This window comes from Cystobacter fuscus DSM 2262, from assembly GCF_000335475.2.
In the GTDB taxonomy this organism is placed as follows: domain Bacteria; phylum Myxococcota; class Myxococcia; order Myxococcales; family Myxococcaceae; genus Cystobacter; species Cystobacter fuscus.
This window is the reverse complement of the sequence record NZ_ANAH02000005.1, coordinates 57672-288357: the sequence shown is the minus strand read 5'-3', so window position 1 is coordinate 288357 and position 230686 is coordinate 57672. Positions and strand designations below refer to the sequence as shown.

Genomic DNA, 230686 nt, shown 5'->3' with positions numbered 1-230686 from the left:
CGGAAGCCACGACGGGCGAGTGAGCACGTTCTCGCCCCGCTACGGAACGGAGAGGAAGACGGTGGCTTGACTGGGTCATGATGAATGTCTTTCTGCAAAGGGCGGAATTTGCAACGATTGAGAATGAAGGTGAGAGCCTTGAAGCGAGGGCTCAACTCTTCATCTCATCCCTATAGAAGCGGGATGTGGACGACCTATGCAGGGAATTTGATTTATTTCTCGTCCATCCCGTTTCGGGCGGATTTGGCCCAGAGACGGTGTGAGACCCACCACTTTCAAGGTCGGGAGGGTGATGCGACCTGGCAAGGCTTCCGGGGGGGCGACACAGCAGCGCGGGGAGACCGGCCGCGGGGGAGGGGATTCGCACACGGGCCGCGGAACTCCATTCACTCATGGACGAATTCGTGATATACGGCATTGACATGGATTTCTTGGGTTCTGGCTTGAGGGTCGAGCGTCACGCAGCCAACCGCGCGTTGCTGGGTGCATGGCTCGTCTTGTGGACGGCCTGTGGCTCGAGCGACCTCCTCCAGGAGGTGACCTTCGAGCCGCCGACGACCCGGGCCCAGGCCCTGGAGGGGTGCCCCGCGAGGGGGAAGACCCTTGGCGGGGAGGGGCAATGCATCAACTGCCACTCCTGCGGGGATGGTCTCTGCCTCACAGGAGAGACGGAGACGAGCTGTCCCCGTGATTGCTGGTGTGGAGACGGGCAGTGCCTCGATGAAACGGTGGACACCTGCCCCATGGACTGTGGTTGCCCCACCTCGGGGTCGTGCGACTCCTGCCATGCCGCACTGAGAGCGGGTGCGTCGGCCGGGTCGTGCACGAGGAGCACGACCCGGAACGCCGAGACCCCCTTGGAGCAACTCCGCTTTCCGGACCATGTGCGGTTCTCGTCCACGCCCCGATAGAGCGTGGCGAGTCCCCGCCTCGCGCCACGCCGCTTCATCTCGTGCACCAGGTCCGCGCCCCTACGGAGAGTGCGATTGCGGCCCATCGCGCGCGCTGCTGTAGTCACGCGCCTCATGAAGAAACCCTCTCCCTCCTCCGGGACTCCCCGGGATCTGAGCCGCCGCACGTTCCTGGGTGGCGCGGCCGTCGCCAGCACGCTCGTGGCCCTGGATGTCCAGGCCCAGCCCTCCGCGAACTCCACCCCTCCCGCCGCTCCGCGCGGCTCGGCCTTCGAGCTGGAGGAGGCCACGCTCGCCGGGCTTCAGGCGGACCTCACGTCGGGGAAACACACCGCGCACGGCCTCACGGAGCGCTACCTCGCGCGCATCCAGGAAGTCGACAGGGGAGGCACCGCGCTCGGGTCCGTCATCGAGCTCAACCCGGACGCGCTCGCCATCGCGGCGGCACTCGACGCGGAGCGCAAGGCGAAGGGGCCTCGGGGCCCGCTGCACGGCATTCCCGTGCTCATCAAGGACAACATCGGGACGGCGGACAAGATGCAGACCACCGCGGGCTCGCTCGCGCTCGTGGGCGCCGTGCCCTCGCGGGATGCGTTCGTGGTGGAGCGCTTGAGGGCCGCGGGCGCGGTCATCCTCGGCAAGACGAACCTCAGCGAGTGGGCCAACTTCCGTTCCACGCACTCGTGCAGCGGTTGGAGCGGGCGGGGAGGGCAGTGCCGCAATCCCTACGCGCTGGACCGCACGCCGTCGGGTTCCAGCTCGGGCTCGGGGGCGGCCACGGCGGCGAACCTGTGCGCGGTGTCCGTGGGCACGGAGACGGATGGCTCCATCGTCTCGCCCTCGGCGGCGTGCTCGCTCGTGGGGCTCAAGCCGACGGTGGGGCTCGTGAGCCGCTCGGGCATCGTGCCCCTGTCACATACCCAGGACAGCGCGGGCCCCATGGCGCGCACGGTGACGGACGCGGCCGTGCTGCTCGGGGTGCTCGCGGGGGTGGATCCGAGCGACGCGGTGACGGCCGCGAGCCAGCGCCATGCGCACGCGGACTACACGCGCTTCCTCGACGTGAACGGGTTGAAGGGCGCGCGCATCGGCGTGCCGCGCGAGCGGTTCTTCGGCTACCACCCCGCCACGGACGCGCTCATCGAGCGGGCGTTGGACGTGCTGAAGGCGCGAGGCGCGGAGCTCATCGAGGCGCCCATCCCCTCGGCGGCGAAGCTGGACGAGCCGGAGTTGGAGGTGCTGCTCCACGACTTCAAGGCGGACATCGAGGCGTACCTCGCGGGGCTGGGGGAGCGGACGCGGCTGAAGACGCTGGCGGACCTCATCCGGTTCAACGAGGAGCACCGGGACACGGAACTGGCGTGGTTTGGCCAGGAGCTCTTCCATCAGGCGCAGGAGAAGGGGCCGCTGACGGACAAGAAGTACCGCAAGGCGTTGGAGGCGTGCCGGAAGCTGTCGAGGGAGCAGGGCCTCGACGCGGTGATGGCGAAGCACAAGCTGGACGCACTGGTGGCGCCGACGCAGGCGCCTCCGGGGCTCATCGACCTGGTGAACGGAGACCATTGGCTGGGAAGCAGTTCCACGCCAGCGGCGGTGGCGGGCTACCCGAGCATCACCGTGCCCGCGGGTTATATCGCCGGACTGCCGGTGGGCCTGTCCTTCATCGGGAAGGCCTGGAGCGAGCCCACGCTGTTGCGGCTCGCCTTCGCCTACGAGCAGGCCACGAAGCATCGCCGCCCGCCCACGTTCGCCCCGACGGCGGACCTGCGCCCCGCCAAGGTGTAGAGGAGAAGCAGGGCCGGGCAGGTAGACAACGGGATGGGCATCGCGCCAGAGATGCTCACCCGTATCTTCCAGTACGGCTTCACCACCCGAGAGGACGGGCATGGTTTCGGCCTGCTCTCCAGCGCCCTCGCGGCCCAGGAGATGGGGGGCGTTGCCGCCGCCCATGCAAGAGGAGGCCAGGCTCCAAGTCCCTCCTAGGTGCGTTGGACCTGGTAGGCCGGGGCACCCTCGAAGTCCTGTTTGCCCAAGGCGACCCCTGCCGACCTGAGCAGCGCGTACACCACGGTGATGTGGAAATAGAGGTTCGGCAGAACGGAGCGGAGCACGAAGGAGCGAGGATTCTCGAAGACGCGAACCTCCCCCGGCTTGGCCACCGAGACGGGCTGTTCTGGCGCGGCGTCGATCTCCGCCTGGGAGATTCCTTCCAGATAACCGAGGGCCTCCTGGACCAGGGTCCGCAGAGCGGCGAACGACGTCAGTCGTTCGCCGAACGACTGTTCGGCGCCCCGGTTGAAGACCGCGAACTCCGGCGACTCATCGTCCGGAGCGATGCGGCGGGCCAGGCGAGCGGCGCACCCCTTCGCGCCCGAGACGATGATCTCCACCTGTCTGGAGAGCGAGAACATGTCCGGATGAAGGCGGCGCTCCAGAAGCAGCTCCGGGCTCATCCGTTCTTTCTCCGCGAAGGCGGCGGCCTTCGCGAGGATCTGCTCCAGGTTCCGCAACATGCGGACCAGGGTGGGGAGGCTGGCTTGATAGAGGGAAATGTCCATGGCGTGCTCCTCTCGGTTCATGTCCCCGGGTGTATACCCGCCAGCCTGCTTGTCAATGCTTGCTCTGGACGGGCACCGGCGGATCGTAGGTGGTCGGGCCAAAGAGGATCGCCGGCCAGTACTTCAGCTTGTTCTGACGGAGCTCCGTGAACATCCGGACGTAGGGGTGGAGGATGAACCGCACGGGGTTGTTGCAGTAGTCCGTTTCGTCGCTGAACAAGCCCGCCTCGGGAATGCGGGGAGGCGGCTCGACGTAGGTCCCGAGCAGGCGGTCCCAGAGGGTCACCCGCGCGCCGAAGTTGCACCCATCCGTCACATTGTGCTCCGGCTCGCGTGAATGGTGGGTGAAATGCACCGCGGGGGTCACGAGGAACCAGCGGAACCACCGCAGCACGCGGCTCCGGGTCTCGGCGTAGTAGAGAACGACCGAGTGGGACGGGTTGGTCCAGACGTCGAGCACCAACAGGACGATGAGCACCCAGCCGCTGTCACGGAAATCCAGGGTGAAGAGCTTCGTCATCACGGGCAGCAGGAGGAGGACGAACACCTTGCCGCCGGCCGTGTCCAGGAAGAAGGATTGCGGATCAACCGCCTGCGTCAACTGTGACAGGTTCTTGGAGCGATGGTGGTTGACGTGCCCGAGGTTCCAGAAGAACCGGACCTTGTGGCACCAGCGGTGCGACCAGTAGAAGCAGAAGTCACCGAGGAGGGCGGCCACCACCAGCGCGAGCGCGCCGTTCAGGTTCACCAGGGTCGGGACGTGCTGGATCAGGCGCTCGTATTGCACCAAGAGATCCGTGACCGCCGGATTCATGAAGGTGAACACGGCGGTCAGCAGAAACACGACATTGACCGCGGAGATGGAGACCATGGCATTCCAGTCGAACGGGCGGCCCGTGATCTTCTCGTAGAACACCAGGTCGGCGATTCCAACGACGAGGCCAAACAGGATCCGCGCGAAACTGACGGCGATGATCCACGAGCCGAGGGAGGCATCGACGCTGGAGAGCAGCACGGCCTTGACGTTATAGAAAATCACCACGCTCTGGGCCGACAGGGCCTCGCGCAGGCTGAGCGCGCCTTGGTGATAGGACAGCTCGACGGCGAGCGCCACGGCTGCGATGACGGCGAAGACAATGGCCTGCGGTCCGGCCCGCTGAAGGCGGATGTCCTTGTCCCAGATCCATTGCTTCAGCACTTCCGCCCAATGTAGACGCTCCTCTGCCTTGGCAGCGTCCAGCGTGAGTTTCATTTCCTCCATGGCTGTGTCCTCCTATCGCGAGCGGTTTCAAGATGCACCGGTTCACTACGGGGGCTCCCGGTGACTGGTTCTTGAAGGTGAAAATCCAGGGGATGCGCGATGCGGGGCCCTGTTAGCACAACGCATTAGTACTGGCAATAGTTCCGCTGAACCCGCGGTGCACCTCCGCCCGCTGCCACTTACAGCGACCGCCACCCTTATCATTTCGGCCGAGTAACTTCACGGCCCAACGACACGATGGCAGCGATTGTCGCCCAGGCACGTGTCTGGATGGCATCTCCGTTTGAGTCGCGGCAATGCCTGATTCACTCCCAGCGCCGATGTCTGCCACCGCAGAGTGTCCACGCCGGCGCGCGCCGCGTCGTCGGGCTCCTCGAGGGCGTGCACCTCCTCCAACACGCGGTCGACCAGCGAGGGTCGGCCCACGTGCCGACGGTACAACGCGCGCAGCTCTGGGAGGATGTACGGGACATAGCGTTCCTTGAAGGCGAGGTACCTCGCCTCCTTCGAACTCGAGCCCCACGGCAGGTGTTCGAGCACGAAGAGGGGCATCTCCACGGCCCCGGGTCCCAAGTACGGCGTCCCCCCGATGAGGATGGGGTCGTAGTAGGAGCGGAGCTCGGTTGCGAAGACGTGGGGCGACACGTGCCGGTGAGCATGCGCGATGGACTCCACGAGCTGGCGCAGCCCCTCCAGCACCTGGGTGCACAGAGGCACGAAGTCGGGGGCCCGCACGGGGACCTCGTGCAGCTCCGCCAGGCGGGTGATGGCCGACTCCAGTGGGGGGATGGCCAGGCGAACGCTCTGGATGAGCTGCTCCTCGTCGGGCAGGCCGGGGTACGTCCGGAGCCTGTCACCCGGGGGGTTCCACACCGAGTAGTGCAACAACGTGTCGCGCGGAGGCAGCCCGGTGCGCTCCCCGAGCCGTCGCAAAACCGGCTCCAGCTGGGGCACGCGCTCGAGGGGCTCGTATCCATGGTGCTCGAGGGAGCCCAGACACATGCCGAGGTCCCTCATGACCGCCGCGGCCCGCGCGGGGTCCGCCCCTTCGAGCCGGCTCGCCTTCTCGCACAGCCCCTGTAGGAGGTGGACGAGCGCCTCCACGTTCGCGGCCCGATTGAGGGAGGGCAGCTGGCATGGCTGGGGGGAATAGAACCCGAGCGAGCATGCGGGGGCCACCCGAGGGCATTCGACCTCCTGCCTTGGGAAGAGTCGTGGCCGGAGTTTTTGTCAGTCTCTTCATGCGCGTGCTTGCCCGGTACATGCCCGACTCAATCATGTTACACAGAGTATCGACGTCGAAGAATGAGGAGGCGACCGAGATGACCTATATCGACGGCTACCTGGCACCCGTGCCCGCGCATAAGCGGGAAGCCTATATCGCCCTCGGCAAGAAGACTGGCGCAGTTCTGATGGAGTACGGCGCGCTGCGGATAGTCGAAAGCTGGATCGACGACGAGTCAGGAGACGACAGCCAATTCCACGCCGAGGACGCCAGGGGCGATCTCGAAAACAGGACCGACGGCATGGTCACCACCTTCGCCCAGGCAATGAGGACGCAGGGCGACGAGGGAGTGGTGTTCTCCTGGGTCGAGTGGCCGGATAAGGAAACGCGTGACCGTGGTCTCGCTGCGGCGATGGCCGACCCGCGCATGCAGGTGAATGACGAGGAAGGAGCCTTCGACGGGAAGCGGCTTATCGCGTCCGGGTTCACGCCGATCTTGGAGTTCTAGTCCTCGATCTTCTCCTCCTCTGCGTTGAAGCGCCGCGGTTCGAGAAGACCGCGGCGTTTCGCTTTCGTACGCTCAGGCCGGCGAAATACCACGCGTGGGCTGCAGGACCGCCTCCGAGAGCGCCGACATGCGCACGGGATCGGCGAGCGCGTACGCCGGATCGGCGAGCATGTTCGCGAAGGCGCGCCGGCTCGGATAGCGGACGAGGGCGACGGTGTCCCAGGCCTGGCCCGGCTCCGCCGCGAGCGGCACCATGCCGTCGCCCGCGTAGAGGATCTCCGCGCCGTAGCGCGCGACGAGCGGACCCGCCATCTGCAGGTATTCGAGGTAGCGCTGCCGTCCGCCGTCGGGGCGGAAGCGGAGCAGGTTGAGCATGACGACCGGCGCGCCGTCGTCCTCGCGGAGGAAGCGCTCGAAATCGGCGGGAGTGAATGCAATCATTTGGAGTCCTTTCGTTACTTGAGAGTCTGCTTCGGCACGTTGCTGAAGAGGAGGATGCTCTTGATGCGATGCTCGCCGTCGAAGGCGAGGACGTCGTAGCCCGTGAAGCCAGCGTTCCCCGCGGCGTCGACGAATTGCCAGGTGGCGATGGCGTTGTCTTCCCAGCCGAGCATCGCAACGAGGCGGTAGGAGCCGCCCGGGACCCGCGTCTGGAAGGCCCTGAGGTGGTCGGCCAGGTCGTCGATGCCGGTCCGCGGTTTCGTGGGGTTCGTGAAGACGACTCCCTCCGTCACGCTCGCCTGCAGCAGTTGCAGCCGTCGGTCGTCCGGGAGCGCCGTCCACGCGGAGAGATACGTCTCGTACGTGGCCATGCGGAAGTCCGTCGTCGCGATCTGCTCCGTCATCGAGGTGCGCACCGCGGGTGTCGGATGGGCGGTAGCGGCGCAGCCCGTCGCGAGGAAGAGCCCGACCGGGACGAGGCGCGCCCGCGCCCTTGCGGTGCCCGACGCTCGCGCTGTACACCGCGGTCCATGAGCGCCATCGACTTCGAGGTCTCCGTTCCGCAACTGCGATGCTTCATCGCCGTGGTGGACGCCGGCTCGGTCGCCGAGGCCGGTCGCCGCCTCGGGATGTCGTCGGCGAGCGTGTCGAAGGCGCTCACCCGGCTCGAGGAGGGCGCCGGCGTGCGGCTCCTCCACCGGTCGACCCACGCGCTTTCTCTCACCGAGGCCGGAGAGGCGCTGCTCGAGCCGGCGCGCGAGGCCGTGCGCGCGGCGGAGGCCTTCGAGGAAGCGGCCGGGCATGCCAGAGGCAGCGGCGACGCCGGCGTCGTGCGCCTCACCGCGGCGGTGGGGTTCGTCCGGCACGTCCTCGTGCCGATGCTCGGCGAGCTCGCGCGGCTTCATCCCGAGATCCAGCTCGACGTCCGCGCGACGAACGAGGTTCTCGATCTTGCCGACAACGGCATCGACCTCGCGATCCGATCCGGCTCCCTCGTCGGTCTGCCAGGCCACATCCATCAAACCTGGTTCACGTGCCCGTGGGTGATCTGCGCCGCGCCGAGCTACCTCGCCCGGCGACCCGCGCCGCGGACGATCGCGGAGCTCGACGAGCACGACCTCATCAGGTTCCGCAACCCCCAGAGCGGACAGATCCAGCCCTGGCCCCACCGGACGGTGGCCGACACGACCGGGGGGACCTACGAGCCACGGGCGCGGTTCGCGTTCGACGACGGCGACACCGTCTGGGGGACGATGCTCGCGGGCGGCGGCATCGCATGTGTCCCGCTCTACCTCGCGGCCGCCTCGCTCCGCAACGGCGCGGCGGTCGAGCTCCTCGCCGATTTCCGCGGTGCCGCCGCGACTGTGGTCATGCTGCGCCGGGATCGCCGGCTGACGCCCGGTCGCCTCGCCACGCTGATGGCCTTCCTGAGCGCGCGCGCCCCGGACTTCTCCGATCTCCTCTGACCCGCATCGTCTTGACATGCCGACGACTCTGGCAGCGTGCGCGCGGTCGCTGTAGCCCTCGGGCGGGCAGGGCAGTGTTGCCCTCGCGGCAGGACCCGCCAGGGGGCGTCCGCCCCTGTCCATTCTTTCATCCTGGTTCATCCAGGTAATTCGTGTATATTCCTGTTTACCATGAAAACCTATAAATGGGCTGCATCCCTCACGCTGGTGGGGGCGACGATGGCGGTGATGCCGGGCTGTGGAGGCGGTGAGGGCGAAGAGGGGGCGGCGCGGGAGCCGCTCACCTCCGCCCCGGCGGAACTCGCGGCGTGTACGACCCGCATCACCTACGGCGACGCGTGGATCCACCCGGGCCGCACGAGCATGGAGGACACGGTGGATGGGCAGGTGACGTGGGATGGCACCTGCATCAACGAGGGCAGCAACTCCTATGCGGTGCTCTCCAATGGCTGGAAGCCGTACTTCACCGGCAACAACGCGTGCGTGATGGCCTTCGACTCGACGTGCGCGGGCGAGCCCGCGTGCACCACGCGCATCACCTACAACGCGTCGTGGATCCACTCCGGCACGAACCAGTATGACAACGCGGGCGGGCGGGTGTTCTGGGACCGCTCGTGCACCAACCAGAGCCCCAATTCCTACGCGGTGCTCTCCAATGGCTGGAAGCCCTACTTCACGGGCTCGAACGCGTGCGGCATGTCGTTCATGTACTCGGGCTGTGGCGGCCTCTACCAGAACCCGGTGGTGGCCACCGACTGCCCGGATCCGGGCGTCATCCAGGACGGCAACCGGTACATCGCCGCCTGTACGGGCGGAAACTATGCGCTGCGCACCTCGACGGACCTCGTGACGTGGACGTCCGCGGGCACCATCTTCTCGTCCACGACCAAACCCACGTGGGCCAAGGGAGACTTCTGGGCGCCGGAGATCCACAAGGTGGGCTCGCGCTACATCGCCTACTTCACCGCGCGCCACACCAATGGCGCGCTGTCGATTGGCGCCGCCACGGCGACGAACCCCCTCGGCCCCTACACCGACCTGGGCCGCCCGCTCATCAACGACACGAGCATGGGGATGATCGACGCCACGGTCCTGAAGGCCAGCAATGGCACGCCCTACCTCGTGTGGAAGGCGGATGGGAACGCGGTGGGCAAGAAGACGCCCATCTACGGCCAGCAGCTCTCGGCGGATGGTCTGTCGCTCGTCGGCACCCGCGCGCAGCTCATCACCAATGATCTGTCCTGGGAGGGCGGCGTCGTCGAGGCCCCGTGGATGGTGGCGCGCGACGGCTACTACTATCTCTTCTACAGCGGCAACGCCTACTACAACGGCACGTATGCCATTGGCGTGGCGCGCGCGACGAGCCCCCTGGGCCCCTATACGAAGCTTGGCGCCCCCATCCTCAAGACGGTGCCGGGCTGGGAGGGCCCCGGACACGGCTCGGTGGTGACCAGCCCCACGGGTGGCTCGGCCATGGTCTATCACGCGTGGAACGCGGCCCACACCGGGCGCGTGATGCTCGTGGACAACATCGTCTGGAGCGGGGGCTGGCCGTCCATGCCCTCGGCCCCGTCCGTCAGCTCGCGCCCCCGCTTCTAACCGGGCTCCGAGAAGGGTGTCAGACGATTCGTAGGAACTTACGTCCAGCGATCCGAATTCTTTGACACCGTCGCTGGACGCGCTGCGTATCAGGTTCGTGACTGGCCCTGGATCGCCTCGTAGGCCGAGCGCCAGAAGTCCACGAACGCCGCGGGCGCGGTGGGCGAATCCATCGTCCGCTGCGTCAGCAGGATGCCGATCAGTCCGGTCTCGGGGTCCCAGTAGCAGGACGTGCCGTAGCCGCCATCCCAGCCGAACCCTCGGGGATCTCCGGGCTCGTGCCGGGTGATGACGGACACGGCGTAGCCCCAGCCGTGCTTGTCCCAGAAGCCCGGGCTGAAGGGCGACACGGCCTTCTGCTCGGGCGTGAGGTGGTCGGTGGTCATGAGTTCCACCGAGCGCTCCGAGAGGATGCGCCCACCGGGGAACGCGCCCCGGTTCAGCATCATCCGGGCGAAGGCGAGGTAGTCGTCGGCCGTGGAGACCAGACCCCCGGCAGCGGACGGAAACCCCGGTGGCTGGCTGAAGCGGCTGTCCTTGCCCGGCGGATCGAAGACGATGAACTCCTTCGTCTCGGGATTGCGGAAGTAGGTCGTGGGCAGCCGCTCGAGCTTGTCGGCCGGCACGCTGAACCCCGTGTCCTTCATGCCCAGCGGCTCGAAGAAGCGCTCGCGGAGGAACGTCTCCAGGGGCTGGCCCGAGGCCCGCGCGAGCAGCGCGCCGAGGACGGTGATGCCGGTGTCATACATCCAGACCTCACCTGGCTGATGGATCAGCGGCAGCGAGCCCAAGGCCTGGAGCCAGGCGTCCGCGTTCGGAGTCGTGGGCAGCTCGGCACCCACGCCCACGCCTCGCTCGTTCATCGCCTGGACGATGGGGTAGTCGCCCGGCGTCATGATGGCGCCCGTCCCCAGGCGCAGCGTCAGCAGATCGCTCACCAGGATGGGCCGCAGGGCGGGCACGGTGTCTTCGATGGGGCCATCGGGGCGTTTGAGCACCCGGCGGTTGGCGAGTTCCGGCAGCAGCCGGTCCACGGGCTCGTCGAGGCGCAGCTTGCCTTCCTCCACCAGGAGCATCGCCGCGGCGCCCGCGATGGGCTTGCTCATCGATGCGATGCGGAAGATCGTGTCCCGCCGCATGGGGGTCGTGTCGCCGAAGGACAGGGTACCGAGCGCGTCCGCGTGCACCTCGTCGCCTCGGGCGAGCAGTGTCACGACTCCCGGCAGCTCGCCCTGCTCCACATGGGCGGCCATGGCCGTATGCAGGCGTTCGAGTCCCGCCTGGGAGAATCCCGACGTGTCCGAGCCACCTCGTGTCCCTGTGCGGCCACATCCCGCCAGCGCCGCCACGCCGAGCGCCCCGGCCCCCATGAGCACACCGCGCCGGCTGATTGCCTCCGAGCCCACATCATTTCCGTGTCGTCGCATCATCCGCTCCTGTCGTGCCCCACCGGGGGCGAAAGAGGAATCCCGGCGCACCTTAGGCGCGGCCCCTGACACGTCCTGATGGAGCAATGAAGCGCCGCGGTTCGAGAAGACCGCGGCGTTTCGCTTTCGTACGCTCAGGCCGGCGAAATACCACGCGTGGGCTGCAGGACCGCCTCCGAGAGCCAGGGAAGTATCAAAGGATTCGTTGCCCGACCCTGACGAGTCGTCTGACAGACACCTGGGGCCGGGTCACCTGCGCGCGAATGAGTCCTCCAGCCACTTCCTCGCCGCCGGACTGACGCCCACCGTGCTCCAGCCCCTCCTGCCCGCTTCTTGCTTCGCAGCGAGATAGGCACCGAGCGATTCAGGAGGTGACACGAACTCATGAAGGGCGTCGGGTATTCGCGCGCTCGTGAGTTGGACTGAATGAGTGTAGGACGACCACGCGCCATCCGAAGCGCCATAGGCGGTCCAAGACGTGAACTGCAATTCCAGCTTCAGCTTGCCTGACTCGTCGTAGAAGGGCCGATAGAGCGTCAGGGAGATGTCATCGGGGGAAAACTCATCCCCCCCCGGGGAAGTTTCGAGCTCCTGCAAGAGTTTGAATGCCATGTCCCGCTCTTCGCGGAACAAAGGCTCCAGTGCCTGGGCTGACAGCATCTCGACTCGCATCGCCAATACGGCGTCGTAGACATAGAAGTCGAAAACCGTGTTGCCGTGAGCCGCCCCGGAGAACAACGTCCATTCCCGGGCGGTGATGAAGAGGAGCCGGCCCAGGCTGGAAATGACTTGGGTCGTCCGCTCAAGACCCGTCTGGAGGGGATCGAGCTGGCCGTACGGCTCCAACGGCGAAAGCTGTCGGGAGTATCCTCGTAGGACATCGTCAAGATGTGCGTCCTCGATGACTCCCTTTTCCCAGCGAAGCAGGCCAGGCTCGGTGACGTCCACCCTGGGGTGCATGCGCTCGCGAATCTGCTGAAGCCATCGGCCCAGAGCCGTCTTCCGGACCGGTTCGGGAGACTCGGAGCTGGTGAGTACTGGGAATTGGACGTCGCGCATCGATACACGCCACTTCCAGAGTTGTTCTCCTTCGGAGAACAAGAGCCCAGCCGTCTCCCCCAAACTCTGGAGTGCCCCGCTCTCAAGTTGCATCCATGAGGTCACCGTTCGCTTCTGCTCGTCTTCCTTCCACACGAGCACCTGCAACGGAACGGATTCCGCCCCGAGTTCGCGCAACAGCTCCAACGCCTCGACCATGCTCTTCGGACGTCGGTCGAGTTCCAACTCCGTGGTGCGCTGGACGAAGTTCTTCCAGAATCCTTCAGGAACGAGCTGGATGTTGGGAATGAGCCTCTCACCAGTCACGGCCCACGCGACGACGCGGCCCAGGCCGTAGATGTCGGCACGTGCGTCCGCCGCATGCCCGTCCTTCCATGATTCCGGCGCGAGGTAGCCCTCGGTTCCCAGCGCATCCCGCGTCACCCTGCGACTGGTTTGCCCGCGAGGTCTGCGAACCAGTCCCCAATCCGCTATCACCCAACGCCGTTTTCCCGAGGAGTCCCGCAGGGCGAGGATGTTCCATGGCGTGACATCCCGGTGGACGAAGTCAAGCTCATGGGCGAAGGCCAGTCCCATCGCGGCGTGTTGAATCGCGCTCAGCAACTCATTCTCATCCAATTGTCCTCTCAAATCCGCGAGTGTTCCCTCGGCCAGGGGCATCGTGTACCAGTTGTCTAGGGGACTGGAATCCAGCAAGGGCATGATGTGCTCGTGCTTGAGCTTGCGCAGGACATCGATCTCGCGTTTGAGCCGGATGAGGCTCTCTGAATCGCGCTGCTTCAGCCGTTTGAGCGCTACGACCTGACCCGTTTCCTTGTGAGTGGCACGAAAAACTGAGGCATATCCTCCCGTGCCGAGAGGAGCCTTCTCCAGTCGGTAGCGCTCCTGAGGTTTCATCTCCCTCTCTCTCCGAGGCCATGACCACCCATCATGGGCCCCAGAGATACCGCACATCTAAATCATGGGCTCCACGATAGTTCGACGCACGCCGAGGCTCCGCCTGTTGGACCGCCGTCCGCCCAGTCCGAAGGTGGGCCGAGGAGCAACAACCGATGCGCCATCGGTAACCGGGGGCGCCGGGCTATCGCTGCGCGAAGATCGCCCGCACATTGCTCACCGCCCCCCGCACGCCAGGGCTGCTAGCGAGGCCAGCCGCGCCTCATTGGCCAGCAGCGTCAGGCCCTCCCCCGTCGTGAGCAACTCGCTCTCCTTGAAGTTCTCCTCGACCGCCAGCCCGCCGGGAATCACCATCGCCAGCGTACGTCATCACTCGGCGCCTGCCTCCACACCTGCCGCGAAGCTCCAGGGGTTTTCTTTTCCCCCGGAGCCCTCTTGCAGCAAACAGCGAGGGTTGCCCCAGTGACGCGGCTCTCCCGCGCGAGCCGATCCCGTCAGCGCTCCAGGGTGAGGGCGAGTCCCTGTCCGACGCCAACACAGAGCGTGGCAAGTCCCCGCTTCGCGCCGCGCCGCTTCATCTCGTGCACCAGGGTGGTGACGATGCGCGCGCCGCTCGAGCCCAGGGGATGGCCCAGGGCGATGCCGCCGCCGTTGACGTTGACGCGCTCGGGGGCCAATCCCAGCTCCCGGATGCACGCGAGCGCCTGGGCCGCGAAGGCCTCGTTCAGCTCCGTCAGATCCAGCTCTTCCGCCTTCCAGCCCACGCGCGCCAGGGCCCTGGCCGTGGCGGGGATGGGGCCCACGCCCATGTACTGGGGATCCACGCCGGCGCTGGCATTGCTCGCGCAGCGCGCCAGGGGCGTGGCCCCGGAGGCCTTCAGGGCCCGCTCGCTCATCAGCAGCACCGCGGAAGCGCCGTCATTGAGCGTGGAGGAGTTGCCCGCCGTCACGCTGCCGCCCTCGCGGAAGGCGGCCTTGAGCGAGGCGAGCTTCTCCAGGGAGGTGTCCGCGCGGGGGCCCTCGTCGGCGTCCACGCGCAGGGCGGGGCCCTTGCGCTGGGGCTGCTCCACCGCGACGAGCTCGTCGGCGAACCGGCCCTCCTTCTGGGCGATGACGGACTTCTGGTGCGAGCCCAGGGCGAAGCGATCCTGATCCTCGCGCGAGACGTTGTAGCGCGCGGCCACGTTCTCGGCCGTCTCGCCCATCTGCTCCAGGGGGAAGAGCGCCGCGAGCTTCGGGTTGGGGTAGCGCCAGCCGAGCGCGGTGTCCCAGCCCTCGAACTTGCCCGAGGGGAAGCCGTCCTCGGGCTTGGGCATGGACCAGGGGGCGCGGGTCATGGACTCCACGCCTCCGGCGAGGACGATGTCCGCCTCACCCAGGCGGATCATCCGGCTGCCCTGGATGATGGCCTCCAGTCCGCTGGCGCACAGGCGGTTGACCGTCACGCCGGGCACGCTCGTGGGCAGCCCGGCGAGCAGCAGCGCCATGCGAGCGACGTTGCGGTTGTCCTCGCCCGCCTGGTTGGCGCAACCGAGGAACACCTCGTCCACCTGGGCGGGGTCCAGGCGCTGGCGCTTGACCAGCTCGCGCAGCACGTGGCCCGCGAGGTCATCCGGGCGGAAGCCCTTGAGGGCTCCCCGGTAGCGGCCAATGGGGGTGCGGACGGCGTCGACGATGAAGGCTTCGGACATGGGGCCCTGGCTCCCTTGGGAGGGTCTAGAGGTACAGCCGTTGCGGATCCAGCCGCTCGCGCAGCAGTCGCAACGTTGCGTCATCGGGGACGGACGCCGTCTTCAGCGTGTCCGACACCTTCAACTTCCAACCGCAGGCGGCCTGGGCCGCTTCCGGGGTGACGCCCGGGTACACCTCGGTGAGCACCGCCTCGCCCGTGGCGTCGAACTCCATCACGCCCAGGTCGGTGATGAGGCAGGTCGGCCCCCCTCCAGGCATGCCCAGCTCCGCGCGGCTCTTGCCATTCATGCGATGGCCGGGGCTCGTCACGAAGTCACAGCGCTCCACGAAGGTGCGCTTGCTCATACGCATGATGATGAGCAACCGCTTCGCGTGGACGGCGATCTCACACGCGCCGCCGCTGCCGGGCAGGCGCACCTTGGGGTTGGCGTAGTCGCCGATGACCGTGGTGTTGATGTTGCCCCACTTGTCCACCTGAGCGCCGCCGAGGAAGCCCACCTCGATGTGCCCGCGCTGCAACAGGCACTGGAAGATGTCCGCCTGGCTCACCACCGCGAGCGAGTCCGTCACCAGGGACGGGTCCCCGATGGACACCGGCAGCCGCTCGGGGATGGCCCCCACGGCGCCGGACTCGTAGATCATGAACAGGCCGGGGGCGTGTGTGGCCCGCGCGAGGTTGCAGGCGAGGTTGGGCAGGCCGATGCCCACGAACACCACGTTGCCGTCGTGCAGCTCCTGCGAGGCCCGGTGCGCCATGCGCTCGGACGCGCTGGCGCCTGTCTGGGTTTCAGTAGCCATAGTCCACCCCCTCGCTCATGCGCGGCTTGGCCCGGAGCTTGTCGAGCAGGCCCGACTCGAGCTTCTTCAAGTATTCCTGTCTGTCCTTGACCCCGTAGACGAACTCCTGGAGGTAGGCCTGATAGGTTTCCGGCTGGCGCGAAATGTCCTCCCACTTCACGTAGAAATCATTGTCGCGGTCGTAGAAGCCTTGCACGAAGCTCGGGTGGCAGCCCCAGGGCTCGTGCACCACGTGGCTCACGATGATGCCGGGGACCACGGTGCGGTTGGGATCCCGGCGGATGACCTCGGTGGGGACGATCTGCTCGGCCACGACGATGACCTTGCGCGCGGCGAAGGCCACTTCCTTCTGCGAGCCGAGCAGGCCCCACACCTGGGCGTTGCCCTCCGCGTCCGCGCGCTGGCAGTGGATGATGGCCACGTCGGGGTGGAGCGCGGGGACGGTGGCGAGCGTCTGGCCCGTGTACGGGCACTGCACCGTCTTGATGGCGGGGTTGGCCTGGGCGATGTCCCCGCCGAAGTAGTTGTTGAGGGGCCAGAAGGGCAGGCCGGCGCTCGCGGCGAGGAAGCGCGAGAGCAGGCCGAAGTGCGAGTACTCGTCCAGCTCCAGGCGCTGGGGCGAGCTGGCCTCGCCGCGGCGGCGCAGGGCGTGGAGGCTGCCCACGCCCGGGTTGCCCGCCCAGCTGAAGACGAGCTTCTTCACGCACCCGGCCTCGATGAGCTGATCATAGACGAGGTCGGGCGTGAGCCGGATGGCCGTCAGGTCCTTGATGCCCTGCCGGATGATTTCATGTCCCGCCGCGAAGCAGATGAGGTGGGTGAAACCGTCGATGATGAGGGAGCTGCCATTCTTGACGGAGGCGGAGATGGCCTCCTTCATCGAGCAGAGCTTGTTCGTGGACATGGACGGGGCCCTCAGATCTTCTCGTCGAGCGGCGGTTTGGCGCGCATCTGGTGCTTGTCATCGAGGAGGGTGAGGCACTCCTCGAGGATGCGCAGCATCACGTTCACCTCGTGCGGGCCGACGACCAGCGGCGGGGCGAAGCGGATGGTGGACTTGCCACACGACAGCAGGAGCAGGCCCTTCTGGAAGGCGAGCTGTTCCAGGTCGCCCACGTAGGCGCTCGCGGGCTCGCGCGTCTGGGGGTGGACGAACTCGGCGCCGACCATGAGGCCCACGCCGCGCACGTCGCCCAGGGTGGGGAAGCGCTTCTGGAGATCCTTGAGCCCCTTGAGGAGCACGTCGCCCGTGGTGCGCACGTTCTCCATGAGGCCCTCGACCACGTCCAGCGTGGCGAGCGCCGCGGCGCAGCACACCGGGTTGCCGCCGTAGGTGCTGCCGTGCGAGCCCCGGGGCCAGGTCATCACGCTCTCCTTGGCGATGATGGCGCCCAGGGGCATGCCCGAGGCGATGCCCTTGGCGGACAGGACGATGTCGGGCATCACCCCGAAGTGCTCCGCGGCGAACATGTGGCCGGTGCGGCCGATGCCGGACTGGATCTCATCGAAGACGAGCAGGATGCCGTGCTTGTCGCAGATGCGGCGCAGCTCCTGGAGGAAGCTCTTGGGGGGGACCACGTAGCCGCCCTCGCCGAGGATGGGCTCGATGAAGACGGCGGCGACCTCGCGCGGATCCACGTGGTTGATGAACCAGTCGTTCTCCAGCACCTGGGCGCAGTTGCACGACTCGTCACAGGCATTGGGCGCGCACCCGCGGGGACAGCGGTACGGGTAGGCGTAGGGGATGTGGATGACGCCCGGCACCAGGGGCCCGAAGAACGCCTTCTGGGCCACCTTGGAGGAATTGAGCGAGATGGCGCCGTAGGTGCGGCCGTGGAAGCCGCCCTTGAAGGCAATCACATACTGGCGGCGGGTGTGGTAGCGCGCCAGCTTGAGCGCGCCCTCCACGGCCTCGGTGCCCGAGTTGGTCAGGAAGACCTTCTTGGGGCCCATGCCCGGCAGGTAGCTGGCGAGCTTCGCGCACAGCTTGGCGAACGAGTCGTAATAGAAGTCGGTGCCGCAGATGTGGAGGAAGCGCGCGGCGGACTCCTGGATGGCGCGCACGACCTGAGGATGGGCATGGCCCGTGGACGTCACGGCGATGCCCGCCATGAAGTCCAGGTACCGGTTGCCATCCACGTCGTACACCCAGGGCCCCTCGCCCCGGTCCACCACCAGGGGGTATTCCTTGATGTAGGAAGGCGAGGTGAATTGCTTGTCCTGCTCGATGACGGCCTGGGCCTTGGGGCCCGGGGGCGCGACCTTGATTTCGGGATAGAGATTGCTCATGGGAATGTCGTCTCAGCCCATCCGGGTCTGGGATTGCTCGCGCATGAATTGCGAGACGTAATAGGGACCGCAGCCGCCCTTGCCGGAGCCGCCGCTGGCCTTCCAACCGCAGAAGGACTGCACGCCGGGCCAGGCGCCCGTGGTGGCGCCGGTGCGGCGGTTGGCATAGAGCACGCCCGCCTCGGCGCGATCCATGAAGGCTTCCACGTCCTCGGGCTTGCGGCTGAAGACGCCGGCGGTCAGGCCATAGATGCAGTCATTGGCCATGCCCAGCGCCTCATCCAGCGTCCGGAAGCCCGTGACGCCCACGAAGGGCAGGAAGAGCTCGTCGCGCATCAGCCGGTGGCCGTGGGGCACCTCCACCACGGTGGCCTCCACGAAGTGGCCCTGGGCGAGCGCCCCGTCGAGCTGGGGCCGTCCTCCGCCCGCGTGCACGGTGCCGCCCTGGCGGGCCTCGGCCACCGCGCGCTCGAAGCGCTTCACCGAGGCGTCGTTGATGACCGGGCCCAGGTAGGTGGAGGCGAGGCTCGGGTCGGCCGCGCGGGTGGCGCGCGCCTTCTCCGCCAGCCCCGCGATGAAGTCGCGCTTGAGGTCCTCGTGCACGTAGATGCGCGACAGGGCACTGCACTTCTGGCCGGAGAGCCCGAACGCCGAGCGGTAGCACCCCTCGATGGCCGCCTCCAGGTCCGCGTCACGGCAGACGATGGCCGGGTTCTTCCCACCCAGCTCCAGGAAGCAGGGGCGCACGGACTGGGCGGTGAGGCGCCGGTGGATCTCCATGCCCACCGGCTGGCTGCCGGTGAAGTTGACGCCGTCGATGCCCGGGTGGGACACGAGCGCGGCGCCGAGGGACTCACCCTCGCCGTGCACGAGCTGGAACACGCCCGGGGGCAGCCCCGCGTCATGCAGCGCCTGGTAGAGGCCCTCGGCGCACCAGGGCGTCTCCTCGCTGGGCTTGAGGATGACGGTGTTGCCCCCGAGCAGCACGCCCGCGCTCATGCCCGCCGCGAGCGCGACCGGGAAGTTGAAGGGGGAGATGACCACGAACACGCCGTAGGGCCGCAGCACGCTCCGGGTGTCTTCCTTGGGGGACAGGCGCGCGAGCGGCTTGACGAAGCCCTCGGCCTCCTCGAGCTGGCCCGCGTAGTAGCGCATCAGGTCCGCGGACTCCTCCACGTCCCCGAGCGACTCCAGCCGCGTCTTGCCCACCTCGAGCGTCATGATGGCCGCCAGCTCCATGCGGCGCTCGGAGATGAGGTCCGCGGCGCGCTTGAGGATGCGCGCGCGCTCCTGCCAGGGCGTGGCGCCCCACTTCTTCTGCGCCTCGCGCGACACGCGCACCACCCGGTCCACCTCGGACAGGGGCGTGCGGTGGAAGCGGCCGAGCAGCTCCTGGTTGGCCGGGTTGCGGCTGTCCAGCAGGTCTCCTCCCCGCCAGGGCTCGCCGGAGATGAAGGAGGGGTGCTCGGCGCCCAGCTTTCCGCGCACGGCTGAGAGGGCCTTGTCGAACTCGGCATGCAGTTGCGACAGGTCGGCATCGAGGACGGAATAGGTGATGCGAAAGCTCATAGCCTCTCCATGTAGCGGTTGATTCCCCGGGCGAGCAGTTCCACCAGCTCGTCCACTTCCGACTCAGTGATGACGAGCGGCGGGCCAATCATCACCAGATCTCCGTTGGTTCCATCGGCATGGCCGGTGTTGGGCCAGAGGATGAGGCCCTGGGCGAACAGCTCGGAGAGCAGCCCCTCCACCACCTTGCGTCCGCGGGGGAAGGGCCGCTTGCTGGCCTTGTCCTCCACGAACTCCACGCCCGCCATCAGGCCCACGCCCTGGATGGAGCCCACGTGGGGCAGGGGCAGCAGCACCTCGCGCAGGCGGCGTTGCAGGTACTCGCCCACGCGCGCGGCGTGCGCCACCAGGCCATGCCGCTCGTAGTAGTCCAGCACCGCGAGCCCCGCGGCCGTCATGACGGGGGCCTGCAGGTAGGTCTGCGCGTGCATGAAGCCGCCCGAGCCCTGACGCATCTCCTCGAGGTGGCTCTGGCGCACGAGCAGCGCGCTCAGCGGCACGTAGCCGCCGCTGATGCCCTTGCCCAGCACGAGCACGTCCGGCTGGAACTGGAACTGGGTGCTCGCGAAGAACTGACCCGTGCGGCCACAGCCGCACATGACCTCGTCGGCGATGGTGAGGATGCCGTGGCGGCGGCAGATCTCCGACACGCGCTCGAAATAGCCCGGCGGCGGCACGGACGCGCCCGCCGAGGAGCCGATGACGGGCTCGGCGATGAAGGCGGCGATGGTGGAGGCGCCCTCGCGCTCGATGGTCTCCTCCAGCAGCCGCGCGTAGTGCTCGGCCCCGTCGCGCGCGTAGTCCGCGAGGCCCGAGCGGTAGGGGTAGGGCGCGGGCGTGGTGACGACCTCGGAGAGCAGGGGCCCGAAGAACTTCTTGTAGTGGGGCCGCCCCGACATGGACAGGGCGTAGAGGGTGTTGCCGTGGTAGCCCGGCATGCGGGTGATGACCTTGGATCGCTGGGGCTCACCGCGCTCGACCCAGAGCTGGCGCGCGAACTTGACCGCGGCCTCCGTCACCTCGGAGCCGGAGCTGAGGAAGGCCGCCCGGTCGAGGCCCTCGGGCGCGAGCGCGCACAGCTTCGAGGCCAGCGCTTCCGTCACGTCCGCGGTGAAGTGCGTGCCGTTGACGTAGGCCACCCGGAGCAGCTGCTCGTGGATGCGGTCGGCCACCTCGCGGTTGCCGTGGCCCACGCTGACCACCAGCGCCCCGCCCGAGCCGTCCAGGTAGCGCTTGCCCTGTTTGTCGAACAGGTAGACGCCCTGGCCATGGGAGATGACGGGAAAATCTCGCGCGAGGTTGCGCAAGAGCACGTTGCCATCGGGATAACGAACGGTGTTCACGGCGGCGGGAACCTCGAGGACGTGAGCGCGCACCCGTGACGGAACGACGGCTGGTGCGTGTCAGGTGAAGACAATGAATGTCACGCGGACATCCGTTCCGGAGTGCCCTCTCGTGCAAGGGTTTGGAAGCTCGAACCCATTCACACGAAACGCACAGGCACCAAACCCCCGTCGTTCTTACTGTCGGCCTCTTTGGCTTGTCAAGCACGCGAAGCGTCTGCCCATGACGCACGGCGCCCTCGGCGCGGAGAGTCGGCGCGGAGAGTCAACACGCGGATGCTCCTGGCGCCGTGCGTGATGTGTATTTCCGGGCGATGCGCTAGGCGCGCCGGGCGCGTGGCTTGCGAGCGGGCGCCTTCGTCGGCCCTCGAGCGCTCAAGTCGCGCAGGCCGGAGTGTTTCAGGCGGCGCCTGGCTTGCTCCGCGGACACTCCCGCGAAGTGCATCGCCAGCGCGACCTTCACCTCGTGGCCGGCCCGCTCGAGCAGTCGCTGGGCCGCGGGCAGCGTGAGGTCCGTCAGCTCCGCCACCATCCGCGCCGCCCGGGCACGCAGCTTCGTGTTGCCCGGGCGCATGTCCACCATGCGCCCGCGGTACACCTTGCCCAGCGTCACGAAGGCCGTGGTGGTGAGGGCGTTGAGGATCAGCTTCGTCGCCGTGCCCGCCTTGAGCCGCGTACTGCCCGCGACGAGCTCCGGTCCCGTCTGGGCCAGCAACACCTCGTCCGCCTCCATTCCAGGACCTGGCGGGCCACAACACACCAGCACCGTGTGCGCGCCGCGCCGTCGTGCCTCCTGGAGCGCGCCGCGAACGAAGGGGGTGCGCGCGCTCGCGGAGATGCCACACACCACGTCGCTCGGGCCCACGCGCAGGCGGCGCATGGTGCGGGCGCCCGCCTCGGCATCGTCCTCGGCGCCCTCCACCGCGCGCGTCATCGCCCGGGGGCCTCCGGCGATCACCGCCTGGACCTGGCTGGGGGACGTCCCGAAGGTGGGGGGACACTCACTCGCGTCGAGCACGCCCAGTCGCCCGCTGGTTCCCGCTCCCACGTAGACCAGACGGCCTCCTGCGTGGAGGGCGTCGGCCACGGAACGTGCCACGCGCGCCATGCCGCGCAACGCGGGGCGGACCGCTCGGACAGCGGCCACGTCTTCTCGATGCAAACGGCGGATGACCTCTTCCGGAGGGACGAGGTCCAGATCCTCCGCCAGGGGATGAACCTGCTCGCTGGGCGGGAGCGCGTGGCTTGTGGAACGCGCCTTGCCCACCCGCGAGTCCTCGGCCCTTCTCAGGCCGCCTTGGTGACCTTGCCGGCCTTGATGCAGCGGGTGCAGGCGAGCACGCGCTCCGGGGTGCCGTTCACGGAGGCCCGGATCTTCTGCAGATTCGGGAGGGTCCGCTTCTTGGTCTTGTTGTTCGCGTGGCTGACGTTGTTGCCCACCAGCGGCCGCTTCCCGCAGATGTCGCATTTCCAGGCCATGACTGCCAACTCCTTGAAATCAGGGGCGAATTAACAGCCGCCCTAATGAGAGCGGCGGAACCTATCCACAAACCACCGGAAAATCCAGCGCGATCAGGATCAGCGCTTGAGGACGGGCTTCTTCTTGAGCATCTCCTGCACCAGCCGCGCGGCCCGGATGCCCGCGAGGAACTCGCCCTCCAGGCCCAGCCCAGGGAGGACCTCCCGTCCGGCGAGCAGGAGGTTCTTCGTGGGCGTTTGCTGCTTCAAACCCGTGACCCCCAGCACCGCTTCCGAGTCGAAGACGTAATGGGGGTGGGGCATGAGCCGGCTGCCGCGCACCGCGCTGGCGTCCAGGTAGGGGGCCGAGCGCAGCAGGCGCTTGTCCTTCGTGAAGGGCATCAGCGCGTCGAGGTGGGCGTCGATGCGCAGGGCGAGGTTCTGCAGGTAGCCCTCGCCCAGGTCCCGGATGCTGGCGGGGACGAAGCCCCCGGCGCACACCACCCGGAGCGCGGGGTCCTCCTTGCCCTGGTGGTCGCGCGCGGGGTGGAGCTGCACGAGCAGGTGGCTCAGCTCGCCCTCCTGCTGGGTGTCCATGAGCAGCAGCTCGCCCATGCCGCGCGGCAGCGCCGCCTCCGGCACCACCCAGTTCACCGAGAAGAGGAAGGACTTCACGGTGGACACATCGAGCTGCTCGCTCAGGGCGCGGTGCTTCTTGCGCCCCGTCAGGATGCGTCGCAGCGCGCCCGCGTCCGTGGCGGACACCAGGCACGAGGCCCGGTAGAGCGTGTCCGAGCGCAGCAGCTTGAGCGCGGAGAAGCGGTTGCCCTCGATGTGCAGCTCCTCGGCCACGTACGTGTCCGTGTTGTCGGGGCTGAGCAGGTCGCCGCCCAGCTCCGTGAAGCGATCGAAGAGCAACTGCCGCAGGCCGTCGCGTCCGCCCGGGTAGCGCCAGGGCGTCTGCAGCGCCTGGGACAGGGGCCGCGTGCGCGCCAGGGGCGAGCCGGGCTGATCCATGTGGATGGTGAAGGGCAGCAGGCCGCGCAGCAGCCGCGAGGGCTCGTCCGTGCCGCTCAGCCGGGGCTCCGCCTCGAGCCCGCCGTGCTGGCGCAGGCGCTTCTTGAGATTCCAGGACTCCAGCATGCCGTCGGGCGGCAGGGGCGGGCCTTCCTTGAAGAAGGCATCCGAGGGCTCGTGCTGCCGGATGGTGGCGGCGAGGTCCGCGAGGATGCGCTCGCTCTCGGTCCCGAATTCGCGGAGGAACTCGGCGCTCCGGCGGGCCGGGTCGGCGTGCAGGTCCACCCGGTGGCGGGGCAGCACCAGCTGCAGCTCGGGCACGTGGGGCTGCTGGCCGCGTTGCAACTGGGGGGTGAGGCTGAGCTCGGCGAAGGCCTCCTCCACCGCGGGCATCGTCTTGAGGGCCGGGGTGATGAAGGGGGCGTAGGGCAGCAGGAAGCCGTCGTGCTCGTAGCCCGGCCCCGTGCCGTCGTGCTCCACCAGGAGGACGCTGTAGCCGCGCCGGGCGAGCAGCACCGCGGCGAGTGCCCCGCCCAACTGGCTGCCCAGGACAATCACGTCATAGACGTGCCGGGAGGGAGCCGTGGAGGAGGGGAGCGGTTTGGAGCGGGAAGCGGGCGTCGGCATCTCGCCGCGCACACTACACACGTTGCCTGGAGGCTCGCAGTGCTTTCCCGCGCTTCAGGGCGGGGTGTCCCCGGGGTCCTCGGCCGGGGTCCAGCGGGGCGGCTCGTCCGGGGCGGGTCGCCCCTCGAGCAGCTCATGCGGGCGGAACGCTCCCTTGTAGCGCAGGGACGCGCACTCCTGGACCCGGTAGCCCAGGTACACATGGGGAATGCCCCGGGCCCGCGCCAGCTCCACCTGGAACACCACGTTGGCCGAGCCCAGTGAGGCCCGGGCGTAGGCGGGATCGTAGAAGAAGTACACCGCGCTCCAGGCCTGGGGCATCTCGTCGCAGATGCCCAGGCCGACGAGCCGGGGGCCACCCTCGGCCGTGTCGTCGTACCAGGCCACCTCGCGCGCGCACGGGTGGGGGAAGGCGAACTGGAGGAAGTACTCTCGGGGGCCGATCGGCGAGGCGTTCCATTCGCGCGTCTGCTCGCGCTCGGCATGCCAGGCCCGGTAGAGCGCCAGCCGCTCCTCGTCCACCCGAGGGGGGCCCACCTCCACGCGCAGGTGGGCGCACGCGGCGCGGGCCCGGCGCTGGCTGCGGTTGGGCTGGAAGGTCGCCGTGGGGATGCGCAGCGACACGCACTGGAAGCAGGCCTGGCAGGCGGGCCGGAAGTACATGGGGCCGAAGCGGCGCCAGCCGCGCACGAGCATCCGCTCGTACTCCTCGGCCGTCACGTCCTTCATGACGAACTGCTCCATCGAGGAACTCTGATCCGGCAGGTAGCTGCACTCGCCGGGCGGCTCGACGGAATGTCCCAGGATGATCGCCATGACGGCCCACGCTCGCGTTGACGGAACCCCGGGATTTAACAGGGCCCCCCCGCGCGGTCGAGTCGTCCTGGGGGCGGGGCTGCCCCCTCGCTCGGTTCAGCCCGGCTCGCCGGGATTGCGCAGGCCCGCCGCGTCCACGCTGGGGCCCACCGAGGACACGGCACGTCCGCCCTCCAGCCGCACCGCGCCCGTCACCGCGAGCTTGACCGCCAGCGGGTAGAGCCGGTGCTCCGCCGCGAGGATGCGCGCGGACAGGGCCGCCTCGTCATCCCCGGAGAGCACGGGCACTGCCGCCTGCGCGATGATAGGGCCCGTGTCCATGCCCGGGTCCACGAAGTGCACCGTGCACCCGGCCACCTTCACGCCCCTGTCCAGGGCCTGCCGCTGGGCATGCAGCCCGGGGAAGGCCGGCAGCAGCGAGGGGTGGATGTTGAGCACCCGGCCCGGAAAGCGCCCGAGGAAGTCCGCCCCGAGCAGCCGCATGAAGCCCGCAAGGCACACCCACTCGACGCCGGCGGCCTCCAGCGCATCGCCCAGTGCCTTCTCGAAGTCCGCGCGCGCGCCGAACGTCTTGTGATCCAACGCCCGCGCCGCCACGCCCGCCGTGCGCGCCCGCTCCAGGGCGAAGGCGGTGGGCACGTTGGAGACCACCAGGGCCACCTCGGCCGGGTAGTCCGCGCGGGCGCACGCGTCGAGCAGGGCCTGCAGGTTGCTGCCACTGCCCGACACCAGCACGCCCAGCTTCGCGCGGCCGCTCATGGATGGATGACCGCCGTGGCCTCGCCCTGACCGGCCTCCACGCGGCCCACCTCGCTGGCCTCCACGCCGCGCGCGTGGAGCACCGCCAGCGCCGCCGCCACGTCCTCCTTGGCCACCACCACGATGAGGCCCAGGCCCATGTTGAAGGTGTTGTACATCTCGTCCCGCGCCACGCTCCCGCGCTTCTGGATGAGATCGAAGATGGCGGGGCGCTTCCAGGCCTTCTCGTCGAGCACCGCGCGCGTGCCGTCCGGCAGGCAGCGGGGCAGGTTGCCCGGAATGCCGCTGCCGGTGATGTGCGCCATGCCCTTCACCTTCACGGCCTTCAGGAGCGCCAGCGCGTCCTTCACGTAGATGCGCGTGGGCTCCAAGAGCGCGTCGCCGAGCGGCCGGTCCAGGCCCTCGGGCACCGCGTCCAGGGCGAGCTTCGCGTCCTCCAGCAGCACCTTGCGCGCCAGCGAGTAGCCGTTGGAGTGCAGCCCCGAGGACGTCAGGCCGATGAGCGCGTCGCCGGGCGCCACGCTCTTGCCGTCGATGATCTCCGAGCGCTCCACCACGCCCACGCAGAAGCCGGCCAGGTCGTACTCGCCCCGCGCGTAGAAGCCCGGCATCTCCGCCGTCTCCCCGCCCAGCAGCGCGCAGCCCGCCTGCTCGCACCCCACGGCGATGCCCTTGACCACCTCGGCCGCGGCGTCCACCTCCAGCCGCCCGGTGGCGAAGTAGTCCAGGAAGAAGAGCGGCTCGGCGCCACAGGTGAGGATGTCGTTCACCGACATCGCCACCAGATCGATGCCCACCGTGCCGTGCCGGCCCGCCTGGAAGGCCACCTTCAGCTTGGTGCCCACTCCGTCCGTGCCCGCCACCAGCACCGGCTCGCGATACTTCCCCGGTGGCAGGGCGAAGAGGCCTCCGAAGCCTCCCACTCCCGCCACCACCTCGGGCCTCATCGTGCGCGCCGCGTGCGGCTTGATGCGCTCGACGAAGGCGTCCCCGGCCTCGATGTCTACTCCCGACTGCTTGTAGGTCGTTCCCACGCGGCGCCTTCTACCGGCTTTGCCCCGCCCGTGTCTCGGCCCATACCCACCTCCCCGTTCATTCTCCGGGGTGGTGAACCGTTTCCACCCGCGCCCGAGGGGGAGAGGGGTAGGCGTCCAGGCGACATCGAGGACGGAGGACAGCGGATCCAAGTCTGAATTTGACCCTGCCGACCGGGAGGGCTTAACTCGGCCTCGCGATGGGCGCCGAGGAAACCCTCTTTCAACGTTTTGGCAAGGAGTTCTCGAAGGGCACGGTTCTCTTCCGCGAGGGAGAGGCGGGTCGGGAGATGTTCGTCCTGCAGTCGGGACGAATCGCCATCTCCAAGCGCGTGCGCGACGAGGAGAAGGTCCTGGCGGTGCTCGGGCCCGGCGAGTTCTTCGGGGAGATGGCCATCATCTCCAACCGGCCTCGCAACGCCACGGCCACCGTGAGCGAGGACGCCAAGCTGCTGGTGATCGATCCCAAGACGTTCGAGGGGATGATCCGCGGCAACGCGGAGATCGCCGTGCGGATGATCAAGAAGCTGGCCGAGCGCCTGTCGGAGGCGGACGCGCAGATCGAGAACCTGCTGCACTCGGATCCGGTCAGCCGCGTGGTCCACCACGTGCTCCAGACGTGCCGCACGCGGGGGCGGCCCACGGAGGAGGGGATGGAGTTCGATCTGCCCCTGCGCGAGATACCCCAGCAGATCGGCGTGGGCGAGCCGGCCATCCGCAACGTGTTGGACAGGCTGGAGCGGGCGGGGTTGCTGGAGCGCGCGGGTGACAGGCTCACCGTGCAGGATACGGCGCGCCTGCACGACTTCCTCCAATACCTGGAGATGAAGTGGAAGTTCGGAGACCTCTAGCGTGAAGCTTCACGTCCTTGGCTGCCATGGTGGTGAGCTGCCCGCGTGCCGCACCACGTGCTTCCTCGTGGACGACGTGCTCGCGCTGGACGCGGGCGCTCTCACGAGCACGCTGTCGCTGGAGCAACTGTGCAAGGTCGACGACATCATCGTCGGCCACAGCCATTTCGACCACGTGAAGGACCTGCCGCTGATGGCCGATCTCATCATCGGCCGACGCGATACGCCCGTGACCATCCACGCCTCGCGCGAGTGCGCCCGGGCGCTGCGCGACAACATGTTCAACAACGCGCTGTGGCCGGACTTCACGCGCATTCCCACGCGCAAGGAGCCGGTCTTGCGCATCAAGCCCTTCCGCGCCGGCAGCACCTTCCAGGTGGGCCCCTACACGGTGCAGTCCATCCCGGTGCACCACCCGGTGGAGTCCTGCGGCTTCGTCATCACCCGGGGCCGCACGTCGCTCGCCATGAGCGGGGACACCGGCCCCACGGACAAGCTGTGGAAGGTGCTCAACCAGACGCCCACCCTCAAGGCGCTCCTCATCGAGACGAGCTTCCCCAACGCGCTGCAGCATCTCTCCGACGTCTCCGGCCACCTCACGCCCCGCACGCTCCAGAGCGAGCTGGCCAAGTTCGAGCGCGACGGGTGCTCGGTGCTGCTCTACCACCTCAAGCCCGCCTTCGTTCAGCAGGTGAAGCGGGAAGTGGCCGACATGCCCGTCGAGGTCCTGGAACTCGGGGATACCTTCGAGTTCTAGCGTGCATGGGTGTTGACGGCCCCCGGGCACTTGGGATTAACCGGGCCCTCCCATGGCCTGGTTCTCGAAGAAGCCCCGTATCGCCACCGCTCCCGAACCCATCGAAGCCCCCAGCCGCATGCAGGGTTTGTGGGCCAAGTGCGAGAACTGTGACGAGATCCTCTACCGGCAGGAGTTGGAGAAGAACCTCAACGTCTGCCCGCACTGCGATCACCACCTGCCCTGGCCCGCGCGCACCCGCCTCGCCACGCTGCTGGATCCCGACAGCTTCGAGGAGTTCGACAAGGAGCTCGAGCCGCAGGATCCGCTCGGGTTCACCGACTCGAAGAAGTACAAGGATCGGCTGAAGTCCACGCGCAAGGCGCTCGGGGAGAACGACGCCTTCATCTCCGGCGTGGGGCGCATCGACGGCAAGCAGGTGTCGGTGGGCTGCTTCGTGTTCGAGTTCATGGGCGGCTCCATGGGCTCGGTGGTGGGCGAGAAGTGCACGCGCGTCTTCGAGCGCGCGCACGAGCTCAAGTGCCCCGCCATCGTCTTCTCCGCCTCGGGCGGCGCGCGCATGCAGGAGGGCATCTTCTCCCTCATGCAGATGGCCAAGACGAGCGCGGCCATCGCCCGCTTCCGCAACGTGGGCAAGCCCTACATCTCCGTGCTGCTGCACCCCACCACGGGCGGCGTGGCGGCCTCGTTCTCGTGGCTGGGGGACGTGATGCTCGCCGAGCCCAAGGCGCTCATCGGCTTCGCCGGCCCGCGCGTCATCGAGCAGACCATCCGCCAGAAGCTCCCCGAGGGCTTCCAGCGCTCCGAGTTCCTCGTGGAGCACGGCATGCTCGACTCCATCGTCGCGCGCAAGGATCTGCGCGCCAAGCTCGGGCAGATCATCGGGCTGCTCGGCTAGTCGTCCTCCCCACGCCGCGCCATGCTCCCCCGGACGCCCGCCGAGGCCCTGGAGTTCTTCTCCCGGCTGAGCCCCTCCAGCATCAAGCTCGGCCTCGAGCGCGTGGAGGCGGCCCTGGAGGCGCTCGGCCATCCCGAGCGCCGCTTCCCCGCGCTGCACGTGGCGGGCACCAACGGCAAGGGCAGCACCTGCGCCTTCGCCTCGGCGGCCCTCCACGCCGCGGGCCACCGGGTGGGGCTCTACACCTCGCCCCACCTGGTGCGCGTCAACGAGCGCATCCGCGTGGATGGGGTGGAGATCTCCGACGAGTGCCTCGGCCAGCGCATCCTCGAGGTGCTGGAGCGTCACCCCGAGGCGGCCACCTCGCTCACGTACTTCGAGTTCGGCACCGTGGTGGCCTTCTGGCACTTCGCGCGCGAGGCCGTGGACGTGGCCGTGGTGGAGGTGGGGCTCGGAGGCCGTCTGGACGCCACGCGCGCCTGCGTGCCGCTCGTCACCGCCATCACCCCGGTGTCCTTCGATCACATGGAGTACCTGGGCAACACCCTGGGGGCCATCGCCGCGGAGAAGGCGGGCATCCTCAAGCCGGGCGTGCCGGTGGTGCTCAGCCGCCAGGAGCCCGAGGCGCTCGAGGTTCTCGAGCGGCTGGCCCGGGAGAGTCAGGCGCCCGTGCTCCTGGAGGGCCGTGACTTCCACCTGGGGCCGCGTCCCGGAGGCGGCCTCGCCTACGAGGGGAGCGGACTGTCGCTGGAGGGCCTGTTCCCGAGCCTGCGGGGCGAGCATCAGTGGCAGAACGCCGCGGTGGCCCTGGCCGCGCTGGAACAACTCTCCGCGCGGGGCGTGCGCGTCCCACCGGAGGCCCTGCGGACCGGACTCGCGGGAGCCCGCTGGCCTGGACGCCTGGAGGAACTCGGTGGCTCGCCCCCCGTGCTGCTGGATGGGGCGCACAACCCCGCGGGGGTGGGCGTGCTGCTCGAGGGCCTGCGCTCGCTCTATCCCGGGCGCCGGGTGCACTGTGTCTTCGGCGTGGTGGCCGACAAGGACCGGGGCCCCATGTTGCGCGCGCTCCTTCCCGCCTGTTCCTCGGTCCACTTGACGCCGCTGGACACCCCGCGCTCGCTCTCTCCCGAGAGCTACCTCGACGAGGCCCGCGCCTTGTGCGAGAATGCCTACTCCTACCCGTCCCTGGACGCGGCGCTCGCTGGGGCACGTGCCCGGGCCGCACCCTCGGACGTCCTCCTGTGTACGGGCTCACTGTTCCTGGTGGGCTCGGTCCGCGCCAAATGGGGCGGAAACCTTGGCGCGTTGCATCAGCATTCGTAGATTACACCTATGCGCTTGCCGGATTGGAGAGCGGCGACTCCAACGGGTCCCCACACACCGACGGTCGACGAGGTCGACTTCCGGTCGCTCTACCAGAAGACGAAGTACGTCGTGGAGACCGCCGATGGCTGGTCTCTGGTCATCACCCGCTACCGCCCCGTCAAGCAGCCCTTCGCGCAGCCCCTGTTCGGTGAGCCGCTGTTGCTGGTGCATGGCTTCTCGCAGAACCGCCATGCGTGGACGAGCGGCCAGTTCGTCAAGAACCTGCTGTTCTTCGGTGTGGACATCCACATCCTGGAACTGCGCGGCCACGGCAAGAGCTCCATCGAGTTCCAGAAGGAGCGCGCCGCGCGCTTCCGCCGTCCGCTGCCCGCGGACCTCGACTACGACTGGGACATCGACAGCTACTTTCTCTACGACCTGCCGGCCGCGGTGTCGGGCGTCAAGCGCATCACCCGGCGCGAGCGCATCTTCTATTGCGGCCACTCGATGGGCGGGATGCTCGGCTACGGGTACGCGGGCATCCACGATGATTTCGAGGGGCTCATCACCATCGGCTCCGCGGCGGACCTGGGCCGGGGCACGCTGTTCTTGCGGATGCTGTCGATGTGGACGGGTGTGATCGGCTCGAGCATCGACCTGGCGTTCGCGGGCCGCAACCTGGAGGCGCGCGTGGGGTACGAGGGCCGGCGGCTGCTGGCGCGCGGGCTGGCGCCCCTGCACGAGGGCCTGTCGCGGTGGCTCAGTCCGAAGGAGGCTCCGCGCGAGCGCCAGTTCCGCGCCATTCCGGTGGACGACTGGCTGAAGTTCGCCGAGCGGCAGCTCGCCCGCGCCGAGGAGTACCCGCTCGTCAACCGCATCACCACGCGCATCAACCGGCTGAGCAATCCGGCGCGCGCCAGCGCCAAGGACGTGCGCTGGCTGCTGCGAGAGGGCGGGGAGCGCGAGCCGCGCAAGGTGGTGGAGCAGTTCGCCTCGTGGATCCGCCACGGGGAGATGGTGTGCTACCGCACGGGGTTCGACTTCAAGCGGGGCTTCTCGAAGATCCACATCCCCATGGCCATCATCTTCGGGGACATGGATCCGCTGGCTTCGCTGGAGTCCACGCGCAGCGTGTACCACGCGGCCAAGAGCGAGTACCTGCTGTGGCGGCCGGTGAAGGGCAACAGCCACCTCGAGCTGACGATGGGGCACGACATCCGGCAGATCTGCTACGACATCAAGAACCTCATCGAGTACGCGCGCACCCACCGCACACGTGGGCCCGTGCTGCCCCGGATAGAGAAGTAGAGCGAACGTTTCCGTCGGCTCCAGGCAGAGGGAAAAGTTGGAGCCTTGACGTCGCGTGTTAGCGTCGGGTGCGTCATGCGTTCGTCCACCATCAAGTCGCCTTCGAGTGCCTTCGTCCTTCTCTTGATCACGTGCGTGCTGGGAACGGCGCGGGCGCTGGCGCAGGAGGCGAATCTCAACTCCATCTCCAGCGTGAACGTGAGGGGCGGGACGGTGGAGATCGTGGGCACGAAGAAGCCCAACTTCACCACCTTCACGCTGACGGATCCGCCGCGGCTCGTCATCGACATCTCCGAGGCCGTCTTCTCCGGCGTGAAGGAGGACATCACCGTGGGCAATGGCACCATCACCGCCATCCGCACGGCGAGCTACGGCTCGGATGAATCCGCCATCGCCCGGGTGCTCATCGGCTACGAGCGCGAGGTGGACACGGACATCCAGGCGCGGGGCAACTCCTTGGTGGTGAGCGTGGCGGGTGGCACGGCGGCCCAGGCGGCGGCTCCCACCGGCCCGGCGCCAACGGCGGACGCGGCGCCCACGGCCACTGGCACCGACGCCCAGCAGGCGGGCGCGGCGGCCCAGGAGGCCCAGGAAGATCAGAAGCGGCAGGAGGCCGCCGCGGCCCAGGCCGCCCAGGCGGCGCAGGAAGAGCGCAAGCGGCAGGAGGCCGCCGCGGCCCAGGCCGCCCAGCAGGAGCAGGCGGATGCCGAGGAGCAGCGTCAGGCCGAGGCGCGGGCCGCGGCCGAGCGCAAGGCTCAGGAGGAGCGCACGTCCCAGGCCGCCGAGAAGCAGCGGCAGCAGGAGGATGCACGGGCCGCGGCTGACGCCCGCCGGGAGTCGGAGGCCCAGGCCGCCGAGGCGAAGCGGCGCCAGGCCTCCGAGGAGCGCGCCCGCCGGGAGTCGGAGGCCCAGGCCGCGGCCGAGGAGCGGCGGCGCCAGCAGGAGGAGGCACGGGAGTCGCGCGCGGCGCGTGTCGCCCAGGCGGAGACGCCCCGGAGGGAACCGGCACGGCAGGAGGGCCCGTCCTCGGTGTCCTCGCGCCGCAAGACGATGACGCTGGTGGGCTTCAAGCAGGAGCGGGGGGCCTCGCGGGTTTTCGTGCGCACCAACGAGCCCGTGCGCTACTCCGTCACCCCGGCGGGCGACAAGCTGGTGGTGCTGGAGCTGGAGAACACCCTCATTGCCGAGGAGAACAACACCCGCGCGATGGACACCTCCTTCTTCAATACGGCGGTGGCCTCGGTGGACGCCAATCCGGGCCCCTCGCGCACGGTGCGCGTCTCCATCCGGCTCAAGCAGCAGGTGCCCTACGAGACACGCCAGGAGGGCAACGAACTGTCGATCGAGTTCCAGCGCCCGGCCTCCCGTTGATATATGGGCGGGCCATGAGCCTGCTGATGCCGGTGGCGGTCGTGCTGCTCGTCTCGGCACAGCTGCCCTTGTCCACCCCACTGCGGCTGCCCACGGGAGAGACCGCGGAGCTGGCGGCCGATTCCGTCTCCTACGCGCAGGAGCAGCGGGTGCTCACCGCGCGCGGACACGCCGTGCTCAGCTCCGGCTCCGTCGTGCTGCGCGCCGACGAGCTCTCCTACGATCAGGCCCATGGGACGGCCGTGGCCCGGGGCAACGTCATGCTCGTCAACGGGCTGATGGCGGCCGTGGCGGACGAGCTCTCCGTGGACCTCGAGTCCTCCGAGGCGGTTGTCCAGGGGGGCCTCTTCATGGAGAAGCGGGGCGTCACGCCCCAGCAGCTACTCCAGGCCCAGACGCCCCAGGAGTTGCGTGACCTGGGCGAGACGCCCGTGTTGATGAGCGGCAGGCGCATCAAGCGCTCCGGTGACAACACCTACCAGGTGGAGGGCATCGCCCTGGCCCCGTGCCTGTGCGGGGAGAGCGTGCCGAGCTGGCGCGTGGAGGCCAGCAGTGCCCGCGTGGAGATGGGCAAGTATGCCTCGCTCACCTTGCCCGTGGTGTTCGTGAGTTCGGTTCCGGTGCTCGCGGTGCCCTGGTTGTACCTGCCCCTGTCCGAGCGACAATCGGGCCTGCTCTTCCCCCGGCCCACGTCGACCGCCGCCTCTGGCTTCGCCCTGGAGCTGCCGGTGTTCATCACGCTCGGCCGGAGCTACGATCTCACCCTCACGCCGGGCTTCTACCTGGGGGGCGGCGAGGTGGAGCGCACCCGGAGCATCGGCAACGAGACCCTCACCCGCGAGGAGCCGCAGAACTACGGTATCCGCGGCCCGCGTCTGCTCACCGAGTTCCGCTACGTGCCCGCCGTGGGAACCGAGGGCCGAGTCACGCTCGGCCTGCTCCACGATCTGCAGCCCGTGCGCAACCCCGTGACGGCGGACTTCTTCCTCACGGACACGGGGGACCTCATCCGCGCGCCGCGCGGACTCCGGGGCGAGGCGTCCCTCCAACACCGTCAGGACCTGGGCGGCGGGTGGTACGACCGCATCGATGCCTTCGCCGTCTCCGACGGGTTCTACACGCGCGACCTCACCGCCGACATCGTGGCTCGCGCGGCCCAGTACCTGAGCAGCTCCGGCGTCATCTACCGCCGGGGCGAGGACCAGTGGGTGGGTCTGGAAGTGGGCCTGCGCCAGGACATCCGCTGGGGCTACGATCTTTTCGGGCGCTCCACGGTGCCGCCCGCCGGGGCTCCGGCCTCCACGGCCATCACCGCCGCGCCCCGCACCTTCCAGAAGCTGCCCACCCTGAGCTGGGTACTCGCCGAGCGGCCGCTCGGTGGCAGCCGTCTGGTCGGGGGCATGCGGGTGGAGTTCACCCGGCTCTCTCCCTTGTTGTCCCTCTTCGGTGATGAGGGCCTGGACGGCCACTTCGAGTCCGATGGCCTGTGGGCGGTGCCGGGAGGCACCGTGCGCGAGCCCGATGGGGCCCAGGGCAATGGTGTCTTCGATGGCGCCGATCGCGAGGCGCGCGACCGGGTGGATCTGCTTCCCCGCCTGTCCTCCTCCTTCGCCCTCGGCTCCTTCGCCCGGCTGTCCCCCGCGCTCTCCGTGCGCCAGGACTTCTACCTGGGCGAGGTGACGGGGCGCGCCGCGCAGCGCGGCTATCCCCTCCTGGACCTCGTGCTGGACTCGCGCCTCGCACGCACCTTCGAGTTGGGCGGCGTCTCGCTGCTCCACTCGATCGAACCCTCCATCACCCTGCGCTACGTGCCCACCGTCTGGGGAGACCTGCCCTCACCAGGTGCCCTGCCCGATAGCCCGGGGCAGCCCTACGATGAGATCGACTCCGCGCTGCCCTCGACCCCGGCGGGCGTGGCGCGCCGCTTTCTCCATGCCGTGGTGGAATTGAACCAGACCCTTCACACCCGCCGGGGCTCCTCGCGCGAGGAAATCCTCCGTCTGAGCCTGGGGCAGGGCTTCGATCTGTCCCGGTTCGCCCCCACGCTGGGCAGCGGCCTGCTCGGGAGCGATGAACTCCTCGCGCGGGACACGTTTGGCCGCCTCAGCGCCCGGCTGGGTCGATTCAGCGGCACCGGGGTGCTGCGTTATGACCCGAACTCCCGGCAAATCACTCAACTCAGCGCGGATTTCCGGGTGGATGTGCCTCAGGCCAATCTCTATGCCCGCTATGACGACCTGCTGGGCGAGGGCTCGGATCGCCTGCGCCGTAGCCTGGATGCCCTGGTAGGGCCTGCGCCAAAGAACGCCCAGCGAGCACAGTTCCTCACAGCGGGCACTCAGGCGACCTTCGGTTTCGGACTTGGCCTGCGGTACGAGGCGCTCCTGCAGCCTCAAACACGCAGTGAGGCCCCTCTCCTACAGCAGACATTTGGTGTATCTTACGGTCCGGCGTGTAACTGCTGGCGTGTCGAAGGACTGGCCAGGCTCGCGAGGGGGCAAGCATGCCCCGAGTTCGGTCTGAACCTCACCGTGACCGGAGTCGGGACGTTTGGAACGGGGGGTTGAGGAATCACAGCCGTGCGTGTGTAGTTCTTCACTGCCTGAGGAAATCCCCTCTTTGAGGAGGACGAGGTCTTTCGTGTCGGAACTCGGAAAACGTATCGGACAGCGCATTCGTGAACTTCGCACCCAGCGCCCGGAGCGCTGGACCCAAGAAGAGCTCGCGGAACGGGCACAAATCAGCGTCTCCTTTCTTTCGATGATCGAAAGAGGAGAGCGGGTCGCCCATGTTGAAACCCTTGCCGCCCTGGCCAATGCCCTGGGCGTGAGTCTCGGCGAGCTCTTCGCCGGAACAGAAGAGACACCTGCTCAGACGGAAGATCTGCTGCGGCCGTTGTCGGACTTCGCCCGCGCCCGGGGCCTCACCGCCCGGGACGTGGATCGGCTGCTGGGCGTGGCTCGCGCCATGTTCAACGGCTCCGTGGCCTGAGCCTGGACGTATGCTGAAGTCGGTGCCCGTCGCTTGACGGGACGCCGGGGGGCCCGGGAAGATGGGACTGTTGACCACGCGGCACTGTCGCGTGGTCTTCATTCCCTCTGCCCCGGAGCCTTCTTCAGATGCGTTTGGGTCTCGCCACATTCGTGGTGCTCACGACAGGGCTGCTCGCGGCCTGCTCTCCTCCGCAGCCCGCCACGTTGGAATTCGTGGACCAGTCTCCCGCCCAGCCCCGGTTGGGGGAGATCACCACCTTGCGTTTTCGCGCCATCGACTCGCGGGGTCTGCCGCAAGCCGGCGTTCAGATCTCCTTCGAGATCCAGCCGCCCGTGCCCGGGGTGGAGCTCAACCCCGCGGTGGCCTCCACCGACGAGAGCAACGGTATCGCCTCCACGCAGGTGGTCGCCAAGGGCGGTCGTGTGTCCTCCGTGGTGGTGACGGCTCGGGTGGGCGACAAGTCGGCCGTCAGCCCGGCGGTCACCTTCGCCGGTTCCAACTCCACCTCGCGCCAGTTCACCTTCCAGTGCGGCACCCTCTCCGGCGAGGGCTCGGGTGGCGTGCACGCCATCAACGCCTATGACGATACGCGTCACCTCATCGCCGGCGTGAAGCTCGACTGCATCGCCCACGTGGCGGACCGCAACGGCGATGGCATCGTCGGCGCCCAGGTGTCCTTCCTCACCGAGGCGGGCACCATCGGCCCCAGCTCCGTCAGCGTCACCGACGTGGTGGGCAACGCCAAGGTCCTCTACAAGACCTCGCTGCCGCTGCCGGACGACGTGGCGCCGGGCACCTTCTCCTGGACTCCCGTCAACGACCTGACCCATACGGGCGAGTACCTCGCGCCGCTGTGGATGCACCCGTTCCAGTGGGTGGAGGATCCGGTCAAGAACTTCGGCGCCGAGGGCACCCTCGCGGAGCCGCGCCGGCCGGATCCCATCCGCAAGGACGCCAAGGGCGTCGTCCTCACCAACAACCCGCGCGACAATCTGGTCAGCATGATCGCCGTCACCTCGGGCGAGGAGGCGTTCGACGACCGCAACAACAACGGCGCCTGGGACACGGGCGAGCCCTTCGTCGATCTCACCGAGCCCTTCGTCGACAACAACGACAACGGCACCTGGGACGCCGGGGAGCGCTACGTCGACGCCAACGGCAATGGCCAGTGGGATGGCAAGAACGGCACGTTCGATCCCGTCACGCTCATCTGGGTCCAGGAGCGCATCCTGTGGACGGGTGTTCCGCACGCGGATGACCGCCCGACCTCCACGAATGCCACCCGCAATCCCCGGCCCGTGGTGAATCCCATCACCCCGGCCACGGGCAACCGCCTGGACAAGTTCGGCCAGTTGGCCGCCGAGTTCATCGTCGCGGACCCCTGGTTCAACAGCATCGCGCGCAATGGGGATGATGACGGGTGCGAGGCGGGCGCGGTGGGCCCCGTGAATGTGAGCAAGCTGACCTCGGGCAGGGCCCTGACCTACCCGCCCTATACCGCGCTGCGCTACGTCATCAAGGATCAGCGCGACCCCACCAACACGAACGCGCCGGACTATCCCGCCGCCCCCAACTCCATCAAGTGGTCGGTCACGGCCCGCTGCGTCTTCACGGCCTCGCCCGTGGATGGTTATGGCGTTCCGGTCGAGGCGCCTCCGGTGGCGGGTGACTTCATCAAGTGACGCGGCCCGTCAAGGGCATTGACCCCGGGCTCCCTCGTCCGTACCGTCTCCCCGGCCGATTGCGGAATCATCCGCCGGGGAGAGTCAGCGCGTGAGTCAGCGGCAGAGCAAGTCGGTGGAGGCAGGGAGCCGGGAGAACGAGCGCCGCCACACCATCCTGCGCGCGGCGATCGACGTGTTCGCCCGCAAGGGCTACCACGGCTGCCGTATCGCCGACGTGGCACGTGAGGCGGGCGTGGCCTACGGCCTCGTCTACCACTACTTCAAGAACAAGGACGAGCTGCTCGAGACCGTTGCCGAGACGGGCTGGGGCGGCTTCGTCTCGCGCATCCGCGCGGTGGCCGAGGAGGAGAACAGCTCGCTCGAGGCCAAGGTGCGCGGCATCGCCGACGTGGCCTTCGAGGCCTACCGCGTGGATCCCCGCGCGGTGAAGGTGCTCATCCTGGAGATCGCCCGCAGTCCCGCGGGCGGCCATGTCGCCAGCCGCCAGCAGGCCTTCCTGGACGTCATCCGCATGGCGGCGGACATGTTCGCCCGCGCCCAGGCCGAGGGGCAGCTGCGCCCGGAGCTGGATCCCATGCTCTGCGCCTCGCTCTTGTGCGGCTCCATCGAAATGGGGCTCACCGCCTTCGTGTCCGGGCTGATGGAAGACCGCAGCCCCGAGGCCCTGGATCGGGCCAAGGCGCAGATCGCCGAGTCCTTTCTGCGCGGAGTGCTTCCCAGCTCCGCCCCGCTCACGGAGACGTCATGGAAGCAGGAGAGTCCGTCGTCCGGTACGAGGCCGAAGGTGGGCAAGCGCGCCTGATCATCAACAGGGAGCGGGCGCGCAACGCGCTCTCTCCCGAGGTGCTGCACGGCCTGCTCGAGGCGCTCACGCGCGCCGAGGCGGACCCCGCGGTGCGCGTGGTGGTGCTCACGGGCGCGGGAGAGCGGGTGTTCTGCGCCGGGGGAGATCTCGGGCAGCTCGGTGGGGAAGGGGGTTTTCTCGCCACGCACGAGGGGCGCCGCGCCTACGGCCAGTTGCTGCTGCGTCTGCAGGACGTGCGCAAGCCCACGGTGGCGCGCGTCAACGGGCATGCGCTCGCGGGAGGCCTGGGACTGGTGCTCGCGTGTGACCTGGCCGTGGCCGCCGAGCACGCCGAGCTGGGCACGCCGGAGGTCGACGTGGGGCTCTTCCCCATGATGATGATGGCGCTCTTGCACCGGCACGTGGGCCGCAAGCGCTCCCTGGAGATGGTGCTCACGGGCGAGCGGCTGACGGCGCGCGACGCGCTCGCCCTGGGACTGCTCAACCGCGTGGTGCCCGCGGAGGGACTGGAGGCCGCGGTGGCCGAGCTGGTGGGCAAGCTCGCGGGCAAGAGCCAGGCGGTGCTGGCCCTGGGCCGCCGGGCCTTCTTCACCGCCGAGGATCTGCCCCTGCCCGCCGCGCTGGAGTACCTGTCCTCGCAGCTGTCGCTCAACGTGCTCGCCGAGGACGCCGCCGAGGGCATCAGCGCGTTTCGCGAGAAGCGGCCCCCGAAGTGGAACGATCGCTAGCGGTGAATTGCAGTTGGAGCAGCGTCGTGGGGTCCACCCACAGGTCGTCGACGCGGGCGCCCCAGTGCAGATGGGGCCCGGTGACGCGGCCCGTGTTGCCCACCTTGCCGAGCAGCTGTCCGCGCTTGACGCGCTCGCCCTGCTTCACGGCGATGGCCGACAGGTGGAAGTAGGCCGTGTAGAGGCCGGCTCCGTGGTGGAGCAGCACCGTGTTGCCCGCGGCGTAGTTCTCGCGCGTCATCACCACCGTGCCCCCGTTGGCGGCGGAGACGGGTGTGCCCGTGCCCCCGGAGAGATCCGTGCCGAAGTGCTGGCTCTGCTTCTGCCCGTTGAAGGTGCGCAGATCCCCATACGGCGCGGTGACGCGCGCCTTGCGTGGCAGGACGAAGGCCTTGTCGAAGAAGGGCTCGGCGAAGGGCTGCGCGAAGGCGGTGCTGAAGGCGGCCTGATCCGCCTCCAGGCGGGCCTCCACCTCGGGCGGGGGCTTCACGAACTTGTTGGCCACCTTCAGCGTGCGCGTGCGCCACCCGGGCTCCACCACGTCCAGCGTGTGGGTGAGGAGCAGGGGCTCCGCGCCTGGAGCACCCGCCACCGTCACCGTCAGCGGCAATTGTCCCGGCACCTGCTCCACGGGAAGGCCCATGAGGGCGGCGAAGCCCCCGGGCACGGCGAAGAAGCGCAAGGGGCGCTCTCCCAGCGTTCCCGTGGGCGCCTCCTTCGGCCCGCGCACGGTGATGAGGACCGGGTCGCCCGGCCGGGCCCGGGCGGGCTGGAGGAACAGTTGGGGCGAGGGCTCGGCCGCGAAGGCCGACAGACCGAGGACGAGCAGGACGAGGGGCAGACGCCGACAGGACAGGCTGAGCACGGCGGGGAGATATGCGCGGGCCGCCGGGGGGGCGTCAACGCGGGAATACGGGCGAGCGGTGGCCCCCGCTCGCTGGCCCGGGCCCCTGGGCGACTGCCGGGAGGCTGGGCGGGGCACGTCCCATCTCCCGGAGGGCAGGCGAGCGAACAAGGCCCCGGATGAGCCATCGTTCCCTCCGGCCGGAGGGCGACCTAGCTTCTGTCCATCCGTTTTTCGAGGGGATTTCCAGGGCGTTTTCTGAGGGGGAGATAATCGGATGTCGCGTTCTTATAGCTTCGAGCCGTTCACCGTTGCCAAGTCCACCCCGAGCCGGGGTCTGCGCCGTCGGGACAAGCAGCACCTGTCCGAGAAGCGCGCGTCGCAACGTTCGTCGGATTCCGCACTGCACTACGGCCGTGCCCACGCGGAGACCGAGGAGTTGCTCCAGGTGCGCGCGATGAACGCGCAGCTCGAGTCGCTGGCGGGCCTGTCGGCCGATTCACCCCTCAAGCCCACGGCGACCAATCGGGGCCAGCCCATTGGGGCGCTGCCCCTGGCCGAGGAGCCGATGGTGGAGCGCGGCAAGAGCCTGCGCGACGTGTTCGGCGAGGCGCTGCGCCAGTTCCGCGCCGTCCAGTCGGGCCTCGAGGACGCCACCCGGGCCACGGGGCGGCTCTTGTCCCTGCCCATGGAGGCGGCCCGCATGGCCGCCGCGCGTCTGCGGCTGGTCCAGGTTTGAGCGGGACGGGGGCGCCGTGGGGCTGACGCTCGTCTCCTACAACATTCACAGTGGTATCGGGACGGATGGCCGCTTCGCTCTGGAGCGGGTGGAGGAGGTGCTGCGTGAAGTCGACGCGGACCTCATCGCGCTCCAGGAAGTGGGGGACTACCGGGGCGTGACGCCCCGGGATGATCACCCCGAGCACCTGGCCAGGCAGTTGGGGCTGCACCTGGCGTTCGGCCCCAACGTGGAGCGCGGCGGCCGCCGCTACGGCAACGCCATCCTCTCCCGGCTGCCCATCCTCCGCTCGCGCAACTACGACCTGAGCGTGGGCGACAACGAGCCCCGGGGCGCCCTGCGCTGTGATCTGGACCTGGGCGGGGGCCAGCAGTTGCACCTCTTCTGCCTGCACCTGGGGCTGGGCATCCGCGAGCGCCGCCGGCAGGAGTCCCTGTTGCTGTCCTCCGACATCCTCCGCGACGCCGTGCGCAGTGTGCCGCTCGTGGTGTGTGGAGACTTCAACTATTGGGGGCCCGGCGCGGTGCGCGGCCTGGCGCGTCAGGCCATCCACGACGCGGCCCTGGAGCTGGAGCAACGAGATCGCACCTTCCCCTCCCGCTTTCCGCTGCTGCGGCTGGATCGCATCTACGTGGACGAGGGTGTGAAGCCGCTGTCGCTCCAGGCCTACCGCTCGCCGCTGTCCGAGCTGGCCTCGGATCACCTGCCGCTCGTGCTGCGCTTCGAGACGCGGCCGCAGCCCCAGGTGTCGGACTCCGCTCCGGTGCAGCTCATCGGCTAGTGAGCCCCGGGCGCCGCTCGCGCGGGAGGAAGCTGATGGCCGGTGGACACATTGTCGCCATTGCCGTGTGTCGGGGTTGTGGCGGATGACGGGAGCACCCTAGTTTGCGGTCTCCGCATGAGAGCGACTGGGGAGCAGATGGCTGTGAGTAGCGAACAGACGGAGCGAGGCCTGGGCCCGCTCGTCGCGCGGTTGACAGATGGACTCACCCGGCTGGTGTCGCAGCATCTGACGCTGGCGCGCGCGGAGTTGGTGGAGGACGCGCGCCTGGTGGGCTCGGATCTGGCGCGCCTCGCCGCCTTCGTCCCCTTCGTGCTGGTGGGCTACGGCTTCCTGTGCGCGGCGATCGCCGTGGCGCTGGCCAAATGGCTGGGCATCGCCGGGTCGCTCGCGCTGGTGGGCGGACTCAACCTCGTGGGCGGCATCGTGGGCGTGTCCCGCTCGGCCGCCCGCCTCAAGGCACATCGGGTCATGGACGAAACGAAGAACGAACTCAACCGCAGTGTGACGGCGCTCGCCCAGTCGGAGGGTCCTCATGGCCGCTGACAAGAATGCACGCTCCACGACGCGTACCCCCGAGGAGATCCGCGCGGAGATCGAGCGCACCCGCGCCGAGCTCAGTCACTCCGTGAGCGCCCTGCGCGAGGAGGTCGCGTGGCGCACCGACTGGCGCGAGTGGGTGATGCGCCGGCCGCTCGCGTGCGTGGGCGCGGCTTTCTTCATCGGATTCGTCATCGGCAATAGCCAACGGCGCTGACACGCCCCACCTTTCAGAACCAACCCCGACACCTTTTCACGAGGAAGGCGCTTCCATGAACATCAATTCCCAGCAGTTGCAGGACAAGGCCCGGCAGATCCAGGACAACGTGCTGCCGCAGATCGACGAGGCGCGGCGCAACCTGGAGGATCTCAACGCGCGCACGGTGAGCTTCATCCGCGCCAACCCGGGCACGTGCCTGCTGGGCGCCGTGGCCGTGGGCTTCATCATCGGGCGCATCGCCTCGCGCCGCTAACCTGTTGCGCTTCCTCGACGACTCGGAGTTCTGACATGACGACCTTCCAGAACAGCTCTGGCAACGGCGGGCCCTCGGGCAACGGTGGCCAGTCCCCGAACAACCAGGGTTCGGGATTCGGCCAGCGGGTGGATCAGATCGGCTCGGACGCCCAGCACCTGTGGGACAACGCGCGCGGCGCGGTGACGGACCTGCGTGACTCCATGGACCTGGTCGGCCGCGTGGAGCGCAATCCGTATCTGATGGTGGCCGCCGCCATTGGCGTGGGCTATGTGCTGGGCGGCGGGCTGTTCACCCGCACCACCGGGCGGCTGCTGCGCCTGGGCGTGCGGCTGGCCGCGCTGCCCATGGTCAAGGACGAGCTGCTCGGCATCGCCGAGGCCGCGATGCGCGGCGTCGAGGCGGGCGCCGGCCGGGTGGCGGACATGCAGGGCTCGTCCTCGGGCGGCCCGGCGCGTCCCCAGGGCCACTAGAGCCGTAGGTTTCATCCGTTTCCCTCTCTCGCCGCATTCGGAGCCCCCATGTTCAATGCCAGTGATCTGAAGAACTTCAGCAAGGATGACGTGCTCGACCTGCTCGGGCTGGAGACCAAGAAGGGTCCCGCGGACTGGGTGTTGCCCACCCTGGGCGCCTTCTCCGTGGGCATCCTGCTGGGCGCGGGCCTCGGCCTGCTGATCGCCCCCAAGCCCGGCGCCCAGCTGCGCGATGATCTGCGCAACCGCCTGCGCGAGGGCCAGGACGCCCTGGCCAACGCGACCGGCCAGAGCCGCACCGAGGCCGCGACCCGCAACGTCTGACGTCCAGGCACGTCCGGACGCCGCCAGCGCCACCCGGCTGGCGGCCATGGGAGGGGCGATCCGCTCGATGCGGGTCGCCCCTCGGGCTTTTTCATGCGAAAGGTCACGGCGTGACATCGCGCGACGACGAAGAGCCTCGCCGGGACACCCCCAGGGAGCTGCCTCGGGTGACCCCCGCCCAGGAGCGGCTCCTGGCCCGGACCCATGGCCTGGAGACGCTGGAGTCCGCCTACGACGCGTGGAGCGAGTCGCGGCGGGACTTCCTCGCCGAGCGCGCGCACTACCAGCGGGAGTTCGAGCGGCTGGATCAACAGGGCTCGTTCCTGGTGGGCGCGGTCCGGCAGGCCTCGGCGCAGCAGGGCGCTCCAGTGGAGCCGGCCGCGGTGGAAGCGGCGCCCGAGGGGTCGGCGCTCGTGGCCGGAGAGGGCCCCCTGCGCGACTTCCTCGGACAGGCCGAGCAGAAGCTGGCGCGGGCCAAGGAGGCGCTCGCGCGGGAGCAGGCCGACAGCGAGCAACGCCACCTCTCCGCCTTCGAGGAGTGGCGCACCACGGTGAGGGAGCGGGTGCGGCGCCACCTGGCCGCGGCGCCTCCGCGCTTGCGCCTGCTCTTGCGCAAGGTGGGCGCCACGCGCGCCGTCCTCCACGTGGAGCGCGTGAGCGGGGACACCCCCGTGCTCCTGCTCTACCTCTTCACCGGACGCATCCCCTCGCGCCACGGCTTTCTCTTCGACGACTCCACGGACGACGTGTCGCTGCCGCCCGCGCCGCTCTACGCGGAGGAGGGGGTGGCGCCCCACGAGGTGCGTCCGGAGCCGGCCGCCCTGGAGGCACGGCTGCGCTCGCCCGGGGAGGTGCTGCCCGTCAAGGGCTTCCTGCCCGTCTTCGTGCCCCGTCCCGGCGGTGGCGAGGACTTCTTCCGCCTGCTGCAGCGCGGGCCGGTGATGGAGGTGGAGGTGGCCGAGGGCGGTGCGTTCCGCGCCATCCTCTCGCGCGAGGAGTCCGAGCGCTTCGCCGGACATCTGTTGCGGCTCAACCTCCAGGGGCAGATCGTGCTCGAGGTGGAGGCGGGCTGAACGTCCCGGTGCTCTTGCGGGCTGGGGTCGTGGGCGGGACGCGCTATCCTCGCGCCTCCCGTGCGCAGCCTTCCCATCTACTCCACCGGCCTCCGCTTCCTGCAACGGCTCGGCTACTCGCTCCTGCAGGCCACGCTCTTCGGCGTCATCCTCGGGTTGCTCGTCTACTACCGCGTCCCGCGCGCGCAGCTGTCCGAGGAGGCCACTCCGCTCGCGCTGCTCGCGCGCCCGGCGTCGTGGCTCCAGGCCGCCGAGAACGTCACCTATGACTGGCGCGCGCGCTCCCTGGGCGCGCGGGGCTCGCGCTCGGATCGTGTGGTGGTGGTGGCGCTCGACGACGAGACGCTCGCCGAGGCGCGGCAGGATCAGCACGCGGGCATCGCCTCCTACCCCTGGCCCCGGGAGATCCTCGGGGGCCTGACACAGCGGCTGCTCGACGAGGGCGCCGAGCTGGTGTTGCTCGATCTGCCCCTCACGGAGCGCAGTCCCCGCGCCCCCTTCTCGCCGGGTGCGCCGGGCCAGGAGGAGCGGGACGATGATCGGGTGTTCCGCTCGCTCCTGGATCAGGTCCCCGGCAAGTCGGTGCTGGCCTTCTCCTGGTCCGCGGATCGGGGCGTGCCTCCGGGCAGCCGGCTGTGGCCGTACCGCGTCCGGCTCGGCACCTCGCCCACCGAGGCCGAGGCGCGAGGCCGGGTGCAGAAGATCCTCGCCGATCAGCGCCCGGCGTTCCTCCTGCCCGGCAAGGGCGGGGTGGAGGTGTGGGCGGGCGTGGCCAGTGAGCAGGAGGGCCAGCGGGTGGCACTGGAGCAGGGCGTGCGCGAGCCCCCGCGCGTCCAGGAGCGGCGCATCTCCGACGACGTGTACCGGGTGGGGCCGCTCGAGCTGTTCATCTCGCTCGCCGAGGTGAAGGTGGAGGGGCTGGACGCGTCGCAGCTGGGGGAGGTGCGGCAGGTGGAGCACCCGGTGGCGCCGCTGCTCGGCACGGCGAGCCTCTATGGCGCCATCACCCTGCCGGCGGATCCCGACGGGGTGGTGCGGGCCGTGCCGCACCTGGTGAGCTACCGAGGCCGGGACGGCACCCGACGCGTGCTGCCCTCCATGCCCCTGGTGGCGGCGATGCTCCAGGCGAACACGCGCGAGCTGCGCTACGCGGACGGGCGGCTGTACGTGGGCGATCGCTTCTCGCTGCCCATGGACGAGTCCGGCTACAGCCTCATCCGCTGGGACGCGGCGGAGGTGGGGCGCGGCTCGCGCGGCTCGGTGGCCCGGGCCATTCCCGCGTGGAACGTGCTGCTCAACTTCTTCGCCGTGCGCGAGGGGGTGCCGCCGCGCGCTGCCCACGACATCGACGGCCGGCTCATCGTCTTCAGCAACACCTCGCGCCGGGCGATGAACTTCCTGCACACCCCCATTGGCGAGCGCACGCCCACGGGCGCGGTGCTCGCGCAGTCGCTGGTGAACCTGTTGCAGTCCGAGAGCCTCTCGCGCGCCACCCGGCGGTGGGATCTGGGGTTGACGCTCGGCATGGCGCTCTTGGGCGCCTTCGTCGCGCTCACCGTCAACCGGGGCCTGCGCTCCTCGGGGGACGCGTTCCTGTACCTGTTCGTCATGGCGGCGGTGGGGGTGGGCTATGCCGTGGGGGCCTGGTACGTCTTCGTCCACCGGCTGTTGTGGGTGGCCATGGTGGGCCCGCTGCTGGCCATGGGCCTCACCTTCCTCTTCACCATCGTCCAGGCCTCGCGCAGCGAGCAGCAGCTGCGCCACTTCATCACCGACGTGCTCGGCCGCTACGTGAGCCCCGAGGTGGCGCGGCTCGTCACGCGCGACCTGCGCCAGCTCACCCGCCCGGAGCTGCGCGAGGTGACGGTCTTCTTCTGCGACCTGGACGGCTTCTCGCGGCTGTCCGGCGAGCTGCCCCCCGAGCGGCTCGTGCAGTTCCTCAACGAGTACCTGACGGAAGTGACGGACGTGGTGCGCGCCACGCGCGGGCAGGTGGACAAGTACATGGGGGACGCGGTGATGGCCTTCTGGGGCGCGCCCGTGCGCACCGAGCGCCACGCCCACCACGCCTGCGAGGCCGCGCTGGTGGTGCGCTCCACGCTGCTCGCGCGCCAGGAGTACTGGACGAAGACGTACGGCCACTCGGTGCAGTGCCGCATCGGCATCGACAGCGGCGAGGTGCTGGTGGGCGGCATGGGCAGCACGCTCGAGTCCAAGTACTCGGTGCTGGGCCGCTCGGTGAAGTTCTCCATGTACCTGGAGGGGCTCAACCGTGGCTATGGCACCTTCGTGCTCGTGGGCGACGGCGTGGCGCGCCTGGCCCAGGACGGCTACGTCTTCCGCGAGGTGGACAGGGTCCGCCCCAAGGGGCGCACCGAGTCCACGCGGCTGCACGAGCTGGTGGGCCGCAAGGGCGAGGTGCAGGCCGCGGCCCAGGCCCACCTGTCGCTGCACGAGCAGGCGCTCACCGCGTACCACGAGCGGCGCTTCGACGAGGCGCTCGCGCTGTTCACCCGGAGCGTGGAGGAGTTCCAGGATCCGGTGGCGCGCGTCTACATCGAGCGCTGCCGCGTCTTCACCCAGAAGCGCCCGGCGGAGGACTGGGACGGCGTGTTCGTGCTCGAGGGGCCGTGAGCCGGCGCTAGCCTTCGGCTTCCTCCGGGTGGCCGAACAGCTCGATGACGGGCTTGTCCTGCATGACGTGCTCGGCCACCACGCGCCGCATCTTCTCCGGCGTCATGTGCGAGTAGTACGCCTCGCCCTCCCAGCCCATGAGCTGGTAGTCCTCGGGCGAGAGGGGATCCCTCTTGCGGCCCGTCTCCTCGCGGATGACGACGTTGGGCCCCATGTGACAGAAGCCGTAGCAGCCGCCTCGGTACAGTTCGCAGCGCGGCTGGAGGGAGCGGGCGGAGAGCTCCTCGCGGGCGGCCTGGGCCACGGCGTCGGAGCCACCGGCCTTGCAACTCGAGCCCTTACACACGGAGAGGCGGTAGCGCTTCATAGGAAGCCCCACCCTATGGGAGTTGCCGAGGTGGGCGAAAGGGCCGTGCAGCCGGCGAGGGGCTCCGCGCGCTGGAACGGCACCGGCCCGCCGTCCGCCGCGCGAAGGCGGAGGGGGCGGGCCGGCGGAGGGCACCTCTGGGCGCCTGGGGACTACTTGAGGAACTTCGTCACCGGCACGGGGCCGTCGTTGGAGATCACGGTGCGGCCGTTGGGAACCGGCTCCGCGTGGCCCGTGGTCAGCGCGGGCGCATGGGCGGGGTGGCCGTGGTCGTGGTGCTCGTGGCCCTCGCCCACGCGGGTGTGGGCTTCCTTGTGCGCGTGGGCCGGCTGCCGCGAGTCCGAGCGCTTGTTCCAGGGATCCGACGGGTGGGACACCGCGGGCCCCTTGAGCAGCTTGGGGATGTCGTAGACGAAGCCCTGCCGGTTGTACTCGGGCGGAGTGTGCGTGTACGTGTCCATGCGGATGGCGTCCTTGGGGCACGCCTCCACGCACAGGCCGCACACGATGCAACGCAGCTCGTCGATGACGAACTGGGTGGGGTACTTCTCGATGACGCGCGAGCTCTGATCCGCGGCGTCCACCGGGTACTCGCCCGCCTCGATGTAGATGCACTGGGCCGGGCAGATGGTGGCGCACATGTAGCAGGCCACGCAGCGCGGCTTGCCATCGTCGCGCGGCACCAGCCGGTGCAGCCCGCGGTAGCCCGGGGGATAGGGGATCTTCTCCTCGGGGTACTGCACCGTGGTCACCAGGCTGGTGCCGGTGCGCTCCTCGAAGGGCGTCTGGGTCTCGCGCGTCCCGAAGAGGTTGCGGATGAAGTGCCGGGTGGTGATGGCCAGGCCGCGGAGCAGCTCCGGCAGATAAGTCCGCTCGCGGATGTCGGTGCGGGGATCCTGGGATGCGTTGTAAGCCATGGTGACTGTTCGCTCCGACTAGTGCGAGGGGGCCGTGGAGGCACGTGCGTGCACTCCGGCCGAAGTGGGCGCCGACGGGGCCGCCAGCCCGGTGCCGTGCGTGTCCTCCTCCTTCGAGGCCGAGGACGTCGTCAGGGCCACCAGCACGCCGATCTGCAACATGCCGAAGAGGGCGAGGTAGCGCAGCGAGGGATCCCAGAGGATGAGCGCGCCCGTGACGAACACGTTGATCAGGCCCAGCGGCAGGAGGATCTTCCAGCCCAGCGTCTGGATCTGATCGTAGCGGAAGCGCAGGAAGGACCAGCGGATCATCAGCTGCAACCAGATGAAGAACAGCGTCTTCACCCAGAACACCGTGCCGAGAATGGTGCCGTACAGCCAGCCATGCTCCTTCATGACGGGCAGGTTGGACAGCCACTCCCCACCGAAGGGCAGGTGGTAGCCGCCGAAGAACAACGCGGTGATGATGCCGGCGAGGATCACGACCTCCACGAACTCGGAGATCATGAACAGGCCGAACTTCATGCCCGAGTACTCGACGAAGTAGCCGATGATCTCCGACTCGCCCTCGGGGCTGTCGAAGGGGGCGCGCTTGGTCTCGGCGAAGGCCGCGGCGAAGAACATGAAGAAGCCGAGCGGCTGCAGGAGGAAGCCCCACGCGGGGATGCCGATGTCGAAGCCGCCCACGTTCGTGGACCAGAGGTAGCGCGCCTGGCCCGTGGCCTCGCCGCCCAGGCCGAGCTCATTGGCCACGTTGCCCACGAAGGCGGGCAGTTGCACCGTGGAGAAGGCCATCATCAGGCCCACGAGCGACAAGCCGAGCGCGACCTCGTAGGAGATCATCTGCGAGGAGGCGCGCACGCCGCCGAGCAGGGCGAACTTGTTGTTGGAGGACCAGCCCGCGAGCGAGGTGCCGTACACCGCCAGCGAGGCGATGGCGAACACGTAGAGGATGCCGAAGTCGGGCGTGGCCACGACCATGTCCACGTGCTGGCCGAACACCGACACGCTAGGGCCCGAGGGCACCACGGCGAACAGGGCGAACGCCGGCGCGAAGGCCAGCATGGGGCCCAGGTTGTAGAGCAGCTTGTTGGCCGCCGCCGGGAGGTGATCCTCCTTGAACAGCATCTTCGCGCCGTCGGCGAGGAAGTGGGGGATGCCGCCCAGGGCCGTGTCGCGCAGCAGGGGCAGATCGATGCGCGCGCGGTTCGGACCGATGCGATCCTGCATCAGCGCGCTCCACTTGCGCTCGGCCATGGTGAGCAGGGCGGCGGTGCCCATCACCACGGCGAGCATGAGGATGAGCATGTTGACGATCCGGCTGGCGCCGGTGAAGAGCTCCTTCTCCACGAAGCCGCCCAGGACATAGGCGATGCCCGTCATCACGGCGTACAGGCCAATGAAGACGGCGAGCATGGTGAGCATGGCGAGAACGCGCTTCATTGTCAGAGACCTCGAACCCTGGGAGCGCCGAACTCACGGTAGCCCGCCGGCCGACCGTCGGCACCGGACGGCAGCGGGTTGATGCCAGGCTTCTCCCGATCGGGCGGAGCCGCCTTGTCCCAGTCGAACGAGGCGAACTCGGGCACGCTCTTGCCCAGCTCGCGGAAGGCCTCGCGCGTGGTCGTCCAGGAGGCCGTGCCCCCCAGCTCCCGTGTCAGCTCCGCCACCAGCTGCGCATGCGGCACGGCCTCGCCCTTGGAGGGGTAGGCCTTGCGGAAGCGCTGCACGAGCCCGTCCACCTGCACGAACGAGCCGTCGTACTCCACGTGCGCGGAAGCCGGCAGCAGCACGGTGGCCTGCGCGGTGAGGGGCGACTCGTTCGTCGCCTGCACCACGAAGGTGTCCAGCTTCGCCGCCGTCTGGGCGAAGTCGCCGCCGGGCACCTCGGCGCCCACGGCGTAGAGCGCCTTCACCTTGCCGCCGTCGATGCCCTGCACCAGCGCCTCGAACGGCTGGAGCTTGAGCTCCAGGCCCTGGGCGATGAGCTCCAGGCCCTTGCGGTTGGGGTTGCGGTCGGCGGTGAGCAGGTAGTGGTCGGCCTCGCCCTGCGGGCGGCCCCCCACGTACACCTCACGCACGCCCAGCGTCGTCTTGGCGAAGGTGAGCGCGGCGAGCAGATCCTCGTTGGAGGCCACGGGCGAGGCGAGCACGGCCACCTTGCCCTTGGCGTCCGCGAGCGCGCGGCCCGCGGCCTGGATGGCTTCCTTGCGCGCGACCTCGGGACGGGCGGTGCCGCCCTGCTGGCGGCCCACCACGGCGTTGAGCACGCGGCCCAGGTTGAGGCCCTTGTAGGTGAGCCGGCCGTGATCGCACATCCAGCTCTTGTTGACGGCCTCGTTCTCGCGCGGGCGGTAGCGGTACGTCTCCTGCCCCATGAAGTCCGCGTAGGTGTTGCAGCCGCGCGAGCACCCGGTGCACACCGAGGGCGCGGCGGACTGGAACCACGTGCGGGCGCGGAAGCGGTAGTCGCGGCTGAGCAGCGCGCCCACCGGGCAGATGTCCACGGTGTTGAGCGAGTAGTTGCTGCTCAGCTCGCTGCCGGGGAACGTGTCGACGACCTCGTGGCTGCCGCGGCCGAAGATGCCCAGCTGCGGCTCCTTGGCCACCTCGTTCATGAAGCGCACGCAGCGGCTGCACAGGATGCAGCGCTCCTGGTCCATGACCACGCGGGGCCCGAGCACCTTGCGCTTGTTCTTCATGACCTTCGCCCCCTCCAGCCGGGAGGGGCGGTAGTCGTAGCGCATGTAGTAGTCCTGCAGCTTGCACTCGCCGGCCTGGTCACAGATGGAGCAGTCCACCGGGTGGTTGAGCAGCAGGAACTCCATCACCGCGCGCTGCTGCTCCTTGACCTTGGGGGTGTTGGTCTTGATGACCTGCCCCTCGGCGAGCGGCGTCTGGCACGCGGGCACCATCTTGGGGGCGTTGGACGCCTCCACGAAGCACATGCGGCAGTTGGCCGCGATGGACAGGCGCGGGTGGTAGCAGAAGTAGGGGATGATCGAGCCGACCTTGCGCGCCGCCTCGATCATGTTCGTGCCCGGCTTGGCGATGACTTCCTTGCCGTCGATGGTGCACGTGACGAAGCCCGGGTTCTTCGGCGGGGGCGGGCCGGGCGGCTTGGGCGCCGGAGGCGGAGCCGCGGCGGCCGGGGGCGGCGCGGTGGGGGTGCTGTGCGCGGCGGGCGGCGTGTCCAGCTTGGGACCCGCGGGCGGATTGGACGGCTCGGAGCCGATCTTCGCCGCGGGCGTGTCCGTGGGCGCGCCCTTGACGGGCGGCTGCGCGTCGCCGGTGGGCTTCTTGGTGTCGTTGTCGCTCACTGCTCGACCTCGCCGCCGATCATGTTGATCGTGTCAAACGTGGGAATCAGGTCCGCGAGCATATGGCCCGTCACCATGGACGAGACGGCGGACAGGATGGGGAAGCCCGGCGCGCGCACGTGGACCTTGTAGGGCCGGCCGCCGCCGTCGCTCACGATGTACCAGCCCAGCTCGCCGTTGGCGGACTCGGTGGAGTCGAAGACCTCGCCGGCGGGCACCTGGATGCCCTCCATCACCAGCTTGAAGTGGGAGATGACGCCCTCGATGGTGCCGTACACCTCGGGCTTGGGCGGCAGCGCGATGCGCCAGTCGTCCACGATGATGGGCCCGCTGGGGATCTTCGCCAGCGCCTGGCGCAGGATTCGCTCCGACTGCTTCATCTCCTCGATGCGCATGAGGTAGCGGTCGTAGTTGTCACCGTGCTCGCCCACCGGCACGTCGAAGTCGAGCTGGTTGTACACCCAGTACGGCCGCGTCTTGCGCAAGTCATAGTCGACGCCGCAGGCGCGCAGGCACGGGCCCGTCCAGCCGTAGTCGATGGCGTCCTCGGCGGTGATGATGCCGGTGCCCTTCATGCGGTCCACGAAGATGCGGTTGCGCGACAGGAGCGATTCCACCTCGACGTTCAGCTCGCGGATCTTGTCCAGCGACTTGAGGGTCCGCTCGATCCACCCCTCGGGCAGATCGCGGTTGAGCCCGCCCACGCGGCCGAAGCTGGTCGTCAGCCGCGCTCCCGTCAGCTCGGCCACCCGGTCCATGATGAGCTCGCGCGCCTCCATGGCGAAGAGGAAGGGCGCGAAGCCTCCGAGCTCCATGCCCGTCGCCGCCACGCACGTGAGGTGATCATGGATGCGGTGCAGCTCCGAGCCGATGACGCGGACGTACTGGGCGCGCTCGGGGATCTCCAGGCCGATGAGCTTCTCCACGGCGTTGAGGAAGCCGAAGTTGTTCATCAACGGGGACGCGTAGTTGAGCCGGTCCGTATAGGGCAGGCACTGCGTCCAGGTGACGTTCTCGCAGCTCTTCTGGAAGCCGCGGTGCAAGAAGCCGATCTCGCAGTCGGCGTCCTTGATGGTCTCTCCCTCCAGGTGCACCTTCATGCGCACCGTGCCGTGCATGGCGGGGTGGGAGGGGCCCATGTTGATGAACATGGGCTTGGACTGCAGGTGCGCCTCCAGCTCCGACTCCTGGGCATAGGCGTCGGTGTCCGGGTTGGGCACGTCGGGGCTGGGATGGGCTGCGGGCTTGTGGGGGTCCGCCATGATGTCCTCGAGGGGCGTGGCCGGTGGGAGAGCGGGCGATCAGGAGACGCCGCTGGTACCGGGGCCGCGGAAGATGTCCTTGATGGGCCGCTCGGGAATGAGCGGCTGCCGGTCGCGCAGGGCGTAGTCCTTGCGCAGGGGGTGGCCCTGGAACTCCTCGTAGAGCAACACGCGGCGCAGGTCCGGGTGTCCCGCGAAGCGCACGCCGTAGAAGTCCCACACGAAGCGTTCCCACCAGTTGGCGCCCTTGAACACGGGCACCAGCGAGGGGATCTCCAACTGCGCTTCGCTCACCCGCACCTTGAGGCGCACGTGCTCGCGGCGCGACAGGGAGCTGATGAAGTAGACGACCTCGAAGCGCGGATCGTTCTCCGCCAGGTGGAGCCGGTCCACCGCGTCGATCGACACGAAGAGCTTGAAGTCCAGCTCGTGCTTGAGGAAGGCGGCCACCTTGGGAAGGTGCTCCGCGTGGATGACGGCCCAGGCGCCGCCCGTGCGGTCCAAATAGCGCTCCGCCACTGCCTCCGGAAACTGGGCAGTGACCCTGTCGAGTGCGTAGGTGCTCAAGAGGCCTCGATGCTGGCTAGGGAATCCGGGGCGTTATAAGGACGCGCCTTGGGGGGCGTCAACGGAATCCCTTAGCCATCCTCGCCACTTACGCGAGACAGAAGCCGGCGTTCCCCCGATCGGGGCTTCCGGGCCACCACCCCGGCGTTTTCCCGGGGGTCCAGGGGAATGAACGTGGACACCGGCTCGCGCTTGCCCGCCACGGGGGTGGGGGGGAGCTCCTTCCACAGGAAGCCGTCGCCCGCCCGCTCGCGCGTCTCCCGGGACACCAGCACCGGCGTACCGTGCCGCTTGGTGAGCTGTTCGATCCGACTGGCCAGGTTCACCGTGTCGCCAATGGCGGTGTACTCGAGGCGCCGGGCCATGGAGCCGATGTTGCCCAACACCACCCGGCCGGTGTGCAGGCCCACCCCCATGCGCAGCACGGGCTCTCCCCGCGCCGCCCGCCGGGCGTTCACCACCTCCAGCTCCCGCACCATCTCCAGGGCGCACTCCACCGCGCGCCGGGGGTGCTCGGGCTCGGGCAGGGGGGCCCCGAAATACACCATGAGTGCGTCCCCAATGAACTTGTCGAGCGTGCCCCCATGGCGGAACACCACCTCCACCATGTGCCCGTAGTACTCGTTGAGCAGGGTGACCACGGCCTCGGGCGACAGCCGCTCGCTCATCGCGGTGAAGTCGCGCAGGTCCGCGAAGAGCAGCGTCACCTCGCGCAGCTCGGGCCGGGACGCGGGAGAGGCCAGGTCCTGCAGGCGCTCGGCGACGGCGGGGGCGAAGTAGCGCCCGAGCTGGGCGCGCTTGAGCTCCTCGCGCGTCAGCGCGGAGACGAGCACGTGGATGCGGTGGAAGAGGTAGCGCGAGGCCCCCGCCGTCAACGCGAGCACCAGCACCGCCACCAATCGGGCGCCCATGCCCACGTCGGCCTCGGCCTGCAGTTGCACCTCGGCCACGGCCGCCACGGCCGCCACCAGGAGGAGCACCGTGCGGCGCATGGACAGGGCGGACAGGACGATGACGAGCGCGTAGAGGCCGAGCGTGAAGCCCGCCACGCCCGCCGGGAAGGGAGAGACGGGCAGGGCGAGGTGCTGCAACCAATAGATGGCGGGCACATCCACCACCGCCAGGGACAGCCCGGCCCAGCTCGCCACCCGGCGCCAGCGCACCACCACCGCGAGTGACACGACGGTACACAGCCAGTAGGCGAGGAAGGGGGCGAGGTACACCCGCCAGTCTTCGAGCCCCCGCACCAGGCCCAGGTACACCGTGACGAGCAGCACGAGGGACACCCCGAGGCAGCGCAGCCACGCCAGCCGCACCGTGCTGTTCTGGCGCTCGGCCTTGAGGGCCTTGTCCACCGGCTCCCGCAGGAAATCGGCCTGCGGGGGGCGGGTCTGCCCGGAGTCGTCCACGAAACCTCTGAAGTAGGGAGGGAGGTGCGGGCATCCTCGCACGGACGTCGGGGAGCACGCATTTCCGAGGCGGACGCCCGCCCGCCTCGCGGCACGACTGTTAACGGAAGCGTATGGTGAGTGCCATGTCCCCGACTTCCCCCGAGAGCCTCCAGGAACGCTTCGCTCCCCATCTGGCCTGCTTTGGTTGCGGCCCCGCCAATTCTCAAGGTCTGCGAATCCGCAGCATCGTGGAGGGGGAGCGGGTCGTCGCCGACTGGACCCCCGCCGAGCACCACCAGGCCTTCCCCGGCGTGGTGAGTGGCGGAATCATCGGCGCGTTGCTCGACTGTCACTGCAACTGGACGGCGGCCCACACGTTGATGAAGGAGCGGGGCCTGGACACACCGCCCTGTACCGTCACCGCCGAGTACTCCATCCAGCTCAAGCGCCCCACGCCCCTGGGGCCCCTGCGTCTCGAGGCCGGCCCCGTGTCCCAGGAGGGGGACAAGGTCGTCGTCGAGGGCACCCTCACCGCTGGGGGCAAGGTGTGCGCGACGTGCCGGGGCACCTTCGTCGCGGTGAAGCCGGGCCACCCCGCGTACCACCGCTGGTAGACATGACGAGGGCCCCGTCCCCTCCGGACTGGAGGTTCACGGGGCCCGGGTCCGACCGGTGCTGGCGTCGGGGTGCTACTTGGTCAGCGAGTAGTTCTGCGCCATCAGATCGTGCGGCGTGGTGCCGCGGTGGCCCACGCGGTGCGTCTGGTTGGCGATCTTGTCCTGCAAGAGCCGCAGACCGTCGAGCACCTGCTCGGGACGCGGCGGGCAGCCGGGGATGTAGACGTCCACCGGGATGATGCGATCGATGCCCTGGAGCACCGCGTAGTTGTCGTAGAAGCCGCCCGATGAGGCGCACACGCCGAAGGCGACGACCCACTTGGGCTCGCACATCTGCTCGTACACGCGCTTGAGGATGGGGGCCTGCTTCAGGTTGATGGTGCCGATGACCATCAGCATGTCCGCCTGGCGCGGCGAGAAGCGGGGGAACTCGGCGCCGAAGCGGGCGATGTCGTGCCGGGCGGACGAGACGGACATGAACTCCATGCCGCAGCACGCGGTGGCGTACGGGTAGGTGAAGAGCGAGTACTTGCGCGCCCAGCCCAGGCCCTTGGACACCATGCGCTCGATGAAGCCCATGGCCTCATCCCGGCGGGTGGTCAATACGGGTGCGATATCGGATTCAGCCATGGTTCCTCAGTGCTCCCACTCGAGAGCGCCCTTCTTCCAGACGTAGATAAGGCCCACCACGACAGTCGCCGCGAAAACCACCATCTCCGCGTAGCCGAACCAGCCGAGTGCCTGGAAGTTCACCGCCCAGGGGTACAGGAAGACCGCCTCGACGTCGAACACGATGAACAGCAGGGCCACCACGTAGAACTTCACCGCGAAGCGCTGGCGCGCCGTTCCGCTGCTCGCCGAGCCGGCCTCGAAGGGAGCGGACTTGATGGAGCTCGGCCGCTTGGGGCCCGCGAGGGCCGCCAGGTTCACGATGACGAGCGCCAGCACGCCCGCCAGCAGCAGCACGAGCGCCAGCGGCAGGTAGGAGCTCAGGGGGTTGTTCGGATCAATCGCGGGGGTCATCGCTCGCGGACCCTAGGGACAGCCGCGAGAGGTGTCAACGTGAAACCCGGAAGCGCCAACCCCCGGACATGACAGCGGAAAGCCCCGGCGGCCCCCCGGGCCCTCCTCCCCGCGTGCCAAGGAGGCGCGAGGGCGGGGTTTGACGCTCCGCGCGCCGCCCCCTAGGGTCCTGGCCCGACGCGTCGTGCGATCAGACAGGAGCAGCGCCGGGCATGTGGGGTCGGCTTAGTCTACGCTGGCAGGTGGCATTCGCGGTGCTGGTCCCCAGCCTCGCCGTGGCCCTGTTCAACGGTTTCTACTATCCCGAGCAGCAGCGTGAGCAGGGGCTGCTGCGGCTCGAGGAACAGGCGCACGCGGTGGGCGGGCTCGCCGCGCAGGACATCTCGTTGCTGCTGGAGGAGAGCGAAGCGCGGGGGATGAGTCCGCCGCCGCCCATCCTCGAGCGCGTGAAGTCGCGGGTCTTCGATCGCGTGGAGCAGACGAGCCGGCCGGGCGCCGTGTCCTTCCAGGGGATGCTCACGCCCCAGGGCGAGGTGCTGGCCGAGCGGGGCAACGTGCCGTCCGCGCAGACCTTCAAGAACCTGCCCTTCCTGAAGGAGGGGAGCTGCTCCGAGAAGCGGCTGGAGGCCGGCCCCATGGCGTTCTGCGGGCTGCCCGGCGGCTACGTGTACGTGGTGGGCCTGAACGCGGCCACGGTGATGCAGGAGGCTCGCTCCATGCGCTGGTCCAGCTTCTTCGTGTACCTGGGCGCCATGCTCATGGGCCTCTTCATCGCCTTCTTCATCGGGCGGGCCATCGCCGAGCCGGTGACGCGCATGACCCAGGCGGCGCGCGAGGTGGCCCAGGGCGACATGTCGCTGAGCGAGGTGGACGTGGCCTCGGCGGGCGAGGTGCGCATGATGGCGCACTCCTTCAACGAGATGCTCGGCACGCTCCGGGGCACGGTGTCCGAGCTGCTCACGCGCCTGGAGCAGCTCTCCAGCGCCTCGCGGGGCCTGTCGGGCGCGTCCGCGGATCAGGAGCACGTCATCAGCCAGCAGGCGGCGTACGCCCAGCAGATCGCCGCGACCTTCGAGGAGCTCAGCCGCACCGCGGAGCAGATCTCCAGCTCCACCGAGGTGGTGGAGTCCAGCGCGCGGCGCACGCACGAGGCGGTGGCCGAGGCCATGGCGGTGGTGGCCCAGGTGGTCGCGGGCATCAACGACATCCGCATGGAGTCCAAGGGCGTGGCCGACGCCATCGTGGGCCTCAACCAGGACCTGCAGCAGGTGTCGAAGATCGCCCAGGTCATCAACCAGGTGGCGGAGCGCTCGGACCTGCTGGCGCTCAACGCGGCGCTGGAGGGCACCAAGGCGGGCGAGGTGGGCCGGGGCTTCTCGCTCGTGGCGGCGGAGATGCGCAAGCTCGCCGAGAGCGTGTCCGCGTCCGCGCGCGACATCGGGCGCATCGTGGAGAAGGTGCAGGACTCGGGCAACGAGGCGGCCACCAAGGCGCGCGTGGGCATGGCGACGAGCGATCGCGGCGTGGAGGTGGCCGAGCAGGCCTCGGCCGTGTTCCAGCGCATCGTCGAGCTGGCGCGCGGCACGAGCGAGGCGGCGCGGCAGATCACCATCGCCACGCGCCAGCAGCGTCAGTCCAGCGAGCAGGCCGTGCAAGGTGCGCGCAACGTGGCGGACCTGGTCAAGCAGGGCGTGGACGCCACGGGGCGTACCACGCGCATCGCCCAGGATCTGCAGAGCGTGGCCGACAGCCTCAGCGTGCTCACCAGCAAGTTCAAGGTGGCACGCGATCGTTGAGGTGTCCTGGTGCGTCGGCCTCCGTGCCCGTCTCAGACGACGGGCACGAACTCGATCAGCGCCTTCTTGGGGGGCTGACCGAAGGGCAGGTAGCGCAGCTTGGGCGGCGCGACTCCCGGCGCCAGCTGCGGCCGCACCCCCCGGCGCGACAGCTCGCGCGCGAACGCCGTGGCGAACTGCACCACCTCCACCCAGGCCAGGTGGTAGCCCAGGCAGAAGTGCGGGCCACCGCCGAAGGGCGCCGTCTCGACGGAGGAGGGCGGCACGCGCCGGCCCAGCCACCGCGAGGGATCGAACTTCTCCGGCTCGGGGAAGTTGGCCGGATCGTAGCCGTAGGTGCCCAGCGGAACGGTGATCATCGTGCCCTTGGGCACGAGCTTGCCGTGCAGCGTCAGATCCTCGGTCGCCTCGCGCGCCGTGGACGACACGGGCGGGTAGAGCCGGATCACTTCCCGGAAGAGCGCCTCGGCGAAGGGGTGGCGCTTGAGCTCCTCGGGCGAGCGGGGCAGGCCCGGCGCCGCCGTGGCCTCCTCGCGCAGCTTCTCCCAGAGGTCGGGCCGCTGGGCGAGCACCAGGCCCAGCCACGCCATCGTCGACGCGGTCGTCTCGTGTCCCGCCAGGGCCAAGAGCCGCAGGTTGCTGATGAGATCGTCATCCTTGAGCGGCTGGCCTTCCGTGTCGCGCGCCGCCAGCATCGCCGAGAGCGTGCCCGGCATCTCCGGACGGCCCCGCGCCGCCGCGATGAGGCTGGAGAAGCGCGCATCCAGCCACGCACGCCCCCGGCGGGCACGCCAGCGCGGCGAGTAGGGCAGATCGAGCTTCAGCGGGAACGCCCCGAGGGTGAACTCGCGGTAGTTCGTGTTGAACTCCTCGATCTCCGAGCGGTCGATGCCCATGACGCGGAAGATGATGTCGAGGGCGAACTTCTGGGTCTCGGCGATCAGTGAGAAGGGGCGCGAGGAGGGCAGGCTGGCCACGCTCGCCTCGATGACCTCGGCGGACAGGGTGGCGGCGCCACTGGACGACAGCCCCCGGGGCGTGAAGGGCCCGCTCATGGGCGTGCGCAGGTTGCGGTGGCGGGCGCCATCCTGGGACAGGAGCGCGTCGCCGATGAACTCGGGGGCCTGATCGCGGATGAACTCGCTGCTGGTCACCCGGTTCTTGAGCAGCTCGAAGCCGGGCTCGCCCATGCACACCAACTGCATCTCGGAGCCGAAGGAGCGCATCCAGAAGATGGGGCCCACCTTGGCCTCGGCGGCGCGCAGGAAGGTGAGGGTGTCGCCGAGGTTGAAGGGCGCGTGTCCCACCAGGGGCAGCCCACCGGGGAGGATGGGAATGCCGAGACGGTGGGTCTCCTTCATCGGCAGGCGCTCCAGCATGTTGTTCAGGGTCTGCATTTGCATGGTGTCTAGCTCGCGTGTGTGGACTGACTCGTGGCCCGGGCGCGCAGTCTCGCGAAGTTTTCGGGAGGAGTGGGGGAGTCTCCGGGTCTCCGGCCTGGTGTCACCTGTTCCCCGTGGAAGTCGCTGCCTCCCGTGGGCACCAGATCGAACTCCTTCGCGTACTTCACGTACCGCTGCTGCACACTCGGGTTGTGGTCCGAATGTAACGCTTCCAACCCATCCAGGCCCGCCCGTGCGAGTTGTAGGATATCGTACCGTTCAATCTTGGAGCTGCCGGGGTGAGCCAGTGTGGCCGTGCCCCCCGCGCGGTGCACGAGCTGGATGGCCTCTGCCCCGTCCAGCTTGAACCGCTCCACCCAGGCCGCCTTTCCCGCCCCCAGGAAACGGTCGAAGGCTTCCTTCACGTCCAGGCACCACCCGCGCTCCACCAGCACCCGCGCCAGATGGGGTCTGCCGAGCTGCGCGCCCCCCGCCAGGGCGCGCACGTCCTCCATCCGGATGGGAAACCCCAGCGTGCGCATCCGCTCCACCATGAGCACCATGCGCTGCTCGCGCTCCACCCGCAGCCGGGACGCGTAGGCGGCCAGCTCCGGGAAGTCCGGCCGGACGAAGTGCCCCAGGATGTGCACCTCGCGCTTGTTCACGAACGCCGACAGCTCGATGCCCGCGACCAGCTCCACGCCGTGCGCCCGCGCCGCCTCCGCCGCCTCCGCCAGCCCCTCCACCGTGTCGTGATCCGTCACCGCGAGCGCCTTCACTCCGGCACTCGCCGCCAGGGCCAGCAGCCCGGTGGGCGAGTGCTGGCCATCGCTCGCGGTCGTGTGGGAATGCAGATCAATCACGGCAGACTCCAGGGCACTCGGGTTGAACCGTCAGGAGGGGCGTCCCTAGGATGATGGAGGATGCGTCACGGATGCACCAGAGGAGACCCCCATGGCCAAGGAAGACACCATCGAGAACCGCGTCTACCTCTTCGAGTCCCTGGCGAGCAGCTATGTCTCCAGTGCCTCGGATTTGCTGTCCTCCGATGACGAGGCGGCGCGCGCCCGGGCGAGGCGGGCCCTGGCGGAGCTGGCCTTCGTCTCCTGCGTCGTCGCGGACACCGGACACCTGCCCCCGGAGCAGGTGCGCGAGCGGCTCCTCGGAATCGCCCCGCCGCCGCCTCCCGAGGGCGAGGAGGGCAAGGGCAGGGCCAAGGAGCGCAATCGCAAGTGAACCCGGGCCTCCCCTCGGCGCGTGGGTGGTGGTAGATCGGCGCGCCATGGCCAAGACCCCCTCGAACTCGAAGAAGAATCTGCGCGCCCACTACTCGGGAGCACGCAAGGCCGACCCGCGCCCCATCACCGGCAAGGAGTCCCCCGCCGAGCTGCTCGCGCATGCCTTCTCGGCCTATGTGGGACGGCAGGAGCGCACCGCCTTCGAGCTCATGCGCCGCTCGATGGAAGTCGACGCCTCCGTCTTCCTCACCCTGTCGGGCGCGATGACGCCGGCGGGCCTGCACCAGAGCTGCATCATCCCCCTCATCGAGAAGGGCATCATCTCGGCGCTCACCACCACCGGCGCCAACCTCTACCACGACGCCCACCGCATCATCGGCCACGCCATCCGCGAGGTGAACCCCAACGCGGGGGATTTGCAGTACCGCCTGGCGCGCATCATCCGCATCTACGACCTGGGCTTCTGGGAGGAGGCGCTGCTGGACACCGACCGGCTCTTCTCCGCGCTGCTGCGCCGCCCCGAGTTCCAGCGCAAGATGACCACGCCCGAGTTCCACTACCTGCTCGGCAAGAACATCGCCGCCATCGAGAAGCAGCTCGGCGTGAAGCAGCCCTCGCTCCTGTCCACCTGCTACAAGCACGCCGTGCCCATCTTCGTGGGCGCCGTGCAGGACGGCTCCATCTTCCTCAACGCCGTCAAGCTCAAGCGCCTGCTCGGCGCCGAGTTCAAGTTCGAGATCGACATCAACGACGACGTCTATTGGATGTCGGCGATCCAGCACTACTGCCGTCACCACTACTCCAACAAGATGGCCATCTGGATCCTCGGCGGCGGCGTGCCCAAGAACTACACGCTGCAGGGCGAGCCGCTGTTGGATCAGATCCTCGGCGTGCCCACGGACGGCTTCGACATCGACGTGCAGTTCTGCGTGGATCCGGTGGACAACGGCGCGCTCTCCAGCTGCCCGGCGGGCGAGGGCCACACCTGGGGCAAGGTGTCCATCGAGGCCGTGGAGGTGGGCTCCATGTACGTGCACACCGACGTCACCGCCGTCTTCCCGTGGCTCACCCATGCGCTCTTGAGCGACACGAAGATGAAGCGCAAGCCGCGCCGGTTGATGGACGTGATGCAGGAGGCGGTGGCCTTCCTCGACAAGGACGTGAAGAAGCGCCACAAGTCCCTGCTCAAGACGATCGAGTGGAGCCCCGACGACGCCAAGCCCAACCCGGAGGAGCACGAGACGTACGTGCGCTAGCCGTTCCTCCCCCCCCAAAGCCCAGGAGCCATGACCATGAGCCAGCCCCCTTCCCCCACCGGCGTCGTGATGTCCGTCGAGTCCTCGTCGGGCTTCCACTGCAAGCTGGAGCACGGGCCGTCCGGCTCGCGCATCACCACCGAGGCCCCCAAGGACAACGGCGGCACGGGCATGTCCTTCTCGCCCACGGACCTGGTGGGCGCGGCGCTCGCCTCGTGCGTGCTCACCACCATGGCCCTGGCCGCCTCGCGCGAGAACATCCCCCTGGGCGAGGCCCGTGCCCGGGTGGAGAAGCGCATGACGCCCCCGCCGCGGCGCATCGGCGAGCTGGTGCTGGAGGTGGAGATGCCCCCGGGACTCTCCGCCGCGCACCGCGCCCGGCTGGAGGAGGTGGCGCACGGCTGCCCGGTGTCCCGCAGCCTCCACCCGGACGTGAAGCTGCCCATGTCCTTCCGCTACCCGGACACCGCCCCGTAAGACGTTCGAGCGCTTGCTCCGCCGCTCGCTCCCCGGTCGCCTGGCCGGGGGGCGCTGCACTCCAGGACGATCATGCCGACCTTCCCCGCGCAACGCGGGCGAAGACGGGGAGGGATCCGTGAACCTGGACCTACTGCGCATCTATCTGAACGATCACCTGATGGGCTCCGTGGGCGGCCTGGAGTTGGCGAAGCGGGCGCGCGCGGAGAACGAGGACAACGCGGTGGGGGAGTACCTCGCGTCCTTCGTCGAGGAGCTCCAGACGGACCGCGCCACCCTGAAGAACGTGATGCGGGCGCTGGGCTTCAAGCTCGATCCGCTCAAGCAGGGCATGGCCTGGGTGGGCGAGAAGCTCGAGCGGCTCAAGCCCAACGGACGGCTCACGGGCTACTCCCCCTTGAGCCGCCTGGAGGAGCTGGAATTGCTCTGTCTGGGCACCGAGGGGCGCCTGTCCATGTGGCGCACCCTCCGGGCACTGGCCGGCAAGGACGATCGCCTGGGCCGCTTCGACTTCACGGTCCACATCCACCGGGCCGAGCAGCAGCGGCGTGCCCTGGAGCGGTTGCGCCAGCGGGCCGCGGACGAGGCGTTCTCGGATCCCGAGGAACGCTCGGTCTTGCGTCTCACGCCCACGCGGGAGCCGGGATAGCGTCTATAAGGCGCTGCATGGACGTGAAGTCGAGGCAGGTCGTGGAGTGGCTCCTGCGCGAGGAGCAGGTGGAATGGACCACCGAGAAGCCTCCTCCCGGCCTGGAGCCCGGGGCGCGTGAACTCTTCATCAGCCTGGGCTCGCGCGGCGCGGCCCTGCCCGAGCACCCACGCATGTTGTCGTGGAAGCTCCCCCAATGGACCCGGCGCGCGGTGCGCTCCACCACGGGCACGGTCCTGCTCTCCGCCGAGCCGCTCGACGCCCTGTCCCGGCAGCTCGGACAGGTGCCTCCCGACGCGCCGCCCCTCACGTTGCGCGTCCACGAGCACACCCTCGACGTCGTGTGCGCCACGCTGCTGGTCGCCTGGCGGCTCTTGCACGGCACCTGGCCCGAGGGCGTCGAGGTGCTCGCCGACTACGTGAGCGAGTGGGAGCAGGGCCACACCGAGACGGTGGGCGAGTACGAGTGCGCGTTGGGCACCGTGTTCTACGCGGCGGTGAAGCTCTGGCCCTCGCCGACGGCCCGGCCCTCGCGCGAGGTGCTGGAGCTCATGGCCTCCGTGATGGAGACGGTGCGCGTGCCCGAGGATCTCACGCGCCTGCCCCCGGCGCGCATCCCCCCCGCCGTCTCCCGGCGCCTCAAGGCGGACGAGCTGCTCTACCGCGCCGAGCTGTCGCGCGCCCAACGCGTGCAGCTCGACATTCCCCTGGGGGACGCGGAGGACGGACCCATGCGGCGCGTGGACGCGCTCTTCCTGTCCTCCTTCCAGGACGTCACCGTCCTGCGGCTGCTCGCGCGCAACGACACGGAGAACACCCACTACGGCCAGGGCTTCGACTTCATGGCCATCCACATCGCGCGGCCCGATCAGTCCCGGCCCTGGCACTCCTTCTCCCTCACCCCCGAGCGCGCCGGCACCCTGGGGAATCTGGCGGGCGCGCTGGACGAGCTCGAGGGGCCGCGGCTCGCGGATGGCTCCCCGCGCAAGCGCGGACGGCGCTTCGAGCGCCAGCCCAACGACTACTCGGACCCGTGGTACTCGGATGGGTATGCGAGCCCCACCGGCCGCGCGACGATGGTGGCCGGCCCCTACTCGGGCACCCGGCTGTCGCGCCGCGAGCTGTGGGAGACGCTCTGGACCCGCTTCAACGTGGGCCGCCACGTCCATGTCCTGCGCGCCCACACCATCTTCGCCCGGCCCTTCCTGTGGCGCGGGCCCATGCCGGGCACGGAGCTGGTGTCCCGGGGCTTCGTGCGGCGGGATCTCTCCAACCAGGGCGCCACCTTCCACCCCGCCGTGGTCCTGTCCTTCCTCGGCGCCACGGAGGAGGCGGACGTGCTGCACTACGAGAAGCCCGCCGGGGGCCACACCGTCCACGTCTCCGTCTACCCCAACCGGCTCGTCGCCGTCTGGGTGGAGCGGCCCCGGGCCGAGGCCACCTCGTTGTACGCGCTCGCCCAGGAGCAGGAAGAGCTCGTCGAGGGCCGCGCGTTGTGGGAGCTGGAGCCGTTGCGCGCGCTCGCGCCGTGGCTGGCGCCGCTCGGCCCCGAGCGCTGGCTCGTCTATGGCGCCTATCGCGTCTCGCGGGGCCGCTCGTCCATGCTGGATGACTCGCGCTCCATGCAGGGGCTCTTCCACGCGCTCGCCTCCGGCACGCGGCCCTCCCTGGAGACGCTGCCCTCGGCGGCCGCCGCCGAGAGCCGGCGCGTGCTGCGCGACGCCGCCGGGGAAACCGAGCACTGGCTGACGTCCACGGGCGGGGCGCGGATCGAATTCCTCCTCGAGGAGGAGGAGCGCGGGCCGCTCGCGTGCGACCGCGACTTCTTCCTCTTCCTGCTCACCCTGGGCCAGCGCTACTCGGCCTTCGAGATCAGCCGGCGCATGGCCGAGGTGGAGCAGCGCTACCGCACCTCGCGCTGGCAGAGCCTGCGGCCCGCGCGCAGCGTGCGCTCCGACGTGATGCTCTTCACCAACTCGCTCTGGCACACGCGCGTGAGCGAGGACCCGGACGTCAACGCGCGCTACCTCGCCTGGCACTCGCTGCACGGCCTGCAGGAGACGGTGACGTCCATGCGCGACCAGGCCGCCGAGCTGGACCAGTACAAGCGCGATCAGTTCGATCGCATGGTGGGCCTGCTCGTCTTCGTCTTCCTGCCGGTGAGCCTCGCCTGCGGCTTCTTTTCCGGCGCGCAGTTCCAAGACATGAGCCCCTCGGTGGGCATTCCGGGCGCCACCACCGGCTGGCTCATCTTCCTGGGCTACACCGCCGCCTTCACCGTGCTTGTCTTTGGCACCGTGTTGTTCGCGCGGGTGATGAACTGGCGTCGGCGATGAACTGTTCCATGCTCGCCTGCTCGCCCTGCACTCGGGTGGACTCCTGTTGTTCGGGGCGCGAATCCAGGTCAGAATCGTCCGGACTGCGGTAGATACCCGGGGTGTCGGCGGTTCGCTGGAAGCACGTTCCTTTCGGCCTTGTCGAGGTTTTCCATGGGAGAGAGAGGCGTGCAGGGAGAGCGGACGGAGGACCCGTCGATTTCCGGTGATTTGTTCTGCATGCGAGGTTTTGGCATCGCACTGGTGGTCCTCGTGCACGTACTCGGCGTGGATGACCAGCACGGGGTGCGCAAGCTCTTCATCCCGGGACGGGCGGACCTGCGCATCACGTACGATTTCATCCATAGCTTCAATATGGCCGTGATGTTGATCGCGGCGGGCGTGGCCGTGAGCGCCTTCGGGAGGGTGAACCGGTCGCTCATCGGCTTCCTGCGCAAGAAGCTTGATAAGCTCGTCGTCCCGATGCTCATCTGGGCGCCCATGCTGCTGCTGATGCAGGAGCTGTCGGGGGGCATTCCCCATGGGATGTGGGCGTGGGGGGAGTTGCTCGCGCGCGTGCCCACGGCGTGGTTCCCCGTGTACGCCATCTTCTGGTTCGTGCACGTGCTGGTGTGGTGCACGCTGCTGAGCTGGATCTTCCGGCGCTTCGCCGCGCCGCCGCTCGGCCGCTGGGCCTCCCTGGTCTACCTGTCCGCCGCCATCGTGATGCATGCCGCCGTGGTGGCGTGGGTGGGTCCCACGCCGTCGGTGATGGGCGAGTACGTGTCCCTGGTGACGTACTGGAACCGCTTCTTCGGCCTGGGCCTCTTCATCCAGCCGGCCCTGGTGGGCGCCTGCCAATTCCTCTCACGGCTGTCCGCGCCGCGGCAGGTGCTGGTGTCCCTGGGGCTCGCCGCCGCGCTGGTGGCCGTGTACGCGGGGGTGCCGGATTACGAGCTGGTGTGCGTCATCAACGGGCCCCTGGGCTTCTGCCTGTTGATCTCGCTCTCGGTCTTCCTGGGTAGCCGGGCACGCGAGGGAGGCGCGGTGTGGAAGGCGCTGCGCGGGCGCTTCGCCACCGTGGGCTCCATCAGCATGCTCTTCTACCTCTTCCACATCTACTTCGTGTCGGGCACGCGCATGGTGCTCGAGCACCTGTCTCCGGGCATGCCGCTGGTGGTGCACCTCGTGGTGGGCTGGACGATGGGACTGCTTGGCCCCTGGGCCATCTACCTGCTGCTCAAGGAGCACTCGCTCTTCCGCTGGAGCATCGGCTTTGCCCCGCGCAAGGCCGGCCCGGAGTCCAGTGGCGAACAGCCGCGCCCCGAGCCCACCCCGGTGTCCTCGGGCGTCTGACTCCCGTTTTCACCGGGCTGTCACCCACGCGCTGTCACCCTCCAATGCTATGTGCCCGGAGCACTCGGGACGTGACGCGTCCCCTGACTGGGAGACATCCGTGCACCTGCATTCCACCTCTCGCACTTCCTCGCGGTCCTCGCGCCGTCTGTCCTCCGTGCTGCCGTTCGCCCTGGCCTGCACGCTCGCGATGACGGGCTGCGACCCGAAGCCCACGCCCGATGATCCGACGCCCGTGCCCGATGACCGGACGCCCGCGCTCGCCGACAAGCTCCTCGTGGTGGGCCACCGTGGCGCCAGCGCCCTGCGCCCGGAGCACACGCTCGCCAGCTACCGCAAGGCCGTCGAGGACGGCGCGGACATCATCGAGCCGGATCTCGTGTCCACCCAGGACGGCGTGCTCGTGGCCCGTCACGAGAACGAGATCTCCGGCACCACCAACGTGGCCGAGGTGGCGAAGTTCGCCTCGCGCAAGACCACGAAGGAGATCGACGGCAAGCCGCTCACCGGGTGGTTCACCGAGGACTTCACCCTGGCGGAGCTCAAGGAGCTGCGCGCGCGGGAGCGGATTCCGGCGGTGCGCCCGGGCAACACCCCGTACAACGATCAGTTCGAAATCCCCACGCTCGCCGAGGTGATCGCGCTCGCCAAGGAGCTGTCCCAGAGCACTGGCCGCACCATCCACCTCTACCCGGAGACCAAGCACCCCACCTACTTCCAGTCCATCAACCTGCCGCTGGAGGACAAGCTCATCGAGGCGCTGCGCGCGGATGACTTCACCCGCACCACCGCCACCATCTACATCCAGTCCTTCGAGGTGGCCAACCTCAAGGCCATCCACGCGAAGATCGGCACCTCGCAGCCCAACTGGAAGCTCGTGCAGTTGATGGAGGAGGCGTCCTTGAAGCCCTACGACTTCGTCATCGCCAAGGACGCGCGCACCTACGCGGACCTGATGACCGAGGCGGGCATGAAGGAGATCGCCACCTACGCGAACGGTGTCGGGCCCTACAAGCGCAGCGTCCTCGACGTGGACGCCACGACGGGCGCCTTCCTGAAGCCCACCAGCCTGGTGCGCAACGCCCACGCCGCGAAGCTGCTCGTGCACCCCTACACCTTCCGTCCGGAGAACAGCTTCCTGCCCGCTCCGCTCAAGGTCGCGGGTCCGGACTCCACGCGCAACGCCGAGGGCGCCATCAAGGAGATCCAGGCGTACCTCGATGCCGGCATCGATGGCTTCTTCACCGATGACCCCGCCGTGGGCCGCAAGGCGGTGGATTCGTACAAGCGCTAGTCGCGCGAGGTGAGCGGGGACCCGCCCAGCAGCAGGGGGACGGCGAGCAGGCCGCCCCCCGCGCCGATCCACAGGGTGGGCCCCATCCCGAGCACGTCCACCAGGGGTCCCGCCAGCAACGCCCCCAGCGACAGCAGCAGTCCGGTCACCACGTGGAAGGTCGCGTTGGCGCGGCCCAGCACCTCGGAGTCCATGACCCACTGCCGCAGGCTGAGCGCGTGAATCACATACGCGCCGAGCAGGGCATCCCCGAGCAACTGCTGCAGGACGAGCAGGGGGATGCTCCACGCTCCTGCCTCCCGCGCGAGGGGAATCAGCAGGTTCGCGCCTTGTCCCACCAGCAGTGAGAAGCCCATCGCGGGGCCCAGTCCCCGGCGCAGCATGGGCCGGGCGAGCAGCGCCCCCAGGAAGGCGCCCACCCCTCCCACGCCGATGATGAGGCCCACGGTGGCGGGCGTCAGGCCCAGCGTCTCCAGCGTGAAGACCATGTAGAGCGCGAGGAAGAAGCCGCCGAAGAAGTACATGACGGCCTCCGCGATCAACACCGGACGGATCAACGGATGGGAGAGGCAGGCGCGAAAGCCCGTCACGATGTCGCCGAGCACGCTCACGTGTGCCCCGGTGGCCGCCGCGGGTTTTTCGGGGGTGCGGATCCGGCCGAGCCACAGGGCGGACCAGACATACGACAGCGCGTCCACCCCGATCGCCACCGGCGCCGTCAGCCACTGCACCAGCACGCCCGCGAGTCCGGGCCCGGCCGCCTCGGCGACGGACTCCGAGGCTTCCAGCCGGGCATTGGCCTCCACCAGCAGGGCCTTGTCCACGAGCGTGGGTAGGTAGCTGTTGTCGGCGATCTGGAACAGCGTCGTGGCGGCTCCGACCGCCGCCGCCACGAGGTAGAGCTGGGGCATCGACAGGACCCCGAGCCACGCGGCCAGGGGCAGGGTGAGGAGCAACAGGGCGCGCAGGAGGTCGGCGCCGATGAGCAGCGGCCGTCTGGCGGTCCGATCGACGTGCCCGCCCATGAACAGTCCCACGAGCAGGCCGGGCGCGACCCCGAGCGCCGAGAGGATGGCGACCTCGGTGGGCGTCGCCTGGAGCGTGAGCAGGGCGAGGATGGGCAGCGCGGTGCGGGTGATGCGGCTGCCAAACGCGCTGACGATCTGCGCGCCCCACAGCCTCAGGAAGTCCGGGTGGCTCCACAGCCCACCGGAGGGCCACCCACGTGGAAGGACGCGCACGGTGTTCAACCTCGATAAAGGGGGAGGGCGAGTCCCCGGGTGATGGCGAGCGCCCGCAGGACGAAGCCGGCGGTGGCCGCGATGCCGGCGGCCAGGGGCATGGGGACCCCCAGGGAGCCGAGCCCGACGTACAGCGCGGCGGCGAGCGCGGCGGCGGTGACGTAGATCTCCGGACGCAGGAGGATGGACGGCTCACCCGCCAGCACGTCGCGGATGATGCCCCCCATGCAGGCGGTGACGACGCCCATCACCACGGCGGGCAGGGCGGGGATGCCCAGGCTGCGAGCCTTGGCGGCGCCATAGACGGCATAGGCGGCGAGGCCGATCGCGTCGAACCAGTCGAGCGCCTTGCCCCGCCACAGCCATGAGGGCGTGACCCAGACCAGGACCGCCATGGCCAGACTGACCGCGATCGCGCCCGAGTCATGCATCCAGAAGACGGGGGCGCCGAGGAGCAGATCCCTCACGGTGCCGCCGCCCGTGCTGGTGATGGCGGCGAAGAAGGCGAACGTGACGAGGTTCTGTTGCCGCCGGGCAGCGGCGAGCGCGCCCGAGGCGGCGAACACCGCGATACCGATGATGTTGAGCCAGACGAGCGCGGGGCCGAGTTGGGAGAGGGGCAGGTTCATGTTTCCGCTTCCAGCATCAACGCGTCGCGAAGGTGCTCGGCGAGATAATCGATCAACGCGCTCACGGGCGGCGGCAGACCCCGGCGGCTGGTGAAGACGAGGTGCACCGTTCCGTCCGGGGCATGCCAGTCCGGAAACACCTGGACCAGCCGGCCGGAGCGCAGGTCGAGCGCGCAGGTATGGTCAGGCAGCAGGGACACGCCCAGCCCGGCGAGCGCCGCCTCCCGCAGGGCCTGGAAATCCCCGCAGGCCAACCGCGGCTCGTGGCGGATGGCGATCGTCCGCTGCTCGGGGCCGATGAGCTCCCAGACGTCCTGGCCGGGCTGCTCCGTCGCGCTCAGGGTAGGCACCGAGGAAAGTGTCTCCACGTCCTGTGTGCCACCCAGGCGCTCGGCCCACGTGGGGCTCGCGACGAGGATGCGGCGGCTCCGGGCGAGCTTGCGCACGGTGAGCGCCGCGTCGGTGTCGAGCGAGGTGCGTACCCGGAGCGCGACGTCGATGCGCTCGGCGATGAGATCGACCCGCCGGTTGGTGGCCACCACCTGCAGCTTCACTCGCGGATAGCGGTCCATGAAGCGCGCGAGGATGCCCGAGAGGGGCTCCATCAGCCCCAGGGGACAGCTGAACCGGACTGGCCCATGGGGCTCGCCCTGGGTCGCGGCCACTGCCGCCTCGGCCCGCTTCACCTCCGTCATCACGTTCTGGCAGTGGTCGTAGAAGGCCTGCCCGACGTCGGTGACGCGGAAGCGGCGCGAGGACCGTTCAATCAGCCGCACCCCCAGCCGTTCCTCCAACTGCGCCACCCGGCGGCTGAGCTTCGACTTGGGTTGCCGCAGCACCCGTCCGGCCGACGCGAAGCCCCCGTTCGCCACCACCTCGGAGAAGAAGAACAGATCATTCAAGTCCTGCATCACGCCCTCATCGTTCTAAAAAATGAACGCAGGTTCCTGAAAAGCCCAACTATCGGATTCATCGTTCCAAATCTACATATCCCTCATCGCGACGACGAACTCCGCCGCCGCATCACAGGGAGAAAAACCATGAGCAACAAACTTCAGGGCAAGGTGGCGGTCGTGACGGGTGGGAGCTCGGGGATTGGCCTGGCCGTGGCCAGGAGGTTCGCGGCCGAGGGCGCCACCGTCTTCATCACCGGCCGCCGCCAGGCCGAGCTGGACGCCGCGGTGAAGTTGATCGGCCCCAGCGCCACGGGCGTCCGGGCCGATGCCTCGAACCTGGCCGATCTCGACCGCCTCTATGAGGTGGTGAAGCAGAAGCAGGCGTCCCTCGACATCCTCGTCGCCAACGCGGGCGGCGGCGAGTTCGCTCCCCTGGGCTCCATCACCGAGAAGCACTTCGACGACACCTTCGCCACCAACGTCAAGGGCACCCTGTTCACGGTGCAGAAGGCCCTGCCGCTGCTGCGCGACGGTGCCTCCGTCATCCTCACGGGCTCGACGGCGGGCATCCAGGGCACCCCGGCGTTCAGCGTCTACTCCGCCACCAAGGCCGCCGTGCGCAGCTTCGCCCGCAACTGGATCCTCGATTTGAAGGACCGCCGCATCCGCGTCAACGTGATCAGCCCGGGCCCCATCAAGACGCCCGGCCTGCATGGCCTCGCCCCGAATGAGGAGGCGGCGCGGGCGCTCTTCGAGCAGATGGCCACCACCATTCCCCTGGGCCGGCTGGGGGACCCCGACGAGGTCGCCCGGACCGCGGTGTTCCTCGGCTCGGAGGACAGCAGCTTCGTCAACGGCGCCGAGCTCTTCGTCGACGGTGGCGCGGCGCAGATTTGAAGCGCGCTGGTGCACCCGCGCCCATCTACGGGGTGAAGTCGGCGTCCTGCTTGTCCTGCTCCAGGCCCGGTGCCCAGAAGCGGTCCCGGCCGCGGCGCGGGTACCAGTTCCCTCTCAGGACGCCATCTTCATGGAGAAGGGATTTCGAACATGCTCCGCCAGGTACTCGATCAACGCGGACACCGGGGGTGGAAGGCCCCGACGGCTGGTGAAGACGAGGTGGAGAATTCCTTCCTGGGTGTGCCAGTCCGGAAACACCCGGACGAGCTGGCCGGAGCGCAGGGCGGGGCCGCAGAGAGCTTCGGGCAACAGGGTGATCCCCAGCCCGGCGATCGCCGCTCCCAGGACGGCCTGGCAATCCCCACACGACAGGCGGGGCATGTGGTGGAGGGTGAAGGTCCGCTGCTCGGGTCCAAGGAGCGCCCAGGTGTCCTGCCCTTCCCGTTCGTTGATGCTCAGGGTGGGGAGCGACGCCAGTTGCTCCACGTTCCGCTCATCGCCGAGGCGGTCGGCCCATACCGGAGCCGCGACGAGGATGCAGTTGCTCTGGGTGAGCTTGCGCACGGTGAATGACGCGTCGATGTCGAGCGAGGGGCTCACGCGCAGCGCGAGGTCGATGCGCTCGGCGATGAGATCGACCCGCCGGTTGGTGGCCACCACCTGCAGGTTCACTCGGGGGTAGCGCTCCATGAAGCGGACGAGATGGCACCCCAGGGTATCCATCATGCCCTGGGGACAGTTGAACCGGACCGTTCCATGCGGCTCGCCCTGGGTGGCGGCCACCACGGCCTCGGCCCGGTTCACCTCCGCCATCACGCTCTGGCAGTGGTCGTAGAAGGCCTGCCCGACGTCGGTGACGCGGAAGCGGCGCGAGGAGCGTTCGATCAGCCGGACCCCGAGGCGCTCCTCGAGCCGTGCCACCCGGCGGCTGAGCTTCGATTTGGACTGCCGCAGCACCCGTCCCGCCGGCGCGAAGCCTCCGTTCGCCACCACCTCGGAGAAGAAGAACATGTCATTCAAGTCCCGCATCGAGCCCTCATCGTTGCGTTTCTAGAACGCAGGTTCCCATGAAATCCACCTTTCGAGCCAATCGTCCCAAATTAGATCCCTCTCGTTGGCGATGAACTTCCTCCGCCGACGACTGGGAGACACGACGATGAGCAACAAGCTGCAGGGCAAGGTGGCCGTGGTGACGGGTGGAAATTCAGGGATTGGCCTCGCCACGGCGAAGCGTTTCGCCGCCGAGGGCGCCAGGGTCTTCATCACTGGCCGCCGGCAGGCGGAGCTGGACGCCGCGGTGAAGGAGATCGGTCCCCTGGCCACGGGGATCCAGGGCGACGTGTCCAAACTGGCCGATCTCGATCGGCTCTACGAGGTGGTGAAACAGAAGGCGGACGCCGTGGACATCGTCTTCGCCAATGCGGGCACGGCGGGGTTCGCCGCCCTGGGCTCCATCACGGAGGAGCACTTCGACGACATCTTCAACACCAACGTCAAGGGCGTCCTGTTCACGGTCCAGAAGGCCCTGCCCCTGCTGCGCGAGGGGGCCTCCATCATCATCAACGGCTCGACGACGAGCGCAATGGCCACTCCGGCGTTCAGCGTCTACAGCGCGACCAAGGCCGCCGTGCGCAACTTCGCCCGCAACTGGATCCTCGATCTGAAGGGTCGCCCCATCCGCGTCAACGTCCTCAGTCCGGGCACCACCCGGACGCCCGGAAGCCTCACCCTCCACACCCTCGCCGGGGGCGAGGAGCACGCGCGGTCGGTCTACGAGCAGTTCGCCGCCATCGTCCCGATGGGCCGGATGGCGGACCCCGACGAGATCGCCAAGGTGGCGGTGTTCCTCGCCTCGGAGGACAGCAGCTACGTCAACGGCATCGAGCTCTTCGTCGACGGCGGCATTGCGCAGATCTGAAGTGCGCCCGCCCCCGGGGCCAGGGCAGGGCCCTCGACCCCGGGGACGAGAGCCAATTCTCAGGCCCGCTCGACGCGCACGCGCGCGGGCAGCCCGTTGAGGCTCACTTCCTCCTCGGTGGTGAAGCCCTCGGGGCCCACGTTCAGCTCCGCGGTGAGCGTCTCCCGGGAGATGAGCTCACGCGCCTCCTGGGCCACCTTGCGCACGCGTGCATCCCCGTCCACCCACAGGCGGATGCGATCCGTGTACCCGAGCGCCAGGTCCTTGCGCGCCGCCTGCACGCGGGCGAGCAGCTCGCGCACCAGGCCCTCGTCCACGAGCGCCTCGGTGAGCTCCGTGTGGAGCACCACCACGCCCACGCCCGAGCCCGCGGCGGCATAGCCCGCGTTGGCCTCCACGAGCACCTCGAGCTCCTCGGCGGGGAACACCATGGCCTCGCCGCCCACCGTCAGGGCCACCTTGCCCTCGCGGGCGAGCTCACCCTGGAGCAGCCGGCTGTCGGCGGCGTCGAAGGCCTTGCGCACCGGGGCGAGCTTGGGGCCCAGGCGGCTGCCCATGGTGCGCAGGTTGGGCCGGACCTTGTAGCGCACCACGTCGGCCTCCTGGCCCGCCTCGAGGAAGCGCACCGCGTGCACGTTCAGCTCGTCGGTGAGCAGGTGCTCGTAGTGGGCCACGCGCTCGCGCAGCTCGCGGCGCGCGAGCACCACGTCCACGCGCGAGAGCGGCTGACGCACCTTGAGGCGGTTGTCCGTGCGCACCTTGAGGCCGAGTGACACGAGCTCGCGCACCGCGCCCATCTCCGTGGAGAGCGCCTCGTCGATGAGGCTCGCGTCCGCCTCCGGGAAGTGGCCCAGGTGGACGCTCTCCGGCTGGGTGCCAGGCCAGGGCTGGCGCACGAGGTTGCCCCACATCTCCTCGGCGAAGAAGGGCGTGAAGGGCGCGCTCATGGCGGCGAGCGTGGTGAGCACCTCGTACAGGGTGAAGTACGCGTCCTGCTTGTCCTGCTCCAGGCCCGGCGCCCAGAAGCGGTCACGGCTGCGGCGCAGGTACCAGTTGGACAGGGCGTCCACGAGCGCCACCATGCGCTGGGCGGCGTCGTACACCTGGTAGGTGTCCAGGCCCCGGGTGACGTCGCGCAGGGCGAGCTGCACCTCGGAGAGGATCCACCGATCCAACACCGGGCGCTGGGCGGGGGGGCGCCAGCCGGTGCTCTTCTGGATGGCGCGCCAGGGCACCTCGGTGGCGTCCGGGTTGCCCCGCGCCGGAGAGAAGCCGTCGATGTTCGCGTAGATGGTGAAGAACGAGTAGACGTTGCGCAGCTTGACCTGGAAGTCCTTCTGCAACATGCGCACGTTGCTCAGCGAGTGGCGCGTGTTGGACCAGGTGGGGCTCGCGGCGAAGAAGAACCAGCGGAAGGCGTCCGCGCCGGGAGCCCGGCTGGTAGGGTCCTTGAGCACCACGCGCTCGTCGGGCGGCAGCCGGGGCACCTCCACCGGCATCACCTCCGCGCCGCGCGGCGGGGGCTTCACGCCCAGGGCGGCGATGTCCTTCGCGGCGAGCAGCACCACGCGGCGCTTGAGCTTCTTGTGCACCTTGACGGTGAGCGTCAGCGCCTTGTCGGGCGCGTCCGGACGGAACACCTGGAGCTTCGCGCCCTCCTGGAGATCCAACCCCTCGAGGTCCTCGCGGGCGATGAGCGCCTCGCCGGGCACGCCGGGCACGCCCGCGCGCGCGTCGTCGAGCACGGCGAAGTCCATGCGCACTTCGTCGAGGATGATCTCCGGCGGGGTGTAGTTGCCCTTGGACTTGGACTCCTTCTTGCCCTCCTTGTCGGAGACGTGGCCGAGCACGATGCAGTTCTTGTAGGGCAGGGGGTACTCGCGCGCGGGAGCAATCCCCTGGCGTGCCTGCGTCTCCTCGTCGAAGACGAGCGTGCTGATCATCAGCAGCGAGTAGAACCAGCCGCGCGTCTGATCGATCGCCTCGGAGATGAAGTCGGCGGGGAAGGCGCGGGTGAACTTCTCGTGCGAGCCGGGCGCGTGGGGGTAGCCCCACTGGGCGAAGGGCATGCACCCGGAGTCGAACCACACGTCCACCACCTCGGGCACGCGCACGAAGCGGCCGGGGGTGCCGGGCTTCTCGTAGGTGACCTTGTCGATCCACGGCTTGTGGACGATGAGGTGCTCGGCGCCGGCGGACTCGGGCTTGCTCGCGAGGAAGGCCTTGAGCTCGGCCTCCACGGCGGCGAGCGTGCTGCCGGGCTTGTCGCGCAGGGACTCGAGCGACGCGTGGGCCTCCACCTCACCCGTCTCCGAGTGGACCCAGAGGGGCAGGGGCGTGCCCCAGTAGCGCTCGCGCGAGAGGGCCCAGTCCACGTTGTTGGCGAGGAAGTCGCCGAAGCGGCCCTCCTTGATGTGGTCGGGGACCCAGTTGACCTGGCGGTTGTTCGCGATGGCCTTGTCCTTCACGGACGTGGTGCGGATGTACCAGGCGGGCCGGGCGAACTGGATGAGCGGATCATCATCCGCGCGCCAGCAGAAGGGGTACTCGTGGCGGTACTGCTCCATGAGCACGAGCCGGCCGCGCTCCTTGAGCTCGCGCTGGATCTCCTTGTCCGCGTCCTTGACGAAGCGCCCGGTGAGCGAGGGGAAGTCCTCGCCGAAGGTGCCGTCCGGACGGATGGCGCAGAACATCTCCAGGGGCTGGGTGAAGCGGGTGCGCTCGCGGCGGAAGGCCTCGTAGTCGTCCTCGCCGAAGGCGGGCGCGACGTGCACGATGCCCGTGCCGCTGGTGAGCGTGACGAAGTCCGCGCCGATGACGCGCCAGGCGGGCGCCTCGGTGCCGCCCTGGGCGAGGGGGAGCAGGGTGTCGCCCACGCGCTGGACGTAGACGTCGTAGGGCGGCAGGTAGCGCCGGCCCACCAGCTCGCTGCCCTTGAGGGTGGCGAGCACGGGCAGATCCTTCTTGAGCTTCTTGGCCAGCTCCTCGCGCAGGGCCGCGGCGACGATGAGCTTGCGCTCGCCCGCGTCCACGGTGACGTAGTCCACGGTGGGGTTGACCGCGGCGTACATGTTGGAGGGCAGCGTCCAGGGCGTGGTGGTCCAGATGAGCAGCGCGGTGTCGGGCGCGTCGCGCAGCGGGAAGGCCACGTAGGCGCTGGGGTCGTCCACGGTGCGGTAGCCCATGCCGACCTCGCCCGAGCTGAGCGCCGTGCCGCCCTGGGGCCACCACCAGACGATTTTATGGCCGCGGTAGAGCAGGCCCTTGCGGTGCAACTCGGCGAGCGCCCACCAGACGCTCTCCACGTAACCGCGGTGGTAGGTGACGTAGGCGTCCTGCAGGTCCACCCAGAAGCCGATGCGCTCGGTGAGCCGCTCCCACTCGGAGGTGTAGCGGAAGACGGACTCGATGCAGCGCTGGGTGAAGGGCTCCACGCCGTAGCGCTCGATCTCCGCCTTGCCGTGGATGCGCAGCTCCTTCTCGACCTCCACCTCGACGGGCAGGCCGTGCGTGTCCCAGCCCGCCTTGCGGGGGACGCGGTAGCCGCGCATGGTCTTGTAGCGGGGGAACAGGTCCTTGATGACGCGCGTGAGGACGTGGCCGTTGTGGGGCAGGCCGTTGGCGGTGGGCGGGCCCTCGTAGAAGACGAAGCCGGGAGCGTTGTCCCGTCCCTGGAGCGTCCGCTCGAAGATGCGGCGCTCCTTCCAGAAGGCGAGGACGCGGCGTTCGTCCGCGGGGAAGTCCAGCTCCGCGGGAACGGCGGTGAACAGGGCAGAGGGAGGAGGCATGGGGGTGCGTCGTAGCACGAAGCCGGTGGGAGGCTCCCGGGCGATCTTTCCCGACGGTCCAGTGGCTCAAGGCCGGGCGGATTGCGGCGGACGGCCCCGGTCCTTGGCGACGGGCAGGTAGCAGGTGCCCTGATACTCAGCTTGGACGTCCAGGCAGGGGGGACGCTGGTCCAGGGCCATCCAGCACCCCTTGTTGATTTCCTCCTCCCACAGTTCGGGTTTGCAGGGGGTGATGGCCTGGTTCCGAAAGGGCTTCTTGGGCAGTGGATAGGCGAGGGAGGTGGGGGCTGGTGGGGCCGAGCCGGTCACGATCGGCGCATCCACCTCGGAGCGGATGTCGGACAGCTCGACTGGAGCGGGGGACGGCGGATGTCCGGGTTTGCCCGCCAGGAGCAGCCCGGCGCCCAGACCCAGCGCGAGCAGGGCCAGGCCCGCAGCGGCGAGTAGGGCCTTGGAACCATAATTGCACATTCTGGAGAACAAGGGCACACTCGCAGGGTAATTGCTAGGAGGGTGCGTTGACCGACATATATCGTGAGTGGGGATTCACGGAAAACCCATTTCAAACAACTGCTCTTCTCCCTAATGACAGAGGTAGTAGACTTCTTGTCGGGCGAGAGAATGAATTGTTGAAGCTAAGGAAGCTTCTCCGCCACGGCCCTAAGCTCGTAACCCTTGAAGGCGCAAACGGTGTCGGCAAGACCAGCCTCGTCAATGTTGCTGCATACAGAGCCCTTAGTGAGCATATTGCTACAGGCGAAGGACCTCTACTGGTTCCATGCGGAAAGATGTTTCAACTAAGGCCAGATCAAGATAGCGATTCGTTTGTAGACGGCGTCCTTCTTGAGGTTGCACAAACGCTGCTCGATCAAGCCAAGATCATCAAGAACTCTGGACGTTCACTGCCCAGCACAAAAGCACTTGATCGCTGGATGAACTCCCCACAACTACATTCCTGGCAAGGCTCAATCGGATCAGCAGTCGCGTCTATAGGAGCAGGAAAAACATCAGAGACAAACACCTCCGAAGGGTTCTCTCGCAGCGGACTTCGGAAGGAAGTACTGGGGTGGCTTAACAGCGTCTTTCCTGCCGAGGCGGGCGGGGGAGGAGTTGTTTGCACAATTGATAATCTAGAGCTACTGCAAACATCTAAGCATGCACGTCAATCACTAGAGCAGCTCCGGGACGCGATACTCTTAGTCCCACCACTTTCAAGGTCATGTGGAGGGTGCTACCATAGCGGTCAGGTGGGCAAGAGAAGGCCCACCCGGGTGGAGGTGGGTCCGAGACGGTAGACGAATCCAAGGAGCCTGCCCCATTCCATTCGCGAGGAATGAGCATGGCCCTAGAAGCGATTGTGGAACGTTTTACCAAGCGCAGTCCCGTGACCGTCATGGTGCGCCGGATACTCCAGCACGCCATGAATTCACAGTGGATTGACCAGTTGTTTGAAGCGCAGCGAGAAAAGCAATACACCCGCGAACTTCTCTTCTCCACGGTGGTGGACCTGATGGCGTTGGTAGCCTTGGGATTGCGGCCTTCGCTTCACGCCGCAGCGCAAGCTGACCCCCAGTTGCCTGTCTCCCTGACAGCGCTGTACGACAAAGTCAATCGTACTGAGCCCCAGGTGGTACGAGGCCTCGTGCAGGAAGGCGCGAAGCGATTGTTGCCCGTGATGCAGAAACTGAAGAAGGCGCAACCCCCCTGGGCAGCCGGCTACCAGGTGCGTGTCCTGGATGGCAACCACCTACCAGCCAGTCAGAAGCGACTCAAGGAGTTGAGGAATTTCAGAGGAGCTGCCCTCCCAGGACAGTCGCTGGTGGTCTATGCACCCGAGATGGGATTGGTGGTGGATGTACTACCAGCGGAGGATGCACATACGCAAGAGAGGGCTCTGATGGGACCTATCTTGGAGCAGGTGAAACCAGGAGAGTTGTGGCTGGCTGACCGGAACTTCAGCACGAGCAAGATTCTGCTGGCCCTGGATGAAAAGCAAGCGGCCTTCATCATTCGAGAGCACGGAGCGTCACCCAATCCCACGCCGCTGGAGGAGAAGCGGGAATTGGGACGAGGAAAGACAGGGGAGGTGTTTGAACAGGCGGTGAAGATAGAGGGGGACAAGCCGTTGAAGTTGAGGCGGATAGAGGTACACCTGGAGGAGCCAACGGAGGATGGAGAGACAGTCATCAGGATATTGACGAATGTGCCTGCGGAGAAGATGGGAGCCTTAGCGGTAGCCGAGTTGTATAGGGGCCGCTGGAAGATAGAGGGAATGTTCGGAGAGTTGGAAGCAGTGCTGGAAAGTGAAGTGCGAAGTCTTGGACAGCCGAAGGCGGCGCTGTTGGCGTTTGGGGTAGCAGTGATGGCGTACAATGTACTGTCGGTGGTGAAAGCCGCAGTGGAAGTCGGCCAAGAAGAGGAAGCTGCCAAGCGTGGATGGCAAGTCTCCACCTTTTACATTGCGACCGAGGTGAAGGCGACCTACAGCGGGATGATGACGGCGGTAGAACCGCAAGAGTGGAGCGGACAGGGAGAAGAATCCGCGGAGCAACTCAGCGAGGTGCTGCTGGAATTGGCGAAGCAGGTGAAACTCTCCACACTGCGCAAGCACCCGCGAGCGGCCAAGAAGAAAGTGAAGAAAGGCTATGTGTCGGCAGAGGAGGCGAGAAAACACGTGGCGACAGCGCGCGTGCTCAAGGGAGAGAAGCCCTGAGCCCAAGGGGACGGCGAAGAAGTGAGACAACCCAGAGGACCAGAGTACCCCAGGGGCGTCCAGCATCGGGCGTTCATGGGGAAGATGTATCCAATGAACGCCCCGACTGGGGCGGTTGGCTACTTCCACCCCGTCTAATTTATCGCGCGGGATGCCTGCCAATCGACCTTGAAAGGGGTGACTCTTAGTCCCTGGCATCAGATGGGTCCTCTGTGGGGCTCTTGGTATAGTCCAGAGCGTTGCCTCGTCTCCGAGACTAGAGGGATTTCTCCATAAGCCCATCGAAGTTGGAGGAATCGACCACTCGCATGCACCATTGATTCTTGAATCTCGCATCGAGGCGTACGCCAAGGAAAAAGACACGTACATGCCCATCACTCCGCGGGATTTTGCTCATCTTTATGATGTGTTGAATCGAAACACGCGAAACGTGATGAACCGGCTTGATAATTACTGCCTTTGGGCCTCCGACCAACCGCGCTTTCAAAGTGACGCAGAAAAGACCGCCAAATATCAGGAGTGGCTATTGACGGAGGCGAATGGCGCACTCGCTGCCGCCAGAGCACAGTTGACCCCACGAGCATGGCAGTTGTTTACACGGGCCGTAGAAGTTGGTGGCACCTTTTCGCCTAGTGACTTCCAAGAACTTGGGTTCAATAATCAACCCAATCTTTCACTCCACGTGAGGAGCCTTGAAGAGGCTGGTCTGCTTGTAAGCAGCCAGGATGAGACAGATAAGCGTCGCAAGACGGTCCAAGTCACTCCAAAAGGCTGGCTGGTCAATCATGCCCGAGTTCAGACAGTTCAGAGCTCATGATGTGGTTTGCTGAGTCAACCCGGCTCGCCTACCATGAGTGTATGGGTCGCGAGTTGTTGTTCTACACCTTTGGAGTCGTGTGAAGGACCTGCTGCCTGTTCATCCTCTGCAGCCCAGCCAAAGGGATGCTCAAGGGGCCTAGTGGAGTGTCCACGAAATTCATGGACATAGTCGCGTCCCTCATGTGCCCTCTTCCTCGGGGAGAGGGCACGTCCGCAGGCCGTCGGATTATGTCCAACTACTTCGTTTACAGTCCACTAGTGGCTTGAATGTGTCTCCCGCAGAGGGTATCCGCACAGAGGATTTGTACAAAGTATTACATCTGCGGACCGCATCCTTGTACTGGGGGCTGCCCGCTCATTGTCGGTGAAACCCTCCTCCAAAAGGATCAGGCGCCGACTCGAATCGTCTGCCACTTCGCGGAACCCTGGGCAGACTCGCGAGTGAAACGAAGGACACCATGCACCTTGATGCGAGACCGCTCATAACTGCATCCCCTTGTCTCCAGAGCCTCCATCTCAGAGAGGTCCTGCTCGCCCTGTCCGTGGTCTTGCTCATCCAAGGGTGTGCCTCGGTTCGCCACAACGCATGGCCGCAACAGCCCGTCGTCACTCCCGCTGTTGGGGAGGCGGCGGGAGGCTCTGGTGGCTTCACCGTGCAAGAGGTGGATCCATTCCAACTGGTACAGGAGGCCAGTGGCCTGGAGGAAGAGGACTGGCACCCGGCGGGCGCGGCTCTCTACCTGGGACAGGCGCGCCAACTGCTGGTCGAGCTGGCGAAGACGCCCGTCACCTCCAAGAGCTTCGCCCCGCGCCGGGTGCTGTGCTGGCTGTTGCGCGAGGTGCTCGCGGGCGGCGAGCGCGTGGAGTACGCCGACTTGAAGTGGCGTGCCGAGCGCTTCTGGCCCCTGGTCCTGGTGCGCCCGGACGGTTATCTGGTGGCTGCGCTCACCGGCTCGCCCCTTCAGCGCATGGGTCCACTCCAGCTGGTGGAGGGTGAGTGGCGGGTGGGTCGCCTCGTGGTGGGCGATTTCTACTTCTCGAGTGGGGGCGTCTTCTACCCGGTGAACACCGCCCTGCGGCGCACGGACAGCCCGCCCCTGGCCGAACTGGGACTGGGCAGGGATCCACTCAACGCGGCCCTCGACGGGGCGCAGGACGCCCTGGGGGAGATGGCGATGGCACTGGCCCACTCCATCCTCCATCCCATTCGCACCGTGGAGGACCTCGCGCAACTGCCCACGACGGTGGCGCGCCTCATTGCCTCCTCGCCGGAGTACTTCGCGCGCTATGGCGCCATGTCCTGGGAGGACCAGATACGGGAGGCGGCGCGCCTGTCCACGCATGTCGTCATGATGCTCGGGGGGGCGGAGGCCACGGTGGGACGCATCAGCGGGCTGGGAGCCGCACTGCCGGTGCTGTCACTCACGGCCCGGGGCGAAATGGTGCTGAGCGGAGTCGTGGTGGGAGGCACGTTAAGCACCACGGCAGGGATGGACCTGGGGGCGCTCTCCGTCCTGCACATGGCGGGGAGGGGTCCGGGACGCACCGGTGGTTTGAGCGTCAAGGCGGGAAAGTCCACCCAGACAGCCGCGGCGAAGGGGCCCGGTAAGTGGACGTACAAGACGCCCACCACCGAGTCTACGCAAGCCTTGGATTATCAGGAGCAGGTAACACAGCGGCCTGCTTGGTACGTGTACATGGTGGATGAGGTGGAGTTCGATGGCTTCAATGGCAAAGAGTTGCTCGAAGCCAAGGGCGCTAGCTACAGAAAATTTCTCAAGAAAGACGGTGCGCTCCAACCCTGGTTCGAAAATGGAAAGGGGTTCTTGGGATTGGTGGACCAAGCAGGTCGGCAGTCGGTTAAGGCAAGGACACTGAATGTGCCGGTGGTCTGGCATGTAGCCGAAGTGGAATTCGCGAGTTTCCTTCGTGCTTTTTTCAGGAAGAATGGCTGGGACAACATCACTGTCTGCCATACACCGTCAGCGAGATAAGGAGTACGTGTGCGAGGGGATTTCTACATAGGGGCTTATTGGGGACCGCGCAAGGAGACGGCGCTGGAGTGCGCCCGGCGCGCGGAACTCTTCTTCCACATGCTGGCGCGGTATGACCCGACGTTTACCCAGTGGTATCGGCGGGGACGTGGCGCCCCCCGCGAACTGCCGGGTCACCCCGTCCGCCAGGTCGTGGAAGAGTGGGAGCAGTTGTTTCTTCGCGGCATGAACCGCACGGACGCCACCAGAAAGGTCATGGAGGACCTGGGGTTTCGCGCGGATGTATGGAATGCGAAGACGAGCGAGCGGACCCGCATCGAGCTGCACTGCGGTGAGTACTCTCCCTTTGGGCCCGGAAACACCTGCCTGTTCCATCCACCTCACGAGGGGCCGACGCGAGAGCGGATATTGAGCGCACCCGTGCTGGCCGGAGTGCTCACCAGCATCGCCACGGCCTGGGACCCGGACTTCGCCATGGCCAGTTCCTCTGAAATGGTGGACCTCATCCAGAAGCGGAAGCGGGAGGTGAGGGTGGGCTGGTTGACTTACCTGTCACGCCGCCTGGGCACGGTTCCTCCGCTACCCGCGCCCGTGCGCATCGAGCCGGTGGGCACCCTGGGCTGGCTCCTCATCCTCTCCCCCGAGCCCATGACGGCGAGTAACCCCGAGCACGTGGCCTTCACCGCCCGCATCCGTGAACTGCTCGACCGGGCGGGCCTCATCGAGCGTCCGGAACCCGGTCCAGTCCGCGAGTAGTCCGGCACTCGCCCACGCTCACCCCAGGTCGACGGCGGAAGAGATGGGCGGGCACGGTCGAGGAGCAGCTTGCATCGCGTTCATTGTGCGTGAGCGATGTCTCGCGCTCGAACTCCGCATGGGCTTCGTCGAAGTGGCCGAGCTTCTCCAAGGAGTCGCCGCGCACGCTCGGCAGGAGGTGGTAGTTCTCGAGCAAGCGTTCCGAGAGCAGCGCATTGACGAGCCTAAAAGGAGCAGGCGCCGACTCGAATCGTCTGCCATCTTTGCCGGGTGAATCAAGGACGGGCGGATTGCGGCGGACGGCCCCGGTCCTTGGAAACGGGCAGGTAGCACTTGCCCTGGTACTCGGCGTGGACGTCCAGGCAGGGGGGACGCCTACCGAGTTGTATCCAGCACCCCTTGTTGATCTCCTCCTCCCACAATTCGGGTTTGCAGGGGGCTATAGCCTGATCCTTGAAGGGTTTCTTGGGCAGCGGGTAGGCGAGGGTGGCGGGGGCCGGTGGGGCGGTGTCGCTCAGCAGTGGCGCCTTCACCTCGGAGCGGATGTCGGACAGCTCGACGGGAGAGGGGGACGGTGGGTGTTCGTGCGTGCGTGCCAGGAACAGCCCGGTGCCCAGACCCAGCGCGAGCAGGGCGAGACCCGCAGCGGCGAGCATCCCCCTGGAGGGTGAGGGGGGGAGGGGAGCGGGGTGTTCCGGTGGTGCCGAGAGGTGGCTCTGGACCTGGGGACTGTCCTCCACGGCTTGGACCGAGGCGCTCGCCAGCGCGAGGATGTCCGCCAGTTCCGTCAGGGGGACTCCCGTGGGGGCCTGCTCCGGTCGAATGGTGACGGATGGCGGCGTGGGCTGGCAGAGGATCCGGACCTCCCAGGGGCCCGAGGGTTGCCACTCCACGTGCTCGCCGGGCATCAGCGTCAGGGCTGGCTGCCCCGTGCCCGTGTCCCTCGATTCATAGAGGCGTCCCAGATTGGCCTCCACCTCCTCGCACCGCCTGCCGAGCTGGAAGGGCCCCAGCCCGCCGTCCTTTTCGCTCTTCTCGTTCGCCACGCGCCTTCCCTTCTTCGTGAGTGTCGCCGCACACGGAAGTGGATTTGACTTTTCAAGTCAAGTGGAACGGTGGGTCTTGTTGGGTGTGGTGAGCCTGAAGGGGGATTCGTGCCGGAGCTAGGGTGTCAGGGGCAGGGGGGGCGAACTCCCCGTGGCCATTGCCGCCGAAGCGGTGGCGTCCAGCACCTCGCGGATGGCCTCGACCACGAGCCGAGCCTGGGCCTTATCCGTGGCGAGTCCCATGTGGTCCGTGCCGGCAAGGGGGCGGACCACGCCCCGCGTCGAGTCCTTCGCCATGTGCGCGTAGATATCACGATTGGCTTGAACCAGTTTTTTCAGCATCTCGTTCGGCTCCCCCCTGTACCCACTCCGTGCTGAGGATGAGGAGTGGCCTGTCTCCCAGGCTCTTGAGCTGACGACCCTGTTTGTCGGTGGTCTCCATGGCGTCAATTTCGGCGCGCAGCGCCTTCACCGCCGTGATGGTTCCCTAGGTAAGGACCTCGGCGGAAGGTGTCCACGAGGGGCCGACTCGAATCCTCCGACACCTTCGCCGCTCTCCCTGGAAGTCGATGGCGTCGCTCGCTATGCTCGCCCCCCTTCTCCCTCCGAGGCCCTTGATGATGACTCCTCGTATCGTGACAGGTGTCGGCATGCTCCTGCCTCTGTTCCTCCTGGCTTGCAGTGTTTCTCGCCCTATTCTCGCCGAGCATGTCCAACCCCCACAGAACATGCTCCTGGTCATTCGCGACACTTTGGATGAAACACAGGCTGTGGTTTGGCGAACAGCATCTGAAGTCGATTGGGCACAGCTTGATCAGGCGCTTGTTCGGATGAGGGAGTCAGGCGTGGTAGCTCTCGCCGCGCGTCGTGTTCGGGACTGTGAGCAGGAGCAGATCGATTGTTTCCGGCGCTGCTGGAAAAGAAAGCCTCCTTCTCCCATTGAGCGTGGTAGCCCAAGCCACTACTCGCATTGTCAAAACACGTGTCGTGATGCGTATATGGACTGCCTCAAACTGAACGAGGTTGACGCCCTGGAGTTCAATGCAATGGAGGACGCTATCGACTGGTTGAAACGTCATCGCCAAGAAATTCTCGTGGGCACTATCGTTACAGCAGCTGGAGCAGCATTCATTGTTGTCTCCGCAGGGGCGGGCATGTTGGTGCTTGCTCCATTGGTGTTCATGGCTGAAGCCGAAAGCCCGTGGACAGGCACCATGTGCGAGGGATGAAAATGAACTCCAAGCTGGAAGACCTTCTGAACTCTCTCGAGTCGCTGGCCGGGCGGCACGCCAACGAACCAGAAACCGTGGTAATGATCGAGACTGTGGCCAAGGCGCTCCACTTCATCCAACACATTGGTCGGGCGAATGACTTCTGGGAGTACGCCAGGGTCTTCAACACCGAAGAGGCCTGGCCGAAGCCCCTGCGCTCTTTCGCCTCCCGGGAGGAGGCACTCGCTTGGCTCCAGACTCAGCCAACGCTTCCCTACGAGGTGGTACTGGAGGTGGCGGGTACTCTCCACAATGTCGGACGCATGCCCAAGGGTGATTGGGTGCTCATTCGCTTCCCCTCACTCAAGGAGTTGGAGTCGGAGGAGTGAGCTGCCTTGTAGTGGACAGCATCACATCAGTCATATGCCGCCAGAGCAGTAAGGAACACGTATGCGAGGTGATTTCTACATAGGGGCGTACTGGGGACCGCGCAAGGAGACGGCGCTGGAGTGCGCCCGGCGCGCGGAACTCTTCTTCCACATGTTGGCACGGTACGACCCAACGTTCGTCCAATGGTACCGAAGGGGACGCGGAGCCCCGCGCGAATTGCCGGGCCATCTCGTCCGCCAGAACGTGGAAGAGTGGGAGCAGTTGTTCCTTCGAGGCATGAACCGCACGGATGCCACCAGGAAGGTCATGGAGGACCTGGGGTTTCGCGTGGCTGTGTGGAATGCGAAAACCAGCGAGCGGACCCGCATCGAGCTTCACTGCGGTGAGTACTCGCCTTTTGGGCCCGGAAATACCTGCCTGTTCCATCCTCCTCACGAGGGTCCGGCGCGCGAGCGGATATTGAGCGCCCCCGTACTGGCCGGAGTGCTCACCAGCATCGCCACGGCCTGGGACCCGGACTTCGCCATGGCCAGCTCCTCCGAGATGGTGGGCCTCATCCAGAAGCGCAAGCGGGAGGTGCGGGTGGGCTGGCTGACCTACGTGTCGCGCCGCCAGGGCACGGTTCCTCCACTGCCCGCGCCCGTGCGCATCGAGCCGGTGGGAACGCTGGGCTGGCTGCTCATCCTCTCCCCCGAGCCCATGATGGCGAGCAATCCCGAGCACGTGGCCTTTACCGCCCGCATCCGCGAGCTGCTCGACCGGGCGGGCCTCCTCGAACGTCCGGAACCCGGTCCGGTCCGCGAGTAGTTTGGCTGCTCCTGCCCTCTACCGGCCTGCATCTTCAGAGTCCTCTCAGATGTCCTCTTTGCGCAGGCGACCTTGGCGCCGGAGTTCGGACGCCACGAACGGAGCCCGCCGCTCGAGATAGGAGAACTCGATGTCCCCCCGCTCGTAGCACGTGACGTACTCTTCACGCGCCTTGAGGCACTCGGGCATGTTGAGCACGAGGAGGGTCTCCTCGATCTCCTTCGCCTTGCCCGCGGGCGCCTTGGGGCCGCGAATGACCTGGAAGGCCACGAGTTCCAAGGCGAACCAACCCTCGGCCACTTCGAAGGGGTCCACCAGGGAGGTCAGGTCGTTCTTCTTCGCGTTGATGAGCGCGGCGCAGAGCCGGTAGTTCGACCACTCATAGATCTGGTTCCACACGCGTGACTTCGGAAGAACGTGGTCGATGGTCGGGTTGCCCGTTGCATGCTCGAAATACAGCGCCAGGTAGGCACAGCGGCGCTCATAGGCCTCCAGCATCTCCGGGAGGGCGTCACGCCAGAACGGGGGGAAGGCGTCGGCGGGAATGTCGGCCTCGCGGGCCGCGATCTTCTTGCGGCGACGGCCCGGGCGCTTGAGACGCGGCTTTCGGCCGACCAGCTCATCAATGGCGGACAGCCCCTTCTGGCGAACCCTCTCGTCGAAGAGGGGCGGCTCTTTGGCGGCCGCGACCGGTATCACCGCTTGCCTCGCTTCGCTGGCTTGCGCTCCTCGACAAACTGTCCCCATCGGACCCAGAACGGATCAATGTCCGGAAGCCCCGCGGCGCGCAGTTTCTGGTCTGCGGACTCCACGTCCTGCCATGGCGGGTCCTTTTGACGGAGCAGCGCCAGCGCGGTCTCGATGGCGGACTCGGCTTCAAGCGATCGGGCTTTCCTCAAATCGAAGGCCTCGCTGGTGAGCCAGTTGGAGACCTCTCCCCGGCGCACGAACTCGCGCTTGCGCAGGACGACCCGGGCCTCTTCAAGGTCCAGGTCGAACCATGCGTCCTTCTTGACGTCGAAGAGTGGCTCCACGGAGGCCAGCACCAAGGGGGAGTGCGTCGCCGTGATGAGCTGGACGCGAGAGCGGTGGCTCCCGGTGAGCGCGTCCATCACGTTGAGCACAGCCGGTACGATGCGGCGCTGCCACTGAGGATGGAGGTGTGCTTCGATCTCATCGATGAGGAAGATGAGCTCGCGGGCCGGATCGCCGCCACGAACCTCGGCCGCCGCGATGTGTTCTTGCCAGGCCCAGATCAGCAGGTAGGTCAGGGCGATGATGCGCCGCATGCCCGCCGACGAGTGTGTCACGGCGACATCCTGGCCGTAGGGCATCCGCAGTGTCGGGTATCGCTTCGGATCTTCCACGGTGAGCTTCCTCAGCTCCCCTGGGACCAGCGGCTTTCCCCCGGGCGGTGACAGCACCTGGAGAACCTTGGTCAGCATGTTGAATGCCTCACCGTTCTCGCGTTGCCACGAAGCCCAGTCGCGAATCAGCCCTTCACAGTGCGCGTTCCCCTCCCACACTTCGTGAGGCGCGAAGAGATAGGAACTGGGACGGTTCGGCGCATCGATCTTCCAGTAGTTGCGCGCCGGATCCCATACGGAGAAGCCACCGTCGACCTGCGCGTAAAGCACGAGCCCCGGAATGGCGGGCCGGCCATTGTTGACGGACCAGCGCTCGATCTTGCGATCATACGTACTCTCGTACGAGTAGCTACCGGGAGTGGATTTCGTGTAGCTGTACCCGATCCTGGGCTTGCCCTGCGAGGGAGAAGGAAGGACCAGATAGCGTGCCCATGTCCTGGTCAGGGCCCACCAAGCGATGTCCAGCAGGAAGCTCTTGCCCAGCCCGTTGTCGCCTGTGATGAGGTTGAGCCGTTGCGCAAGCCTCAGCTCCATCTCGGGCGCGGGTCCGACATTCTTCAGGTGCATCGACTCAAGCATCGACTTTGCCTCTCCGGGCAAGGACTCTGGAGGAAGCTATGCCAATTCGGCCCGGTCAGAGCCGAAAACAGCAGGAGGGCTGGCATCTACCTCTGCTCCGGTAGTGGGCTGGCTCCTCATCCTCTCCCCCGAGTCCATGACGGCGAGCAAATCCGAGCACGTCAAGAGCCGACCTCAGGTCGACGGCCGAGGACAGGCGCGGGCGCGGTCGAGGAGCAGCTTGCGCTCGCGTTCGTTGTGCGTGAGCGATGCCGCGCGCTCGAACTCCGCACGGGCCTCGTCGAAGCGGCCGAGCTTCGCCAGGAGATCGCCACGCACGCTCGGCAAGAGGTGGTAGTCCTCGAGCGAGCGTTCCGAGAGCAGCGCATCGACGAGCTCGAGCCCCGCCGCGGGACCGAACGCCATCGAGACGGCAACCGCGCGGTTCAGCTCCACGACGGGTGATGGCACCAGCTCGGCGAGCGTCTCGTAGAGCGCCGCGATGCGCGCCCAGTCCGTCTCGGCTGGCCTACGCGCCCGTGCGTGACAGGCGGCGATCGCGGCCTGCACGGTGTACGGACCCCGCGCGCCGCCGAGCGCCTCGGCCCGCTCGATTGCCGCGAGGCCACGACGGATGAGGAGTTGATCCCAGCGTCCCCGGTTCTGATCGAGCAACAGGACGGGCTCTCCCGACGGGCCGACCCGTGCCCTCAGCCGTGACGCCTGGAGTTCCATGAGCGCGACGAGGCCGTGGACTTCCGGCTCCTTCGGAACCAGCCCGGCCAGGATCCGGCCCAGACGGAGCGCATCCTCGCAGAGCGCGGGCCGCACCCAGTCGTCACCGGCGGTCGCCGAGTAGCCCTCGTTGAAGACGAGGTAGATGACCTGGAGCACCGACGAGAGGCGGGCCTCGAGTTCGGCGCCTCGGGGAACCTCGAAGGGGACATGCGCCTCGGAGAGGGTCCGCTTGGCTCGGACGATCCGCTGGGCGATGGTCGGCTCCGGGACGAGGAACGCGCGCGCGATCTCCCCGGTCGTCAGACCGCCGAGCAAGCGCAGCGTGAGCGCGACGCGGGCCTCGGTCGAGAGCACCGGATGACAGGCCGTGAACACGAGGCGCAGGAGGTCATCGCCCACGTCATCGTCGAGCGCGGCGTCGAACTCCGGCACCGCCAGTGCTCGCTGAGCCTCGAGTTCCTGACCAAGCTCCTCGTGCTTGCGCTCGAGGAGCTTGCTCCTGCGGAAGAGGTCGACCGCGCGATGCTTCGCGGTGGCCATGAGCCAAGCGCCCGGGTTGTCCGGGACGCCCGACTCCGGCCACCGCTCGAGCGCGGCGACGAGCGCGTCCTGCGCGAGCTCCTCGGCGAGCCCCACGTCGCGCACGAGTCGCGCGAGACCGGCGATGAGCCTGGCGGACTCGATCCTCCAGATGGCGTCGATGGCGCGCTGCGTAGCGGAAGCCGTCACGGCCACCGACTAGAGCATCTTCCTTCGCCAGCGCAAGGCGCGGGCCCGCGCCACGACTAGCGGCGCTTCGACTCGGTGAGCTCGCGAAGCTGATTCTCCTTCTCCATGAGTTCGCCCGTGGGGTCGCTGGGCGCGAAGTCCTCCGCTTCGAACACCTGGCGGATCTCGATCTCGGACTCCGTGCCGGGCATGGGATCGGGGCAGCGCTTGACCCACTCGATCGCCTCTTCCTTCGACTTCACCTGCCACAACCAGAAGCCAGCGATCAGCTCCTTCGTCTCGGCGAAGGGCCCGTCGACCACGGTGCGCTTGCCTCCGGAGAACTTGACGCGCGCTCCCTTGGCGCTCGGGTGGAGCCCCTCGCCCGCGAGCAGAATGCCCGCCTTCACCAGTTCCTCGTTGTACTTCCCCATCTCGGTGAGCAGCTCCGTGCTCGGCAGGGCGCCCGTCTCCGAGTCCTTGGTGGCCTTGATCAGGATCATGAATCGCATCGTCGTGTCTCCTCTCGGTGTGGAAGCCGGGTCTGGCCCGGGCTCTACTCTCACGTCGAACGAGGGTCCGCGAGATCGACACGGCGAACGATTTTTTTTCGCGGAATCGCCAACCACCTGAAAGGACTGGAGTTCCCAGGGGAGGCAGTACCTGATTGCCTGGCTACCCGGGGGGCGCCTTCAGCGCCGGAACATGAAGCGCAGCGCCTTGGGCAGCCGGCGCCTCCAGGCCTGCTCGTTGTGTCCGGCGTCCTTGTCCGGGCGCCACATGAGCCCGCCTTCCGGGTAGCCCTTGCGCTCGAGGACGTGGTGCATCTCCTCGGCGACCGCGAGCATGCGGCCGCCGCCCTCTCGCCCGCCGCAGTCGATGTACACGCGGCTGATGAGGGGCTTGGGGCGGCTCTCCACGAAGGGGAAGAGCGCCTTGTCCCCCACGGAGAAGGCGGGCGACATGGCGATGGCCCCGCCAATGGCGTGCGGGTAGCGGTAGTGGGCCCAGAGTGCCGCCAGGCCCCCCATGGACGAGCCACCCACCACCGTGTGCAGGGCCCCGCCCGTCAGTCCGAAGGCGTGCTGAACGTGCGGCATGAAGTGGTGCACCACCCAGTCGAAGAAGTGCTCCGCGTGGCCGCCACGGCCCGGCGTCATCTCCCACGGGGACAGCTCGTCGATGCGCCGGTCGCCGCCGTGCTCGAGCCCCACGACGACGGGGGCGCGGAAGGTGGGGCTGCCCACGAGCTTCTCGGCGGCCTCATGCGCGTACCAGCCGCCCGCGTAGCTCCCCCAGTCCGTCCAGCAGTTCTGGCCGTCGAAGAGGTAGAGCACGGGCCGCTCCTGGAGCGGCATGTCGTCTCCGCTCGGTACGTACACGTGTGCTCGGCGGGAGGGGAAGCCCGGGACATCGAACGGCCCGAGTGAATGAAACTGTCCGGGTCGGGCCCAGGAGGTGTCGGCGGTCGCGGTCACGAGGCGCATGGTGCTCCAGGCAGGACGCGTGTGCCGCTTTATCGAGCCGCCATCCCGGGCTGACCGTTCATTGGCTCTCAACCGAGACAAGCCCACACCCCTTCATTTCCCCCTCGGACAAAGCAAGCTCTTTGCCGCGTTTCCGGCCTGTATGAAGAAAATTCTTCCGTGGATGATCGCGCTCGAGCTGACGGATCGTCAGCTCGCTTCGCGTCTTGACTTCGCCTCCCTCGAGAATGGATTCCACGAAACCCAACCAGGCGCGACCGCATCGCGATCGTCTCGTTTCAAGGCTCGCGTCGATGGAGAAGCTCATGGCGAAGTCCCTGCAGCGCGCTGTTCTCACATACGGATCATTTCTTTTACTCTCGCTCGCGGCGCCCGGCTGTCGCGACGACGGCTCGGGGGGCACGGACGCCGGGGTGGATATCCCCGATTCCGGCGTCGAGACGGACGGCGGTGTGGGAGAGCCCGACGCGGGCTCGCCTCCTCCCACCGCGGATCTCGCGAAGCACGTCGATCCGTTCATCGGCACCGACGACAGCAACTCGCCCTTTCCGGTGCCGGGCGGCGCTGGCGGCAGCACCTTCCCGGGCGCGACCGTGCCCTTTGGCATGTTGCAGCTCAGTCCCGATACGCCGACCGCCTCGCCCTCGGGTTACCGCTACAGCGACTCGCTCATCGAGCACTTCAGCCTGACCCACTTCAACGGCGCGGGCTGCCCCAACAACGAGGACCTGCCCTTCCTGCCGCACGTCGGCGAGCTCACCACGTCGCCCGCGGCTGACTGGAAACTCTTCCGCACCGGCTACGACAAGACGACCGAGGTGGCCTCGCCCGGCTACTACCAGGTCACGCTCGACGGCGACATCAAGGTGGAGCTGACCACGACCACGCGCACTGGCATGGTGCGTCTGCACTACCCGGCCTCCAAGGCCGCCCAGTTGCTCCTCCACACCGGCCGCAACGCGACCAACGCCAATACGCGCAGCGGCAACGTGCAGATCGTCGGCAAGGACAAGATCCGCGGCAGTGCCACCGCGGGCGGCTTCTGTGGCTCGAGCAAGACCTATCAGATCTACTTCGCGGCGCAGTTCGACCGCCCGTTCACGGCCTCGGGCACCTGGCTGGGCAACTCGCTGTCGCAGGTCAGGACCTCCGTGAGCGGCACCAAATCGGGCGCCTTCGCGACCTTCGACACGACCCAGGATCCGGTCGTGCAGATGAAGATCGGCGTCTCCTTCGTCAGCATGGCCAACGCCGAGGCCAACCTGGCCGCCGAGAACGCCGGCTGGGACTTCGACGCCGTGCACACGGCCGCGCGTGACCGGTGGAACCAGGTGCTCAACCGCATCGAGATCACCGGCGGCGGCGACGCGGACCTCGAGCAGTTCTACACCGCGCTCTACCACGTCTTCCAGAACCCCAATGTCGCCAGCGACGTGAACGGCCAGTACATGGGCTTCGACGGCGCGGTGCACACGGCCGAGGGCTGGACCGTGTACCAGAACTACTCCGGCTGGGACATCATCCGCTCGTGGACGCACCTCATCAGCGCCATCGCGCCGGAGGCGCCGGACATCATCCGCTCGATGGTCGACGACGGAGAGAAGGGCGGTCTGCTGCCCTTCTGGTCGCACCAGAACGTCGAGGTCAATGTCATGGTCGGCGACCCTGGCTCGGTGAACGTCGCCAACGCCTACGCCATGGGCGTGCGCGGCTTCGACACCGACTCGGCGCTGCAGCTCATGCTCAAGTCGGCGAGCAACCCTGACGACACCCAGCGCTGGAACCTCTCCGACTGGCTCACGTACCACTACGCGGGAGGCAACGCGGCCATGTCGCTCGAGTACGCCATGGCCGACTTCGCCATCTCGCGGTACGCCGGTGAGCTCGGCAACACCGCGGTGCGTGACGAGTATCTCACGCGCTCGCACTACTGGACCGAGAGCTGGAACCCCGCCAGCAAGCTGATCGAGCCGCGCGCGGGCGAGCTGCAGCCGGGCGCGGCCGCCGCGCGCATCTACGAGGTGCAGATCCATGGCACCGCCGCGCCGGCCACCAACCTGGCGCTCAACCGTCCCGCCACCGCGAGCGCGTCATGCGGCGACGAAGAGAACCCGTCCAAGGCGGTGAATGGCACGACCAACGGAGGCTACAGCGACAAGTGGTGCGACAACACCAGCAGCGACAAGTGGTGGCGGGTCGACCTGGGCAGCGTGCAGTCGATCGACAAGATCATCATCTCCCACGCGGGCGCGGGCGGTGAGTCGAGCGACTGGAACACCCAGGACTTCACGCTCAGCGTCAGCACCGACGGCGTGACCTTCGAGACCGTCGCCACGGTCACCGGCAACACCGCGAACGTCACCACGCACGGCTTCACCGCGCGCGAGGCCCGCTACGTGAAGCTCTCCATCCAGACGGCCATCAAGGCCGATCCGCTCGGTGCGTGGGCCTGCCAGCCTCTCGATCCGTCGAAGGATTGCGGTTTCATCGAGGGGAACGCGTTCCAATACGTCTGGATGGTCCCACACGACCTCGAAGGCCTGTTCACGCGCATGGGCGGCCACGCCGAGGCCGACAATCGCCTCGATGAACTCTTCACCGAGCTCAACGCGGGCACCCGGCGGCCCTACTTCTACATCGGCAACGAGCCCGAGCACGGCACGCCCTGGATCTACAACTTCGCCCAGAAGCCCTGGAAGACGCAGGCGATCGTGCGTCGCATCATCAACGAGACGTTCTATGGCGGCCCGGGCGGCCTGCCCGGCAACGACGACCTGGGCTCGACCTCGGCCTGGCTCGTGTGGAGCTACCTCGGCATGTTCCCGGCCATTCCCGGCACCGACGTGCTCGTGATCAACGGCCCGTGGTTCCCCAGCGCCAAGGTGCACCTCGCCAATGGCCACGTCGTGACCATCGAAGGGGAGGGCGCCAGCCAGACCTCGAAGTACATCCAGAGTCTGGCCATCGACGGCAAGGCGAGCACGAAGACCTTCGTCCGCTTCGCCGACATCGCTCCGGGAGCCACGCTGAAGTACGTCATGGGCGATACGGCCAACGAGTCGTGGGGCAGCGGCGAGGGGGATCGTCCGCCGAGCTTCGCGCCGTAAGTCGCTGTATCTCTCGAGAGGGATGTAACGAAGCCCCCGGCCGCCGTCAGGTGAGCCGGGGTTTTCTTTTTCGCTGAATCAGTCTCGAGCCAGCCGTGCGATCACCGCCGCGGCCCGCGTCAGCTCCTCTTTGCTGACTTGTGGGTCCAGAAGCTCGGCCGCAATCCGTCGCGCTGTCGGTACGGCGTCCGCGACCAGCTGGCGCCCAGGCTCGGTGAGCACCGCGAACGTGACACGTCCGTCGTCCTCGCTCGCCTGACTGGTGATGAGGCGGCGCTTCGTCAGCGGGCGCAGCATCCAGGTCACCCCCGAGGCCGTCAATCCGAGTTGTTGGGCCAGATCCGTTCGCCGCAACCGGTGCCCGGGCGCCTGGTCGAGCACTTGGAGGAGGTGCAGGTCATTGAGTCCAATGCCGTGCACGGAGCCGAGGGCGGAGTCGAAACGGCGGATCGCTGTCGCGTGGGCCCGGTTCAAGTCGAAGAAGAAAGTCAGGTGGTGCGCGGACATGCGCTCCTCATTTTGTTGAGCACTCAAGTAAACCACTTGCGGAAGCCGCCGAGGCGATGTTACTTGAGTTCTCAAGCAACCGCGAGGAGAGAAGCGCATGTCCAGTGAGAGCAAGAACGATCCTCGTTCCCCCGCCAGGCCGTTCTGGCTGAGCGGCCACTTCGCCCCGGTCGCCAACGAGGTGACCGCGCACGAACTGCCCGTGGAGGGCGAGCTGCCGAACGGGCTCGATGGGACTTATGTGCGCAACGGCCCGAACCCAAAGGATGGTTTCTCTCCCCACTGGTGGTTCGGCGACGGGATGGTGCACGGTATCCACCTCGCGGGGGGCAGGGCGCGCTGGTACCGGAACCGCTATGTCCGGACCGCCAGGTTCACCGGAACGGTCTTGGATCGGGAGCGGCGGCTTCGCGGGGGCGGCACGTCCAACACCCACGTCATCGAGCACGCGGGCCGCATCCTCTCGATGGTCGAGGCGGCGCTGCCCATGCATCTGGACGGGGAACTGTCGACCGTCGGCGCCTTCGACTTCGGCGGGGCGGTGGACACCCCGATGACGGCGCACCCCAAGCGGTGTCCGTCGACGGGTGAGCTCCATTTTTTCGGCTACCAGGTGGTGCGTCCCTATTTGACCTATTACATCGCCGATGCGGGGGGCCGGGTGGTTTCGAAGAGGGAGATCGAGGTCGAGGGTCCCTGCTACCTGCACGACTTCGCCATCACGGAACGGTACGCGCTCTTCTTCGATTCGCCCGCCCGGATGATCCGTGACTGGGGCGCGGGGATGCCATTCGAGTGGAGCGACTCCCACCAGACGCGCATCGGCGTGGTACCGCGCGCGGGAGGCGAGGTGCGCTGGTTCGACGTCGAGTCCGGCCAGCTCTGCCACACCGCCAACGCGTTCGAGCGCGCTGGTACGATCGTTCTCGAGGGGATCCGCTCGGCGCGTTTCGAAGCGGCTCCGCCGTATCTGTACCGCTGGGAGCTCGACCTCGAGTCCGGCCGCACCCGCGAGCGGCGGCTCGACGACCGCCTGGTCGAATTCCCCCGGATCGACGATCGCCGCACCGGGCGGCCCCATCGCTACACGTACGTCGTCGAGATGCTCGACTTCGTCGACGGCGCCCCGACGAGGTCACTCCTGCGCCGCTACGACGCGGAGACGGGCACCTCGCTCGCTCAGGAGCTCGGCCCGGGGCAGATCCCCGGCGAGTGCGTCTTCGTCCCCAGGAGTGCCTGGTCGACCGAAGACGACGGCTGGCTGCTCAGCCTCGTGCGCGACGGCGAGCGCGACGTCAGCGAACTCGTCGTCCTTGACGCTGGCCACTTCGGCGCGGCCCCGGTCGCGCGAGTCCGGTTGCCCCAGCGCGTCCCGTTCGGCATCCACGGCAGTTGGGTCCCGGCGGCCGATTAGCGCTCGGCCCCACCGGGTCGCCCAGGATCAGTTCAACTCTTCCGCGGGCGCGACGAGCTGCTCGCGCAGCAGCGCCACCGGCGTCTCCCAGTGGTCCTCCCACCGGAAGCTGGCGACCTGACGGGAGTCGGCGCCGCGCCGGAATGCGGCCCACAGCCGTCGGACATACGTGGTGGCCTGGAAGCCAGGGATGTGTTTGTGCACCTCTTTCGAGGAGTTGAGGAGGATGAGCAGGGAGGTGCGCAGGTGGAGGTTGCCCAGGGAGAACGCTTGCACCTCCATCTCGCCCATGACATCGGTGTTGTAGCCGGTCACCAGATGGACGAAGTCGTGTGTCTCGCGCAGGCGCTTCGCGATGTATTGGGCGTCGTTCTTCGGCGGACTGAGCGTCTCGATGGGCTGCAGTCCGTGCTCACGGTAGTAGCGCGCGAACTCGTGGCCGAACGTCCCCGGCGGCAGCTTGCCCAGCGACTCCAGGTTCAGTTCCGAGGCACTCAATGAGGGCTTGTCGGCGAGCAACCGGCGGCCCTCGGCGTGGCGAGAGAATTGGCGGGCGAGTTCCTTGCACCTGCCCAGCTCGACGCTGTCGTAGAACACGGCGCCGAAGGCTGGATTCGTGGGGTAATCCCTCAGCACCTCGAGCGTCTTCATGCCCGTCCGCAGGCGGGTGAGCAGCGAGGGGTTCTCGGGAAGGATGGGGAGAGGGGGGAGCTCTACAGGGGTCTGGGTTTGCATCATTGGGTGAGCTACCTCGGAAACGAGGGCCTGCTTTCACTCTCCGGAACTCGCTCCAGGAGGAAATAGGACACGGGGTGCCAGCCAGGAATGCCTCGAGAGCGAGGCGTAGCGGCTGACCGTTTGGTCAGTGGTATTCTGACCCCTGGTCAGTTTTTCGTCCAGACCCCTGGCTCCGATCGTCGTCCTCCAGGCGTTCCGGAAGAGGGTGGAACGCCCGGTCGGTCAGTCCTGTTTTCCCGAATCCGCGAAGCGCAGCTCGCTTCAACACCATTCTTCCGCGAAGCACGCGCCCCGCGCTCACTTCCCCTGGAAGCGCGCCTCGCGCCGCTCGACGAAGGAGCGCAGTCCTTCCTGCACGTCCTCGCTCGCTTGGATCCGCCGCAGCCGCGGCATCAAGTCCTGTGCGGCTGCCTCCGGCCCCTGCTCGCGCGCCAGCCGCGCCGAGGCGAGGGTGGCCTGCACCGCCAGGGGGGCCTGACGCGCCACCGCCTCGGCGAGCGCGAGCGCGCGATCGAGCTGCTGGCCGGGCTCCACCACCTCCTGGACGATGCCCATGCGGTACGCCTCGGCCGCGCCGAACTCGTCACCGGTGAGCAGCCAGCGCATGGCGTTGCCCCAGCCCGCCACCTGTGGGAAGCGCAGCGTGGCGCCCCCGAAGGGGAAGATGCCGCGCTTGACCTCCAGTTGGGCGAACCGCGCGTCGCTGGCCGCCACCGCCATGTCCGCGGCCAGCATCAACTCCACGCCGAGCGTGAAGCAGATGCCCTGCACCGCGATCAGCAGGGGCTTCTCGCGCCGCTTCCCGAACAGGTGGAAGGGGTCCACCGCTCCCTCGGGAACCATGAGCTCGCCACTGCCCACCCTCGGCCCCACGTCCGCCAGGTCCAGGCCCGCCGTGAAGTGCGCCCCCTCCGCGTACACCACGGTGCAGCGCACCTGCTCGTTCTGGTCCGCCTCCGTCACCGCATGGGCGAGGGCGTGCAGCATCGCCATGTCGAACGCGTTGCGCTTGGCCGCTCGGTGGATGCCCACGAGCGCGACGTGGCCGCGCAGCGAGAGCGAGATGCGGGGGTCTGGTTGAGACATGGGTCGGACACTCCTCGAGAGAAGGATGGAGCGCGGGACTCTAGATGACCGCCCGTGATTCTCACTCGGAGTGTCGCTGGACTTTCCGCTAGCTCACGGGAGGCGCCGCCTCGCCGCCCTGGAGCTCCCGCTCGCGCATCCGCAGGTAGTGCGCGACGGCCTCGGCGATCGCCCGGGTGAAGCACTGCGCGAGGATCCTCGCCTCCTCCAGCCGGACGAGGCCGTGCCCCCGGTTTTCCACCAGCTCGAAGATGCAGTCATGCAGCACCCCGTACTCGCGCACGATGTTGGACAGGGTGAAGCCGATGAGGAAGCGCTGCTCCCCGTGTTCCCATCCCAGGGGACCCACCCGGTGTGTCTTCGGCTCCACCCCTTCTTCCTCCCGGCGGAGGGCGGCGATCACCTGCCGCAGGAAGTCCGGGATGTGGTCGGCCAGTTCGGGCTCGGAGAGGGGGCTGGGCGCATGGCGCCGCTGGACCCGCTCCCGCCACTCGTGGAAGAGCTGCTCCTGCCCGGTCTCCATCATGTCCGCGAGGCTCTCCATGGATGCCTCCGTGGGTGTTTGGAGGAACATTGCCAACCCCGGAGTGAAGGCAGCAGGGGGGGGAGCGTCGAGGAGGCAAGGGCCCGTCGTGACCGGTCCCCGTACCGCGGTGGGCCACGGCCTGGAGGAGGGCTCTCTCGCCCGGCGGCTGGGAAAAGAAAAACCGCGCCCCCCGGAGTGAGAGGACGCGGTGGAAGAGCGGGGCGGAGCAACCGCCCCTGGCTCAGGTGCCCGTGCCGGTGGGCGGAACGGGCGACTTGCCGTCCTGCACCACCAGGCGCAGCTGCCCGGGGTTCGCCACGAACGAGGCGTCCACCTCGCGCTCCAGGTACGTGTAGCCGGACAGGCCCTCCTCGTACATGCGCAGCAGCTGGCGCGACTCGTCCAGGGTCAGCCGGCCGTTGCGCAGCGCCACCTCGGTGGACTTGCGCAGCTTCGCCACCAGGTCGTCCTTGTTGTAGCTCACGTAGTTGAGCACCTCGGTCACCGTGTCGCCCTCCACCACGTGATCGATCAGGTAGCCGCCGTTGGGCGCCAGCGACACCTGCACCGCGTGCGTGTCACCGAAGAGGTTGTGCAGGTCGCCGAGGATCTCCTGGTAGGCGCCCACCAGGAAGATGCCCAGGTAGTAGTCATCGTTGTTGAGCGGGTGCAGCTCCAGCGCGTCCTTCACCTCGCGCTTGTCGATGAAGTGGTCGATCTTCCCGTCCGAGTCGCAGGTGATGTCCGCCAGCACCGCCTGGCGCGTGGGCCGCTCGTTGAGCCGGTGGATGGGCATGATGGGGAAGAGCTGATCAATCGCCCACGAGTCCGGCAGCGACTGGAACACCGAGAAGTTGCAGAAGTAGGTGTCCGACAGCTGCTTCTCCAGCGCCTCGAGCTCCTCGGGGATGTCCCCCGACTCGCGCGCGATGCGCATGATCTTGTGGCACAGCGCCCAGAAGATGTTCTCCGCCATCACCCGCTGCTCCAGCGACAGGTGGCCGAGCGAGAAGAGGGTGAGGCTCTCCTCCTTGTACTCCTGGGCGTCGTGGTAGGCCTCCAGCAGGTTCTTGTTCGTCACCTCGCGAAAGGTGGACAGGAGGTTGCGCACGACGCTGGGCGCCTTGTCGTCCACCTTGTCCGGCACCTGCACGGGATCGAACTCGCTCGTTCCCAGCACGTCCACGATGAGCACCGCGTGGTGCGCCACCACGGCGCGGCCCGACTCGGACACCAGGATGGGGTGCTGCACCCCCGCGGCGTCACAGGCCTCCATCACCGAGAACACCACGTCGTTGGCGTACTCCTCCGTCGTGTAGTTCATGGAGGAGGTGAAGTTCGTCTGCGAGCCGTCGTAGTCCACGCCCAGGCCGCCGCCCACGTCCAGGTACTTGAGCGGGGCGCCCAGCCGGGCCACCTCCACGAAGAAGCGGCCCACCTCGCGCAGCGCGTTCTTCACGTTGCGGATGTTGGAAATCTGACTGCCCAGGTGGAAGTGCAACAGCTCGAAACAGGGCAGCAGCCCGGACTCCTTGAGGAAGCCCAGGGCGCCCATCAGCTCCGAGGAGGACAGGCCGAACTTGGAGCGGTCTCCGCCCGAGGCCTCCCAGCGGCCCGCGCCGCGGCTGGACAGCTTCACGCGCATGCCGATGCGCGGGGCGATGCCCGTCTTGCGCGCCACCTCGGCGATGAGGGGCAGCTCCGAGGGCTTCTCCACCACCAAAATCACCTTGCGGCCCAGGCGCGAGAAGCGCAGCGCCGTCTCCACGTACTCCTCGTCCTTGTAGCCGTTGCAGATGACGAGCGCGTCCTCGCGATCCAAGAGCGCCATCACCGCGAGCAGCTCCGGCTTGCTGCCGGCCTCCAGGCCGTAGCCGAACTGCTTGCCCGTCTCGACGATCGTCTCGGCGACGTAGCGGTGCTGGTTCACCTTGATGGGGTACACCCCCTGGTACACGCCCTTGTAGTTGTGCTCGGCGATGGCCTTGCGGAACGCCTGGTTGAGGTGCACCACGCGGTGGCGCAGCACGTCCGTGAAGCGCAGGAGCAGGGGCAGGCCGATACCCCGGCGCCGCACCTCGTCCACCAGCTCCTTCAGGTCCATGTTCGGGGCGGAGGGCCCGTCGGGATGGACGCACACATGACCCTTGTCGTTGACGCCGAAGTAGGGCGAGCCCCAGTTGCGGATGCCGTAGGTGTCCTGGGCATCGGCGAGGGTCCAACGGTGCTGAGGAGTGATGGGCGGCATCGGCGTTCCTGATCTCCCGGTCTGGGGTTGAGTTCCACCAACAGTGGATGGCGCGGGAAGTATCGAGAATCCCCTCGGGGTTCAACCCCCGCCTGCGGGGCAAGCGGCCAAGCACCCTCCAATGCCCGCCTGCTCCGGGGCGGATGGGCCGTTGACTGGTGGATTCCTACTCTCCTGTAGGGAACACGTCCGTCAGCCGGTCTGGCGCCGAGGGGAGGAGACATGGAGTCGTCCGCACGCAGGGACTCACCGATACTGACGCCGAGAGAGATCTACGAGCGGTTGGATCGCTACGTCATCGGCCAGGAAGCAGCCAAGCGCGCCGTGGCCATCGCCGCCCACAACCACCTCAAGCGCATCCAGGCGCGGCGGATGAGGCGGGGCTCGCTCATCAAGAAGTCCAACATCCTGCTCATCGGGCCCACGGGCAGCGGCAAGACGCACATCGCCCGCAACCTGGCGGACATCCTCTCCGTCCCCTTCACCACCGTGGACGCCACCGAGTACACGGAGGCCGGCTACTACGGCAAGGACGTGGAGGTGATGGTGGCGGACCTGCTCTTCAAGAGCAACCACTCGGTGGAGGACACCCAGCGGGGCATCATCTTCATCGACGAGGTGGACAAGATCGCCCGGCGCTCGCAGGGCGCGCGCAACGGGGCGGGCAGCCGGGACATCGGTGGCGAGGGCGTGCAGCAGGCACTGCTCAAGCTGCTGGAGGGGCGCGAGGTCTTCGTCCCCATGAATGTCACCCAATCGTTCAACCGGGGTGACATGGTGCCCATCGACACCCGGGACATCCTGTTCATCTGCGCGGGGACGTTCTCCGACCTGCAGGAGTACGGCAGCCAGGGCGAGTCGCGGCCCCTGGGCTTCGGCGCCCCGGACGTGAAGAAGCTGCGCCGGCGCATCACCACCAAGCAGCTCGTGGATTTCGGGATGCTCTCGGAGTTCCTTGGGCGTCTACCGGTGGTGGTGCAGTTGGATCTGCTGGGCGAGCCGGAGCTGTTGCGCGTGCTCACCGAGCCGCCGGACTCCATCGTGCGCGAGTATGGCGAGCTGCTGGGCCTGGACGGCATCGAGCTGGACTTGAACGAGGAGGCGCTGCGCGAGGTGGTGCGCTTCTCCGTGGACAAGGGGCTGGGCGCGCGTGGCCTGCGCTCCATCCTCGAGCACGTGATGGCGGACGTGATGTTCGAGGCGCCCGAGCGCCGTCACCGCCGGGTCACCGTGGACAGGGCCTTCGTGCGCGCCCGCCTGGAGGGACTGGAGGCTGGGGTGGGGCTCGGGGCCTGACGCGAGAGGGAGAGGGGCGCGGGGGGTCAGTCGCGCTGACTGGCCCTCGCCGCGGCGCCCAGCCGGGCCACGAACTGGGGGTCCTGCAGCAACTGGAGGGCGAGGTTGTTGCGCAGGACTTCCTGGGTATCTCCCCGCTCGAGGGCGGCGCGCAGGTTCTTGTTCGCCATGGCCTTCTGGAAGCGGGAGTCCTTCTTCAGGGCCTTGTAGGCGGGATCGTCCGCCAGGCGGCGGGCCCGCTCGGGATCGGTGGCCACCTGGGCCACGACGACCAGGTCCCGCACGGCGGCGAACTGCGTCATCTCGAAGAGGTTGTAGCGCCGCGCCAGGTCGAAGGACACGGAGCCCTTGGGGGACACGCCGAGGTTGCGCCCGGCCACCACCACGTACTTGTCCACGAAGACGAGCGCGCTGATCATCACGTAGGCGATGAGCACCACCTTGAGGCCGCCGAGCACGAAGCCCACGACGTTGTCCGCGCTGCGCTGCTCCGGATTCCTCGCGCCCATCATCCGCCGCAGCAGGGTGGTCAGCGCGTAGCGCACCGCCACCAGCACGACGATGAAGAGCAGCAGGGAGCCGGCGAGCGTGCCGAAGAGCAGCGGGGCGCCGCCGAGCGCCTCGGCCATCCGCGGACCCACGTACGGGCCGAGCTTGCGCGAGACGAACCACGCCACCGCGACCGCCACCAGGCCGGCGATCTGCCGGGCCCCGCCGGTGATGGCGCCCGCCACGGCGAACAGCAGCACGAGCCCCAGGAGGATGAGATCGATGGTCACGGGGAAGCTCCTCGGCCTGACGGGGGCTCGTCAGCGGATCTTGAAGCTGTCGCCCCCCTGCTTGCGTGACTCCTCTAGTAGCACCTTCTGCACCTCGGCGAGCTTCTCCTTGTAGCGAGTGTTCGCGGGCTCATAGGTGAGGGCCATCTTCAGGTTGCGCTCGGCCGAGGCCCAGCGCCCCGCGTCGGCGTCGGCCGCGCCCGTCTGGTAGAACTGGCGGCCCTTGGGATTGGAGCCGATCTGCTCCTCCACCTGCCGCTTGGAGGCGGCGCGCGTCTCGGACTCGGAGGACTCGGTGAAGCGCAGCTTGTGGGCGCGCTCGGGCCCCGAGACGTCCGCCGTGTACTGCCGGCGCTTCGCGTCGTCGCGCAGCACGTAGTAGGCCTCGGTGACGCGCTTGTAGAGCTCGTTGACGCGCTCCTTCACTTCCTTGTCCGGGAGCTGGAAGAAGCGGTCCGGGTGGTAGGCGCGGCTCTCCCGGTAGAAGGCCTTCTTGATGTCCGAGGGGGACGCGGTGCGCTCCACCCGGAGGATCTCGAAGTAGTCCATCTGGTCGAGCCGGGCACAGCGCTCCGCGAGCTCGGCCATGGGGTTGGACGCGGCGGGCGGGGGCGCGACGGCGGGCACCACGGGCGCCACGGAAGGCACGAGCGGCGCGATGGAGGGCATCGCGGGCGGAGGAGGCGGCTGGAGCGCGCCGGGAGGCGGCGGCGGGGGCCGAACCATTCCCACGGCCGAGACGGGCCGCCCGGAGCCGGGGGAGGGCGGGGGCACGACCGGGACGGCGGCGGTGGACAGCGGGGTGCCGCCGGGACGCGGAGAGGCGGGCACGACCGGGATGGCGGCGCTGGACAGTGGGGTGCCGCCGGGACGCGGGGAAGCGGGCACGACCGGGACGGCGGCACTGGACAGCGGGGTGCCGCCGGGGCGGCGGGTGATGGGCACGGCCGGGATGGCGGCGCTGGACAGCGGGGTGGAGCCAGGACGCGGGGCGGCGGGCACGCTCCCGGCGGGCGCGGGAGGAGGGCTCGCCGGGGCGGCGGAGAGGGTCGGCACCCGGGCGGTGGGCCGAAAGGAGGGATCGTTCGGAGGCACTCCGACAGTGGGCCGCGTGCCCGAGGGCGTCCCGGAGGAGGGCGCCACGGGGAGCCCAGCCGAGGAAGGCCGTGCTCCGGACGGGGGAGAAGCCGGACGAGGCCCGAGCGACACGGTCGACACCTTGACCGTGGGGCGCTGGCCTGGCTCCGAGGGGATGTCGGGCGGAGGAGGAGGGGGAGGCTTGCCCGTGCCGTTGTGTGGGGGCTGTGACATCGCGCGGCTCTATCTGCCTCGGCGGGGAGCGGCCACGGCGGGCAGGTCCGCCCCTCCATGGCCCGCGAGTTGGAGTTGCTGGTTGGCCTGGATGGAGCGCTGGATGTCCGCCTCCGACAGGCCCGAGGACATGGTGAGCGTGGTGGACGTCTTCTGTCCCGTCTCCTGATCCGCCGCGGAGACGTTCACCATGCCGTCGGTGTTGATCTCGAACGTCACGTCGATCTTCACCTCGCCCCGGTAGCCCACGCGAAAGCCCGAGAACTCGAACTCTCCGAGCATCTCGCACTCGTCGGCGCGGTTGCTCTCGCCCTGGTAGACGCGGATCTTCACCTTCTCCTGGCCGTCACGGCTGGTGGTGAACGTCTTCGAGCGGTCGATGGGCACCGGCGTGTTCTTCTCGATGATCTTCTCGGTGTAGCCGCCCACCGTGCCGATGCGCAGCGACAGCGGCGTCACGTCCACGAGGAAGGTCTCGGTGGCGGTGTCCAGCAGCGCGTTGGCCTGGAGCGCCGCGCCCATGGCCACCACCTGGTCCGGGTTGATGCCTTCCTTGGGCTCCTTCTGGAAGTAGTGGCGCACCGAGTTGCGGATGATGGGCAGGCGCGTGGGGCCACCCACGAGGATGACCGCGTCGATGTCCGCCGCCGTCATGCGCGCGGATTGCAGCGCCTCGTCACACACCTTGAAGGTGCGCTGCACCAGGTCCATCACCATCCGGTTGAACTGATCCTGGGTGAGCCGGGCCGTCAGGTCCAACACCTTGCCCTGGGAGTCCTGGCAGATGCCCTCGCACCGCACGTCCGCCACGCCCTGGCCGCCCACGTCGATCTTCGCCCGCTCGGCCGCGTCCTTGAGCATCTGCAGGCAGTACTTGTTCTGCCGCAAGTCCAAGCGCGTGCGCTTGAGGAAGTCGTCCGCCAGCCACGTCATGATGCGGTCGTCGAAGTCGTCGCCGCCCAGGTACGTGTCACCCGCGGTGGACAGCACCTCGAAGACATCCTTGCCGATCTCCAGGATGGAGACGTCGAAGGTGCCTCCGCCCAGGTCGTACACCACCACGCGCTGGTTCACGTCCCGGCCGAAGCCGTAGGCGAGCGCCGCCGCGGTGGGCTCGTTGAGGATGCGCAGCACCTCCAGCCCGGCGATGCGCCCCGCGTCCTTGGTCGCCTGTCGCTGGTTGTCGTTGAAGTAGGCCGGCACGGTGACCACCGCCTTGGTCACCGGCGCGCCCAGGTAGCCCTCGGCGATGGCCTTCATCTCCTTGAGCACCAGCGCGGAGATCTCCGGCAGCGAGTAGGTCTCGCCCCGCACGGCGATGCGCACCGTGTTGTTCTCTCCCTCGACGATCTGGTACGGCATCACCGCCTGCGCCTTCTTCACCTCGTCGGAGAAGAAGTAGCGCCCGATGAGGCGCTTGGCCGAGTACACCGTCGACTCGGCGTTGGTGATGATGTTGCGCTTGGCCGCGTTGCCCACCAGCACCGAGCCATCCTCGAGGAAGGACACGCAGGAGGCGTGTGTCGTCTCACCCCACTCGTTGGGAATGACGAACGGCTGACCGTCCCGGACCACGGACACACACGAGGTCGAGGTGCCCAGGTCGATGCCGATCGCGATCTCTTCCGACATTCCGTCTCCGCTGTCGCCTGGTGGGCCGTTGGTGCCCCCACGCTCGGAAAAACGCCCGGATGTTAGACACTTTGAAACGGGCGTGTCAAACGTTCATTCTGGTTAAAACCCAGTGGTTTCAAGGGGTTGGAGGGTCTGTTACCCGCCGAAGAAGGACACTTCGAGGCAGCGCACGAAGAGGTTGGCGGCGGCGTGGAAGAGGGCCGCGCCCACGACACTGCCGGTGCGCTCGCGCATCCACCCGAAGAGCAGGGCGGGGAAGAAGACGGACAGGCGCCACACCTGGAAGATGGCCAGGTGCCCGAGCGCGAAGAGCAGCGCGGTGAGCCAGAAGGCGGGCCCCAGCCGGACGCCGAACACGCGCCGCCCCTGGGGCCAGGCATCACGCAGGCGCGCCTGCATGTAGCCCCGGTAGAAGAACTCCTCGGGCAGGGCCACGACGAAGAGCTGATCCACCACCCACTCCCCGAAGCGTGGGGGCAGCCGGGGAGTGAAGTGCGCCGGGCCCCGGAAGGGCGCGAGCAGCCGCGCGAGCTCCGTGGGGAGCAGCGGGAGCACCTCCGTCCACAGCGCGAAGAGCCCGAAGAAGAGCGGGAACACCACCAGGCTCATTCCCAGGAAGAGGCGCACGTCCTGGCGCCAGGTGCGCGTGGACAGCCCGTAGTCGCGGTAGTCCTCGCCGCGCCAGCGCATGGGGATGAGCGGCAGGTAGAGAAAGCCCACCGTGGCCACCAGCTTGGGCACGCCCGTGCCGCCGAACAGCAGGAAGGAGACGATGATGCCCAGGAAGCCCAGGCCCCACAGGCCGAGCACCTCCTGGACGGCGGTGGGCCGCCAGGCAGCCGTCACGGAGGCACTCACGGCGTGGCCACCCGGGTGACGAGCTGCTGCTTGACGGCGTCCAGGGGCAGCGCCCGGCAGCCGCGCCCCTTGCGCTGCACGGACACCGCCACCAGCCGGCCCCGGGTGTCGAAGAGGGGGCTGCCCGGAGGCAGCGCGACGTCCACGTCGATGAAGGGCTCGGGGGCCTCGCGCGCCAGTCCCGCGGTGGGGGTGTCCTGCCTGCGGCCCTTGCCCGGCACCACGCCGATGAGCCACTGGCCCGCGGGGCTCGCGGCGGACACCTGCACGGGCACGGCGGGGTAGTTGCCCGTGGGCGCGGCGACGACGGCCACCTTGAGCATCGCGTTGGCGAGCACCACCGTGGCCGGCAGGCTCTGGCCCGCGAACTCCACCCGCGCGGCCTCCAGGTCGACGTGGCGCACGGAGGTGAGCACCTGGCCCTCGGCGCCCACGATGATGCCCGGTCCCGCGCCGCGCCCGCCCCGCACCTTCACCACCGAGCGCTCATAGAGCGCCAGGGTCTTCTGGAGATCGGCACGGGTCGGCTTCTCCGCGGCGAGGGCACCGGCGGAGACGAGGGCGAGGACGAGGGGCAGGAGGCGCGTCACGACGCCCGGGAGCCTAGCACCCCATCACGCGGCGCGCTGCTTGCGCAGAGTGGCGATGAACTGCTCGGCGGACAGGGTGTTGAGGACATCACCCCGGCGGGCCCACCCCCGGCGCGCGGTGCCCAGGGAGAAGGCCAGATTGCCCAGGTCCACCGCCCGGTGCGCGTCACAGCTCACCACCAGCTTCACCCCGCGCTCGAGCGCCATCCGCACGTGCTCGGTCTTCAGGTCCAGCCGCTCCGGCTTGCCGTTGACCTCCACCACCACGCCCCGCTCGGCCGCCTTGTCGAGCACCTCCTCCATGCGCAGGGGGTAGGGCTCGCGGCTCGGGAGCATCCGCCCGGTGGGGTGTCCGAGGATGTGCAGGTGCGGGTTGTCGAACGCCTTGAGCAACCGGCGCGTCATCTGATCCTCGTCCATGCCGTGGCGCACGTGGACGGAGCCGATGACCACCTCCAGCTGCTCGAGCACGGCGTCGGTGTAGTCGAGCGCGCCGCTCTCCAGGATGTCCACCTCGATGCCCTTGAGCAGCCGCACGCCCTTCACGGAGTCGTTGACGCGGTCGATCTCCTCCCACTGCCGGCGCAGGTCATCCTCCTTGAGCCCTCCGGCGTAGATGGACGCCTGGCTGTGCTCGGTCACCGTGAGGAACTTGAGCCCCAGGGCCTGGGCCGCGCGCGCCATCTCCTCCAGGGAGTTCTTCCCGTCCGACCAGGTGCTGTGGGCATGCACCGCGCCCTGGAGATCCTCCCAGGTGACCAGGTCCTCGGGCAGCTTCCCCGCGAGCGCCGCCTCGATCTCCCCCGTGTCCTCGCGCAACTCGGGGGGGATGTACTGCATGTCGAGCAACCGGTAGAGCGCGGCCTCGTCGGGCACGTGCAGCTTGGTGCCATCGGCGCGGTGTACCCCCCACTCGGAGATCTTCAGCCCCCGCTCCTGGGCCAGCCCCCGCAGGCGCACGTGGTGGGCGCGCGAGCCGGTGAAGTGGTGCAGGGCGGTGGCGAAGTCCTCGTCGGGCAGGACGCGCAGGTCCACCTGGAGATCCTTCTCGTGCAGCCGCACCGAGCACTTGCTCTCGCCCCGGCCGATGACGTGCGCCACCTCGGGCGCGGCGCAGAAGGCGTCGAACACGGCGCTGGCCCCGGCCGCCGAGGCGATGAGGTCCACGTCCCCCACGGTCTCCGCCCGCCGGCGCAGGCTGCCCCCGACGCTCGCGCGGATGACGCCCGGCAGGGTCTGCACGGAGGCGAGCAGGCGCTCGGCCACGGGCAGCACCTCGCCCAGCAGGCGCCGGGGGTTGTTGGAGCGCCGGTACAGCTCGATGCCCGCGAGCAGGTTGGCCTCGCTCTTCTCCCCGAAGCCAGCCACCTGGCGCACACGGCCCTCGCGGCAGGCCTTCTCCAGCGCGTCCACGCTGTCCACTCCGAGCTGCCGGGCGAGGAGCACCGCCTTCTTCGGCCCCAACTCCGGCACCCGCACGAGCTCCAGCACTCCCGCGGGCAGCTCGGCGCGCAGCGCCTCGTAGGAGGCGAGCCGGCCCGTGGTCAGCAGCTCGGACACCTTGTCGGCGATGGCCTGGCCGATTCCCGGCAGCTCCTGGAGCCGGCCGTCGCGCAGCAGGGCGCCCAGGTCCTCGGAGAGGCCCGCGAGGCGATCGGCGGCGCTGTCATAGGCGCGGCTGCGAAAGGGGTTCTCCCCCTTCATCTGGAGGAGGAGCGAGATGTCCCGGAGGACCTGGATGACGGTGGCTTTATCGGGCGGCTTCACGGGGAAAAGGTAATGCCCATGGAACGAGGGTGCAGGCGAGCTTAAACGCGAGGACGGTGGGGGAGGGGAGCGGGACTCCGGGTTCCCGAGGGGCTTGCTCCGCTCCCTGCTCCTCGGGGACTCACGCAAGACCCTCCCGCGTCCGCGCCGAACCAGGGTAAAGAACCTCCGATGCTGTTTCCAGGAAGTCACGAGGAATGGAGCCGATGAAGATCAAGCTCGGACCGGCGGATTTCGCCGAACAGGAGATGCGGGGCTACGAGGTGGGCAAGCGCAACCTGTGCGTGGCCCGCATCGACGGGCGCTACAAGGGGCTGGACGACTGGTGCAACCATGCCGGCTGCCTGTTGTCCGGCGGACGCATCGAGGGCAACAGGGTCATCTGTCCCTGCCACGAGGTGGGCTTCGACATGGACACGGGCAAGAACGAGACCTCGCCGGGCGTGTGCGACGACCAGCCCACCATGTCGATCGCGGTCGAGAACGGTGAGCTGCTCATCGAGCTGTCCGAGAAGGATCTCTAGGAGAACAGATGGCACACGAGGGACACGAGCACGACCCCAAGCATCACCACCATGGTCATGAGCATGGTCATGACCATCACCATGACCACCACGGGCATGAGCATGGGCACGGGCACGAGCACGCCCATGACTCCGGGCACGAGTCGAAAGCGGCACGGGAGCACAAGGCGCACGCGCCAGTGCACGTGAGTGCGTTCGTGGTGACGTGCTCGGACAGCCGGAACGCGGCGCGGGACGAGAGCGGCCGGGTGCTGCGCGAGGTGCTGGAGGCCGAGGGCCACACGGTGAGTGGCTACAAGGTCATCCCGGACGAGCCCGAGGCGATCCGCGCCACGGTGGCCGAGGCCCGCGAGGCGGGCGCGCGGGTTGTGCTCTTCACGGGGGGCACGGGGATTGGACGCCGCGACAGCACGGTGGAGACGCTGCAGGCGTTGTTCGAGAAGACGCTGCCGGGCTTCGGCGAGCTGTTCCGGATGCTGTCGTACCAGGAGATCGGCAGCCCGGCGATGATGTCGCGCGCCACGGCGGGCACGTACCAGGGGATGATCCTCTTCGCGCTCCCGGGCTCGCCCCAGGCGGTGCGGCTGGGGATGCACAAGCTCATCCTCCCCGAGCTGGGTCACGCGGTGCGCGAGCTGACTCGCTGACAGGGTCGTCCATGCCCCCGCGCTCCTCCCCCTCCACCGGCCTGAGCCCCAGTGACGCGCGGCGTCTGCTGCCGTGCCTGACGTCCTTCATGGCCTCCACGGACAGCCGGGCGCGCATCGCGTTCGATCCGCTGGAGTTTCCGCGCCGCTACGAGAACCCACGGGACATCGAGGTGGCCGGACTGCTGGCGGCGGCCCTGGCCTACGGGCGCGCGGACCTGTTCCGGCCCAAGGTGGACGCCCTGCTCCAGCGCATGGGGCGCTCTCCGGCGGCCTTCGTGCGTGAACTGGACGTGGCGGGGGCACGCGAGCTGCTCGGCGGCTTCGTCTACCGCTTCAACGTGGGCACGGACGTGGCGGTGCTCCTGTTGGGGATGGGCCGGGCCCTGCGGGAGCACGGGAGCCTGGAGGCCCTGTTCGTCCAGGGTCTGGAGACCCGCGGCTCCTGGCATGGCGCGCTGGACGCGTTCACCACGGCCCTGCGGGACGTGCCCATGGAGCCCCTGCGCCGGGCCCTGGGCCCCGAGCGTGGCTTGCAGCACCTGTTGCCCTCGCCGCTCGGGGCGGGCGCGGCCAAGCGGCTCAACCTCTACCTGCGCTGGATGGTGCGCGGGCCGGATGGGGTGGACCTGGGCATCTGGAAGCGGGTGCGGCCCTCGGCGCTGCTCATTCCCCTGGATACGCACATCGGCCGCATCTCCAAGCACCTGGGGCTCACCCGCCGCAATGACCTGAGCTGGCGCACCGCCGAGGAGGTGACGGCCTCGCTGCGCGTGCTCGACGCCGAGGACCCTGTGCGCTTCGACTTCGCCCTGTGTCACTACGGCATGAGCGGGGTGTGTCCCACCAGGCCCGTGCGGGAGAACTGTGCCCGGTGCCTGCTGCGGCCCGCCTGTTCCATCGGCCGGGAGACGGTGAAGGCGGGCCGGGCGCGCGCTACCCCCTGAGTGGTTGACGGGTGGGATGCGAGCGGGGAGACACGCCCTCCTGACGTTGGCAGCGGTCGTCGGACAGCCACGCGCGGCGGTGCTGCGTCGTCCGCCCAGTACGGTGCACCAGAAAGCCAACGAAACGGGGCAGGCTCACGCCGGCGTCACGCCGTATTCGACGGGCGACTCGATGAAGGGCTGCTCTCCCTCCTGCGCTCCATTTTCAGCGAGAGCTGCGCGGGCTCGGGTCCGAGTTGGCAGGCCGTCGCCAGGGACAAGGCGAGCAGGGCGCCGAAGCTGCGGAGGAAAGAGAACTTCGTGTTGTGTCATGCCTTCATGGTCTCGCTCCCAAAGTGTCCTGCTTCACCTCGTCAAGCAGATGCTGGAGCTGGGAGGCCGAGAAATGGGTTGTTGACAGGTCAGTCCATAACCCTTATATCACGGTCATGGTCAGGCCACGGGAATTCGATAGGGACGTCGCCTTGGAGAAGGCCATCGACGTATTCTGGTCGAAGGGCTTCGCGGCGACCTCGACCGACGATCTGCTGAACGCGATGGGGATCGGTCGACAGAGCCTCTACAACGCCTTCGGTGACAAGCGTCAGCTCTACCTCGAGGCGCTGCGCGCCTATCAGCGCAACACGACGAGCGGGCATCTCGCGCGGTTGACGTCCCCGACGTCGCCACTTGACGGCATCCTGGACCTTCTGATCGGGCTGGTGCCGGAGGACGACGCGCGGCGCAGCCTCGGTTGCATGGGCGTCGGGTCGGTGGGCGAGTTCGGGACGACGGACCCCGAGCTCATCGAAATGCGGGAAAAGATCGCCCCCGTGTTGCACGCGCGTCTGGTGCAACGGATACGCGAAGGCCAGGCGAAGGGTGAAATAGACGGTAGCCTGGAGCCCGCGGAGGCGGCCTCCTTCATCCAGATGACGATGACGGGCCTGCAGGTGGCGGCCCGAGGTGGGGCTGGGGCCGATGACCTCCACGGCCTGGCACGTTTCACAGTGGATCGCCTCCGGGCGAAGTAGAGACATGGCCTGGCCAATGAGGTGCCGAATCGCGGCTGGCCAGTTATGGACTGATCTGTCAATAAAGGAGAATGGCGATGAGTGATGCTTCGGGCAAGGTTGCGCTGGTCTTCGGGGGCTCGCGTGGAATCGGTGCTGCGACCGTCTCGCGACTCGCGAAGGACGGCCATGCGGTGGCGTTTACCTACGTGTCGCGTGAGGACAAGGCGAACGAACTGGTGAGCGCGATCACCGCTGAGGGCGGCGACGCCCTGGCGATCAAGGCGGACAGCGCTGACGCGAGCCAGCTCCGTGCGGCAGTGGTGAAGGCCGTCGAGCGGTATGGTCGAATCGACGTCGTTGTCGTCAATGCCGGCATCTTCCGCATGGCGACGATCGACGCGGTCGCGCTCGAGGAGCTGGACCTGATGCTCAACGTGAACGTGCGTGGCGTCTATCTCGCGATCCAAGCGACCGTCCCCCATTTGAAGGATGGCGGTCGCGTGATCACCATCGGCAGCAACGTGGCGATCCGCACTGGCAGCCCCGGCTCGAGCGTCTATCAACTGACCAAGGCGGCGGTCGCGGCGATGGTGAAGGGCATCGCCCTCGACCTCGCCCCGCGCGGCATTACCGTCAACAACGTCCAGCCGGGACCGACCGACACCGACATGAACGCGGGCGCCATCGAGATGCTGTCGAAAATGAGTCCGCTCAAGCGCGTCGCGCACCGGGACGAGATCGCTGGGCTGATCGCATACATCGCCCGTGACGAGGCTGGCTACATGACCGGTGCCAGCCTGACGCTCGATGGCGGTTTGACGCTCTGAGCGTGCCGGGTGAGACCGACGGAACCCAAATTCGGAGAATGGTTATGCGTTCGCTAGAAGACTTTCGCTTCCGGATCGATGTTGGTGACGAAGTTTTGTCCGACTTGCGGCAGCGTCTTTCGAATACGAGATTCGCACCCGATCTCGATAATGACGACATGAAGTATGGTCTCAGCACGGCCTATCTGAAACCCTTCATCGAGCATTGGCGCGATCGCTTCGACTGGCGCACGGCCGAGGCGGCGATGAACGGTTTCAATCAGTATCGCGTCGAGATTGACGGAACGCCGGTGCACTTCATCTACGAGAAGGGGCGAGGGCCGTCGCCGACGCCGATCCTGCTCCTGCACGGCTGGCCATGGACGTTCTGGATGTGGCGGGATGTCATCAGGCCGCTGTCCGATCCAGCATCGTTCGGTGGAGATCCCCGCCATTCCTTCGACGTCATTGTTCCATCGCTGCCTGGCTTTGGCTTCTCGGCACCGGTAGGTCGTGGCGATCTCAACCACTGGAAGATGGCGGACCTCTTCCACACGCTCATGACCAGGTACCTCGGCTACGAGAGATATGCGGCAAGCGGCGGCGACTATGGCGCGCTGATTTCGAGTCAGCTTGGCCACAAATACGCATCGTCACTCTTTGGGATTCACCTTGGCCACGATCTGATCCCGGCCTATTTCATGGACGACGAGCGGCCTTGGGATCTCACTGGGGGGCAGAGGATCCCCTCGGGCACGCCCGAGCCGCTTCGGCAAGCCATTCTCCGATTCCAGGACACTCTCGTTTCGCACGTCGCCGTGCACATGCTCGACGGCCAGACCATCACGCACGGCCTCAATGATTCTCCGGCGGGCCTGCTCGCCTGGCTTCTCAAGCGGTGGCACAGCTGGACTGACCATCACGTCGAACTCGAGGATCGCTTTTCGAAGGATGAGGTGCTCACCCACGCGACGATTTACTGGGTGACGCAGACGATTGGGTCATCGATCCGGGCGTACAAGAATGCCAATCTCTATAAATGGAAGCCATCGCACGATCGCCGACCTCAGATCGAGACGCCCGCGGGCTTCACGTTCCTGCTGAGTGAGAGTTACCCTCCCGGAGCGACGAAGGAGAACCGCGTCGAGATGTTCCGTTCGGGTCCCACCAGCAACTGGTTCAACCCGGTGAACATCAAGGTCCACGAGCGTGGCGGTCACTTCGGCCCCTGGGAGAATCCGGGAGCATACATCGAGGATATTCGAGAGACCTTCGCAATCATCCGGGGGCGGTAGGGCGCGTGTCGTCACCCGGCACGGGGCTCGGTGCACTGAGCCCCGGCTCGCCCCGCCCGTGGTGTGGACGCACCCCGCCCAAGCCAGCTACACGGCCGTATGGCGATTCAAGTCCAGGACCCGGTGCCCCCTCCCGCCCGCTTCCGCCGCCAGCTGCTCACCGTCATGCTCCTCACGGGCCTGGTGCCGCTCGTGGCACTCGGTGTCCTCATGTGGCAGGGGCTCGAGGTGCTGCTGTCCATCTCGCTGGCCCCCGTGGAGCAGGTGCTCGAGGCGTTCTCCACTGGAGCCACGCCCGCCGAGCAGTCCCAGGCCGCGCTCGACGAGGCCCGGCTCAACCTCGCCCAGGCGGAACTGGCCCGGCGCTCCCTGGTGCGCTGGACGCCCCGGCTGTTCGCAGTCCTGCTGCTCGTCTCGGCCGCCGCCCTCACCGGGGCCGCCGTGCTCCTCGGCCGAGCCCTCACCCGTCCCGTCTCCATCCTCACCCAGGGCATGTGGGCCTATTCACGAGGAGACCTCTCGCGCCAGTTGCCCGCTCCCGACGTGGCTCGCGATGAGCTCCAGTTTCTCCTCGTCCAGTTCAACCGCATGGGTCAGGAACTCGCCGCCCAGCGCGAGCGGCTCAAGTCCTCCGAGCGGATCGCCGCCTGGCAGGACGTGGCGCGCGCGCTCGCCCACGAGCTGCGCAACCCCCTCACCGCCATGCGGCTCGCCCTGGCCCGGCTGTCGCGAGCGGACGCGCCCCCCGACGCCACGCGTCTCGCCGAGGCCGTCGCGCTGCTGGACGAGGAGCTGGAGCTGCTCTCGCGGATGACCCGGAGCTTCTCCGACTTCGCCCGCCTCCCCACGCCGCGCTTCCAGCCCGTCGCCCTGCGGCCCCTGCTCGCCGAGGTGTGCGCCCTCTACGCGCCCACCTCGCCCGTCGCCGTGGAGCTGCTCGCGGGCCCCGAGCCCCACCTGTCCGCCGACCCCGACGGGCTGCGCCGCCTCTTCGGCAACCTCCTCAAGAACGCCCTCGAGGCGTCCTCCCCAGGGGCCGCGCCCGTGCGGTTGTCCATCGAGACCCAGCCCTCACGCCTGCGGGTGCTCCTCCGGGATGGGGGCGCGGGCATCGCCCGGGCGGTCGAGGGGGACGCCCTCACCCGGGGCCTCTTCAGCACCAAGCCCGAGGGCAGCGGCCTGGGGTTGCCCATCGCCCAGAAGATCGCCCACGAGCACGGGGGCTCCCTGCGTCTGGAGCCCCTGCCCGAGGGCGGCACGCTCGCGCTGGTGGAACTGCCCCTGGAGTAGAGTGGCACCGTGCCTTCCCTTCCGTCCATGCCACGCCCCGCGGTGCCCGGCCCGCGCATCCTCCTGGTGGATGACGATCCGGGCGTCCTCAAGGGACTGCGCGGCCTGCTCTCCGACGAGGGCTTCTCGCCCGTGGAGGCGCGTTCGGCCGCCGACGCCGCGCGCCTGCTGGACGCCCCCGGCCCCCCGCCGGCGTTGATGCTGCTGGATTTGCGCATGCCCGGGGAGACGGGACTGGAGCTGCTCGCGCGCCTGCCCCGGCCGCTGCCCCTGCCCGTGGTGGTGCTCTCGGGCGAGGCGTCTCCCGGGGAAGCCGTCCAGGCCCTGAAGCTGGGCGCCACCGACTTCGTGGAGAAGCCGCCCTCGCCCGAGCGGCTGCTCACGGCGCTGCGCAACGCGCTCGCCCTGGGCGAGCTGCGCGAGGAGCAGCAGCGTCTGCGCGAGGAACTGGCCCGGCCCGGCCACCTCGTGGGGGACAGCCCGGCCATGGAGGCGCTGCGCCAGCTCATCGCCCGCGTGGGCCCGAGCGACACCGCCATCCTCATCACCGGCGAGACGGGCACGGGCAAGGAGCGCGTGGCGCGGGCGCTCCACCTGGCCTCGGGGCGCAAGGGCCGGCTCGTCGCGGTCAATTGCGCCGCCATCCCCTCCACCCTGTTGGAGAGCGAGCTGTTCGGCCACGAGCGCGGGGCGTTCTCGGGCGCCACCTCGCGCCGGCTCGGCCGCATCGAGCAGGCCCACGGGGGCACGCTCTTCCTGGACGAGTTGGGCGACATGCCCCTGGAACTCCAGGCCAAGCTGCTGCGCGTGCTGGAGACGAAGGAAGTGGAGCGGCTGGGCGGCAGCCTCCCCATCGAGGTGAACGTGCGCGTCCTCGCCGCCACGCACCGGGACCTGGCCCAGGCGGTGCGCGAGGGGCGGTTCCGGCAGGACCTCTACTTCCGGCTCAACGTGCTGCCGCTGCTCCTACCGCCCCTGCGCGAGCGGCCCGAGGACATCCTCCAGTTGGCGCGGGCCTTCGCGGCGGAGCTCGCCGGGCCCCGCACGCCCCTGGAGCTGGCCCCGGGCGCCGAGGAGGCCCTGCGTGCCTGGTCCTGGCCCGGCAACGTGCGCGAGCTGCGCAACTTCATCGAGCGGCAGAACCTGCTGCGGGGCGATGGCCCCCTCGTGCTCCGGCCCGAGCAACTCGCGGGCCCCACGCCCCTGGCGGACAGGCGCGGGCGGTTGGTGCCCGGCGAGAAGAGCTACCGCGAGCACGTGGACGACTTCGAGCGCGCGCTCATCCAGGCCGCGCTGGACGAGGGCGGCAGCATCGCCGCGGCCGCGCGCCTGCTGCGCATGGATCGGGGCAACCTCTACCGCCGCGCCAAGGCGCTCGGTCTCTCCACGCCGTGACCCGGGACGTCGGGATGTCATCCGCACATCCGCCCGGGCACATCGATGATGTGGAATCCACATCCTCGTCGCGCGGCGGGAGCCATGGTTTCGCGGGGTTGCGCGCTCCCTCGCGTTGGAACGCCTCCTGCTCAGTCCTGTCCTCATGACCCGAACCGCGTACCGCCTCCTCCTCCTCACGCTGCTTCCCTCGGGGGCCCTGGCCCAGGACAACGCCGAGTCTTCCGCGCCCCCCGTGCCCCTTCCACCGCTCCAGGCCCCGCCCTCCGCCGGGTCGTCCCCTACCGGGGACGGGGAGGACGCCAAGGTGCTCGCCGCGCCGCGCTCGAGCATCCACGGCGAGGAGCACGCGCTGGCGGCCGTGGAGTTCCAGGGGCTGCGGCACCTCACGGAGGCCCAGGTGCGCGAACTGGCGCATGTTCCCCCCCAGGGCTTGTTGTCCTTGGTCCAGGCGGGCGCCCTGGTCCAGCGACTCGCGCACACGGGACTGTTCTCGAAGGTGGATTCCACGGTGAGGCTCGCGCAGGGTACGGCCCCGGTGTTGGTGGTGAGCCTCGAGGAGCAGCCCTTCATCACGAGCGTCGTCATCGAGGGGGTGAACGAGGGGGAACTCGAGGACCTGGAGGATGAACTCTTCCAGCTGCCTCGCCAGGGTCCGGACGACGAGGATGAGAATGAAGACGAGGACGAAGACGAAGACGAAGACGAAGACGAGGACGACCCGGTCGACGTGCGCATCGGGTTCGGGTCTGGCCGGCTGTGGGCTTCGTCCTCGGAGGGCCAGTTCCATCCGGGGTTCGCGTGGAGGGGATTGTCGGCGGGATTGAAGCGGGTGGTGGAGCGGCTCCGGGACCGGGGCGATGTCCTCGCGAGCCTCGACGCCACGCTCTCGCCGGACGGCCAGTTGGTGCTCCGCGTGGACACGGGGTTCGTGGATGCGGTGGAGGTGGAGGGCGTGGACGAGGACGTGGCGGCGCGGGTCCGCGAGGCGCTGGGCATCCAGCCCGGGGATCCCCTGCTGCGCAGCGATCTCAAACGCGCCGAGGTCCGGCTCGAGGAGCGACTGCCCTTCCTGTCCCTGGAGGAGGTGAAGGCCTTTCCGCGGACGTCGGTCCGCTTCGTGGAGGTGCGCCAGGCGGATGGCACGCGTCACTACCGCCCCGGGGAGGGGCCGCGGCCCTCGCGGGTGAAGACGTCGGGGGCCCGCTCCCGGCGGAAGCGGGACGGAGCCCCGAACTTCGCGCGTCGGAGCAACCGCGTGCTGGTGCGAGTGCACCCGCGGGGCCAGGAGCTCTCCTTGAGGCCGGCGCTCCTGCACACCCCGGTCACGGGCCTGGCGCCCGCGCTGTGGGGCTCGCTGAAGCTGTGGGACGCACGGGACCGGGTCCATCCCACCCTGGAGGCGGCCCTGGCGTTGCCCCTGCGGTGGGGCAACCAGCGCGTCCCCGGAGATCCGGAGCAGACGGCGCGCCAGCGCGAGATGTCCTGGCTGGTGGGAGCGAAGTTGGAGGTGCCGGCGCTGGGGCTGGCGGAGCTCGGCCTCCAGGTGCACGACTTCACGGATAGCGCCGATCGCTGGCGCATCGGACTGATCGACTCGTCCCTCTACTCCGTCCTCCTCAACCGTCCGGACGCGGAGTACTTCCGGCGCCGGGGCTACACGGCCCTGGCCACCTGGCGACTGGGGTGGCGTTGGCTGTTCGGCGCGGAGTACCGCCGGGACACGTATTCCTCGCAGCGGAGCCTCGCTCCTTCCCTCCACCTCCTCTGGCCGCGTGACGTGACGCCCGTCGTCAATTCCGCGGTGGACGAGGGCCGGATGGCCTCGGTGGTGGGCCGCTTGGAGTACGCGAGTGACGCGGATCGCGTCCGCGACGTGGGCTCGCTCTTCCGGGCTCCGGAGCTCTCCCTGCTCGGGCACGCGGGGGGTTGGGCGGAGCGCTCGGCGTCGCGCCACGTGCTGACGGTGGAGGTGGGCAAGCCCGAGCTGGGGGGAGACACCCGGTTCGACTTCTGGCGGGTGGTGAGTGACAACGTGCTGTACGTGATGACCGGACACCGCGAGGGGCTGCGGCTGCGCCTGCGCGGCGCGGGTGGAGAGAACCTGCCCCGGCAGAAGCAGGAGGGGCTGGGTGGCTGGAGCGCGCTGCGCGGCTATGACTTCAAGGAGTTCCGGGGAGACGCCTCGCTGCTGGCGAGCGGCGAGTACCGGTTCGGCTTCGTGGGGGCCTTCGCGGACGTGGGGAGTGTGTACCGGAAGCAGGAGGGCTGGATGAAGGCCCGCCTGGGCGTGGGCGCGCAGGTGTACTTCGGGGACTGGGTGCATCTGGCGGTGGCGTGGCGCACGGACGCGCGGGCCACGGCCCTTCCCGACGTGCGGCTGCTCTTCTCACGGCCCTTCTGATGAACACGAGGGGCTCGAGAAAGAACACCGTCGGCAAGGGGCTCTTCGGAGTGGGGCTGGCGGTGGTGGGACTGCTCGCCACGAGCGCGGGGGCGGAGGAGGGCCCCCGGGTGGACTGCGTGGCGACGCGGGCCGGGCGGCGCGTGGTGGCCCGGTCCGAGGCGCTCGGGCTGGTGGCGCCCGAGTTGGAGCGGTTGATGCGGCTGGGACTTGCGGGGCGGTTGGAGGTGGAGCTGACGCTGCTGCGCCACCGGCCGTGGTGGTTCGCCGAGCGGGTGGAGACGGCGCGGCTGACCCTGGTGCTGGCGTACTCGGCGCGAGAGCAGCGCTGGGCGTTGGATGGGCACACCCTGGCCGCGGGACCGGGCGTGTTGGAGCTGGAGCGGGTGGCGTGGACGCTCACCGAGGAGCCCGCGGGCGAGTCTCCGTGGTCGGTGGAGGTCTCGGTGCGGCTCCAGGTCGTGACACCGGCGAGCCTGGGACGCATGGCGCGCTGGCTCACCCAGGGAGAGCAGACGGAAGAGGAGCGCTCGGCGCTGACGCGCGGCCTGCTGCTCTCCCTGGCGGAGGATCTCACCCGGGGGGCCCAGGGACGGTGCACCGTCACCGTGCCCTGACACCTCCCCAGCCCGCCGTCAGTGCTCGGCGGCGGAAACGGAAGCGATGCCCTCGGATGAAACCCTGCTGCGCGACACATCCGGCGAGCCGAGCGTGACGGGCAGCACCGGGTACGACTTGATCCTCAGGCTTGACGTAGGCTCTCCGCCCCAAGGGCTCCACGCGAGCCCTCCTCTTGGAAGCTCGCCATGCGCCATACCTCCCTGACCCGTCTCGCCTCCGCGACCCTCTGCGCCCTCGCCGCCGTCTCGCTCCTCACGGCCGCCGACACGCGAAAACCCACCACCCAATGGCTCGCCCGCCCCTCCGAGGCCGCGCGCATCGCCCGCGTGGAGGCAGGACTCTCCCCCGTGGCCCTTCCCGGCGAGCAGACCCGCCGCCTCTCCCTCCAGGAGTGGATGGCGCTGTACAAGATTCCCGGACTGAGCATCGCTGTGTTCGACAAGGGATCGCTCGTCTGGGCCAGAGGCCATGGCGTGAAGCAGTCCGGCGGCACTGACCCCGTCACCCCCAACACCCTCTTCCAGGCTGCCTCCATCAGCAAGCCCGTGACGACCCTGGCGGTGCTGCACCACGCCGAGAAGCTCGGGTGGTCGCTCGACGGGAACATCAACGACCAGCTCGTTTCGTGGAAGGTGCCCGACAACGAATACACGAAGGAACAGAAGGTTACCCTGCGCCGGCTGCTCTCCCACAGCGCGGGGACGACGGTCCATGGCTTCAAGGGCTACGCGGCCAACGAGCCCGTGCCCACGCTCCGGCAGGTTCTCGACGGCGAGAAGCCCGCGAACTCCGCTCCCGTGCGCGTCGACACCGTGCCCGGCACGCTGACGCGCTACAGCGGTGGAGGCACGCTCATCGTCCAGCAGCTGCTGATGGACCAGCTCCACCAGCCGTTTCCGCGAATCATGCGGGAGGGTGTCCTCGCCCCCCTGGGCCTGAAGCACAGCACCTACGAGCAGCCACTGCCCAAGAAGCTGCAACCCCTCGCCGCCACCGGCACGCGCTCGGGAGGCGCGAGCGTCGAGGGCCGCTGGCACACCTACCCGGAGCTGGCGGCCGCGGGCCTGTGGACGACGCCCACCGACCTCGCGCGCATCGCCCTCGAGGTCTCCAAGGCATGGAACGGCGAGTCCCAGCGCGTGCTGTCCCAGTCGATGGCGAAGCAGATGCTCACCCGGCAGTCCGAGTCTTTCGGGCTCGGCTTCCAGCTCCACCCGGGCAAGGAGTGGTTCAGTCATGGAGGAGGCAACGAGGGCTTCAAGTGCTTCCTCATGGCGTTTGCCGACTCGGGCAGCGGCGTGGCCATCATGACCAACTCGGATGATGGCTGGCGAATCTTCGAGCGACTCACCGCCAGCGTGGCCACCGAGTACGGCTGGAAGGGCTTCACCGCCGAGCCCGACAGCCCCTCCATGACGGCGGACCTGCTGGTGCGCCTCGAGGGTACGGACGCCGCCATCGCTTGGTTGAAGGAGCGGCGGCGCACGGCCCCAGAAGAGACGCTGTCCTCCGGCATCCTCAACGACATCGGTTACTCGTTGCTCAGGGGAGGCAAGGTCGCCGACGCCGTGAAGGTGTTCGAGGCCAACGTCGAGCTCTACCCCGAGGACGCCAACACGCACGACAGCCTCGGGGAGGCCTACCTCGAGGTGGGCCGGAAGGACGAGGCCATCACCCGCTACAAGAAGTCCCTCGAGCTGAACCCGAAGAACGACCACACCGCGAGGATGCTGGAGGAACTCGGCGCATCCTCGAGCAAGTAAGTGAGTACCCGCGCCGTCACCGTGTGAAAGACCCTCCGGGAGCCACGTTCCGGAGCCGCTCGCTCTCCGGCCCAGGGGATGGGTTTGCGCCGTGCGAGCTCACGGGGCACGCTCCTCCGCTGCATGGCGTTGCGGATGGTCGGGCCGCCACGTGCGGCGGTGCTGCGTCGTCCGTCAGGTACGGTGCACCGGACATTGAGCCTGCCAAAAAGCCGACCTTTCCCAATATCGACAAAGCGGTCGACTGACTGCAAGAACACACACGCAAGGTGCCTCCTGGATCCCATGTGGTAGTGGCCCCCATCCAACCCTGGACTTTGCCTTCAGAGGCAGAAACCGAAAGGCTGGGCGCCAGCAAGGCCCGGTAACCTCATACAGCCCGACTTGCCCCTGGAATCGAAGGCGTTCAAGGCATCCCGCGATGTGCAACGTTCGATAATGGGTTGTTATGAGTGACATGAGAACATTGCTCTTGTTTCGACCCAATGCCCTCAAACATGATGCATGCAGACAAGGTATCAAGCGGCGATGCTGGGGGCGATTTTTCAATCAAAGCCAAATGCGATGAAGCATTGACCCCGATGCTTCACTACAAATAATTCATCGATAGGGAGGGCTAGGGAATGACAGAATTTACGACGCTTCAGAAAGAAGGGCCCGTGCAGGTCGTGCCACTTTCCGGTAGCCTTGGCGCGGAGCTGCGCGGTGTCTTCATTCATGGCGGGATGCCCGAAGAGGATGCCGCCTTTATTCAACGGATGCTGCTGAAATATCGCGTGGTGTTTTTCAGGAATCAACAACACATGACCGATCAATCGCATTGGGATTTCGCCCGGAATTTTGGCGAAATCGTGAGTCATCCGACGGTCGCCGCCCAGGAAGAACCGGCCATTCTGGAACTCCACTCCCACAAGGGCGGGCGCGCCAACTCGTGGCACACCGACGTCACGTTCGATCTGCGTCCACCCAAGCTTTCCATTCTTCGCGCGGTCACTCTGCCCGAGCTGGGTGGTGACACCGTCTGGGCGAACACGGTCGCCGCCTACGAGCACCTGCCCGACAACCTCAAGGCGCTGGCTGAAAAACTTTGGGCCGTCCATGGCAACGATTTCGACTACGCAGCCAGCCGGGTGGAGCTGCTCCATGACGACACCGCCAAAAGGTACCGTCGGCAGTACGCCGCGCAGGTGATCAAGAGCGAGCACCCCGTTGTGCGTGTGCATCCCGACACGGGCGAGAAAAGCCTGCTCCTCGGCCACTACGCGCAGCGCTTCGTCAACTGCAACACCTACGACTCCGACCGGCTCTACGAGATCTTCCAGGCCCATGTCACACGGCTGGAAAACACCATTCGATGGCGTTGGGCCCCCGGCGATGTGGCCATGTGGGACAACCGTTCCACACAGCACTACGCGATCAATGACTACGGCGATCGGACGCGGGTGATGAGACGGGTGACGATCGTGGGCGACGTGCCGGTGTCGGTCGACGGTTCCCTGAGTCGGCCGCACGTGCAATGAACGTCCAGTCGCCACGGATCGACGTGTCCACTCAGAGCGTCCAGGTCGCACCGAAGACCCCTGCCAGCCGCGGCTTCCTGCACGGGCTTGTTTGCCTGTCTCTGCTGATGGGCTTGAGCATCGGCTACTCCAGAGTCATCACGACGCTGTATGCGGTAAAGATGGAGGCGAGCGGCTGGAGGCTTGCCGCATTGGCCGTATCCCAAAGCGTCGGGATGCTGGTCCTGGCAACGTCGGCTGGCCGATGGGTCGACATGTACGGAGTGCGACTCGTCTTCGTCCTGGGGTCGGCCTGGGGCATGGCCATCTGCTTGCTGACGCCGCTGGTGCCGACCTTCCCGGCCTTGCTGTTGTTCACCGCGGCGGCGAGCCTGGCCATGCCGCCGCGCTTCGTGTCGATCAATACGATCTTCATGAGCCGCCTGCATGAGCTCGGCAGGCAACGGGCGGGCTGGTTTCGCGCCGCTCACGTGATCGGCATGACCTTTCTCGGGGCAGTTCTGGCCACGGCCCTGTTTCCCAGGCAAGGACCGGTGTTTGCCTTCTGGGGCGCCGCGGTCATATTCGCGTCGAACATCGTGGTGTTCCTGCTGGGCATCGGCCGCAAGGGCCAACCGGAGGCCAGGCGAGGCCAGACCGGGGGCCGGACCTCTCTCTCTCGACTGTTCAAGTCGATGCCGGCGCGGCGTGTCGCGGGCTGGGAGTTTTTGATCCAGTCGCTGAATGCCTACTTCGCGTTCTACATCGTGATCATCGTCGTGCGCTACCTGCATCTGCCCGAGCGCACCGCCGGCTTTGCCGTCGCCGCGCAGGGCCTGGCATTTGTCTTCACGCTGGTGACGGCCGGATCGCTTGTGGTTCGGCATCCACGGGCAAGCCGCGGCCTCGGCGGGTTCGTGGTCGTGGGTGCCCTGATCGGACTGGCGACGTCACATGCGGCCACCGAGGTCTGCGCTTTCGCGTCGGTGCTGGGGTGTGGCTTGGGTCTGCTGCAGATCATCAACCTCACGGCGTTTGCCGCGCTGGGCGAGACGATTGGTTTCAGCCAGGCGGCATCGATCAATGCGTTGGCCGGCCCGAGTGGCGGCGTGTTCGGCGGGCTGCTTGGCGGCCTGCTCGAGCATTGGGTTGCGCCCCAAGCGTTGTTTCTGGCGTTCCTCCCGCTTTTCATGCTGCTGGCGTTGACCCGGCAGCACAAGCCGGCAACCGCCGGCGCCTGAAACTGGCGCACGTACAAAGACTCCATCGGCGCTCCTCCAGGCGGCGATTCGCCGCACGATGTCCGGCCCTCCAGTGTTTCTCGCACTGGATGGCTGTTGAGGGCACGTCATGACTCGCACGAGTGTTTTCCTCATGGATGCCTTCTCCGAGATCGCGGTCTTCACGCGGGCGGCGGAGAAGCTGAGCCTCACTCCGTAGGAGCCATCGCGTCGCGCGAAATCATCCGCCGCTACAAGGCAATCACCCTTGGGCGCCTCCACGCTGTCGCGCTCCGGACTGCGCGCTGACACCCGTGGACGGGAATCCGGGAGAGGCACCGTGACTGTAGCCTCTTGCTCCGGTGGCTGGACGTCTCCGGCCCGAGGAGGCAGCATGAAGCAGACACGTGGATTCACCGTGGTCTTGGCTGTGACCACCTTGTTCACGGGAGCGCCCGACGTCCAGGCCCGTGGCGCGACTCCTTCCGATGCGGATGGCGAGGTGACGTTCACCGCCGGTCTTACCGTCCAGTGCGGTGACACCCTCACCACCCATACGCGCCTGACGCACGACCTCCACTGCCCCAGCTCGGCGCCCTTCGCGCTCCAGCTCGACGGCGACGGCATCGTCCTGGACCTGGGCGGATACACCATCCGCCGCACCGGCCCGGAGAACAGGAACTCACAAGGCATCGTGATCGCCAGGGGCCGGATGGTGCGCAATGGCACCGTCCGGGGATTCGGCAGCGGCATCACCACCACCATCGGCGCGGGCCCGCTGAACGTGCGGCTGCATGAGCTCGCGCTCCTCGACAACGGCGCCGGCGTCTACGACCGGGCCTCCCCTGGGAACTTCCTCATCACGAACTCACGCCTGAACGGGAACGGGAGCGGGCTGAGCAGCGAGTTCGATGCGTCCAATGGCAACTTCGACGTGCGGTCATCCCTCTTCACCCACAACGGGACCGCGATGCTCGGGGACTTCCACTCCATCGACGTGCTCGACTCCACGTTCACGTCCAATGGGCGCGTCTTCCTCTGCTGGGAGAGCAACATCCGCATCAGGTCGAGCACGATCGCGTGGAACGACGCAGTGGGCAGCATCCCCAATGACCCCGGCTTCCGCCTTTGCAGGCAGATGCGGTTCGAGAACACGCTCATCGCGAACAACGCCGCGTTCGCGCCGGCCACCGATCCGGTCTGGAATCCGCTCAATCTCTCGATGCTCGACACCCTGGCCGTCCGCAACGGTACGGGGCTGGAGGCAGCGGCCGGGACGATCTACATCGACGGCAACACCTTCTATGGCAACGCGAGCGGCCTGACCCTGTCCGACCGCGCGGGGTTCCCTTACACCTCGCTCACGGGCATCGTCCGCGGCAATCAGTTCCTGGCCAACGACGGCGATGGACTCCGGGTGCAGCCGCCCAGCATACCCACGGTGCTCAACAACCTCGCCCTGGGCAACGCGGGCTTCGGCATCTACGCGCCCACGGCCTTCGACGGCGGCGGAAACGTCGCGCGCGGCAACACCGCGGGCGACTGCGTGGGCATCGTCTGCGCCATGTACTGACGTCCCCGCTGGCGGCGGCGCGCTCCGGCCCGGGAAAGGCCGGGGAAGGTGTCAAAGGACTCGTTCCCACATCTCGCCGACTACAAATCGTCTGGTACCTTTCCCGGGCGTGGCTCCGGACGCGGCTGAACTCGACATTGCCTGTATGCGCCGCGGCAAGGCGGAGGAGGACCAACGTGGAACTCTATCCCGCCTTCCAGGCTTGTTTCCGCGACCACCAGCCGCCACTGCTCGCCCGGCATGGAGAGGCCGGTGTGCGCCGCGATTTCATTTCGCGCACGCGCCCTTGTACTGGTGGGGCTCGCGGGTGACCCCACAGCTGTAGACTGTCTGGCCCGAGCATGAACAGAAGGCATCCGCACAGGGGGGAGGCGGACCCATGCAGTGCGGCGCGATCTCAGGGCCACAACCCGCCTCGCTGTACCAAAGTGACTGACCAGCCGGGCACGAAACTTTTTCCAATTGGGAAGCGGCGTCGTCCTGGCCAGCGCAGGCGGCCAGGGTGAGGAGGGGCCAAAGGCAGAGCACTGCAAAGCGGGGGGAGTTCATCCTTCCACTGTAAGGAGACTCACGCGGGTCTGTCACTCCCCGATAACGCTGGGCAGTCAGGCGCTGACGGGCTGGGGCTTGGAGGGGGGGGATCCTGCCCCGGTTTAGAGGGCAGCGAGGTGCGCCTTCGCCTTACCTTATCCCGAACTTCCATATAGAGCGGAAAATGGCTTCATCATTGTAAAACAGGAAATCCTTTGTTATGAGAAGAACCCGCTGCCGCGCCCGATTCCAGCGGCGCCTCCAGAGGGGAACTCCACATGAAGATGAAGATGCTGATGCTGGGTTTTGTGTCTGGCCTGATGATCGCGTGTGGTGGCCCCGGTCCCGAGGACGTTCAGGCACCGGCGGAGGAGCTCGGCACGACCCAGGGCGCCCTGTGTGAGGGCTGGGACTCGGGCGCGCGCAAGTGTTCCTTCCAGTGCTACAGCTACTCCACGTGGTGGACGACCTCGGCCACGGTGAGCTACGGCCAGTGTCAGGAATACGCCAACGGCCAGTGTGGACGGACCGCGTATGGCGCGTGCTGGAGCAAGTGAGCACCCCCATCGCTCCCCTGTGAACCCTCCTACCCCAAGGATTGCTCCATGAAGATGAAGACCCTGCTGCTTGGCCTCGTGTCTGGTGTCCTCCTCGCCGCCTGTGGCGGTCCACTCCCCGAGGAGATGGACGCCCAGGAGCAGCTCGGCACGACCGAGAGCGCGGTGTGTGAAGGCTGGGACTCGGGCGCGCGCCTCTGTACCTGGAAGTGCACCAGCAGTGCGACCCAATGGTCCGCGGTGGGCGCGGGCGTCGTGGATTACGGCCAGTGCCAGAGCTACGCCAATGCCAAGTGCGGACGGACCGCGTACGCCACCTGTTGGAGCAAGTGAGCCCGGTGCCTGCCACGGCCCGCCTGCGCCATTGGCCGGGAGCCGGGAGGGTGGGCCGGGCGGGCCAGGCGCGCTCTACCCCCTGAGTGGTTGACGGGTGGGACGCGAGCGGGGATACACACCCCCATGACGTTGGCATCGGTCGTCGGACAGCCACGCGCCATCGACGCGCTCCAGTCGGCGCTTCGGGGTGGCTCGGTTCATCACGCCTACCTCTTCGCCGGGCCCGAGGGCGTGGGCAAGGAGCTCACCGCCGTGGGGCTCGCCCAGGCGCTCACCTGTCCCGAGCAGCCCGACGTGGGCTGTGGCACCTGCTCGAGCTGCACCCGCATCGCCAAGGGCGCCCACCCGGACGTGTCCTGGCTCATGCCCGACGCCGAGCGCGTGGAGCGCGGCCTCGCGGGCCGCTCGGACTTCGCCACCACGCCCAGCCGGGACATCCGCGTGGATCAGATCCGCTCCCTGCTCGAGCGCATCTGCCTGCGGGGCCTCGAGTCCAAGCGCAAGGTGGCCATCGTGGTGGACGCGCACCAGATGAATGCCCAGGCGCAGAACGCCTTCCTCAAGACGCTCGAGGAGCCCCCCGCGGAGACCACGCTCATCCTGCTCGCCTCGGCTCCGGACAAGATGCTGCCCACCATCCGCAGCCGCTGCTCCAAGGTGTCCTTCGGCCCGCTGCCCGTGGAGCTCGTGGCCGAGCGCCTCCAGAAGGAGCGCAAGCTGGACGAGCCGACGGCCATGCTCGCGGCGGTGATGGCCGGAGGCAGCCTCGGCCGGGCCATGGCGTTGGACTTGAAGGCGCTCGCGGCCCGTAAGGACGTCATCGCCTCGTTCGAGGCGCTCAAGCCCGGAGAGCCGAGCGCGATGCTGCGCTGGGCCGCCACGTTCGGCGAGTCGCGCGAGGACGCGGAGCAGGCGCTCTCCATCCTCTCGCTGTGGACGCGCGACGTGGCGATGGCGAAGGTGGGAGGGGAGCGCCTGGCCAACCGGGACCTGGACGCGCTCGCGCACGAGGTGGCGGCGCGCACGCACGAGTCGATGCTCCACCGGCGGCACGCGCTGCTGGACAAGGCGCGGGCGACCATCGTGGAGCGCAACGGCTCGCCCCGGCTGCAACTGGAGCGGATGCTCATTGAATTGCTGGAGGGGCGATGAGCGCGGACATCGAGGACGTGCTGGACGAGGCGCGGGCGGGCAAGGTGGTGCATCCGCTCTACCTGCTGTGGGGCGAGGAGTACCTCGTGCGCAAGGGCGCGGACGAGCTGGTGAAGGCGCTGCTGCCGGATGCGTCCGCGGGGCTGAACTTCGCGGTGCTGGACGCGGGCTCGCCGCGCGAGGTGGCGCAGGAGCTGGCCACGATGCCGCTGTTTCCCGGGCGCAAGGTGGTGCTGGTGCGCGACCCGGAGTTCCTCGCGCCCAAGAAGGGCCGGGGCAACGCGCTGGGCAAGGCGCGCGAGGCATGGACGGCGGGCAAGCGCAAGGAGGGCGCACGGCGGCTGCTCGCGCTGGCGGCCCGGGCGGGGTGGGGCGTGGCGCAGTTGGACCCCGAAGCTCCAGGGGCGCCCTCGGCGGAGGAGTGGAAGGAGGAGCTCAACGTCGAGCTGGCGGAGGCGGATCTGCTCTTCCTCAAGGAGGTGGCCGCGTTCTGCCGGGAGGAGCGCATCAGCGCCCCCGAGGGGGATGCGAGCGCGCTGCTGACCCTCTTCGAGAAGGGCCTGCCGCCGGGGCACACGCTGGTGATGGCGGCCTCGGACGTGGACGCGAAGAACCCGCTGGTGAAGCTCGCGGCGGACAAGGGCCGGCTCGTCGAGCGCAAGGTGGCCTCGCGGCACAAGGACCTGGAGATCGGCCCGCTCGCCGAGGAATTCCTCTGGCCGTTCAAGAAGAAGTTGAGCAAGGCCGCGGCGGACCTGCTCAAGGAGCGCATTGGCGGCAACGTGCGGCTGTTGCAGTCCGAGCTGGAGAAGCTGGCGACGTACGCGGAGGGCTCCACCATCGAGGCGGCGGACGTGGCGCTGCTGGTGGCGCACACGCGCGAGGAGGAGTTCTTCGAGCTGTCCGAGGCCCTGCAGAATCGCAACCTGAAGGCGGCGCTGGACTACACGGTGGATGCGATGGGGCAGGGGGTGCACGGGCTGCAACTGCTGGGCGCGGTGGCCTCCATCGTGCGCGGCATGCTGGAGAACCACGATCGGCTGGAGAAGTACGCCGGGGGCTCGGTGCCGCGCTCGTTCAACGACTTCAAGGCGCGGGTGTTCCCCCGGGTGGAGGAGGAGGCCAAGGCGGCCAAGGGCAAGGCGCCGCATCCGTATGCGGCCTTCCTCGCGATGCAGGGGGCGGCCCGCTACAAGCGGCGCGAGCTGTTGGACGCACTGGTGGCGTGCGCCGAGTCGGACCTGTCGCTCAAGTCCTCGGCGAGCGGCAAGCTCGTCATCGAGCGGCTGTTGTGGACGGTGTGCGCGAGCGCTTGAGGCCCCGCACCGTGGGGCGTCTGAAGACGCTCCCTCGACACCTTTTCGGGCTTCAGGCGGCGATCACGAAGTCCGGATGGGCGACCGCGAAGGCGGCATTCCGCTCCGCTTTGGGCGGGTAGATCCACTGGGTGTTGATCTCACGCTTGAGCGCCTTGCCCGCTTCACGCGTCAGCTTCACCTGGCGGTCCCATCCCTCGGTGTAGAGCGCACCCCAGGGTCCGAGGTCGAGGCAGGTGACGTACTTCGGCTGGCTGTACGGGTGGGTCGGCAGACCGACCAGCTCGGCGGCGGCGTTGTGGCCGGCGACGCGGCCGAGGATCACCGCGTGCTGGCAGGACATCGCCGCGAGGTGGCCTTCATCGTCGGTCGCGACCATCGCCACATCCCCGGTGACGAAGATGTCCTCGGCGCCCTTGGCGCGCAGATACTGGTTGGCATGGATCCGGCCGAAGCGGTCATGTTCGCCTGGGATCTGCGCGGCGAGCGGGTTGGCTCTCGCGCCGGCGGTCCAGACCACCGTCCGGGTCTCGATCCGCTCGCCGGTGGACGTGGTGACACCGTTCGCGTCGATCGCCACGGCTCCGGTGGAGGTGATGACCTCCACGCCGCACTCGGCCAGGGCCTCCTCGATCACCGGGCGTGGAACCGGCCCGAGATCGGGGCCGATGGCGGGCGCCTGTTCCAGCACCACGACACGGATTTTCGCGTCCTGGCCGAGGATGGCGCGCAGCCGCTGGGGCATCTCGGCCACCGTCTCGATGCCGGTGAAGCCACCGCCCGCGACCACCACCGTGTTCCGGGCGGCCGTCTCCGGCTCGTGGGCGAGCGCCTTCAGGTGCTTGTCGAGAGCGTTCGCGCTCGACAGCTGGTCGACGTTGAAGGCGTGCTCCTTGAGCCCGGGCACGTTCGGCATGAACAGGCGGCTGCCGGCCGCCAACACGAAGCGGTCATAGGGCAGCGTCACGCGTTCGCCATCGGTACCGAGCACTTCGACTTCATGCCGGTCGGCATGGATCGCCTCGACCGTGCCGGCGAGGTGGCGAACGCCGACCGCCTCGAACAGCGGCGCGAGGTCCGGCGACATGTTCTCGATCACCGCTTCATAGAGGCGCGGGCGGATGTGGAGGTGGGGGGTTGGCGACACGACCATGATGTCCACCTGGTTCTGTTTGCCCGCCAGCGACACGGCGCGCGCGGCGGAAATGGCCGCCCACATGCCAGCGAAACCCGAGCCTGCGATGACGATCTTCTGGTTCATTGTCTTGCTTTCTTTTGGGAGCCGGACGCAGCTCTCCGGTTCCGTCGTGCGGATACACGACGGCCGCTTTCTCGGTCGTCCGGCGGAAACCGAGAAAAAAATTCAGGAATTCGAGTGGTTCACGGCGTTACGCCGCGCTTCCGGTTCAGGAGGGCTCTTCGTGCGTGCGCGATTTCCGCGTGGATGCACGGTGGGTGAGCCGGTCCTCAATCCATTTCTGGACGTCGTTTGAAAACTCAGGCGGCGCTTTGCGGCCGAAAGTCTTCGCGACGTCGGCGAGCGATTCCTTCGCCAAGGTGTCGCGCATCGCCTTCTCCGCGCGCAGCATCACGGCATGGATCGCGCAGACGCCCGCCATCGCCCAGGAGGGAGGGTTGCCCTCGAACACGGCGCAACGACCGCGGACCTGCTGACAGTCGAAGAGCGGCTTGTCGCCTTCGATCGCATCGATGACTTCCAGGAAGCTGATGTCCTCCGGGGCCTTGGCGAGCTTGTACCCACCACGCACCCCCTCGCTCGCGACGACGATCCCCGCCTTTTCGAGCTTGGGGAATATCTTGGCGAGGAAGGTGGGCGATACGCCCTGAAGCTCGGCCAGGTCTCGGCTGCTCAGCGGAGTGTCGCCCGCGTTGACCAGCCAGAGGAGGCAGTGGATGCCGTACTCAACGCTCGTGGTGAGGTGCGCCATAACGCGGACTATAGGAGTCCGTGTTTCAGGCGGCAAGCAAAAAACGAGGACAAAGTGAGTCCGAGTTGACGCGATGCGCTGCGAGGATGCGTTCTTCGAAGCGGGCAGGTGGGCGAGCCAGGGGGCCCTGGCGTCACCTTGCCCCCTTCGCACCCGAGGCCGCTTCCACTCGCGGAAACAACGGGACTACGCCGCCACCACCACGGCCTTCGGTTCCAGGTAGGCCTCCAGTCCATAGGGGCCGTTCTCCCGGCCGAGGCCGGACTGCTTGAAGCCGCCGAACGGGGCCTTGGGCTCGTGGGCGAGGGTATTGACCAGGACGCGGCCGGCCTCGAGCCTCGCGGCCACACGCGCGCCGCGATGGGGATCGCCAGAGACCACGTAGCCGTGCAGGCCGTAGAGCGTGTCGTTGGCGATGGCGACCGCCTCGTCCTCGTCGCGGTAGGTGATGAGCGACAGCACCGGCCCGAAGATCTCCTCGCGCGCGATGGTCATGTCGTTGCGCACGTCGGTGAACACGGTGGGCTTCACGCACCAGCCGCGCTTCATGCCCTCGGGCCGGCCCTCGCCGCCCACGAGCAGGCGTGCGCCTTCGTTGATGCCGAGGCGGATGTAGCGCTGCACGCGCTCCCACTGTTTCGCGCTCACCATGGGGCCGATGGCGGTGTCGGCGTCGCGCGGGTCGCCGGACTTCGTCGCGCGCACTTCACGGGCGAGCAACGACTCGAACTCGGCTTGCCGGGAGGCCGGGACCAGGATGCGGGTGCCGGCGATGCAGGCCTGACCGCTGTTCATGAACCCAGCCTGCACCGCCAGTGGCACCGCGGTGGTGAAGTCGGCATCGTCCAACACCACCATGGGCGACTTGCCGCCCAGCTCCAACGTCACCCGCTTCAGGGTTTCCGCTCCGGTGCGAAGGATGGTCTTGCCCACCACGGTCGAACCGGTGAACGAGATCTTGGCCACGTCCGGCGAGGCGCTGATCTCCGCGCCCACGACGTCACCGCGCCCGGTGACGATGTTGAACACACCGGGCGGCAGGCCGGCCTCGTGCAGCGCCTGGGTGATGATGCGCGTCTGGATCGCGCTCATCTCACTGGGCTTGAGCACCGCGGTGCAGCCGGCGGCCAGCGCGGTGGCCAGCTTGCCGCAGATGAAGCCGGCGTCGTTGTTCCAGGGAGTGATCAGGCCGGCCACGCCCAGCGGCTGCATCACCACCCGAGCGGTGCCCGCCTGGCGCTCGAAGTCGTACCGCGCCAGCACCTCGGCCACTTCGCCGATCACCTGGTGGGCATGTCTCGCCATCCAGCGAGAGCGCGACGACGGCGCGCCGTACTCCTTGATGACGGCCTCGAGCAGTTCATCCTCGCGCGCGGCCACCGCCGCCCGCATGCGCTCGAGCATCGCGAGGCGCTCGGCCCGGGTGGTGCGTGAGAACGCCGGCAAGGCACGTTTCGCCGCGGCGATGGCGCGACGCGCGTCCTCGGCATCGGCCAGTCGCACCTGGCCGATCACCTCTTCGGTGGCGGGGTTGAACAGGTTGAACCATTCGTCGCCATGCGGGGTGACGAAGGCGCCGTCGATGTAGATCTGCTCGATGCGTTCCATGAAGGGACTCCGGTGGAGAAGGGGCTCCAGTGAGGGCCAGGGTGGTACCCGACGGAATCCAATCTGCGCGGGGCGGACCGTCCCGACAATCGGGTGTATCCTGCAAGGGCCGTTCTGGAAATCAGGACAATCCCCATGCACCGCTCAGGACTGATCGAATTGGAGACCGTGCTCGCCGTGGCTCGTCATGGCAGCTTCCGCGCCGCCGCCAGGCAACTGGGCATGTCCACCTCGGCGGTGAGCAGTGCGGTGGCCGGGCTGGAGGCTCGGCTGAAGGCGCGCCTGTTCAACCGCACCACCCGCAGCGTGGCGTTGACCGAGGCCGGCCAACGCTACGTGCAGCGCATCGCCCCGGCGGTGGCGGAGATTCGCGGCGCCAGCGAGGAAATCAACAGCCAGTCCGAGGCTCCGGCCGGCACGCTGCGAATCAACGCGCCGAGGGACGCGGTGCTGATGATCTTCGAGCCCTTGCTGCTCGAGTACCTGCACCGCCATCCTCGGATGAATCTGGACATCGTCAGCGAGGCACGGCTGATCGACATCGTCGCCGAAGGGTTCGACGCTGGCATCCGCCTGGCCGAAGCGGTCCCACAGGACATGGTCTCCGTGCCGCTCAGTGATGACCTGCGCATGGTCGTCGTCGGCTCACCCGCTTATTTCGCGGAACACGGCAAGCCACGGACACCGGATGACCTGACCGGCCACGCCGCCATCCGCATGCGGCTGTCGCACGGAGGTCTGTATCGCTGGGAGTTGGAGCGCCGCGGCGAGGCCCTGGAGATCGACCTGCCGCCTCGATTGATCCTCAACGAGCCGCGTGCCGCGATCCAGGCCGTCCGAGCGGGGGTTGGCCTGGCGTTCCTGTCCGAGTGGCACATCGCCGATGACCTGGCCAGTGGCCGCCTCGTGACCGTGCTGGAAGACTGGTGCCCCCCCTTTCCGGGCATTCGCCTGTATTACCCCAGGCACCGGTACGTCCCGGCGGGATTGAAGGCGCTGGTGGAGTTGATCCGCGAAAAGAACACCGGCCGCCGCGCCGCGCGCTGACCCACCTCCTCACGCCTCCTGACGGGCGCCAGCGCTGTTCAAGGGACGAAACGCTCGACGAGCAGTTGCAGGCGGCGGCGCAGCACACGCGTCGTCGGCAGGTCGGACTGGAGCCCTTCCACCGCGAGCATGAAGACCTCGGACAGCTCCTTGTTCTCCAGGATGGCCTGAGTGAGCTTGAGCTGCAGCCGGACGTGTTTCGCCTCCACCTGGGGGAAGAGCCGCGAGCAGACCTCGTACAAGTCGGCCGCCATCGGCGCGCCCATCAGCTCGTCCCACGGTTCGATCAGGAGGATCTCGTAGACACGCAGGAGCTTGTCCCGCTGGGAGCCGGGCGAGGCCAGCACCTGCTCGGCCCGGGGGTAGCGCCTCTCGAAGAGATCCTCGAGGACCGCGGTGTAGATGTCGTCCTTGTTCTTGAACTTCCGGTAGATGAGCGGCCGCGAGATGTTCGCCCGCCTGGCGATGTCATCGAGGGACGTCTTCGCGTAGCCGAACTGGAGGAAGCACTCCAGCGCGGCCTGGAGGATTGCCGCCCGACGTTGCGCGTCGCGATCCTGGCTCATCTCATCCGACATGAGATCAAGTTGACAAGATTTGTGTCTTTTGTCAATTTGTATTGAGAGGGCGGGCCATCCTGGCACGTGTCCCTCCGAGGAGCCGGTGAAGCCCATGAAGATCCGCAGCAGACTGGCGCGCACGGGACTCGTGGCGGGAGGGCTGCTGGCCGTCGTCCTCGCCGCCATCGCCGCCGATGCATGGACCGCCCTGGGCGCTCGTGCCAGCGGTGCGCGACGCACGCGGATGGAGCGCTCGCCGCAATGGCAGGATGGGCACTTCGAGAACCCGCAGCCGCTCTGGAATGACTGGTGGGGCTCGCTGTCGGCCATGTTCAAGGCGAGTCCCGACGTGGGCCCCGCCGAGCCGCTGCCCTCCCTGCCCGGCGACCGCCACCGGTTCGAGACACCGCCGGCCACGGGGCTGCGCGTCACGTGGCTCGGGCACTCCACGACGCTGATTGAAATCGACGGCCACCGCGTCCTCACCGATCCCATCTGGAGCGAGCGCGCCTCGCCACTGAGCTGGGTGGGCCCCAAACGGTGGTATGCCCCGCCCGTCGCGCTCTCGGAGCTGCCGCCCATCGACGCGGTCGTCATCTCGCACGACCACTATGATCACCTGGACCAGCCCACCGTCTCGGCCATGAAGGACTGGGACACCACCTTCGTGGTGCCGCTCGGCGTGGGGGCGCACCTGGCCGCGTGGGGCGTGCCCGAGGCGCGCATCGTCGAGCTCGACTGGTGGGAGCACACGCGGGTCCGCGGGCTCGACATCACCGCCACCCCGGCGCGCCACGCCTCGGGGCGGACCGGCATCGACAAGGACGCGACGCTGTGGGCTGGCTTCGCGCTCCACGGCCCCGAGCACCGCGCGTACTACTCGGGGGACACCGGGCTGTTCCCGGCCATGAAGGACATTGGCGCGCGCCTGGGGCCCTTCGACGTGACGATGATCGAGGTGGGCCAGTACCACAGCGCCTGGCCCGACTGGCACATCGGACCCGAGCAGGCGGTGCTCGCCCACCGGATGCTCCAGGGCCGGGTCCTCCTGCCGGTGCACTGGGGGCTGTTCACGCTCGCCGCCCACGGCTGGACCGAGCCCATCGAGCGCGTGCTCGCGGCGGCCGCGCAGGGCAACGACACGGTCGTCGTGCCCAGGCCCGGCCAGAGCATCGAGCCGGGCGCTCCATCGCCGCTCGAGCGCTGGTGGCCGAGCCTGCCCTGGGACACCGCGGCGCGGCACCCCATCGTCTCCACGAAGCTCGACTGACATCCACTCAGGGGTTCGGTGACATGAAGATTGTTCTCTTTGGCGCGACGGGGATGGTCGGACAGGGCGTGCTGCGCGAGTGCCTGCTCGACCCCGAGGTGGAGCGGGTCCTCGTGGTCGGGCGCGGCGAGACGGGGCAGCGGCACGAGAAGCTCACCGAGCTGGTGCACCGCGACTTCACCGACTTCTCCACCGTGGAGGCGGAACTCTCGGGCTACGACGCGTGCTTCTTCTGCCTGGGTGTGTCCTCGGCGGGGATGAAGGAGCCGGACTATCGGCGCGTGACGTATGACTTCACGCTCGCGGCGGCGCGCACGTTGGCGCGGCTCAACCCGGGCATGACGTTCATCTACGTGTCGGGTGCCGGCACCGACAGCTCCGCGAAGGGCCGCTCCATGTGGGCGCGCGTCAAGGGAGAGACCGAGAACGCGCTGTTCCAACTGCCCTTCAAGGCCGCATACATGTTCCGCCCGGGGTTCATCCAACCGATGCACGGCGTGACGTCGAAGACGCCGCTGTACCGGGCCATCTACCGGGTGGTGGGACCGCTCTCTCCCCTCTTGAAGACACTCCTTCCCAGGGCCATCACGACGACCGAGCGGGTCGGACGCGCGATGCTCCGGGTGGCGAAGCAGGGCGCACCCCAGCGCCTGCTCGAGAACCAAGACATCAACGCCCTCGCCGCCGCCTGAGCGACCGGACTGGTTGGTCATTACCCGCTCCAATGTCTCTCAAAACCCCGTCTGTCCTGGGCGTGACGCGACGTGTCATCCATCCACTTCGCGCATGAGTACATGCCCTCTTTGGTTTGGAGCGGCATCGGGTCGGTGCGTACCTTGGTTCTCGTCCAGGAGACGCCATGACCACACGCCGTCAGTTTCTTTCGACCCTCGCCAGCAGCGCTGGTGTTCTGGCGACCTCCCCCGCGTTCACGCACGCGGCGCAGGCCGCCGCACCCGCCGTGCGTGCGGGAACCCTGCCTCGGAATGCGTCGGAGACCACCGGCCGTCACTACCGCCCGCGCCACCGCTTCGGGCTGGGCGGCGTGCCGCTCGCCGGCGCGTTCAAGCCCACCCCGAACGCCGATGCGCAGGGCGCGCTGGCGGCGGCGTGGGCGGGCGGCGTGCGCTACTTCGATACCTCACCCTGGTACGGCATCGGCCGCAGCGAGCGGCGCATGGGGCAGTTCCTGTCCGAGCAGAAACGCGACGAGTACATCCTCTCGACCAAGGTCGGCCGGCTGCTCAAGGCGGGCAATCCCCCCGACAGCAAGGTCTGGCCCGAGCCGCCGCCGTTCCACCGGGTCTACGACTACACCGCGGACGGTGTGAGGCGATCGATCGAGGACAGCCTGCAGCGGCTGGGCGTGGAGCGGATCGACATGGTGTTCATCCACGATCTGTCGCCGGACAACCGCGACATGGGTGAGCGCTGGACCGAGTACTTCGACATCGCGCTCAAGGGTGCGATGCCGGAGCTGATCCGCATGCGTGAGGAGGGGCTGATCAAGGCCTGGGGCCTCGGCGTCAACGCGATCGAGCCGGCGCTGCGCATCTTGAAGGAAAGCGACCCGGACATCTTCCTGTCGGCCACCCAGTACACGCTGGTGCGCCACGAGGACTCGCTCAACCGCTTGCAGCCGGCCTGCGCCGAGCGTGGCGTGTCGATCGTCGTGGGTTCTCCGCTCAATGTCGGCTTCCTGGCCGGCGTGGAGCGCATCGACTACCTGGGCACGATCACCGACGATCTGCGCAACCGGCGCGCACGGCTGGACGCCATTGCCCGCCGCCACGGCATCGATCTGCGCACCGCCGCGTTGCAGTTCGCCTCGGCGCCACAAACCGTGTCGGCGGTGCTGGTGGGCGCGCGCACGGCGCGGCAGATCCAGGAGGACATCGCATCCATGCAGGTGAAGATTCCGGCCGATTTCTGGGCCGAGCTGAAGAAGGAGAAGCTGATCGCGGAGCACGCGCCGGTTCCCGCCTGAGTGGGGGTGGCCCGCTTGGGCCAGAAGTTCGAGACGTGGCGTTGGCAACGCCGCCTTGACTTCCGGTCGCTCACGCAACATATGAAGTGGCATGAGGCGTGACAGTCGGCTCTCCGTTGCATTGCACGTTCTCCTCCACATGGAGGAGATGGCTCCCGTGGTGACGTCGGAGGAACTCGGGCAGTTGATGCAGGCGAATCCCGTGGTGGTGCGGCGGACCATGGCCGGTCTGCGCGAGGCGGGAATCCTGCGCTCGGAGAAAGGGCACGGCGGGGGGTGGTCGCTCGCGCGCAAGCTGGATTCAGTGACGCTGGGAGACGTGTACGACGCGCTCGGAACACCCGCTCTGTTCAGCATCGGCCCTCGGAGCGAGAGCCCTGGATGCCTCGTCGAGCAGGCCGTCAATCACGCACTCGGCAAGGTGCTCGGCGAGGCCGAGGCACTCCTCATGACGCAGCTGCGGAGCACCTCGGTGGCGGACATCGCCAAGAGCGTTCACCGCGACCGCTCTCTCCCCGCGAAGAAGGGCCGCGATGTCCATGCATGACGGACGCATCACCCCACTTCACCCCGAAAGCGAGTTCCATGACTGACATCAAGCACCGCACCGTCAAGACGAACGGCATCAACCTCCACATCGCCGAGGCCGGCGAAGGCCCTCTCGTGCTGCTCATCCACGGCTGGCCGGAGTCCTGGTACTCCTGGCGCCACCAGCTCCCGGCGCTCGCGGCCGCCGGCTACCACGCGGTCGCGCCCGATGTCCGCGGCTACGGCCGCAGCGACAAGCCACGGGAGCTCGAGGCGTACAGCATGAAGAACATGCTCGCCGATTATGTTGGCCTGCTCGATGCCCTCGGGGAGAAGACCGCCGTCGTCGTCGGCCACGACTGGGGCGCGGCGATGGCGTGGACCAGCGCCGCGCTCTACCCCGACCGCTACCGCGCCGTCGTCGGCATGAGCGTGCCGTACCTCGGTCGCTCGCCCATGCCGCCAACGAAGCTCTTCAAGAGCATGTTCGGAGAGAACTGGTTCTACATCCTCTACTTCCAGGAGCCTGGCGTCGCGGAGGCGGAGTTCGAAGCGGACATCCCGAGGACGATGCGCACGATCCTCGCCGGCATCCCCGGGTTCGATGCGAAGGCCGAGGCCGTGCGGGCCAAGAAGAAGGGCGACAAGTTCCTCACGGGTCTCGACACCCCCGGCACTCTCCCGGCCTGGCTCACTGAAGACGATGTGGCGTATTTCGCGAAGGAGTTCGCGGGCAGTGGCTTCCGTGGAGGGCTCAACCGCTATCGCAACATGGACCGCGACTGGGAAGAATTGCCGGAACTCGCGACGGTCAAGATCGAGCAGCCCGCGCTCTTCATCATCGGAGAGAAGGACCCCGTGCGCGCGATGTCCCCCATTGACCAGATGAAGCCGCTGGTGCCCAACCTCGAGGAGGTGCTCCTCATCCCCGAGGCCGGTCATTGGATCCAGCAAGAGCGCGCGGCCGAGGTCAATGCGGCGCTGCTGGCCTTCTTGAAGGCGTTGCCCACCTGACCGGGAGCGCGTCCGCGAGCACTCCAGATGGGGTGCTCGCCGCGCTCGACGCTGGGGAGCGATACACGGCCGACGTCGGCGAACGGAAAATTTCCCTGCCTTTGAAATGTCTGGCAGGCAATAGACTCGGAGATTGTTGTTTTTTCGGTTTTCGCCGAGAATCAGTTTTGTGACTGACTATTGCCACCGAGGAATGCTTCGTTCGGATGGAGACCAAACCCATGAGGAACAAGTCCGCGCTGAAAGTGCTTCAGACGTTCCTGGCGTCATCCTTGATTCTGCTGCTCTTCTCGCCGCCTGCCGCCCACGCGCAGAACAGCCTGCTTCTCCAGACTGATTTCGAGGATGGAACGGCGCAAGGCTGGAAGGGCCGCGGGGGGGTGGAGGCGTTGACGGTGGTGCCGGAAGCGGCCCGCGGCGGCGCATACGGCTTGAGGGTAGGGGAGCGCAATCAATCGTGGCATGGCCCGACGCTGGATGTCACGGCGCACATGGAGCCGGGCCAGACCTACGTGTTCACGGGGTGGATCAAGCTCGCTCAGGCGGCCCCGAACACCACCGTCTCCATGACGATGCAGCGCAGGACGCCGAGCACTACCCACTACGAGAGGATGTACTTCGATACGGCCACGTCCAGCGGCTGGGTGAGGTTTCAGGCCCAGTACAAGCTCCTCGAGGCGGCGGACAATCTGTCCGTCTACTTCGAAGCGCCGGACAATCTCGCCCTGGTGCTCTACATCGACGATTTCCGCCTGGAGAAGCTGCCTGATCTCGGGCCTGTCGTCATCGAGGAAGGCATCCCCTCGCTCAAGGACGTCTTCGCCGAGGACTTCCTGATCGGAACCGCGTTCTCCAACAGTGAACTCCTGACGGAAGCGGACAGGAAGTTGCTCGCCAAGCACTTCAACAGCACGACACCGGGCAACGTCCTGAAGTGGGACAGCACGGAGCCTCAGGAGGGCGTGTTCAACTTCAGCGGTGCGGATGCCGCCGTTCAGTTCGCGGTCGAGAACGGGCAGCGGATCCGGGGGCATACGCTGGTCTGGCATTCACAAACGCCGGACTGGGTGTTCCGTGATGCGAACGGAAATCTGGCGAGCAAGGAGCTCTTGTTCCAGCGGATGAAGACGCACATCAACGCGGTCATGGGCCGTTACAAGGGCCAGATCTACGCCTGGGACGTGGTCAACGAGGTCCTCGATGCCGCGCAGCCCGACGGCTTGCGCCGCAGCCCGTGGTACCAGATCGCGGGAGAGGAGTTCATCGAGAAGGCGTTCCTGTTCGCCCGCGAGGCGGACCCGGATGCGGTGTTGTTCATCAACGACTACAACACCCACGAATCAGGCAAGAGCCAGGCCATGTACAACCTGATCAAGCGGTTGAAGGCCAAGGGCATTCCGATTGACGGCGTCGGGCACCAGACGCACGTCAGTCTCTACTATCCGACGGTTCAGGAGATCGAAAGCTCCATCGTCAAGTTCGCCGACCTGGGGGTCGAAACGCACATCACCGAGCTGGACGTGAGCGTGTACTCCTCGTCTTCGCAGCGGTATGACACCTTCCCGGAAGAGCTGAAACAGAAGCAGGCTGCCCTCTACAAGCAACTGTTCGATGTTTTCAGGAGACACAAGAACCTGATCTCCAGCGTCACGGTGTGGGGCAAGGATGACGGCAACACCTGGCTGCGAACCTTCCCGGTGGCCCGTAATGACTGGCCCCTCCTGTTCGATGAGCGTCTGCAGTCCAAACCGGCGTACTGGGCCCTCGTGAACGTGCCCGTTCCTCCCACGAGCAACCTCGAGCTGCAATACCGCACGGCGGACACCCAGCCGGGCGATAACGGCTTGAGGCCGCACTTCAAGATCAAGAACAACGGCGGAGAGCCCGTGAAGCTGAGCGAGCTGACCATCCGCTACTGGTTCACGGTGGATGGAGAGAAGCCGCTTGCCTTCTACTGCGATTATGCGCGCATCGGTCAGGCGAACGTCATCGGCAGGCATGTGAAGATGAGCGCGGGGAAGGCGAGGGCGGACCATTATCTGGAGATCACCTTTGATTCCGCTGCAGGCGGTATTCCGGCGGGCGGCGATTCAGGGGTCATCGAAACCCGCAGCCACAAGGTCGATTGGTCGAACTTCGACGAGTCCAACGACTACTCCTTCGACCCATCCAAGACGTCGTACACTCCCTGGGAGGGCGTGACGCTCTACCGGAATGGCCAGCTCGTTTGGGGGGCCGAGCCGCGGTGAGGGCTCCTGGCCCGGCGGGGATCCCTCACCCTCGCCTGGGCGTGAGCCACTGAACTCCGCTCCGCTGGAGGTTCCGTTCACCCGCCAGCACCCCACGGAAGCCGCACCCGGGTCGTCACTGAGCGGACAACCCGGAGACTTTCGACACACGCACTCGCGCGGTGTTCCCGGGGCCTGGGGTGATATGCCGGGCCTTGTGAGGGACACCATGCACCTGACGAGGCGAGAGCTCCTCCAGTATTTCGGCGCGACGGCGGCCACGGGACTCATCGGTCCCGGGTGCATCGGCTGGACGCGCGAGGAGGCCATCCCGGTCGACTCCTGGCACAAGAGCGTGTGCCGCTTCTGCGGCTCGGGCTGCGAGACGCGGGTGGGCCTGCGCGCCGGGAAGGTGGTGAAGGTCGAGGGACTCCAGGAAGGGTGGAACCGGGGCCGGCTGTGCATCAAGGGCCTGCTCAACCGGGAGATCCTCTACGTCTCGGATCGGGCGAGCTACCCCATGGTGCGCAAGAACGGGCAGCTCGAGCGCGTCTCCTGGGACGAGGCGCTCGACGCGGCGGCCGCTGGTTTCCGCGAGGCGATTGCCCAGGGAGGGCCGGACGCGGTGGCCTTCTACGGCTCGGGGCAGCTCTTCACCCAGGAGAGCTACACCGCCAACAAGCTCTTCAAGGGCGGCATCGGGACGAACAACGTCGATGGCAACCCGCGCCTGTGCATGGCCTCGGCGGCGTTCGGCTACAAGTCCGTGTTCGGCGCGGACGAGCCCTCGGGTTGCTATGACGACATCGAGCACGCCACGCTCTTCTTCGTCATCGGCGCCAACATGGCCGAGTGCCACCCGGTCGTCTGGGAGCGCGTGCGAGACCGCCTCCGCACCGCGCCCGAGACGCGCGTCATCGTGGTGGACCCGAGGCGCACTCCCACCGCCCGCGACGCCACGCTGCACCTGCAGATCCGTCCCGGCACGGACGTGGCCCTGCTCAACGCCATGGCGTACGAGCTGCTGCGCACCGGGCTCGTGGACGCGGCCTTCATCAACGACTTCGTCACCTTCCGCGAGGGCACGGCGGACTCGCCACCGCTCACCCTGGAGGACCTCCGCGCGTTCCTCGAGGACTACGCGCCGGAGAAGGTGGCCAACCTGTGCGGCCTGTCCTCGGCGGAGATCCGCGAGGCCGCGCGCCTCTTCGGCATCTCCCAGGCGGCGTTGAGCTTCTGGACCATGGGGCTCAACCAGCAGACGCACGGCGTGGCGGCCAACCGGATGATGATGGCGCTGCACCTGCTCACCGGGCAGATCGGACGCCCTGGGACCGGGCCCTTCTCGCTGACAGGCCAGACCAACGCGGGAGGTGGCGTGCGCGACACGGGCTCTCTGTCGCACGCGCTGCCCGCCGGGCGGGTCGTCACCAAGGCGCATGACCGCCAGGACATGGAACGGCTGTGGGGTCTGCCCGAGGGCCGTATCTCGCCCAACCCGGGCCTGTCCGCCGTGCCGCTCTTCGAGGCCATGCGCGAGGGCAGGGTGCGCGCGGCCCTGGTGATGGCCACCAACCCGGCGCGCTCGCTGCCCAACGCGGACCGCTACCGCGTGGGCATGGAGAAGGCCTTCCTCGTCGTCAGCGACTCCATCTTCCCCACCGATACCGCGCGCTACGCCGACGTCTTCCTCCCCGCGGCCATGTGGGCGGAGAAGGAGGGGGTCCTCTCGCAGTCCGAGCGCCGCTACCACCTGGTGGAGAAGCTGGTGGAGCCCCCGGGCGAGGCGCGCTCGGACCTGGACATCCTCGTGGCGCTGGGCGAGCGGCTCGGCCATGGCGCGCTGCTGAAGGCCCGCACGCCCGAGGCCGTCTGGGACGAGTGGCGGATGATCTCGGCGGGTACCACCTACGACTTCAGCGGCATGACCTACGCGCGGCTGAAGGCGCTGCCGGGTCTCACCTGGCCCTGTCCCACCGAGCAACACCCGGGCACCTGCCGCCGTTACGTGCCGGGGGAGGATCCGCTGGCGAAGAAGGAGGGGCGCATCGACTTCTATGCCCGGCCGGACGGGCGCGCCGTCGTCTTTCTCTCCGAGCAGGGCCCCTTCCGGGAGGCTCTCACGAGCGACTACCCGATGACGTTGACCACCGGGCGCCGGTTGGAGCACTGGCACACCGCCACCCTCACGGGACGGATCGCCCAGCTCCAGGGCATCGACATCGACTCCCTCGAAATCCACCCCGGCGACGCGGCGGTGATGGGCGTGAAGGAGGGGGAGCTGGTGCAGGTGACGAGCGCGCGCGGCACGGTGCGGCTCAAGGCGTTGCCCAGCATGAGGGTGCGGCCCGGCGTGGTGTTCGCGCTCATGCACTCGACGGAGCACCTGGTGAACGCGGCGACGAGCGACTACCTGGATCCCACCTCCGCCCAGCCCGAGTACAAGCTGGCCTCGGTGCGGGTGGAGCGCGTGAAGGAGGGCACGTGATGAACGCCTGGCCCTTGTGGGCGATGGCCGCTCCCGAGCCCCCTCACGGCGCCACCCTGGGCGGCGCGCTGGAGGTGGTCGCGCTGGGGTGCATTGGCGTGGCGGTGCTCGGCCTGGTGCTGGTGGAGTTCGTCTTCAAGTCGCGCATGGCGCGCTCCACGTACCGGTGGACGCTGCTGCTGGGACTCTTCGTGCTGCCGGGCGTGGCGCTGCTGGGCACCACGGGGCACATGTTCGAGTCGATGAAGACCGTGGAGGCCTGTCACTCCTGCCATGTGATGAACCCCTTCGTCGAGGACATGCACGATGCCCGGAGCGCCACGCTGGCGGCGCGGCACTACCGCTCGGGCGCCATCCCCGACAAGCAGTGCTATTCGTGCCACACGGGCTACGGCATCTTCGGCACCGTGGAGGCCAAGCGCGACGGCCTCCGGCACTGGCTGCTGTACGTGACGGACACGTGGAAGGAGCCCATCACGTACAAGGGCACCTATCCCAACGCCAACTGTCTGGCCTGTCACGCCACCGCGCCCACCTTCACCCGGGTGGACAGTCACAAGGCGCTGAGGACGCAGCTCGCGAATGACGAGATGGGCTGCTTCACGTGTCACGGGCTGCCTCACCCGGCCCGGCCGACTCGCGCCCCCACCCGTGTCACCACGAACCCGTGAGACGCTCCATGCCCTCGTCCGACACGCTCACCCGCGCCGCCGTCGTGCTCTGCGTGGTGGGCCTGCTGTTGATGCTGCCCATCCTCTCCGCCATCCGCGCCAGCTTCGTGGGCTTCTACATGCTGGGCAGCCTGCTGCTCCTGGTGTCCATCACGCTGTACGTGGTGGCCGTGGTGCGCGAGCTGCACCGCGGCGGCACGCTGTAGTCAGGACGATTCGTTCCGCGTTAGGGAACGCTGCCGACCTGCACCAACTGCCATTGTTGGTTGGTGCCGCCGTTCCACGGCCATTGAATGATGCTCGCGCCATCGGTCGTCGCGTTGTCCTCCACGTCGAGGACCATGCCGCTGTTCCGGCTCACGATCTGGACGTAACCGCCGCCCACATCGACGAGCTGCCACTGCTGATTGGCGCTCCCCCGGCTCGTGAACTGGATGAGGCGCGCTCCCGCCGTGGTCGAGGCGCCGCTGACGTCCAGTGTCCTGCCGCTGTTGCGATTGATCAAGCCGTGGTATCCGCCGCCAACGTCGACCAGGCGCCATTCATCGTTGGTGGTGCTGTCGACGTAAGCCCACTGAAGGACCGGCGCGGTGTCGGCCCTCGAGGCGCCCTGAACGGCGAGCGCCTTGCCGCTGTTCCGGTTGATGATCTTGTAGATGGCGCTCGGAACCACTGACACGCTCTGGGCCGTGATACGGATCGCCGCTCCGCCGTTCGCTCTCAGGGGAAGGTTGAGCACGCTGTTGCTCGTCACCGACTGAACCTGGTACGCGATGTCGTTGTCCGAGGTCCCATCCGTATAGATGTGCGCGGTATAGTTCGTGCCGGCGGTCAGGAACGACAGGGGAATGGCCGCCGTCCTGCCCGTCCCACTGACGATCGTTCCGACATACCAGTCATTTTCCCGCCGACGCGCGAGCGTGGCGTACTGGCTCGGATTTCCCTCCAGCAGGCGCGTATCGTCCCAGGCCGACGGAAGTGCGCGAATGAACTCCCGGGCAATGCTGTCGCGGTACATCGCCCCATGGTCGGAGTAATGCTGGACGTAGGACGCGAACATGACGAGCAGGGCGGTTTGATGCGCCCAGGTGGTCTGTCCGCCGGAGTTCGAGTAGGCGCCCGGCGTGTAGTCCATGGGCCCGATGGCATTGCGGGTGAAGAGCAGGGAGAGATTGTGCGCCGCGGACAGCTCTCCTTGTTCCGCGCCGAAGACGCCTTCCTGGGTGAGGACGTTGGGCCACTTGCGGCCGAGACCATTCGGCTTGGTGCATCCGTGGAAGTTGACGAGCAACCGGTACTCCGCCGCGATCTGGGCGAGCTTCTCGTAGAGCTGCATCGTGACCTGCGAATCGCCGTCGAAGAAGTCGACCTTGACGCCGCGCACGCCCCAGCCCGCCCAGCGGCTGAACAGCGTGCGCATCTGCGCCTCGGTCTTGACGTCCTCGTCGTTCACCCAGAGCCAGATGCCGACGTTCTTCGAGTTCGCGTAACTCACGAGCGACGGCACCCAGCTCTCCTGCCAGCCGTCGTCCACCAGGTAATACTCCCAGCCCATCATCGAGGCGGAGTCGACGAACGAGACGTGCGTGTTGTAATCCGATTGATTACCGCCGGCTCGCCATGACCAACCCGCCCGGCCCGGACGGATCCACGAGGTATCGGCGAGTCGAGACGGTGCGCTCAGATTCTCGATCAGGTTCGACTCGACGATGTTGGCGAGCGACCCGATGACCGCGGCCCTCCATGGGCTGTTGAACGGCCGTGCCGCGCTCACTCCCGTCGCGGTGGGCCAGACCCACCGCAGGTTGTTTCCACTGCCGCCGGTCAGCCGTGCCGTGTGGTAGTTCCCCCCGATGTCGCTTTCGGCCAGCAGGAGCCACCGGTTGCCCGCCGTTGCCAGGACCGGCATGCCGAAATCGCCGGTGATGAAGCTGCCGCGCGCCGTGTAGTAGCCCTCGTAATTCGACACGTAGGACTGCGCGTGGCCCGTTGCCGTGTCCAGCAGATTGAACGAGCTGCTCTCTCCGTGGATGGTGAGCGAGCCGCTTCCGGGAACGCGGTAGCGATAGGCGATGCCGTCGTCATACGCGCGCACGACCAGGTGCAGTTCCTGACCGCCCTTCGAGAAGCGCAGCACCGCCTCGTTGGCGTGGTTGACGTAGCTCGCCTTCTTCCGGCCGGGCAGGGAGTAGCTCTCGTTGATGACGGTGCTGGCTCGGCTGACGAAGCTCAAACCGTTCGAGAAATCGCCGACGCTGGTGCTGATCCCCAGCGCGGAACTCTCGAGCATCACGGCACCGCCCTGCGTGACGGAGTAGCTCAGGGCTCCGGTGGAAGGGTTGAGGCTAACGGAGATGCTGATCGATCCGTTGGGCGAGGACACGATCCACTGGGCCCACGCGTCGGCGGGAATCAACGCCAGCAGGCCAAGGCTCAACAGGACTGCACGGATGAATCGAATCACGACGCTTCTCGATGCCTTCACAGACATGGATCACCCCTCTTGGAACAATCAGAATAAACCGATTTTCAGAAAAAATCGGGTTCATTTCATCCCGAGAGGGGGGCGCGCGATTCTGGAACACCTGTAGAGGCGGGAGTGGGCCCCAGGCGCTTCGCGTTGGAGGTACTGGCCGGGCGGCAGGCTCGTGCACCTGCCGCCCGGTGGGACTCCTAGCGCGGCACCGCGGAGTACAGGGCGCTCACCTCGCCGTCGCTGAGCGCGCGGCCGAAGGCCTGTACCTCGTCGATCGATCCGGCCCAGAAGTCGGTGTTGCTGCCCGCGAACTTCGCGCGCCCGATCGCCAGCGGTCCGGTGCTCACGTCCGCCGGGCCAGCCGTTACGATCGCCTGCCGGACGCCGTCGACGTACAGCCGCTGCTCGCTGCCGGCCCGGACGCCGACGAGGTGGTACCAGCGGTTGAGTTGCGGCGTCACGACGTACCTGGCGCGTTTCCCTCCAGGCGTGCTGAAGGCGAACGCACCCTGCCCGTACTGCAGGTAGAACGGGTTCTCCGTGCGGCGTCCGTCCTGGCTGACCGCGGTGGCGAAGTTGCCCGGCAGCTTGTCGAGCGTCACCCACGCGGAGATCGTGTAGTCGCCGCGCGTGTCCAGCACCGGGGCGACGGTTTCGGCGAAGTTGCCGTTCCCGTCGAAGCGCAGCGCCTGTCCGCGAACCCCGGCCGCCCAGGCGGCGTTGCCGCGCAGTGCCACGTCGCTTTTCCCGCTGGTGGTATCATGGCCCACCGTGCCACTGCCCTCGTCGAGCGGCCAGCTCCCGAGGCCGGGGAACGTCGCGTCCTCGCCCGCCTTGGCGCCCGCGGCGATCACCCGCAGGTTGATCTCACGAACCGGCCCCGGGTCGACCTTCAGCACCCGCCGGTCGTAGGTGTAGAAGCCGTTGAGCTCGTTCTCCAGGTCGGTGACCTGGGTGTAGATCGAGCCGGACAGCTCCGCCCCGGCGGCGGCCAGGTAGTAGGTCTGGGTGTTCTCGACGTACTTCTGGGTCAGTGCCGCCTTGTCCGCCACTCCGCTGTAGATGACCGTTGGCGCACCCGGCCACATGTGGCCCGGCGTGCGCAGGGTGAATCCGCCGTGCTCGCCGTCCATGGCCGCGCGCGCGGTGTCCGGGTAGGGCGGGCTGTTGTTGCCGTAGTCGTGGTGGTCGATGACGTCACCCCTGCCGGAGTCGCCCTTGGAGTCGCAGCAGTTCACTCCGCTGTGCGCGTTGATCACCCGCGACGGGTCGGCGGTCTTGACCTGATCGGCGATCCGGCCGGTCTCCTCCCGGTTCCACTCGCCCCAGCCCTCGTTGAAGATCACCCAGATCGCGATGGACGGCGCGTTGTGCAACTGCTCCATCATGCGGCGGCCCTCGGAGAGGAACGCCTCCTGTCCCTGTGTGTTCGTGATGGTCCCGGAGACGAAGTCCTGCCACACCAGCAGGCCGATCTGGTCCGCGTGGTAGTACCAGCGCGCCGGCTCCACCTTGATGTGCTTGCGGACGGAGTTGAACCCGAGGTCCTTCTGCACCTGGAGGTCCCAGCGCAGGGCCTCGTCGGTGGGCGCGGTGTTGATCCCGTCGGGCCAGAAGCCCTGGTCCAGCATGGCGAGGGAGAAGATCGGCTTGCCGTTGAGCACCAGCTTCGGGAAGCCGCCCACGTTCTGGATCCCCACCGAGCGCATTCCGAAGTAGCTGCCGACGGTGTCGGTGCTCTGTCCCTCGGTGAGGGTGACGTCGAGCTTGTAGAGGTACGGGGTGTCCGGCGTCCACAGTTTCGGTTGCGGCACCGGCAGCGTGAGCCGGGTGTTGGCCTTGCCGGTGATGGTGCCGACCACGTTGCCGTCGGCGTCGCGGGCCACGGCGGTGACACTGGCGTTGGTCGAGGCCGACGCGGAACGGGCCTCCACGGAGAGCGTGCTCGTCTGGATGTCCGGCGTGGTCACGATGTTGTCGATCGCCACGGTGGGCACCGGCTCCAGCCACACGGTCTGCCAGATGCCCGAGGACGGCGTGTAGAAGATGCCGCTCGGCCTGGAGGACTGCTTCCCGCGAGGCTGGTTGGGCCCCGTGGTGTCGGTGACCGCGACGAAGATCTCCTGCTCACCCGAACCACTCAGGGCGCTGGTGATGTCGGCGGTGAACGCGGTGTAGCCGCCCCGGTGCTCGGCGACCAGCTTGCCGTTGACCCACACCCGCGCGTGGTAGTCCACCGCGCCGAAGTTCAGCAGGAGCCGCTGCCCAGCGCCGATCCGCCAGGACTCGGGCACGGTGACGAGCTTGCGGTAGAACATGTGGTCCTCGTGGCGCTCCAGCCCGGAGAGCTGGGACTCCACCGGGAACGGCACGATGATGCTTTCCGGCAGCTTCTGGCCGAACACCGGCTGCTGGCCCGCGGCCGCTCCGGCGAACTCCCACGGGCCGTTGAGGTTGAGCCACTGCTCGCGGACCTGCTGCGGCCGCGGGTACTCGGGCAGCGGGTGGGCGGGGTCGACCTGGTCGGCCCACTCGGTGCGCAGCCGCTGGGTCGAGCCGTTGGTGGCGTAGCGGATGATCTGTGGCACCTGCTCCCCGTCCACGCTCAGGCCACTGGTGCCGTCGTAGGAGCCGCGGACGCGCTGGCCGCGCAGGACCGGTGCGGAGAGGGTGACCTCGACGAGGGACGGGTCGTTGGCGGCGACGGCGGCCGAGGCCAGCGGCATCGGGACGGTGTCGGCCTCCACCTTCAGGTGGGGCACCAGGTCGCCGAGCGCGGTGACCGGCTTGGCGAAGTCGAGCGTCAGCCGGCGGCCGTCCTCGCCGACGGTGAGCGCGATCGGATAGACCTCGAAGTCGGCCGGAGGGGTGAACGCCGTGGTCGGCACGAGCTGCTTGCCGATGGTGGCGCTCGACCACCGCAGGAACATGTTCGCGCCGCCGACGTCCTGGAACATCTCCAGCCGGAAGTCATGAGCCTCGCCCGCGACGAGGTGCACCGGCTCGCTGTTCTGCTCGACGTCCCAATCGCCGACCCAGTGGTCGATCACCGGTTTTCCGTCGAGGAACAGCCGGAAGCCATTGTCGCCGATCGCGGAGAACGTGTAGTCGCCGGTCTCCGGCGCGGTGAGCCGGCCGGTCCACCGCGCCGTGGTGTGCTCGGTGCGGCCGGTCAGCGTCTGGAACATGGCGTCCAGACCAGGGAAGTTGATGTCCGGCTCCAGCGCGACCGCGCCGAGTTGGGCGAAGTCACGGACACCGGCCGCCGACATCCGGAAGTACTCGCCCTTGAGTCCGTGCACCTCTATCGGGGTCGATGCGTCCGGGGTCGATGCATCCGGAGCATCCGGAGTCGATGCATCCGGGGTCGACGCGTCCGGGGTCGATGGACCGGGGGGCGGGGGCGTGCAGCCGATCAGCGGGAGCTGTACGGAGGCGAGCAACAGCAGGAACAGGCTCAGTGACCTGAACTTGGGGCGTAACATGGCGTCCCTTCTTGAATTTGCTTGAACTGTCGTTGGGGTCAGGGGGGCGGAGCTTGGACAGGAAATGACCAGAATGTCCATCATGAAGGCCACACGGCCCCGGGCTGTCTTTCACCGATGACGCTGCTCGCCAAACCGTCAAAGGTTTCAAGGAATTCGAGCGGGACAGCCCGGTGACACGTTGCGGCAGACACGTGAGTTCTGGCCGATTCCAGAGGAGCCCCCGCTGCTGCTGAAACCGGTCAGCATGGAGGTTCGGAGGAGAGGCGGTTTCACTCCTTGTCCACGTCGACCGGCCGATTGGGAATCAGGTGGTTCTTGAACCCCTGCCCGAGCAGGTACCGCCAAGACTCGAGAATGTCTGGAGGGAGGACATGCTCGCCCTGAAAACCCAATTTCGGATACTCGATGATCCGATGGAGGTCTCCGACCATCTCATCGATCACTCCCAAGACCCCCACGATGTTCGACACCTCCTCGGGAAAGTCGATCGCGGGGCAGTCCACCTGGACCTTGGTGTCCGGCCAGCGGACGGCGGCCGTCAGGAGCACCCGCAGGACGGAGTTGGGCTTGGTGACGAACGTCACCGTCCTGGCGTGTGGTACCAACTGCCTCGAGAACGAGATGTTCTCCCCGAAGTGGGTCGCGCGCTCCTCGAGGATGACCGAGGACTCGGCCACCCCCGCCGCCCGGGCCCGTGCCAGGAAGACCTGGGCCTCCGGCTTGCTCCACAGATGACGCGTCCAATTGCCGGTGTTGCCGCTGAGCACCAATTGCCTGGCCAACCCACTCTCGAGGAGTTCACAGGCGTAGTCGCACACGCGAAGATCGTACGAGCAACAGACCACCGCGACATCACAGGGCGCCCTCGTCTTGAACGAGGACATGTACTCCCAGAGCCGCCGTGCGTGTTGCATCGTCAGTGTCGACATGTGACTTCCCAGAGGGTGAAGGTGTCTTATGACACCCCGCGGCAAGACGGTGGGGATACACGCGGCGTGCGAGAACGCGCTCCCTGCAAGTGTTACATGCATTACGCTCCCGCGGATGAATTCGTGCATCCCGACCATTCCCCGCTCCAGCCGGGAGCCACCTCCGCCCTCGCGCGGGCCCACGCGCCCGTTGCGCTCTCTCCGCTGGGTGCTGCCCCTCATCGCCTGGCGTGTTGCGGCGGGCGGCGCTCGCGCCGCGAGGCACCCCACCGACCGATGAAGACTACGCCGCGCTCGAAGCCGCGGGTGACGCGCGCGCCGCGCTCACAGGACATCGCGGCGACGGTCATCCGCGCCTTCGGGCTCGAGCCCGGCGAGGACTTCTTCATCCCTGGCGGCTACGGGAGCTTCGACGGCGTGGTGAAGGGCTGACCCGCCGGGGAGAAGGTTCCCCGGTTTCGTCATGGTGAGGAGACAGGGCTACAACCCCACTGTGTCATGTCCTCGGTGACGGTCGTGCAGCTCAGGCCTTCACCGCACGCATCAGGCGCCCTGGGATCACAGCGGCTGTAGCAGGTGCTGAGGGTCGTGCTGCCCATGCCACAGATCTGCCCGGCAGGGCAGCTGTCCGCGCGGAGCGGATTGCAGAGCGCGGCGCACCAGAAGACGCCACGCCCCTGAGACAGACGCATGTTGCAGCGCTCACCCGCGCCACATGCCTTCTCCGGGCAGTCCCCCTTCACCTCGGAGAGGCATTGGTAGTCCGAATCATCGAGTTGCTTGCATTGCTGGCCCGAGGGGCAGCCGTTCGCGCGGCAATCCGGAAAGCAGACCGGGCCGTCGAGCCCGTCCTCACAGACCTGACCCTCGGGACAACTGAGCGCGTCATCCAGCCGGCAAGGGCGGCCGCAGAGGCCACGGTGGCATGACAATCCTTCCTGGCATGCCCCCGCCTGGGAGATGAACAGACCATCACAGGGCTCTCCCTGGCGGCGTCCTCCGGAGGGAACGCATCGGCGGATGACAGGACCGGCGGCCCCCGTGGTGACAGGGCGGCAGACGAGGCCAGGAAAGCAATGCGTGTCTTCCTCGCATTCGGAGGCGAGGCACTCGAAGCGGCGTGTCTCCCGGTTGGCGACACAGCCCATTCCCGCCTGGCAATCACTGTCGCTCCGGCAGGCACCGCACGTCATGGCGCCATCGCCCTCGAAGGAGCATCGCATCCCGGCGGCTGGAAGTTCGTCCGCCGGTAATCGCTCGGAGGGGGAGGGCACCAGCTCCATCTCTCCTCCAGGGGGTTGAAACCGGGTGGTCAGGGTCTCGCGAGTGGTGGTCTCACGAGCAACGGACCCCATGCTGGCGCTCACCCCGCGCTCCCGAGAAGATGCCGCATCGAGGATGTGTCGGCCGGGGCGTGACTCAGCCCAGGTCACCCGGGAGTTCTCCGCGTCCCGGGTGGGAGGGACCTCGACCGGAGGTACTGGCTCCTGGGTTCGCGGTATGTACCCCAGCAGATGTCTGGCGAGGGTCGTGGCCGCTATCGACAGACAGACGACGGACACAACCAGGACGAAGAGAGTGAGTCGCACGGAAGTCCTCGGCGTTTCCCGCTACCGGTTAGCAACTTCTCGTGGAGCAACAGATGATGGACCCTCCGTCAGGCGAACAACCGCATGCGAAACATTGCCAGCAGTCGCGTCTCCCCGCATCAGCCACCGCACCATTCAGGGCGGCGCCGCCCACGATCGCGGCCAATAGCCAACGTAAAATCCCTTTCCTCGCGCTTTTCATGTAATCCCCCCGTTATTCGACTACACGCGATATCCTGAGCATACGCGCCAAGAGCGTCAATGGAAGTTCACGACATTGTCGGAATCTTCCGTACGAAGTCGCCGCTCGTGTCGTCCTTCATGATGTTCAGTGCGGTTGCAGGGATAGGTCCACCGTACAACCCGTATCGCCGGCGAAGGCTTCCTTCGCATGATCAACCTCGAACTTGAGATTGCCGCGGAGGCGCACCTCGACGAGCCCCGGTTCAGTCAAGGGGAAGCGCTTGCCGACCTCGAACGGGATCTGACGGCCCAGGAACATTGCCTCGAGGTGAACTTTCTCGGGGCCCATACTGGGTTTGTCCGTGCAGTCGAATGAGTCGACTTGAAGGTCGTACCGCCCAGCAGCGTCCTGGGGAATCCGCACCGCGGCTCCGCCCTCATCAATGCGGAAGGCAAGATAGGTCAAACAATTCTCCCGCCTGGAGCAGTCCTTCCGGTCGCTGTAGCCACCTTTGCCCTCGACCCGGTTCACCAACTTGAGCCGTACCGCGCCATCCTTCGCTTCGCATGAGCTCCGCGTCTTGATGGAGCCCTCGCTGGGCGTGGTGTGCTTGCACGACGTGGAGTAGACCTGCTCCTTCTTCTGCCACCCGTGAACGACTCCCTCGTTCTCGGAAACATTGTTGGCCCCGGTGCTGCCATCGAGCCCTCCCTTGTCGCAGCGTGCGGACAGAAAGACGGCCGGCTCGTGGCAGGTCCAGTCGGGTGGAGGGGATGAACCCGGCGGGGAGAAGGAGACCTTCTTGGGCTTGCGCGAAGTGGGCTTGGAGTCCGGAGCAGGCGAGAGGTGGAGGGAATCGCCGCCCGAGGCCATGCGGTAACATGCTTCGATCTTCGCGGCGGCGACGGTATCACTTGCAAGAGGTGAGAACTCCGCTTGCATTTGCTTTTTGAACTCGGAGCCACCCGCCAAGGAAGCCTGGCCACTGATCAGCTTCTTGAAGACACCATCTGCTTGAATGTCCGAGCTGACGTTGACGGAGGCCTCGATGTTTTCACTCCTCTTCGTCTCCCAGCATTTGTGCATCGTCTCCAGCAGACGGATTCGATCATCGACAGGTATACGCTGCTGGGTGGAGCCGGTTGTCGGCAGAACCATCAGGGCGACAGCCGCTGCTCTTCGAACGACGCGCTCACGACGACATAACGGCAAGCGAGAGCCCATGCTCCACCTCGACGTGTAAACAGCGAGTCAGAACCGTAAAGCATGGGATCTCGCCATTCGCACTCGGCCATCAGGGAAGTTCGTCAACATCGAGACATGACTGGAGACGTCATCCTCTCGCAACATGTCCGATGAGAGGGAGGCATCGATCAGTATTCAACCTGCCCGGGCCTCGTCCAGCGGGCGCACATCCGTCGTCCGAAGTGCTGACCGCCGACGGTCCCAGCCTCCCTGCTCCTCGAAGTCCTCCGTGTCGCCCATGGCCGCTCCCCCCACGTGTACTCGAGAGGTCATTCTCCTGGAGATGACTCCAGAAGTCAACTCCCCGGAGTTGGCTCGGTTCAGCCAAACCCCGCTCAGGCTTCCACGGAGGCCCCGAGCACTTCCGGCCGCTTGCGGCGGATTCCCAGGCTGAGCGGCACGGCCACCAGTGCGACGAGCGTGGCCACCAGGTAGACGTCGTTGATGCCCTCCACGAACGAGAACAACTCGATGTGACGGCGTTCCGTCACCCCCTGCCTCACGAGTACCTCGGCCTCCCGGGCCGTGAAGGTGGACAGGAGCGACGTGAAGATGGCGATCGAGAACGCCCCGAAGACGTTTCGCAACCAGTTGCTGATGGAGGAGGCGTGGCCGCTCAGTTCGCGGGGAATCTGTTCCATGCCCGCGTTGCTGGCCGGCATCATGGAGAGAGAGATACCCACGTTCCGCACCACCATCCACACCAACATGTAGGATTGTGAAACCTCCGGCGTCAAACGGCTCAAGGCATACGTGCCTCCCGCGATCAGCAGGACGCCGGTCGTCATGAGCGCGCTCGGCCCGAGCGGACCATACATGCGCCCGACGAAGGGCATCAGGAGCGCCATGGCCAGGGAGGCCGGAAGGAGGATCAATCCGGTCTGAAGCGGCGTCACGCCCTGGATCTTCTGCAGGAACACCGGCACGAGGAACGCGCCCGAGTACAGGCTGATCGTGATGATGCTCGAGATGAGCAGCGTCACCAGATAGCGGCCATTCGCGAGCACGCGCAGATCGAGCAGCGGAGCGCTCGTCCTCAACTCCCTGACGACGAAGACGATCAGTGACACCGTCCCGAGCACGAACAGGGACACGGTCTTCGGATGCGTCCAGCCCCAGCCCCGCCCCTGGCTCAGGGCGATCAGCAACGACAGGGTGCCGGTGATGACGGTGAGCAGTCCGGGGAGATCGAAGGACTTCGGGGCCTGCAAGCGATAGAAGGGAACGGTCCGCATGGCCAGGCTCACGGCGACGAGGCCGAGCGGAACGTTGATGAAGAACAACCACCGCCAGTTGCCCAGGGTGATCAACCAACCCGCGAAGGTCGGCCCGAACGCGGGAGCGAGGCTCGCCGACAGGCTCCAGAGACTGGCGGCCAGCGCCTGCCGTTCCCGGGGAAGGACCTGGTAGATGAGCGTCATGGTCACGGGCATGATGGCGCCGCAGAACGCGCCCTGCAGGAACCGGAAGGCCACGAGCGAGCCCGCATCCCAGGCCAACCCGCACAGCACGGACGCCAGGGTGAAGCCCACCAGGTTGGCCACGTACACCCATTTGAAACTGAAACGTCCGCCGAGGTAGCCGGTGAGCGGCGCGCTCGTGCCCATGGCGAGCATGAAGCCCGTCAGGGTCCATTGCAGCAGGGAGAGGTCGGCTCCGAAATACCGCTGCAACTCGGGAATGGCGATCGTGATCGTACTGGAGCTCAGCACGGACATGAACGACCCGGCGAACAGGGCGAACATGAACGGCCAGAATCGGATGGCTCGTGGCTCTTCGGGTGGGTGCATGGGGCGGGCTACTTCCAGACCAGCGGCAGGCTCGCGATCGCCAGGTTGAAGCCACCCACGAACCGCGGCTTCTTCTCGGGGTCCAGCTGGAACGGCGGCACGCGCTTCAACCACTCCTGGTAGAACACCTTCATCTCCAGGCGGGCCAGATTCAGACCCACGCACCGGTGGGGACCCGTGTTGAACGTCATGTGCTGCTCCGTCCGGCCGAGGACGAACTGCTCGGGGTTGGGGAACGCCGCGTCGTCGTAGTTGGCCGCGGGCAGGAGCAACGACACCGTGTCACCCTCCTTGAACTGGACGCCGTGGCAGACCTCGTCGCGCATCACCCGCCGGACCGTGGACGCGATGCCATAGAGCCGCAGCAGCTCCTCGATGGCTCCGGGCAGGAGGCTGGGGTCGGCGCGGAGCTTCGCCTGCAACTCCTGGTCACGCGCCAGGTGCCGGACGCCAAAGCTCAAGGCATTCACCACGGTCTCCAGTCCCCCGATGAACAGCGCGAGGCTGTAGCCCAACATCTCGTGGAACGTGGGGTTGCGACCGTTGATGTTCGCGTCGAGCAGATGGCTGAGCAGGTCATCCTCGCGCTTCTCCTGCCGGGCCTTGATGCTCTCCGCCAGGATGCCCGCGATTTGTTTGAAGACCCCTTCGCGTGTCGCGTGATCCACCGTGGCGGACGTCGCCTGCAAGGCCAGGTGACGGAACTCCGCCAGACGGTCGGTCGGCATGCCGGCCAGCTTCATGAACAACGTGACGGGCAGCGGCTCGGCGATGTCCGAGAGGAAGTCGCAGCGTCCCGCGCCGAGCACCTTGTCGATGAGCTCGTTCGTCATGTCCCGGATCGCCGTCTCGAGTCCGGCAACGGATTTGGCCGACAGCGGCTGGTTGAGCGGCGCCCGGTACGCGGTGTGCCGCGGCGGATCCGCCGCGATGGGCAGCATCGTCAGGCCCGGCTGCGAGTCCTTGTGTTCCCCCGAGTGATTCCCCTTGTCTTCCTTCGCGCCCCCCATGATGAAGGCGTTGCTGTAGACCGCCGGGTTCATCGTGATGTCCACGATCGCCTTCTTGCGGGTGACCACCCAGTTGCCACCGTTGTACGGGGTGAAGAAGATGGGCGGGGCCTCGAGGATGAGGGAGCGCATCCGGGCGTGCGGATCCTCGAGCAGCCGCGGATCCCCACTGTTGTCGTATTCGTAGACCAGCTCCGGTGGGACGTGCGCGGGAATCTTGTCCAACTTCTGTCCGCTAAAAGCGCTCATGTTCGAACCCTCTGGGTGTTGGAGGAAGAAGCGTGGGGACCTGTCCGGTCCTCACTCGTTGGTCTGCGAGACGGGAAGACGGACCACCATCCCATCCAGCGCGGGCGTCACCTTGATCTGACAGGTCAGCCGGCTGTTGGGTTGCACGTGGAAGGCGCACTCGATCATCGCCTCTTCGGCCGCATCGGGCGGGGGGATCTTCGTTCGCCAGGCCTCATCGACGTAGCCGTGGCAGGTCGCGCAGCTGGCGAAGCCTCCACACTCGGCGACGATTCCTGGCACGAGGTTGTTCAGCGCCGCCTGCATGACGGACTGTCCCTCCTGCGCCTCGACCTCGTGCTCCTTGCCATCCGCCTCGATGAATTTGATCTTCGTCATGGTTCCTCGTGGATTCCTTCGGGGTGTGGACTGTCTTCAAGCGGCGATGCTGTTGAGCGGGACGGCCACGTCGCCCAGGCGGGTGGCGTCCACCTCCGCCCGGCTCGAGACCAGCCGCTTCGCGGCCATGAACTCCGCGGGGCGGCCGATGACATCCGCGGCGATGACCCGTCTGTCCTTGAGATAGAAGGCCGAGAACTCCTTGTGCTCGACAGAGCCTCGGGTGACGCACTGCTCGTAGCCGGTGGAGAGCCCCACCATCTGCAGCTTCAAGCCGTACTGGTCCGACCAGAACCAGGGAATGGCGGCGGAGGGCTCCCGCTTGCCCATCAGGGTGGCCGCCGCGACGCGCGCATGCTCGATGGCATTGGGGACGGATTCGAGGCGGATGCGTCCGCCCGTGTAGGCGCTGGGCTGATTCGCGCAGTCCCCGATGGCGAGGATGTCCGGATCGGCAGTACAGGCGTACTCGTCCACGACGATGCCATTCTGGACGGCCAGGCCCGCCGCGGAGGCCAGCTCCGTGTTGGGGATGAGGCCGATTCCCACCAGCACCAGGTCGGCCTCGAGCCGCTCCGGCACGCCGTGACACGCGAGGCTCACCCCGCGCACCTGGCGCCGCGCCTCGTCGAGTTCCAGGCCTCGCACCTCGCAGGAGAGCCGGAACTCCACGCCCCGCTCACGGTGGATGCGCTCGATGAACGAGGACACCTCCGGACCCGTCACCCGGGAGAGCAGGCGAGGCGCCGCCTCCAGCAGCGTCACCCTCAGCCCGGACTGCACGGCCACGGCCGCGACCTCGAGACCCACGTAGCCGCCACCGATGATGACCAGGTGGTTGCCAGGGATGAAGCCGCCGCGCATCGCCTCGACGTCGGAGAGCGAGCGGATGGAGAACAGGTTCTCCAGCCGGGTACCCTCCAGCCCGGGAAGACTCAAGGGACGTGCCCGGCCTCCCGTGGCCAGGACGAGCTTGTCGTAGGCCAGCCGACTCCCATCCCGCGGGGAGACCTCCCGCGAGGAGCGATCGATGGCCTCGACGCGGGTGCCGGGCTTGAACTCGATGTCGAAGCGCGCATAGGTCTCCAGCGGCTTGAGGTAGAGGTCGCTCAGCGCCACCTTTCCCAGCAGGAAGCCCTTCGAGAGCGGAGGCCGCTGGTAGGGCGGATGCGCCTCGTCTCCCAGCAGGAGGATATGCCCCTTGTAGCCCTGCTTTCGCAAGCCGGCGGCCAGCTCGCCGCCGGCCTGACCTGCTCCCACGATGACGATGCGCTCTGCCATGGGTCAGTTCATCCGCTCATTGGGGGCGCACAGCCGTGCGCTCACCTTGGACACGGGAGACTCCCAGTGGTGCTCGAACCAGAAGTCGAGGAACAGCGGGGACGCCCGGCCACGGCGGTACGCGGCCCAGATCCGTTTCATGTATTCGGAGTGAACGACGCCGGACTGCCGGTCCTTGATTTGTTGGAACGTGCCGTACAGCACGATGAGCATCGCGGTCCGGATCCCCAGGTTGCCCAGGGCGTAGGCCTGCAGCTCGATCTCGCCGATCACATCCGTGCCGTAGCCCGTCACCAGGTGCAACAGGTCATGCGTCTCGCGGTAGCGCTTGGCGATGTAGTCGAGGTCGTTCTTGAGCTCGAGCGTCGTCTCGAAGGGCGAGATCTTGTTGTCGCGGAAGTAGCGCGCGAACCCATGGCCGAGCGTTCCCTCCGGCAGGCGCTCGAGCGCGGCCAGATCCAGATCCCTGGCCTCCAGCGAAGGGCGCTTGGACAGCAGGTGGCGCCCATCCTCGCTGCGCTGGATCCGCTGGATGAGCGAGGCGTAGACGTTGTAGTCCAGGCAGGCGTTGATCGTCTGGCCATAGACGGGGTTGCCCTCGTTGCCCTTGATCACCATCAGGATCCTGGTCGCGATGCGCAGGCGGGTGAACAGGGAGGCGTTTTCGGGGAGGATCAGGGTCTTGGGGTCAATCGCGGGATTGGCTTGCATGATGGGGGTCCGGGGTAGGGGGTCCTACTTCCGCGACAATCGGCTCATCTGGTTGGAGATGAGCCGCGTCGCGCATCAGGGATTGGGAGCTGTCTGTGACCGCTTGACTTCCAGGCCCGGAAGATCATCGCCCTTGCGCCAGTCGCGCAGGATGTCGATGAACGCGAGCGTGCCGCCTCCGAAACCGGCGTTGCGTATCGCGTTCGGGCCGGCCTGGACTCCCTCGTTGTTGTAGTAGCCGGGCGTGCATTCGGGGCCACCGAAGGAGACGCCCTGCTGCCTGAGGCTGCCGAGGATCACTTCCCACCACTGCTGCTGGGCCTGCTCCGTGGGTTCGATCGTCTCGATGCCACGCTTCAGGCACCGCTCGATGATGTAGGCGGCGTGTTGCGACTGCTCGTCGAGGACGTGAACGAAGTTGATCGCCCAACCGCTCTGGGGGCCGCTGAGCATCAGGAAGTTGGGATAGCCGCGGCTCTGCATGCCGTGCAGCGTTGCCGTGCCCTCGGCCCAGCTGTCGTGCAGGGACTTGCCGCCGCGTCCGTGGATGTCGAAGCCCAGCCGACGGGTATAATCGCCCGTGACTTCGAAGCCCGAGGCGTAGATGAGGCAGTCGACCTCGTATTCCTTGCCGTTCACCACCACGCCGGTGGGGGTGATCCGCTCCACGCCCTTGCCCTCGGTATCCACGAGTTTGACGTTGGGGCGGTTGAACGTGTCCAGGTACTCGTCGTGGAAGCAGGGGCGCTTGCACAGCTGGTAGTAGTAGGGCTTGAGCGCCTCGGCCGTCACCGGATCCTTGACGATGGCGTCCACCCGCGCGCGGATCTCCTCCATCTTGCGGAAGTCCGCCAGCTGGCGGATTTCGGCGGCCTCCTCGGGGGTCTTCGCGTGGCAGGCCTCGTTGTCCTGGAAGATGTAGGTCCAACCGTCCCGCACCAGGTCGACATCCTGCTGTTGACCGGAGACGATCGCGGTGAAGTTGCGGATGCGCTCCTGCTGCCAGCCGGGCTTGAGCGTCTTCACCCATTCGGGATCCGTCGGCTGGTTGTTGCGCAAGCCGATGCCCGAGGGCGTGCGCTGGAAGACGTACAACTGTTTGGCCGCGGCCCCGAGGTGGGGGATCGCCTGGACCGAGGTCGCGCCCGTGCCGATGATGCCCACGCGCTTGTCGGCCAGCTTGCTCAGGCCGCCATAGGGGCCGCCGCCGGTATAGGCATAGTCCCACCGGCTGGTGTGGAAGCTGTGTCCCTTGAAGGTCTCGATGCCCGGGATGCCGGGCAGCTTCGCCTTGTGGAGGATGCCACCGGCGGTGATGACGAACCGCGCCGCGAGCTTGTCGCCCCGGTCGGTCGTGATGTTCCAGCGCCGGGTGTCCTCATTCCAGTCCATCGTCTGGATCAGGGTCTGGAACAGCGCCGCCTTGTAGAGGTCGAACTGGCGGCCGATGCGCTGGCTGTGAGCGAAGATCTCCGGCGCCTTGGCGTACTTCTCCTTCGGAATGTAACCGGTTTCCTCGAGCAGCGGCAGGTAGATATAGGACTCCACGTCGCAGGCGGCGCCCGGATAGCGGTTCCAGTACCAGGTGCCGCCGAAGTCGCCTCCCTTCTCGATGATGCGGATGGACTCGACCCCCGCCTGGCGCAGCCGCACCCCCGCCAGCATGCCGCCAAAGCCGCCCCCGACAATCAAGACGTCGATCTTCTCGGTCACCGCCGGACGGGTGAAGCCGGGCTCGACGTAGGGGTCCTTGTCGAAGTCCTTGTAGACGCCGCTGAGGTCGACATACTGGGTGTTGCCGTCAGCACGCAGCCGCTTCTCGCGCTCGATCCGGTACTTCTCCTTCAATGCCTCGGGGGAAAAGGAAGCCTCACCCTTCTTCGTCGTATTCATTCGCACATATCCTTTCGACTCGATAGGCGCTCGTTCAGCGTCCCCGTTCCACGGGCACGCTCCCGAGCATTCCTCAATCACTATTCACTTCGATGCTTCAGACGTCTGGACGGAGGTGTCTGGCTTTCCTGGGGGCCGTTTCCGTCCCGTGAGGTCACCGCCGGGCGGTGACGGGGGCCAGCCACAAGCCAACGAGCGCGTCGACCAGTCCGGCCGCGGTGGACTCCCACGTCGAGTGGGGGAGCACGGTGCCCTCTTGCAGCGCGCGTTCCCGCTCGGCGCACAGGTGCACGACCATCAACCGGCCCATGTCGTTGCGCTCCTGCTTCACGTCCTCGGGCAGGCGAGGAATCAGGCGGAACATGCCTTCGAGGCCCTGTTGCAGGGACCGCGAGGCATACGCCTCATCGACCAGGAGCTTTCGATAGGAGGGGTGGGTCGTCACCTGGGTGATGAACCGCGCGTACCAGGAGGGGCTGCCCAGCGAGGCGAGATGCTCGGTGGTTGGCCGCACGAGGCAGGACACCCAGTCGCGCAGGTCGGGCGAGCCGGTGACCTGTGCGAGCATGTCGATACGTCGCCGCTCGATCGACTCGGAGTGCCGGCGCACGATCGCCACCACGAGCTCCTCCTTGGAGCCAAAGTGGTAGCCGACCGCGAAGTTGTTCGATTGGCCCGCCGCCTCGCTCACCTGGCGGTTGGAGACCACCTCCACGCCGTGCTCGGCGAACAGTCGCTCCGCGGTGACGAGGAGCAACTCGCGGGTCTCGCTGCCCCGATCGGACTTGCCCGAACTCACCCGCGCACCCGGACCTGGTTGCTGCCGTCGGTACTCATCATGACCTCCGGAAGGAGAAAGGCCCGTCCTCGAACTCATGGGAGAATTTTTAAGTCACTCGACTGATGAAGTCAACCGACTTAAATCGGCGCCCGTCGAAGAGAAGGGGGCCGGGCCTCCTGGCTTGGGGTCGAGTGGGGGAGGGCGGACGTCAGGCTCCTCGGGAACCAGGCGTCCCGGCGCCCAGGAGAACCGAACGCATCTTCATCCCCACCGACTCCTGGCCCACGGCCCCGACGCGTATTGCCGTCTGGAACTCGAGGACGCCGAGACCGGCGAGCGGCTCACCCGTCGGGACGGCGAATCACCTGACATCTTCCACTCCCGGCTCCAGTTCAGCCGCGATGGACGTTTCCTGCTCAGCGCGGGGTGGCTCTGGCATCCCGTGGACACGGCGCATGTCTTCGACGTGGCCCGCGCGCTCGAGCAGCCCCGGTCGTTGGACGAGTCCAAGGACATGGAGCTGGGTGACTCGTTCGTGGAGATCCACTCGGCGGCTTTCGGCGAGCGGGGCACGTTGGTTCTCGAGTGCTCGGGCCTGGAAGGTGAAGAAATTTCCTTACCGGATGGACAGTCGAAGGGCTCGGTGGGCCTCGCGGTGTAGACCGGACGCATCCTGGAGCAATGGCCTGAACTCCATACGGGCCGTCAGGGCAGCATCATCCACCACCTCCCGCCCTCGCCGCCGTACGCGCTGGACCCCGCCGGCCGCCGCTTCGCCGTGGCGACGGACAAGGGCATCGAGGCAGTCCGCATCCTCTCGGAGTGACTCTTCTCCCGGACTTCGGGTGGATGGGGTTGGTGCAACAGCCACGCCACCCGGGGGCTGAAAACATTCCGGTGGACCGTGAGCCCTTCAACGACGCTCCGAGCGGCGTGAAGCGCGGACTCCTGTCTAACGATGTCTTGTGCGCCACAACACACCAACGGCAGCAGGGACGGTCTCCAGGCCAATTGCGGCCGTGACACTCCGTCCATATTTCCTGCTGCGTTCGTTCATGTGTCCAAAAAGCTCCTCTCTTTACAGACTTACAAATCAGCTTTTCTAGAAGCGCCCCATCCCTGGTCTGGCGGAGCCTGCTTGCCTGCCCTGACCATATGGAAACACCGCGTCAGGCATGGGCAATCCTGACTTCCTGGATTGAGCCGTCTTTAAAGACAAACACGGATATCTCTGTCTTTCTTTGCTCGCTCTCGTGAATGCCTGAGCCGGGATTTCTCATTCCCTGGTCTCGGGGCCTCAGCGTACCAGGAGAACATCGTATGATACGTCACACTGCCCTGGCTCTTGCACTGTGTGTGTTTGGTCATGCACAGGCGCAGGGGCTCTCCAGAGAAAACGCCGCTCAGGCCCAGCAGGGGGAGCGAGCCGCCCGTTCGTTCGCGGCCACGACCGCGACCGAGCCCGACGCCATCCGTTTCCTCGAGCAGGCAACCTTCGGCCCGCGGCGCGCCCAAGGGGTGAGCCCGCTGCCCATCGACAGCGTGGAGCGGGTGATGAGTGTTGGCGTCTCCCAGGCCATCACCGAGCAGCTCGCCGCTCCCCGCTCCGTGTTCGACGGGACGACCGCGACCGTGGACCTCGGCTCTCAATTCTTTTACAACGCCGTCATGGGCGAGGATCAGCTCCGGCAGCGCGTGACCTTCGCGCTCAGCCAGATTCTCGTCGTCTCGGAAAGTGTCATTCGCGACAACACGACCACTCCCGAGCTGGAGCCCAAGCTGGCGCTGGCGGATTACCTCAACCTGCTCTCCGCGAACGCCTTTGGTAACTACCGCACCTTGCTCGACGCCGTCTCCCGCAACCCCGCCATGGGCACCTATCTCAACATGGCGAACAACCTGGCGTTCGACTGGGCTGGCCGGCCCATGCCGCTGAACGAGAACTACGCCCGGGAGTTGCTCCAACTCTTCACGCTCGGTCTGGACAAGTTGAACGAGGACGGCACTCCCGTGCTCGACGCCAATGGCGTGCCCATCCCCGCGTACACCGAGACCCAGGTCCAGGCGTTCGCGCGAACCTTCTCCGGGTGGACCTACGCCAGCGCCGCGGGCTGCCCGACCAAGGGCCATAACAACACCATCAGCTACGCCCAGCCGCTGATGGCCTGCGATGTGAATCACGACTCCTCCGCGCAGACCCTCCTTCGGGGCGCGGTGACGACCGCGGGAGCCAGCGCCACGGTGCACCTCCAGCAGGCGCTCGACAACATCTTCGCCGACCCGAACCTGCCTCCGTTCATCAGCAAGCAGCTCATCCAGCACCTCGTCACCAGCAATCCCAGCCCCGCGTACGTCAGCCGGGTGGTGGCTGTTTTCAAGGACAATGGCGGTGGCGTGCGCGGCGACCTGGGCGCGGTGGTCCGCGCGATCCTCGAGGACCCCGAGGCCCGCGGTGACCAGGCTCCGGCGGAGTTCAAGGCCACCTACGGCCGGCTCCGTTCGCCCGCGCTGTTCATCACCTCACTGGTCCGGGGGTTGAATGGCACGCTCGATGCCACGGGGTCCAAGAACCCGGGAGGCAGGCTCAATACCTATAGCCGCACGCTCGGGCAGGACGTGCCCAGACCGCCCTCGGTCTTCAGCTACTACTCGCCTAAGACGCCGCTGCCTGGCGGCAACGGGCTCGTCGGTCCCGAGTTCGGAGTCCTGGATACCGCGACGGCCGCCGCTCGCGCCAACTTCGTGTACGACCTCGTCTACAGCAACTTGTCGAGCGCGGGGATCGTGATTGATTTCACCACGCTGCCCGTGAATCCCAACGATCTGGTGGCCTGGCTCGGCCGGTATTGGATTCATGGCGAGATGTCCTCGGAGCTGAGCGCCGCGCTCCTGAAGGCCATGAACGATCCCCGCGCTGGCAGCAGCACCCGCAAGCAGCAATTGGCCATCTATCTCACGTCGCTCTCTCCCGAGTTCCAGATCCAGAGATAATTCCATGAACACCTCGCGCCGCCAATTCCTCCGGGCCACGGGCCTGCTCACCGCCGCCGCCACTCTTCCCCGCTGGTTGGGTGAGGCGAACGCCGCCTCGGCCACCGGCTACTCCGGCTACCGCGCCGCCATCTGTGTCAGCCTCCTGGGCGGCAATGACTCCAACAACCTCCTCGTGCCCAAGCTGGAGACTCCCTACGCCCAGTACCTGGCGGCACGGCCCAACATCGGTCTCAAGCAGAAGGACCTGTTGACCATCAATCCGCTGGACCTCGCCGCTGGAGCCTATGGGATGCATCCCTCGCTCCCGAAGATCCAGGCGCTCTTCGAGCAGGGGCGGGCCGCCATGGTGTGCAACGTGGGACCGCTCGTGCTGCCGATGCGCAAGTCGGACTACGCCGCGGGCACGGTGGTGCGGCCGGACAACCTGTTCTCCCACGAGGACCAGCAGGAGGCCTGGGCGAGCGGTATCGCCAACCCCTCCAACGTCATCCTCCCCCTGGAGCTCATCGGCAAGTCGACCGGATGGGGCGGCCGGACCGCGGACAAGATCCACGGTCTGAATACCGGGGAGTATCCGGAGGTGACTTCGTTCATCGGTGGCCGGGTGCTCTTCGCCGAGGGCGCCACCCGGCGTCCGCTGATGGTGCCCGCCAACGGCGTCCTCGGTGTCAGGGAGACGACCGACGCCACCTTCAACGCCCTCCAGAAGGAGTCGCTCGCCCAGGTGCTGGCCATCAACAACGGCGTCACCCTGGAAGCGTCTTACGGTGGGGCGTTCGCCCTGGCGCAGTCCTTCGCCAGCTCGCGCACCGCCGCGCGGGAGGCCGCCTGGAACCGGCTCCCCCAAGCGACGCGCCAGGCGATCGACGCCCTGTTCGTCGCCCCCGGCGACAGTGGGGGTTGGACGTTGCACACCCAGCTCTACCAGGTCCTCCGGGATCTCGTGGCGGGGTCGACCCCGGTGGCCAATGGCGGTCTGGGCCTCAAGCGCCAGCTCTTCACGGTGGCGATCGGCGGCTTCGACACCCACATCGGGCAGGACACGGCCCAGGCCTCGCTGTTCCGGCAGCTCGACTTCTCGCTCGACGCCTTCTACCGGGCGCTCATGCTGGTCCAGGGGGCGTTCGGCGCCAATCCGCCGCAGGCCACGCTCTTCACGATGAGCGACTTCAGCCGCACCCTCGTGGAGAACTCCAACCGGGGAACGGACCATGGCTGGGGCAGCCACGCCATCGTCCTCGGGGATCGCGTCGCCGGACGCCGGCTCTACGGCACCTTCCCCAACCTGGACCTGTCGAACAACGCGGCGAACAACCTCGACACCGTCGACGACAAGGGCCGCTGGATTCCCACGTTGTCCGTGGACCAGTACGCCCACTCCATCGCGCAGTGGATGGGCCTGTCGACCACCGCGGAGCGCGACTACGTGTTCCCCAACATCAAGGACTACCTCACCTCGGCGGCCGAGCGGGGATTCCCCGCCGCCGCGCAGAGCGCCTCGGTCGGGTTCATGATGGCGGACGGATAGAAAAGTCGCTGCCCGAGTGGAGAAGCCGCTTTTGGGCGGGCCCATCCGGGCCCAGGGTGGAGTCGAACCACTCGCCTTTCGGCGATACCAGAGCGTGTGGGGCCTCTCCGGCCGGGCAGCTTCCCCAAGGACGCGGGGCACGATTCTTCCTGACCGACGATTTTCGTTCCTCGGGCGTCAGCGCTCCGAAGGGGAGGAGACCAGGGCGGTGACGTCGCGGAAGGCGCCCTGGCACGGGGCCACGTCGGACGCGAGGTAGTGGGCCACCCGGCCGGGTGTCAGCGCGAGGATGGCCGAGGAGCGGGTGCCATAGCCCGGCGTGTGGATGCACAGCGCCTGGCATTGGCGGAAGAACTCCTTCAGCTCCGGATGGCCGTCCTCCTCCGGCAGCGGGTCCGGCCCGTGCTCCGGGAGCACGTGGTCCGCCAGCAGCGTCTGGAGAGACTTCGCCAGCTCCGGCCAGGGCTGGTGGGAGAGGCGCTCGGCCAGGGCCCGGGCGTGCGGCACCTTGGGGAGCGCTGGGGAGTCGAGCACGTCGTTGGACAGCACGTGGACGCCCGGGGGCACGTCTTCCAGGCGGACCTGCTCCGCGTCGGGACGGGCATAGGCCACCCGGAGCCGCCGCGCGTCCCCATAGAGGAGGTTGAAGGGGCGGAACCGCCGGGCATCCAGGCTCGCCAGGTAGTCCTCGACGCCCTCCTGGCTCCCGGCCCGCAGGGCGTTCAGGACGACCTCTCCCCGGGTGTAGGGCGAGCTCATGAGGTTGGCCGAGCCCCGCTGGTTCGTCAGACCCACGAAAAAGCCGTGTTCCGTCACTCCCATCCACGTCCCCAGCCGCTCCAGGTCCCGGCCTCCGATGACGCGGGGGGAGGGGACGAGCACCTGGGGCCCCTCGGCGGGGCGGTCATAGCGCTCGTCCCGGTTGGCGGCCAGCAGGAGCGGCCACTCGGGGTGGACATGGCGGAAGGCGAGGAGGGTACACATCGTGGAACCGATAACAGCTCGCGGGCTCCCATGCACTCCGGGCGCCCGCCTGCTTCTTCCCGATGACCCGGACCCTGCGAGCGGCTAATGTCCGCCGCCCTTCAGGAGAACTCATGGCGCAGAGAATCCTCGTCACCAGCGCGCTGCCGTACGCCAATGGCCCCATCCACATCGGCCACCTCGTCGAGTACGTCCAGACCGACATCTATGTCCGCTTCCTGCGCTCCTGCGGCAAGGACGTCGTCTACTTCTGCGCGGACGACACCCACGGCACCCCCATCGAGATCAACGCCGCCAAGCAGGGGCTCAAGCCCGAGGAGTTCATCGGCCGGTGGTATGACGCGCACCAGGCGGACTTCCGCGACTTCGGCGTGAGCGTCGACTACTTCCACTCGACGAACTCGCCGGAGAACAAGCACTACGCCGAGCTCATCTACGGCAGGCTCAAGGATCACGGCGACATCGAGAAGCGCGACATCGAGCAGGCCTACTGCGAGACCGACAAGCGCTTCCTGCCCGACCGCTTCATCAAGGGCACCTGCCCCAACTGCAAGGCCACGGAGCAGTACGGTGACGCCTGCGAGAAGTGCGGCAAGGCCTACGCGCCCACGGACCTCATCGATCCGAAGTGCGCGCTGTGTGGCACGCCGCCCGTGCGCCGCAACTCCTCGCACCTGTTCTTCAAGCTGTCGCGCCACGCGGACTTCCTCCAGCAGACGCTGCGCCGCGAGGGCTTCATCAACCCCGGTCTCGCCACCCAGCTCCAGGGCTTCTTCGAGAAGGGCCTGGCCGACTGGGACATCAGCCGCGACGGGCCCTACTTCGGCTTCAACATCCCGGGCGAGACGGACAAGTACTTCTACGTGTGGCTGGACGCGCCCATCGGGTACATCGCCACCACGGAGAAGTGGGCCAAGAGCACGGGCAAGGCCCAGAGCGCCCTGGACTTCTGGTCCGAGGACAGTGACACGCGCATCATCCACTTCATCGGCAAGGACATCGTCTACTTCCACGCGCTCTTCTGGCCCGCGGTGCTCAAGGTGGCCGGGCTCAAGCGGCCCGATGCCATCAAGGCCCACGGCCACCTCACGGTGAACGGCGAGAAGATGTCCAAGAGCCGCGGCACGCTCATCCCCGCGCGCTCCTACCTGGAGCACCTGGATCCGAGCTACCTGCGCTACTTCTACGCGGCCAACCTCGGCCCGGGCGTCGAGGACCTCGACCTGAGCCTCAAGGACTTCCGCCTCCGGGTGAACGGAGAGCTGGTCAACAACATCGGCAACCTCGCCAACCGCAGCCTGTCCATGCTCGCGGGCGCCGCGCTGGACAAGCGGCTGGCTCCCGCGACGAAGGAGGGCCCCGGCCGCGCCCTGGTCGAGGCCGCGCTCGCCCGCGTCCCCGAGGTGCGCGAGGCCTACGAGAAGCTCGAGTACCGCAACGCCATCCGCGTCATCACCGAGATCTCCCAGTCCGCCAACGGCTTCCTCCAGACCGCGGCCCCCTGGGTCAAGGTGAAGACGGACCCCGAGGCCGCTCGCGCCGACCTGAGCGACGCCGCCGAGGTGGCCTACCTGCTGGGCGCGCTGCTCACGCCGGTGATTCCGCGCGTGGCCGAGAAGCTCTTCGCCCAGCTCAACGCGCCGCCGCTCACCTTCGAGGTGCTCGCCACCGCGCGCTACCCGCTGCTCGACCGCGCCCGCCCCGTGGGCACCCCCGAGCCGCTCATGCCGCGGCTGGAGGAGGAGCGCGTCAACGCCATCCTCGGTGGCGCGCCGGCCCCGGCCGAGCCCGCCCCGGAGACGAAGAAGGGCGGCAAGGCCGAGAAGAAGGCCGCCGAGCCCAAGCCGGCCGAGGTCAAGGCTCCCGAGGCGAAGCCCGCCGAGGTCGCGCCCGGGGAGATTGACATCACCGACTTCGCCAAGGTGGTGCTCAAGGTGGGCCACATCCTGGCCGCCGAGCGCGTGCCCAAGGCGGACAAGCTGCTCAAGCTGACGGTGGACCTCGGGGAAGGGCAGCCGCGCACCATTTGTTCCGGCATCGCCGAGGCCTTCCAACCCGAGCAGGTCCAGGGCCGCAAGGTGGTGGTGGTGGCCAACCTCAAGCCGCGCATGCTGCGGGGCATCGAGTCGCGCGGGATGATTCTCACCGCGGGCTCCGGGGGCAAGGACCTGTCGTTGCTGGACCCGGGCGACATGCCGCCGGGCTCCGAGGTGAAGTGAGCGTGATGGACTGGCGGGCCGAACGGGACCGGGCCCTCTTCTCCCTCGAGCACGACAGGGATCCGCGCCTGCGTGCCGAGGCGGCGGAGCTGCTCTTCCACCTCGCGGCGGAGGAGCCCTCGCGCGCGCCCGAGCTGGCCTCCGTCCTTCCCGGCCTGCTCGCGGACAAGCAGGTGGCGGTGCGCCGCACCGGCGTGGGCATGGCCACCGCGGTGCTCCCCGCCGACGAGCTGCCGGGCTTCCTCGCCGCCCAGGCCTCCGACGAGGAGAGCCTCGTGCGCCTGGAGGCCGCCGGGCGGATGGCCGACCTCGTCCGGGCGGACTGCCGCGGCTCCCTGGCCCGCTTCCTGGAGGATTCCTCCTTCGAGGTCCGCTTCGAGGCCGCGCGCGGCATGGCCTCGCTCCAGCACCCCGCGGGGCTCGAGGTGCTGCTCCAGGCCCTGGACAAGGACCTGCTGCGCTTTCGTGCGCTCGGGGCACTCGCCGAGCTGGGCGACGCGCGCGCCCTGCCCGCGGTGCGCGACGTGTTCCATCGCCTGCTGTTGCCCGCGTTCGATCGCACCCAGGCGGCGGGGGTGCTCGCGCGGCTGGGCGACGCCGAGGGCGCGGCGTGGCTGCTCAAGCGCAGCGAGCGGCGGCGGTGGAACTGGGCCCAGGACCGGGCCCTCGCCGTGGAGTTGTGCGGCGAGGTGAAGATCCCGGGCGCCCTGGAGCGGCTGCACGCCATCGTCGTGGATCCCCGCGACAAGTGCCGGGGCGCGGCGGCGCGGGGCCTCGGCCGGCTGGGGGACGCATGCGCCCTGCCGTGGCTGCTCTCGCTGCTCGATGAACCTGGAGTACCCGAGGACTTCCGGCTCGATGCCGCCGAGGGATTGTGGTTGCTCGCCGTTCCCGAGGGCCGGGCACGGGTTCGCGCGGCACTGCCCGCGTTCTCCGCCGAGGCCCGTACCGAGCTCACCGAGCTCATCCAGGAGATGCCATGAAGCTCGTGGACTCGCACTGTCACTTCGATCGTTCCGACGCCGAGCGGGTGTACGTCGCGCTGGAGCGCGCCCGGGCCGCGGGCCTGGTGCATGCCATCATCGTCGGCCAGTTCCAGGAGCCGGGAGACTGGGGCGCGGCGCTGGAGATCGCCGCCGCCCACCCGGACTTCTTCACGCCCACGCTCGGCATCCACCCGCACGACGCGGCGAAGGCCACCGAGGCGGACTTCGAGCATCTGGCGCGCACCTGCGCCCGGCCGGAGCTCAAGGCGGTGGGGGAAGCGGGGCTGGACTACTACTACGACCACTCGCCCCGGGAGGTGCAGGCCCAGGTGTTCCGCCGGCAGTGCGCCCTGGCGCGTGAGCTGGGCAAGCCGCTCGTGGTGCATGTGCGCGACGCGCACGAGGACTGCGAGGCCATCCTCAAGGAGGAGGGCGTGCGGCACGGTGTCATCCACTGCTTCACCGGGGACACGGACGCGGCGCGGCGCTACCTGGAGCTGGGCTTCCTGCTGTCGCTGTCGGGCGTCGTCACCTACAAGAAGACCGAGGCACTCCAGGACGCCGTGCGCTTCGCGCCGTTGGATCGGCTGATGGTGGAGACGGACAGCCCGTACCTGGCGCCAGTGCCCTACCGGGGTTAGAAGAACGAGCCCTCGTACGTGGTCGAGACGGCGAAGAAGGTGGCCGAGCTCAAGGGGGTCTCCGTCGAGCAGGTGGCCGAGGTGACGACGGCCAACGCGGCGGCGCTGTTCGGCTTCCGCGTGTAGGCGGCCCTCGCCAGGCCAGAGGGGTCCGGGTCGAGCCGCTTGGGGGACGTGCGCGCATGTGCTGTTTGCAATGCAATCAGGAGAGTCCCGAGGGCGCGAAGTTCTGCATGGGGTGCGGCACCCCGCTGGCCGCTCTGTGTGGGGACTGTGGCGCCCCCAATCAGCTGGACGCCAGGTTCTGTGGCCAGTGTGGCGCTCCGCTCGGCGCGAAGTCGTCCCCCTTCGTGGCTTCCGCTCCCGAGGCGGAGCGCCGGCAACTCACCGTACTGTTCTGTGATCTGGTGGGCTCCACGGCGCTCTCCGAACGGCTGGATCCCGAGGATCTGCGCGAGGTGGTGCGCGCCTACCAGGAGTGCGCCGCCCGGGTGATTGCCCGCCACGACGGCCACATCGCCCAGTACCTGGGGGATGGACTGCTCGTCTACTTTGGCTATCCGGTGGCCCACGAGGACGATGGGCTGCGCGCTGTCCGCGCCGGCCTGGAGATCCTCCAGGAGGTGGCCGCGCTGGACGCCCGGGGCCAACGGCTTCAGGTGCGCATTGGCATCCACACCGGCCTGGTGGTGGTGGGAGAGGTGGGCGGAGGGAAGTTCCGCGAACAGTTGGCGCTCGGGGATACCCCCAATCTGGCGGCGCGTGTACAGGCCAAGGCCGAGCCGGACACCCTGGTCATCAGCGCCGCCACCAGCCGGCTGGTGCGTGGCTTCTTCGCCCTGGAGGATCTGGGCGAGCACGGTCTCAAGGGCCTGTCTCGCGCGACCCGGCTCTACCGGGTGTTGCACGAGACGGGCGCGAGGAGCCGCATGGACGCGGCCACCGCGGATGGGTTCACCCCCTTCGTCGGCCGCGAGCACGAACTGGAGGTGCTCGTCGGGCACTGGTCTCGCGCCGCCGCTGGAAGCGGTCAGGTGGTCTGCATCCGAGGCGAGCCGGGTATCGGCAAGTCGCGCCTGCTCAAGATGCTGGGCAGCAGGCTTCCGGAGGGTGAGCACTTCCTGCTCGAGTGCCGCTGCCTGCCCTACTACCAGAACAGCGCCCTGTACCCGGTGATGGAGCTGTTCGAGCGGCAGCTCGAGCTGCGCAGACTGCCCTCGCCCGCGGAGAAGCTGACCCGGCTGCGGGAGTTCCTCGCCGGGTATGGACTCGGCTCCCCGGAAGCCCTGGGGTTGATGGCCTCGCTCCTCTCCATTCCTCTCGCGGCGAATCCGGTGCTGGAGATTCCGGCCCAGAAGAAGCGCCATCGCACCCTGGAACTCCTGGGCGCGCTGCTCTGCGGAGTCGCCGAGCAGCGCCCGTTGGTCTTCGTGCTGGAGGACCTGCACTGGGCGGATCCCTCGACGCTGGAGCTGACGCAACTCCTGGTCGACCGGACGCACTCGGAACGCCTGCTGTGCCTGTTCACCACCCGCCCCGGGTTCCATGTGGACTGGGCCGCGGTGCCGTACCTGCATGCGTTGGAGATGCTCCCGCTGAAGCCAGGTGAGGTGGCCGTGATGGTGGCCCACGTCACCGGCAACAAGTCCCTGCCCGCCGAGCTGGAGCGTCAGGTGCTGGCGCGCAGCGGGGGCACCCCGTTGTTCGTGGAGGAGCTGACCAAGGCCATCCTGGAGGCGGGGGTGCTGCGTGAGCGGGAGAACCGTTATGAGCTGGTCGGGCGTGTTCCCGATGGCCTCATCCCCGTCTCCGTGCACGACTCGCTGATGGCGAGGATCGACCGCTTGGGTCCGAGCAAGCCGGTGGCCCAGCTCGCGGCCACCCTGGGGCGCGAGTTCCCCTACGAGGTGCTCAAGGCGGTGGCTGGCAAGGAAGACGAGGTGCTCCAGGGGCATCTGTCCAAGCTGCTGGAGAGCGAGCTGGTGTACCAGCAGGGGGCGTTGCCCGAGGCTGTCTTCATCTTCAAGCACGCGCTCATCCGGGACGCCGCCTACGAGTCGCTGTTGCGCAAGACCCGGAAGCAGTACCACCAGCAGATCGCCCAGACGCTTCAGCACGAGTTCCCGGAGGTGGCCGATACCCAGCCGGAACTCATGGCGAGCCACTATGAGGGCGCGGAGCTGCCGCGGGACGCCATCCGCGAATGGGAGAATGCGGGCCAGCGTGCCATGGTGCGTGGGGCCAACCGAGAGGCCATGGCCCACCTCCGGTGTGCGCTCGCGCTGCTGGTGCAGATTCCGGACGAGACAGAGCGGCTCAAACTGGAGCTGCCCATCCAACTGGAGCTCGCGGCGGCGCTGATGGCGATCGATGGTTGGGCCTCGCCCGTGGTGGAAGCGGCGTCCTGCCGCGCTCGTGACCTCTGCTATGTCCTGGGCGATCAGGAGCGCTTGCTGCCCGCGTTGTGGTGCCTGTGGACGTTCCATTTCATCGGGGGCCAGCTGGAGCCCGCGTTGGAAACGGCACGGCATGTCATGGATCTCGCATGGGGCTCGAAGCAGGGATTGCCAAGGCTCCTCGCGCACTACGCCATGGGCCAGACGCATCTGTTCCGTGGCGAGTTCCTCGATGCCCGCTGGCATGGTGAACAGGGCCTGTTGCTCTTCGATCTCGAGCAGGAGCGCCTCATCACCGGACGATTCCAGCTCTCCCCGACGATGAACTGCCAGTACACCCTGGCGGCGAGCCTGTGGATGCTTGGCTACCGGGACCAGGGAGAGCGGGTGCTGGAGGAGATGTTCACCCTGGCTCGGACCCTGGGGCACGTGCCCAGCATCGCCAGCGCCATGGGGCCCAGCCTCATGCTGCGCCACTACCAGCAAGACGTCGAAAGCACCTGGCGCACAGCGCAGGAGTTGTTCGTCCTCTCGAATGAACAGGGCTTCCGGCTCTGGGAGGCGGTCTCATTCACGTACCGCGCCTGGGCTCACTCCAGACGGGGGGACTCGAGGACCGGCATCACCGAGTTGCGGCAGGGCATCCAGCTCTTCCGAGACATTGGTGGGGGACTCGCCCTTACGGGGATGTTCGTCATGCTGGGCGAGGTGTTGATGCTGGCGGGCCAGTACGAGGAAGCGCTCGCGGCGCTGGCCGAGGGGATGCGGAACGCCACCACTCGAGGTGAGCATCTGTGCGAACCCGAGCTTCACCGCCTGCGGGGCGAGGTCCTGAGAAGGATGGACCAGACATCGCGGGACGCGGCGCGAGGGAGCTTCCAGCAGGCCATCCGGCTCGCGCGGCATCAGCGTGCCTGGTCACTCGAGCTGCGCGCGGTGTTGGGCCTGTGCAGGATGCTCGACGAAGACGGTCAGCAGGTCGAGGCAGGCGAATTGCTGCGGGACATCTACAGCGGGTTCACCGAGGGCTTGAACACCCCGGACTTGTGCGAGGCACGGGCCCTCCTCGAGAAACTCCGCCTCCAGACGGGCTGAGCCTCCTGGCTCGGGCCGTGTTCGCGAGCCACCAGGAAGATTGTCCGCTCACACCGTGGGCACGAACACCGAGGTCCTGCGAGGGACGATGCGCTGGGCCAGGGACTCGAGTTCCTGATCCAACTGGGGCACGTCCAACAGCAGCGAGTCGGCTTCCGGGTGTGGTCCGGCTCAATCCAGGAAGCGGCGCTCCCAGCGGCGAAGCTCTTCGGGGACCTCTTCGTTCGGCAGATAGCGTCGTTGATAGAGGAAGGGCTCCAGGACGCGCGCCAGTTCCCGGTAGGCGGGGAGCGTGCGTCCCTCCTCAAGGTCTCCGGCGTCAGGATGAGCGCCGAGGGTGACGACGGCCCGCCCCTCCTCCATTTCCTGAACGGTGATGTCTGGCGAGTGCAAGCGAACTCGGAGGCCCGTGATGCCCCCCAATGCGTCCAGCACGGGAGGGCCCAGGAAGTTCAGCCAATGCACACCGTTGACCCTCGTTCCAATGTCCAGGGTGGGAAGGGCAGAAAGCGCGATGTCCATGCCTGGATACCGGTTCGCTCTCGCGCGGGACACCTTCTCCAAAGACAGGAGGTCGTTCTGGGCATGAAGGGAGAGGCCTGCATGGCCAGAGCAGAAAGGAAAGCACGACGCCATTCCCATCACGAGTTCACGCACTTGCGCGAAACCGCGCTCTTTCAGGTACTCCGTGGGCAGCCAGCAAGACATCGCCGAGACCCATGTCGAAGTGTCTCTGATGAAGGGGAGGGGAGTAAACGAGCTGCCATGGTAGGTGAAGCGATAGCGCGCTTGGACGGCCGATGCATCTGCCAGCTCAATATGGGCTTGGGTGGGGTGTCGAAGCTCATCTCGGATGAGCTTCCAGGCGGTGGAATCGAGATTTTGCCAGTACCCGTCCAGGTCTGCGTACAAGCCAAGCGCACCGGGCTCCACCGCGTTCAGATAAAGTTCGAGCGAGCGCAGGGCCCCTTCCGCTATCTGCGCGTGAGGGTGCCGTGTATAGAGTGTAATGCTGAATCCGTCTCGAAGGACCAGAAGTCCCTTCTCTGAATAGATGCGAATATGGGGCCAGGGCTCACTATTCATGAATGACTCCCAAGCGCGGCATGACACGTGTGGGCTTGATGGAGAAAGCCCATTCGTACACGGTCCCCTGGTCCAGTCCCGAGTACGGGTGGGTTGGTGGGTAACGAGGCCACTTGGGTATCTCATCGATATTCATACATGGGAATTTGAAGTCATAGACGGCCTGCGCACGGAGCGGATCCCCCTGATGAATCACGACATCGGGTTTGACTGAGCCCTTCAGCTCACCCGAATTGCCCGACTCTTCCAGGGCCTGCTCCTCCTCGCGGCTCACCTGTTTCCAGCGATCCTGACGCGAGTCGTAGCGGTAGCGTGGTTCCAGACTGAATCCTCCCGGACGCAGTTTGCTCAGTCGCTCCTCCACGCACTCGAGCGCCTCTTCATGCATCTCCGTTCCCAACTGCATGGCCCACGTCATCCCCTTGCTTCTCGCGTTCTTCGCCCATTGCTTGCACTCGTCAGCAGTGGGGGTCAAACCGGCGAAGTCCCCCTCGTGCCGGAGAAGGACTTCCGAACGGGCGATGTCCGCGCATTCTGACAACGTGCGCTCGATGTCGTTTCTCGTCGGAACATCGAGCGCTACTTTCAGGACGGCCGTCGCCGAAGCGATTTCCTTGCCGTAGAGGGCGACGCACCCCGAGAGGCTATGCCGACAGGCCGCCGAGGGCGAGTCGAAGCTGTAGCGGAAGGAACCGCTCCTGCCCGGTGACATCGCACACGCCGGGAGGAGAACGACGAGAGCCCACGCGGCGGCCCTGTTGGGCTTCCACGTCTGACGCGGCTTCAATCGAGAAAGCGGTGCTTCCATCGGCGGATGTTTTTGGGCACTTTGAATTGTTTGTGTTTCGCGATTCGCGTTTATTGTTCACACCGTGGGCACGTACACCGAGGTCCTGCGGGGGACGATGCGCTGGGCCAGGGACTCGAGCTCCTGATCCAACTGGGGCACGTCCAACAGCAGCGAGTCCGGATCGTAGCGGAAGTCGGCCTGGGTGAAGCCCAGCAGCGTCTGCAGGGCCGGCTCACCAGTCTGTCCCGCCGCGGAGGCGAAGACGACCCGGCCCTTCTCCAGGTGCAGGAAGCCCTCATGCACGTGGTACTTGAGGTGCAGCCGCCCTGACTTCTTGCCCCCGCCCAGGCACTTGAACAGCTCCGGTCCGGGCAGCTCGTCCATGCCTCCGCGCACCACCCGCGCGGGCCCGTTGTGCCGGATGCGATCCTCGTACAGCGTCTTCAGCGTCCGGGCCGCCTCGGCCAGCGCCGTGGGGGGGAGCACCGCCGTCGCCCCGCACATCATCAACCGCTCGCGTAGGCCCGGGTCCGGATCTCCGAGCACCACCACGGGCAGGCCCGCGTGCTCCGCCGAGGCGCGCACCGCCTGCAACAGGGCCACCACCTCGTCGATGCCGAACTTCAGCCCCACCACCAGCACGTCGCACTCCTGATGCACCAGCGCGTCGTACGCCCCGTCCAGCAGCGACAGCGCATACGCCACCAGCCCCTGCTTCTGCACGGCCTCCAGCAGCCCCGTCCGCGTGCCCTGCTCGGGCTCCACGATGAAGATCTGCCGGCCGTCGTTGACGAGCCTCTGCCGCAGCAACTCGCCGCTCTGCACCTGCGTGACGATGTTCGCCACCAAGGGGTCGTACAGCTTCCCGGCGTTCTCCTTCAGGTGCTCGATCGCCTTGGCCTTGCTGTGCAGCTTGCCGAGCGCATTGGCCGGGTTCTTCGTCAGCTCCAGGTAGCTGTCCACCGTCGCGAGGATGCGCGCGCCCAGGGTGATGTCGTCGCCCTTGACGCCCTGGGGCGTGCCCGAGCCGTCATAGGCCTCGTAGAGCTGCGCGAGCATGGTGTTCACCTGCACCGGCAGGTTCACCGTCTCGAAGAGCTTGGTGGGGACGCGGCAGTAGCGCTTCGCCTCGGCCATCCACTCGGGATTGACCGCGTTGCTCGCCAGGCAGAAATGGCGCTCGGCGGGCTTGCCCAGGTCGTGCAGCAGGCCGGCGATGCTCACCGCCGTCACGTCCTTGGGCGCCATGCCCAGGCGCCGCGCCACCACCGCCGCCTGGCGCGCGAGCTGCGCCGAGTGCCCCCGGTGGTGCTTGTGTTCGCGCTCCATCATCGACACCAGGATGTTCAACGTCTCGATGTAGTCGCCGTCCGACACGGTGCCGCGCGAGGCCAGGAGCGCATCCCCCCGCGTACCCGCGCGCGTCTGCGTGCCCGGACGCTGCAGCCGATGGCGGGTCTCCGAGTCGAGCCGCAGCTGGAGGCTCGCCTTGGGCGCCGTCCCGGTGGTGCTCTCGAAGGCGGAGGCCATGGCGTTGACGTCCGCGCGCATGTGGCCGCCCAGCTCCAGCGACGCGAAGGCCGTGGGGTCTCCGTAGTAGTGCTTGCGGATGGCCGCGGCGATGGAGCTGCGCAGGCCCACGTACGCGTAGACCTCGGACATGCCCGTCACCAGGGCGATCTCGTCCATCAACTTCTTGTTCTGCGGCTCGGCCGCCACCACCGACAGGAGCTTGCGCTCCGGATCGATGGCCAGCGGGAGCACGTTCTGCGCCTCCGCCAGCCGCACCGGCACCTTGTCCAACACCTCGGTGGCGATGCGCGCCTTGGCCAGCTTCTCCGCGGAGACGAAGCGGGTCTGGAACTCGGCCGCCAGGAATCGCAGCAACCCCGATTCCTGGAGCAGGCCGATCTCCACCAGACAGTCCCCCAGCCGGTGGCCGGTGATCTTCTGGTGCTCCAGCGCCTTCTGGATGGACTCGCTCGTGACAAGGCCCGCTTCGACGAGCCGTTCACCCAGTCGCTTCGCCATGGGTCAACCTTCCGTGTCCGTGCCGTCCTCGGACTTGGGCTCCGCCTTCGGCGCCGTCAGCACGCTGAAGGGCTTGAAGGTCAGCTCCTTGGGCACGTTCACCGGCTCGCGCGGCGGCTTGGGCTCGCGCGCCTCCCGAGGCTCCCGGGGCTCCTTGGCCTCCCGAGGCTCGCGCGGCGGACGGGGCTCGCGCGGGGGCTTGGGCGGGCGCTCGGCGCGCTCGGGACGCTCGGCACGGGCCTCCACCGGGGCGCCGTCGCCCGAGGGTGCGCCCGCGGACTTCTCCGGCCGCTCCCGGTTCTTCTTCTCCTTGTTCTTGCGGCGGCCACCGCCCTCCACGGGCGCCCGGCCCCGCGAGGTAGGCGCCGGACCCTTCCAGAGCGAGCGGTTGTAGGGCCGGAGGTTCTCGGTCCACCGATCGTGGGGGTCGCGCTGCATGGCGTCCGTCCAGGCGGCGATGCGCGCGTCGAGCGCGGTGAGCGAGTGGATGATCTGCGCCTCGAGCGTCACGGGGGCCCGGGGCGAGCCGCTCTCCACCTGGCCGAACTGGGCGATGACGAGGTGGGTGAGGTGCTGCTCGAGCAGGGGCGGGAAGTGGGGGATGCCGAGCGCCTTCTCGCGGATCTTCTGCGCCGTGAGCACCAGGTGGCCCACGAGCCGGCCCTCGTCGGTGGGCTCTCCGCCCGCGGAGGTCTCCGCCACCCGCATCACGTCATGGAGCAGGGCGCCGGCGAGCAGCAGGTCGCGATCCGCCATGGGGTAGTGGTCGGCCACGCGCAGCACGAGCCGCAGCACCGACAGGAGGTGATCGGCCAGGCCCCCGCGGTAGGAGTGGTGGACGCCCTTGGCGGCGGGCGCGTGCGGCAGGGCCGCGGCGACCTGTGCGTCATCCAGGAAGGCCAGCAGCAGTGCCTTCACGTTGGCGTCGTTCACGCGCTCGGCGACGAGCTCGCGGATCTGCCCCACGGCGCGAGCGCCTCCGGGGCCCTCGCCACCCTTGGCGGGAGCGGACTCCTCGCGCCGGGCGGCCGGCTCGTCCTTGCGGGCCTCGTCGCGCTTGGGCGCGGCGGACTCCTCGGGGGCGGCGGCGGCCGGGGCGAGGGGCGCCGGCGGGGGCTCGAACTCCTTGGGATCGAGCGGCTCGGGATCCAGCTTCTCGAGCGCCTCGATGACGACCTGCGTCTTGCCATGGAAGGCGATGACGTGGCCGTGCACGAGCGCGTAGTCGCCCGCGGAGAAGGTGGGCTCGAGGGCGTCGACCTTGTCGAAGACGCGCGCGTCGATCTCACCGCTCTTGTCGGTGAGCACGAGCGAGAGGAACACCTTGCCACTGCGCGCGGTGACGCGGGTCTTCTGCGCCACGCGGAAGACGGTGTGGACGGGGTCCTTCTCGCGGAGATCCTTCGCGTACACCTTGCGCACCGTTTCCACGGAGGCCTCGGGGGCGGAGGAGGAGGAGGGGTCTGTCTGATGATTGTCGGTCGTCATGATCTCGGCGCGGCACACTACCACCACCGGGGCGGAGTGGATGTGCTCCGTGTCCTTTCTTCCCGGGGTGTCGCGTTGCCCTGGCCGACCCGACCGCGCCGGACGTGCCGCGCGCCGTGGGCGGGGACGCCACGGCGCCTCGGTGCGTCAGCTCGCCTCGAGCGCGATGCCCGAGAGGTAGTCGGTGGCCGAGAAGCCCACCAGCGTGGGGTGATCCGGCGGCAGGCCGAACCGGGCGATGCGGAAGCTGCGGCGCTCTTCCTGCTCGCACGCCTCGGCCACCAGGTTGTCGAAGCCGCCCATGGGCAGGGGTGGGTGGTAGCCGACGATGAGGACGACGCCGCCGTGGCGCGTGGCGCGCAGGCCCAGGCGCACCTGCTCGACGAAGGTCTCCGCGGAGGTCGCATCGGGGGTATCCAGCAGTACCAGATCGAAGGTGTCCTGCACGCCGTGGAGCACGTCGAGCGCGTCGCCGCGCTCCACCTGGAGCCGACCCAGCAGGCCATTGGCCTCGCCGTTCTCGCGCGCCAGGTCCGCGGTGTCCGCGTCGCTGTCGAAGGCGAGGATGGAGCGGGCGCCATGGCGTCCCGCGTGCACGAAGAGCCCGCCCACGTGGCAGCTTGGATCCAACACCCGCGCGCCCTGGGACAGCCGGGCCAGGAAGCGGCGCAGCTCGCGCTGGTCATACGGATAGCCCACGCCCGAGCCGTACTGGAGATCCACCGTGAAGCGAGCGCCCAGCTCCAGCACGCGCGTCCACCGGGGAGGGGTGCCGTGCAGCACGTGGGGGCGCTGCGCGGGCAGGCCCAGTTGCCGGCGCCGCGGCGTGTCGTTGCGCAAGAGCACGGACTCCGCGCCGCTCACCTCGACGAGGGCGCGGGTGATTTCCTGCAGCCGGGCGTCCATGGCGCGCGTGAGCGTCTGGACGACGAGGTGCCGGTCGTACCTGTCCACGATGAGCCCGGGCAGCGCGTCCCCATCGTCGTTGATGGCGCGGCAGAAGCGCGGGTCGTCCACCGTGAGCGCGCGGCGCTCGAAGGCGTGGCGCACGTGACGGGGAATGAGGCCCTCGGCGGTCTCGTCGGCATAGCCCAGGCGGCGCACCGCGTAGGAGGCCTCGAGGTCCACGTCCGCCAGGCCGAGCAATCGTCCCTGCTCGTCCCGGAGCTGGACGGCTTCTCCCAGCGCGGGCGTCCCCTCGATGGAGACGATGTCCTCCCGGCGAACCCAGGGGGCTCCATGCTTCAGCCTTTGTGCCGCTTCTCGGGACAGATAGGTATTGACCAAGTTCGTCCTCCCCTCGGCGTCGGCCGAATGACGCGCTCCGAATGTTCCGTACTGAAAGGAACAGTCGTTGGCGGGAGGACGATTTCGGTCTCGGGCTCCAAACGCCGCGCTGGAGGGACGGGAAGCGGGCGGGGCGGAACGCTCGTCTGGATGGCCGCTCAGCTCCGGGGAGCGCCCGGCCGCTTGAAGGCCTTGTAGGTGACGCGGGTGAGCAGCGCGCTCGTGGTCAGGGCGAGCACGATGCCCAGGCCACGCCGGGTCCAGGAGTCGCTGGCGATGAGCATGAGCGCCCAGATGGCCAGCAGCACCGAGCCCACCACGGTCATTGCCTGGCTCCGGGCCTTCCACCCCCGGGCGGGAGGCTTCGCGCGGGCGAGCACGGGGATGGTCGAGGCCTTGCGCCAGAGGGTCTGCCCCTCCTCGCGCACCTCGTCATCGGGGCCCACGAGGCCCTGCATGTACGCCAACTCCACCTCCCTGAAAGAGAGGTAGTCCAGCTCTCCGTCCGGCGTACGTACGTGGTAGCGCATCGTGCCCTCCCGGGTCGAGTCAGGCCAGTTCGGCCGCAATCTGCTCAGCCACGCGCAGTCCATCAATGGCCGAGGAAACGATGCCACCAGCGTAGCCGCAGCCCTCGCCCGCGGGGTAGAGGCCGCGCATGGACACCGACTGCATGTCCTCGCCGCGGGTGATGCGCACGGGCGAGCTCGTGCGGCTCTCGATGCCGATGAGCTTGCCCTCGTCGCTCACGAAGCCGCGCATCTTGCGGTCGAACGCCTTGAGCGCCTGCTTGAGCGATTGCGTGAGGCGCTCGGGGAAGAGGCGGTTGAGGTCCGTGTGCGCCAGGCCCGGCCGGTAGCTGGTGCCGCCCGGATCCTTCTTCACGCGGCCCGCGAGGTAGTCGGGGATGGTCTGCGCGGGGGCGAAGAACTTGCCCTCGCCCAGCTCGTACGCCTTGGACTCCCAGTGCCGCTGGAACTCCAGGCCCGCGAGCGGACCGCGGAAGCCCTCGCGCTCGAAGTCCTCCACGGACACCGTGACGACGATGCCCGCGTTGGCGTACTTCGCGTTGCGGCGCGAGTTGCTCATGCCGTTGGTGCACTGCAGCCCATCCTGGGTGGGCGTGGGCACCACGATGCCGCCCGGGCACATGCAGAAGGAGTAGATGCCGCGCACCTCTCCGTTCACGTCCAGGTTCTCCGCGAGCTTGTAGTCGGCCGGAGGCAGCTTCGGGTTCTTCGCCGCGCTGCCGTACTGGATGGAGTTGATGAGCCCCTGCGGATGCTCCGCCCGGAAGCCGAGCGCGAAGGGCTTGGGCTCGATGACCACGCGCCCGTCGGCGGCGAAGCGCTCGTAGAGCTCGCGCGCCGAGTTGCCCGGGGCGAGCACCACCCGGTCGCTCTCCAGCACGCGTCCGTCCGCCAGCCGCACGCCCGTCACCCGCCCGTCGCGGTCGAGCACCGCCTCCACCTTGTGCTCGAAGAGCACCTGGCTGCCGCCGGCGATGAGCTCCTCGCGGATGCGCGCCACGGCGCCGGGCAACAGGTCCGAGCCGATGTGCGGCTTGCCCTCGATGAGGATGTGGTCCGGCGCGCCGCAGCGGGCGAACGTCTCGATGACCTTGCGCACGTGGGGGTGGTTGATGCGCGTGGACAGCTTGCCGTCCGTGTACGCGCCCGCGCCGCCCTCGCCGAAGTTCATGTTGCTCTCCGGGTCCAACGTCCCGTCGCGCATGAGCTTCGCCACGTCCTTGCGCCGCGTCACCACCTCCCGGCCCCGCTCGACGAGGATGGTGCGCACGCCGCGCTCCAGCAGCGCCAGGGCACAGAAGAGACCCGCGGGGCCGGTGCCGATGATGAGCGGCAGGCGCTCGGGCTCCTTCACGCGCGCGGGCGGCTCGGGCGGCGGTGGCGTCTCCCCCACGTCCGGCGGCAGCCGCGGTGGCACCCGGCCCGGAGACAGTTCCACCTCCAGCGTATAGATATAGCGAGGGCTGCCTTTCTTGCGTGCATCGAGCACCGCGCGCACCACGCGCACGGACTGGAGATCGCCTCGCGTCACCCCGAGCTTCTCGGCCGCGCGCTGGCCCAGCAGCTCCTCCGGCTCGTCCAACCACAACCCAATGTTGTTCACCCGATAAGCCATGCGACGCTCTTCTCCTCAGCCGACGACGGCGCGTATGTGCGCCACCCCATGCCTGGAATGCAAGCCAGCGAACAGCGGAGTTTGCCAAAGGTGCGAACCGGGTGACGCACTCCGCCGTGGTCCATCCCCGTGCGCGCCGCGAAAGTGCGAAGGCCCGTTCGCAGGCGAGGAGCCTCGTGCCACCCCCGGGCTCTTCATAACTCCTTGGAGTGCATGGGAAATCCGTCCACGAGTCGACGGCTGGCACGAGGGTTGAAGAATGATTCTCCAGTGACTACGCGGTCCCACTGTTTCTGGAGGAAACGACCTTGAACGCGAACAAGCAGAAGACCCGTCTCCTCGCCCAGAATTTCTTCAACCAGCTCCGTGCGGACGGCTACACCCCCATGCAGATCATCGGCATGGCCACCGAGTTGTTGGACCTCGTGTCGGAGGACCTCAAGGGGGTGCACGCCAACGTCGCACCGGTGAGCCCCGAGAGCCGGCCGGACTTCCGCCAGGAAGCCTGACCGCTTAGAATGCGGACTGTCCCTGGCGGGTGAGCCGGGTTCCGGGCGGGTCCCGGGGCTCGAGCGCCCCCAGGCGGCACAGCCCACGCGGTACACGAAACCGGCCTCGAGCCGGTTTTTTCGTTTCCGGGGGGCTCGTCACCCGGGCGGACGGGCGGCGGCCTGCTCCCGGCGCCGCTGGCGCGCGGCGGACGCGGCGAGGATGAACAGGCCGGCGTTCACGGCGGTGAAGACGGAGCTGACCGAGTACGCGGCGAGGGCGCCGAGCAGCAGGGCGCCCACCACGACGGCGGACACATCCATCCAGCGGGCGCGCCGGTGGGGGAGCACCAGCAGGGTGACGCACCCGGTGAGCGGCAGGCCGAGCGCCACCTGCCGGGCGATTTGAGGGCCGCTCTCGGCGACCGTCTCCCAGTTGTTCACGAGGATGGAGACGAAGATGACGACCGTGCCGATGGCGAGCACGAGCACGCCCGCGGCGGCGGCGTCCTTGGTGAGCCGGGCCTTCTCGTCGAAGTGCCGGGTGGCCAGGTCCACCAGGTGCTCGAGCGCGCTGTTGAGGATCTCCGCGAAGAAGATGAGCAGCACGCAGAAGATGAGGATGACCTTCTCGGCGACGCCCAGGGGGATGCCACTGCCCACGAGCCCCACGAGCACGGCGGAGACCAGGTGCACGCGCATGTTGCGCTGGTGCACGGCGGTGTGGATGAGCCCGTCCCAGGCATGGCGGAAGGAGGCGAGCACGCCCGTGCCGCCTCGCGAGGCGTAGGCGGGAGGCCGGGGCGTCTCCGGGGGAGGTGGTGGGGAGTAGGGAGCGGGGGAACTCATTGAGGACAGGTTAGCGGGAGAGTGGGTGGGCACCCACGAGTTCGATTGGCAGGCCTCGCGCCGGGACCTAACGTCCGGCGCCTCATGGCACTTCCTGCATCCCTCCGTACCACTGTCTGGGTGTTGCTCACGATCTTCTGTTGGCCTGGAACCAGCCAGGCCCAGGAAGAGGACGCTGCTCACGCCTGTGGGCTGGAACCCCCGGACGCGGAGTACGTGCCCTTGCCCGGCCCCCGGCCCCATGAGACCCGCTGGTCGCCCACCGAGCCCGCCCTGGTGCGCCGCGAGCAGCGCGGCTCCGGCATCTCCGCGTTGTCGGGGGTGCCCCAGACGCGCCTGCGCACCGGGGCGCTGTCGGGGAAGACCATCTACCTGAGCCCCGGGCATGGCTTCTACCGCAGCTCGCCCCTGGGCCGGTGGGCCACCCAGCGCGGCAACACGAACGACGTCGTCGAGGACATGGTGTCCCTCGAGACGATGGACCAGTACCTGCTGCCGATGCTGATGGGGGCGGGCGCCACGGTGGTGCCGGTGCGCGAGCCGGACCTGAATCCCCAGGGCGTGGCGCTCGACAACGGCGGGGTGGGGTACTCGGAGCAGGGGCCGGCGGAGCTCTTCTCCAGCACGGGCCCTGCTTCTGGATGGGGCGTGCCGCCGGTGCCCATGGGCAACGCGGTGCTGCCCTTCCAATTGGGAGACACCCGGCTCATGACGGCCGCGGCCACGGCCACGGCGCGGGCCACCTGGGCGCCCCGGGTGCCCGCGGACGGCGCCTACCACGTGTACGTCTCCTATGGCTCGGACCCGAGCCGCGTCACCGACGCGCACTACGTGGTGCGGCACGCGGGCGGCGAGAGCCACTTCCGCGTGAACCAGCGCCGCCACGGGGGCACGTGGGTGCTGCTCGGCCGCTTCTACTTCCGGGCGGGCGCTCCGGCGGAGTCGGCGTCGGTGGTGGCGCTCAACGACTCGGCCGAGGCGGGCACCGTGTCGCTGGACGCCGTGCGCCTGGGCGGCGGCACGGGCGATATTGGAGATGCGCAGATGGGTCCACTCGCGCGTCCGCGCTCCGAGGAGTGCGCGCGCTACCACGTCCAGTATAGCGGCGCACCGTTCTCGGTGTTCGCGCCCACGGGGACCAACGCGCTCTCCAACGAGCGCAACGCCGACGTCACCGCCCGCCCGCGCTTCGCGGCCTGGCTGCACGAGGAGGGCGAGGACGCTGTGTACGTCGCCTGGCACACCAATGCCTCGGCGAATGGATCCGCTCGGGGCACGGAGGCCTACGTCTATGGACTCAATCCCGTGGACGGCAAATACGAGCCAGCGAAGAACATCGTCCCCGGCAGTCCGGAGCTCGCGCAGAGCCTGCTGGACGAACTCAAGGTGGACCTGCAGCGGGAGATCGAGCCGAACTGGCGGGTGCGCAACCTGCGCTCGGCCAACCTGGGCGAGGTGAACGCGACCCACAATCCGGAGATCCCCTCCGTGCTGGTGGAGGTGGCCTACCATGACAACGCCCAGGACGCCGCGTGGCTCAAGGAGCCGCACTTCCGGCGCGTCGCCGCGCGGGCCTTCCTCCATGGCCTCATCAAGTACTTCGCCGTCCGGGATACCCCGGAGGGCCAGGCTCCCGTCATCCACCTGCCCCCCGAACCGCCCTCGGCGGTGGCGGCCCGCAACGCGGGAGGCGGCCAGGTCGAGGTGAAGTGGGCGCCGCCCGCGGATCCGGATGGCGCCGTGCCCCCGCAACATCCGGCCACGGGCTACCGCGTCTACCAGAGCACGGATGGGCTGGCCTGGGACGAGGGTACGGACACCTCCGCCACGTCCTTCTCCCTGCCGCTCGCGGCGGGCACGACGCGCTACTTCCGGGTGGCGGCCGTCAACGAGGGCGGCGAGTCCTTCCCCTCGGACGTGGTGGGCGTGAGCGTGGGCGCGACGGACGGGGCGCCGCGCGTGCTCGTGGTCAACGCCTTCCGGGCCCTGGACGCGACGATGGCGCGCGTCGAGGAGCTCTCGGCGTACGATCTGGGCTCGCCCCGGCGCCTCTTCGTGGAGGCGATGAACGACGGGACGGCCCTGCTCCGCCACGGGGACGCGCTGGCGCGCAACGCCGTGGCCTTCGACGGCGCGACGAGCGAGGCGATCGCCGCGGGCCTCCTCACCCCCGTGGGCTACCCGGTGCTGGATTGGTTCTCCGGGCGGGGACAGGCCCGGAGCGAGGGTCCCGACGCCACCGAACAGGCCCTGCTGCGCGCTTTCGTGCTCGGGGGCGGGCACCTGCTGCTGTCGGGCAGTCAGATCGCCTCCGCGCTCGCGGTGGGAAGCGCCGAGGACGTCGCCTTCCTGACGGACATCCTGCACGCCCGGCCAGTGTGTGGTCTGTCGGCGCCGCGGGTGGGGGGGCTCACGGAGGGCCTCTTCCCGGGCCTGGCGGGCTCCCTGTTGGATGACGGGCGGCGGGGCTCCTTCCCGGTGGGCGCGACGGACGTGCTCCGGCCGGGGGAGGGGGGCCAGCCGGTGCTGGGCTATTCCGGAGCGGACACGGCGGCGGGAATCCTCTCCGCGCCGGGGGGACAGGTGCTCTTCCTGGGCGTGCCCTTCGAGGGCGTCGTCACGCCCGAGCGCCGCGCGTACCTGATGGGGGCCTTCCTGGCCCGGGCGGGGGTGCTGACGTCGCCGCCCCCGGCGCCCGGGGCGGAGGAGGCCCTTCCCCTGGACCTGGACTCGGGCGGCTTGAGCTCCCCGGGGGGCGCATTCCCGTGCACCCTCGAGCAGGTCCCCGGCTCCTACGGCGAGGAGCGGGGCGGCTGCGGCTGCGGGGCGGGGGGGGGAACGGGTTCCCTGGCGGGACTGTTGCTGTTGCGTCTTGTGCAACGCCGGCGGACACGTCATTTGGCTCGCGGAGAGCGTTGACTCGCGTGCCGCCCATGCCTACGGTCGCCCGCCTTTTCGTCCCTGCCCCATTCCCCGCTCAAGGAGCTTGAACATGGCCACCAAGATTGCCATCAACGGATTCGGTCGTATCGGTCGCTGCGTGCTGCGCGCCGCGCTCGCCCGCAAGGAGAACCTCGAGTTCGTCGCCATCAACGACCTCGACTCTCCGGCCACCCTGGCCCACCTCTTCAAGTACGACTCCGTGCACGGCATCTTCCCGGGCACCGTGTCGGCCACCGAGAAGGCCATCGTCATCGACGGCAAGGAGATCGCCGTCACGGCCCAGAAGGATCCCTCCGCGCTGCCCTGGAAGTCGCTGGGCGCGGACATCGTCCTCGAGTGCACGGGCCACTTCACCGAGCGCGAGGGCGCGATCAAGCACGTGAACGCGGGCGCCAAGAAGGTCATCATCTCCGCTCCGGCCAAGGGCCAGGACTTCACGATCGCCTACGGCATCAACCACGACCAGTACGATCCGGCCAAGCACCAGATCCTCTCCAACGCCTCGTGCACCACCAACTGCCTGGCGCCCTTGGCCAAGGTCCTCACCGAGTCCTTCGGCATCGAGAAGGGCGTGATGACCACCATCCACAGCTACACCAACGACCAGCGCATCCTGGACCTGCCGCACAAGGACCTGCGCCGCGCTCGCGCCGCCGCCCTGTCGATGATCCCCTCGTCCACGGGTGCCGCCAAGGCCATCGGTGAGGTGCTCCCGAGCCTCAAGGGCAAGATGCACGGCATGGCGGTGCGCGTGCCCACCCCGAACGTGTCCCTGGTGGACCTGAGCGTGGTGCTCTCCAAGAACGCCACCGTCGACGCCATCAACGACGCCTTCAAGAAGGCCGCCGAGGGTCCGCTCAAGGGCGTGCTCCAGTACAACGACGAGCAGACCGTGTCCGTCGACTACAACGGCAACCCGCACTCCTCCATCTTCGACTCCACCAACACCATGGTCATGGGCGACAACCTCGCCAAGGTGATGGCCTGGTACGACAACGAGTGGGGCTTCTCCAACCGCATGGTGGACGTGGCCAAGTTCCTGTCCTCCAAGGGCCTGTAATCCCCCAAGGCCGTCAACACGGACCAACCAGAGGGAACGATGACGATCCGCTACATCGACGACATGCAGCTCACCGGCAAGCGCGTCTTCATCCGGGTGGACTTCAACGTTCCCCTGGAAGGCCGGCGCATCACCGACGACACCCGCATCCGCGAGGCCCTGCCCACCATCCAGAAGGCCCTGGACCTGGGCGGCAAGGTCATCCTCGCCTCGCACCTGGGACGGCCCAAGGGCGTGGAGCCCAAGCTGTCCCTGGAGCCGGCCGCCTCGCGCCTGTCCGAGCTGCTCGGCGGCAAGCACGAGGTCATCCTCGCCGATGACTGCGTGGGCGACGGCGTGCGCAAGCTGGTGAAGGATCAGAAGGAAGGCCAGGTGCTCATGCTCGAGAACCTGCGCTTCCACAAGGAGGAGGAGGCCAACGACGAGGCCTTCGCGCGCGAGCTGGCCTCCTTCGCCGACGTCTACATCAACGACGCCTTCGGCACCGCGCACCGCGCGCACGCCTCCACCGCCGGCATGGTGCCCCACGTGAAGGAGAAGGGCGCCGGCCTGCTCATGCGCAAGGAGCTGGAGTACCTGGGCGGCGCCATCAAGAACCCCGCCAAGCCCTTCGTGGCCATCCTGGGTGGCTCGAAGGTGAGCGACAAGATCAAGGTCATCGAGAGCCTGCTGCCCAAGGTGGACGCGCTGCTGGTCGGCGGCGCCATGGCCTACACCTTCCTCAAGGCGCAGGGCATCGAAGTGGGCAAGAGCCGCGTGGAGGAGGACAAGCTATCCATGGCCATGCGCCTGCTCGAGGCGGCGCAGCGGCTCAAGACGTCGCTCGTGCTGCCCATCGATCACATCTGCAGCACGGAGCTGGGCGACAAGGGCCCGCTGCGCGAGGTGCCCGACCGGGCCATCCCCGCGGACCTCATCGGCCTGGATATCGGCCCGAAGACGCGCGCCATGTACGCCGAGCACATCCGCAACGCCAAGACGGTGGTGTGGAACGGCCCCATGGGCATGTTCGAGGTGGAGCGCTACGCCGCGGGCACGCGCTCGGTGGCCGAGGCCATGGTGGCCAACAAGAACGCGGTGACGATCGTGGGCGGCGGCGACAGCGCCGCGGCCGTCAACGAGATGGGCCTGGGCGTCAAGCTCAGCCACGTGTCCACCGGCGGCGGCGCCTCGCTCGAGTTCCTCGAGGGCCGTGAGCTGCCGGGCGTCAAGGCGCTCGAGACGAAGTAGTCCACCCCCTCCGCTTCATCCACCGTCCTCCCCGAGGAGTCAGTCCCCATGGCCGCACCGTCGCGACGCAAGCTCATCGCTGGCAACTGGAAGATGAACAAGACGCTCTCCGAGGCGCTCGCGCTGGTGCGGGAGTTGAAGGGACTGGCCGCGGGGCTGCCGGCGGAGCGCGTGGAGGTGGCGGTGGCGCCGCCCTTCGTGTCGCTCTCCGCGGTGGCGAAGGAACTGGAGGGCTCGGCGCTGAAGCTGGCCGGCCAGAACTGCCACTGGGAGGCGAGCGGGGCGTTCACCGGCGAGGTGTCCGCGCCGATGCTCAAGGACGTGGGGTGCTCCTACGTCATCCTGGGCCACTCCGAGCGCCGGCAGTACTTCGGCGAGACGGACGAGACGGTGAACAAGCGCATCCGGGCGGTGCTGGCGGCGGGGATGACGCCCATCGTGTGCGTGGGCGAGACGCTGGCGGAGCGCGAGGCGGGCCGCACGAAGGACGTGGTGGAGCAGCAGGTGTTGGGCGCGCTGAAGGGCTACCAGGCGGCCGAGGTGGCGAACTTCGTGCTCGCCTACGAGCCGGTGTGGGCCATTGGCACGGGCCGCACGGCGACGAGCGCCCAGGCGCAGGAGGTGCACCGGGCGCTGCGCGAGCAGCTGGGGCGGCTGTACGACGTGGGGACGGCGGAGCGGGTGCGCATCCAGTACGGCGGGAGCGTGAAGCCGGACAACGCGGCGGAATTGCTGGGCCAGCCGGACGTGGATGGGGCGCTGGTGGGGGGCGCGAGTCTGAAGGCGGGAGACTTCGCGGGCATCCTCAAGGGCGCGCTGGGAGCATAGGAAGATTGTCACCGAGCGCGCCGTTCGGTTAGGCTGCGCGACCTTTTATTCAGGACTGGAAAGAAGAGCCAAGCATGCTGACCTTCGTGACGATCGTGCACGTCCTGCTGTGCGTGTTCATGATCTTCGTCATTCTGTTGCAGCCCGGTAAGGACGCGGGCATGGGCTCGGCGCTGGGCGGCGGAGCCGCGACGAGTGCCTTCGGCGGCCGGGGCGCGACGACGTTCCTGACGAAGGTGACGGGCGTCTGCGCGGCGCTGTTCTTCCTCACGTCGCTGGGCCTGTCCTTCGTGGGCATGCGCTCCTCGGTGGCGGCGGGCGCGGTGGCTCCCGCGGCGGCTCCGGCTCCGGCCGGCACCCCCGGGCCGGGCCCCTCGACGACGGGCGCGCCTCCGGCGGGCCAGATTCCGGCGGCCACTCCGCAGGACACGGCGGCCCCCACGGGCGCGGCGCCCGCGGAGCAGCAGGCCCCGGGCACGCCTGGCACGGTGGAGCAGCCGCGCCCGGCCGAGACGCCGGCCCCGGCTCCCGCTCCCGCTCAGTAGGCGGGCGGCCAGCGAGCCCCAGCAAAGTGCAGGTGGGGCTCGCTAAATAAAATTGTTGTCGGCGGCGCGGTTCATGGTACTAGAGGCCGCGTCGCAACGCGGTTCGCGGTTCGCAGCAAGCCCAGGTGGTGGAACTGGTAGACACACCATCTTGAGGGGGTGGCGCCGAAAGGTGTGCGGGTTCGAATCCCGCCCTGGGCACTCCGCAAGAGCCTCCGAGTCGAAAGACTCGGGGGCTTTTTTGTTTTCCGGGCTACGCCTCCTGTCCAGGTGCCGCCAATGTGCCGTTGGGGCGCTCGTCGAGGGCGCGGACCGCCTTGTGTCGCTCGGACTCCGGACGCTCCTTCCAGGCATGGTCGCCCGAGCGCGACACGCCCAACTGCTGGCACATGAAGTCCACGGGGACAGGGTCTGGCGCCTTGCTCTGGCCGCTGTCGGCCTCGAGTCCCCAGTGGCGTAGGGCTGACTCGGTCCCTTGGCCACCTGTGGCAGGTTCCTGCTGCCCTCGCGCACCAGCTTGACCGCCTCGGCCCTGAACTCCGGGGGGTGTGCCGTCGTCTACGCTCAGTCTTGCATGCGCTTGGCAGCTTCTTCCGCGGACATCGGCGGTTGCGACGCACCGAAAAAGAACGTCAAGTCATATGCTGTTCCAGCGAACTCTCCTTCAATGTGAACATGCTCCACATCGGCCATGCCATCGCGATAGGCACGCAAGAGCACGGTTTGTAGGTACTCCGCTTGGGTTCGAGACAGATCGAACCTCAGTTTGTTTGTCCCGCCGCGAGAGACGGCGCTCCGCTTCACACGCTTGTCTGCCAGCAACGACAGAAGCAGCGTCCCACCATTGGGAGAGCGCACCGTGAGGGATTCGGCAAGTCCCTGGAGGAGGAGCGAGATCTCGAGCGTCCAGACCCCGAAGCGCTCCTGCATGATTTCCACAACGGCTTCTCTCTGTCCGAAGATGATCTCGTCATCAGAAGCAAGAAATCGATTCATGTTCCATCCCGCTACCATCTCAAGTGCCAGTTCTCCAAAACCTCGCCCGTCTTGGGGTCCAGGCGTTCGAGATGGACGTGTGGTGTATCACCTGGCCTATGTCCCTTGAGATCTTCCGGCCTGGCTCGATACTGCCACTTTCCATCTCGGCTCCGGAGCTTTCCAGACTCGAACTCAACTGGATCCTTGCCGATCTTCTGTCTCGCCAAGGACCTCGCTTCCCGCTCTGATGAAAACCTGGCTGAGTGGTTCTGCGTTCGAGCTGACGCGTAGTCCTGCGGGTAGTCTCTAGCAGATGGTCGTGCTTCATTTGTCCCCGTGCTGGCCCGTTGGAGGATGATTGTTGCCCCCGGCCCGCCGCTCAGCACCGTAGCCGTCTTGCCTACCGGCACCACCACGCGTTCCACCATCAGCAGGCCCTCGGCCGAGAGGGACAGCACCGGCACGCTGGCCTCCAGCCCGCCCACCGCCCGTGTCAGCGTGCTCGTCGTGCCCCCAGCCGTGCCAAACGTGACGATGAGGTGGGTCAGCAGCGTGGAGGTGGCCTTCACCTGCTCGCCCCGAGTCATGTACCGGAAACGCTCGAGGTACTCGGGCGAGGAGGCGATGAGGGCCGCGACTCCCGCCGGAAGGTGTCGCAGCGCCGCGAGGCTGTCCAGCGGGCGCGTGAGCAGTTGGCCCATGGCATGGTACAGCCCGACGAAAGCATCCTCCGCGCCATCCAGCGAGCGGCCGATGTAGTCGGCGTCGTCGTACACCTCGGCCAGCCCGGGCCCTTGCATGAGGGGGCGCAGTTGCGCATCCGCCTGCCGGAAGACCCACCCGCTGACGGTGTAGAAGCGGCCCAGCTCGAAGGAGCCAGCGCGAAAGGCTTCCTCCTTCCACTCCACCGGGCCCACCTTCTGCTGCGTGCGTCCGTTGAGCGTCCAGGCCAGGTAGCCATCCGGCCGCAGCACGGCCACCGTCTTGAATCGCTCCACCCGGCGCAGCAACTCCTCGCGGGAGACTGCCCCTCCGTCCAGCACCTCTCGCAGCAGGTGGCAGACAGCCATGCGCGGCGGGAACGAACCCAGCGTCACGGGCTTGTTCAACAGCACCGCCAGCACCCGGGCCGCCTCCTCGGTCGTGAGGGGAGCGCCTCGCGGGGGCTCGTCGTTGACGTTGTCCAGGCCCGCCAGCAGCAGCAGGGACTCGAAGGCGTCCGCCTGCCTGGCCCCGCTGGCCACCGCGCGCACGGCCATTTCAGCCGGGCTCGCCATGGCCACCTTCGTGCCCTGTACGCGCTCTCCCCGTCGGGAGAGCAGCCTCGTTGGTGCATTCGCACCCGTAGCCGCGTGCTGGGCGTCACCATGTCCCTCGCCCACCAGCCCGGGCGCGGCACGCGGATTGAGGTCCAGGAGCGCACCGCGTTCCGAGGATGGAGTCACCGTGATGCAGCCGGTGGACAGCACGACGGCTCCAAGCACCAGGGCCACCCACTTCCGCGCCATCTCAGCGGCCATGCGCCACTCCCAGGCCCAGAGATGTGAAGGCGCCCGGGCGCTCCTTGGAGTCGGACTCGTCCGCAGGCCAGCGGCTGATCCGGTCGCGGTTGACGTAGCCCACGATGCCCAAGGTGGTTGCAGCCGCAGCGGCGAGTTTGCCGAGGTCGTTGGCGATGATGGGGAGGAAGACCATGAGGGACTCCGTGTGTGGCCGGGAGCAATTTCCGAGCTCAGGAGCTGATACCCACCGGCGCCCTCGGATTTCGGAAGATTGAAAGGGTAGGGCGGCTGGTGTCTGCTCCTTCTTCGGCTCCGCCCCACCGCTGCCACTGGTGGCAGGCTCGCCAACTACCCTAGAAGGGGATGACCACTGCGCGCGTACACCGAAGAAGTGGTCGTCAATCCCTCTTATGCACCCTATGCGCACGCCTTGCCGGCAGCACCGGCTACACCACCGTCGGCCCCTACTATGGGGGGGAATGGGTGGCGCGTTTCCTGGGAGGGTTCGAAAGTAAAACCCCTTTCCCTACGTCGCCAACGTCGCGTAGAAGAAGCTTGATCCCGGGAGGAAGTACCCGGAACACCCGCTACTAAACCGCCACCCTGACGGCGAGTGCGAGGGCGCGTAGCGCGTACCCGCAGAAGCCGATTGAGTCCCGCAGCTCCCGGAAGTTCAAGTTGGTTGACGTGGACGCCTGCGTGCAGAGCGGCGGTGCGGGAGATGAAGGCTCGACCCCGCGAGCCGAGGACGCCGAATGAGCAGGACGGCCGATAACCACCGCGAGCGCCTCGGCTTCCGCGACGGCGATAAGGGCACGCACTCCAGCCGCACGCTGATGCTGACCGAGCTGGAGCAAGTGCTCGCCGCCACGCCTCCCGAGGCCAGCGTCGCCGACTTCCGGCGCGTCGTCGTCGAGAACAACGTGCTCGGCAAGCGCACCGCGACCACCCGCGAGCACACCGTCCGCAAGCTGAAGGCGCTCTATGGGCTCGACCCGACGATCCCCGTCTACCGCGTGATGAGGCGGATCTGGACCGACGACGCAGAGGGCCGCCCGCTACTCGCGCTCCTGTGTGCGGTGGCCCGCGACCCCCTGCTGCGCGCGTCGGTCGATGTGGTCCTTGATGCCCCTCTCGGCTCGGAGGTCACCCTGGCTAAGCTCGCCGAGACAGTGCGCCCGTCCTTCTCGGCCTCCACGCGCGACGCCATCGTGAGCCACCTCGTCTCCACCTGGGTGATGGCGGGCTTCTTGATGGGCACCACGCGCAAGATCCGCACCAGTGCCCACGCAACGCCCGGCACTGCTGCCTACGCGCTTGCCCTGGGCTTCATGGAGGGCGGGCGCGGCAGCCTGTTGCTCTCGACCTCGTGGAGTCGCCTGCTCGATCGCTCACCCGATGAGGTGCTGGCACTCGTCCAGCAGGCGGCTCGGTACGGATGGATCGAGTACCGGCAGGCGGGGGATATCATGGACATTCGCGTGGATGGACTGTTCACCGAGACAGAGAGGGCGTGGTGCGATGGCCAGCCGGGTTGACGCGCTTGCCGACGCCTACGAGCGTCATGTCGGCTTGCCTTGGGATCGGGGGCTGGCTCCGCAGCAGCGTGTGTGGTTCGCCCTGTACCCGAAAGAGGAGGAGCGCCGCCTCCGCTACAAGGTCGAAGCCTTCCAGCTCTCCACCACCAAGGCCGACAAAAAGTGGGTGCTCGTCGATATCACCGACAGCTTCGCCCGCTGGATAGAGGGGGAACGCTACCGGGAGTCCTACTTCAAGAACCCCAAGATGATGGCGCCCAAGCTCTCGCAGTTCCTTGAGGCCGTGGCGCGGGATGTAGTGACCCAGGCCCGGGCCGCCGGGGCCGACGAGAACACCGTGGTCGCCGTGCTCGGTGTCGCCAGCCTCTTCGGCTTCGCTCAGGTGTCCGATCTGGTGCCGAAGGTCATCACCGAGCTTCCGGGCCGACTGCTCGTGTTCTTCCCCGGCTCGCGCGAGGGCAACGTCTACAAGTTGCTCGATGCCCGCGAGGGCTGGAACTACCTCGCCACGCCCATTACCGCCTACGACGATGGGAGTACCCCATGATGCTGAACCGTGAGGTCTTCGCGACCGACCCCGAGAGCCTGGAGTTGCTCAACCACGGCGTCGCCGAGGTCAAGGGCGGACGCTCCGAGGCCGAGCTGCGCACGCTCCGCTACGAGCTGTCCACCTTCGTTTGTGAGGGCCAGTACCGAGCCGGCTTGCGCAAGGTGCTGGAGACGTACTTGGCCAACCTCGGCAAGACCGAGCAGCAGGGCATCTGGGTCAGCGGCTTCTTCGGCAGCGGCAAGTCGCACTTCATCAAGGTGCTGCGCGCCCTGTGGACCGACGAGCCGTTCTCCGACGGTACCCGACCGCGCGGTCTCGCCCATCTCACCGACGAGATCAACGACCACCTGAAGGAGTTGTCCACGCGCGGCAAGCAGTCCGGGGGCCTGCACGCCGCCGCAGGCACCCTCGGCGCATCCGCCCGCAGCGTGCGTCTCGGCATCCTCGCCATCGTGTTCCGCTCCGTGAGCCTGCCCGAGCGGTACGACCTCGCCTCGTTCGTCATGTGGCTTCGCGACCACGGCTGCCTCGATGCCGTTCGCGCCTCCGTCGAGGCCGAGGGCGTCGCCTGGGACGAGGAGCTCCACGACTTCCTTGTCTCCCCGGTCATCCACGCGGCCATCGCCAAGCACTTCCCGAAGTGGACGACGCCCGTGGGAGACATCGGGAGCCTGCTCCACGCGAGCTTTCCCGACCGCGACGACGTGTCCAACGAGGACATGGTGGCCGCCATCCGCAAGGCGCTCACCCGCGATGGACACTTCCCCCGCACCCTGCTCGCCATCGATGAGGTGCAGCAGTACATCGGCGAGACCTCCGACCGCGCCCATATGGTGCAGGAAGCGGCAGAGGAGTGCTCCAAGCGGTTCGGCTCTTCACTGCTCATCATTGGCACCGGCCAGTCGGCGATGGCGAGCACGCCCCAGCTCCTCAAGCTCAAGGGTCGCTTCCCCATCGAGGTGCAGCTCTCCGACGCTGACGTGGACACGGTGGTCCGCCAGATCGTACTTCGCAAGCGCGCCGACCGCATGAACGCCGTGCGCGCCGTGCTCGACAAGCACAACGGCGAGATCAGCAAGCACCTGGCCGGCACCCACATCGGCCCGCGCCCTGCGGATGCCGACGTGCTGGTGTCCGACTACCCGTTGCTCCCGGTGCGCCGCCGCTTCTGGGAGCACGCCCTGCGCGCCGTGGACGTCGGCGGCACCACCGTTCAACTTCGCAACCAGCTCCGCGTCGTCTATGAGGCCGTGCGCTCCACCGCCGCCAACCCACTCGGTACGGTCATCCCCGGCGACTTCCTCTACTTCCAGTTGGCACCTACGCTGCTCCAGACCAGCGTGCTGCCGCGTGAAGTTCACGAGCTGGTCGGCAAGCTCCAGCAGGCTAAGGGTGGGGGCAACTTCCTCAAGGCCCGTCTCGTCGCGCTGGTGTTCCTGATCGGCAAGCTCCCCCGTGACAAGAGCCAGGGGGGCGATCTTGGCGTGCGCGCCGACACCGAGACGCTAGCCGACCTGCTCGTGCAGGACTTGGAGCACGGCGGGGCCGAGATCCGCAAGCAGCTCCCCGCAGCCTTGCAGGCCCTCGTTGAAGACGGCCAGCTCATGCAGGTCGAGACGGAGTACCGGGTCCAGACCCGTGAAAGCGCAGCCTGGGAGGCCGACTTCCAGAAGCACCGCAAGATGCTGAGCGACGACGACAGCAAGGTTGGCACCGCGCGGAGCGAGGCGCTGGCCGAGGCGGTGAAGAAGCGCATCGGTTTCGGCAGCGTACCCCACGGCGCGTCTAAGGTGTCTCGTAAAGTCCAGCTCTACTTCGGGCCGGTCGCGCCCACTGTCGATGGCGGCACCGTGCCCGTGTGGGTGCGCGACGCCTGGGCAGAGAGCGTGGCCACCATCCAGACCGACGCCGTGAAGGCAAGCAACGACTCGCCACTGGTGTTCGTGCTATTGCCAACCGGCAATGCCGAGGGCATCAAAAATGCACTTCTGACGCTGAAGGCCGCCGAGGTTACCCTCCAGACGCGTGGAGTGCCGAGCGGCGATGAGGGGAACCTAGCCCGCGCCGCTGTTGAGACGCGCCGCAACCGGGCGAAGGAGCAGTTGGAGACCCTACTCGACGAGGTGCTCGACAATGCCCAGGTCATTCAGGCCAATGGCACTGAGGTAGTTGCTGGCACTCTCGTGGACAGCGTGAAGGCCGCCGTCGCGAACGCGCTGGTTCGCCTGTTCCACAAGTTCAGCCTCGGCGACCACGGCAAGTGGGACGCAGCGTTGAAGAAGGCCCGTGCGGGCGACGGCACTGCACTCACCATGGTTGATTGGCACGGTGACATCGAGAAACACCCGGTCTGCCACGAAATCCTGAGTTTCACCGCCGCCGACCAGACGGGCGCGGAGATCCGCAAGTGGTTTGAGGGGCCGCCCTACGGCTGGTCTGGTGATGCTGTGGACGGAGCGCTCTATGTCCTCATGTTGACCGAGCACCTGAGGGCCTCAACAGGCGGGGGCGCATCGCTCACCGCTGCGGGCCTTGAGCGCGCCAAGATCGGCCTCTCCAAGTTCCGCGCCGAGACGGTTCCGCTGTCGCCTGTGGAGCGCATTAGCGTGCGCCAGCTCATGCAGAAGATTGGCATCGCCTGCAAGTCGGGCGAGGAGTCCACTAACGCGCCCGCGCTATTGGCCGAACTGAAGCGCCGGGCCGCTGCCGCCGGGGGCGAGCCCCCGTGCCCAGTGCCGCCAAGCACAACACACCTGCTCGCGCTCGACTCGCTGGCCGGCAACGCCCTGGTGAAGAAGCTCTACGAGGCCCGCGACACGCTCGCGGTGAACGTGGACGAGTGGGACAAGCGCGCCAAGGCCATCAAGGCCCGCCAACCCCGTTGGGAGGCTCTAGGGGCGCTCCTAAGCCACGCCGCTACCCTGCCGGTCGCCGCCGAGGTCGGTGCGCAGCGGGACGCCTTGCGCGACGGACGCGGCCTGCTCACCGAGCCCGACCCGCTGCCGCACCTGTGCGAGCAGGTCACCACCGCGCTGCGCGAGGCACTGGTGGCAGCCCGCGACAGCTGGAAGGCGGTCCACGACGCCGAGATGGCGGCGCTCACCGCCACCGAGGTGTGGGGCAAGCTCACCTCCGAGATGCGTGAGAAGTTCCTGATCAAGCACGGCGTCGCCACCGTGCCGACGGTGATGGTCGGCAACGACAAGGAGGTCATCTCGTCGGCGCAGGCCCGCCCGCTGGGCCAGTGGGCGCTCGACCAAGCTGGGCTGCCCGGTCGTTTCGCGGCAGCCCGTCTTGAGGCCATCCAACTCGTCGCCCCCAAGGCCCAGCCCGTGACCTTGCCCAAGGCCACGCTTCACAACGAGACCGAGGTGGACCGCTGGGTCGCCGAGGCCCGTGCCGCCATTCTCGCCCAACTCGCCGACGGCCCCGTCGTCGTCTGATCCCGCCCGGAGAACTGAAGATGCCCACTCTCGACCTACGTCTGCGCGATCAGCTCGCCACGGTCATCGGCAGGGAGAACCAAGACGGCGGCGCTCGCGTCATCGCCGAGACCGGCGCGCGGGCGGCTATTGAGGCCCTGGCTGTCCACTTGGTGGTTCCCTACGGCCACCTCGATACGGCAGGCAAGCAGCTCCGCAACCGTCTGAGGGCGCGGGCGCGGCAGCTCGGCGATGTGCGCAAGGTCGACGGCCGCCACGAGATCGACCACCTCGTGGAGCAGACAGCCTACGAGCACTGGCACCGGATGCTATTCGCGCGCTTCCTGTCCGAAAACGACCTGCTCATTCACCCTGAGATGAAGGTCGCCGTCACGCTGGAGGAGTGCGCCGAGCTGGCCCCCTCCGAGGGATCCGCCGACGCTTGGGAGCTGGCCGGTCGCTACGCCAGCCGGATGTTGCCGCAGATTTTCCGTCCCGACGACCCGGTGCTGGCGGTGCGCCTCGCGGCCGAGCACCAGCACGGGCTGGAGAACCTGCTGGCGAGCCTGCCCGCTGAGCTGTTCCACGCCAGCGATAGCCTCGGGTGGGTCTACCAGTTCTGGCAGGCCCGCCGGAAGAAGGAGGTCAATGCCTCGGAGGTGAAGATCGGCGCTGACGAACTGCCCGCCGTTACGCAGCTTTTCACCGAGCCCTACATGGTGCAGTTCCTCCTGCACAATACGCTGGGCGCGTGGTGGATCGGGGCTGGGCGCACGCTGCCGATGGAGATGCCCTACCTGCGCCTCCTCGATGATGGCACGCCCACCGCTGGCACCTTCGAGGACTGGCCTCGGCTGGCCCGCGAGCTGAAGGTGCTCGACCCCTGCTGCGGCTCCGGACACTTTCTCGTCGCCGCCTTCGAAATCCTCGTAGCCTTCCGCATGGCCGAGGAGGGGCTGAGCGCGCGGGATGCATGCGATGCCGTGTTCCGCGACAACCTGTTTGGGCTGGAGATCGATTACCGCTGCGTGCAGATCGCGGCCTTCGCCCTGGCGCTGGCGGCGTGGACGTATCCCGGTGCCGGGGGCTACCGGCCACTTGCCGCCATGAATGTGGCCTGCTCCGGGCTGGCGATTTCAGCGAAGAAGGAGGAATGGGAGAGGCTGGCGGGGGACAATCAACGGCTTCGGAACGGTATGGGGCGTATGTGGGAGTTGTTCAGGGAGGCGCCAATTTTGGGGAGTCTGATCGATCCCATGCGCGATCCTGCTGATGCGCTCTTCGTCGCTGGCTTCGATGAACTCCAGCCACTCCTCGACAGAGCTGTTGGAGGCGACCGCGCGACCGCCGAACCAGAACTACATGAGATACAAGTCGCAGCTGGCGGAGTCGCCGCAGCGGCAACGCAGCTTACGGGGCGTTTCACGCTCATAGCGACCAACGTTCCCTACCTTAAAAGCGAGAAGCATCACCCAACTCTTCGAGACTTCGCCTCAACACATTACGAAATTGGGAAGGCCGATATTGCGACAGTTTTCCTCCTTCGGATGCTGGACGCACTTGGTCTAGGTGGAACGATTGCTGTTGTCTCTCCGCAGAACTGGCTTTTCCTGCCGACTTACAAGAAACTGCGCAAGCATTTGCTTAGAAGCTTGTCATGGAAATCTGTAGCGCGGCTTGGGGCGGGCGCGTTCTCCACGATTACTGGCGAGATTGTGCAGGCTTCTCTGATCTGCGTGAGCAAGGTCCCGCCACCGCATGAGCATTGCATGGCCGCTATCGACCTTTCATCTGCGAGTTCGGCAACTGAAAAGGCTGAGCGCCTGCTGGTCGGGAATTTCCTACGTCTCTCTCAGGAGGAGCAGTTCAGAAACCCAGACCACCGCGTCGTTTTGGACGGTATTTCGAATACGACAGCCCGGCTGCTTGTTGATTTTGCTGATTCTTATTGGGGGCAAGGCACCGGTGATTTTATTCGCTTCGGTCGGTGTTTCTGGGAGGTGGCAGAGATCGGCAATAAGTGGACACGAATGCAGACTACCGTGAGCAATACTGTAAGTCACGGAGGCCGCCATTTCGTTGTTCTTTGGGAGAATGGCCAGGGCGCGTTGATGGAGTATGCGGAGAAGCTAAGGGCTCTCCCAGGACATCAGGGAATCCGGCCGACTCGAGGTGCGGAGGCTTGGGGCAAGCCAGGAGTCACCGTGTCTCTGATGGGATCACTCCCGGCAACGATCTATCACTACTGCGTCAGGGTCCCGAAAGGTGAACAGGGAAGCCTGCCGGGCGACGTGAGGGACGCTGGGGGTTGGAACGGTGGCAGCAGGGGCAGCGAGGCAGCCAGGTAGCAATCACTCGAGCCATGGCGAGCCGTGCGGTGATAAAGCTGTCGTGGAAGTGGCGCTCAGGCCTGGAGCGGCTGCGCGTGGGCTTCAACCGTCCCTCGGGCCGAGGGGGGAAAATGCCGCACGCGTTCAGCGATGATGAACGCGTAGCAGCAAAGGGCGACAGAGACGTGGTGGTGCCAACCCGAAAAGCGTCGGCCCTCGTAGTGGTCGAGCCCGAGTTCTCCCTTCAAATCCTCATAGACGCGCTCGGTTCTCCAGCGCTGCATGACGAGGCGAATGAGTTGCTTCTTGGTGATGCGGCCCGGCACGGAAACGAGGAAATAGTTGGACGGCTCTGGCTCGCCCTCTCGCCACTCGATGAGCAACCAGAGGGGCTCCTGTTGCCCCTTGGGCACTCCTGCGGCGACTACACGACGCAGAGCGAAGCGCGCCCAGAGGTCCTCACGGGTCCCACTGCGCCAGGTGCAGCGTCGAAATCCCCCGCGCTCGTGGATGCTCCACGCCATGTCCTTGACGCTCATCGCCTCGCCGTGAGGCAGTCCCTCGTTGTCGAGGAGGGAAATGGTCGTTTGCGACTCCACCCCTACCGCGTAGTGCAGCCCCAAGGAGCGCACCTGCGCGCGGAAGTCGCTGGAGGAGCCATACGCGGAGTCCGCCAGGACGACTCCTTTTGGAATACCCTCCGCCACGGCCCGGCCAATCATGTCCACGGCCAACTGGGGCTTGGTCTTGAAACCAATCTCTGGAGGAATTCGAGCTTCCTGACGGCGAGCCGAGTCATTGGCCCAGGACTCGGGCAGGTACAGCTCGAAGTCGACAGGGACATGCTCGGTCCGGGTGGCGATGCTGAGGCTGACGCCAATCTGGCAGTTGGTGATTTTGCCTGCCGAGCCGGTGTATTGCCGCTGCACACCCACTGAATGCTTGCCCTGCTTGAGAAAACCCGTGTCGTCGACAATCCAAGCTTCCACGGGCTCACGTTGAGTCATGGCGCCAAGGGCATAGCGGGCGGCCTCTCGGCGAACTTCCCGGTCGCTCCAGCAAGAGTTGACGGTGAAGTGGAGCAGTCGTTGGTGCATTGCATCGGTCTTGCTGGGGTCGGGGCAAGCACGAGCTGCAATGGGCTCGACGCTCTTGCGCTCTCCGTCGCCCAGCAGTCCCATGGCGTAGATGGCAAAAGAACCCCGGCGGCTGTCCTCTCCCAGGACATCGCCAATCCTTCGGAAATACTCCTCAAGTCGTTGAACCCCACTCGAGTCCATAAAGGTGCGCATCACTTGGCTCATTCAATCCGCTCCACCGTCCAAGCAATACGCACCGGTCGACCTTCGCGGTAGGGGGCCGGACGTGACTTCCAAGACCAAGCGAGTAAGCAAGCCTCCCCTTCACTGTCTGCTCACCCCTGACGCAGTAGTGCTATACGGGTGACATCTTCGATGGAAACTGCGCAGCTGTGATCCCAAAGAATCCTGCGCACCTTACGGCCGTATGGGCCTTCTGTTCGTCACCTGAGTTCGGCGAAGCGGTTCGCAGGATCGATCAAAGCCTCAAGGTGACGAACGCAACGCTTTTGAAGGTCCCCTTTGATCTGCCGAGATGGCAGGCTGCGGGCGCCTCTATGTATCCCAACGGCTTGCCCCAGCCGGAGACCGATGACCCCACCCAGCATGTCTTTCAGGGCAGTGTCACTCGATGCGCTCAGCCCCTTCAAGTCGCTGTCGCCCGTCTCCTCGGCTATCGCTGGCCCGACCAGCAAGCTGACGCGCTGGATGCCTATGCTGACACAGACGGCATTGTGTGCATCCCCGCCCTGCTCGGCGAGCGCCCTGCTGCCGACCGTCTTACCGACATGCTCGCAGCGGCCTGGGGCAGGGACTGGCACCCGCAGACTCTCACCGACCTGCTCACCGCCGTCGGTCACACCGACAGCCTGGAGGATTGGCTGCGGGACACCTTCTTCAAGCAGCACTGTGAGCTCTTCCACTATCGCCCGTTCATCTGGCACATCTGGGATGGCCATCGCGAGGGTTTCTCGGCGTTGGTGAACTACCACAAGCTCAACCACGAGACGTTGAAGTCGCTCACCTACACTTACCTGGGTGATTGGATTCGGACCCAAGAGCTAGAGGCCAAGGCCAACAAGAGCGGCGCGGGTGACAAGCTCGCTAAGGCGAAGGTCCTCCAGCAGCGCCTCGCCGACATTCTCGAAGGCGAGGCCCCGCTCGACATCTTCGTGCGCTGGAAGTCCATCGAGCAGCAGCCGATTGGCTGGCACCCCGACCTGGACGACGGTGTGCGCCTCAACATCCGGCCCTTCCTGACCGTGCCCGACGTGGGCGCGAAGGGAGCCGGCGTGTTGCGCTGGAAGCCCAACATCAAGTGGGGCAAGGACCGGGGCAAGAACCCGCCAGACTCGCCGTGGGGTGAGGACCGGGATAACGACAATCATCTGACGCTTGCCGAGAAGCTGGCAGCGCGGGAGGCGGCGTGAGCACAGTCCTGGACGCCCTCGTGGAGCGTCTCGCCGCCGCGACCGCCCACAATCATGTCACCGAGCGCCCGCCAGTCATCGTCCTGTGGACGGACGGCGACCGGAAGTGGTTGCCCGCCCTGTCTGCACTTCGAAAGCGCGTGCCAAACCTCTGGACCCTGGGTGACTACGATCCCTCCTCCGACCAGGGACCGGCGGCCTGGGTCAAGTGGCGGCTCGGCCAGCTCAAGGCTGGCGACTCGGTGCCGGTGCTCTATCTGCCCGGCGTGCGGCGGCTCCAGTTCCGGTCGCTGGAGGACTTTCCTGAGGAGCTGAAGCCCATCGCCGAGCTTCAGTTCAGGGGAACATGGTGGACCCAGGTGAACGGTAAGGACTGGACGCCGCTTGCCTTGCTCTCGTCGAAGAAGGGCGGACTCGGGCTCCCCGTGGCCGAAGACGCCGATACCATCGGAGCACTGGACGGCTTGGTCTCGCGAGTGTTCGATGCACCGGTCGCCGATCTGAAGAAGGGCAGGCTAGAAGCGGACCATTTCGTCGCGCTGCTCACTGACGACCTCGAAGGTGACGTGCTCGACTGGCTTGGCGACCCCGAGGGCACACGGGCGGGCTACACGGACTCCGAGTGGGCGGTGTTCCGTAGCTTCGTGAAGCGCCGCCTGGGTGTGGACCTTGACCGAGACGGCCCCATTGTCGTCGCCGAGGAGCTCGTGCAGTGCAACGGCGGCTGGGCGAAAGTCTGGAACCGCTACGCGACCGGTGTGCCCGGCAGCTACATCAAGGTCCACCATGTGCTGGAGAAGGCACAGCCATCGGCGCTGATGTTCGACAAGAGCACGCTGCCGCGACATAACGATGCGCAGGAGCAGGTTCTCCGCGCTGCCCTGGTCGAGTTGGGCGAGATTCCCGAGGCCAATGCCCGCCAGCGCGTTCGGGCGCTCGAGGCCGAGCACGGGCCGCGCCGGGGCTGGGTGTGGGCTAAGCTCGGTAGGGCTCGTATGGCGACGGTGCTTGGGCACCTTGTCGCCCTTGCCGACGCCACCGAGGCCCCGGTCGGCGGTAGCCATCTCGACGGCTTAGCAAACTGGTACGCCTCTGCGGGCTGGAAGGCTGATGGGGCCGCTCTCGCTGCGCTGGCGCTCGCCGACCACACCGATGGGGCCGCCATCCACGGCGCAGTCCGCGTGCTCTATCTGCCGTGGCTCCAGCGGACCGCTGAGCGGCTGCGCGAAGTTGTCCAGACCAGCGAGTACCCCAAGCCCCAGGGCGTGCCCGTCGAGGACGGCACCTGTCTGCTGTTCGCGGACGGGCTGCGGTGGGACGTGGGTGCAGTCCTGGCCGAGCGTTTGCTCGCCGCTGGCAATCGGGTGGCTCACGACGGGCGCTGGGTGGCCTTCCCGCCGGTTACCGGCACCTCGAAGCCCGACATCTCGGCGATTCGCGACCAGCTCACGGGAGGGGCGGGAGCGGCCGATTTCACGCCATCGGTGGAGGCCACCGGCAAGACGCTGGACAGCGTTACCTTTCGCAAGCTGATGGCCGCAGCAAGCGTGCAGGTGCTCGAGGGGAACGAGGTGGGCAACCCGTCTGGGCGAGGCTGGACCGAGTTCGGCGATATCGACAAGTACGGGCACAAGCACGGGTGCAAAACCGCGCGCCACGTCGATGACCAACTCCGTGAGTTGGAGAAGCGCGTAGCCGAACTGCTGGCCGCCGGCTGGAAGAGAGTGCGCATCGCGACCGATCACGGCTGGTTGCTGGTGCCCGGCGGAATGCCCCCCGCCAAGGTGCCGACGGGCCTCGCCGAAAGCCGGTGGGGTCGTTGCGCAGTACTCAAGGTCACCTCCAAGGCCGACCTGCCTGCGCTGCCCTGGGCTTGGGACGAGACGGTGGAGGTCACCTACGCCCCCGGCGTGTGCGCCTTCTACGCCAACATCGAGTACGCCCACGGCGGGCTCACGGTGCAGGAGTGCTATACGCCCGTCCTGACCGTTACCCTCGACAAGCCCGACGTGGACGGCTCCATCAATGATTTGAAGTGGGTCGGGATGCGCTGCAAGGCCGAGGTGTCCAGCACCGCGTCCGGGCTGGTGGTGGACCTGCGTCGCAAGGTCGCGGATGCAGGATCGAGCCTGACCGTCACCCCCAAGACCGTCGGGGCAGACGGTACCTGCTCCGTCCTAGTGGCTGACCCCGACCTTGCCGGCACCGCCGCCTTCGCAGTGCTCCTGGCCCCGGATGGCACCGTCCTCGACAAGAAACCCACGACCATCGGAGGCGACGCATGATCGCCCACCTTGATGACCTCGACCGCCTGACCGCGAGTGCCTTCGAGGGCTACGTCGTTCGCAAGGATCTGGTGCGGTCCTTCGCACGCCAGTATCCGGTGCCTACCTACGTCGCCGAATTCCTGCTGGGCCGATATTGCGCCACGACCGACGAGCAGGAGATCCAGGAGGGGCTTCAAATTGTCGCCCGGCAGCTCCAGAGTCGCAGCGTGCGTGCGGGCGAGGAGGAGCTGTTCAAAGCCCGGGCGCGCGAGGAGGGTTCCGTCCGCATCATCGATCTCGTTTCCGCGCGGCTCGATGCCAAGACCGATTCCTACATCGCCGAGCTGCCGAGTCTGCGCCTTCGCGATGTGCGCATCACGCCCGAGCTGGTCCGCCAGCACGAGCGGATGCTGACCGGCGGTTTCTACGCCGAGGTCGAGCTGGAGTACGACGCCGCCATCGCCCAGGAGGCCAGCGGGCGGCCCTTCGGCGTGGCCTCGCTGCGGGAAATCCAGCTCTCCAAGCGTGACGTGCTCGGGGCGCTCGCCAAAGGCCGGCGGCAGATCAGCACGGCAGACTGGAAGCGGCTGCTCCTGCGCAGCATCGGCCTGGAGGGTGACCGCTTCACCGAGCGCCAGAAGGACGCGATCTTCCTGCGCATGGTCCCCTTCGTGGAGCGCAACTACAACCTCGTCGAGCTGGGGCCGCGCGGCACGGGCAAGAGCCACCTGTACCAGCAGGTGTCGCCCTATGCTCATCTGATCTCGGGCGGCAAAGCCACCGTCGCCCGCATGTTCGTGAACAACAGCACCGGCCAGCGCGGCCTGGTCTGCCAGTACGACGTGATCTGCTTCGACGAGGTGTCGGGCGTGTCCTTCGACCAGAAGGACGGCGTGAACATCATGAAGGGCTACATGGAGTCCGGCGAGTTCAGCCGGGGCAAGGAGAACATTCGCGCGGACGGCAGCATCGTGCTTGTCGGCAACTTCGACGTGGACGTGCAGCACCAGCAGCGCGTGGGCCACCTGTTTGGCCCGCTCCCTGCGGAGATGCGCAACGACACCGCCTTCATGGACCGCATCCATTGCTACCTGCCCGGCTGGGACGTGCCGAAGGTGAGCAAGGAGCTGTTTACCGACCACTTCGGGCTCGTGAGCGATTTCCTCTCCGAGTGCATGAGCCAGCTCCGCAACCAGAGCCGGGCCACGGCGATGCAGGGGCGGACCATCCTGGGCAGCGCCCTGTCGGGCCGCGACACCAACGCGGTGAGCAAGACCGTCAGCGGGCTGCTCAAGCTTCTTTACCCGGACCCCGAGATGCCCATCTCCGATGAGGATTTGGAGTGGGCGTTGCGTCTCGCCCTGGAGTGCCGCCGCCGGGTGAAGGAGCAACAGAAGCGCATCGGGGCCGCCGAGTTCCGTAACACCCACTTCAGTTACCAACTCGGCCTGGACGGCGTGGAGAAGTTCGTGTCCACGCCCGAGTTGGTCAGCGAGAGCAGCATCGGGGCTGACCCGCTGGAGCCTGGCCAGGTCTGGGCGATAAGCCCTGGCGGCCAGGACGATGCCGCCGGCCTGTATCGCATCGAGAGCACCGACGGGCCGGGCTCGGGCGTGAAGATCCTCAACCGCCCAGCTCCCGCCGCCTTCGTCGAGACCGTGAAGTACGCCGAGCAGAACCTCTACTCGCGGGCGCGCGAGTTGGTCGGCGACCGCGACCCGCGCGCGCACGAGTTCTCTGTCCAGCTCCGCGCCTTCGACGCCTCGAAGGCCGGCAGCCAGCTCGGAGTGGGCGTGGTCATCGCCCTGTGCAGCTCGTTGCTCAAGAAGTCAGTGCGCGGCGGGCTGGTCGTGGTCGGCGGGGTGAACCTGGGCGGCTCCATCGAGCCCATTTACAACGCGGTCAGCGTGGCCGAGCTGGCCATCGAGAAGGGGGCGGCAACGCTGCTGATGCCCGTATCGAGCCGTCGGCAGCTCTACGAGCTCTCCGATGACATGGCGACCAAGGTGGACGTGCAGTTCTACTCGGACGTGCGGGATGCATTGCTGAAAGCATTGGTGGAGTAGCGCGTAGGATTCATATTGCTCCTGTTGCGGCCGATGGGCAGACCGCAAGGGGTGGGAGGAGTGCGCGAGGGGGGCGGGAGGGGCTGCTCACTCAATCCTCCTCACAGGTGTGTTTTCAGCTTTGCCGCCACGTTGTGGAGTCGGGTGGCGAACGTGGCGGTCACTTCGCAACGATCTGCATAATCGCAGCTTGGAGGATTTTGCTCTTCACTTTGTGGCCAGCCTCGAAGCATTCGCAGTCTACCGCTTGGCTGAAATGATCCGCAACGATGTCGAGCTTCAGATTTCTGAGCTTACCTATGCGATTCTCAAGCACTCTTCTCAAGCACTCCATGTACGCCCTGCTTTCGGTGGTGCGCAGGTGTTCCGCGCTCGGGGATGGCCAGGTCCCCTCCTCATCGCGGGTGCTATCAAAGAGGCGCTGGGGCGCGCGGGCATCACGGGGGTGATGTTCGAGGGGGGTTGATAGGCTCCGCGCCGCGCCCGAGGAACGCCTTCCAGAACAGCAGCAGTAGAGTGATAGTTCGAGTAGGCCAGACAGAGGCAGCTGTGCGCCTGTCTCCACACCAGGGGCAGGCTCAATTCGTGGTTCGGGGGTCCAATGGTCGAGAGCACATCTTCGAGCAAGACGGTACGCTGGTCACCACTGTGGCTGGACGCAGCGCAGCCGCGCACAGGCATCGAGTCCAGAGTGGTATTCTGAGGCTGATCACCGAGGACGAGTTCCATGCGTTCAAGTCCCTCGTCGGGAGATGATGTGGAGCCCATGATCTTGGAGGTACTGTTGGAACTCATCTCTGGCGACATCGTTGGCACGAAGGATCACAGAGACGCTCTGCGAACACTCCTTTCCAATCCATCTGGTGCGTGGCGGACGCTCCGGGAGTGTAATCCGATACAAGACCTCGCTGCTGAGTGCCGAGGCTACTCTGCGGACCTGGGCCCCAAGGTCCTGGATGGCCTTCGATTGGCTTGGACGCCCCATCCAGATGAGCCGCCAGGCAGTCCCTTCTGTCTTGTCCTGTTTTTCTATGGTCGAGACGGCCTGATGTGGCACTCCGTGGCTCTCTTCAATCGTGACACGCTGTAATCGCGGAGCGCATGAGGACAGCGTTCATCGTGTGACACATTCCCTCCCGTTTCCTGGGGTGGAGTTTCCAGAGCTGAACGTCTTTCCTGGGCACTCTCCGACAGTCGGGTGTTGAGCGGACTTCCGCGTACCTTGGCACCTCCACACACCGTGAGCACCCTCTCGCGCGTGGCGTGCGTGTTGGGGGAGGAAGACACCTTGAACGGATGGGGATGGCGGGTGGTGTGGCTGGGTCTGTGTCTGGGCGCCGTGGCATGTGGAGACAGCGCTTCCTCTCCACAAGCCGGAGATTGCGAGGCCACCGCCTCCTGTGAAAACGCCCGAGAGGGAACTCCAGACGCTGGCCCGCCTGTCACACTCGGCAACGGCGACGCGGGCTCCCCTGGCAACGGTGGTGGCACGCCCCCCGGCAACGGTGGCGGCACGTCTCCCAGCGGTGATGCCGGAACTCCCTCTCGCCCTGATGGCAGCGGTTCCGCGCCCAACCCAGTCGCGGTGGGCGAGACGATCTGGCTGCGCCACGAGGCCCTGCCGGGAGAGGACTTCGCGGCGAGCGTGGCGGCCTCGAGCGATGGGCAGGCCATCTATACCGCCTCGATGAATGGCTCGATGGGCGGGCCGCACCTCGCGGCGGGCAGTGGCGCTCGCTTCGTGCTCAAACGCTTCTCGGCCTCGGGACAGGTGCAATGGACGCGGGAGTATCCCCTGGTCGCCTCCGCGGGAACTCCTCCCGACGACGTCTGGGGCAGGCTCTTCATGAGCGTGGGGCCGACGGGAGACCTCTATCTTCTCACCGAGGTCCATCAAGGCTCGGTGGACCTGGGCTCGGGCCCGTTGTCGGGTCTGTACGTGTCCAGGATGTCCTCGAGTGGAGAGCTCCAGTGGTCCGGCTCATTCTCGTCCATCACCGAGCGGGTCCTAGCGGTGGTGGCCAGCCGGGAGGATGGCGTCTTCGTGAGTGTCCGAGCCACCTATCCGTATGCGCCCGAGCGGCAGTGCTCCCTGACGGAAGGAGCGATCTACCGGATCGCTTCTTCTGGCGCGGTCGTCTGGCGGACGCGGGTGGGAGAGCCGCAATGTGACGGTTATGGGGCGGATGTCGTGAGCCTGGCGGCGCAGCCCGGCGGGGCGGTGGCCCTGGGCGGTTCCTTCTCCGGCGTGCTTCAGACGCCCATTGGCAGCTTCAGCACGTCGGTGACCTCTCCCTTCTTCGGAACCCTGTACCCCGACGGGCGGTGGAACTGGCTCAAGGCCTTTTCCCAGAGCCATGGCCAGGTGACGAGCATCGGCTCGAGTGCCAAGGGGACCGTGGTGGGGGCGGGGGTGCTTTTCGGAGGCTCGTTCACCTGGGGCAACGACTCCCTCGGCACGGTGCCTTCCTTCCTGTTCGTGGCGGAATCGACGGGCGCTCCGCGCTGGGCGAAGAGCCTGGGCCGCACCGAGCGGCCGGTGGTCGCCGTGGAGCCCGCGGGGCGCGTGGTCGTGGCGGGGCTCTCCCGCGACTTCCCGACGCCCGCGCCGGGCTCAACGGATCCCGTCCAGAATCCCCAGCTCTTCGCCCGCCGCTTCAACCTCGAGGGCAAGCTGCTGTGGAACCGCTTCTTCGTTCGATCCGGTGGACCGCCCAATCTATTCAGCGAGGAGGTGGTGAGCGCGGCGCACTCGGGTGAGGGCAATGGCAACACCTTGCTCTTCGGTCACTTCTCTCACACGGAAGACCTCGGGAAGGGACCCCTCACGCCCACGGGAACGGACACCTTCCTGCTCAAGCTGGGACCCGGGCCCGAATTCTAGGAGGGCACCAGTCGGCGCGTGGTCTCGGTGGAGGAGCCGCACTGCCTGAGGGCCGCGCTCGATTGCGCCGCCCGGAGGCTCGGCTCGCGCATGAAACACCTCGGCCCCGGCCCGCGCGCGCGTCCCCGCCTGGACGCCAAGATGATCGAGTGGGCCTCGAAGGGCGCGAGTGCGCATCCTGCTCCTATTGGGCACGGCGGCAGTGGGGGAGACGGCGGCGCTCGTGTCCGGGGCCCCGAAGCTGCCGGGCTTCGCGAAAGCTGCTGGTTCGCTCAAGACCCATGCTGGCATCCGAGACGTGCTCACGGCCGTGCAGGAGGCGGACAAGGTGAAGGTCGTGGTGGCCGAGGGCACCTTCAGTGTCGTCTTGCCCGCGAATGCCTTAGCCATGACAGTGAATGGGCCACCGAAGTCCGAGCATGCCCGGCAGCGACAGATGGAGGGCCGCCCTGTCGGGATGGCGTTCAATGACGCGAGGACCGCACGCCCTGTCGATGTCTTCATTCAGTCGGAGAACGACAGATTCGTCGTTCGGGGTCCGAACGGACGAGAACACATCAAGGACGCGTCTACAGCTATCGGGCTCGGGAGCGTGTGGCCGTGGAGGTGTACCTCGAGAATCCTGGCTCGGCGCCGTGGACGGCTGCCGGCGCGGTGCTCCGGGGGCTGAAGGGCGAAGTGTTCAAGCCGGTGCTGCTCTGGCAGCCGAGCCCTATTCTCCCCGCTGCGCCGGGCGAAGCGAGCAACCGAGGGCGTGTCGTGGTGGAGGTGCTGGCCATAGAGAGGGCATCCCTGGGGTCGTACACCCTCATCCTGTGGGATGCCGAGCGCCAGCGCACCGTCACCTTCAGTAGCGTGACGTTCCCGTAGGGGAGCAGAACCACACCTCTCCTGGTCCTCGTTCACGCAGGCCGTTCGCGGAATAGAGTTGAGATACGGCTCTCGCGAATCGCCCTCATCGAAAGGCGCGAGCGAACGCCTCTAGGGCAGAGGTGAGATCTTCCAGAGCTGGATCACTTTGAGGGAGCTTGTTCTCCGGCTGCTGAAAGAACGTTTCAGCGCCGGAGAGAACAGCCTGGCACAGGGTCGTGGCATCCACTTCGCCGAGAGGGCTCGCTCCGCATTGGATGGCGATACGTTCCCCCTTCGCCTTCCGGAAGCGCACGGAGAACGACGAGTCGGCTCCAACGAAGGTGTATTCGCTTCGCCTCTCCAGCAGGAACCGACGCAGTCCATCGAGAAGCTCCACGATGGCGATGGCGAGCATCATGGCTTGATCCGGTGTCCTGCCCCGCGAGCTAAAGATGCCTTTTTCGCTCACGAACGTCATGTGCCCCAGGTCAAAGCCCGAGCGTGTGGAGGTCATCTGCTCTTCAACCCATTCGCATTGGAACAAGATCATTTCATCCTTGACCTCGAGTTCACCACAATGTTTCGTCAAGAGCTTGAGATCGGCGCTCCCCGCCGCAGGAGGTCATTCAGCCAGCCCGCCGCATCTCCCGCAGCAGACAAGTAATCGTGGTGGTTGAACGTGATCAGGAAGCTGATTGCATCATCTGTCAGATAGAATTCGAAGCCAGTTGACTCCGCGAGTGCACTCACCACATCAGTTCCTGAATTGAATGCGAAACCGGCGGGCTCCTCATGTTCTTCAAAAAAGAGGATGGCACGGCCTGAGAGCGGCACTGATGAAGTCCACTGCCATGCATCCGGGTTCCTGATCGACACGTCTTCCCGGATTCGCTCCCAGAGCGGCCCCTTGCCGGTCGGGTCTATAAATCGGTCTCCAACCCTGTCACGGATGGAACGAAGCTGGGTAGGGCTTGGTTCTTCGGCGTGAATGCCGAGCCGTGCAATGGTACTTCTGAGTTCGTCGGCTATGTGTCCCATGGTCGCTAGCGATTGTAAGGAACGTCGTCTAGAAGAATATGCCCGCGGATAGCGCCTCCGCTCCCTCTCTTGCCAGGGGTTTGAAAGCCTACGTGAGGTACAGATGGCCCATTTTTTATATGACCCATGTCGATGTTGACTTCGGCGCCATTGGGAGCGCGCCATTCTACGGGGGCGCTTTTGCCAAGTTTGTCTCTGCCCCACTTGGTCACGGCAAACTCCTCGCGCGAAACTCCTGTTCGCTTGAAGGCTTCATCGAGTGCCTCAGGCACCCCCTTACCCACTCCGCGCCAGTCGAGATCGTTTGGACCTGGCTTCCAGTTCGTACCTCCAGTTCTCTCTTCGCCGCCTCCTTCGCCGCCTCCGCCTGAGCCTACTTGATAGAGGATGATGGCCGAACCGGGCCCGCCGCTCAGCACTGTGGCCGCCCTTCCCACCGGCACCACCACGCGTTCTACCACCAGCAGGCCCTCGGCCGAGAGGGACAGCACCGGCACGGTCGCCTCCAGCCCGCCCACTGCCCGCGTCAGCGTGCTCGTCGTGCCCCCAGCCGTGCCAAATGTGACGAGGAGGTAGGTCAATAGCTTGGAGGTGGCCTTCACCTGCTCGCCCCGAGTCATGTACCGGAAACGCTCGAGGTACTCAGGCGAGGAGGCGATGAGGGCCGCGACTCCCGCGGGCAGGTGTCGCAGCGCCGCGATGCTGTCCAGCGGGCGCGTGAGCAGCTGGCCCATGGCGTGGTACATCTCGACGAAAGCTTCCTCCGCGCCATCCAGCGAGCGGCCAATGTAGTCGGCGTCGTCGTACACCTCGGCCAGTGGGGGCCCTTCCATGAGGGGGCGCAGTTGCGCATCCGCCTGCCGGAAGACCCACCCGCTGACGGTGTAGAAGCGGCCCAGCTCGAAGGATCCAGCGCGAAAGGCTTCCTCCTTCCACTCCACCGGGCCCACCTTTTGCTGCGTGCGTCCGTTGAGCGTCCAGGCCAGGTAGCCATCCGGCCGCAGCACGGCCACGCTCTTGAAACGCTCCACGCGGCGCAGCAACTCCTCGCGGGAGACATCCCCTCCCTCCAGCACCTCCCGCAGCAGGTGGCAGACGGCCATTCGTGGCGGGAACGAACCCAGCGTCACGGGCTTGTTCATCAGCACCGTCAGAACCCGGGCCGCCTCCTGGGGCGTGAGGGGAGCGCCTCGCGGGGGCTCGTCGTTGACGTTGTCCAGACCCGCGAGTGCCAGGAGGTACTCGAAGGCGTCAACCTGCACGGCGCCACTGGCCACCGCGTGCACGGCCATCTCGGCCGGGCTCACCATGGCCACCTCCGTGCCCTGCACGCGCTCACCCCGTCGGCGGAGCAGCCTCGCTGGTGCATTCGAGCCCGTGGCCATGTGCTGGGCGTCACCACGTATCTCGACCACCAGCCCGGGCGCGGCACGCGGGTTGCGGTCCAGGAGCGCACCGCGTCCCGAGGATGGAGTCACCGTGATGCAGCCGGTGGACAGCACGACGGCTCCAAGCACCAGGGCCACCCACTTCCGCGCCAGCTCAGCGGGCATGGTCCACCCCCAGGCCCAGGGATGCGAAGGCGCCCGGGCGCAGCGTCCCGTCCGGTGCCGGGAACAGCAACGTGCCGCCCTGGCCCCAGTCCTCGCGGCGCACCCACCCGGCGCCCGGAACTCCGCCACCCAGCCGCAGCCGCACCGGAGCGCCCAGGTTGACGCCGAACTCCTCGCCGCCGTCCAGCACCAACATGGGGGTCAGTTGGACGTAGCGCTCCACGCCGCCCGTCCCGCCACCCGGCAGCAGCGCAAACCCGGTGGCCTCCAGGCGTGCCAGGTGGTGCAGGCGTCTAGCCGAGGATGGTGGGAGCAGTGGCTCCATTGCCCCATCGGGCGGGTTATCGGGCCCTTCCGCCTGAGAGAGGAGCAGTAGCACCAGCAGCGTGGACGTCATCAGCGCCTCCGATGGAGGACGCCCACTCTATCGGGCGGTCCTGACAAATCCGGACAGACTGGACAGCGCGGGCAAAAGGCGCCTCGTGTCGTAGGGTCCGTAACCCAACCGCAAGGGTCAGCTGGAGCAGCTCGATGCACCCCGGTGCCGAAGGCGAGCGCATGCTACTCGCACGAGTCCGATCCCACTTCGCAGGAGTCGTCGCGACTGCGCCGCCTACTGAGCACACTCTGCACCGGCAGGACGACGAGCAGCTCACCACCGTCGACTTCACGGCGCGCAGCCCATCCTCCATGTCGTCAATTCCGCAGTGCTATTCTACGGCTGGTCACCGAGGACGAGTTCAATGCGCTCAAGTCCCTTTTCGGGAGATGATGTGGAGCCCATGAGTTTGGAGGTGTTGCTGGAACTCGTTTCTGGCGACATCGTTGGCATGAAGCGCCATCAGGAAGTTCTAAGGACACTTCTCTCCAGTCCAGCCGGTGAATGGCGGGATCTCCGGCGACTCGACCCGACAGACGCGCTCGCAGCGGAGTGCCAAAACTACTCTCCGGATGTGGGTCCAAGGGTTCTGGATGGTCTCCGGCTAGCGTGGACGCCCCATCCGGATGAGTCGTCAGACAGTCCTTACTGCCTCATCCTGTTCTTCTACGGCCGAGACGGGCTGATATGGCACTCCCTGGCCATCTTCAACCGCGACACGCTGTAATGGGTCATCTTGTAGGGCGAGGCGTGGAGTCGCGCTCGTTGCTGCGGCACCTCACCATGCTGTCGGAGAGGTGAGCCTGCCCCGTTTTAGTTGCTCTCCCGCACTTCATGTGTTTCGTGAGTCGGGAAGTTTGCTGCTCCGCCGCATGCTGCTCGCCGCCCGAGTGACGAGCACTCAAAGTGCGGGAGAGCCACGTAACCGGCTCAAGCACGGAGTACTGGGGTAGTTCTCCCTCTCCTTGCGCTGGCCTTGGCTGCCAGGGTTTCCATCCTCTTCGGTGACCGGATTGAACCCGGGAGTCCCCAAGAGAGTGCTCTTCCTATCTCGCGCCTCGCTCAGGCGGGACTTCTCCTACTCTTCAAGGTTTTGCACGAGATCTGCCTCCCATTGGGTCATCGATTCCTGCGCACTCCACGGCAAGGGAGCAAGCGGAGCGCATGAGGACATCGTTCATCATGTGACGTCCTCCCACCCGTTTTCCGGGCCGAAGTTTCTGTCACTGAACCTCTTCCCTGGGTACTCGCCGACAGTCAGGCATTGAGTGGACTCCCGTGTGCCTTGGCTCCTCCACTCACCGTGAGCACCGTTTCGCGCGTGGCGTGCGTGGTGGGGGAGGAAGACACCTTGAGCGGATGGCGATGGCGGGTGGTGTGGCTGGGGCTGTGTCTGGGCGCCGTGGCATGTGGAGACAGTGAGCCCTCTCCGCAACCCGGAGATTGCGAGGCCACCGCTTCCTGTGAAAACGCTCGAGAGGGAACTCCGGACGCGGGCTTTCCTGGCTCACCTGGCAACGGCGACGCGGGTTCCCCTGGCAACGATGGAGGCACGTCTCCCGGTCACGGCGGTACGCCCCCTCGCGGTGATGCCGGTACTCCCCCTCGTCCCGATGGCGGCGGGTCCACACCCAACCCAGCCGCGGTGGGCGAGACGATCTGGCTGCGCCACGAGGCCCAGCCGGGAGAGGCCTTCGCGTCGAGCGTGGCGGCCTCGAGCGATGGGCAGGCCCTCTATACCGCCTCGGCGCGGGGCTCGACGGGGGGGCCGCACACCGCGTCGGGCAGCGACGCGCGCTTCGTCATCAGCCGCTTCTCGGTCGCGGGACAGGTGCAGTGGACCCGGGAGTTTCCCCTGGTCGCCTCGGTGGGGACTCCGCCCGAAGACGTCTGGGGCAGGCTCTTCTTGAGCGTGGGGCCGACGGGAGATCTCTATCTCCTCACCGAGGTCCACGAAGGCAGCGTGAACCTCGGGTCGGGCCCGCTGTCGGGTCTGCACGTGTCCAGGATGACCCCGAGTGGAGAGCTCCAGTGGTCCAGCTCCTTCTCGTCCATCCCCGAGGCGGCCCTGGCACTCGTGGCCAGCCGGGAGGATGGCGTTTTCGTGAGTGTCCGGGCCACCTACCCCTATTCGCCCGAGCGTCAGTGCTCCCTGATGGAAGGGGCGATCTACCGGCTCGCTCCTTCTGGCGAGGTCCTCTGGCGGACGCGGGTAGGGGAGCCGCAATGTAATGGCTATCGGGCGGATGCAGTGAGCCTGGCGGCGCAGCCCGGCGGCGGGGTGGCCCTGGGCGGTTCCTTCTTCGGTGTGCTTCAGACTCCCATCGGCACCTTCAGCTCGTCGGTGGGGTCTCCCTTCCTCGCCACCCTGTACCCCGACGGGCGGTGGAGCTGGCTCAAGGCCTTCCCCCAGAGCCATGGCGAGGTGACGAGCATTGGCTTGAGCGCCAAGGGCACCGTGGTGGGGGCGGGGGTGCTTCGGGGCGGAGAGTTCAGTTGGGGCAACGACTCGCTGGGCGAGGCGCGTTCCTTCCTGTTCGTGGCGGAATCGACGGGCGCTCCTCGCTGGGCGAAGAGCCTGGGCCGCACCGAGCAGCCGGTGGTCGCCGTCGAGCCCGCGGGCCGCGTGGTCGTGGCGGGGCTCTCCCGCGACTTCCCAACGCCCGCGCCAGGCTCGACGGATCCCATCCAGAATCCCCACCTCTTCGCCCGCCGCTTCAACCTCGAGGGCAAGCTGCTGTGGAATCGCTTCTTCATCCGCTCCGGCGGGCCGGGAGAGCTCTTCAAAGAGCAGGTGGTGAGCGCGGCACCCTCGGGAGAGGGCAACGGCAACACCTTGCTCTTCGGCCAGTTCTCGCACACGGAAGACTTTGGAAAGGGGCCGCTCACCCCCGTGGGAACGGACACCTTCCTGCTCAAGCTGGGACCCGGGCCCGAGTTCTAGGGATTTGTCGACCCTGTCGAAGAGGCCGACGGGAGGGCTCGCACGTTTCGTGTGTGCCCTCCCGCCTCGCTTCTCCTGGGCGTCAGCGATTGGCCGGAAAGTACAGGTCGACCGAGGACTGGTCCTCGTTGCTGACTCCGCCGGCGATCAGCACCCGCTCGGGTCCAGACAGCAGCGTGGCGGTGGTCCCCCACCGGCTCACGCTCGAGCAACCGGCGGACTTCCAGACTCCCGAGTGGGCATCGAACAGCTCCGCGAGGGACAGGATTCCCTCCCTGTCGTTGTACCCCCCCACGACGAACACCTGACCGCCAGGCAGCAGCAACGCGGTGTGATGGCGACGCGCCCTCAACATGTCCCCCGTGGCCGTCCAGGTTCCGAGCGAGGGATCATACAACTCGGACGTCTGGCTGTTTTCATGGGACTCGGCCCCACCCGTGATGAGCACCCGGCCGTCCGGCAGCACCGTCGCGGTGTGATCGCCGCGTGCGACCGCCATGTCCCTGGTCCTCGTCCAGGTTCCGAGCGTGGGCTCATACAACTCGGCGGAGGCGAGCCGCTTGCCGCTGGCATCGCGGCCACCCGTGACGAGCACCCGGCCGTCGTGCAGCAGGGTGGACGTATGGGTCTGCCGCGCCGTGGTCATGGGGTGGGTGGGTGACCACTGATGGGTGGTGGATTCATACAGCTCGGCCGAGTCGCGAACGGCGCCAGAGTCGGTGTCACCGCCGCCCGTGACGAGCACCCGGCCATCGGGAAGCAGCGTGGCGGAGTGATCCTGCCGCGCTGAATTCATGGGCGCGCCAGGCATCCACCACCGGGTGGTGGGGTCGTACAACTGTGTGAAGCTTCCCGGTTGGCTTCCATCGCCGCCAGCCATGAGCACCTGTCCGTCGGGAAGCCGCGTGGTGGTGTGGTGGCGTTGATCGGCCCGGGCCTTCGCTCCAGGAGACCAGGTCCCCAGCAGCGGATCATACAATTCAGTGGATTTGTTGAATCCCCCGGACACGAGCACCTGGCCATCCTCGAGGAGGGTGGCGGTATGTCCGATTCGGGGTCCACTCAGGCTTCCCGTGGAGACCCATCGGCCCGCGTACTCCATGCACGCTCCGTCGTTGACGACCACGAGGGAGACCGTCGCGGTGTTCCCATGGGTCGTGGAGTCGAGGGCCCGGAAGGTGAAGGAGTCCGCTCCCGTGAAGCCGGTCTCGGGAGTGTAGAGCACCCTGGCTCCGGTCTGTCGCAGGGTCCCATGGCCAGGGCTCTTGACGAGCGCGTAGGTCAGCTCCTCTCCATCCGCATCCGTGGCCGACAGCGTGATGGCTTTGGATCCGTTCTTCTCAACCCAGGCCAGATGATAGTGGGCAACGGGGGGGACGTTGATGACCTGGAGGTGAACCGTCGCGACAGAATCCTGGGAGACGCCATCACTCGCCCGGTAGGTAAAGGAATCGCTGCCCGCGAAACCGGGATGGGGGAGGTAGATCACCGATGCGCCGTTCTGCTCCAGTCCGCCGGAGGCTGGTCCCGTGACGATGGCGTAGTCGAGGGGGCCTCCCTCCGTGCCACTCGCGGAGAGGGTGACCGTCGCCGGAGTGTTCTTCCGGGTGGAAATCCACTGCTCTTCGGCGACGAGCGCGGATGCTCGCATGGGCGCATGCTTCGCGGAGGTGTGGACCGCCAGGGATGCGGGAGGGCGCTTCCTGGGCTCGCCTTCACACGCGGTGACGAAGACCGCGAGCGAAAGAAGCGTGATGCGATACATGAAGACTCCTGCCGTGATGTTTGAAGAGCGTTTCCGCTCCGCGCGTGGACGAATCCCCAGGTGCCCGGGAACCTTGCCGCACAGGCGCTGACGTGGATTCCCACCGGGCAGGAGGGTGCCCCCCCTTGAGCAACACCCTCCTGCCCGTAGGAAACAAAATGCCTGGCCCGTCCGCTCGTGATGTGGCCTTGCGTGGTGTGGCGTACGTCCAGCTCCCGAGGGAGCCGTGTGGGATGGTTAGCAATTCGCGCGCCAACACCCCCGCCAAGGCCCTTTCAGCGGAACACCTGCTTGGAAATCACTCCCACCCTGGACGATTCCGACCAGGAGGTGGAGGGTGATGGACGAAATCGTCCACGGCCTTCGCGAAGCAGGTGCGCCCGAGGTGCTACGAATCCTCCTCGTCCTCTTCCTCCGAGGGCGAGTCCTTGCCTCCCTTGGCGAGCTTCTTGAGGTAGCGCTCCACGAACTTGCGGCTGCGGCCGAGCACCTTGCCGGCCTCCGTGTTGTTGCCCCGGGCCTGCTCCACGGCCGCGAGGACGATGGCCTTGGTGATGGCGTCGAGCCTGTCCTTCACCGGAAGTGCCAGGAGCTTGCGCACCATCTGCCCCAGTTCATCGGAGAGCGCGCCTCCCAGCGAGAACTCGGACTCCAGCGGCAGGTAGAGTTCGAGGGTGTCCACGTCGATGCTCTCGGATTCCGCGAGGATGGCCAGCCGGGTGATGGCGTTGCGCAGCTCACGCACGTTGCCCGGCCAGGGCCGCCGGCTGAGCTGCTCGATGGCCCGCTGGGTGAACTGCATGGGCCGGTGCTGCCGGGCGGCGAAGTGCTGGACGAGCGCCGGGATGTCCTCGCGATGATCCGACAGCGGCGGCACGAGGATGCGCAGCACGTTGAGCCGGTGGAAGAGATCCTCCCGGAAGCGCTTCTCCCGGACCCGCTCCTTGAGGTCGACATGCGTCGCGGCGACGATCCTCCCCTGGAAGAGCTGCTCGCGCGCCGTGGGGCCCACGGGCCGGAAGCGCCGGGTCTCCAGCACGCGCAGCAGCTTCGCCTGGAGCGACAGGCTCAACTCCGCCACCTCGTCCAGGAAGAGCGTGCCCCGCCGCACCAGCGTGAAGTACCCCTCCTTGTCCGTATGGGCGTCCGTGAAGGCACCGCGCACGTGGCCGAAGAGTTGATCCTCGATCAGCGTCTCGGCGAGCGCGCCACAGTTCACGTCGAAGAAGGGATCCGAGGGGTGGGGGCCGAGCTTGTGGATGGCCTGGGCCACCAGCTCCTTTCCCGAGCCCGTGGGTCCATGGATGAGCACCGGAAACAGCTCCTGGCTGTTGGCCGTGGCCACCCGCTGGATCAGCGCGCGCAGGTTCTGGATGGACACCGAGGTGCCCACCAGGCCCAAGGTCGTGTCGGCGGGGCCCCTCGCCCGGAGGTCCAGCAACTCCTCCTTGAGTTCGAGCTTGCGGCGCAGGGCATTGAGGATGATCGAGACCCGTTGCTCGAGCTCCGTCTTGAGCACGTAGTCCTCGGCCCCCAACTTCATGGCCTCGCGGACCTCATGGACCTGGCTGTGCCCGCTCACCACGATGGGCACCGTCTGGTAGCGCTCGCGAAGCTCCTGGATGAGCGTGAGGCCATCCCGGTTGCGGATGTCCTGCGAGAGCTGCAGGTCGATGAACGCGATGTCGATGAGGACTTCCTCCAGGATCTGCCGGGCCTCCTCCAGCGAGCTGGCCCGGTAGGGGACGGCGTTCCCGAGGGATTCCAGGAGGTTGGCGAAACTCTTGAGCGCGATGCGCTCGTCATCGACGAGCAAGACCCGCAGTGGCTGTTGTTCGTTCATGGGGATGGTCAAGGCGAAGGCGGAAGGGTCAGACGAAAGAGGGTGCGATCGGACTCTCGTAGGTAGAAGACCTGCCAGCGGAAGTTATGCGCGATGCGTTGGACCACGGTCAGACCGATGCCATGGCCGTCCTGTTTCGTGCTGACGCGGCGATGGGTGAAGAGCACCTGGGCGACCTCCTCCGGGATGCCGGGCCCCGTGTCCCAGACCTCGATGAGCTGTCCTTCCGCGCCCCATCGCGCACGGATGCCCATGGTGCCCTCCTCGGGCGCCGCCTGGGCCGCGTTGCGCAGGAGGTTGCTGAGCAGTTGGACCAGGGAGTCTCCTTCCGCGCGAACGGTCAGCGCGGGGTCGATCTCCACCAGGACGGACAGCCGCTTGCGCTGGATGGACTCCCGGATGAGCTGCAGCGCCCGCTGGGCATGGCCGAGCAGGGGGATCGGACCGACTTCGGGCCGGGGAAGCTGGAGCCGCCGCAGGGAGTCCAGCATCCGCCTCATGCGCTCGACCTCTTCCCTGGCGAAGGAGAGATCCTCCTCCCCGAGCGGTTGGCCGTCGGCGCCCCGCCGGAGCAGATCCTGCAGGAAGCTCAGCGGGTAGACCATCTCGTGGCAGACCTCCTCGCTGAGCGCGCTGAGGGTCAGTTGCTTCTCCAGGTGCGCCGCCCCCACCTCGAGGCGCCGGAGGGACTCCAGCTCCTGGACGGCCTCGGCGTTGTGGAGCGCCAGGGCGCCCAGGCTGGCGAGGGTCTCCAGCAGTTGGAGATCCTCCTGGGTATAGAGGGCGCCCTTGCGCTTGGGGGCGATGAACAGCACGGCCCGCAGTTCTCCCAGCGAGCGCATGGGGATCAGCAGGTGCCGCTCGCGGGGGCTCTGCGCCGTCCAGACATGGGCGCCCCGCGCGAGTTCCTCCAGGGCCTCCGGGGGCAGGTGGGGGAGTTCACGTGGGGCCGAGGGCTCGAGGATCCTGGCCGAGAGGGTGGGCACGGCCTGCATCACCGTCTCCTCCAGGGTCCGCCGGATGGTGGGCGCATCACGCAGGGCCGCCAGCCGATCACTGAGTCTCTCGATGGTGCCGCGGAACGCCAGGGTGGCGGGAAAGAACAGGCGCACCTGCAACTGGTGGGCGAGCACCATCAACGCGGTGAAGAGCGCTCCGCCGATGAGCAGCAGCAGCAGGAGCTGTGTGGGTCCGCTCCGGGTCGCCAGATGGATCAGGTACGTTCCGAGCACGGACAAGAGCAGGGCGCCGAGGACGAGCGGAACCCGCAGCATCCTCGGGGTGAGCACGACCCGGGCCTCCAGGATGTTGTGGCGGATCAGCGCGTAGCCGATGGACAGCGGGAGGACGAGGATGATGAAGGGCAGTGCCAGGTGCCGGATCTCCCTGCCGGTCCACAGGGAGAACACCTGCATGAGCGCGATCAGCAGGGGGGTGGCGACGAGTCCTCCGGAGGCGGTGATCAACTCCGCGCGCTCCAATCCCGTGCCGCGGCGCAGCCGGAGGAGGACGGCGAGGGCCAGCGCGGCGATGCAGGGGGCCAGCAACAGATCGGTGGTATTGCGCACGGGCTCGATGTCCGTTCCCGTGAAGCGCGCGGCCACGAGGCCCAACGCCGTCGCGGCCCCCAGCACTGTCAGCGCGGAGAGCAGGCGGCGCAGGCCCACCGTCCCGCGCGCGGGAGGCGAGGGAAAGGCGTAGGCGAGCCAGAGCGCGCTGAGCATGAGGCCCACCTTCGAGACGGAGAAGAGCGGCGCGAGCCACGCGGTCGTGTGGTAGTCGTAGAAGGACAGCAGGAAGAGGAAGGTCACGGCCGACCACCCCACGAAGGCCCGGCGGGCGGCGGGGCGGCTGCCCAGCGTCAGGACCAACCCGCCGGACCAGAGCACCATCCAGGCCGCCAGCACGTAGGTGACGAAGAAGAGCAGGATTTCGTCGAAGTCCAGGCAGCCGCCGTCCACGTCCACGGGGAGGGAGTTGCCCCAGGGGTCCTCGAAGCGCAGCGAAACCCTGGCGTCGGAGCAGGTTTCCCCCGCGAGGGCATAGAGTTCCAGGGGGGAGCTCAGTGGCCCGTGTGTGGAGAGGGATTTTTCATTCACGGCCACCAACCGGTGGCGCGCCAGCGGGAGGGGCTCGGTGGACGGCCACGGGTGGCCTCCGATCGATGTCCGTGGATCCCACGAGGGCAGCAGCACCAGGGAATAGAAGTGATAGGCGTCCACCATCAGGGAAGGGAAGGGCCTTCCCCGGGTGCTCCAGGCCCCGTGAGCCGCGAGCCCCGTGAGCACGAGCGCGAGGACTCCCGGTATGAGCAGCCACGGGCCGCCCTGGTGTCGTCCTCGCGAACTCGGTGCTGGACTCATTCTCGCTCCTGGGTAGAGACGGGTGGAGTCTAGCCGGACGCCCCCGATGGAAAGGCGAGGGCTTTGGCGAGGAACCGCGCGATGGTCTGGGACGGTGTGGCCTCCAACCGACGCATCAGGGTGTAGAGCCAGCGCGACGCCTCGCTGGTGGGGACTTCCGGAGGGGATTGTTCGAGTGCCTCACCCAGCACCTCCAACACGTGGAGGCACCGGTCCTTCAGGGCACCATGGTCGATTCCGTCCACGGGCCACGTCGCGAGGCCGCCGTGCCGCCGCAGGGCACACAGGTGGCGCGCGAGCCAGAAGAGCGCGTCCCGCAGCGGGCTGTCACGCAGGACGAGGGGGACGAAACAACCCCGCAGGGACAGGTAGCGTCGGAGCAGGGGTTCATGGGGCGCACCGCTCCACGAGGAGGCCTCCCAGCTCCGGGCGGCCTCCTGATTCCTTTCCACTTCGGCGGGGGAGCCTGGAACGGACGCAGGCGTGCGCGTGGCCAGCAAGGCGAAGCAGACGGGATCCGCGGCGGCCAGACAGGCCCCCAGGGCATCGAGCCGTCCATGGCCCAGCTTGAAGTTGTGCCCGCCCTGGTCCCAGTCATTGAAGTGATGGGCCTCCAGGCCCGTGGCCGAGGGGTTCTCCTCTGGAGGGGTTTTCACGGCGGTCGCTCGCAGGAGCTGGCGGAACTCGGTGAGACGCAGCCCTGGATGGGTGGCGACCATGCGAGCGGCGGTGCCAGCCACCAGTGCCGCGGCGAGGCTCGAGTCGTCCGCCGCCCCGATGGCCGGAAACGTGACGAGCTCCCCGGGCGCGCACAGCTCGACGGAGGGCCCCAGGCGCCCGAGGGGCGTGCCATGAAGCCGGTACCAGCCACCCCCGAGGCCGCAGGCCGCCACGGGAATGACCCAGGGCTGCGCGTTGAAGTCGTCGCTCGCGAGCACCGCGCTGTCTCCGTGAACATCGCGGTTCTGATCGATGCGCCCCGTGCAACACACGATGAGCGCGCCCCGTCCGCCCCGGCCACTCCGGGCGCACCCACGAAGGATGGCGCGCAGGTGGGCGGGAACACCCCAACCGCCATGGGCCATGGCCACCAGGACGACATCCGCTCCCCATTCCCCCACCGCCCGGGCCAGTGCCGCCGCCAGGTCGGTGACATGGAGGAACGAGTCATGGGCGAGGGGAATCTCGAACAAGCCCAGGCGTACGCCGGGCGCCACCGCCTCGACCGCCGCGGCCATCACCACGCCATGGCCCGCCACGCTCCGCGAGGGCTCCGGTGGCTGAGGACTCCGGGGAAACCACGACCCCCGTTCCGAGGTGGCGTGAAGGAGGGAGGTTTCATCCAGGCCGCGCAGCACGTCCCATCCGCCGCAATCCGTGTCGATGACGGCCACCCGCACCGGGGCACCCGCATGGCCATCCCAGTGCCGGGCGGGGAGGTGCGGTGAGGCAAACCCGAGGGAATGCAGCAGGGCCTCGACGGAGAGCCGGGGGCGGGGCACACCGAACTCGGGTTGCTCCAGCTCCGGGGCGGGAGAGCCCGGGACGGGAGTCGACTCGCCCGTGTAGCGCTCGTCCATCCAGACCCGGCTGTCCACGCCGATGTAGCCCACCCCGGACGCGGGATGACCCCGCCCGCGGCAGAGCAGGGGTTGGATGAAGCGCGCGGGCAGCGCCCCCTCGTCGACGGAGGGAGACACATACAGTCGCTCCTCGCCCACGGAGGGAAAGGGCACCCAGCTCGCGGGAACGGGCAGCGGACGGCCGTCCGCCCCGGGCAGCGGCGAGACGATCGAGAAGTCCAGATAGGACAATTCCTCGCGTGAGGGGACTACATCGAGCTGACGGAGGAGCTGGTACCCACGGTGTTGTCGTGGGTAGGCCCGGCCACGGAGAGACATACGGCCTCCAATGAGGATGCGATGACCATTCCCGCGAGGTTGTCCTCGGGGCGGATGCGCCGCGCGCGAATCCCTTCCAACTCCCGCGCGCGGTGGGACAGCCAGTGGGCGAAGTGCCCGAATCCCCCGTGCGCCGCCGCGGCTCCGGCGGCTCTCGTCAACAGGGCTCCAGCGCTGAAGAGCGCGGGGGGTGGAAAACCCAGCGCGGTGGGAAGGCTCACGCCATGGACGGCTTCGTCCTCGGCGCTGTCCGCCGCGTCGTCCACGCACTGCATGCCCACCGCGAGCAGGAAGAAGGCGCGCCGGAAGTGTGGACTCCGGTGCGACTCCCCCCGCTGGTGCAACAGACACTCGCTGGCCAGTCCCGCCCACCCGAGCTTGAGCAGGATGGAGCGGCCATAGCGCGCGAGGCGGAGCGTCCGGCGGGCCAGCGCCGCCTGCTCGAGCCCGACGCCCAGGCGCCAGGCCCTGATGCTCCGCTCGATGGACTCCACCCGGGGGCCCGTGCCGCCCTCGGCTTCGGCGAGGCTCCGCCGCCAGTACGCCAGGAAATGGGCCGCCAGGTGCTCCCGCTCGGGCGTGGCGGCGGCCTGGTGGTCCGCCAGGCGATCCACCAGCACGTTGTAGAAACACGCGCCGTGGTGGGCCCTCCGAAACGCCTCGAGCGCGGGCTCGGAGGGAGCGTGCTCGGAGGACAGGGCGAAGAGGGGCAGATCCCTGCTGGGCGGGAGCTGGAAGACGTCCGCCCAGCCCATGTCGGGCGTGTGGGCGAGTCCCAGCTCGAACAGCAGCCCCCGCGCCGGATCGCGAAGCTCCAGGGGGAGCTGGGCCACTACCCCCTGGTAGGTGGAGTCAATCGTGGCGTTCATGGCGGCGCGGTCTCACCAGCTCGCGGTGAGATCCTCCCAGGGCGCGATATGGGCGAAGGCGGGCTCATCCACGAGCAGCTCCTTGAAGCAGCGCAGCTGCGGCTCGCTCAGCCGCACGGGCCGCCCGACGAGCCGGGACAGCTCCTGCTCCAGCGTGTCGCCGCTGCCGGGCGTGCCCGGCTCGTAGAGGGCGGCGGCGGCCTGGACCGCCTTGAACCGCTTCATGAGGCCGCCGTCTGGTTTGAGAAGCGCCAGGTAGATGTCATACAGGCTCGAGGCGGAGACCATCTCCTTCACTTCTTCGTGTCGCACCTGGTTGCTCCAGGGCGACAGCGTGGCGAGCTCCGGCAGCTCCGCGAGGCGCTTGAATGCGTGGCGTTGAGGCTCGCTCAGCCGCACCTCCCGCCCGAGGAGCTGGGACAGGCATTGCTCCAGCGCGCCGTCTCCGCCAGGGGCGGCGTCCGGAGTGGCCGCGGCGATGCCCAGCTTCTGGATGCGATTGCCGCCAGGGCCACGAGGACTCAGCAATTGAAGGTAGAGATCGGCGAACGCCACGTTGAAAGGATTCCCCCGCGTCGAGCGCGAGGAGACGGCGGACAGGGTTGGATTGAGAGTCATATGAGAAGCCTCGATGAGATGCCTGGGTGGATGACGACGTGCCAGTGATGGCGTGGGGAGGCATGAGCAACCGCCGTGCCGCTCGCGCGGGCTCCCCCGCGAACCCGTCGTCCCTGCTTCCCTGGGCCGGCCCTCCCATGGCCCATGGACCCACCCGGCGAGGGGCTCCTCCTGGTTTCCACGCGATGGACGAAAACGACCACGGCGGCGTGTGTTCGCACGAGAGGCATGGATGCTTTCATCCCTCGGTGGACGCTCCTGCCCACACTCGAGGCATGGGGTTTGCTG

At 67.6% G+C, this 230686-nt stretch carries 195 protein-coding genes, 1 tRNA gene and 4 pseudogenes (1 of these 200 running past the window's edge); 103 read left to right on the top strand and 97 right to left on the bottom strand.

Features of this window, described 5'->3' with window-relative positions:
- Window positions 1-1025 precede the first annotated feature (1025 nt).
- Together D187_RS08775 and D187_RS52050 are read left to right on the top strand one after the other, a co-directional pair.
- Window positions 1026-2696: an amidase gene (locus D187_RS08775; protein ID WP_051256272.1), complete on the top strand. Its 1671-nt coding sequence runs from the start codon at window positions 1026-1028 to the stop codon at window positions 2694-2696.
- 24 nt (window positions 2697-2720) lie between these two features.
- A pseudogene (locus tag D187_RS52050) lies at window positions 2721-2894 on the top strand (ATP-binding protein); the annotation flags it as partial.
- Here D187_RS52050 and D187_RS08770 read toward each other — a convergent pair.
- The 3 genes from D187_RS08770 to D187_RS08760 all read right to left on the bottom strand — a co-directional run bounded on the left by D187_RS08770 (window position 2891) and on the right by D187_RS08760 (window position 5909).
- Window positions 2891-3469, bottom strand: coding sequence for a DUF1993 domain-containing protein (locus D187_RS08770; protein ID WP_002623494.1), 579 nt, complete (start codon window positions 3467-3469; stop codon window positions 2891-2893). The pseudogene D187_RS52050 and the gene D187_RS08770 overlap by 4 nt on opposite strands.
- Before the next feature lie 52 nt (window positions 3470-3521).
- A complete protein-coding gene (locus D187_RS08765) occupies window positions 3522-4730 on the bottom strand; it encodes a sterol desaturase family protein (protein WP_002623496.1) in 1209 nt (402 codons plus the stop codon).
- Window positions 4731-4949: 219 nt separating this feature from the next.
- Entirely contained in the window at window positions 4950-5909 is a 960-nt protein-coding gene (locus D187_RS08760; protein WP_002623498.1) for a monodechloroaminopyrrolnitrin synthase PrnB family protein, read from the bottom strand.
- Between the two features lie 143 nt (window positions 5910-6052).
- On the opposite strand from D187_RS08760, the gene D187_RS08755 reads away from it, so the two are divergent.
- Window positions 6053-6463: a DUF1428 domain-containing protein gene (locus D187_RS08755; RefSeq protein WP_002623500.1), complete on the top strand. Its 411-nt coding sequence runs from the start codon at window positions 6053-6055 to the stop codon at window positions 6461-6463.
- 72 nt (window positions 6464-6535) lie between these two features.
- Here D187_RS08755 and D187_RS08750 read toward each other — a convergent pair whose 3' ends face one another.
- Together D187_RS08750 and D187_RS49650 are read right to left on the bottom strand one after the other, a co-directional pair.
- A complete protein-coding gene (locus D187_RS08750) occupies window positions 6536-6904 on the bottom strand; it encodes a DUF1330 domain-containing protein (RefSeq protein ID WP_002623502.1) in 369 nt (122 codons plus the stop codon).
- A gap of 14 nt (window positions 6905-6918) precedes the next feature.
- On the bottom strand, window positions 6919-7308 hold the full coding sequence (locus tag D187_RS49650; protein WP_155893253.1) for a nuclear transport factor 2 family protein: 390 nt from the start codon (window positions 7306-7308) through the stop codon (window positions 6919-6921).
- A 126-nt stretch (window positions 7309-7434) separates the two neighbouring features.
- Between D187_RS49650 and D187_RS08740 the strand changes: the two genes are divergently transcribed.
- Together D187_RS08740 and D187_RS08735 are read left to right on the top strand one after the other, a co-directional pair.
- Window positions 7435-8370, top strand: coding sequence for a LysR family transcriptional regulator (locus D187_RS08740; protein WP_002623506.1), 936 nt, complete (start codon window positions 7435-7437; stop codon window positions 8368-8370).
- Between the two features lie 171 nt (window positions 8371-8541).
- The gene (locus tag D187_RS08735; protein WP_002623508.1) at window positions 8542-9969 is read left to right on the top strand and encodes a glycoside hydrolase family 43 protein; all 1428 of its coding nucleotides are present in this window, start codon (window positions 8542-8544) and stop codon (window positions 9967-9969) included.
- Between the two features lie 89 nt (window positions 9970-10058).
- Here the strand turns inward: D187_RS08735 and D187_RS08730 are convergent, their stop codons facing one another.
- The 15 genes from D187_RS08730 to purM all read right to left on the bottom strand — a co-directional run bounded on the left by D187_RS08730 (window position 10059) and on the right by purM (window position 26754).
- Complete coding sequence (locus D187_RS08730; protein ID WP_211241478.1) at window positions 10059-11399, bottom strand: serine hydrolase domain-containing protein; 1341 nt, start codon at window positions 11397-11399, stop codon at window positions 10059-10061.
- Window positions 11400-11645: 246 nt separating this feature from the next.
- On the bottom strand, window positions 11646-13352 hold the full coding sequence (locus D187_RS49645; protein ID WP_002623511.1) for a serine/threonine-protein kinase: 1707 nt from the start codon (window positions 13350-13352) through the stop codon (window positions 11646-11648).
- Window positions 13353-13568: 216 nt separating this feature from the next.
- On the bottom strand, window positions 13569-13706 hold the full coding sequence (locus D187_RS54895; protein WP_002623512.1) for a hypothetical protein: 138 nt from the start codon (window positions 13704-13706) through the stop codon (window positions 13569-13571).
- Between the two features lie 140 nt (window positions 13707-13846).
- On the bottom strand, window positions 13847-15043 hold the full coding sequence (locus tag D187_RS08720; protein WP_002623514.1) for a thiolase family protein: 1197 nt from the start codon (window positions 15041-15043) through the stop codon (window positions 13847-13849).
- Window positions 15044-15068: 25 nt separating this feature from the next.
- On the bottom strand, window positions 15069-15842 hold the full coding sequence (locus D187_RS08715; RefSeq protein ID WP_245591651.1) for a CoA-transferase subunit beta: 774 nt from the start codon (window positions 15840-15842) through the stop codon (window positions 15069-15071).
- Entirely contained in the window at window positions 15832-16746 is a 915-nt protein-coding gene (locus tag D187_RS08710; protein WP_002623518.1) for a CoA transferase subunit A, read from the bottom strand. Before D187_RS08710 ends, D187_RS08715 begins: the two co-directional genes overlap by 11 nt.
- Window positions 16747-16757: 11 nt before the next feature.
- Window positions 16758-18131, bottom strand: a complete 1374-nt coding sequence (locus D187_RS08705; protein WP_002623520.1) for an acetyl ornithine aminotransferase family protein — start codon at window positions 18129-18131, stop codon at window positions 16758-16760.
- Window positions 18132-18143: 12 nt separating this feature from the next.
- Window positions 18144-19700 carry an aldehyde dehydrogenase family protein gene (locus D187_RS08700; RefSeq protein WP_002623522.1) on the bottom strand — a complete coding sequence of 519 codons (1557 nt, stop codon included), beginning with the start codon at window positions 19698-19700 and terminating at the stop codon, window positions 18144-18146.
- The gene (locus tag D187_RS08695) at window positions 19697-21043 is read right to left on the bottom strand and encodes an aminotransferase family protein (protein ID WP_020917883.1); all 1347 of its coding nucleotides are present in this window, start codon (window positions 21041-21043) and stop codon (window positions 19697-19699) included. The genes D187_RS08700 and D187_RS08695 overlap by 4 nt, the downstream gene beginning before the upstream one ends.
- Before the next feature lie 319 nt (window positions 21044-21362).
- Entirely contained in the window at window positions 21363-22310 is a 948-nt protein-coding gene (locus tag D187_RS08690; protein ID WP_002623525.1) for an N-acetylmuramic acid 6-phosphate etherase, read from the bottom strand.
- Window positions 22311-22330: 20 nt separating this feature from the next.
- The gene (gene rpmB, locus D187_RS08685; protein WP_002623527.1) at window positions 22331-22522 is read right to left on the bottom strand and encodes a 50S ribosomal protein L28; all 192 of its coding nucleotides are present in this window, start codon (window positions 22520-22522) and stop codon (window positions 22331-22333) included.
- A 99-nt stretch (window positions 22523-22621) separates the two neighbouring features.
- Window positions 22622-24145 carry an NAD(P)-binding protein gene (locus D187_RS08680; RefSeq protein WP_043429063.1) on the bottom strand — a complete coding sequence of 508 codons (1524 nt, stop codon included), beginning with the start codon at window positions 24143-24145 and terminating at the stop codon, window positions 22622-22624.
- Between the two features lie 54 nt (window positions 24146-24199).
- Window positions 24200-24961 (bottom strand): arginyltransferase, encoded by a 762-nt coding sequence (locus D187_RS08675; RefSeq protein WP_002623531.1) that lies wholly within the window; start codon window positions 24959-24961, stop codon window positions 24200-24202.
- 96 nt (window positions 24962-25057) lie between these two features.
- Complete coding sequence (purN, locus tag D187_RS08670) at window positions 25058-25720, bottom strand: phosphoribosylglycinamide formyltransferase (protein ID WP_002623533.1); 663 nt, start codon at window positions 25718-25720, stop codon at window positions 25058-25060.
- On the bottom strand, window positions 25717-26754 hold the full coding sequence (purM, locus tag D187_RS08665) for a phosphoribosylformylglycinamidine cyclo-ligase (RefSeq protein WP_002623535.1): 1038 nt from the start codon (window positions 26752-26754) through the stop codon (window positions 25717-25719). The genes purN and purM overlap by 4 nt, the downstream gene beginning before the upstream one ends.
- A 200-nt stretch (window positions 26755-26954) precedes the next feature.
- On the opposite strand from purM, the gene D187_RS08660 reads away from it, so the two are divergent.
- The 11 genes from D187_RS08660 (at window position 26955) to D187_RS08610 (ending at window position 39456) form a co-directional block, all read left to right on the top strand.
- Window positions 26955-27605, top strand: a complete 651-nt coding sequence (locus tag D187_RS08660; RefSeq protein WP_002623537.1) for a Crp/Fnr family transcriptional regulator — start codon at window positions 26955-26957, stop codon at window positions 27603-27605.
- 1 nt (window position 27606) lies between these two features.
- Window positions 27607-28362, top strand: coding sequence for an MBL fold metallo-hydrolase (locus tag D187_RS08655; protein WP_002623539.1), 756 nt, complete (start codon window positions 27607-27609; stop codon window positions 28360-28362).
- 52 nt (window positions 28363-28414) lie between these two features.
- A complete protein-coding gene (gene accD, locus D187_RS08650; RefSeq protein ID WP_002623541.1) occupies window positions 28415-29260 on the top strand; it encodes an acetyl-CoA carboxylase, carboxyltransferase subunit beta in 846 nt (281 codons plus the stop codon).
- Between the two features lie 21 nt (window positions 29261-29281).
- Window positions 29282-30583 (top strand): bifunctional folylpolyglutamate synthase/dihydrofolate synthase, encoded by a 1302-nt coding sequence (locus D187_RS08645; RefSeq protein ID WP_002623543.1) that lies wholly within the window; start codon window positions 29282-29284, stop codon window positions 30581-30583.
- Between the two features lie 9 nt (window positions 30584-30592).
- A complete protein-coding gene (locus D187_RS08640) occupies window positions 30593-31873 on the top strand; it encodes an alpha/beta fold hydrolase (protein ID WP_002623545.1) in 1281 nt (426 codons plus the stop codon).
- A 75-nt stretch (window positions 31874-31948) separates the two neighbouring features.
- Window positions 31949-33244: an AMIN domain-containing protein gene (locus tag D187_RS08635; RefSeq protein ID WP_002623546.1), complete on the top strand. Its 1296-nt coding sequence runs from the start codon at window positions 31949-31951 to the stop codon at window positions 33242-33244.
- A gap of 14 nt (window positions 33245-33258) precedes the next feature.
- Window positions 33259-35811, top strand: a complete 2553-nt coding sequence (locus tag D187_RS08630; protein WP_002623548.1) for an LPS-assembly protein LptD — start codon at window positions 33259-33261, stop codon at window positions 35809-35811.
- Window positions 35812-35884: 73 nt separating this feature from the next.
- Complete coding sequence (locus tag D187_RS08625; RefSeq protein ID WP_002623549.1) at window positions 35885-36235, top strand: helix-turn-helix domain-containing protein; 351 nt, start codon at window positions 35885-35887, stop codon at window positions 36233-36235.
- Between the two features lie 128 nt (window positions 36236-36363).
- Window positions 36364-37920 carry a hypothetical protein gene (locus tag D187_RS08620; RefSeq protein WP_002623550.1) on the top strand — a complete coding sequence of 519 codons (1557 nt, stop codon included), beginning with the start codon at window positions 36364-36366 and terminating at the stop codon, window positions 37918-37920.
- A gap of 91 nt (window positions 37921-38011) precedes the next feature.
- The gene (locus D187_RS08615; protein WP_002623551.1) at window positions 38012-38725 is read left to right on the top strand and encodes a TetR/AcrR family transcriptional regulator; all 714 of its coding nucleotides are present in this window, start codon (window positions 38012-38014) and stop codon (window positions 38723-38725) included.
- Window positions 38668-39456: an enoyl-CoA hydratase/isomerase family protein gene (locus tag D187_RS08610; RefSeq protein WP_043428928.1), complete on the top strand. Its 789-nt coding sequence runs from the start codon at window positions 38668-38670 to the stop codon at window positions 39454-39456. The genes D187_RS08615 and D187_RS08610 overlap by 58 nt, the downstream gene beginning before the upstream one ends.
- Here D187_RS08610 and D187_RS08605 read toward each other — a convergent pair.
- Window positions 39410-40321 (bottom strand): M23 family metallopeptidase, encoded by a 912-nt coding sequence (locus D187_RS08605; protein WP_002623553.1) that lies wholly within the window; start codon window positions 40319-40321, stop codon window positions 39410-39412. The two genes, D187_RS08610 and D187_RS08605, sit on opposite strands and share 47 nt — an antisense overlap.
- A gap of 256 nt (window positions 40322-40577) precedes the next feature.
- Here D187_RS08605 and D187_RS54890 point away from each other — a divergent pair, with 256 nt between their 5' ends.
- The 9 genes from D187_RS54890 (at window position 40578) to D187_RS08560 (ending at window position 47337) form a co-directional block, all read left to right on the top strand.
- Complete coding sequence (locus D187_RS54890) at window positions 40578-41039, top strand: hypothetical protein (RefSeq protein WP_002623554.1); 462 nt, start codon at window positions 40578-40580, stop codon at window positions 41037-41039.
- A gap of 16 nt (window positions 41040-41055) precedes the next feature.
- Window positions 41056-41820, top strand: a complete 765-nt coding sequence (locus D187_RS08595) for an endonuclease/exonuclease/phosphatase family protein (RefSeq protein ID WP_002623555.1) — start codon at window positions 41056-41058, stop codon at window positions 41818-41820.
- Between the two features lie 144 nt (window positions 41821-41964).
- Window positions 41965-42366, top strand: coding sequence for a phage holin family protein (locus D187_RS08590; RefSeq protein WP_002623556.1), 402 nt, complete (start codon window positions 41965-41967; stop codon window positions 42364-42366).
- Complete coding sequence (locus D187_RS08585) at window positions 42356-42577, top strand: DUF3618 domain-containing protein (RefSeq protein WP_002623557.1); 222 nt, start codon at window positions 42356-42358, stop codon at window positions 42575-42577. Before D187_RS08590 ends, D187_RS08585 begins: the two co-directional genes overlap by 11 nt.
- A 55-nt stretch (window positions 42578-42632) precedes the next feature.
- Window positions 42633-42833, top strand: coding sequence for a hypothetical protein (locus D187_RS08580; protein ID WP_002623558.1), 201 nt, complete (start codon window positions 42633-42635; stop codon window positions 42831-42833).
- A gap of 35 nt (window positions 42834-42868) precedes the next feature.
- Entirely contained in the window at window positions 42869-43306 is a 438-nt protein-coding gene (locus D187_RS08575) for a hypothetical protein (RefSeq protein ID WP_002623559.1), read from the top strand.
- A 48-nt stretch (window positions 43307-43354) separates the two neighbouring features.
- Window positions 43355-43630 carry a YtxH domain-containing protein gene (locus D187_RS08570; protein ID WP_002623560.1) on the top strand — a complete coding sequence of 92 codons (276 nt, stop codon included), beginning with the start codon at window positions 43355-43357 and terminating at the stop codon, window positions 43628-43630.
- 167 nt (window positions 43631-43797) lie between these two features.
- Entirely contained in the window at window positions 43798-44703 is a 906-nt protein-coding gene (locus tag D187_RS08565; protein WP_002623561.1) for a hypothetical protein, read from the top strand.
- A gap of 60 nt (window positions 44704-44763) precedes the next feature.
- Window positions 44764-47337 (top strand): adenylate/guanylate cyclase domain-containing protein, encoded by a 2574-nt coding sequence (locus tag D187_RS08560; protein ID WP_002623562.1) that lies wholly within the window; start codon window positions 44764-44766, stop codon window positions 47335-47337.
- A 7-nt stretch (window positions 47338-47344) separates the two neighbouring features.
- Here D187_RS08560 and D187_RS08555 read toward each other — a convergent pair whose 3' ends face one another.
- The 7 genes from D187_RS08555 to D187_RS08525 form a co-directional block, all read right to left on the bottom strand.
- Window positions 47345-47704 (bottom strand): (2Fe-2S) ferredoxin domain-containing protein, encoded by a 360-nt coding sequence (locus D187_RS08555; RefSeq protein WP_002623563.1) that lies wholly within the window; start codon window positions 47702-47704, stop codon window positions 47345-47347.
- A gap of 152 nt (window positions 47705-47856) precedes the next feature.
- Window positions 47857-48621 carry a NuoI/complex I 23 kDa subunit family protein gene (locus D187_RS08550; RefSeq protein ID WP_002623564.1) on the bottom strand — a complete coding sequence of 255 codons (765 nt, stop codon included), beginning with the start codon at window positions 48619-48621 and terminating at the stop codon, window positions 47857-47859.
- 18 nt (window positions 48622-48639) lie between these two features.
- The gene (locus tag D187_RS08545) at window positions 48640-50064 is read right to left on the bottom strand and encodes a complex I subunit 1/NuoH family protein (RefSeq protein WP_002623565.1); all 1425 of its coding nucleotides are present in this window, start codon (window positions 50062-50064) and stop codon (window positions 48640-48642) included.
- A 2-nt stretch (window positions 50065-50066) separates the two neighbouring features.
- On the bottom strand, window positions 50067-51941 hold the full coding sequence (locus D187_RS08540) for an NADH-quinone oxidoreductase subunit G (protein WP_002623566.1): 1875 nt from the start codon (window positions 51939-51941) through the stop codon (window positions 50067-50069).
- Entirely contained in the window at window positions 51938-53203 is a 1266-nt protein-coding gene (gene nuoD / locus D187_RS08535; protein ID WP_002623567.1) for an NADH dehydrogenase (quinone) subunit D, read from the bottom strand. The genes D187_RS08540 and nuoD overlap by 4 nt, the downstream gene beginning before the upstream one ends.
- A gap of 39 nt (window positions 53204-53242) precedes the next feature.
- Window positions 53243-53770, bottom strand: a complete 528-nt coding sequence (locus D187_RS08530) for an NADH-quinone oxidoreductase subunit C (protein ID WP_043428923.1) — start codon at window positions 53768-53770, stop codon at window positions 53243-53245.
- 71 nt (window positions 53771-53841) lie between these two features.
- The gene (locus tag D187_RS08525) at window positions 53842-55179 is read right to left on the bottom strand and encodes an adenylate/guanylate cyclase domain-containing protein (protein WP_020917881.1); all 1338 of its coding nucleotides are present in this window, start codon (window positions 55177-55179) and stop codon (window positions 53842-53844) included.
- A 125-nt stretch (window positions 55180-55304) separates the two neighbouring features.
- On the opposite strand from D187_RS08525, the gene D187_RS08520 reads away from it, so the two are divergent.
- The gene (locus D187_RS08520; protein ID WP_043429056.1) at window positions 55305-55775 is read left to right on the top strand and encodes a PaaI family thioesterase; all 471 of its coding nucleotides are present in this window, start codon (window positions 55305-55307) and stop codon (window positions 55773-55775) included.
- A 75-nt stretch (window positions 55776-55850) separates the two neighbouring features.
- On the opposite strand, the gene D187_RS08515 is transcribed toward D187_RS08520, so the two are convergent.
- Both D187_RS08515 and D187_RS08510 read right to left on the bottom strand, forming a co-directional pair.
- Window positions 55851-56408: an NADH-quinone oxidoreductase subunit B gene (locus tag D187_RS08515; RefSeq protein WP_043428921.1), complete on the bottom strand. Its 558-nt coding sequence runs from the start codon at window positions 56406-56408 to the stop codon at window positions 55851-55853.
- A 6-nt stretch (window positions 56409-56414) separates the two neighbouring features.
- The gene (locus tag D187_RS08510; protein WP_002623573.1) at window positions 56415-56801 is read right to left on the bottom strand and encodes an NADH-quinone oxidoreductase subunit A; all 387 of its coding nucleotides are present in this window, start codon (window positions 56799-56801) and stop codon (window positions 56415-56417) included.
- Between the two features lie 212 nt (window positions 56802-57013).
- Between D187_RS08510 and D187_RS08505 the strand changes: the two genes are divergently transcribed.
- Entirely contained in the window at window positions 57014-58597 is a 1584-nt protein-coding gene (locus tag D187_RS08505) for a methyl-accepting chemotaxis protein (RefSeq protein ID WP_002623574.1), read from the top strand.
- A 32-nt stretch (window positions 58598-58629) separates the two neighbouring features.
- On the opposite strand, the gene D187_RS08500 is transcribed toward D187_RS08505, so the two are convergent.
- The gene (locus D187_RS08500; protein ID WP_063724961.1) at window positions 58630-60000 is read right to left on the bottom strand and encodes a cytochrome P450; all 1371 of its coding nucleotides are present in this window, start codon (window positions 59998-60000) and stop codon (window positions 58630-58632) included.
- Between the two features lie 5 nt (window positions 60001-60005).
- Complete coding sequence (locus D187_RS08495; protein WP_002623576.1) at window positions 60006-60842, bottom strand: PHP domain-containing protein; 837 nt, start codon at window positions 60840-60842, stop codon at window positions 60006-60008.
- A 91-nt stretch (window positions 60843-60933) separates the two neighbouring features.
- On the opposite strand from D187_RS08495, the gene D187_RS08490 reads away from it, so the two are divergent.
- From D187_RS08490 to D187_RS08460, 7 genes are all read left to right on the top strand, one after another.
- Entirely contained in the window at window positions 60934-61215 is a 282-nt protein-coding gene (locus tag D187_RS08490; RefSeq protein WP_002623577.1) for a hypothetical protein, read from the top strand.
- Window positions 61216-61261: 46 nt separating this feature from the next.
- Window positions 61262-62473 (top strand): deoxyhypusine synthase family protein, encoded by a 1212-nt coding sequence (locus tag D187_RS08485; RefSeq protein WP_002623578.1) that lies wholly within the window; start codon window positions 61262-61264, stop codon window positions 62471-62473.
- A gap of 36 nt (window positions 62474-62509) precedes the next feature.
- Window positions 62510-62950 carry an OsmC family protein gene (locus D187_RS08480; RefSeq protein WP_002623579.1) on the top strand — a complete coding sequence of 147 codons (441 nt, stop codon included), beginning with the start codon at window positions 62510-62512 and terminating at the stop codon, window positions 62948-62950.
- A 118-nt stretch (window positions 62951-63068) separates the two neighbouring features.
- A complete protein-coding gene (locus tag D187_RS08475) occupies window positions 63069-63599 on the top strand; it encodes a hypothetical protein (protein ID WP_002623580.1) in 531 nt (176 codons plus the stop codon).
- Window positions 63600-63616: 17 nt separating this feature from the next.
- On the top strand, window positions 63617-65935 hold the full coding sequence (locus tag D187_RS08470; protein WP_002623581.1) for an amino acid adenylation domain-containing protein: 2319 nt from the start codon (window positions 63617-63619) through the stop codon (window positions 65933-65935).
- A 153-nt stretch (window positions 65936-66088) separates the two neighbouring features.
- The gene (locus D187_RS08465; RefSeq protein WP_155893251.1) at window positions 66089-67270 is read left to right on the top strand and encodes an acyltransferase family protein; all 1182 of its coding nucleotides are present in this window, start codon (window positions 66089-66091) and stop codon (window positions 67268-67270) included.
- Window positions 67271-67370: 100 nt separating this feature from the next.
- On the top strand, window positions 67371-68564 hold the full coding sequence (locus D187_RS08460) for a glycerophosphodiester phosphodiesterase (RefSeq protein WP_002623583.1): 1194 nt from the start codon (window positions 67371-67373) through the stop codon (window positions 68562-68564).
- On the opposite strand, the gene D187_RS08455 is transcribed toward D187_RS08460, so the two are convergent.
- The 3 genes from D187_RS08455 to D187_RS08445 are packed head-to-tail and all read right to left on the bottom strand — an operon-like array spanning window position 68561 to window position 71345.
- Complete coding sequence (locus D187_RS08455) at window positions 68561-69805, bottom strand: MFS transporter (RefSeq protein WP_002623584.1); 1245 nt, start codon at window positions 69803-69805, stop codon at window positions 68561-68563. The genes D187_RS08460 and D187_RS08455 overlap by 4 nt on opposite strands.
- A 5-nt stretch (window positions 69806-69810) precedes the next feature.
- Complete coding sequence (locus D187_RS08450; RefSeq protein WP_002623585.1) at window positions 69811-70434, bottom strand: trimeric intracellular cation channel family protein; 624 nt, start codon at window positions 70432-70434, stop codon at window positions 69811-69813.
- Complete coding sequence (locus D187_RS08445; protein WP_002623586.1) at window positions 70431-71345, bottom strand: LysR substrate-binding domain-containing protein; 915 nt, start codon at window positions 71343-71345, stop codon at window positions 70431-70433. The genes D187_RS08450 and D187_RS08445 overlap by 4 nt, the downstream gene beginning before the upstream one ends.
- Before the next feature lie 129 nt (window positions 71346-71474).
- Between D187_RS08445 and D187_RS08440 the strand changes: the two genes are divergently transcribed.
- Entirely contained in the window at window positions 71475-72227 is a 753-nt protein-coding gene (locus tag D187_RS08440) for an SDR family NAD(P)-dependent oxidoreductase (RefSeq protein ID WP_002623587.1), read from the top strand.
- Between the two features lie 114 nt (window positions 72228-72341).
- On the opposite strand, the gene D187_RS08435 is transcribed toward D187_RS08440, so the two are convergent.
- The gene (locus D187_RS08435; RefSeq protein WP_002623588.1) at window positions 72342-73256 is read right to left on the bottom strand and encodes a LysR substrate-binding domain-containing protein; all 915 of its coding nucleotides are present in this window, start codon (window positions 73254-73256) and stop codon (window positions 72342-72344) included.
- Between the two features lie 127 nt (window positions 73257-73383).
- Here D187_RS08435 and D187_RS08430 point away from each other — a divergent pair, with 127 nt between their 5' ends.
- Window positions 73384-74145, top strand: coding sequence for an SDR family NAD(P)-dependent oxidoreductase (locus tag D187_RS08430; protein ID WP_002623589.1), 762 nt, complete (start codon window positions 73384-73386; stop codon window positions 74143-74145).
- Window positions 74146-74204: 59 nt separating this feature from the next.
- On the opposite strand, the gene ileS is transcribed toward D187_RS08430, so the two are convergent.
- Both ileS and D187_RS08420 read right to left on the bottom strand, forming a co-directional pair.
- On the bottom strand, window positions 74205-77933 hold the full coding sequence (gene ileS, locus D187_RS08425) for an isoleucine--tRNA ligase (RefSeq protein WP_002623590.1): 3729 nt from the start codon (window positions 77931-77933) through the stop codon (window positions 74205-74207).
- 66 nt (window positions 77934-77999) lie between these two features.
- The gene (locus D187_RS08420) at window positions 78000-78416 is read right to left on the bottom strand and encodes a hypothetical protein (RefSeq protein WP_211241477.1); all 417 of its coding nucleotides are present in this window, start codon (window positions 78414-78416) and stop codon (window positions 78000-78002) included.
- Between the two features lie 35 nt (window positions 78417-78451).
- Between D187_RS08420 and D187_RS54885 the strand changes: the two genes are divergently transcribed.
- The 5 genes from D187_RS54885 to D187_RS08405 all read left to right on the top strand — a co-directional run bounded on the left by D187_RS54885 (window position 78452) and on the right by D187_RS08405 (window position 84215).
- A complete protein-coding gene (locus tag D187_RS54885; protein ID WP_155893250.1) occupies window positions 78452-79228 on the top strand; it encodes an ATP-binding protein in 777 nt (258 codons plus the stop codon).
- Between the two features lie 44 nt (window positions 79229-79272).
- Window positions 79273-80646, top strand: a complete 1374-nt coding sequence (locus D187_RS08415) for an IS4 family transposase (protein WP_020917879.1) — start codon at window positions 79273-79275, stop codon at window positions 80644-80646.
- Between the two features lie 367 nt (window positions 80647-81013).
- Entirely contained in the window at window positions 81014-81463 is a 450-nt protein-coding gene (locus tag D187_RS53695; protein WP_155893249.1) for a MarR family winged helix-turn-helix transcriptional regulator, read from the top strand.
- Window positions 81464-82118: 655 nt separating this feature from the next.
- Window positions 82119-83459 carry a Tox-REase-5 domain-containing protein gene (locus tag D187_RS49640; protein WP_245591650.1) on the top strand — a complete coding sequence of 447 codons (1341 nt, stop codon included), beginning with the start codon at window positions 82119-82121 and terminating at the stop codon, window positions 83457-83459.
- A gap of 9 nt (window positions 83460-83468) precedes the next feature.
- Window positions 83469-84215, top strand: a complete 747-nt coding sequence (locus D187_RS08405) for an Imm52 family immunity protein (protein WP_002627391.1) — start codon at window positions 83469-83471, stop codon at window positions 84213-84215.
- A gap of 275 nt (window positions 84216-84490) precedes the next feature.
- Here the strand turns inward: D187_RS08405 and D187_RS08400 are convergent, their stop codons facing one another.
- Both D187_RS08400 and D187_RS08395 read right to left on the bottom strand, forming a co-directional pair.
- On the bottom strand, window positions 84491-85261 hold the full coding sequence (locus D187_RS08400) for a hypothetical protein (RefSeq protein WP_002627389.1): 771 nt from the start codon (window positions 85259-85261) through the stop codon (window positions 84491-84493).
- Between the two features lie 117 nt (window positions 85262-85378).
- Window positions 85379-85603 (bottom strand): hypothetical protein, encoded by a 225-nt coding sequence (locus tag D187_RS08395; protein WP_043428916.1) that lies wholly within the window; start codon window positions 85601-85603, stop codon window positions 85379-85381.
- A 275-nt stretch (window positions 85604-85878) separates the two neighbouring features.
- On the opposite strand from D187_RS08395, the gene D187_RS57615 reads away from it, so the two are divergent.
- From D187_RS57615 to D187_RS08385, 3 genes are all read left to right on the top strand, one after another.
- A complete protein-coding gene (locus D187_RS57615; RefSeq protein WP_245591649.1) occupies window positions 85879-86490 on the top strand; it encodes a hypothetical protein in 612 nt (203 codons plus the stop codon).
- A 2-nt stretch (window positions 86491-86492) separates the two neighbouring features.
- Window positions 86493-86861 (top strand): hypothetical protein, encoded by a 369-nt coding sequence (locus D187_RS08390; RefSeq protein ID WP_043428914.1) that lies wholly within the window; start codon window positions 86493-86495, stop codon window positions 86859-86861.
- 61 nt (window positions 86862-86922) lie between these two features.
- A complete protein-coding gene (locus D187_RS08385) occupies window positions 86923-87669 on the top strand; it encodes an Imm52 family immunity protein (RefSeq protein ID WP_043428913.1) in 747 nt (248 codons plus the stop codon).
- A 45-nt stretch (window positions 87670-87714) separates the two neighbouring features.
- Here the strand turns inward: D187_RS08385 and D187_RS08380 are convergent, their stop codons facing one another.
- The 6 genes from D187_RS08380 to D187_RS54880 form a co-directional block, all read right to left on the bottom strand.
- Window positions 87715-88368 (bottom strand): hypothetical protein, encoded by a 654-nt coding sequence (locus D187_RS08380; protein ID WP_002627385.1) that lies wholly within the window; start codon window positions 88366-88368, stop codon window positions 87715-87717.
- Window positions 88365-89615: an AAA family ATPase gene (locus tag D187_RS08375; RefSeq protein ID WP_002627384.1), complete on the bottom strand. Its 1251-nt coding sequence runs from the start codon at window positions 89613-89615 to the stop codon at window positions 88365-88367. Before D187_RS08375 ends, D187_RS08380 begins: the two co-directional genes overlap by 4 nt.
- 174 nt (window positions 89616-89789) lie before the next feature.
- Window positions 89790-91061, bottom strand: a complete 1272-nt coding sequence (locus D187_RS08370; RefSeq protein WP_043429050.1) for an RNA polymerase sigma factor — start codon at window positions 91059-91061, stop codon at window positions 89790-89792.
- Between the two features lie 56 nt (window positions 91062-91117).
- A complete protein-coding gene (locus D187_RS08365) occupies window positions 91118-91552 on the bottom strand; it encodes a YciI family protein (protein ID WP_002627382.1) in 435 nt (144 codons plus the stop codon).
- Between the two features lie 180 nt (window positions 91553-91732).
- Complete coding sequence (locus D187_RS08360; protein WP_076606119.1) at window positions 91733-92527, bottom strand: alpha/beta hydrolase; 795 nt, start codon at window positions 92525-92527, stop codon at window positions 91733-91735.
- A 58-nt stretch (window positions 92528-92585) separates the two neighbouring features.
- Window positions 92586-92834 (bottom strand): hypothetical protein, encoded by a 249-nt coding sequence (locus D187_RS54880; protein WP_155893248.1) that lies wholly within the window; start codon window positions 92832-92834, stop codon window positions 92586-92588.
- Window positions 92835-92940: 106 nt separating this feature from the next.
- On the opposite strand from D187_RS54880, the gene D187_RS08355 reads away from it, so the two are divergent.
- The gene (locus tag D187_RS08355) at window positions 92941-95634 is read left to right on the top strand and encodes a GH92 family glycosyl hydrolase (RefSeq protein ID WP_051256270.1); all 2694 of its coding nucleotides are present in this window, start codon (window positions 92941-92943) and stop codon (window positions 95632-95634) included.
- A gap of 78 nt (window positions 95635-95712) precedes the next feature.
- On the opposite strand, the gene D187_RS08350 is transcribed toward D187_RS08355, so the two are convergent.
- Complete coding sequence (locus D187_RS08350; RefSeq protein ID WP_002627379.1) at window positions 95713-96141, bottom strand: MarR family winged helix-turn-helix transcriptional regulator; 429 nt, start codon at window positions 96139-96141, stop codon at window positions 95713-95715.
- Window positions 96142-96238: 97 nt separating this feature from the next.
- Between D187_RS08350 and D187_RS08345 the strand changes: the two genes are divergently transcribed.
- Window positions 96239-97555 (top strand): carotenoid oxygenase family protein, encoded by a 1317-nt coding sequence (locus D187_RS08345; RefSeq protein ID WP_002627378.1) that lies wholly within the window; start codon window positions 96239-96241, stop codon window positions 97553-97555.
- A 27-nt stretch (window positions 97556-97582) separates the two neighbouring features.
- Here D187_RS08345 and D187_RS49635 read toward each other — a convergent pair whose 3' ends face one another.
- The 4 genes from D187_RS49635 to speA form a co-directional block, all read right to left on the bottom strand.
- Window positions 97583-98293 carry a Coq4 family protein gene (locus D187_RS49635; RefSeq protein WP_002627377.1) on the bottom strand — a complete coding sequence of 237 codons (711 nt, stop codon included), beginning with the start codon at window positions 98291-98293 and terminating at the stop codon, window positions 97583-97585.
- 297 nt (window positions 98294-98590) lie between these two features.
- Entirely contained in the window at window positions 98591-99379 is a 789-nt protein-coding gene (locus D187_RS08335) for a crotonase/enoyl-CoA hydratase family protein (protein ID WP_002627376.1), read from the bottom strand.
- 88 nt (window positions 99380-99467) lie between these two features.
- Window positions 99468-99923 carry an RsbRD N-terminal domain-containing protein gene (locus D187_RS08330; protein ID WP_002627375.1) on the bottom strand — a complete coding sequence of 152 codons (456 nt, stop codon included), beginning with the start codon at window positions 99921-99923 and terminating at the stop codon, window positions 99468-99470.
- Window positions 99924-100146: 223 nt separating this feature from the next.
- Window positions 100147-102153 carry a biosynthetic arginine decarboxylase gene (speA, locus tag D187_RS08325; RefSeq protein ID WP_002627374.1) on the bottom strand — a complete coding sequence of 669 codons (2007 nt, stop codon included), beginning with the start codon at window positions 102151-102153 and terminating at the stop codon, window positions 100147-100149.
- Between the two features lie 222 nt (window positions 102154-102375).
- Between speA and clpX the strand changes: the two genes are divergently transcribed.
- Window positions 102376-103449, top strand: a complete 1074-nt coding sequence (clpX, locus tag D187_RS08320) for an ATP-dependent Clp protease ATP-binding subunit ClpX (protein ID WP_002627373.1) — start codon at window positions 102376-102378, stop codon at window positions 103447-103449.
- A 26-nt stretch (window positions 103450-103475) separates the two neighbouring features.
- Here clpX and D187_RS08315 read toward each other — a convergent pair whose 3' ends face one another.
- The 6 genes from D187_RS08315 to polX form a co-directional block, all read right to left on the bottom strand.
- Entirely contained in the window at window positions 103476-104228 is a 753-nt protein-coding gene (locus D187_RS08315; RefSeq protein WP_002627372.1) for a CvpA family protein, read from the bottom strand.
- 30 nt (window positions 104229-104258) lie between these two features.
- Window positions 104259-105539 carry a J domain-containing protein gene (locus tag D187_RS57610; RefSeq protein ID WP_002627371.1) on the bottom strand — a complete coding sequence of 427 codons (1281 nt, stop codon included), beginning with the start codon at window positions 105537-105539 and terminating at the stop codon, window positions 104259-104261.
- A gap of 9 nt (window positions 105540-105548) precedes the next feature.
- Window positions 105549-107171, bottom strand: a complete 1623-nt coding sequence (gene dnaK, locus D187_RS08305) for a molecular chaperone DnaK (RefSeq protein WP_002627370.1) — start codon at window positions 107169-107171, stop codon at window positions 105549-105551.
- 138 nt (window positions 107172-107309) lie between these two features.
- Entirely contained in the window at window positions 107310-108032 is a 723-nt protein-coding gene (gene mrtX, locus D187_RS08300; protein ID WP_002627369.1) for a myxosortase MrtX, read from the bottom strand.
- A complete protein-coding gene (locus D187_RS08295; RefSeq protein ID WP_002627368.1) occupies window positions 108029-108622 on the bottom strand; it encodes an MXAN_2756 family trypsin-like serine endoprotease in 594 nt (197 codons plus the stop codon). The genes mrtX and D187_RS08295 overlap by 4 nt, the downstream gene beginning before the upstream one ends.
- 24 nt (window positions 108623-108646) lie before the next feature.
- A complete protein-coding gene (polX, locus tag D187_RS08290) occupies window positions 108647-110389 on the bottom strand; it encodes a DNA polymerase/3'-5' exonuclease PolX (protein WP_002627367.1) in 1743 nt (580 codons plus the stop codon).
- 206 nt (window positions 110390-110595) lie between these two features.
- Here polX and D187_RS08285 point away from each other — a divergent pair, with 206 nt between their 5' ends.
- Complete coding sequence (locus D187_RS08285) at window positions 110596-110913, top strand: Rieske (2Fe-2S) protein (RefSeq protein WP_043429041.1); 318 nt, start codon at window positions 110596-110598, stop codon at window positions 110911-110913.
- On the opposite strand, the gene D187_RS57605 is transcribed toward D187_RS08285, so the two are convergent.
- Window positions 110910-111086 carry a hypothetical protein gene (locus D187_RS57605; RefSeq protein WP_245591648.1) on the bottom strand — a complete coding sequence of 59 codons (177 nt, stop codon included), beginning with the start codon at window positions 111084-111086 and terminating at the stop codon, window positions 110910-110912. The two genes, D187_RS08285 and D187_RS57605, sit on opposite strands and share 4 nt — an antisense overlap.
- Window positions 111087-111092: 6 nt before the next feature.
- Between D187_RS57605 and D187_RS08280 the strand changes: the two genes are divergently transcribed.
- From D187_RS08280 to holA, 17 genes are all read left to right on the top strand, one after another.
- A complete protein-coding gene (locus tag D187_RS08280; RefSeq protein ID WP_020917877.1) occupies window positions 111093-111560 on the top strand; it encodes a MogA/MoaB family molybdenum cofactor biosynthesis protein in 468 nt (155 codons plus the stop codon).
- A gap of 11 nt (window positions 111561-111571) precedes the next feature.
- Entirely contained in the window at window positions 111572-112507 is a 936-nt protein-coding gene (locus tag D187_RS08275; RefSeq protein WP_020917876.1) for a TIGR02757 family protein, read from the top strand.
- Window positions 112508-112971: 464 nt separating this feature from the next.
- The gene (locus D187_RS08270; RefSeq protein WP_002627362.1) at window positions 112972-113520 is read left to right on the top strand and encodes a TetR/AcrR family transcriptional regulator; all 549 of its coding nucleotides are present in this window, start codon (window positions 112972-112974) and stop codon (window positions 113518-113520) included.
- 77 nt (window positions 113521-113597) lie between these two features.
- Window positions 113598-114329: an SDR family NAD(P)-dependent oxidoreductase gene (locus D187_RS08265; protein ID WP_002627361.1), complete on the top strand. Its 732-nt coding sequence runs from the start codon at window positions 113598-113600 to the stop codon at window positions 114327-114329.
- A gap of 44 nt (window positions 114330-114373) precedes the next feature.
- Window positions 114374-115603, top strand: coding sequence for an epoxide hydrolase family protein (locus D187_RS08260; RefSeq protein ID WP_002627360.1), 1230 nt, complete (start codon window positions 114374-114376; stop codon window positions 115601-115603).
- Between the two features lie 99 nt (window positions 115604-115702).
- Window positions 115703-116893, top strand: coding sequence for a sensor histidine kinase (locus tag D187_RS08255; protein WP_002627359.1), 1191 nt, complete (start codon window positions 115703-115705; stop codon window positions 116891-116893).
- A 9-nt stretch (window positions 116894-116902) separates the two neighbouring features.
- Entirely contained in the window at window positions 116903-118288 is a 1386-nt protein-coding gene (locus D187_RS08250) for a sigma-54-dependent transcriptional regulator (protein ID WP_002627358.1), read from the top strand.
- Between the two features lie 145 nt (window positions 118289-118433).
- The gene (locus D187_RS08245) at window positions 118434-120692 is read left to right on the top strand and encodes a BamA/TamA family outer membrane protein (RefSeq protein ID WP_002627357.1); all 2259 of its coding nucleotides are present in this window, start codon (window positions 118434-118436) and stop codon (window positions 120690-120692) included.
- On the top strand, window positions 120692-121309 hold the full coding sequence (locus D187_RS08240; protein ID WP_002627356.1) for a DUF4390 domain-containing protein: 618 nt from the start codon (window positions 120692-120694) through the stop codon (window positions 121307-121309). Before D187_RS08245 ends, D187_RS08240 begins: the two co-directional genes overlap by 1 nt.
- 189 nt (window positions 121310-121498) lie before the next feature.
- Complete coding sequence (locus D187_RS08235) at window positions 121499-123076, top strand: serine hydrolase (RefSeq protein ID WP_002627354.1); 1578 nt, start codon at window positions 121499-121501, stop codon at window positions 123074-123076.
- 623 nt (window positions 123077-123699) lie between these two features.
- Window positions 123700-124596 carry a TauD/TfdA dioxygenase family protein gene (locus tag D187_RS08230; RefSeq protein ID WP_002627353.1) on the top strand — a complete coding sequence of 299 codons (897 nt, stop codon included), beginning with the start codon at window positions 123700-123702 and terminating at the stop codon, window positions 124594-124596.
- Window positions 124593-125816 carry an MFS transporter gene (locus D187_RS08225; RefSeq protein ID WP_043428906.1) on the top strand — a complete coding sequence of 408 codons (1224 nt, stop codon included), beginning with the start codon at window positions 124593-124595 and terminating at the stop codon, window positions 125814-125816. The genes D187_RS08230 and D187_RS08225 overlap by 4 nt, the downstream gene beginning before the upstream one ends.
- A 373-nt stretch (window positions 125817-126189) precedes the next feature.
- A complete protein-coding gene (locus D187_RS08220; RefSeq protein ID WP_002627351.1) occupies window positions 126190-127368 on the top strand; it encodes a right-handed parallel beta-helix repeat-containing protein in 1179 nt (392 codons plus the stop codon).
- 809 nt (window positions 127369-128177) lie between these two features.
- Window positions 128178-128456, top strand: a complete 279-nt coding sequence (locus tag D187_RS08215) for a hypothetical protein (protein ID WP_002627350.1) — start codon at window positions 128178-128180, stop codon at window positions 128454-128456.
- Window positions 128457-128504: 48 nt separating this feature from the next.
- Window positions 128505-128789, top strand: a complete 285-nt coding sequence (locus D187_RS08210) for a hypothetical protein (protein WP_002627349.1) — start codon at window positions 128505-128507, stop codon at window positions 128787-128789.
- A gap of 126 nt (window positions 128790-128915) precedes the next feature.
- Window positions 128916-129944: a DNA polymerase III subunit delta' gene (gene holB, locus D187_RS08205; protein ID WP_002627348.1), complete on the top strand. Its 1029-nt coding sequence runs from the start codon at window positions 128916-128918 to the stop codon at window positions 129942-129944.
- Window positions 129941-131260: a DNA polymerase III subunit delta gene (gene holA / locus D187_RS08200; RefSeq protein WP_002627347.1), complete on the top strand. Its 1320-nt coding sequence runs from the start codon at window positions 129941-129943 to the stop codon at window positions 131258-131260. The genes holB and holA overlap by 4 nt, the downstream gene beginning before the upstream one ends.
- Window positions 131261-131312: 52 nt before the next feature.
- On the opposite strand, the gene D187_RS08195 is transcribed toward holA, so the two are convergent.
- The 3 genes from D187_RS08195 to D187_RS08185 all read right to left on the bottom strand — a co-directional run bounded on the left by D187_RS08195 (window position 131313) and on the right by D187_RS08185 (window position 134817).
- Window positions 131313-132521 (bottom strand): NAD(P)/FAD-dependent oxidoreductase, encoded by a 1209-nt coding sequence (locus tag D187_RS08195; RefSeq protein WP_002627346.1) that lies wholly within the window; start codon window positions 132519-132521, stop codon window positions 131313-131315.
- A 145-nt stretch (window positions 132522-132666) separates the two neighbouring features.
- Entirely contained in the window at window positions 132667-133209 is a 543-nt protein-coding gene (locus D187_RS08190; protein ID WP_002627345.1) for an RrF2 family transcriptional regulator, read from the bottom strand.
- A 186-nt stretch (window positions 133210-133395) separates the two neighbouring features.
- On the bottom strand, window positions 133396-134817 hold the full coding sequence (locus D187_RS08185; RefSeq protein ID WP_002627344.1) for an aldehyde dehydrogenase family protein: 1422 nt from the start codon (window positions 134815-134817) through the stop codon (window positions 133396-133398).
- Between the two features lie 135 nt (window positions 134818-134952).
- Here D187_RS08185 and D187_RS08180 point away from each other — a divergent pair, with 135 nt between their 5' ends.
- Window positions 134953-135864 (top strand): LysR family transcriptional regulator, encoded by a 912-nt coding sequence (locus tag D187_RS08180; RefSeq protein WP_002627343.1) that lies wholly within the window; start codon window positions 134953-134955, stop codon window positions 135862-135864.
- Window positions 135865-135902: 38 nt separating this feature from the next.
- Here D187_RS08180 and D187_RS08175 read toward each other — a convergent pair whose 3' ends face one another.
- Window positions 135903-136442, bottom strand: coding sequence for a TetR/AcrR family transcriptional regulator (locus tag D187_RS08175; RefSeq protein ID WP_043428905.1), 540 nt, complete (start codon window positions 136440-136442; stop codon window positions 135903-135905).
- 94 nt (window positions 136443-136536) lie between these two features.
- On the opposite strand from D187_RS08175, the gene D187_RS08170 reads away from it, so the two are divergent.
- The 9 genes from D187_RS08170 (at window position 136537) to D187_RS08130 (ending at window position 146816) form a co-directional block, all read left to right on the top strand.
- Window positions 136537-137694 carry an MBL fold metallo-hydrolase gene (locus D187_RS08170; RefSeq protein WP_002627341.1) on the top strand — a complete coding sequence of 386 codons (1158 nt, stop codon included), beginning with the start codon at window positions 136537-136539 and terminating at the stop codon, window positions 137692-137694.
- Between the two features lie 23 nt (window positions 137695-137717).
- The gene (locus tag D187_RS08165; RefSeq protein WP_002627340.1) at window positions 137718-138386 is read left to right on the top strand and encodes an NAD(P)H-binding protein; all 669 of its coding nucleotides are present in this window, start codon (window positions 137718-137720) and stop codon (window positions 138384-138386) included.
- A 167-nt stretch (window positions 138387-138553) separates the two neighbouring features.
- On the top strand, window positions 138554-139681 hold the full coding sequence (locus tag D187_RS08160) for an aldo/keto reductase (RefSeq protein WP_002627339.1): 1128 nt from the start codon (window positions 138554-138556) through the stop codon (window positions 139679-139681).
- Between the two features lie 91 nt (window positions 139682-139772).
- Window positions 139773-140228, top strand: a complete 456-nt coding sequence (locus D187_RS08155) for an Rrf2 family transcriptional regulator (RefSeq protein ID WP_002627338.1) — start codon at window positions 139773-139775, stop codon at window positions 140226-140228.
- Between the two features lie 38 nt (window positions 140229-140266).
- Window positions 140267-141223 carry an alpha/beta fold hydrolase gene (locus tag D187_RS08150; protein ID WP_043428903.1) on the top strand — a complete coding sequence of 319 codons (957 nt, stop codon included), beginning with the start codon at window positions 140267-140269 and terminating at the stop codon, window positions 141221-141223.
- 221 nt (window positions 141224-141444) lie between these two features.
- Complete coding sequence (locus tag D187_RS08145) at window positions 141445-143472, top strand: endo-1,4-beta-xylanase (protein ID WP_155893246.1); 2028 nt, start codon at window positions 141445-141447, stop codon at window positions 143470-143472.
- Window positions 143473-143680: 208 nt separating this feature from the next.
- Window positions 143681-145939 carry a molybdopterin oxidoreductase family protein gene (locus tag D187_RS08140; protein ID WP_002627335.1) on the top strand — a complete coding sequence of 753 codons (2259 nt, stop codon included), beginning with the start codon at window positions 143681-143683 and terminating at the stop codon, window positions 145937-145939.
- Window positions 145939-146610 carry a NapC/NirT family cytochrome c gene (locus D187_RS08135; protein WP_002627334.1) on the top strand — a complete coding sequence of 224 codons (672 nt, stop codon included), beginning with the start codon at window positions 145939-145941 and terminating at the stop codon, window positions 146608-146610. Before D187_RS08140 ends, D187_RS08135 begins: the two co-directional genes overlap by 1 nt.
- 8 nt (window positions 146611-146618) lie before the next feature.
- Window positions 146619-146816, top strand: coding sequence for a hypothetical protein (locus D187_RS08130; protein ID WP_002627333.1), 198 nt, complete (start codon window positions 146619-146621; stop codon window positions 146814-146816).
- Window positions 146817-146836: 20 nt separating this feature from the next.
- Here D187_RS08130 and D187_RS08125 read toward each other — a convergent pair whose 3' ends face one another.
- The 3 genes from D187_RS08125 to D187_RS08115 form a co-directional block, all read right to left on the bottom strand.
- Window positions 146837-149074, bottom strand: coding sequence for a glycoside hydrolase family 97 N-terminal domain-containing protein (locus D187_RS08125; RefSeq protein ID WP_002627332.1), 2238 nt, complete (start codon window positions 149072-149074; stop codon window positions 146837-146839).
- A gap of 209 nt (window positions 149075-149283) precedes the next feature.
- Window positions 149284-152571, bottom strand: a complete 3288-nt coding sequence (locus D187_RS08120; RefSeq protein WP_043428901.1) for a glycoside hydrolase family 2 — start codon at window positions 152569-152571, stop codon at window positions 149284-149286.
- 272 nt (window positions 152572-152843) lie between these two features.
- Window positions 152844-153503: a YdcF family protein gene (locus D187_RS08115; protein ID WP_002627329.1), complete on the bottom strand. Its 660-nt coding sequence runs from the start codon at window positions 153501-153503 to the stop codon at window positions 152844-152846.
- Window positions 153504-153779: 276 nt separating this feature from the next.
- Here D187_RS08115 and D187_RS54870 point away from each other — a divergent pair, with 276 nt between their 5' ends.
- Window positions 153780-153935, top strand: coding sequence for a hypothetical protein (locus D187_RS54870; protein WP_155893245.1), 156 nt, complete (start codon window positions 153780-153782; stop codon window positions 153933-153935).
- A 1485-nt stretch (window positions 153936-155420) separates the two neighbouring features.
- On the opposite strand, the gene D187_RS08110 is transcribed toward D187_RS54870, so the two are convergent.
- The 8 genes from D187_RS08110 to D187_RS08075 all read right to left on the bottom strand — a co-directional run bounded on the left by D187_RS08110 (window position 155421) and on the right by D187_RS08075 (window position 164632).
- Window positions 155421-156500 carry a hypothetical protein gene (locus tag D187_RS08110; RefSeq protein ID WP_155893244.1) on the bottom strand — a complete coding sequence of 360 codons (1080 nt, stop codon included), beginning with the start codon at window positions 156498-156500 and terminating at the stop codon, window positions 155421-155423.
- Window positions 156501-156856: 356 nt separating this feature from the next.
- Window positions 156857-158311: a DHA2 family efflux MFS transporter permease subunit gene (locus tag D187_RS08105; RefSeq protein WP_002627324.1), complete on the bottom strand. Its 1455-nt coding sequence runs from the start codon at window positions 158309-158311 to the stop codon at window positions 156857-156859.
- A gap of 8 nt (window positions 158312-158319) precedes the next feature.
- A complete protein-coding gene (locus D187_RS08100; RefSeq protein WP_063724960.1) occupies window positions 158320-159570 on the bottom strand; it encodes a cytochrome P450 in 1251 nt (416 codons plus the stop codon).
- Between the two features lie 51 nt (window positions 159571-159621).
- Window positions 159622-159948 (bottom strand): 2Fe-2S iron-sulfur cluster-binding protein, encoded by a 327-nt coding sequence (locus tag D187_RS08095; RefSeq protein WP_002627322.1) that lies wholly within the window; start codon window positions 159946-159948, stop codon window positions 159622-159624.
- 36 nt (window positions 159949-159984) lie between these two features.
- On the bottom strand, window positions 159985-161229 hold the full coding sequence (locus D187_RS08090; RefSeq protein ID WP_002627321.1) for an NAD(P)/FAD-dependent oxidoreductase: 1245 nt from the start codon (window positions 161227-161229) through the stop codon (window positions 159985-159987).
- A 3-nt stretch (window positions 161230-161232) separates the two neighbouring features.
- Window positions 161233-161940, bottom strand: a complete 708-nt coding sequence (locus tag D187_RS08085; protein ID WP_002627320.1) for a Coq4 family protein — start codon at window positions 161938-161940, stop codon at window positions 161233-161235.
- 75 nt (window positions 161941-162015) lie between these two features.
- Window positions 162016-163833, bottom strand: coding sequence for a flavin-containing monooxygenase (locus D187_RS08080; protein ID WP_002627319.1), 1818 nt, complete (start codon window positions 163831-163833; stop codon window positions 162016-162018).
- Between the two features lie 154 nt (window positions 163834-163987).
- Window positions 163988-164632, bottom strand: coding sequence for a TetR/AcrR family transcriptional regulator (locus D187_RS08075; protein WP_002627318.1), 645 nt, complete (start codon window positions 164630-164632; stop codon window positions 163988-163990).
- A 424-nt stretch (window positions 164633-165056) separates the two neighbouring features.
- On the opposite strand from D187_RS08075, the gene D187_RS54865 reads away from it, so the two are divergent.
- The 3 genes from D187_RS54865 to D187_RS08060 all read left to right on the top strand — a co-directional run bounded on the left by D187_RS54865 (window position 165057) and on the right by D187_RS08060 (window position 169136).
- A complete protein-coding gene (locus D187_RS54865; RefSeq protein WP_002627317.1) occupies window positions 165057-165275 on the top strand; it encodes a hypothetical protein in 219 nt (72 codons plus the stop codon).
- A gap of 659 nt (window positions 165276-165934) precedes the next feature.
- Window positions 165935-167605 (top strand): DUF1800 domain-containing protein, encoded by a 1671-nt coding sequence (locus D187_RS08065; protein WP_002627316.1) that lies wholly within the window; start codon window positions 165935-165937, stop codon window positions 167603-167605.
- A 4-nt stretch (window positions 167606-167609) separates the two neighbouring features.
- Window positions 167610-169136 carry a DUF1501 domain-containing protein gene (locus D187_RS08060; protein WP_002627315.1) on the top strand — a complete coding sequence of 509 codons (1527 nt, stop codon included), beginning with the start codon at window positions 167610-167612 and terminating at the stop codon, window positions 169134-169136.
- Window positions 169137-169313: 177 nt separating this feature from the next.
- Here D187_RS08060 and D187_RS08055 read toward each other — a convergent pair whose 3' ends face one another.
- Complete coding sequence (locus tag D187_RS08055; RefSeq protein WP_002627313.1) at window positions 169314-170120, bottom strand: NRDE family protein; 807 nt, start codon at window positions 170118-170120, stop codon at window positions 169314-169316.
- 113 nt (window positions 170121-170233) lie between these two features.
- On the opposite strand from D187_RS08055, the gene metG reads away from it, so the two are divergent.
- From metG to D187_RS08035, 4 genes and pseudogenes are all read left to right on the top strand, one after another.
- Window positions 170234-172339, top strand: coding sequence for a methionine--tRNA ligase (gene metG / locus D187_RS08050; protein WP_002627312.1), 2106 nt, complete (start codon window positions 170234-170236; stop codon window positions 172337-172339).
- Between the two features lie 2 nt (window positions 172340-172341).
- A complete protein-coding gene (locus D187_RS08045) occupies window positions 172342-173322 on the top strand; it encodes a HEAT repeat domain-containing protein (RefSeq protein ID WP_002627311.1) in 981 nt (326 codons plus the stop codon).
- Window positions 173319-174092: pseudogene (locus D187_RS08040) on the top strand (TatD family hydrolase). The gene D187_RS08045 and the pseudogene D187_RS08040 overlap by 4 nt, the downstream one beginning before the upstream one ends.
- A gap of 56 nt (window positions 174093-174148) precedes the next feature.
- Window positions 174149-177457, top strand: a complete 3309-nt coding sequence (locus tag D187_RS08035) for an adenylate/guanylate cyclase domain-containing protein (RefSeq protein ID WP_002627308.1) — start codon at window positions 174149-174151, stop codon at window positions 177455-177457.
- 171 nt (window positions 177458-177628) lie between these two features.
- On the opposite strand, the gene D187_RS08030 is transcribed toward D187_RS08035, so the two are convergent.
- From D187_RS08030 to D187_RS08000, 7 genes are all read right to left on the bottom strand, one after another.
- Window positions 177629-178543, bottom strand: a complete 915-nt coding sequence (locus tag D187_RS08030; protein WP_081713614.1) for a type VI immunity family protein — start codon at window positions 178541-178543, stop codon at window positions 177629-177631.
- On the bottom strand, window positions 178536-179330 hold the full coding sequence (locus D187_RS08025; RefSeq protein WP_051256265.1) for a hypothetical protein: 795 nt from the start codon (window positions 179328-179330) through the stop codon (window positions 178536-178538). Before D187_RS08025 ends, D187_RS08030 begins: the two co-directional genes overlap by 8 nt.
- A gap of 78 nt (window positions 179331-179408) precedes the next feature.
- Window positions 179409-181364, bottom strand: coding sequence for an HD domain-containing phosphohydrolase (locus tag D187_RS08020; protein ID WP_002627305.1), 1956 nt, complete (start codon window positions 181362-181364; stop codon window positions 179409-179411).
- A gap of 3 nt (window positions 181365-181367) precedes the next feature.
- The gene (locus tag D187_RS08015; RefSeq protein ID WP_002627304.1) at window positions 181368-182852 is read right to left on the bottom strand and encodes an HD domain-containing protein; all 1485 of its coding nucleotides are present in this window, start codon (window positions 182850-182852) and stop codon (window positions 181368-181370) included.
- Between the two features lie 147 nt (window positions 182853-182999).
- On the bottom strand, window positions 183000-184139 hold the full coding sequence (locus D187_RS08010; protein ID WP_002627303.1) for a class I SAM-dependent rRNA methyltransferase: 1140 nt from the start codon (window positions 184137-184139) through the stop codon (window positions 183000-183002).
- 158 nt (window positions 184140-184297) lie between these two features.
- Complete coding sequence (locus tag D187_RS08005; protein ID WP_002627301.1) at window positions 184298-184669, bottom strand: hypothetical protein; 372 nt, start codon at window positions 184667-184669, stop codon at window positions 184298-184300.
- A gap of 19 nt (window positions 184670-184688) precedes the next feature.
- Window positions 184689-186284, bottom strand: coding sequence for an NAD(P)/FAD-dependent oxidoreductase (locus D187_RS08000; RefSeq protein WP_002627300.1), 1596 nt, complete (start codon window positions 186282-186284; stop codon window positions 184689-184691).
- A gap of 308 nt (window positions 186285-186592) precedes the next feature.
- On the opposite strand from D187_RS08000, the gene D187_RS07995 reads away from it, so the two are divergent.
- Window positions 186593-186793: a hypothetical protein gene (locus D187_RS07995; RefSeq protein WP_002627299.1), complete on the top strand. Its 201-nt coding sequence runs from the start codon at window positions 186593-186595 to the stop codon at window positions 186791-186793.
- A gap of 138 nt (window positions 186794-186931) precedes the next feature.
- On the opposite strand, the gene D187_RS07990 is transcribed toward D187_RS07995, so the two are convergent.
- On the bottom strand, window positions 186932-187621 hold the full coding sequence (locus D187_RS07990; protein WP_002627298.1) for a diacylglycerol kinase family protein: 690 nt from the start codon (window positions 187619-187621) through the stop codon (window positions 186932-186934).
- 216 nt (window positions 187622-187837) lie between these two features.
- Here D187_RS07990 and D187_RS07985 point away from each other — a divergent pair, with 216 nt between their 5' ends.
- From D187_RS07985 to D187_RS07960, 6 genes are all read left to right on the top strand, one after another.
- Window positions 187838-190540: a golvesin C-terminal-like domain-containing protein gene (locus D187_RS07985; protein ID WP_438356944.1), complete on the top strand. Its 2703-nt coding sequence runs from the start codon at window positions 187838-187840 to the stop codon at window positions 190538-190540.
- A 73-nt stretch (window positions 190541-190613) separates the two neighbouring features.
- Window positions 190614-191624 (top strand): type I glyceraldehyde-3-phosphate dehydrogenase, encoded by a 1011-nt coding sequence (gene gap / locus D187_RS07980; protein ID WP_002627296.1) that lies wholly within the window; start codon window positions 190614-190616, stop codon window positions 191622-191624.
- Window positions 191625-191663: 39 nt separating this feature from the next.
- Window positions 191664-192854, top strand: coding sequence for a phosphoglycerate kinase (locus tag D187_RS07975; protein ID WP_002627295.1), 1191 nt, complete (start codon window positions 191664-191666; stop codon window positions 192852-192854).
- A gap of 48 nt (window positions 192855-192902) precedes the next feature.
- Window positions 192903-193682: a triose-phosphate isomerase gene (gene tpiA, locus D187_RS07970; protein ID WP_002627294.1), complete on the top strand. Its 780-nt coding sequence runs from the start codon at window positions 192903-192905 to the stop codon at window positions 193680-193682.
- Window positions 193683-193756: 74 nt separating this feature from the next.
- Window positions 193757-194227, top strand: a complete 471-nt coding sequence (secG, locus tag D187_RS07965) for a preprotein translocase subunit SecG (protein WP_002627293.1) — start codon at window positions 193757-193759, stop codon at window positions 194225-194227.
- A 119-nt stretch (window positions 194228-194346) separates the two neighbouring features.
- Window positions 194347-194428: transfer RNA gene (locus tag D187_RS07960), tRNA-Leu, on the top strand.
- Window positions 194429-194543: 115 nt separating this feature from the next.
- Here the strand turns inward: D187_RS07960 and D187_RS57600 are convergent.
- The 4 genes and pseudogenes from D187_RS57600 to D187_RS07945 all read right to left on the bottom strand — a co-directional run.
- A pseudogene (locus D187_RS57600) lies at window positions 194544-194743 on the bottom strand (IS3 family transposase); the annotation flags it as partial.
- A gap of 48 nt (window positions 194744-194791) precedes the next feature.
- Window positions 194792-195223, bottom strand: a complete 432-nt coding sequence (locus tag D187_RS07955; protein WP_002627291.1) for a hypothetical protein — start codon at window positions 195221-195223, stop codon at window positions 194792-194794.
- Between the two features lie 11 nt (window positions 195224-195234).
- A complete protein-coding gene (locus D187_RS49625) occupies window positions 195235-196725 on the bottom strand; it encodes a hypothetical protein (RefSeq protein ID WP_245591646.1) in 1491 nt (496 codons plus the stop codon).
- A complete protein-coding gene (locus D187_RS07945; protein WP_002627289.1) occupies window positions 196715-196900 on the bottom strand; it encodes a hypothetical protein in 186 nt (61 codons plus the stop codon). The genes D187_RS49625 and D187_RS07945 overlap by 11 nt, the downstream gene beginning before the upstream one ends.
- 562 nt (window positions 196901-197462) lie before the next feature.
- Between D187_RS07945 and D187_RS07940 the strand changes: the two genes are divergently transcribed.
- Genes D187_RS07940 through D187_RS07925 form a run of 4 tightly spaced genes read left to right on the top strand, consistent with a single transcriptional unit; the run spans window position 197463 to window position 204565 of the window.
- The gene (locus D187_RS07940; RefSeq protein WP_043428899.1) at window positions 197463-198245 is read left to right on the top strand and encodes a hypothetical protein; all 783 of its coding nucleotides are present in this window, start codon (window positions 197463-197465) and stop codon (window positions 198243-198245) included.
- Window positions 198229-198792, top strand: a complete 564-nt coding sequence (locus tag D187_RS07935; RefSeq protein WP_043428897.1) for a hypothetical protein — start codon at window positions 198229-198231, stop codon at window positions 198790-198792. Before D187_RS07940 ends, D187_RS07935 begins: the two co-directional genes overlap by 17 nt.
- Window positions 198789-202238: a BREX system P-loop protein BrxC gene (brxC, locus tag D187_RS07930; protein ID WP_051256264.1), complete on the top strand. Its 3450-nt coding sequence runs from the start codon at window positions 198789-198791 to the stop codon at window positions 202236-202238. Before D187_RS07935 ends, brxC begins: the two co-directional genes overlap by 4 nt.
- A 20-nt stretch (window positions 202239-202258) precedes the next feature.
- Window positions 202259-204565, top strand: a complete 2307-nt coding sequence (locus tag D187_RS07925; protein WP_020917863.1) for an Eco57I restriction-modification methylase domain-containing protein — start codon at window positions 202259-202261, stop codon at window positions 204563-204565.
- Between the two features lie 56 nt (window positions 204566-204621).
- Here D187_RS07925 and D187_RS52030 read toward each other — a convergent pair whose 3' ends face one another.
- Window positions 204622-205827 (bottom strand): IS701 family transposase, encoded by a 1206-nt coding sequence (locus tag D187_RS52030; RefSeq protein WP_002632342.1) that lies wholly within the window; start codon window positions 205825-205827, stop codon window positions 204622-204624.
- Window positions 205828-206018: 191 nt separating this feature from the next.
- On the opposite strand from D187_RS52030, the gene D187_RS07915 reads away from it, so the two are divergent.
- From D187_RS07915 to D187_RS07890, 7 genes and pseudogenes are all read left to right on the top strand, one after another.
- On the top strand, window positions 206019-207056 hold the full coding sequence (locus D187_RS07915; RefSeq protein WP_155893240.1) for a type II restriction endonuclease: 1038 nt from the start codon (window positions 206019-206021) through the stop codon (window positions 207054-207056).
- Window positions 207053-209341, top strand: a complete 2289-nt coding sequence (gene pglZ / locus D187_RS07910; RefSeq protein WP_002628220.1) for a BREX-1 system phosphatase PglZ type B — start codon at window positions 207053-207055, stop codon at window positions 209339-209341. Before D187_RS07915 ends, pglZ begins: the two co-directional genes overlap by 4 nt.
- A complete protein-coding gene (brxL, locus tag D187_RS07905; protein WP_002628219.1) occupies window positions 209338-211389 on the top strand; it encodes a protease Lon-related BREX system protein BrxL in 2052 nt (683 codons plus the stop codon). The genes pglZ and brxL overlap by 4 nt, the downstream gene beginning before the upstream one ends.
- A 190-nt stretch (window positions 211390-211579) precedes the next feature.
- Window positions 211580-211855 carry a hypothetical protein gene (locus D187_RS07900; RefSeq protein WP_155893239.1) on the top strand — a complete coding sequence of 92 codons (276 nt, stop codon included), beginning with the start codon at window positions 211580-211582 and terminating at the stop codon, window positions 211853-211855.
- Between the two features lie 1119 nt (window positions 211856-212974).
- Complete coding sequence (locus D187_RS07895) at window positions 212975-214273, top strand: hypothetical protein (protein WP_043428896.1); 1299 nt, start codon at window positions 212975-212977, stop codon at window positions 214271-214273.
- 169 nt (window positions 214274-214442) lie between these two features.
- Window positions 214443-214665 (top strand): annotated as a pseudogene (locus tag D187_RS59500) (AHH domain-containing protein); the annotation flags it as partial.
- 202 nt (window positions 214666-214867) lie between these two features.
- Window positions 214868-215143 carry a DUF2381 family protein gene (locus tag D187_RS07890; RefSeq protein ID WP_076606117.1) on the top strand — a complete coding sequence of 92 codons (276 nt, stop codon included), beginning with the start codon at window positions 214868-214870 and terminating at the stop codon, window positions 215141-215143.
- 85 nt (window positions 215144-215228) lie between these two features.
- Here the strand turns inward: D187_RS07890 and D187_RS07885 are convergent, their stop codons facing one another.
- The 4 genes from D187_RS07885 to D187_RS59080 form a co-directional block, all read right to left on the bottom strand.
- Window positions 215229-215675: a hypothetical protein gene (locus D187_RS07885; protein WP_043428895.1), complete on the bottom strand. Its 447-nt coding sequence runs from the start codon at window positions 215673-215675 to the stop codon at window positions 215229-215231.
- A gap of 35 nt (window positions 215676-215710) precedes the next feature.
- A complete protein-coding gene (locus D187_RS54855) occupies window positions 215711-216001 on the bottom strand; it encodes a hypothetical protein (protein ID WP_155893237.1) in 291 nt (96 codons plus the stop codon).
- 167 nt (window positions 216002-216168) lie between these two features.
- The gene (locus tag D187_RS56965; protein WP_211241476.1) at window positions 216169-217716 is read right to left on the bottom strand and encodes a polymorphic toxin type 47 domain-containing protein; all 1548 of its coding nucleotides are present in this window, start codon (window positions 217714-217716) and stop codon (window positions 216169-216171) included.
- Complete coding sequence (locus D187_RS59080; protein WP_002628214.1) at window positions 217706-218113, bottom strand: hypothetical protein; 408 nt, start codon at window positions 218111-218113, stop codon at window positions 217706-217708. The genes D187_RS56965 and D187_RS59080 overlap by 11 nt, the downstream gene beginning before the upstream one ends.
- 1627 nt (window positions 218114-219740) lie before the next feature.
- Here D187_RS59080 and D187_RS07865 point away from each other — a divergent pair.
- Entirely contained in the window at window positions 219741-221039 is a 1299-nt protein-coding gene (locus D187_RS07865; RefSeq protein ID WP_043428892.1) for a hypothetical protein, read from the top strand.
- Window positions 221040-221121: 82 nt separating this feature from the next.
- Here D187_RS07865 and D187_RS49615 read toward each other — a convergent pair whose 3' ends face one another.
- From D187_RS49615 to D187_RS07835, 6 genes are all read right to left on the bottom strand, one after another.
- Complete coding sequence (locus D187_RS49615) at window positions 221122-222804, bottom strand: Kelch repeat-containing protein (protein ID WP_002628212.1); 1683 nt, start codon at window positions 222802-222804, stop codon at window positions 221122-221124.
- 388 nt (window positions 222805-223192) lie between these two features.
- A complete protein-coding gene (locus tag D187_RS07855) occupies window positions 223193-224647 on the bottom strand; it encodes a sigma-54-dependent transcriptional regulator (protein WP_002628211.1) in 1455 nt (484 codons plus the stop codon).
- 8 nt (window positions 224648-224655) lie between these two features.
- Entirely contained in the window at window positions 224656-227010 is a 2355-nt protein-coding gene (locus D187_RS58690; RefSeq protein ID WP_081713612.1) for a sensor histidine kinase, read from the bottom strand.
- A gap of 29 nt (window positions 227011-227039) precedes the next feature.
- On the bottom strand, window positions 227040-228824 hold the full coding sequence (locus D187_RS07845) for a S8/S53 family peptidase (RefSeq protein ID WP_002628208.1): 1785 nt from the start codon (window positions 228822-228824) through the stop codon (window positions 227040-227042).
- 17 nt (window positions 228825-228841) lie between these two features.
- Entirely contained in the window at window positions 228842-229780 is a 939-nt protein-coding gene (locus D187_RS07840; RefSeq protein WP_002628207.1) for a hypothetical protein, read from the bottom strand.
- Between the two features lie 12 nt (window positions 229781-229792).
- Window positions 229793-230398, bottom strand: coding sequence for a hypothetical protein (locus D187_RS07835; RefSeq protein ID WP_002628206.1), 606 nt, complete (start codon window positions 230396-230398; stop codon window positions 229793-229795).
- A gap of 228 nt (window positions 230399-230626) precedes the next feature.
- Between D187_RS07835 and D187_RS58685 the strand changes: the two genes are divergently transcribed.
- Window positions 230627-230686, top strand: the 5' portion of a protein-coding gene (locus D187_RS58685) for a caspase family protein (protein WP_162159630.1). Its footprint extends 1839 nt past the window's final position; only the first 60 of its 1899 coding nucleotides appear in the window; its start codon is at window positions 230627-230629; its stop codon lies off the right edge, out of view.

Coding starts and splice junctions, on each gene's coding strand:
- D187_RS08775 (WP_051256272.1), top strand. CDS start 1,026: ATGAAGAAACCCTCTCCCTCCTCCGGGACTCCCCGGGATCTGAGCCGC.
- D187_RS08770 (WP_002623494.1), bottom strand. CDS start 3,469: ATGGACATTTCCCTCTATCAAGCCAGCCTCCCCACCCTGGTCCGCATG.
- D187_RS08765 (WP_002623496.1), bottom strand. CDS start 4,730: ATGGAGGAAATGAAACTCACGCTGGACGCTGCCAAGGCAGAGGAGCGT.
- D187_RS08755 (WP_002623500.1), top strand. CDS start 6,053: ATGACCTATATCGACGGCTACCTGGCACCCGTGCCCGCGCATAAGCGG.
- D187_RS08750 (WP_002623502.1), bottom strand. CDS start 6,904: ATGATTGCATTCACTCCCGCCGATTTCGAGCGCTTCCTCCGCGAGGAC.
- D187_RS49650 (WP_155893253.1), bottom strand. CDS start 7,308: ATGACGGAGCAGATCGCGACGACGGACTTCCGCATGGCCACGTACGAG.
- D187_RS08740 (WP_002623506.1), top strand. CDS start 7,435: ATGAGCGCCATCGACTTCGAGGTCTCCGTTCCGCAACTGCGATGCTTC.
- D187_RS08735 (WP_002623508.1), top strand. CDS start 8,542: ATGAAAACCTATAAATGGGCTGCATCCCTCACGCTGGTGGGGGCGACG.
- D187_RS08730 (WP_211241478.1), bottom strand. CDS start 11,399: ATGATGCGACGACACGGAAATGATGTGGGCTCGGAGGCAATCAGCCGG.
- D187_RS49645 (WP_002623511.1), bottom strand. CDS start 13,352: ATGAAACCTCAGGAGCGCTACCGACTGGAGAAGGCTCCTCTCGGCACG.
- D187_RS54895 (WP_002623512.1), bottom strand. CDS start 13,706: ATGGTGATTCCCGGCGGGCTGGCGGTCGAGGAGAACTTCAAGGAGAGC.
- D187_RS08720 (WP_002623514.1), bottom strand. CDS start 15,043: ATGTCCGAAGCCTTCATCGTCGACGCCGTCCGCACCCCCATTGGCCGC.
- D187_RS08715 (WP_245591651.1), bottom strand. CDS start 15,842: ATGGCTACTGAAACCCAGACAGGCGCCAGCGCGTCCGAGCGCATGGCG.
- D187_RS08710 (WP_002623518.1), bottom strand. CDS start 16,746: ATGTCCACGAACAAGCTCTGCTCGATGAAGGAGGCCATCTCCGCCTCC.
- D187_RS08705 (WP_002623520.1), bottom strand. CDS start 18,131: ATGAGCAATCTCTATCCCGAAATCAAGGTCGCGCCCCCGGGCCCCAAG.
- D187_RS08700 (WP_002623522.1), bottom strand. CDS start 19,700: ATGAGCTTTCGCATCACCTATTCCGTCCTCGATGCCGACCTGTCGCAA.
- rpmB (WP_002623527.1), bottom strand. CDS start 22,522: ATGGCCTGGAAATGCGACATCTGCGGGAAGCGGCCGCTGGTGGGCAAC.
- D187_RS08680 (WP_043429063.1), bottom strand. CDS start 24,145: ATGCCGACGCCCGCTTCCCGCTCCAAACCGCTCCCCTCCTCCACGGCT.
- D187_RS08675 (WP_002623531.1), bottom strand. CDS start 24,961: ATGGCGATCATCCTGGGACATTCCGTCGAGCCGCCCGGCGAGTGCAGC.
- purN (WP_002623533.1), bottom strand. CDS start 25,720: ATGAGCGGCCGCGCGAAGCTGGGCGTGCTGGTGTCGGGCAGTGGCAGC.
- D187_RS08660 (WP_002623537.1), top strand. CDS start 26,955: ATGGGCGCCGAGGAAACCCTCTTTCAACGTTTTGGCAAGGAGTTCTCG.
- accD (WP_002623541.1), top strand. CDS start 28,415: ATGGCCTGGTTCTCGAAGAAGCCCCGTATCGCCACCGCTCCCGAACCC.
- D187_RS08645 (WP_002623543.1), top strand. CDS start 29,282: ATGCTCCCCCGGACGCCCGCCGAGGCCCTGGAGTTCTTCTCCCGGCTG.
- D187_RS08640 (WP_002623545.1), top strand. CDS start 30,593: ATGCGCTTGCCGGATTGGAGAGCGGCGACTCCAACGGGTCCCCACACA.
- D187_RS08635 (WP_002623546.1), top strand. CDS start 31,949: ATGCGTTCGTCCACCATCAAGTCGCCTTCGAGTGCCTTCGTCCTTCTC.
- D187_RS08630 (WP_002623548.1), top strand. CDS start 33,259: ATGAGCCTGCTGATGCCGGTGGCGGTCGTGCTGCTCGTCTCGGCACAG.
- D187_RS08620 (WP_002623550.1), top strand. CDS start 36,364: ATGCGTTTGGGTCTCGCCACATTCGTGGTGCTCACGACAGGGCTGCTC.
- D187_RS08610 (WP_043428928.1), top strand. CDS start 38,668: ATGGAAGCAGGAGAGTCCGTCGTCCGGTACGAGGCCGAAGGTGGGCAA.
- D187_RS54890 (WP_002623554.1), top strand. CDS start 40,578: ATGTCGCGTTCTTATAGCTTCGAGCCGTTCACCGTTGCCAAGTCCACC.
- D187_RS08585 (WP_002623557.1), top strand. CDS start 42,356: ATGGCCGCTGACAAGAATGCACGCTCCACGACGCGTACCCCCGAGGAG.
- D187_RS08580 (WP_002623558.1), top strand. CDS start 42,633: ATGAACATCAATTCCCAGCAGTTGCAGGACAAGGCCCGGCAGATCCAG.
- D187_RS08575 (WP_002623559.1), top strand. CDS start 42,869: ATGACGACCTTCCAGAACAGCTCTGGCAACGGCGGGCCCTCGGGCAAC.
- D187_RS08570 (WP_002623560.1), top strand. CDS start 43,355: ATGTTCAATGCCAGTGATCTGAAGAACTTCAGCAAGGATGACGTGCTC.
- D187_RS08555 (WP_002623563.1), bottom strand. CDS start 47,704: ATGAAGCGCTACCGCCTCTCCGTGTGTAAGGGCTCGAGTTGCAAGGCC.
- D187_RS08550 (WP_002623564.1), bottom strand. CDS start 48,621: ATGGCTTACAACGCATCCCAGGATCCCCGCACCGACATCCGCGAGCGG.
- D187_RS08545 (WP_002623565.1), bottom strand. CDS start 50,064: ATGAAGCGCGTTCTCGCCATGCTCACCATGCTCGCCGTCTTCATTGGC.
- nuoD (WP_002623567.1), bottom strand. CDS start 53,203: ATGGCGGACCCCCACAAGCCCGCAGCCCATCCCAGCCCCGACGTGCCC.
- D187_RS08520 (WP_043429056.1), top strand. CDS start 55,305: ATGTCCCCGACTTCCCCCGAGAGCCTCCAGGAACGCTTCGCTCCCCAT.
- D187_RS08515 (WP_043428921.1), bottom strand. CDS start 56,408: ATGGCTGAATCCGATATCGCACCCGTATTGACCACCCGCCGGGATGAG.
- D187_RS08510 (WP_002623573.1), bottom strand. CDS start 56,801: ATGACCCCCGCGATTGATCCGAACAACCCCCTGAGCTCCTACCTGCCG.
- D187_RS08505 (WP_002623574.1), top strand. CDS start 57,014: ATGTGGGGTCGGCTTAGTCTACGCTGGCAGGTGGCATTCGCGGTGCTG.
- D187_RS08500 (WP_063724961.1), bottom strand. CDS start 60,000: ATGCAAATGCAGACCCTGAACAACATGCTGGAGCGCCTGCCGATGAAG.
- D187_RS08490 (WP_002623577.1), top strand. CDS start 60,934: ATGGCCAAGGAAGACACCATCGAGAACCGCGTCTACCTCTTCGAGTCC.
- D187_RS08485 (WP_002623578.1), top strand. CDS start 61,262: ATGGCCAAGACCCCCTCGAACTCGAAGAAGAATCTGCGCGCCCACTAC.
- D187_RS08480 (WP_002623579.1), top strand. CDS start 62,510: ATGAGCCAGCCCCCTTCCCCCACCGGCGTCGTGATGTCCGTCGAGTCC.
- D187_RS08470 (WP_002623581.1), top strand. CDS start 63,617: ATGGACGTGAAGTCGAGGCAGGTCGTGGAGTGGCTCCTGCGCGAGGAG.
- D187_RS08465 (WP_155893251.1), top strand. CDS start 66,089: ATGGGAGAGAGAGGCGTGCAGGGAGAGCGGACGGAGGACCCGTCGATT.
- D187_RS08450 (WP_002623585.1), bottom strand. CDS start 70,434: ATGAACCTGCCCCTCTCCCAACTCGGCCCCGCGCTCGTCTGGCTCAAC.
- D187_RS08445 (WP_002623586.1), bottom strand. CDS start 71,345: ATGCAGGACTTGAATGATCTGTTCTTCTTCTCCGAGGTGGTGGCGAAC.
- D187_RS08440 (WP_002623587.1), top strand. CDS start 71,475: ATGAGCAACAAACTTCAGGGCAAGGTGGCGGTCGTGACGGGTGGGAGC.
- D187_RS08435 (WP_002623588.1), bottom strand. CDS start 73,256: ATGCGGGACTTGAATGACATGTTCTTCTTCTCCGAGGTGGTGGCGAAC.
- D187_RS08430 (WP_002623589.1), top strand. CDS start 73,384: ATGAGCAACAAGCTGCAGGGCAAGGTGGCCGTGGTGACGGGTGGAAAT.
- ileS (WP_002623590.1), bottom strand. CDS start 77,933: ATGCCTCCTCCCTCTGCCCTGTTCACCGCCGTTCCCGCGGAGCTGGAC.
- D187_RS08415 (WP_020917879.1), top strand. CDS start 79,273: ATGGCCCTAGAAGCGATTGTGGAACGTTTTACCAAGCGCAGTCCCGTG.
- D187_RS53695 (WP_155893249.1), top strand. CDS start 81,014: ATGCCCATCACTCCGCGGGATTTTGCTCATCTTTATGATGTGTTGAAT.
- D187_RS08395 (WP_043428916.1), bottom strand. CDS start 85,603: ATGCTGAAAAAACTGGTTCAAGCCAATCGTGATATCTACGCGCACATG.
- D187_RS57615 (WP_245591649.1), top strand. CDS start 85,879: ATGATGACTCCTCGTATCGTGACAGGTGTCGGCATGCTCCTGCCTCTG.
- D187_RS08390 (WP_043428914.1), top strand. CDS start 86,493: ATGAACTCCAAGCTGGAAGACCTTCTGAACTCTCTCGAGTCGCTGGCC.
- D187_RS08385 (WP_043428913.1), top strand. CDS start 86,923: ATGCGAGGTGATTTCTACATAGGGGCGTACTGGGGACCGCGCAAGGAG.
- D187_RS08375 (WP_002627384.1), bottom strand. CDS start 89,615: ATGCTTGAGTCGATGCACCTGAAGAATGTCGGACCCGCGCCCGAGATG.
- D187_RS08365 (WP_002627382.1), bottom strand. CDS start 91,552: ATGCGATTCATGATCCTGATCAAGGCCACCAAGGACTCGGAGACGGGC.
- D187_RS08360 (WP_076606119.1), bottom strand. CDS start 92,527: ATGCGCCTCGTGACCGCGACCGCCGACACCTCCTGGGCCCGACCCGGA.
- D187_RS54880 (WP_155893248.1), bottom strand. CDS start 92,834: ATGAGCTTCTCCATCGACGCGAGCCTTGAAACGAGACGATCGCGATGC.
- D187_RS08350 (WP_002627379.1), bottom strand. CDS start 96,141: ATGTCCGCGCACCACCTGACTTTCTTCTTCGACTTGAACCGGGCCCAC.
- D187_RS08345 (WP_002627378.1), top strand. CDS start 96,239: ATGTCCAGTGAGAGCAAGAACGATCCTCGTTCCCCCGCCAGGCCGTTC.
- D187_RS49635 (WP_002627377.1), bottom strand. CDS start 98,293: ATGATGCAAACCCAGACCCCTGTAGAGCTCCCCCCTCTCCCCATCCTT.
- D187_RS08335 (WP_002627376.1), bottom strand. CDS start 99,379: ATGTCTCAACCAGACCCCCGCATCTCGCTCTCGCTGCGCGGCCACGTC.
- D187_RS08330 (WP_002627375.1), bottom strand. CDS start 99,923: ATGGAGAGCCTCGCGGACATGATGGAGACCGGGCAGGAGCAGCTCTTC.
- speA (WP_002627374.1), bottom strand. CDS start 102,153: ATGCCGCCCATCACTCCTCAGCACCGTTGGACCCTCGCCGATGCCCAG.
- clpX (WP_002627373.1), top strand. CDS start 102,376: ATGGAGTCGTCCGCACGCAGGGACTCACCGATACTGACGCCGAGAGAG.
- D187_RS57610 (WP_002627371.1), bottom strand. CDS start 105,539: ATGTCACAGCCCCCACACAACGGCACGGGCAAGCCTCCCCCTCCTCCT.
- dnaK (WP_002627370.1), bottom strand. CDS start 107,171: ATGTCGGAAGAGATCGCGATCGGCATCGACCTGGGCACCTCGACCTCG.
- D187_RS08285 (WP_043429041.1), top strand. CDS start 110,596: ATGAAGATCAAGCTCGGACCGGCGGATTTCGCCGAACAGGAGATGCGG.
- D187_RS08275 (WP_020917876.1), top strand. CDS start 111,572: ATGCCCCCGCGCTCCTCCCCCTCCACCGGCCTGAGCCCCAGTGACGCG.
- D187_RS08265 (WP_002627361.1), top strand. CDS start 113,598: ATGAGTGATGCTTCGGGCAAGGTTGCGCTGGTCTTCGGGGGCTCGCGT.
- D187_RS08260 (WP_002627360.1), top strand. CDS start 114,374: ATGCGTTCGCTAGAAGACTTTCGCTTCCGGATCGATGTTGGTGACGAA.
- D187_RS08255 (WP_002627359.1), top strand. CDS start 115,703: ATGGCGATTCAAGTCCAGGACCCGGTGCCCCCTCCCGCCCGCTTCCGC.
- D187_RS08245 (WP_002627357.1), top strand. CDS start 118,434: ATGACCCGAACCGCGTACCGCCTCCTCCTCCTCACGCTGCTTCCCTCG.
- D187_RS08240 (WP_002627356.1), top strand. CDS start 120,692: ATGAACACGAGGGGCTCGAGAAAGAACACCGTCGGCAAGGGGCTCTTC.
- D187_RS08235 (WP_002627354.1), top strand. CDS start 121,499: ATGCGCCATACCTCCCTGACCCGTCTCGCCTCCGCGACCCTCTGCGCC.
- D187_RS08230 (WP_002627353.1), top strand. CDS start 123,700: ATGACAGAATTTACGACGCTTCAGAAAGAAGGGCCCGTGCAGGTCGTG.
- D187_RS08225 (WP_043428906.1), top strand. CDS start 124,593: ATGAACGTCCAGTCGCCACGGATCGACGTGTCCACTCAGAGCGTCCAG.
- D187_RS08220 (WP_002627351.1), top strand. CDS start 126,190: ATGAAGCAGACACGTGGATTCACCGTGGTCTTGGCTGTGACCACCTTG.
- D187_RS08215 (WP_002627350.1), top strand. CDS start 128,178: ATGAAGATGAAGATGCTGATGCTGGGTTTTGTGTCTGGCCTGATGATC.
- D187_RS08210 (WP_002627349.1), top strand. CDS start 128,505: ATGAAGATGAAGACCCTGCTGCTTGGCCTCGTGTCTGGTGTCCTCCTC.
- holB (WP_002627348.1), top strand. CDS start 128,916: ATGACGTTGGCATCGGTCGTCGGACAGCCACGCGCCATCGACGCGCTC.
- holA (WP_002627347.1), top strand. CDS start 129,941: ATGAGCGCGGACATCGAGGACGTGCTGGACGAGGCGCGGGCGGGCAAG.
- D187_RS08195 (WP_002627346.1), bottom strand. CDS start 132,521: ATGAACCAGAAGATCGTCATCGCAGGCTCGGGTTTCGCTGGCATGTGG.
- D187_RS08190 (WP_002627345.1), bottom strand. CDS start 133,209: ATGGCGCACCTCACCACGAGCGTTGAGTACGGCATCCACTGCCTCCTC.
- D187_RS08185 (WP_002627344.1), bottom strand. CDS start 134,817: ATGGAACGCATCGAGCAGATCTACATCGACGGCGCCTTCGTCACCCCG.
- D187_RS08180 (WP_002627343.1), top strand. CDS start 134,953: ATGCACCGCTCAGGACTGATCGAATTGGAGACCGTGCTCGCCGTGGCT.
- D187_RS08175 (WP_043428905.1), bottom strand. CDS start 136,442: ATGTCGGATGAGATGAGCCAGGATCGCGACGCGCAACGTCGGGCGGCA.
- D187_RS08170 (WP_002627341.1), top strand. CDS start 136,537: ATGAAGATCCGCAGCAGACTGGCGCGCACGGGACTCGTGGCGGGAGGG.
- D187_RS08165 (WP_002627340.1), top strand. CDS start 137,718: ATGAAGATTGTTCTCTTTGGCGCGACGGGGATGGTCGGACAGGGCGTG.
- D187_RS08160 (WP_002627339.1), top strand. CDS start 138,554: ATGACCACACGCCGTCAGTTTCTTTCGACCCTCGCCAGCAGCGCTGGT.
- D187_RS08155 (WP_002627338.1), top strand. CDS start 139,773: ATGAGGCGTGACAGTCGGCTCTCCGTTGCATTGCACGTTCTCCTCCAC.
- D187_RS08150 (WP_043428903.1), top strand. CDS start 140,267: ATGACTGACATCAAGCACCGCACCGTCAAGACGAACGGCATCAACCTC.
- D187_RS08145 (WP_155893246.1), top strand. CDS start 141,445: ATGAGGAACAAGTCCGCGCTGAAAGTGCTTCAGACGTTCCTGGCGTCA.
- D187_RS08140 (WP_002627335.1), top strand. CDS start 143,681: ATGCACCTGACGAGGCGAGAGCTCCTCCAGTATTTCGGCGCGACGGCG.
- D187_RS08135 (WP_002627334.1), top strand. CDS start 145,939: ATGAACGCCTGGCCCTTGTGGGCGATGGCCGCTCCCGAGCCCCCTCAC.
- D187_RS08130 (WP_002627333.1), top strand. CDS start 146,619: ATGCCCTCGTCCGACACGCTCACCCGCGCCGCCGTCGTGCTCTGCGTG.
- D187_RS08120 (WP_043428901.1), bottom strand. CDS start 152,571: ATGTTACGCCCCAAGTTCAGGTCACTGAGCCTGTTCCTGCTGTTGCTC.
- D187_RS08115 (WP_002627329.1), bottom strand. CDS start 153,503: ATGTCGACACTGACGATGCAACACGCACGGCGGCTCTGGGAGTACATG.
- D187_RS54870 (WP_155893245.1), top strand. CDS start 153,780: ATGAAGACTACGCCGCGCTCGAAGCCGCGGGTGACGCGCGCGCCGCGC.
- D187_RS08110 (WP_155893244.1), bottom strand. CDS start 156,500: ATGGGCTCTCGCTTGCCGTTATGTCGTCGTGAGCGCGTCGTTCGAAGA.
- D187_RS08105 (WP_002627324.1), bottom strand. CDS start 158,311: ATGCACCCACCCGAAGAGCCACGAGCCATCCGATTCTGGCCGTTCATG.
- D187_RS08100 (WP_063724960.1), bottom strand. CDS start 159,570: ATGAGCGCTTTTAGCGGACAGAAGTTGGACAAGATTCCCGCGCACGTC.
- D187_RS08095 (WP_002627322.1), bottom strand. CDS start 159,948: ATGACGAAGATCAAATTCATCGAGGCGGATGGCAAGGAGCACGAGGTC.
- D187_RS08090 (WP_002627321.1), bottom strand. CDS start 161,229: ATGGCAGAGCGCATCGTCATCGTGGGAGCAGGTCAGGCCGGCGGCGAG.
- D187_RS08085 (WP_002627320.1), bottom strand. CDS start 161,940: ATGCAAGCCAATCCCGCGATTGACCCCAAGACCCTGATCCTCCCCGAA.
- D187_RS08080 (WP_002627319.1), bottom strand. CDS start 163,833: ATGAATACGACGAAGAAGGGTGAGGCTTCCTTTTCCCCCGAGGCATTG.
- D187_RS08065 (WP_002627316.1), top strand. CDS start 165,935: ATGATACGTCACACTGCCCTGGCTCTTGCACTGTGTGTGTTTGGTCAT.
- D187_RS08060 (WP_002627315.1), top strand. CDS start 167,610: ATGAACACCTCGCGCCGCCAATTCCTCCGGGCCACGGGCCTGCTCACC.
- D187_RS08055 (WP_002627313.1), bottom strand. CDS start 170,120: ATGTGTACCCTCCTCGCCTTCCGCCATGTCCACCCCGAGTGGCCGCTC.
- metG (WP_002627312.1), top strand. CDS start 170,234: ATGGCGCAGAGAATCCTCGTCACCAGCGCGCTGCCGTACGCCAATGGC.
- D187_RS08035 (WP_002627308.1), top strand. CDS start 174,149: ATGTGCTGTTTGCAATGCAATCAGGAGAGTCCCGAGGGCGCGAAGTTC.
- D187_RS08030 (WP_081713614.1), bottom strand. CDS start 178,543: ATGAATAGTGAGCCCTGGCCCCATATTCGCATCTATTCAGAGAAGGGA.
- D187_RS08020 (WP_002627305.1), bottom strand. CDS start 181,364: ATGGCGAAGCGACTGGGTGAACGGCTCGTCGAAGCGGGCCTTGTCACG.
- D187_RS08015 (WP_002627304.1), bottom strand. CDS start 182,852: ATGACGACCGACAATCATCAGACAGACCCCTCCTCCTCCTCCGCCCCC.
- D187_RS08005 (WP_002627301.1), bottom strand. CDS start 184,669: ATGCGCTACCACGTACGTACGCCGGACGGAGAGCTGGACTACCTCTCT.
- D187_RS08000 (WP_002627300.1), bottom strand. CDS start 186,284: ATGGCTTATCGGGTGAACAACATTGGGTTGTGGTTGGACGAGCCGGAG.
- D187_RS07990 (WP_002627298.1), bottom strand. CDS start 187,621: ATGAGTTCCCCCGCTCCCTACTCCCCACCACCTCCCCCGGAGACGCCC.
- gap (WP_002627296.1), top strand. CDS start 190,614: ATGGCCACCAAGATTGCCATCAACGGATTCGGTCGTATCGGTCGCTGC.
- D187_RS07975 (WP_002627295.1), top strand. CDS start 191,664: ATGACGATCCGCTACATCGACGACATGCAGCTCACCGGCAAGCGCGTC.
- tpiA (WP_002627294.1), top strand. CDS start 192,903: ATGGCCGCACCGTCGCGACGCAAGCTCATCGCTGGCAACTGGAAGATG.
- secG (WP_002627293.1), top strand. CDS start 193,757: ATGCTGACCTTCGTGACGATCGTGCACGTCCTGCTGTGCGTGTTCATG.
- D187_RS07955 (WP_002627291.1), bottom strand. CDS start 195,223: ATGAATCGATTTCTTGCTTCTGATGACGAGATCATCTTCGGACAGAGA.
- D187_RS49625 (WP_245591646.1), bottom strand. CDS start 196,725: ATGGCCGCTGAGATGGCGCGGAAGTGGGTGGCCCTGGTGCTTGGAGCC.
- D187_RS07945 (WP_002627289.1), bottom strand. CDS start 196,900: ATGGTCTTCCTCCCCATCATCGCCAACGACCTCGGCAAACTCGCCGCT.
- D187_RS07940 (WP_043428899.1), top strand. CDS start 197,463: ATGAGCAGGACGGCCGATAACCACCGCGAGCGCCTCGGCTTCCGCGAC.
- D187_RS07935 (WP_043428897.1), top strand. CDS start 198,229: ATGGCCAGCCGGGTTGACGCGCTTGCCGACGCCTACGAGCGTCATGTC.
- brxC (WP_051256264.1), top strand. CDS start 198,789: ATGATGCTGAACCGTGAGGTCTTCGCGACCGACCCCGAGAGCCTGGAG.
- D187_RS07925 (WP_020917863.1), top strand. CDS start 202,259: ATGCCCACTCTCGACCTACGTCTGCGCGATCAGCTCGCCACGGTCATC.
- D187_RS52030 (WP_002632342.1), bottom strand. CDS start 205,827: ATGGACTCGAGTGGGGTTCAACGACTTGAGGAGTATTTCCGAAGGATT.
- brxL (WP_002628219.1), top strand. CDS start 209,338: ATGATCGCCCACCTTGATGACCTCGACCGCCTGACCGCGAGTGCCTTC.
- D187_RS07885 (WP_043428895.1), bottom strand. CDS start 215,675: ATGATCTTGTTCCAATGCGAATGGGTTGAAGAGCAGATGACCTCCACA.
- D187_RS56965 (WP_211241476.1), bottom strand. CDS start 217,716: ATGCCCGCTGAGCTGGCGCGGAAGTGGGTGGCCCTGGTGCTTGGAGCC.
- D187_RS59080 (WP_002628214.1), bottom strand. CDS start 218,113: ATGACGTCCACGCTGCTGGTGCTACTGCTCCTCTCTCAGGCGGAAGGG.
- D187_RS49615 (WP_002628212.1), bottom strand. CDS start 222,804: ATGTATCGCATCACGCTTCTTTCGCTCGCGGTCTTCGTCACCGCGTGT.
- D187_RS07855 (WP_002628211.1), bottom strand. CDS start 224,647: ATGAACGAACAACAGCCACTGCGGGTCTTGCTCGTCGATGACGAGCGC.
- D187_RS58690 (WP_081713612.1), bottom strand. CDS start 227,010: ATGAGTCCAGCACCGAGTTCGCGAGGACGACACCAGGGCGGCCCGTGG.
- D187_RS07840 (WP_002628207.1), bottom strand. CDS start 229,780: ATGAACGCCACGATTGACTCCACCTACCAGGGGGTAGTGGCCCAGCTC.
- D187_RS07835 (WP_002628206.1), bottom strand. CDS start 230,398: ATGACTCTCAATCCAACCCTGTCCGCCGTCTCCTCGCGCTCGACGCGG.